Consider the following 165022-nt stretch of genomic DNA (forward strand, 5'->3'; position numbering starts at 1 on the left):
AAACACCATTGCATGGTCTATGTGGTGTCCAGTTCACCCAGCGACCTGGATGACACCGAACTACCACGGCTCACATCAGATTTCCTCTTACGCCGGAGCGCAGGGGGCGAAATCCTCATCTTCGCGGATCTTACTGTACCCCTCGAATGGGTATAAACCCATCGAAGCGTTTCAGACCCAGCGAAACCGGGCCGAGTTGAACGGCCCGAGTTCGCGGATGCGTTCTTCGCATTAGTCACGATGCCCGGGTTGTATTTAACCCCGTCGAACCATCGACGCTACGTCATGCGGTTTCATGGCGAGGATATGTGAACACACTCACAGCTACGGACGCAGATCAGCTCGAAAATTGTGGATAGCTACCGAGGCTACTCGTCGTCGATGTACTCGATGCCCTGCTTCGAGACGTTCGCCTTGGTGATGTCGTCGAGATCGTTGAGCCAGAAGTCGTCTTCGGCGTCATCGACTTCGGGAGCGCTATCTTTCCACGCCCACCCCTCGTACTCGTGGACTTTCTTCGTCCCTTTCTCTCGGAGCCGGAGCGTGATCCGCTCCGCCTCCGCTTCCGAGGGTGCCGGCTCAAGCGTCCGGGCCGCCTTGAGCGCGGCCTGTCGAGGCATGTTGCCGGAGAACTCACTCGGTTCCGATCCGTCTTCCTCTCGAAGGGCGAAATTTCGCTTACCGTCTTCACGTACCATGGTTTAGTACTCCATGCGAAATCAACACACAGTCTGTAATAAATATATCGGGGAAATGAAAGCTGTTCAGCAAAAGCTTTATATATTAACTCGGCTCGTGCTTGCGTTTTGCGCTACCAATCGACCGAGCTCGATCTGTCACAGCGGTTGGTGGGTGTCGAAACGGATGGGTAGTGGAAGGTCCTCGGCGGCGTGTCGCCGTCCCGCGAAGGGCGGGTCGACGACGCAAGAGGCTGGATTGGTAAACAACACTTATGTGTCTGCTATGGCGAAATGCGACCAGTACAACCGCGATGGTCCGTAAAAAGAAGCTCAGCCCAAGTGGCGCCAAGGACGATGACGGGGAGTACCACAACGTCCACGTGAACCTCCACGAAGACGAACTCGCCGTCGCCGGCATGGAGATCGGCGACGAGGTGTTCGTCCGGGTCCGCGACGGGAAAATAATCATCCAGAAGGCAGACTCCGACCCCGAACAGCTCGAACACGACTTCTGACGGCCTCCGCTGCTGAATGATACCGTTCTGTCAGAGTTTCCATCTACGGGAGACGTTTTCTCTGTCCGGGAGATATACCGCTTCGCGAGTACGTGAGACGGGCGAGCGTATGTGACACGGGTGAGCGTATCTGTGTGCGTGCGCATCCGCGCGAGCCCGGACACTGGCGCCCGCCGCCCGTGTAGCGGGGCATCAGCGCGAGCGCGGCGACAGGTGTCGGCGGATTCATTGGCATTCGCGACGAGGTCGAACCAAATGGGCGTCTACGATCTGTTGAAGCCAGCAGTGTTCGGGCTTCCGCCGGAAACCGCACACGGCATCACCCATCGGCTACTACGCGCGACGCAGGGGACCCCGGTGATGGATCGCGTTCGCGGTCGCTACACGGTCGCCGACGATCGACTGGCCGTCGATGCGTTCGGTAACGCGTTTCCGAACCCCGTCGGAGTCGCTGCAGGGTTCGACAAGAACGCGGAGATCCCGCGCGCACTCACAGCGCTCGGCTTCGGGCACGTCGAGGTGGGCGGAGTCACGGCGGAGAAGCAACCCGGAAACCCTCGACCGCGACTGTTCCGCCTCCGTGAAGACGAAGCACTCATCAACCGGATGGGGTTCAACAACGAGGGCGCGGACATCGTCGGCGAGCGCCTCGACCGTGAGCCGCTGCCGGACGTTCCCGTCGGTATCAATATCGGGAAGTCGAAGTCGACACCGCTCGCGGAAGCGCCAGACGACTACCTGTACACCTACGAACGAGTCGCGGACGCGGGCGATTACTTCGTCGTCAACGTCTCCAGTCCGAACACACCCGGGCTCCGCGAGCTCCAGGACCGCGAAGCGTTAGAGGAGATACTCGGCGCGCTCGCGGACGCGGGCGCGGACCCGCTGTTGGTGAAGCTCTCTCCCGACCTCCCGAAGCCGGCGGTGGAGGACGCACTCGGCGTCGTCGACGACCTCGACCTCGACGGCGTCATCGCGACGAACACCACGACATCGCGCCCGAGGTCGCTTCGGAGTCCCCAGCAGGCGGAGCGAGGCGGACTCTCGGGGAAGCCGATCGAAGACATGGCCACCGGTCGGGTTCGGTTCGTCGCCGAACGGACCGATGTCCCGGTGATCGGAGTCGGTGGCGTCTCGGACGCCGCAGGCGCGTACCAGAAGATACGAGCGGGCGCCTCGCTCGTCCAGCTATACACCGGACTCGTGTACGAGGGGCCGACGATCGCCCACGACATCAACGAGGGCCTCCTCAGCCTGCTCGACCGAGACGGCTTCGACTCGATCGGTGAGGCCGTCGGCGCCGATCTGTGATCAACTGAGACGAGAGACGAGAGAGGGGGTTCGAGACGCGAGACGCGGGACGCGGGACGCGGGACGTAAACCGCCGCCTACGCCTCGTTACGGACGATAACGACGACGTCGTCGGCCTCCAGTAGCTCGCCGTCGCCCTGATACTGCCGCTCCGCTTCGATCGAGAACTCGTCATCGACGAGGGTGACGTTCGCAACGCGGAGCTCGTCGCCGTCGATCTCGTACTCGTCCCGGGCAAGCGCGGCCTCGATCTCACCGACTTGGTCTCCGTACTTCGGCCCGACGGTGGCGTAATCGAGGTCTATCCCGGTGATCACGGTCTCGACCGGCGCGTCGCTGTCGGCGTGAACCGTGAGGTCCCCGACGTGCATCACGCCGGTGATGTCGTCTTCGAAGCCCCGGACGTCCGCGTACACTTCGACCGCGTCGAGTTCGGCGTTTAGCGGGAGCTGGTTGCGACTCTTATACTGTCGAAGGACGCCGACCACGGCCGTGGCGGCCGCACCCGCGTCGTGATCCGCGTCGAGCCCGAGCGGCTCGGGCCAATCGGCGAGGTGGACGGAGTCGCTGGCGTCTCCCGTCGGCCCCCCCTCGTCCTCGATCGGAGCGCTGCCAGCGTCGAGCGCGTCGGCGTACATGTCGTGCCACAGCTCTTCGGTGACGTGCGAGAGCAGCGGAGCGAACAGCTTCAGGAAGCGGCGGTGGACCGTCCGGAGCGTGTACGCTGCGGCGTCGTCGTCGCGCTGTTTCACGATTTCGAGGTAGTCGTCACAGAACGTGTTCCAGAAGAAGCTCCGGAGCCCGTCGCGGGCTTTCGAGAACTCGCGTTCCTCGAACTGCGTCGTGAGGCGCTCGATCTCGCGGTCGAGTTCGGCCAACAACCACCGGTCGAGCTCGCGGAGGTCCTCGTCGTCAGGGGGCTCCGGGAACGGCTCGGGCGCGAGCGACTCGACGAGCTTGGAGGCGTTCCACAGCTTTCGGATCAGTTTCTCGCCCGCGCGCAGGTCCTTCTCTTTGAAGGGGAAGTCGTCGCCGACCGCGGTGCCAGCGGCCCAGTACCGCGTGGCGTCGACCGGGAACTCCTCGAGCACCACCTCTGGTTCGACGACGTTGCCGACCGACTTGGACATCTTCTCGCGGTTCTCGTCGAGGACGTGCCCGTTGATCATCGTCTCGTGGAACGGGACCTCGCCGGTGTGCTCGTAGCACTTGACGAGCGTGTGGAACAGCCAGAAGCTGATGATGTCGTGGCCCTGCGGGCGGAGGTCGAACCGGTACAGCTCCGGGCGCTCCATGGTGAACTCCTCGGCCTCCTCGTCCCAGTCCCAGCCGGCGTTGATGAGCGGGGTCAGACTGGAGGTGGCCCAGGTGTCGAGGACGTCGTCTTCGGGTTCGAACTCGTCGTGGCCGCACGTCGGGCAGGCGTCGACCGGCGGATCGTCGGAGAGCGGATCCACGGGGAGATCGGCTTTGTCGGCGACGATGACCTCGCCGCAGTCCTCGCAGTACCAGACGGGGAACGGGATCCCCGAGGAGCGCTGTCGAGAGATGAGCCAGTCCCACTGGAGGCCCTCGACCCAGTGTTCGTACCGGGTGAACATCTTCTCGGGGGACCACGTCATCTCGCGACCGATGTCGAGGTACTCGTCCGTCTTATCGAGCATCTCGACGTACCACTGTTTGGTGACGAGGAACTCGACGCTCGTCCCGCAGCGCTCGTGGACGTTGACGGTGTGGGAGATTGCGCGGCGGTCGAGGAGCGCGCCGGAGTCGTCGAGGTCCTCGACGATGGCCTCCCCGGCCTCTGAGGAGTGCATGCCCTCGTACGACTCGGCGAGGTCGGTCATGTGGCCGGACTCGTCGATGGCGACGCGGAGGTCGAGGTCGTGGACCTGGTACCACTCGATGTCGTTCTGGTCGCCGAACGTACAGCACATCACGATCCCGGAGCCCGTCTCCATGTCGACGCGCTCGTCCGCGATGATCGGGACCTCGTGGCCGAACAGCGGGACCTCGGCGGACTCGCCGACGAGATACTGGTTCTCCTCGTCGTCGGGATGGACGAACACGGCGACGCAGGCCGGGAGCAGCTCCGGGCGCGTCGTCGAGATGACGAACTCGTCGTCTGCGACGGCTTCGCCGTCTTCTCGGGGCGCCTTCGACGCCCCGCCGTCGACGACGTCGAAGGCGATGTCGTGGAAGTGGCTGTCCTGCTCGTCGTCCTCGGTCTCGACCTGCGAGATGGCGGTCTCGCACTCGGGACACCAGATTGCGGGAGCCTTCTCGCGGTACTCGCGGCCCTGGTCGTACAGATCGACGAACGAGAGCTGAGAGATCCGCTGGACGCGGGGCTCGATGGTCTGGTATGTGTGGTCCCAGTCGACCGAGACGCCGAGCGATTGGACGTTCTCGGTGAACTGCGCTTCGTACTCGGCACAGACCTCGCGGCACTTCTTCTGGAACTCGCGGCGCTCGAAGTCCTGATGGCGGATGTCGAGTTCGTCTTCGGTCAGCCGCTCGGAGGCGATGCCGTTGTCGTCGTAGCCGAACGGGAAGAACGTGGTTCCGCCGTGCATACGCTCGAAGCGGGCGACGAAGTCCTGCAGGGTGAACCCGTACAGGTGGCCCATGTGGAGGCTCCCGGATACGGTCGGCGGCGGAGTATCGATGGAGAACGCGGTGTTCGGATCGACCGGGTCGTCGGGATACGCGTACGTCTCCTCGTCGACCCATCGCCGCTGCCAACGGGGCTCGGCGGTGTCAGGGTCGTACTCACCACTGGGCATTTCACGCTCACGTTCCGCCGGTTCCCCCTTAACGGCCTCGGTTGTGCGGAGCTTCCGGGATCGAACCGCGGTCGCGACGGCCGGCGAAAGCGACGCGTTCAGCCATCTCCGTCCGTCGAGCTCACGTACACCCCGTCGTCACCGTCGCTTATACCACGTCGTCGAGGTCGTGTTCGGCGGCCATGCGCGAGGCCTCCGTCGCGAACCGGTCGATCTCCTCCGTCGGGCTTTCACCGAGCGCGTCCTCGTCGACGTCGCGACCGGCCGTAATCCCGTCGCCCGTGACGAGTCGCTGTTCGGCCAGCTCCTTCGTGTGCATTCGTTCGCCGTCTTCCGTGGCGTACGTGAGCCGAACGAGCCCCTTCGAGTCGAACTCTCGATCGACGAGCCAGACTGTGGTCATGGGCGGAGATTCGACCCTGAAACGCTTAAAAAGGACGGTCGTCGTCGTCGTCACCGCTTTGTACCGGGTCGCCGAAGCGGAGGCATGCGAGTGAAATTCGACCGCGACACCTGCATCGGGATGTACCAGTGCGTCGCCGAGTGGGACGGGTTCGAGAAGGATATGAACGACGGCAAAGCCGACCTCGTGAACGGCGAGGAGGAGTCAGCGGACGTGTTCGTGGTCGAGGTTCCCGAGGGAGAAGAGCTAGACGCGAAGTTCGCGGCCCGAGTCTGCCCGGTCGACGCCATCGAGGTGTACGAGGACGGCGAACAGGTGGTGTGAGCGCCGAAAACAAGAGCGGATCAGTGATCCCGCTCGTCCCAGTCGCACGCGGTCAGTTCGTCGGCCGACAGCGGTCGACGGTGACTCGTCTCGTACGCGTCGATCGCGTCTTGGAGCCACGCGGGACGCCACCAGCTCGGCTCCGGGTCCGAGATGGACGTGACGTACCGCGTACCGAGGAAGAAACCGAGCGCGAAGACGTGGCCAGCGAAGTACACCATGAACAGGCCGACCCACGGTTCCAAGATCATCGGTCCGCCTCCTCGCTGTCGGCAGACGCGGCGGGCGTCTCACCGCTGTCGAGGGGCGCGGCAGTCCCGTTTACCGTATCGTCAGCTTCGTCTGCCGTATCGCCACCCTCGTCTGCCGTCTCCTCAGCCTCGTACAGCGCCGCGGCCGGGTCCCGCGATGTCGGTCGCCCGACGACGCGGTTGAACGCGTCGACCGGCTCCTGTGCCCAGTTCGGTCGATCGGGGTTTCTGACAATGCCGCTCAGTTCCGCAACGTGTCGAGCGCCGACGTAAAATCCGGTTCCACCGATGACACAGAGGAGGAGGAACGCCCCGCCGATTGAGAGATACGTTAGCATGATTGACCCCGTTAGCGATCGGTACGGCACGGGGGGTATATAAGATTCACCCGGGTATCAAATCGAGTGAAGGTAGCGCGACCCTCGTCTACAGCCGATCCGCGATGTCCTCAGCGAAGTACGTGATGATCAGGTCCGCGCCTGCGCGCTTGAGCGACAGCAGCGACTCGTAGGCAGTCGCCTCCAGGTCGAGCCACTCCTTCTCGGCGGCCGCGTGCAACATCGCGTACTCGCCCGAGACGTTGTACGCGGCGATCGGGTGGTCGAACTCGGTACGGAGGTCGGCGATGACGTCGAGGTACGGGAGTCCGGGCTTGACCATCAGCACGTCCGCGCCCTCCTGGGCGTCCATTCGCGCCTCACGGAGGGCTTCCCGGCGGTTCGCGGGGTCCATCTGGTAGTGCCGGCGGTCGCCGAACGCGGGCGCGCCGTCGGCCGCGTCGCGGAACGGGCCGTAGAAGGCGGACTCGTACTTCGCGGCGTAGCTCATCAGCGCCACCGATTCGTGGCCCGCGTCGTCGAGCGCCTCGCGGATAGCGCGGACCTGTCCGTCCGTCATCGCAGAGGGGGCCACCATGTCCGCGCCCGCGTCCGCCTGCGAGACGGCGATATCGGCCAGTAGCTCCAACGTCTCGTCGTTTTTGACCGTAAGCGTCGGGTCCGTCTCGGCTCGCTCTTCGACGATCCCGCAGTGGCCGTGCGAGGTGTACTCACAGAGACAGACGTCGCCGATCACGTAGGCGTCGGTGTCGGCCGCGATCGCTCGGATCGCACGCTGGACGACACCGTCCTTCGCGTACGCGCGGGTGCCCTCGGGGTCTTTCGACTCGGGGATACCGAAGAGAATGACCCCTTCGACGCCCGTCTCGCGGATCTCCTCGACTCGCTCGACGGCCTGATCGACGGGGACGCGCTCGTGGCCGGGCATCGTCTCGATCGGCACGCGCTCGTCGGTCGTGGCGTCGACGAAGACCGGCGCTACGAGGTCAGACGCCGACACGTCGGTCTCGCTGACGAGCGGACGGACGCCGTCGGTGCGGAGTCGACGGGGCCGATGGGTCGGGTGCATACGACCAGTTGGCTCCGGGGCGTCTTTTATGATTCGTCACCGGCGTCGCTTCGCGGGAGACGGCCGAACGGGCTACAGAGAAGGACTACTCCGACGATTCGATGTCGATCCGGTCGCGAAGCGAGGCGAGCTCGTCGGATTCCGCGAGCTCCTCGACGCGTCGTTTAAAATGCGTTTCACAGAGGCCGACGACCACGCCGCTCTGCTCGGCCTCGTACGTGGCCTCCCGCGCGCAGTAATGACACCGCATAGTAGCCACTCTATCGGCGCCGGGCTTAACCTTGTTCGTCGATCGAGAAGGTTCACGGTCGACCGGAGCCGACCGGTCTCACGTCCGGATGGCCACCAATCACGCGGTGTCGGCCGGGGCCGGAAGTCGCTCTCGAACCGGGGCAAACGCTTCCGCGGTCAGCCCCGCCTCGCCGAGGTCGCGTCCGTGTGCGTCCGATCCGCCGGTACGGAGGAGGTCCGCGTCGGTAGCGAGGGTCTCAACGCGCGCGTCGTCGACCCGACGACCGTAGGGGTAGAACCGTTCGATCGCGTCCAGTTCACGGGCGACGTCGAGCGCGGCGTCGACGTTCTCGTAGCGGAACGGATGTGCGAGTCCGACGATCGCGCAGGCCTCCCGAAGCAGTTCGGCGCCGCGCTCCAGCCCGGTCACCTCGCGGGCGACGTAACAGGGCCCGTCGTCGCCGATTAGCTCCTCGAACGCGTCCGCGTAGTCGTACGGCGCCGACGAGTCGTCGATCGCACGGGCGATGTGCGGCCGACCGAGCCCCGGCCGAGGGTCGACGCCGAGGTCGACTCCCAACCGGTCCTCGACGCGGTCGAGAATCGCCGCGCCGCGTCGCTCGCGGTCCGTCTGAAGCCGGTCGATCTCCGCGTCGAGGCCGTCGGTTCGTTCGACGGCGTAACCGAGCAAGTCGAGGCGCTCGAAACCGGCGTCGACCCGCAGCTCGATCCCCCGAACGATCCGGATTCCGTCCCGAACGACGACCGGAGCCGAAAGGCCCGGGTGGATCCGGTCGTGATCGGTGACCGCGACCCAGTCGAGGTCGGCGCGGTGGGCGGCCGCGGGGACCTCCGCGAGGGTCATCGTTCCGTCAGAGGCAGTCGTGTGCGCGTGGAGGTCTGCGACGAGTCGATCCGTGGCCATGCGCGTCGTTCGACGACCGCGCACTAAGCGGCGGCGGTCAAGGGCGTTCGACGGGGATGAGCGTTCGACGGGCGTGAGCGTTCGACGAAGATATCGATCGCCGGTCAGACAGAGTGCGTGTGAACGAGAGTCATATAAGGGAGTACAAGGAGTACATCTCGACTAAGGTTGTGCATGGAAAATCATTAAGAACCATGAGCCGCTCGCTGTAGATGATGCGCTTGAACGGCGTCGACGACCGACTCGAACGGCACCAATATCCGACGACCTCGGAAGAACTGATCGCGGCCCACGGAAACGCGACCGTAGAGCTCGCCGACGGCTCCGAGCGTCTCGGAGACGTGCTGGAGCGATTCGGTGAGCAGACGTTCGACGACCCGGAAGCCGTGTTTACCACGCTCCGGGCCGGCGTCTGCCACCGCGGGATCGGTCGGCGATTCTACTCGGACCGCGACCCGACGACCGGCGCCGAGGACGGTCCAGCTCCGGTCTCGTTCTGACCGGCGGGTCGCCGAAGCGGATACAGCTGGCTCGTTTTTTCGACCTGCCACCAGTGAGAGCGGCTCCGCTCGTCGTTCATTCTGTCCGAAATCAGGCAGAGCCGGAGTCGATCCTACGAGACCCAGTCGATCGCCCGTGACAAGTCGAGCGGTACGGCCCCTTTCCGGTAGCCCTCGATGTGTCCATTCGGGCGCGCGCGGAGGACGACGGCGGGTTTGTGTCGAACCCCGGGAGCGGCGTCACACACCGCGGCCCAGTCCGTCGCGGGGAACGAACTGCAGTCGACGAACAGGGTGACGCCGCCGCCGTGCGCTTCCAACTGGCCGCTCGTCTTCGTCTCCGCCGTGTCGCGGACTGCGGCAACGGGGTCGCTCGCGGAGCGACCGGAGACCGGTTGCGGACGGGTCACTTCCACGAGCCACGCCTCGCCGGTGTCCGGGTCGCTGGCGCGGTAATCGAGCGAGTGGCCTGTCGTCACCTCGATTTCCGGGACCACCTCGTAGCCCGCATTTGTGAGGATCCGGGCCGCGGTGAACTCCGCGATCGTCGCGCTCATGCGCACCAGGTCCATCGACGCCGACGTGCCGAGCTTCCCCGCCATCGTCTCGCGGTAGTCGTCGAGCGTTCCCGGACGGAGCGTCTCCTCGACGAACCCGGCTCCCTCCTCTCGAGTCGCGTCGGGGAACCCCGCGGCGTGATCGCGGAAGAACGTCCGGGTCGTCTCCGCGCCGTCCTTCGAGCAGAACACGGGAAGGAAGAACCACGAGACGTGCGGAAACGCCGCGAGCCACGGCTCGTCGTCGTGGAGTCCGGCGAGCAGCTCGCGCTGAACCCACCGGGAAAGCGGATACGCCACCTCGTCGAACCCGTACTTGTCCGTCCGCCAGAGCGCGCTCGGCGTCTCCGTGTTACCGATCCAGTACCCCGCCGGCCCGTCACCGGTGCCCGAAGGCGGGTCGGGATCGTCGTCGATCCAACAGAACAGCGCGAACGAGCCGTCGTCCATATCGAACCGGCGAGCTTCGAAGCCGGGGGGCGCGCTAAACCACGGGTCGCCGGCGGTCGCTCCGAGATTCTCGTCGAGCGGTCGTTCGAGCTGTGAACGAACACGGTCGGCGCTCCAGCGACCGGGTGCTCGTCTGAATCGGAGCGGTTGTGCCACGGCGTTGCTATCACTCCCCGAGTCTAAGTGGTTCCGGTGGCTGGACGTCCAAACCGATATTTTGTTTCAGCCAGAGTATATTTCACCGACACATATATTATGGATAGTTTCTAAGTGAGTACGTACCATGTCAATGGGTGCCTATGACGAAGCTGAACACGAGCGTCGTGAGAAAAAGAACAGCGAAGTCGACGCCGACTTCGACGCCGTGAGACCGGAGTATTCCGGCTCGCTCACGTACGACTCCGGCGACTCCGCGGAGGCACTCCTCGACAAGTTCCAAGAGCTACAGGGCGAGTGACGCCGGTTCGAACGACGCGTTTCTACTGATTGCTGAGTTCGCCATGGCCGAGCCGCAACTCAAGAGAGCAGAATCGCCGCCGTACAGACGATCGCGACGGCGAGAACGTGACCGACCACGGCCCCGAGGAGAACGGGTTCTTCGAGAAGGAAGGGAACGAGGGCGAGCTGCAGCACTGAGAAACCGATATTCTCCGCGTCCAGCCGCCTGACTTGTGACGCCTCCGCCGGAGAGAGGTCGACGTTCACCGCGCGCCAGAGGGCGACGACGGCGCTCCACCACGACGTGCCGATCCGGTAGGTGAGATCCCAGAGGATCAGCAGGGTGAGATAGACGACTGGAAGCGGAGGGTTCGACCCGAACAGCCGGTCGAGAAGCGTTCCGTCCCACGCGATCAGGTAGGTCAGTAAGGCGATAAAGGCGAGCACGCCCAACACGATCTCGATGCTCGACCCGAACAGGAGCCGCTTGTGCTCGGGCGGCGTCGAGAGGCGACGGTTCCCGGCGCCGAGACGGTGCATCTCCACGCTGCCGACCGCGGCCACGACGACGGCGACCGTCCCGGCGATCACGGCGTTCCAGAGTCCGTAGTACCACCCCAAAATCAGTACACCTGCTTGGAACAGGGCGAACTGCAACGCGACCGCGAGCGTTCGAGAGATCCCGAGGCCGGGAATCCCGCCGACGAGGCTCTCGTACACCCACGTCTCGCCGTAGTTACGACTCACGATCGCGGCCCCTCGGTCCGGTCGGCTGCGGGATCGGACCGATCCGATTGGGCCGTAGAGCCTGAGCGATCCGGCTCGTCTATCGCCCGCGCGACCGCCACCTCGAACGGCGTTTGGTCGATCGGCACGAACTCACGTATTCGGTCGTCTTCGACGATGACGGTGTTCCGGAGTCCCTCGACCAGCGATCGAGCGAGATAGGGGTTCACGTCGGTGACGAGTCGGAGCCACTTCGCGGACAGCTCAGGGCTCAACACCGGCACTCGAATGATCCACAGCCCGTGCCCGAGTTGACGACGGGTTTGGCGGAGGATCTCGGCGTACGTCAACACCTCCGGCCCGCCGATCTCGAAGGTTTCCCCCGCAGTCTCCGGGATATCGAGGACCCCTGCGAGGTACGCGACGACGTCGTCGACCGCGATCGGCTGGCAGAGCGTGTCGACCCACTTCGGCGTCGTCATCACCGGAAGTCGACTCGCGAGGCCGTAGACGACCTCGAAACTCGCGCTTCCCGCGCCGATGATGATCGCGGCTCGAAGCGTCGTGAGCGTCGGATCGCCGTCGCCGAGGATCCGTTCGACCTCGCGACGAGACCGGAGGTGTTCGGAGAGGTTCTCGCGGTCCTCGCCGAGACCGCCGAGGTAGATCACGCGGTCAACGCCGGCGGTGGACGCCGCGTCGGTGAAGTTCTGGGCACAGTTCCGGTCGCGTTCCTCATATCCCGGTCCCCCGTCCATCGAGTGAACGAGGTAGTAGGCGGCGTCGACGGTGTCTCCGTCGATTTCGAACGCCGGTGGAAGCGTGTCTGGCTCTAACAAGTCTCCTTCGACCACACGGACGCCGTCGGGCGCGTCGTAGCCGCCCGCGTCGCGGACGAGTGCGACCACCTCGTGGCCGCGGTCGAGCAGCGCCGGAACGAGCCGTCCCCCGACGAATCCGGTGGCACCGGTGACGAGCACGCGCATATCAATTACTGGAGCGGCGAGCGTATAAGCCCCTGCCACCGCAGACCAGTGTCTTTCGACGTCGCACCAAGCGGATCGCTCGCCGCGACCGATCGTTAAAAGATGGTCCGGCCGCGTGGTTGCGCCATGCACGCTGGGGAGTTCGAATCGGTTCATGGCGTTGAAGACCTGTACGTCCACGACACCGGGATGTTCGACACCGACGAGTACGGGGCCGTGTACGTGTATGACACCGATCGACCGATCGTGATCGATACTGGTACGGGTGCGAACCGAGACGCCCTGTTCGAGACGCTTGACGAGATCGGTATCGGTCGGGAGGAGTTGGCGTGGATACTCCCGACCCACGCCCACCTCGATCACGCGGGAGGAACCGGATATCTCGCCGAACGGTACCCGAACGCGGCCGTCCGTGTTCCCGAGCAAGGCGTCAGACACCTCGTCGATCCCGGAGCGCTCGTCGCCGGAACCAAGTCCGCGGTCGAAGAGCAGTGGGAGTACTACGCCGAGCCGAAACCGGTTCCCGAAGACCGAATCGAGGGACTCGCCGAAGGAGACCGCATCGATCTGGGCGACAGAGAGCTGATCGTCCACGAGGCGCCCGGACACGCGCCGCACCATGCGATCTACCACGAGCCCGATGCCGGTGTCGTGTTCACCGCGGACGCGGCCGGGATCTACATTCCCGAAGTCGACACCGTCGAACCGACGACGCCGCCGCCGCAGTTCGATCTCGAACAGTGTCTCGACGACATCCGACAGATCGAGGATCTCGACCCGAACGTCCTCTGTTTCGGACACTTCGGGCCGCGGCGATACGAGCCCGAAATCGCCGGCGAGGCGAAGCGGGGGTACGTCGAGTGGGTCGAGGCGATCCGGCAGAAGCGCGCCGAGTTGAACGATGACGACGCGGTCGTCGAACACTTCGAGAAGGCGAGTCGGGACATCGACTACTGGAATTCCGAGCGCGCGCGCGCGAACACGAGCCTCAACGTGCGCGGCGTACTGGCGTATCTCGATTGGATCGGCGGCGAGGAGTGAAATCGAGACGGTCAGATCGCCGCTGGGACGAATCGAGAGCTGAGGTCGTCGAAAGGAACGCCCTAAACCCCGCCGGGCGTAGAGTCTAGCAACATGGGCATTTTCGATACGATCCGCGCCGTGCTCGGGACGAGCGCCGAGACGGACGCGACCCGCGACGCCGACCCCGAGGACCTCTTCGGGATGTCGACCGCGTACATGACGATGGAGGCGGAGCTCGGATACGACAACTGCGGAGAGGCCGCGCTCTGTTTCTCCGGCGTCGACAGCACGCAGTTCGACGAGGCGGTCGAGACCGTCGAAGCGATCCTCGAGGCGGGCGAAGTCGACACCGGAACCGGGTTTCACCGCCACGAGGACGCTCACGGCTATCAGTGGTTCGTACTCGAAGACGACGACCCCGAAGACCTCGTGACGAGTATCCACTTCGCCGCCGACCAGTTCATCGAGGAGGGGTTCGGGTCGCGGCTGCTCGCCGCCGTCTTCGGCTTCGAAGGGTCCGACGGCGACGCCTACTGGATCTACTCGTTCCGCCGCGGGGCGTACTACCCGTTCGCACCGAAGGGGACGAGCGACCGGAATCAGCGGGTCGAGTTCAAACTCCAGTCGGTGCTCGACGGGGAACTCGGTATCGAGGACGACGAGTCCTACTGGTACCCGCTGTGGCCGGACACGCCCGGAGACCACCCGTGGGAGTGAGTCGATGAGTCAGAGCGAGCACGGAAGCGAGCCGATGGGTCAGAGCGACACAATCGAAACGGAGGGGCAGATCGGTGAACACGCCGGGCGTGAGGCTCCAAAGAAACGGATCCTCCGGGCCGTCGCCGCACAGGCAGCGGTCCTCAGCGCGGCGGTCCACTTCTTGTGGGCGTGGCCGCGGCTAGGCGAGAGCGGTGACCCGCGTCCCTACGTGTTCGTTTTAGGCGGTTCGTTCGCCGTCGCCGTCGCCGTCGCGACGTTGCGGGCGGGCGAGTACCGTCGATTGTACGCGCTCGGTGCCGGAACGCTTCTCGCGTTTCTCGTCGGATACGCCGGGTGGTACGGAGGTGACGTTACCGCGATGTTCACGGCGGACCCGCTGGCGATCGTCGCTAAGGTCGCAGAAGCCGTCGGTATCGTCGCGTTCCTCGCGTTATACCGGCTCGCGCCACCCACCAGCATTGCCCTCGAACGGCGGCGGGGAGGGCGGGACCCGGAGGCGACAGACGCGGGGGCGACAGACGCGGAGGCGACAGACGCTGGGATGGCAGCCACTGAGGGTGACGGAGGCCCCAATCGTGACTGACGAACCGTACCTAACGGTCGAATCGATCGCGACGGCGACGTTTACCGTACAGGGGTCGGAGTTCCTCGGTCACGTCGCGCCGGTGGATACCGTCGACGAGGCCGAGGCGTTCATCCACCGGATCGAGAGCGACTACGATGACGCGACGCACAACGTACCGGCGTATCGGGTCCCTGCCGGCGAGGCCTCCGAACGGACGCCCGGCGGTGACGTGATGCTCAGGGAGTACTCCTCCGATGACGGCGAACCGACCGGCTCCGCCGGAAAACCGGCGTTGAACGTCCTCCAGCAGCGCGAGATCCGGAACGTCGTCGCCGTGGTGACGCGCTACTACGGCGGGACGAACCTCGGCGTCGGAGGACTCGCACGCGCCTATTCGCGGGCGGTGAAAGACGGGATCGATGAAGCAGGCCTCGTCGAGGAACGACCGCACCGCCGACTGGACGTGGAGACCAGCTACGACGATTCGGGGACGGTGCGCGGCGTGATCGAATCGTCAGGTGTCGAGTTCGACGCGGAGTACGAGGAGCGCGTGCGGTTCGAGCTTCGCGTTCCGGTGGCGGAGGTCGAAGCCCTCGTCGAACGGCTCAACAGCGCGACGAGCGGGCGGGTCGATATCGACTGACACGCAGGAGACGGAGGAGATGTCGGCCGAATCGGTAAATGGCGAACAGGCGACGCGGTCGAAAGCGTCAGGCTACCACGAGAGTCAGAATCCGTGGCTCGGCGTCGAAACGGTGGTCCGCGGCGGTGCGTCGCGCTCCCGCCGAGTACGCCGCGGGCGAGGTTCAGGTCACGTGGAGTGTGGCCGCGGTATTTGACTTAAACTATCGCCGCAACGGTGAGAAATCAGAGATCACGCGAACTTCCGGACGGTCATATCGAGCGTGTCGAGGTCGAGGATAGGGGCGTAACCGGAATCGGGATCGATGTTGACGGACTTCTGGAAGTCGGTCTGCGCCTGCCAACAGCCGGAGTTGACCGCGAGGACGTTGTGGTACTTCCCCCAACCGAGCTTGTGGACGTGGCCGGTGTGGAACACGTCGGGGACGTTCTCGATGACGAGGTAGTCGCGTTCCTCGGGCGCGACCCGAGTGTGACCCCCGAACTGGGGAGCGACGTGCCGCTTTTTGAGGAGCTGGTACATCGCTTTGTGCGGTTCGTCGTAGCTCGCTTTCTCCTCGGGGAGCTCCGCGATCACCTCGTCGAGGGAAACGCCGTGGTACATCAGGACATCGACGCCTTCGACGGAAACCGTCGCCGGGTTCGACACGATCCGCGCGTCGTGGACGTCCATGATTGAGCGGAGCTCGTCGTTGAATCCCGGCTGTGGCTCCGCGAGCCGAACCGCGTCGTGATTCCCGGGGATCATGACGATCTCGGTGTCAGCGGGCACCTCCTTCAGGTGTTCCGAAAACGCCTCGTACTGGTCGTAGATATCGACGATCTCCAGCTCTTCGTCCTGATTTGGATAGACGCCGACGCCCTCGACCATATCGCCGGCGAGCAGGACGTATTCCACCGGGTCCGCTTCCGGCGTGTGCAGCCAGTCTGTGAAACGGCTCCACGCGTCGGCCATGAACTCGTCGCTGCCGACGTGGATATCGGAGATGAGCGCGGCCTGGACGTGACGGTCCGCGCCGCCCGTTCGATGGGTTCGAGGGATGTCGGGGAAGTGTAGCGAGTCGGCGAAGAGGATCCCCGAGTCGTCGGCGAGCGTCCCCTCGACCGCGACGCATTCGTCCATGAGGATCTCGTCGACGACGTCAGCGAGCCCCTTGTCCTTCATAATCAGCGCGGGGAAGGTCCCGGTGGTGTCCTCGAGTTCCACGAGCCAATGGCCGGATTTGGTGGATCGAACGTCGTTGACGAGGCCGATCATCGCGGCCTCGCTTCCGCCGGGCATGTTCGCAATCGCCTCTGCAGGACGGTGATTCACCCGACCGCGGAGCAGTTTGGAGAGCCGTTCGTATCGATCACGGAACGTGCGGACGAAGTCCCGATATTCGCCGGTTCCCGTACTCCGACCGGTCATGTCATTGCCGATCTCTAGCTGACGGCGGTCGAAATCGTGGGGACGAGCGGATTCGGTCTGAGAGGCGAGAGTTTGATCGGAGTCCGGGGTCTGATCGGAGTCCGGGGTCTGATCGGAGTCCGAGGTCTGATCGGAGCCTGGAGTTCGATCTGGTGTCTCGGATTCGACGGTCTCACCGGTTCGAGCGACCGCTCCTGCTTCGGACCCCTTCGTTTCAACTGGAGATCGCTCCGCAGAGGCACCTCCACGGTCCGATCCCGCTGCTGATTCGAGAGACTCTCGAACGTGGTTCGCGGTGATACGGAGGGCATTGTCGGGAGCATCGCCGACGACCGAGTCGAGAGCCGCATCGGGGTCGGACGCACCCGCTAACAGCGTGACGGCTTCGCGTTCCGCGTTGTATCCCCGACGAGCCAATTCCTTGACGATTCGGGCGTTCGACTCCAGCGGCACGACAGTTGAAACGGGAGTACGGCTCAAAACGATTCCGGAGCACCCCGAATCCCGGTAGTGATATCACGAAGCGGCCAGACCCGGAAGCTTATAGCGAAAACCCGCCAATCCGATGGTAATGGACGAAGGGGATCGGTCGGAAACCGGGGGCGAACCTGGTGACCGGATAGATCCGGACACCGAAGAGACCAGCGGCCGTGAGGATGCGAGCGATCAGAATCCCGACGCCGAACCGGACCGAATTTCCAGTGTTGAGGCTGCAGAGCAGAACGCCGACTCCCCGTCTACGAATCGGACCGCCGACCCGCAGTCGACCGACCGAGACGCCGACCCGCAGTCGACCGACCGAGGCTCGGGCTCGGCACCGACCGCTTCCGGTGGAGCTGAGGCCTCCGACGAAGCGAACGAAGCCGAGGAACGGGACACCCGCACAGAGACGCACGCTGCGAGCGGTCCGGACGATTCAAACTCCAGAATCCGCGAGACGGGAGTTGAGGGAAAGGGTGGGATTCGCACGACCCGTGAGAGTTACCCTCCGGAAACCCGACGCACCGACGACCGCGAGAGTTTGCGCCACCGCTTCCGTCACGACAACGAGGGCGCACTGATGTGGATTCGGGAGATGCTGTCGAGCGTCGCCATCGTGCTTGTGTTGGGACTCCTTTTATTCGCCCTCAGCGGCGTGTGGCCGCCGATGGTCGCAGTGGAGTCCCCGAGTATGGAACCCAATATGAACACCGGCGATCTCGTGTTTGTGACGGATCCGGGGCGGTTCGCGCCCGACGCGGCTAGCAATGATATCGGAGTGGTGACCTACGAGGAGGGCGTGGCAGCTGACTACCGGACCTTCGGGTCGTACGGGTCGGTCGTGATCTTCCAACCACCCGATCGGATCGCGTCGCCGATCATTCACCGAGCGATGTTTCACGTGGAGGAGGGCGAAAACTGGTACGAACGAGCCGATAGCCGATACCATAGCGCCGACAACTGCGGTGAGCTCCAGCACTGCCCCGCTCCGCACGGCGGCTTCATTACGCTCGGAGACAACAACGGGAGGTACGATCAGGCGAGCGGGCTCGCCGAACCGGTTCGATCGGAGTGGGTGACCGGCGTGGCGCGAGTTCGTGTTCCGTATCTCGGCTACGTCAGACTGATTGCGACCGGCCAAGCGGAACCGGGTGATGTGTTCGCGATGACCGGTGGATTTCGGGTCGATAACACCGCTGATAAGGGCCTAGTTTCGGGTGGAACAAACGGCTACGAGACGGTTCAAACAGCCGGATAGTCGACGGCTACGACGGGTGCGGAGCGTGGATCAGTTATCGAATCGAGCCTGCACGAACGGCTGTGCGTTCTCGATATCGCCGAGCCGTGAGTCCGAGAGCAGGACCGCCTCCGTCTCTTCGACGGGGACTGAGAGACCCATTTCCTTCGTGCGACCGTAGCGACCCTTTGAGACGACGACAGCGTTGACGATCCCGAGCATGTCGAGCTCGCTGATGAGGTCGGTGACCCGACGCTGTGTGAGCACGTCGGCGTCTATCTCCTCGCACAGTCGCTTGTAGATGTTGAACACTTCACCGGTATTGATGTTGTGGACTCCATTCTTTTCGAGCAGTATTACGGCAAATAGAACGATTTTGCTCTGCGTCGGGAGGGTCCGAACCACTTCGACGACGCGGTCGAGTTCGATCTTGTCCTGTGCCTGCCTGACGTGTTTCTCGGCGACGATTTCGGCTTGAGATCGTTCCGCGAGCTCACCGGCGGTCCGAAGCAGATCGAGCGCCCGGCGGGCATCGCCGTGCTCCTGTGCGGCGAACGCGGCACAGAGTGGGATCACGTCGTCGGTGAGTGCGTCTTGTTTGAACGCGATGTCGGCGCGGTGTTGGAGGATGTCCCGGAGTTGGTTCGCGTCGTACGGGGGAAAGACGATTTCCTCCTCGCCGAGGCTGGACTTGACCCGGGGATCGAGGAAGTCGGTGAACTTCAGGTCGTTCGAGATTCCCATGATCGAGATCCGGGATTTTCCCAGCTCGGAGTTCATTCGCGAGAGGTTGTAGAGCGTGTCGTCACCGCTTTTTTCGACGAGTTTGTCGATCTCGTCGAGCATGATCACGACCACGCGCTCGTGATAGTCAACCGCCTCGAAGAACGTCGAGTAGACGCGATCGGTCGGCCACCCTGTCATGGGGACCTCGACCATCTCCTCGGCGTCGGTTTCGAGGTCGCCGATTCGCTTGTCGAGGTCGTCGAGCGTCGCGAACTCCGTATCGGTGAGGGCGGTCGGATCGTCGGTGGCCGCCGTCCGAAGCTCGCGATAGTGCTCGAGTCGGTCGGCAATAACGCGCTGGTTCTTCTCGATGAACGTATTAGCGAGCTGCGCGAGGACGCGGTACTGCGTGTCGGTCACTTCGCAGTTAATGTACTCGACCTCACACGGAACATCGTATTTTTGTGACGTCGATTCGAGCTCCTGGGAGACGAACTTCGCCGACGCGGTCTTTCCGGTTCCCGTCTTCCCGTAGATTAAAATGTTTGAGGGGGTTTCTCCACGCAGCGCGGAGACAAGAATCGTGGCCATCCGGTTGATCTGGTCGTTCCGATGCGGGAGTTCGTGAGGGGTGTAGGACGGACGGAGAACCTCTTTGTTTTCGAATATCGGTTCTCCTGAGAGGAGGTCGTCGAACAGTCCTTGGTTGTCACCGTCGTCGTCAAGGACGACGCCGTCGAAGTCAACATCGGGGGATGAGCGGTCTCTCCCGCCGTTTTCGCCGACATCGATGTCTGTGGAAACGTCGTTCGTCGAAACGCTTCGACCGGGAGTATTCGGAGTGGGAGATTCAGTGGAGTCGGGAGGAGAGGCCGTTGAGTCGGATTCGGGAGTCGACAGGTGCGAAACGGCGGAGTCGTCGGAACGCGAAGAGTTTTCGGAGTCGGTGTCGACGTCTTGGTTGCCGTCAGGATCAGAACTCGATCGATCGTCGACTACCTCACTCTCGGACTGATCGCCGGCTGCCTCGCTGTCGTCTTCCGATTCGTCGGCCTGTGATGTCTTATCTCCTTCGTCCATGTGAACCCCTCTGTTTCAGGTGGAAGTCGGCGAGGTGGAAACGACGTGTGTCGTATTTCGGGCTGAGACCCCGATATTCGACACGTATCTCAGTCGAATACGTCCAGTTGATGCAGTCGAAACAGATGAAGAGGTGGTACTAAAGTTTTGCTCTCTCACTCTGTCGACTCGAAGCCTGTCCGTCTTGGGCGTGATACACCGACGATCGCAGATTGTCGATTCGATCGACATATCTCGACGACGGATCCGGACAACGACAACAGCGGGATGGCGTCGTTGGTATCTGCAATCGGTATCTGTAACCGGTAGCTGTAACCGGTATCTCCTCTCGAGAGTGGATGTGTTAAGTGCCAGTATCAATCAGCACTGACCGCGCTCGAGTCGAATCGTCGTTCGACAGCGTCTCACACTTACTTGAACAGTGGCGTCGATGTGTATTTGAGCCGTTTGTGTTCCAACCCCCCCACCCCTTTGTTTCGGGTGGAACGTGTTGACGGTGGGGAGGGGGGTGAGCAGGGAATTATTATAAACCGGTGGTTTTATATCTAATAGATATAAACAGTACCCTCGACAATCCACACCAATTATATTTGTTTAGATCTAAGTTATTTTATTTTGTTTTAGGTCCGTAATATATATGCGGCACTATCTTCTCCGCTCTTCCCCCTCTACCAGACGCGTGTTCCACCCGAAACAAAGGGGTGGGGGGAGATGAGACAAAGGGGCGGGAGAAGGGACAAAGGGGTGGGAGAATGTGAGAGAGGGAGAAAGTGACTCGACACAAGTTGTACGGACCGGGTTGCACGAAACCGGCTGCACCAGCGTGTAATTCGATGACATGGCACCTCATTTCAGACGATAGAAACAAACCTCGGTATCCGACGTATCGATACGTCACGGCCGGAATATCATTGGATCAGGTGTGTCTGACGCAGTTCTTAAGTGAGAGGGGATTGGACTCTACCATAATTCCCCGAATGCACGCTGGATGACGCGGTATCGGGTGTTAGCACACCTCAGGTAATCATTCAGCAGAGGGCGTTTGGGAGAGAACACAGAATTGGAGGTTAGGATGGGACTGCTCACGAATCTCAAAGATAGCATATCACGGGTCACAGACGGTCTGTTCGCGGCCGACGAACCCAAACGAATCGGGATCTACGGACCGCCGAACGCCGGTAAGACGACCCTCGCGAATCGGATCGCACGCGACTGGACGGGTGACGCCGTCGGGCCGGAGAGCCACATTCCACACGAAACCCGACGCGCCCGTCGGAAAGAGAATGTGGAAATCGAACGCAACGGGCGGACGGTCACGATAGACATCGTCGACACACCGGGCGTGACCACCAAGGTCGACTACAAGGAGTTTCTCGACCACGACATGAATAAAGACGACGCGGTCCGACGCTCCCGCGAAGCCACCGAGGGCGTCGCGGAAGCGATGCACTGGCTCCGCGAAGACGTCGACGGCGTCATTTACGTCCTCGACTCCACGACCGATCCGTTCACCCAAGTGAACACGATGCTCATCGGTATCATCGAATCACAGGATCTCCCGGCTCTCATCCTCGCGAACAAGACCGACCTCCCCGGATCGGACGTCCAGCAGATCGCGAACGCGTTCCCGCAACACGAGACGATCCCGCTGTCGGCACTCGAAGGCGAGAACATGGACGAAGTGTACACCAAAATCGCGGAGTACTTCGGCTGATGCCTGGCTCCACCCCAAACGTCGATGGCGGCACGCCTCCCGGAGAGGGCTCGCCTTCCGGTGAGGACGGCTCGGACGACGGCGTCCGTATCGACATGATCAGTGGTGCACGCATGGAAGGGCTCACGGGAATGGAGAAGATCCGGCTCATTCTCGATGGCGTCCGCGACGGCAACATCGTCATTCTCGAAGAGGGGCTTTCCCCCGACGAGGAGTCGAAACTGATCGAAGTGACGATGACCGAGATCAGTCCGGACGACTTCACCGGTATCGAGATCGAGACGTACCCCAAAGCCGAAACCGGTGATCAGAGCTTCCTCGACAAGCTGATGGGTCGAAAGTCCGCACAGAAGCTCACCGTCATCGGTCCGGCGAACCGAATCGAGACACTACACAAAGACGAGAACCTAATCAGCACGCTCGTCTCCCGCAAATAGATGCCGCACCAGTGCACCTCTTGTGGGCGGACGTTCCCCGACGGATCGAAGGAGATGCTCTCCGGCTGCCCGGACTGTGGCGGAAACAAGTTCCAGTTCCAGCCGAAGGGATCGCAGACCGAAGTCGACCCCACTTCTCCTACTGACGACAAAGCGGCGCCGTCCGAAACTGTCGACTCGACAGCGTCCGAAACGGTCGACTCGACAGCGTCCGAAACGGTCGACTCGACGGGGTCTGAGACCGAAACAGCTGACTCGCCGCCGCCGGAATCCGAAGCGCAGACGCCATCTGAGCAACCGACCGAAACGCCGACGCCCCCGGAAGACTCGACAGCCGACCATCGGTCCGATTCGTCCGCAAAGACATCGGCGCAGTCACCACCGTCCGACGGCTCGGAACAGGTTGACGATCGCGCTGCAGAGGACACCGCGCAAGCAAGCGCTCGGTCAGATATCGTTTCACCCGACGAACTGAACCGGGCCAGCCAGGATATCGACTCCACAGCGGCAGACGATTCGTCGGACTCAGAAACTCAATCGGGTCCACGCCCCGATATCGGCCAACTCCGTGACGAGCTCAACGAGCAGTTCGAAAGCATTCGTATCGTGAGTCCCGGGACGTACGAGCTCAACCTGATGGAGTTGTACGATCGTCAGGAGTACATCATTTCCCTACAGGAAGACGGACGGTACGTTATCGAGATGCCGGACGCGTGGGGCGTGTCAGACGAATAATTTCAGACCCGCTTTTGCTATCTCTTCTGAATAACGGTCTGTACTTGAACAGAACCGATGTACCGATCAGATGATCGGTCTCGATCGCCTACTTCTACTTTCACCGACCGAACCGGTCGCATTGGCGACCATTGTCGAAGAAGACACAGTTATGCGGCTTCCTCCGCTACGGGTGCGCATGTCTATCGATCGTGCGTCCAGCGTGGGGCCCCATCCGGTCTTCTCCCGCATACAACAGATGATGCGGCCGCGATTGCAACCGACGGGATTGACCGGAAATCGGACGGAGCAGACCGATAACGGGGTAGTCGTATGCGCGTAGTCGCCAAGTTCGGCGGTACGAGCCTCGGCAGCGGCGAGCGCATCGAACGAGCGGCCGACTCCGTTGCGAGCGCCGTCGAATCGGGCCACGAAATAGCCGTCGTCGCGAGTGCGATGGGCTCGACGACCGACGATCTCCTCGACGACATCACGTTCGAGACGGACGACGCCGACCGAGCGGAGATCGTCTCCATGGGCGAACGGACGAGCGTGCGGATGCTGAAAGCCGCGCTCTCCGTCCGCGGTATCGACGCGCTCTTCCTCGAACCCGGTCACCCCGACTGGCCCGTTATCACCAACGAACTCGGCGAAGTCGACGTCGAGGAGACGAAAAAGCGCGCACACGCACTCGCCGAGCGTCTCGACGGCGTCGTGCCGATTCTTACCGGATTCCTCGCGGAAGATCACGACGGCAACGTCACCACGCTCGGTCGCGGCGGCTCCGACACGACCGCCGTCATGCTCGGCAATTACATGGACGCCGACGAAGTCGTTATCGTCACCGATGTGGAGGGCGTTATGACCGGTGACCCGCGTGTCGTCGAGGGGGCCCGCAACGTCGGTCAGATCACCGTCGACGAGCTTCGGAACCTCTCGTTCCGTGGCGCCGAAGTCGTTGCGCCGTCCGCGCTTTCGTACAAGGACGGCGACCTCGACGTTCGCGTTGTCCACTACCAGCACGGCGACCTCCTCAGAGGCGGGACCCGAATCGAGGGCGAGTTCGAGAGCCTGATCGACATGCGTGAGGAGCCGCTCGCCTGTCTCACAATCGCGGGTCGCGCTATCAGGAATCGCTCCGGAATCCTGTCGGAGCTCGCGAACGCCCTTCGTGAGGAGAATATCAACATCGACGCGGTGGCCTCCGGAATGGACTCGGTCACGTTCTACGTCGATGTCGACGTCGCTGAGACCGCCGAAGCGCTCCTCCACGAGGCGGTCGTCGCTGACGAGGCCCTCTCGTCGGTGACCGTTGCGGACCCGATCGCCGTGATTCGAGTGACCGGTGGTGAACTTCCCAACCAGTCCGGGGTCATGCACGACATCATCGCTCCGCTCGCGGACGCCGGAATCAACATCATCGATCTCATCACGAGTGCGACATCCGTCGCCGTCTTTGTCGATTGGGACGATAAGGAGGCTGCACTCGAAATCGTTCAAGCCGGCTTCGACTGACTTCTCAATTCTGCGACGGACCGGGTACCATTCGGGGGTTGCCCGCGCTGAAAGTGCGTACGTCTCAAGAGCGAGTGCTCCGCAAGAGCAGGTGTTCCTCAAGAGCAGGTGTTCCTCAAGAGCAGGTGTTCCTCAAGAGCAGGTGTTCCTCAAGAGCGGACGCGTCCTGAATTCGTTTCGTACGTAGTCGCGTATCCTCGTCGGCTACGACTCGTCCTCGTCACTCTCCTCCGGTTCAACCTGGTATCGGGTGGTCGCGCGCCCGTCGAACCGCGGTCCCGAGCCAGTTCGCTCGAATCCGATGGCCTCGATCAACTCACCCGTCCGCTCATCGTTTGGCACGACAACCTCGACGCTCATTCCCTCTCTGTTCGCAAAACGGCGAGGCTCTTCGAATAACCGACGAATCACTGACTCGTCGCCGTTGAAGTCTGTCACGTGGACGGTCTCTCCGTGCACGTCGAACGCGACGAACCCCGCTACAGTCGAACGATCGTCACTGTCACCTTCGGTATCGTCGGGTCCTTCCGACACCGCGACCCGGACCGACCGCTCATGGATCATGTCGAGTACGGCCGCACGCGGGCGATCGACCGCCCCGGCCAGCGTCTCGGCGTCTGATTCGAGTGCGTCACGAATCCGCATACCATCGATTTCCTACCTGTCGGTATAAAATCGCCGACGCGGGCCAACTGTATCGGCGGGGACTAGATGGTTTTAAACGACGGGCGGACGCAAGGTCGCGTATGAGCAAACCCACCAAGATCGTTCTCGGAACGATCAGCGTATCGGCCGTCCTCTCGGTTCTCATCATCCTCTCGTACGTCTTCGGGTGATACTCTCGCCTCAGCGCGTCTTCGGGTGATACTCTCGCCTCAGCGCGTCTTCGGGTGATACTCTCGCCTCAGCGCGGGGAGGATGTCAACACCCGCGTCGTTTCCGGTCGAATAGCTCTCAAGCGAGGTCTTGACCTCTTTCACACCTCGACGGCGACGTTGCCCTCGTCGTCGAGCTCGATGACTCCTTCGAACAGCTCTCGGAAGCGATCGAGCGTCGCGACCTCGTGTACCTCCTCGGAGAGGTGAAAGATACCGACGGCGTCGTGTTCGTCGAGCAGTCGGAGGATGTCGGCTGCGGCGTCGTACACGGCGTCGTCGTCGGCGTAGTACGCCATCTCTGTCAACGAATCGACGGACACTCGGCGTTTCCCCTCGTGTTCGGTCAGGAACCGCTCGACGCGATCGACGACCCCGTCGAGGTCGTCGGGCGCGGAGACGTAGTACACGTCGTCGGTCGACCGTCGCGAGTAGCCTCGCTCGACCGAGAGCGTGTCGAGAATCGTCGCCTTCGTCTCGTCGACGTCGTAGTACTCCAACTTCTGTTCGACCTCGCGGGCGGTCGTACGAGTGGAGACGACGAGGAACGCGTCGGTGTCCGTCTTCAGAAAGTCCGTGTCGATCCGGTCCGTCTCGCCGATGCTCGGATGAATGAGAAGCAGTCCGGTCCCGCCGGAAATCGTTTCGGGTCCGTTCTCGATGGCGAGCGCATAGTCCATAAACGTGGAAATCGCCGGACCGACTTAACGATGCGGGCCGTCGGTATCGGGTCGGAGTCTGTCGGAATCGGTGCGGAAGCAGAGACTCGGCATCGACACGGGAACAGCGACCGTCGAAATCGCTCTCACTCTCGGCGCGCACCCGGGCAGTTTTTTCAATCTCGCCCACGTCGATTCGATAGATGCCCGCTCACGACTCGGCCCGGGACGTGTACCGTCAAGCGCTCCCGGTGATACTCGTCAGTCTGATCGCCGGGCTGTTCGCGGGTACCGTCCTCGGGTCGGAGACGATGCGCGAGGGTATCTCCGACGTCCCGGGGCTCCTCTTGTTGCTCCCGGCGTTCCTCGCCACCCGCGGCGGCGTCTACGGCTCGCTCGGTGCTCGACTGTCGACTGGCCTCCACCAGGGGCTGATCGAGCCACAGTTCCAACTGGACCGCCGCCTTACGAATGCGATCGTCGCCTCGTTCATCAACGGGATGACCGTCTCCGTGTTCATCGCGGTGATCACCTACCTCTGGCTGCGGCTGTTCGGCGGCGCGGGTAACCTCCTCGAACTGGTCGGAATCATGATGATCGCCGGATTCCTCTCCGCGGTTCTCATGATCACCGTACTCATCTCGGTCATCTTCGTCGGGTATCGACGCGGACTCGACCCGGACAACGTGATCGGTCCGGTCGTGACGACGCTGGGGGACGTGTTCGGAATCTTATTCCTGCTCGTCGGAGTGTACGTCGTGGGGACCGTACTGTGAGCGACTCGGAGAGGACGGGCGCGACTGACGCTAACTCGGCGATCGCAGACGAGTGGTCGATCCGCCGGATCGTCCGCACGATGGTGCCGCTGTTGGCGGCGCTGTCGGTGCTCCAACTCGTCTCGGGGTCGGTACTCGAAACCTACGAGGAGATCCTCGTCCAGAATCCGGCGCTGCTCGTGTTGGTCCCGGTCCAGATCGGCACGGCCGGTAACCTCGCGTCGATCACCTGCTCCCGGCTCACGACCCAGCTCCACCTCGGTACCTACGAACTGAGTCTCACGAACCCCGACCTCCGAGCGAACACCGTCGCCGTGTTCGCGCTCGCTGGAACCGTTTTCGGAGCGGTGGGAATCGCGGCGTGGGGGATCGGCGTCGCCCTCGGCGGGACGCTCGGACTGGGCCGCGTTCTCCTCGTCTCGCTCGTCTCCGGAATGCTCCTCGCCGTGCTCGTCGTCGTGACGAGCGTCGCCGCGGTGGAGGGGTCGTACCGGGTCGGCGTCAACCCCGACGACGCCACGATCCCGATCGTCACCAACGTCTGCGACATCGCCGGCGTACTAATTCTCTTCGCGGTCGTGTCGGTCGTCGTCTGAGCGGGACGGCGGTTTCCGCTCCCGCTTTGCGCCCTCAAAAGACGCTGTCCGCAGTCGCCGCGCCGACGACGCTGAACACCGCGCCGACCGAGACGGCTTTGAACGTCGTCGCCCACAGTTCGATCCCGGATATCCCTTCTTCGACGAGGAACGTGTCCGGCGCGTCGAACAGCACGGCGAGCACGAACACGGAACCGAACGCGACGGTCAACAGCGAGAGAAACCGGATCGGGATCCCGATAACGCTGCGCTCGCTCTTCGGGTCCCGATCGGTGTCGGCCCGATACAGCGCCGCGTAGCCGATCATCGCGACCACGCCGGCGGTCAGCGCGGCTTGGATCCAGTTCATCCCTGCGGCGAGCACCCACACTTCCTCCGTGACGACGAACGGCCCCGCGAGCAGGAACCCACCGACAGCCTGCTGTGCGGAGTCGGCGACGCGGAACCGCGGCCGGCGCAGTCCCTTCGGCTTCTTCATACCCGGTGCAGTCGCGGCCCCGGTATAATCTCCTCGGCTTCGCGTTGGCTCGACGCTCGGTCCAGCGTCGATTCGGGGCTCGGGTCGACGCTGACTCTCTCTGCCTCACCCAGCCATCCAGTCGACCGTCTCCGAACGGACTTTCACCCGCCCCCGCGTCTCCGCGGGTATGAGCGTTCGCGAGGAGTTCGACCAGTGGGCGACGTCGGGTAAGGACCGCGGCATGGAGGACCGTCACTGGCACACCGCCAAACACGTCCTCGCGCGTATGCCCGTCGAGGAAGGCGACGCCGTCCTCGATCTGGGGACCGGCTCCGGCTACGCCCTCCGCGCGCTCCGCGAGCGCGGGATCGGCTCCGGGTACGGGCTCGACGGTGCGCCCGAGATGACGCGCAACGCCCGGAGCTACACCGACGACGACGCGGTCGGATTTCTCGTCGGTGACTTCGACGCGCTCCCGTTCGCCGACGACTCGCTGGACCACGTCTTCTCGATGGAGGCGTTCTACTACGCCGCCGACCCGCACAACACGCTCCGAGAGATCCGGCGGGTGCTGAAGCCGGGCGGCACGTTCTACTGCGCGGTGAACTACTACGACGAGAACGAGGCGAGCCACGCGTGGCAAGACAACATCTCGGTGGAGATGACGCTCTGGTCTCGCGAGGAGTACCGCGAGGCGTTCCGCGACGCGGGACTGTACGTCGCCGAGCAGGACAACATACCGGACCGCGAGATCGAGATTCCGCCCGAGTCCGCGTTCCCGACCGACGACTGGGAGTCCCGCGAGGCGATGGTCGACCGCTACCGCACGTGGGGGACGCTGTTGACGGTCGGCGTCGCGCCTTGATGTGTGGATTTGTTTATAAGTAGGTGCTGGCGCGGTGAACTCTTCTACATTTTCAGCCGCCCGGTTATGTACGATTACTGAGAGGCCAACGGCGAACACCTCCAACGCCCCAGCCGCGAGGACGGCGCACGCTCGCTGTCGTTCGAAAATCGGAGATTTTCGTGATGTCGTCAGAACGCACTGCGTTCTGACTGCTAGCCAGAAATCGATGATTTCTGGCGATGACGAAAGAGCTCCGCTCTTTCGAACCGCGCTCCTCGTCACTCGCTGCGCTCGTTCCTGTGGTGCTTACGTCGCCTGCGCCGCCCTCACGACTGCCTCTTTGAGTCCCACCCACACCGCACAGCAACCGCGCCTCACACCTCCCCAACCTCGTCGGTCGTCCTTCGCGTTGCTCCGACCGACCGACTCCCTCGCGCGGCGCTGTTCGCGGCCTAGCGGCCGCTCACAGGCGCGCGCCACCGCACGTTCTATTTCTATTTATAAACTATCGCCGCCAGCAGCAGGCGCGTTCCCTACCTGCAACGCCCGTTTTGACCGAACCGACCCGTTCCGACGATTTAAACCGGAACGGGCACCAACCACGGGTAATGCAACCGAGTTCGCTCCGCGGACTCCCCGCGGGCGTCGGCGAGGCGCTCGAAGCGGAGGGCGTCGCCGAGCTGTACCCGCCCCAACAGGCCGCCGTCGAGGCCGGAGTCGTCGACGGCGAGAGCCTCGTCGCCGCGGTCCCCACTGCGTCCGGGAAGACGCTCATCGCCGAGCTCGCCATGCTCTCGTCGATCGAGCGCGGCGGGAAGGCCCTCTACATCGTCCCCCTGCGCGCGCTCGCGAGCGAGAAGAAGACCGAGTTCGAACGCTGGGAGGACCACGGGATCACCGTCGGCGTCTCCACCGGCAACTACGATTCGGACGGCGAGTGGCTGGCGACCCGCGACGTCATCGTCGCCACCTCGGAGAAGGTCGACTCGCTGATCCGCAACGGCGCGCCGTGGATCGACGATCTCACCTGCGTCGTGAGCGACGAGGTCCACCTCGTCGACGACGCCAACCGCGGCCCGACGCTCGAAGTCACGCTCGCGAAGCTCCGGAAGGTGAACCCCGGGCTCCAGACCGTCGCGCTCTCCGCGACCGTCGGTAACGCCGACGTCATCGCCGAGTGGCTCGACGCCGAATTGGTCGAGTCCGACTGGCGCCCGATCGATCTCCGCATCGGCGTCCACTTCGGCAACGCCATCGACTTCGACGACGGGAGCAAACGCGAGGTCACCGTCGACCGCGGCGAGGACCAGACCGCCCGTCTCGTCGCCGACGCGCTCGACACCGAGGAGGACGGACAGGGCGGCTCTTCGCTCGTCTTCGTCAACTCCCGACGAAACGCCGAGTCGTCGGCCCGCAAGCTCACCGATGTCACCGCATCTCGGCTCACTGACGCCGAGCGCGACGACCTCCGCGAGCTCGCCGAGGAGATCCGCGGCGTCTCCGACACCGACACCTCCGAGGACCTCGCTGACGCGGTCGAGCAGGGGTCGGCGTTCCACCACGCCGGCCTCGCGAGCGAGCACCGATCGCTCGTCGAGGACGCCTTTCGCGATCGTCTCATCAAGTGCATCTCCGCGACTCCCACGCTCGCCGCCGGCGTCAACACCCCGGCACGCCGGGTGATCGTCCGCGACTGGCGTCGCTACGACGGGGATTTCGGCGGTATGAAGCCGCTCGACGTCCTCGAAATCCACCAGATGTGCGGACGCGCCGGACGCCCCGGTCTGGACCCGTACGGCGAGGCGGTGTTGCTCGCGAACAACGCGGACGCCAAAGACGAACTGTTCGAGCGGTACGTCTGGGCCGACCCCGAGCCGGTCCGGTCGAAGCTCGCCGCCGAGCCCGCGCTGCGGACGCACGTGCTCGCCACCGTCGCCTCCGGCTTCGCGTCCACGCGCGACGGGCTGCTCTCGTTTTTGGATAACACCCTCTACGCGACCCAGACCGACGACGAGGGACGGCTCGCCGCGGTCACAGACACCGTACTCGACTACCTCGCCGTCAACGACTTCGTCGACCGCGAGCGCGACGGCGGAACGGAGAGTCTCACGGCGACCGGGATCGGACACACCGTCTCCCGGCTCTATCTCGACCCGATGAGCGCGGCCGAGATGATCGACGGGCTCCGCTCGGTCGCGAGCGAAGGCCCGCACGGCGCCGACACCCCGACCGCGTCCGACGATACCGGCGAGTTCGTCATGACGGGAGACGACGACGGCGACGAACCCGGATTCGGGACGTACACGAGGGCTGCGGCCGACGCCGAGGAACGCGATCCGAAAGAGTCGGGAGCCCCAAGGGACCCAGGAGATGCCCCAGACGACTCGTCCCCCACGGTCACTTCGCTCGGCCTCTATCACCTCGTCAGCCGCACCCCCGACATGTATGAGTTGTACCTGAAATCAGGGGACCGCGAAACGTACACCGAGCTCTGCTACGAGCGCGAAGGCGAGTTCCTCGGAGCCGTTCCCTCCGAGTACGAGGACGTCCGCTTCGAAGACTGGCTCGCCTCGCTGAAGACCGCTCGTCTGCTCGAAGACTGGGCGAACGAGGTCGACGAGGACCGGATCACCGAGCGCTACGGGGTGGGCCCCGGCGACATCCGCGGCAAGGTCGATACCGCAGAGTGGCTGCTCCGCGCGGCGGAGACGCTCGCGCGCGACGTCGAGGGCGTCGACGGCGACACCGTCGTCGCGGTCCGCGAGGCCCGAAAGCGGATCGAGTACGGGGTCCGCGAGGAGCTGCTCGACTTGGCCGGCGTCCGCAACGTCGGACGGAAACGCGCTCGCCGCCTGTACGAGGCCGGCGTCGAGACCAGAGCCGACCTCCGGGAGGCCGACAAGGCGGTCGTCCTCGGTGCGCTGCGTGGCCGCGAACGAACCGCGGAGCGCATCCTCGAACACGCCGGTCGCGAAGACCCGTCGATGGAACACGTCCGCCCGGATCGGTCCGCCTCCGCGGCGGCGACCGCCGGCTCTACGAGCGACGACGACGGCGAGGGGCAGGCGAGCCTGGGTGATTTCCGATGAGCGAGTCCGGTCTCGACGGCGACGCCGCCGACGGCCCCAACGGCGAGCGCACTCCCCCCGAGCCGCTGACGCCGCCGCTCCGACTCGTCCGCGGTACCGCCGCGATCGACGATCTCGACGAGTTCCTCGCCGGAATGGACGCGGTCGCCGCCGAGACGGGCGCCGTCGTGCAAGCGTTCGACGCCGAACTCGTCGTCTCAGAGACGCACCTCCGTGAGGCGACACGGCTCGCCGCCCGCGCGATCGCTCGGGGCGAAGCCGTCGCCCGTGACCCGGGCGTCGAGATACTGCTGTACGCGGCCGGACGCCGCCAGATCGACCGCGCCCTCGCCCTCGGAGTTTCGGAGGGCGAGCAGGAGACCGTCGTCCTCGTCGCCGACTTCGGCGGCGTCCCGGGCGCGGAGCGCTCCGCCGCCGAACTCAACGCGGCGGCCGACGCGGTCGCCGAACTGCTCGATTCCGTGGACGCTCCTCACGTTACCGCCTACGATTCCGAGCGCGTGCGTGAGTTCTACGGTATCACCGACCGCGAGCTCGCCGCCACGGCTGGCGACGTCACGGACATCGTCCGTGAGCGCGTCGCACTGCTCGATGTGGAAAAGTAGCACGCACTCGTTTCGGGCCGTATTCGTGTGTAGTGTCTACCCCGTTTCTTCGACTGGAAAACGCGGTACGCAACGGCGAAATCGTTCCAGTCGAAACGAAGAAATCTCGACTAGACGCGCGGGAAACCCCGAGGGATCTCGGACGGGGTTCGCGGAGAGCAAATCCGCCAAGCGGACCGAGCGGCGAGAATAGTCCATCCTGGATTCGAACCAGGGTCGAAGCCCCCAGAAGGCTTCAGGATTGGCCACTACCCCAATGGACTGTGCGCATAGCCCGATAACCAGTGCGTGTTTGTAAGCGTTGCGCGTCGGGCGCTCTCTGACACTAGTTGACACCGTGTCGTCGACCGCTGCTCCCGCGCCGAAGTCGATCGATGAACGTGCGTATATCGACGCGCTTTAGCCAGCAGAATACCCACAAAGCTGTATGTACCTCGGACGATTCGTCGTCGTCGCTCCCGGCATCGGCGCGTACCGCGTCTCCTCTCGATCGTTCCCGAACCGTCGAGTCGTTGACCGCGACGGAATGCTCACCGTCGGCCCGACGCCGGACGCGCCCGAGACGGACAATCCCTACGTCTCGTACAACTGTGCCCGTGCAGTCACGACCCCGACGGGCGAGTCGCTCGCGGTCGTGGGGAACGGCTCGCACGTCGACCCGATAGCCGAGAAGCTCGAAATGGGGTACCCCGCCCGCGACGCGCTGGCGACCTCCCTGCTCGCGCTCGACTTCGAGAAAGACGACTACGACACGCCGCGAATCGCTGGCGTCGTCGGTGCCGACACCGCGACGATCGGCACGGTCCGCCGGGACGCGCTGCTCGTTGAGGCGGTCGACGAGCCGACGATCGTCGCCACGTACGAGACGGACAGCCCCGAGCCGTACGACTTCGCCGCGGCCGAGTCCGACTCGTGGGATCCCGCCTCGGCGGCGACCGAACTCCTCGCCGCAGACTTCGAACACCCCGTCTGTGCCGCGGGCGCGACCGTCGACGCCGACGGCGTTGCGCTCGCCTTCGACAACGGCTCGGTATAGGTCCGCCAACAACTCGACGGAGGCCCCGCCTTTCCGCCTCGCGACGCTTTTCCGCTCGCGACGCTTTTCCGCGTCCCGACGGCTTTTCACGTCCGCGGTCGACCTCTTCGCATGGAGCGCGTCACCGCGGCCGATTATCACGATATCGCGAAACCCGCCGATCCGCGGGTGTCTCCCGACGGAGACCGAGTCGCCTTCCTCCGGCGACAGTCGAACGGCAACGACGAGTATGAGTCGACGGTGTACCTCGTCGACGTCGACGGCGGCGACCCCGGGCGGCTCACGCTCAGTGAGGGCTCGGACGCCGAGCCGCGCTGGAGCCCCTCCGGCGATCGGATCGCCTTCACATCGACACGCGGGGCCGACGACGACCGTCAACAGCTGTGGGTGCTCCCGCTCGGCGGCGGTGAGGCCAGACGACTCACCGACGTCGTCGGCGGCGTGTCCGAGATCGCGTGGTCACCCGACGGCGACCGAATCGCCTTCGTCCAGTCGGCGACTGCCGAGGACCGCGAGAGCGACCGCGACCGCTCTGTTCCCGAGGAGTACGAACCCGAGGAACATCCAGACCCCCGCGTGATCGACCGTACCGTCTACCGGTCCGGACAGGAGTACTTCGACGGCCGGCGTTCGGGCGTGTACGTCGTCGACGCCGACGCGGAAGTCGACGGAGTCACCGCGGCTGATCCGGCCGAGGGGGTCACTCGAGTTACCGACCGCGAGGCGGACTTCGGGAGCCCCGAGTGGGGCGACGGCGACACCCTCTACTTCACCGAGCAGGTCGGCGACGACCCGGACGACTCGGTCGAGATCGCGATTCACGCCCACGATCTCGCGGCGGACGACACCGAGCGCGTCCACACGACGACGGGCTGGGGGGCCTCACTCGCGGCGACGGCCGACGGCCGGATCGCGTTCACGCACGCCGAGCCGGAACAGGTGTCGATGCAGCCGACGGACCTCCGGGTCGTCGACGGCGAGACCGGGACGGTCACCGACCTCACGGGCGACCTCGACCGCGGCCTCGGCCACGAGGCGGCGCCGCAGTGGGGGCCGGACGACGAGACGCTCTACTTCGCCACGCCCGACGAGGGAAAGACGGCGCTCTGGCACGTTCCGAGCGACGGCACCGAGGGGCCGGAGCGACTCGTCCGTCCGGGTACCGTTTCCGGTGCGACGGTCGGCGGCGACGACGGTGCGGGACCCGACGCGGTGACCGTCGCGTTCGCGGCTAGCGAGTGGGACCACCCGGGCGACGTGTTCACCTACGACGCGTGGAGCGGAGAGCGGACTCGCCTGACCGAACTGAACGCCGACTACCTCGCCGCCCGTGAGATCGGCGAACCCGAGGAGATTCGGTTCGAATCCGCCGGTACGGAGATACAAGGGTGGGTGTTGACGCCGCCGGGATTCGACGCTGAGAGCGAATACCCGCTCGCGGTGGAGATCCACGGCGGCCCCCACGCCATGTGGTCGACCTCGGGAACGATGTGGCACGAGTTCCAGACGCTCGCGGCCCGCGGCTACGTCGTCTTCTGGTCGAACCCGCGCGGGTCGACCGGGTACGGCGAGGCGTTCATGCAGGCGATCGAGCGCGACTGGGGCGCGGTCACTCTCGACGACGTGATGGCCGGAGTCGAGCGCGTCGCCGACCGCGAGTATGTCGACGCGTCGAACGCCTTCGTCACCGGGGGCTCCTTCGGCGGGTTCATGGCCGCGTGGACTGTCGGACAGACCGACTTCTTCCGCGCGGCCGTCGCCCAGCGCGGCGTGTACGACCTCACGGGCTTTTACGGCTCGACCGACGGGGCGTACAAGCTCGTCGAAGGCGACTTCGATACGGTTCCCTCTGCGGATCCGGCGTGGCTGTTCGAGCAGTCGCCGACCGGCCACGCCGATGCGGTCGAAACCCCGACGCTCCTCATCCACTCGGAAGACGACACCCGGACGCCGATCTGCACGGCTGAGCTGTACCATCGGATCCTCCGCAAGAACGGTGTCGACACGCGGTTCGTCCGGTACCCGCGCGAGGGGCACGAGCTGTCTCGCTCGGGCGAACCCGCGCATATCGTCGACCGAATCGAGCGGATCGTCCGCTGGTTCGACGGCTACTCCGACCACCATGATGTCCCGCGGGCGCTGGATCGGCCGGAGGACGACGGGCTAACTGCTGCCGCGAACGACTCGGACGCGGACGACTCGGACGCGGAAAACGAGAACGAGGCGTAGTCCCTCGGGCCGTCTCTCAGGCGTCTGTATCTGGGTCGAACTCGTCGATCGCGACGTGTACGCTTTCGACCCACCTATCGAGCGCGTCGTGGAGCCGTTCTTTCGCCTCGGGAACGGAAATCGCCGTGTACTGGTAGACGTATCCGCCCGAGTCGAGGAGGCGCCGCTGGCGTTCGACGAGTCCTTTCTCTCGTAGCGTCGAGAGTGAGCGGTTCACGTTCGATCGGTCCCGATCGAGGGTCTCCGCGAGCTCGGCGACGGTGCTCCCCGGGTGATCGAGAAGCGTCATGTACGTTCGGCTCTCGTGGTCTTGGACGCCGAACACACAGGAGAGAACGTGTTCGAACGACGGGGACGCGTCGCCGACGAGGTCCTCGATCTGGGGATCGCTCATGGCCGTCGTTTGACGCGGTTCGGGTTAAACGTCGTTATCGACTGCCCGACTATCCCGGACCCACAAACCATCCCGCGTCGTCGTCGACTCAATCGTCTGCTGCGTCGGGGCCACCGGCGGCATACCCCATCCGATCCAGACAGCCGCGCATCTCGGTCTCCTCGGTGTGGCGGTGGAGGTTCGTCGGTGTGTCACAGTGGTACGTCTCGCCGTCGTACCGGAGTACGACCTCGTGTTTGCCACCGGCGACCTCAACGGTAACGAGAATTCGTCGCCCCTCGTTGAGCGCGTCGATAATCTCGTCCGCCGCCAGCTCGCCGGCCTCGATCCGAAGCACGTCGCTCATGGGTGTCGTTCGTGATATTGGAATTAAATCCGTTCGGTGTCGTTCGCCGGTGTCGCTCGCGCGTGATCTTCGGCCCCGGACGGAGATCGCCGCCAGTCAGGTCATCGTCGAGTCGGGACCGCCCTCCTGCTCCGGCGGCTCGACGCCCTCGGCGGCGGCGACGTCGTCCGTCCGCTTCTCCGTCTCGACGTGCCAGCGGTCGATCTCCGACTCGTACTCCGCGAGGACGTCGCCGACCTCGTCTTTCAGCTCGTCGTCGTTGATGTTCACTTCGAAAACGAACGTCTCGCCGTTCTCGCCGCGGCCGACCTCCTGGACGTTGGCACTGACGAGTTCGTTGTCGAAGTAGTACGGCGCGACCTGCGTCATCACCTTTCGGTACACCGTGTCTTCGACCTTTCTGAGAGCCTTTCTGCTCGCCGAATCGGCCGCGCGCGCCACGTGACTGATCGACTCGCCCCAGCTCTCCATCGCGCTCTCCGTGTCGTTCTCTTCGACCTTCTCGTACGATTCCGTGAGTTTCTCTCCGGCGGTCTGGAGGTCGTCACCGGCCGTCTTTCCGGCGCGTTCGCCTTCGCCTTCGCTGACGGAGGCCTGTTCGGCGGTCTTTTCCGAGACGTCCTCGTCGATTCGTTCGTGGGACTTGGGTCGCCAGTCGTCGAAATCGTGGTACGCGTCGCCGTCGACGCCCGTCTCACGGAGCGCCAACGCGATGCGCTCGCCGTGTTCGACGATATCTCCCCAGTCTCCGCGCACCTTGAACCCGGAGATGCTCTCTTCCATCGCTTGGCATCGCTACGGTGCGAACAGGGATAAGTCTCTCCGAACTGACGTAACTTGTTACCGTTTGACGGCCACGGATGCCCTCGTCACTTCCCGTACGCGAGTCGTCGTCCGAGCGCGTCGATTCGGTCTTTGAGGTCGCTGAGATACCCCGCCGGTGACACTCGGCGAATCGACGACTCGTCGACCTCGATCCGCTCGCCGCCGAAGGGGTCGCGTTTGGCGCGCTCTTCCGGGTCTTGGTCCCCTCTCACCGCTCCAACCACGGTCGACATCGAGCACCGTCCGCACGCCTCCGTTCGGATCTCTTCATCAGTCATGCGTCTCTCTACCGTACGAACGCCTTCCACGGTGTTAAAACCCGGTATTGTCCCCGTATTCGGTCGATCTCTGCGCTCTCTCGATGAACTCGGCTTGCTCCCCCACCGACGCCACCGCCCCGACGACCTTTTTACCCGGTCTATGGAATGGCTTCACATGGGATACCGCGTCGTCGACACCGACTCGGTCGAGCCAGCGGCGGATCGACCCTGTGAGTGCCGAAAACTGTCCGATCCCGGCGGGCTCGATGCCGTCGCGATCAACCGGTTTCGAGCGGAGCCCGGCGAACGGCTCCCGCTCACGTATCACTACCACGAGACGCAACAGGAGGCGTTCTACGTGCTCTCCGGAACGCTCTCGGTCGAAACTCCGGAACGGACCTACGATGTCTCCGAAGACGACCTGTTCGTCGTCGACCCCGAGAGCCCGCAGCGCGCGTACAACTCGGCCGACGCCGACGAACCGGTGACGGTGCTCGCCGTCGGCGCACCGCCGGCCGCCGACGACGCGGTCGCGTACGATCCTAACGATGAGTGAGCCAGCGAACGCGGAGGGAGGTGGAACCGATGACGGCCGCTCGGAGGGGGACCGCGACGACCGTGACGACCCCGAAGTACTGCCGGCGGAGATCCGCGAGAACGTCCCCGACTACGACGACGAGTACCTCGACCGCGTCTCGGACCGGCTCATGTACAGCTACGACTTGGACCGCGATGTCGTCGTCGACGGCGAGCGGTTCGAACTGTACGCGGAGATGCGGATGCGAAGCCAGAAGCAGTTCCTCCACCCCGCACTGAGCTACGCCGACCACGACATGATGGAGTATCTCTTCGCGCGGCGGGTGTCGACCCCGACCGTCGGTGAGTTGGAACGGCTCGTCGAGTTCGCGCACGGCGTCGCCGACGAGCGCGTCGACGGCGACGAACAGCACTTCGGCACCGACGTCACCGTCGTGCTCGTCGCCGATCGACTCTCCGACGACGTCGTCGATTTCGTCGACGGATTCCGCGACCGAACCCTCCTCAAATTCGGCTACTACGGGCACTACGAGGTGAACCTCGTCGTCGTCGCCCCGGAACAAAAGCGGCTCGTCGCCAGCGAGGCGGCGGACGTCGCCGGTGCGTTTCGACTCTGGGAGCGCATCGAGAAGCCGGACGAGGGGTTCTTCTCGCGGTTCGCGAAGCGGTTCTGGCGGTAGGATCGCGGTCGCTCACGGGTTTTACGAAGGGGGAAAGCGGGAAAGAGCCGAACGGGGAGCCGGGGCGTCTCAGTCGTCGCTCGGTTCGGCCGCCGGGGCGCTGTCGCCCCCACGAACCGACCTGAGGTTGCCGATACCGATCTTCACCAGCGACAACGCCAACGTGATCAAGACGAGCGCCAGGATCATCTGTGCGGCCGAGGACAGCTGTGCCCCCAGGCCGACTGCACCGCCTTGGATCAGATTGACGTAGAGGTTCTCGTAGAGCGCGAGCCACGTGAGCCCGAATATGGTGATGGTCACCATCACCACCATCGGGACGCCCGTGGAGATGAGCTGCTTGGACTCGTCCCAGTTGGCGAGCCAGACCGTTCCGGTAAGCAGTGCGAGTGCCGCGAGCAGCTGATTCGCACCGCCGAACAGTCCCCAGAGCGTCGCCCATTCACCCGAGACGACGAGCACGTAGGCGATACCGATCTGCGCGAGCGGGTTCGTGTACCGCCCGCGGGCGATCGAGCCGAGGTCGCCGGAGAGTCCAGAGACGGTCATCCCGTCGTCCATACCGACGATCTCTTCCATCATGTACCGCCCCAGACGCACCGCGGTGTCGGTCGAGGTGAGCAGGAAGCTCACCAGGACGAGCGCCATGAAGACGGCCCCGATAGCCTCGGGAATCCCCAGGCTGGTGAGGATGATACCCCCACCGGCCGCGAAGTTCGGCAGCGCACCGCCGATGCCGCCACCGGCCTCGACGACGGTCGCACCGAGTCCGGCGACCGCAAGCGTCGACAGCGCGAGCGCGGCGAGCAGTCCCTCGCCGAGCATCCCGCCGTAGCCGATCAGGCGGGCGTCGCTCTCCTTGTTCAGCTGCTTCGACGTCGTCCCCGAGGAGACGAGCGAGTGGAATCCGCTGATCGTCCCGCAGGCGATGGTGACGAAAAGCAGCGGGAACAACGGCCAGAGTCCGGCCGCTTCGAGCCCCCAGAAGCCCTGGAACGCCCCGAGCGAGGAGTCGATGACGAGCGGCTGGCTGGACGTCGCGAAGATCGTTCCGACGATGATCGCGAGAATACCGCCCCCTACACCGGTGTACAACAGGAACGACGAGAGGTAGTCACGGGGTTGGAGCAACACCCACACCGGGAGCGCGCTCGCGACGGCTCCGTACACCATGATAAGCGGCACCCACGCCATGACGTTGGGTGCGAGTGCGCCGGGGACCCACTCGCCGGCGCCGAGTCCGAGCGTCTCTGCGAGGACGAACGTCCCCGCGGGGTAATCGCCCGGGAACAGCGCGAACGGGTACTGGATCCCGACCCAGACGCCGGCGAACACGCCGGCGACGAAGAGCACGGTCCCCGGAATGAATGGGCCGTTGAGCTGGTAGAGGTACACGCCGAAGGCGAGCGCTAACAGGATATAGACGAAGCTCGCCGTCGTTACCTGCGGATACGCGTTGAACACGATCCCGACGACCAGCGCGAACACCGCCACGACGAGGATGATCGTGAGGAACGCGAACCACAGCAGCAGGTTCTTCCCCCGCTCGCCGACGTACTGGCCGACGATGTAGCCGATCGACCGACCCTCGTGGCGAATCGAACTCGACAGCGAAATGAAGTCGTGGACCGCCCCCATCAGCGGGTTGCCGATAGCGACCCACAGCAGCGCCGGAACCCAGCCCCAGATGGCTCCCGCGGTGATCGGGCCGACGATCGGCGCGCCGCCCGCGATACTTGAAAAGTGATGCCCCAGTAGCACCGGCTTCTTCGCCGGTACGTACTCCTGTCCGTCTTCGTACTTGTGTGCCGGCGTCTCCCGCTCGTCGTCGAGTTCGACGAATCGCGAGAGATACCGCGAATACCCCATGTATCCGACGGTAAACGTGCCGAGCACGGCAACTACGATCCAAATTACGCTTGTCATAGATTGACTGCCTCGTGGTATCGATTCACTATTTCATACTTAAGTATTGTCTTCAATCGTGATGTTTCGGTCACATCATGTCGCCTGAACGCGGTTTCATCCCGCGGATCGCGGTTTATTTCCTAACTAACAATATAAAATCCGCGAGTGGGGTTGCCGTTGTCATTCGCACGCGCTCACGCTCGGCGGTCGATGCGGATCCCTATCGGTCGGCGCGCACCGTCTCGTCCCCACCGATATCCGGCCCTCCGTCGGCGCCTGTCTCCACGTCGAGCTCGGCGGCCACGTCCGACAGCACGTCGCCCCGGACCTCCGTCGTTCGCGACTCGATCTCGGCGACCAGCGGCGGCGTGAACTCCTCGCGGACCTGTTCGATTCGATCCCGCTCGGTCGCGACTTTTTCGCGGAGATACCGCGCGCCTCGTCCGTTTTCGTCGTCGTCGGGCGACGGCGTGAGCTTGTTCGCGACGAGCCCCCGCACGCGGAGGTCGCGCTCGGTGAACCCCTCGATCGCGCGCCCGGTCTCGTTGACCGATAGCTGATCGGGGTTCAAGACGAGGAAGAAGGCCGCGTCGTTGCGCATGGCGTCGCCGGCGAACTCGAAGAACTCCTTGCGGCGCTGTAACCGTTCCAAAACGGGGTCGCCGTCCATCAGCCGTCGCGGCTCCATGTTTCCGATCGCGGCCTTTTCGAACAGGTCGATCGATTGGCGACGCTTGTACAGCAGTCGGTCGATCCAGTCGCCGAGGAACTCCGGGAGTCCAAGGAGCCGCAGCGTGGAACCGGTCGGTGCGGTGTCGAAGACGACTCTGTCGTACGACTCGCTCTCGTTGCGCATCACGCCGACGAAGGCGTCGAACAGCGCCGCCTCGTACGCGCCCGGCGTCCCGTGTGACATCTCCAGCTGACGGTTGATCTCGGAGACCATCGCGGCCGACACCTGCTCGGAGAGCCCCTCTCGGATCTCCTGGAGGTGCCGCTGCATCTCGTCGTCCGGGTCGATCTCCATCGCGTCGAGCCCGTCGACGCCGTCGACGGACTCGGGCTCGTCGCCGAACTGCTGGTCGAACACGTCCGACACCGAGTGGGCGGGATCCGTCGAGACGACGAGGGTCCGCACCCCCGCGTTCGCACATCGATACGCGTACGCACAGGAGACGGTGGTCTTGCCCACGCCGCCTTTGCCGCCGAAGAAGACGAACGGCTCCATCAGAAGTGGTACTGCTGTCCCTTTCGTTCGATCAGGCTCTCTCGGTCCCACAGCCGCCGCTCCCACGCCTCGAACTCGTCTTCGAGGTACGGGAGCAGCTCGGCGGTGTAGTACGACACCGGCGAGGGGATCCCGAAGGCGTCCGGGAAACACGCGAGCATGAACTCGTCTTCGGTGTCCTCCGCCTCCTTCTCGATCTTCTCGTAGGCCGGATGCGTTATCATGCCGTGGTACAGCCCGCGGAGCCACTCGTCGAGAACCTCCCGAAAGGCGGCGATTCGGTCAGCGACTGTCATTATCCGTCATGATCACCGGGGCGCGGTAAAAGCTGTCGCGGCTGGACGCGGCAACTGCTGTCGCGGCTGGAGATGTCACGAACTGTCGTGACGCGGTCGCGAGAAATCCGCCGGAGGATCGGTTACGTCTCCGTTTACGCCGAGTTGCCGTCGGCGGTGAGTTCGCCCTGAGTTTCGGTCGATTCCTCTCCGTCCGCGAGCTCCGGCTGTTCGGTCTCGCCGGGGCTCGGCGTGTGTGCGTCTTGGCCGAGCGCCAACCAGACGAGGTACAGCATCGCGACGATCATGAGGAACGTCACCAGGGTACCGATGATCCCCACGATGGACACGTACTCAATCATGTTCCGCGGTCCGCGGCCCCGGCCTATCAACGTATCGGCTCGCGACGCTCGAACCGCGATAATCGCGCGGCGAATTTGCCCTCGGAACCACGCGTCGAACGCGTTCGTCGAACTGTGGCTGACTCCTCACTCCGTGAATTGCCGGGGAGTTCAAGGGCTCTGGCCATAGACCGACTCCCATGGACGATCGGATCCCGGTAACCGTGCTCTCGGGGAGCCTCGGAGCGGGAAAGACGACGCTGTTGAACCACCTCCTCACGAACGCCGGCGACCGCGATATCGCGGTGCTCGTCAACGACATGGGAGACGTGAACGTCGACGCCGAGCTGATCGCCGAGGAGTCAGAAGTCGATATTGAGGGGGTCACGGAGCTGTCGAACGGCTGTATCTGCTGTGAACTGCAGGACGACCTCGAAACCGCGGTGGTCCGGCTCGCCAACGAGCGCTCGTTCGACGCCCTGATAGTCGAGTCGTCCGGGATCTCCGAGCCCGCGCCGGTCGCCCGATTATTTACTACGGAGTCGCGCGCGGCCGCCCGCTACCGGGTCGACGCGCTGGTAACCGTGGTCGACACGCGCCAGTTCCTCGATTCGTTCGCTGGCTCCGAGACCCCCGAGCGACGAGTTAGCGAAGGTGACGCGGTCGACGGCGACGACGAAACCCGCCCGCTCTCAGACCTCCTCGTCGAACAGATCGAGGTGTCAAACGTGGTTGTGTGTAACAAAGCCGACCTCTGTACCGACGACGAGATCGACGAGGCGGTCGATCTCGTGGGCGCGCTTCAGCCCGATGCGGAGGCGATCGTCACCGAGTTCGCCGCGGTGGACCCCGAGCGACTCCTCGATGTCGGTCTGTTCGACGAGCACGAGGTCGGGGCCCTCCCGGGGTGGAAGCGCGCGCTCGCGGACGCTGCGGAAGATCACGGACACGAGGTGGGTGACCACGACAGTCACGAAGCAGACGGCCGCGCCCACGATCACCGCGAAAACGACGGCGGGCACGCCCACCGCCACCCGGACGAGGTGTACGGCGTCACCTCGTTCACCTATCGCCGTCGGCGACCGTTCCATCCCGATCGGCTCGCCGCGATCCTCCGCGACCTCCCGCCGTCGGTCGTCCGCTCGAAGGGGACTCTCTGGGTCGCCGGTACCGACCAACGCCAGCAGGTCGGGCAGGCGGGTCTCTCGGTCCGCGTGGGAGCGCTCGGCCCGTGGATCGCGAGCCTGCCGGCGGTCGAACGCGATATGCTCCGGTCGAACCGTCCGAACCTCGACTGGGACGACGAGCGAGGGGACCGCCTCACGGAGTTCGTCGTCATCGGTACGGAGATGGACGAGGCCGCGCTCGTCGGCCGACTCGACGACGCGCTCGTCACCGACGAAGAGTGGGGCGCGCTCCGCGAACGCGGTGACGAACTCCCGGGCGAGACGACTGGAGGCGAGTTCCCCTTCCCGACCGAGCAGGGCGAAGAGATCGCACTCCGCGAACCCTGAGTCGCCGAGTGTCGTCGAGTCGCCGAGTGTCGTCGAGTCGCCGAGTGTCGTCGAGTCGCCGAGTGTCGTCGAGTCGCCGAGTGTCGTCGAGATACCGACGCTGCCGCTCAACAGGCACACCCCGTGCCGCTGGCGCGCTCGAACCGCATCCGCCCGTCGCAGTCCGGACATCTCGGCGTCCCCTTGTTATCGCGCGGGAGCCCCTTCTCGTCGACGTCGACGTCGCGGACTCGAACTCCGCAGTCGTCACACCAGTACGACCCCTCGGAGCCGTCGTCCCCGGCGGTCCCCGGCGCTCGCTCGGTTGACGACTCCAGGAAACCGGTTACCGTGTCGAAGATTCCCATGACGTCGTTTTAGCGTGGTGTATGGTATACTCGATCAGTGGTGTGCGATTCACACGCACAGACGCGAGCACTCGGATCACAGCAGCGGCACCGTGAGCCCGACGAGGGCGACCCCGATCCCGAGCGCGGCGTAGAGCAGCCGTTCGAATCGCGGTCCGGGCGGGAGCGGACCGGCGTCGAGCGGCGGCGCAGACCGGACGAACTGCGCGTACGCGACGGCGACGAGCCCACAGAACGCCACCGCTGACAGCGCCAGCGACGTCGACAACGCGAGCCCGTACGAGAGACCGTATATCGGCCCAAACGACATAGTGAGCATGAACGCGAGCCCGACGCTGACGAGGAACGGAACCGGATCGATCCGGTTACCGTGTCGATTGTGAACGCGCAACTCGAACGCCATGCCCATTCTACGCTCCGCACGGACAAGAGCTAAGTGGGGGTCACTATCATTCGGCGTATGAGCGAAGAGCCGAAGGGGATCCGAGACGGGGTCGAGGAGTCGAAGGGGGACCCACGGCTGCTGCTGATACTGAACGCGATCCTCTCGGTGTGGTTCGCGTGGACCGCGATGTGGGGGCTCGACCTCCTCGATATCGCCGTGCTCACGACGACGAACGTCGTCACGCTCGCGCTGATCATCTTCGCGTTGACGTACGTCGCCGTGTTGCGGTAGCGACGTCTGTTGCCGTGTCGCGGTGAGCGAGAGGCGGGGGCTTGACCGAGCGCGTCGCGACCGACCGCGACTACCGCCGTTTGGCACCCTTTAAGCCGAACGCGGCCGCGTTTCCGATAATGACGATCGAAGACCGCGACGACGCGTACCTCATCACCCACGCGCTGGCGAAAGACACGCTTTCGCGGCTCCGCGACGTCGAGACCGAGCAGGTCGCGTTCCGCAAGGGCCTCGTGAAGCTCGGGCGGATCTGCGGCTACGAGATCATCGACGGCGCGATGGAGACGGAGTACGTCCCCGTCCAGACACCGCTACAGGAGACGACCGGTGAGCGCGTCAAAGGGCTCGACGACGTGGTCATCATCAACGTGCTCCGGGCCGCGACCCCGTTCGTCGAGGGCCTCCTGAAAGCGTTCCCGCGCGCGAAACAGGGCGTCATCTCCGCCGGACGCGACGAGGAGGCCGGGATGAACGACGACGGCGAGTTCCCGATCACCATCGACTACGTCAAGCTGCCCGAGATCGGCCCCGACGACACGGTGATCGTCGCGGATCCGATGTTAGCGACCGGCTCGACGATGTGCGCCGTCCTCGATCACATCCTCGCGGAGGCCGAGGACTTCGAGGACCTGTTCGTGCTCTCGGCGGTCTCCGCGCCCGACGGGCTCGTCCGCGTGAGCGACGCGGTGCCGGAGGCGGACCTGCTGACGGTCGCTATCGACGACCGCCTCGACGACGACGGATTCATCCTCCCCGGACTGGGCGACGCCGGCGATCGAGCGTTCCGCACGGTCTGACCGCGATTCCGACACTGCGGCCATCGCTCACTTTCGACTTGGTCGCCGACGTACCCCGCTCGACCGCGTCGACGTACTTTTAAGAACTACCCCCGCGACCGATCCGTATGAGCGACGCGCCGACGAACGACCCCTGCGACAGCTGCGGCGAGCCGACGACGGACGCGCTCTCGCGGACGGTCAGACTGAGCGTCGACCGGGCGAACATCGACACCCAACGGCTCTGTCCCGACTGCTTTGCCGACTGGATCCGGCGGTATCAGGACCGGCTGGGGTCGGGTCCCGACGACAGCAACGGGAGCTCCGAGATCATCGTCGACTGAGCGGCGGGAGGCTCGACCCTTTTAACCCTCTATGGCAACGTCCGTCCCGACCGCCCGTCTTAAGCCGCGCCGGGACGGACGGAAGCGTAATGGATTTCGCCATCGACGCCCCGGCGCCGTCGGCGCCCGACTGCGCCGCCGACGGCACGTGGCTCGCCTGCATCGAGTGCGACGAGACGTTCGCCCCGTTCGAGGACGTTCGGTACACCTGCGACGAGTGCGACGGTCTCCTCGAAGTCCGCTACGACGACCCGCCGACGTTCGACGAGTTCGGCGCGGGCGCCCCCTCCGAGGGTCCCGACCGCGGCGTCTGGCGGTACCGCGAGGCGCTCCCGTTCGACCTCGGCGTGACGCTCCCCGAGGGCGACACCCCGCTTCACCGCGTCCCCCGGATCGAGGAGGCTGTCGGCGTCGACACGCTCCGGATCAAACACGAGGGGATGAACCCGACCGGCTCGTTCAAGGACCGCGGGATGACCGTCGGCGTCCGCGTCGCCAAGGAGCTCGGCGTCGGCGCGCTCGCGTGCGCCTCCACGGGGAACACGAGCGCCGCGCTCGCGGCCTACGGCGGCCGCGGCGGCATGCAGACGCTCGTCCTCCTGCCGCAGGGAAAAGTCGCGGCGGGGAAGGTCGCGCAGGCGAGCCTCCACGGGGCCCGCATCCTCGAAGTCGACGGCAACTTCGACGCCTGTCTCGACATCGTCCAGGAGCTGGCGGCCCGCGGCGAGGCGTACCTCCTCAACTCGCTGAACCCGTTCCGCCTGGAGGGGCAGAAGACGATCGGCTTCGAGATATTGGAGGAGTTTCACGCCGACTACGGAACCTTCCCGGACCGGATCGTCCTCCCCGTCGGCAACGCGGGCAACACCTCGGCACTGTATAAAGGATTCCGCGAGCTGGTCCAGTCGGGGGCGCTCGAAATCGACGAGGTGCCGAAGCTCACCGGCGTGCAGGCCGACGGCGCCGCCCCGATGGTCGAGGCGATCGAGGAGGGGAACGACGAGATCCGCCGCTGGGAGGAGGTCGAGACGCGCGCGACCGCGATCCGCATCGGCAACCCGGTCAACGCGCCGAAGGCGATCCCGGGCATCCGAAACACCGGCGGTACCGCGGTCGCCGTGAGCGACGACGAGATCACCGCCGCGCAGCGTCACCTCGCCAGCGAGGGCGTCGGCGTCGAGCCCGCGTCCGCCGCGAGTCTCGCCGGTCTGAAGAAGCTCCGGAGGCAGGGGGTCGTCGGCGACGACGAGCGCGTGGTCTGTCTGACGACCGGGCACCTCCTCAAGGACCCCGAGGCCGCCTACGAGGCCGGTGGCGACCCCGAACCCGTCCCGAACGACGTGGGTGCGGTGCTCGACCACCTGCACGGATAAGTGGGGTGAACTCTGTCACTCCCAGTTGTACAGCGCGTCTTGGAACACCTCCTCGACGTCTTCTTTCGTCACCGGTCGCGGGTTACATCGAAGCAGCCGCTGCTGGCTCTCCACGGTGCGCTCGGCGAGTTCTTCGGTGTCATCGACGGTGATCCCGGCCAACTCGTTGAGTCCGCTCGGGAGCACGTTGAGGTCGCGCTGGAGGCGGACGAACTCTTCGCGGGCCTCGTCGGCCGCGTCTCGCGTACTCATTCCGCTGGTGTCTGCGCCGAGCATCTCGGCGACCGTGGCGAATCGCGGCGGGTCGCTGGCGACGTTGTAGCCGAGCGTGCTCGCGGGCGTCAGGGCGGCGATGGTCTCCCCGTGGTAGGTGTGGTAGTTGTTGCCGACGGGGTACGCCATCGCGTGTGCGAGGCTCGCACCGGCGGTGAGTCCGGCGATCGCCCCGAACAACGCGCCCTTCAACATCGCGCCGCGCGCCTCGATGTCGTCGCCGTTGTTGACGACGCGGCGCACGTTCGACGAGAGGAGGTCGATCGCCTTCTCGCTGAACATCTCCGTGAACCCGGTGCGCCCGGCGTACACCGGACGATCGGCGGGGTCTTCGGGCCGGAGCAGGTCGTCGTACCGGTGCGTGGTGTACCCCTCGATCGCGTGTCCGAGCGCGTCCATCGCGGTTTTGGCCGTGAGATCCGGCGGGAGCGTCGTGGTGAGCGTCGGATCGAGCACGGCGGCGTCCGCCCGGACGTGCGTGCTGGAGATTCCCTCTTTGATCTCCTTGTCGGGCACCGAGAGGATCGCCACGGGCGATATCTCTGACCCCGTCCCCGCCGTCGTCGGGAGCAGAACGAGCGGCGCTCCCGACTCGGTGAGTTTCTCGCCCGCGCCGGTCGGCGCCGCCACGTAGTCGAGCACCTCGCCGCCGTTGGCGACGATCGCTCGCGTCGCCTTCGCGGTGTCCATGGAACTCCCGCCGCCGAGTCCGAGATAGAAGTCGTATCCGTCCTCGCCCATCTCCTCGCGGACGAAGTCGATACACTCCTCGACGGCGCCGATGCTGGGCTCGCGCTCGACGCCGTCGAACACGTCGACGTCGAACCCGTCTGCCGTCAGTTCGTCGGCGACGCGATCGACGTGACCGAGAGAGACGAGGTCCTCGTCCGTCACTATCAGTCCGCGGCCGTCGCCGGTGAGACCGAGCTGCCCGAGCTGGTAGCCGAGCTCGTCGGCGGCATCCGCTCCGACTCGGATCGCCGGCATCCGGACCTCCCAGACCGTTTCGGGCGACAGCTGGTGCGGGTCGGCGGAGACGGAGCGCTCGTAGCTCACAGCCCCCACCCCGGCTGGATCGACGCGAACTGCTCGGGATCGTGTCCGAACACGACTTCGGCGTCGTGGCGTCGCTCCAACTCGCGGATCCGATTCATGCTCTCGGCCCACTCCGTCTTCCCCCACACGAGGGGGCCGCCGAGCGGAACGTCGTTCTCGTAGTTCTCGTCCATATACACCTGATCGCCGGTGAACACGACGGTTCCGTCCGAATCGAGGTGTATCACGGAGCCGGTGAGCCCCGGCGTGTGGCCGGGGAACCGAACGAACTCCAGGTCGGTGAAGTGCTCCTCGCGGTCCCGGTGGAGCACCTGCCAATTAAGATCGTGGTCGAAGTCGTCGAGGACGTACGCGGCGCTCCCCTCGTCGGTCTTCGCGCTGTAGTACGCGAACTTCAGCTCCTCCTCGTGGACGTACACCGGGGTGTCGGTGCCCGCGAAGAACTCCAGACCGCCGGCGTGATCGAGGTGGAGGTGACTCTGGAACACCGCGTCGATGTCGTCGATATCATATCCCGCGTCTTCGAGGTCGTCGTCGAGTCGGTGCTCGCTCGCGTCGTGCGGATAGAACGCCTGGGTGAGACCCTCGGGCCAGTGGCCGTCGGCCGCGTCGTGATGTGAACCGGTGTCCCAGAGGACCGTTCCCTCCGGGTGATCGATGACGAGGTTCCACACCGGAATTTCGCCGTACTCGGTGTCGGGGTTCGGCTCGTCGTGGCTCCCGATGGTGTTCGCCTCCATCATATAGTTCATATCGCAGTACAGCCCTCCGCGGTCGATGACGTGGACTTCGGCGTCTACCATTACGTTGGATAATCATCATAATCCGTGATAAACGTACCTCCCGCGACACGGACACGTCTCTGTTGCTTCGTTGCGAAATCGACGCGGCACGGCTTGAAACGGCCGTAGACGGCGAAAAAACTGCGGTAGATCCGCTTCCGTGACGATCTATTCCGCCGGCCGCTCCTCCGCCTCGTCCAGCGTGATCTCGGTGACCTCCACGATCCGGTCGTCGGCCAGCAGCGCTTCGATGGCCTCGTCCGGCACGTCCTGGTCGAGGTTGTAGACGGTGAGCGCCTCCCCGCCTTGCGTCTCGCGGGCGTTGTACATCCCGGCGATGTTCACGTCGTAGTCGCCGAGGACGGTGCCGATGAGCCCGATGACGCCCGGCTCGTCGGTGTTGCGCGCGACCAGCATGTGCCCGTACGGGACCGCGTCCACGCGGAACCCGTCGATCCGGACAATTCGCGGGTCCTCGCCCGCGAACAGCGTTCCCTCGACCGCGATCGAGTCCTCGCCGTTGTGCACGGTGACGCGAACGATGCTCTGGAAGTCGTCGGTCTGTCGGGTCTTCGACTCCGTCACCTCGATGCCGCGCTCCTCGGCGAGCCGCGGCGCGTTCACGGCGTTCACCTGCCACTCCAGCGGCTCGAACACGCCCTTCAGCGCCGACGCCGTCACGAGTTCGACGTCCTCGGCGGCGATGTCGCCCTCGTAGGCCGCCTCGACGCTCGTGATGCGGCCGTCGAGCAGCTGTGCGGCGACCTTCCCGGCGGTCTCCGCGACGGCGATGTACGGCTTGATCCGCGGGAACGCCGTCTCGTCGACCGAGGGCGCGTTGAGCGCGGTGAGCACGGGCTCGTCGTTGAACGCCGCGATCACCGCTTCGGCGGTGTCGACGGCGACGTTCTCCTGTGCGGCCTCCGTCGACGCGCCGAGGTGTGGCGTCACGACGATGTCTTCGACGTCGAGCAGCGGCGAGTCCTGCGAGAGCGGCTCCTCGGCGAAGGAGTCGAGCGCGGCACCCGCGAGGATGCCGTCGTCGACCGCCTCGGCGAGCGCGTCCTCGTCGACGATGCCGCCGCGGGCGCAGTTGATCAGGTAGCCGCCCTCCAACTGGGCCAGTTCGTCCTCGCCGATCATGCCTTCCGTCTCGGGCAGGAGCGGAGTGTGGACCGTCGCGAAGTCGCCGCGAGCGAGCGCCTCGGGGAGGTCCTCCACGAGCTCGGCGCCGAGCCGATCCGCGCGCTCCTCGGAGATGTACGGGTCGTAGACGACGAGATCCATCCCGAGCGAGTCGAGTCGCTTCGCGACTTCCTGGCCGACGCGGCCGAGCCCGATGATGGTGAGCGTCTTGTTGTTCACCTCGGTGCCGAGGAACTCGCCTTTCGCCCACTCGCCGCCGACGAGGCGGCCGTGCGCCTGCGGGATCGAGCGCGCGACGGCGAACGTCATCGCGACCGTGTGCTCGGCGGCCGCGCGGACGTTCCCCTCGGGCGCGTTGGCGACGATGACGCCGTGGTCGGTGGCGGCCTCGAGGTCGATGTTGTCGACGCCGATACCGGCGCGTCCGACGATAACCAGATCGGAGGCGGCCTCGAAGACGGCCTCGTTCACGTCGGTTCCCGACCGGACGATGAGCGCGTTGACGTCGCTGACGGCGTCCAGCAGCGCGTCGCCGTCGACGTCGTAGTCCGTTTCGACCTCGTAGCCGGCGTCTCGGAGTCGGTCCAACCCCGCCTCTGCGATGGGGTCGGTCACGAGTACCTTCATGGACGGATCCACCGGCGGCGCGAGGTTAACCCTTTCCTCATCGCGCCGTTTTGCCGCCCCGATCGATCCGCTATCGTGGATATCGAACCCCTTTGTTTCCGGTGGAAAATGGTCGTTCGTGTGTATCCGGATCGCGGCGGTGCACGCGCCGGTCGCGACGATTCCCCGCGCTCGCCGACCGCTCGGCGGTACTGCCTTTTATACGGCCACGTATGACGGCGTATGGACCTCACGATCGCCTTCGTCGGCGTCGCCGCCATCGTCGTACTGACGGGGATCAGCGCCTTCTTTTCCAGCTCCGAGCTCGCCGTCTTCTCGGTCGCGAGCCACCGGGTCGACTCGCTCGTCGCCGCGGACGTCCCCGGTGCGAGAGCGCTCGCGGCGCTCCGCGAGGACTCACACCGGTTTCTCGTCACCGCTCTGGTGAGCAACAACGTCGCCAACATCGCCGCCGCCTCGGTCGCGACCGCGGTGTTCGTTCGATTCGGCTACTCGGCGGGCGGGGCGGCGACGGGGTCGACGCTCGTCACCTCGCTTTTCGTCATCGTCTTCGGCGAGATCGCGCCGAAGTCGTACGCGGTTGCCAACGCCGAGAAGCACGCGTTGCGGGTCTCGCGCCCGGTCGTCGCGATTCAGCGGATCGTCCGTCCCGTCTTGTACGTGTTCGAGGCGCTCTCCGGCGTCGTCAACCGGTTCACCGGTGGCGAGTCCGACATCGAGTCGTACCTCACCCGCGAGGAGATCGAGACGCTCGTGCTCTCCGGGGAGGCCGCGGGCGCGCTCGACCCCGACGAGGGGGCGATGATCCGCGGCGTCCTCGACCTGGAGTCGACGCGGGTGTCCGCGGTGATGGTCCCCCGCACCGAACTGATCGCGCTGCCCGACACGGCCGGGATCGACGACGTGCTCTCGACCGCCGCGCGCGAGGGCGTCACCCGGATGCCGATATACGGCGAGAACCGCGACGACGTGGTCGGGACCGTCGACGTCCGCGACGCGCTTCGAGCCGCCGAGCGCGGCGATCCCCTGGCGAGCGCGCTCCGCGACCCGACGTTCGTCCCCGAGACGGGGTCGGTCGACGAGCTGTTCGCGGAGATGCGGTCGAGCGGGCTCCGGATGGCTATCGTCGTCGACGAGTTCGGTGCGGTCGTCGGTATCGTCACGCTCGAAGACCTGATCGAGGAGGTCGTCGGCGAGCTGGTGGGCCGCTTCGAGACCGACCACGTCGACGTGGTCGACGCCGACACCGCTATCGTCCGCGGGTGGACCGCCGTCGCGCACCTCAACGAGGCACTCGGACTGGCGCTGCCGACCGGCGGCGGCGTCGATACCGTTGCGGGGCTGATTACCCAACGGATCGGCCACATTCCGTCTGAGGGCGACGCGATCGTCGTCGGCGACGTGACCCTCACGGTCACTGGCGCGACGCCGACGCGGATCACTCGCGTTCGCGTCGAGCATCCGGGTGCGGACTCGCTCGCCACGGAGGACGGCGATGACGGCGACGCGGTCGCGGCGTGACCGGTGACGCCGCTGCGGGGTAATCGGCGACCCCGCAGCCGCCGAAACGCGACGCCCCCTCAACAGAGCCCGAACGTCGCGACCGTCTCGTACACCGGCCCCTCGCTCGTCGGCGTCGACGACAGCAGGCGGATCTCGTCGACCTCGAACTCGCCGATTTCGGGACCCCGCTCGCGGACGACCTCCTGTACAAGTCCCTTCCCCCGCGCGTCGCTCATCCGGGCGAGCGTCACGTGCGGAGTGAACGCGCGGTCTTCGGGGTCAACGCCGAGTGCGGTCGTCTCCGCTTCGAGCGCCTCGTGGAGCGCTGTCAGCTCCGCACTCCCGTCCTCGACGCCCGCCCACACGACCGAGACGTAGTCGAGGCTCGGGAAGACGCCGAAGCCGCGGACGGCACACGCGAACGGGTCGACGTCGGCGGTCTCGACCGCGCGGTCGCCGGCCGCGACCACGTCGTCGAGGGTCGGGCTGTCGCTCTCGTCGTCGCCGTCGTCGCCGTCGTTGTCGCCCTCGTCGATCTCGCCGAGAAATTTCAGCGTCACGTGCGTCCGTTCGGGGTCCACCAACCGCAGTCCGTCGGCCCCGTCGAACGCGGCCTGTGCCTCCGCGACTCCCGCCGTGAGGCCGTCCGGGAGGTCGACAGCGAAAAACGCGCGCATTATCGAGTACGGATCGATCGCGTTCGCTTATAAATCGTTGATGACATGCGGAACGGGTTCGAAAGAGCGGCCGTTCGCTTATAAATAGCAAACAGCAGATCGACGGTGAACGCCTCCAAAGCCCCAGCCGCGACGACTCGAAGCGCTCGCTTGCCGCCAGCGCTACCCGCCGGCGACGCCACCGCATTGTTCGTTTATACGTGGTCGCCACCGACTCCCTTGTTCTTTATAATCGCTCCCGCAGCGTCGTCGCGGTCGCCTCGCCGACCCCGTCGACGTCGGTGAGGTCGTCGACCGAGGCCGCTCGGACGCTCTCGACGGAGCCGAACCGACGAAGCAGTCGGCGGCGCGTCTGGGGACCGATGCCGGGAACGTCGTCGAGGACCGTCTTCACCTCGTCGCGGACGGTCTGGTGGTAGGAGACGGCGAAGCGGTGGGACTCGTCGCGCACTCGCTGGAGCAGGTGGAGCTCCGGCGCGTCGTCGGGCCACCGCTGTGCGCCCGTCGGCGTCACCACCAGCTCCTCGGCCTTCGCGAGCGCGACGACGGGGACGTCCCACCCGGTCTCCGCGAGCGCGTCGCGGGCGGCTCCGAGCTGTCCCTCGCCCCCGTCGATCAGCAGGAGGTCCGGGTCGGAGCGGTCGTCCCGGCCCTCGACCGCGCGCTCGGCGCGCCACCGGACCAGCTCGCGCATGTTCGCGTAGTCGTCGTTGCGGTCGGTGAGCTTCTTTCGCCGGTAGTCGGCGGTCTCCGCGCTGCCGTCCACGAAGCAGACGTCGGAGCCGACGACGGCGGTCCCCTGCGCGTGGCTCACGTCGAACCCCTCGATCCGCGCCGGGCGATCGATCGCGAGCCGTTCGCCGAGCGCACCGACGGGGTCGTCGCGGCCGTCGCGCTTTCTGGCGTTTTTGAGGGCGAGCTCGACCAGCCTCGACTCGCGACCCGCGCCCGGTACCCGGACTGCGACGCCTTCCGCCTCCAGCCACTCGATCACGTCCGGATCGCTGGGCCGCTCCGCGAGCAGCACCGCGTCTGGGAACTCACGCTCGGCGTAGTACTGGGTGAGGAACGCCGAGAGGACGGCGGCGGGGGTGTTGGTCTCGGAGTCGGCGGACCCGGTCCCGTCGCTCCTGCCGTCGCCCCCGCCTTCCCCGTCCCACACGGCCGCCGCGTCCAGCCGGTGCCGACTCCGATCGACGAGCTGGCCGCGCTCGCTGTGGAGCCGGGCCACTCGCGCCTCGTCGCCCTCGACGGCGGCCGCGAGCACGTCGACGGTCCGGTCGTCGCCCCGGTCGCTCACCGCGTCGCCGCCCTCGCCGTGGAACGCCTCGACCGCCTCCAGCCTGTCCCGCAGGTTCGCGGCGCGCTCGAACTCCGCGCTCTCGGCCGCGGCTTCCATCCGCCGACGCAGGGGGTCGGCGAGGACGCCCGTCTCGCCCTCGAAGAACCGCCGTGCCGCCGCCACGTCCTCGCCGTAGCTCTCGGCGTCGATCTCGCCGGTACACGGCGCCGAGCAGATCCCCATCTCGTAGTCGAGACAGGGGCGCTCGCGGTTCGCGTACTTGTGGTCCGAACACCCGCGGAGTCCGTACTCGTCGCGGATCGCCTTTATGACCGTCTCCACGCGTCCCTTGTTCGTGAACGGGCCGTAGGCGACCGCGCCCTCCTCCGGGTCGCGCGTCACCTCGATCCGCGGAACCGGGTGATCCGTGAACGCGACCAGCGGATACGACTTGTCGTCTTTCAGCCGGACGTTGTACCGCGGCTGGAGCCGCTTGATGAGGTTCGCCTCCAAGAGGAGCGCCTGCGTCTCCGTGTCCGTCACCGCGAACTCGATCCGGTCGGCCCGCCCGACCATGTCGCGGATCCGCCCGGACCGCGGGTCGGCGTACGATCTGACGCGATCCCGGATATCGACCGCCTTGCCGACGTACAGCGTCGTCTCGCCGGCACGGAACTGGTAGACGCCGGGCTCGCTCGGGAGCGCTCCGGCCCGCTCGCGCACGGCGTCGGCCTCCATTGGAACGTGGTAGCCGCCGAACGCGTTTGAACGCTACGGGCGCGGATCGCCCGGTTCTCGCCTCGTTTCTATGGCACCGCCGATTATCAATGGTGATTCTTAGGCGGGACGGTTTATCTAGGTGGTTCGGCGACGGTCACGTAGATATGCGGGGACTTCGAGAGACGCTTCGTCGCGCGCTCGGACGGGGAGAGAACTCCCGATCGGTTCCGGACGGCGGCGTCGTCGTCGAGGGTTCGGACGAACGGGGAAGCGTGAACGCCGGCGGCGGCATCGACGCGATCGACGACGAGACGCACACCGTCTCCGGGGCGTCGGGTACCGACCGTGCCGAGACGCTCGCGAGAGCCGGCTTCCAACAGGTGTTCGACGCGACGGGCGTCCCGATGTTCATTCTCGATTCACGGGGAAACGTCGCCGAATGGAACGGGTCGATCGTCTCGCTCACGGGAACCGAACGCGAGGACGCGATCGGCCACGGCCACGTCTCGGAGCTGTTTTACCCGGACGGCCGCCGGGCGGACACGCTCGCCGACAAGGTGCTCGACGCGCCGGACGCCGCAGACGAGGTGTACGGCGTCGAACGCTGCGCCTCGGCGCGGAACCGCTACCGCGACACCAGCACGATGGTCGACCACCACGGCGACGAGAAACACATCGAGTTCACGGCGGCGCCGCTGTACGACGGCGACGAACTCGTCGGCGTCACCGAGACCGTTATCGACCGGACGGAGAACGTGAGCCAGCGGGACGCGACGAAGCGGTTGATCGCGGAGATCCGCGAGACCGCCGAGGAGATCGGCGGTGGAAACCTCGACGCCCGCGCCGTCCGCCACGAGGAGTGTGAGATCCTCGACGAAGAGCTGCTGGCGGTCGTCGACGTCGTCAATCGGATGGCCGAGAACCTGGAGGACCTCTCCGAGAGCGTCTACCGGCAGGCCCGGGAGATCGACGGCACCGTCGAGGAGGCGAGCGACGCCGCCGGGGACATCGCCGAGAACGTCGAGGAGCAGAACGAGCTGTTAGAAGAGAGCGTCTCTGAGATGCAGTCATTTTCCGCGGGGATGGAAGAGGTCGCCGCGACGGCCGATCAGGTCGACTCCGCCGCCGTCGCCGCCAGCGAAGCAGCGGACGAGGGCCTCGACGCCAGCGAGGACGCCCGCGAGGCGACCGAGGACGTCGTCGATATCGGCGACGAGCTGGTCGAGAGCGTCGGTGCCCTCTCCGAGCGAATGGACGACATCGAGGAGGTGATCGAGGTCATCTCCGACGTCGCCGACCAGACTAACCTGCTCGCGTTGAACGCTAACATCGAGGCCGCGCGCGCCGGTGAGGGCGGCGACGGCTTCGCGGTCGTCGCCGAGGAGGTGAAGAAGCTCGCCGACGAGACCCGCGGCTACACCGAGGAGATCACGGAGAGCCTGGCCGAACTGCAGGCGCAGTCGGACGAGACGTCGACGGCGGTCGAGCGCTCGCACGCGCGTATCGACGACGCGGGCGCGGAGATCGAGACCGTGCTCGACTCGCTCGACGAGATCGCCAACGCGGTCGACGAGGCGGCCGCGGGCGTCGCCGAGGTCGCTCGGACGACCGACGACCAGGCCGCGACCGTCGAGGAGCTCACCGCGTCGCTGGAGGCGGTCCGCGAGCGCTCCGATCGGACTCGGGAGGCGACCGATCGCATCGTGCGTGCGACCGAGGACCAGGAGGCTGCGGTCGACGAGCTGATCGCCCGCGTCGAGCGGCTCGACGCGAGTCAGTAGCGGGGCGGGACGCTCGGGCCATTGGTCGGGCGGATACCCCGCCGCCGAACGTTTAACCCCGCCGAGCCCCTGTTTCTCGTATGTCCGCTACGCCGCCCGGACCAATCGGCGATCCCCTCTTCGGCAACGGTCGACAGTACGCCGCCGACCCGTTCTCGTTCATGCGCGCCTGCGCCGACAGCTACGGTGACGTCGTTCGTTTCGACCTCGGCCCTCGCGAGACGTACATGCTCACGAACCCGACCGATATCGAGCGCGTCCTCGTCTCCGAGGCCGAGCGCTACCGCAAGCCGCAGTTCGGCGACGACGCGATGAACACCCTCCTCGGCGAGGGGCTCCTCCTGAGCGAGGGCGAGACGTGGCAGCGTCAACGCAAGCTGGCGAACCCCTCCTTCCACAACCGGCGGATCGGCGCGCTCGCTGGCCCGATGGTCGATCACACCCGGTCGCAGCTCGCCGACTGGGCGGACGGCGAGGTCGTCGACATTCAGCTGGAGGTCGCGCGGCTCACCGTCAAGATCATCGTCTCCGCGATGCTCGGCGCCGACATCACCGACGAGGAGGTCAAGACGGTTCAGGAGAACTTGGAGCCGCTCGGCGCGCGATTCGAGCCCGACCCGCGGCGCTTCCTGATTCCGAACTGGGTGCCGACCCGCGAGAACCGCGAGTTCGCCGCCGCCGTCGACACCCTCGAATCCGTGATCGACGGCATCGTCGAGCGCCGCACGGGCACCGAGCGCGACCCCGCGGTCGACCCGGCCGGACCCGACGGCACCGCGGTCCGTGGCCCGCCGGGCGATCCAGAGGGCGACGTGCCGATGGACCTGCTCTCGGTCCTCCTCCGCGCCCGCGACCGCGGCGAGCAGACCGACGCAAACCTCCGCGACGAGCTCGTCACGATGCTGCTCGCCGGGCACGACACGACGGCGCTCGCGCTCACGTACACCTTCTACCTGCTCTCGAACCACCCCGAGGCTCGGGCGCGGGTCGAGCGCGAGGCCGAGGCGGCGACCGGTGGTGGTCGCACAGCGGACGACGCGACCGCCGCCGGGACCCCGACCGCGGCCGACGTCCGCGAGATGACGTACACGGAGCGCGTCCTCAACGAATCGATGCGGCTCTATCCGCCCGTGTACACCCTCTTCCGCGAGCCGAAACTCGACGTGAAACTAGGGGGGTATCGGATCCCCGAAGGGGCGGCGCTGATGTGTCCGCAGTGGGTCGTTCACCGGTCGCCGCGGTGGTACGACGACCCCGATACGTTCGACCCGGGTCGGTGGACGCCGGAGCGCCGGAGCCGACGCCCGCGGTTCTCGTACTTCCCGTTCGGGGGCGGTCCGCGCCACTGCATCGGCAAGTCGTTCTCGCTGCTGGAGGCGAAACTCATCCTCGCCGAGGTCTGCTCGCGGTACGAGCTCGAGTACGAAGGGCCCGAGCTCTCGCTGCGCGGTTCGCTGACGATGCATCCCGACCACCCGGTGCCGATGCGGATCCGCGAGCGCTGATCGGCTCTCGATCAGCGAGAGCCGTCTTCCTCCCGGACGACGACCGGTTCCTCATAAGTCGATCGTCGCGGCAACCTCGCGAAATTCGGGGTCGTACGCGTCCAGCGCGTGGACACGCCATCGAATCGGATCGAACTCGGCGGCGACGAGATCGGCCACGACGCCCGGCTCGGGGTTGCCGCCGCGCGCCAGCGTGACGTGTGGGATGAACCGATCTCCCTCGATCCCCTCGATTGCGCCGTAGGCGGCACAGAGCCGACGGTGCAGCCGAACGAGTCCGTCGCTCTCGACGGCGAGATACACCACCGGGCGCGAGCCGGACGCCGGCGCGTCGAAGACGTCGATCCCGGTCACCGCGACGTCGAACGGATCGATACCGGCGAGCAGCGGGCGAAGGTCGTCGCGCAGCGCCGCGAGCGCGTCGGGCTTCGGGAGGCCCGCTCGATCGACACCCGTGACGCGGTCGGGGACGTCCTCGACCCCGAACCGCTTGCAGACGAGCGTGTGTCTCCGTCGCACGCGATCGAAACCCGAGAGTTTCGGGTGGAGATCGGTCGCGAGACGACGAACGGACGGCGGCAACGGGACGTTGAGGCTAAACATGAATTGGGGCTCGTCTGGCCGTCGTCTCTCGATTCCGTCTCGCATCGGAGAGGGGACATGCACCGGGTGTCTGTCGGGGGATGTGCACATGTGTCATGTACTTGCTGTACCGATCTCCACACGAAGCGCCGCGTTCAATCGATAGATCGGCCGCACTCGCGCTCCCGCTCGCGGCGGTGCCGCGTTCCATGTCCGTTTACCGCGGTCGGCGGGTATAAACCTCGTCGCCGAGGGCGCTCTCGAGGCGCTGCTTTCTCTCTCCCCGCTTCCGCACGCCTGCTCGACGCCGCCTCCGCTCTCGATCTCGTTGCGCGATCACGCGATTAAAAGCCCTCCCGTAACGAACGGGGCGTATGAGCCTCATCGCGTTCGACTTCGACGGCACGCTGTCCGACTCCGAGATGACGGTCCTCCTCGCCGAGCGGGCGGGCGTCGCCGACGAGGTGGCACGGATTACGGAGCGGGCGATGAACGACGAGCTCAGCTACGCCGAGAGCCTCTACCAGCGCGCGGAGCTGCTCGGCGGGCTCGACGAGGACGCGGTCGCCGCGGCGTTCGAGGAGGTGACCCTCCGGCCGGGCGCCGGGGAGCTGATCGAGCGGCTGCAGGCCGAGGGCCACCACGTCGCCGTGCTCACCGGCGGCTTCGACCGCGGCGTCGCCCGCGCCCTGGAGAAAGAGGGTGTTGCGGCCGACACGATCGTCGCCAACCGCCTGCCGATGGTCGGCGGCGCGCTCACCGGCGAGGCGGAGGGACCGCTCATCGAGGGAACGAAAGACGACGCGCTGGCGGAGCTCGCGGCCGATCTGAGCGTTCCGATGGAGTCGACGGTCGCGATCGGAGACGGGGCCAACGACCTGCCGATGCTGGAGGTCGCCGGACTCGCGATCGGGTTCGTCCCGAAAGATGCGGTCCGCCCCGTCTGTGACGCCGTCGTCGCCTCGATGTTCCGGCTCGGGAAGGTGCTTGAGAGCCACGGCGTTCTGTCCCCCGCGGAGTGAGTCCACGGTCAGGTGAACGGGGACAGAGTCGGGTTGTTCTCGGCGCGCGAACCCTCGCCGTTCACACTGTTTGGACCAACCCTTAATCAGTCGCGGAGCGAATTTCGTTCCATGAACGGCGTTGTCGGGGTGGATCGATGCTCCCCACGCTGACGTACCTGCAGTTCCATCTCGTCTTCAGCGTCCCGCTTCTGGCGGCGCTGTGGTACCTCGCCCCTCGGTACGACGCGCTCCGCCAGCGGCGCGCGGCGGCCGGGATCGCGATCCTCGTCGCTATCGCGTACGCGTACACGACGCCGTGGATCAGCTATATGATCCGCAGCGGCGCGTGGTGGTACGCGGACGGCGCCGTGCTCGTCCGAGCGCTGTCGATCCCGCTTGGAGAGTACCTCTACTTCGCGATCCAGACGCTGATCGTCGCGTTCACGCTCCACCTGATCGGATTCGACCCGACGTTCCGCGACGGCGACTTCGACTACGCACCCCGGATCGCGGGCGTCGCCGTGGGGTTCGCGATGGTTCCGCTCGGGCTCTGGCTCGTCCTACGCGACCCCTCGTTCCTCTATCTCGGCGGCCTCCTCGCGTGGGTCGGTCCCGTCTTGGCGCTCCAGTGGAGCGTCGGCGGCGGGTACCTCGTCCGGACGCCGCGCGTGTGGATCCCCGCGACGCTCCTTCCCGCGGCCTACTTCTGGATCGTCGACCGGATCGCCATCGAGATGGGGACGTGGGTCATCTCGGCGGAGCACACCACGGGGGTCGCTCTCCTCGGGCTCCCGATCGAGGAGATGCTCTTCTTCGCGGCGGCCGGGCTGATGACGATAAACGGGCTCGTGCTGTTCGAGTGGGTGCTCGACTGGAACGACCGGCGGGCCGCCGCCGACTCGCCGACCAACTCGCCCGTCGACCCGCTCGTCGACTCGCCCGCCGACGCTCTCGACCCAGACGGAGGCGACGACGGGAGGGCGACGTCCGGCACAGAACCCCGACCGGAGCCCGACCCCGACACCGTCGATGACTGAGCTCTCGACCCGCACCGGAGAACGGGACGGGACGACGGGTGGCATCGAGGGGCGATCCGGCGTCGACCACGCGGCCCGGGGCCGATCCAACGTCGACCGCTGGTTCGCGTACTACCCCGCGCTCGCGCTCGCCGCGCTGCTCCCCGTCGGCGCCGTGACCCCGCTATTTCCGGTCGAACTCGGCGTCGCGACGTTCGCGCTCGGCACGCTCGTCGTCGGGATGGCACACGGTGCGGTCGACCATCTGGTCCCGCTCCGGGCCGCGACCGACGTGTCGCTCCGCCGGTCGATCGCCGTCGTCTCCGTCGTCTACGCGGTCCTCGGCGGGGCCGTCGTCGCCGCGTTCTTCCTCTCGCCGGTCGCCGCGTTCGTCGGGTTCATCGCGCTCACGTGGCTCCACTGGGGGCAGGGCGACGTCGCCGCGCTCGTCGTCGCCGGCGTCGAACACCTCCCCACGGCCGCGGAGCGCTGGCTGAGCCTCCTCGTCCGCGGCGGGCTCCCGATGGGCGTGCCGCTCCTCTCGCATCCGGGCGAGTACCGGCTCGTGGCCGAGTGGATGGTCGGCCTCTTCGTCGCCGACGCGAGTGCGGCGGCGGCCGCCGTCGACCCCGTGTTCACATCGGGCGCGCGGCTCGCGGTCGGCGGCGTCATGGTCGCCGCGACGCTCTCGTCGGTCGGCGTCGGCTCCCTCCGCGTTCGTGGGGGAGCCTCGCGACGCGGGTGGTTCCGCGACGTCGGCGAGGTCGGCGTGCTCTGGGCGTGGTTCCTGCTCGCGGCGCCCGTGTTCGCGATCGGCGTGTACTTCGCGCTCTGGCACGCGCTGCGGCACGTCGGTCGGCTCGTCCTCGTCGACCGCCGCGCCGCCGACGCGGTCGGTACCGGCGACGTGCGGGGCGCGCTCCGGCGGTTCGCCCGCGACGCGGCCCCACTCACGCTCGGCGGGTTCCTCGTCGTCGCCCTCGTCGCGCTCGCGGTCCCGTCCGGGATCGCCGCGCCCGGGGACCTGCTCGCCGTGTCGCTCGTCGCCATCGCCGCGATGACGCTCCCGCACGTCGTCGTCGTCGCGTGGCTCGACCGGCAACAGGGGGTGTGGCGGCCGTGACCCACGACCGGATCCACGCTCGCGAACCGTCTCACCACGTCGACCGTTGGACGGTCGGCGTCATCGAGTCGATAGCGGAGCGAGACGGTCACTGCGTCGTGACGGTTCGATCCGAGGCGGGACCGGAGGATTCCGCTGGCTCACCCGATCCGGTCGAACTCGTCGTCACGCTCGCGGTTCGCGACCTGTTCCTGCGTCGACTGCCGATCGCCGACGGGGAGTCGCCCGTCGGCGAGCGCGTCTGGTACCGGAAACACGGCGGATAGATCGGCTTCTGGACCGCTCCTGCGGCGGCCGTTTCGTCCCTCGGCCGACTTCGCCCACCGCTTGCTCTCACCGCCTACTCCCACCCCGGCGTCCCCGGTGCGCCCGCGTCGTCCTCCAGTTCGCGGACCGTCTGCTCGACGGTCTCGCGGGCGCCGTCGACCGCTTCGCCGTCGCCGCCGGCGCGCTCGGTCCACGCCCGGATCGCCCGTCCGGCCCACGAGTCCGCGTCGCGGGCGCTCGTCCGGGCCTCGGCCATGCGCTCGCGGGTCACGGCCAACGACCCCGGTCGGGAGCCGACGGCCGCGCCGGCGAATCGAGCGCGGTCGTCCGCGGACGCCTCGCCGTCCTGAATCCGCCGGATCACCCCGCTCAACTCGTCTGGCTCGGGGTACGCGAAGACGGTCGCGCCGAGCGCCTGCGGGCCGAAGGAGAACGGCGGGAGGCCCTCGGGCGGGTCGTCGTCGAGGAGGCGGTCGCCGCCCCCGGCCGCCTCGACGCGGTCGCACTCAGTCTCGGCGTCGAGCGCGAGGTTGTGACCGGGGTACGTCGCGCAGGTTCGCGGGTAGCGCTCCCCCTCGTGGATCCGGCACTGGAGCGTCGTGGGGTCGAGGAAGACGCAGCTGTCCAGCCACCGCGGCTCGTCGGTCCCGATCGGCGCGACGGGCTTCGGCGGCTTCCGAAGTCCGACGACGAAGACGGGGCGGTCGTCGACCGCGGCGAGGTCGACCCCGTCGATGTCGACGGCGTCGTCGCGCTCGGCGGGTTCGAACAGCCGCGGCGTGACGACGTCGCCGAGCCCGTCGTCGACGAAGCGAGCGACCTCGTCACGGGTGAGCGGAACGAGGTCGTACCGGTCGTCGAGCGGCGGCCGCGATCCGGTGCGGTCTGAACCGGCCGCCTCGGGCGCGAGCGGCCGCCAGTCGACACAGCAGCCGGCACAGCCCTCGCAGTCGAGTTTCATCTGTCCGTGGTAACAAACGGCACGCGTACCTAAAAGGGGTCGGCGGGAATTTCGCGGAGAACTGACGACCCTCATAGTTCGCCCTTCGTGCTCGGCGTGTCGCTGCGGCGCTCGTCGAGTCGGGTCGCGTCGTCGAGGGCGCGCGCCAGCGCCTTGAAGAGGGCCTCGACCTCGTGGTGAGCGTTATCGCCGCGGACGACCTCGGCGTGGAGCGTGAGCCCGGCGTTCTGCGCGAGCGACATCGCGAAGTGATCGGCCATGACGCTCGTGAACTCCCCGATCTGGTCCTGTGAGAACGCGCCCGAGAACTCGTAGTAGGGGCGGCCCGCCACGTCGACCACGACGCTCGCGACCGCCTCGTCGAGCGGGACGCGCCGGTCGGCGTACCGTCGAATGCCCCGCTTGTCGCCGAGCGCCTCGTCGAACGCCTCGCCGAGACAGATCGCCACGTCCTCGACGGTGTGGTGGTCGTCGATCTCCAGGTCGCCGTCGCACTGCACCGTCAGATCGAATAGGCCGTGTTTGGCGAACGCTTCGAGCATGTGGTCGTAAAACCCGATTCCGGTGTCGACTTCGCTGTCGCCGTCGCCGTCGATCGCGAGAGTGAGGTTTATGGTCGTCTCCGCGGTCTCGCGGGAGACGGCCGCGGTCCGGTCGGTCATACCCGCACTCTCACAGCCGACCCGTAAGTGGGTTGCGGGGCGGGTCGGGTGGCGGAACAACCAGACGACGATCGCCGAAGCAAGCCGGAGGGGCGCCGAAGAAATCGGATGACTACTAGCGGACCACCACGCCCACGTTCACGCATTTCGAACGACGAGCACCGGGTGTGTGGAGTCAGTAATAACCTGATCTGTCACGTCACCGAGCAGCCGTTCGCGGAGCGACGGTTCGGTCTCGCCCACCACGATGAGGTCCATCTCACTCGCCGCGTCCACGATGGCCGTTCCTGGGGAACCGGAGCGATCCTGTCGCCACTCGATCCGACTCCTCTCGATCCCGTCGTCCGCCAGCCGATCGGCGGCACCGCGGAGCAGGAACTCGCCGGAGGACTCCTCCTCGTCAGAGTCCGCGACGTTGAAAAGGGTCACCGATGCGTCGCTCTCCGCGAGGAGAGGGCCGATGAACGCAACGATTCGTTCGAGGTTCGCATCACCCTTCAGCGGGACGAGTATGCGGTCCAGTTGGTCGCCGATCGCGCCGCCGGTGAGCACGGCGTCGCAGTCCGTCTCCTCGGCCACGCGGTCGATCGTCGCCTGTCGGTCCCGCGTGAACACGACGATCGGCTCGGCCTCGCCGCCGCGGACCGCGAACCGTCCCGCGATCTCCTCGACGGTCGCCGCCGCCGTCTCCCCGTACTCGTCTTGGAACTGCTCCGGGGAAGCCTGGTCCGGGACGGGGTAGTACCCCACTACCACGACGCGATGCGGGCTGAGGAGTTCGATGAGCGCGTTCGACGGCTCCGTCGGCTCGGCGGCGTTCACCGGTACGAGCACGGTCGGTTCGTTGAGGGTGTCGCTCATTGGTGATCGTTCCCTATAGCTTGGATGGCCTGCGGTATCAACGTCCCGCTCCCTCCGGGCCGTCGCCGTCTTCTATCGCGCTGCCGTCTTCCACCGTGTTGTTCGCCTCCGCTGGGCCATTGAGTACCATCTCGACCTCGTCCGCACTCCGTCGTCCCTGAAGCGCCGCGAGCGCGCTGTCGTCGGTCGTTCGGGACCGCGCGTACGCGAAGTACCACCCGACGCTGAGGACGACGAACGCGAATCCGAGCGCGATCTCGATCGGGTCCATGAAGTAGATCAGCCCGAACGACGAGAGCGCACCGAAGATCGGCACCCACGGGTACAGCGGCACCCGATACGGCGGGTCGTACACGACCGCGTCCGTCTCCCGGAAAACGATCAGGGCGATGTTCACCAGTCCGTACACCACGAGGTGGAGAACGCTCGCCGCCTTCGCCAGTACCGCCACGTCGCCGATCAGCACGAACAACAGGATTAACCCGCCCGTGAGCAGGATCGCCTTGTACGGCGTGTTGAACCGGTCGTGTATCTCGTTGAGCTTCGGCGAGAAGATCCGATCGCGCCCCATCGCGTAGTTGATCCGCGAGGCGGCGAGGATCGAGGCGTTCGCGGAGGAGGCCGTCGCCAACAACCCGGCGAGGGTGAGTAATCCGACGCCGACGGCGGCGACGCCGAAGAACTCCCCGAACAGGATTCCGGCGACGTCCGCGACTGCGGTCTCCGACTCCGCGATGTCGCCGCGGTCGACCACACCGAGGACGATCACCATAATCACCGCGTACATCACAGTCACGAGCAGGACGCTCCCGATGAGTGCGCGCGGGAGGTTTCGGCTCGGCTCCTTGATCTCCCCGGCGATCGTCGTTATCTTCACAAATCCGAGGTACGAGACGAATACGAGCGCGGTCCCCGGAAGAATCGCGCCCGTTCCTTCGGGCGTGAACGGGGTGAGCGTCGAGAGGTCGGCCGCGACGGCGCCGAGCAGCGCGAACACGGCGAGGATTCCGAGCAGGCCGAACACGATGAGGTTCTGGAGGTTCCCCGTCTCCTCGGTCGAGACGTAGTTGACGGCGATGAATAACACCCCCCCGATCAACCCGCCGATCTGCGCGAACTCCAGCGTCAGCGGGCCGAGCGCGAGCGACGGTGGCGTGACGATCGCCTCCAGCAGCAGCCCGAGGTAGCTTCCGAAACCGATGACGTAAAAAGCGGAGGCGAACGCGAGCCCGAGCCAGTTGCCGAACCCGGCGATGGAGCCGAACAACGGACCCAATCCCTCGTTGATGAAGTGATAGCTCCCACCGGCTCGCGGCATCGCGGTCGCCAACTCCGACGCCGATAGCGCGGTCAACAACGCGATCCCGCCGCCGATGACAAACGAGAGTGCGATGGCTGGCCCGGCGACCCCGGCGGCTGGCCCCGGCAACACGAAGATCCCCGCGCCGATCATCGTTCCGACGCCGATCATCAGCGCTTCGGTGAACCCGAGGGTCCGCTCGAGTTGGGTCTCGGACTCGATGTCAGCGGGCATTACCGACCCTTTCGGCCGCATCGGTAAATCGGTGGCGCGGAACCGGGTCCGTCATCGATCCCTGAACAGCTCCGGCCGGGTCCGCGGACCCGCCCCGTTCGCGACGCCGTTCCAGCGGCGATTCGCCTTCGCTCGTCGGGTCGCAGCGAGGGCACCGAGCGCACCGAGACCGAGGAGCGCTCCGAGGGTACCGGCCGCGCCCAGCCAGCCGAACGCCGTCGCGATCAGGAAGCCGCCGAAGACGATCGCGGAGGTGACCGCCGCGGCGACGAGCGCTCCGACGCTCACGTGGACCGCGAACGCCCCGAGCAGGACCGCGTACACCGCCGCCCGCCCGGCGAGCCGTCCAGCACCGACCGCGACACCGGTGATCCGGCCCGAAACGGCCTCGGCAGATCCGTTTCCGCTCCCACTTATCCCCCTCTCGTCGTCGTCCGCGCTATCGAGCACCGGCTCCGGCGTCTCGTCGCCGAGATCGACCGGGAACCGCTCGCCGACGAGCATGTCCAGCCCGCCGGGTCCGTAGCCGACCGACTCGACGAACCGAACGACGGGGGCGGACTCGCCCCACGTCTGCGGCAACCGAAAGGCGAGGACGTGCCGCTCGCCGGTCGTGAGCACCTCGATCGGGACGCGGAGGTCGTCTCCCTCGGCGTACGGCTCGGCGACTACCTCGGCGGTCGCGCGTCCCCGCTCGTCGGTGTACTCCCGCGCGCGGACGAGTCGCTCCGTCGCGCGCTCGTCGGTCACCGACCGGACACCCCTCGCGGGCGACGACAGTCGTCTTGAATCGGGATCCACATGATACGGTAACTATACGCATAACACGTCGGCAGGACTGTTAAAGATCACTCCGAGACCAACGCGCTGCGGCCCCCGACCGGTCCGCCGCCGCTCAGGCCTCGTCGGCCGCCGCCTGCGCCTCCCGTAGCGTGAACCGGCCCTCGTAGAGGGCGGTGCCGACGACGACCGCGCCCGCGCCCGCCTCCTTCAGCGCGACGACGTCCTCGACGCTCGCGACCCCGCCGGAGGCGATCACCGGGATCTCGACTGCCTCGACCACGCTCGTGACGGCCTCGCGGTCGATCCCTTCCAGCTGCCCCTCGACGTCGACGTTCGTGAACAAGATCGCGCCGGCGCCCAGTTCCTCGTACCGGGCCGCCGCCTCGGCCGGGTCGAGGCCGGTCCCCTCGGTCCAGCCGCTCACGACGACCTCGCCGTCCTTCGCGTCGAGGCTGACGACGACGCTCCCGGGATGCGTCTCGTCGATCTCGCCGACGATCTCCGGCGTCTCGACCGCGGCGGTACCGAGGATCACGCGGTCGAGTCCCAGACCGAGGAGCTCTCGAGCGCCCTCCGCGGACCGGATCCCGCCGCCGAGCTGGAGCCCGACCTCGTCGGGGACGTGCTCGACGACCGCCTCGATCGCCGCCGCGTTGACGCGCTCGCCCTCGAACGCGCCGTCGAGGTCGACGAGGTGGAGCGTGGACGCGCCCGCCTCGATCCAGCGCTCCGCGGCGTCGACGGGGTCGCCGTAGCGCTTACCCGTGCCGCGCTCGCCGCCGACCAACTGGACGACCTCGCCGTCCTGAACGTCGACCGCCGGGATCACCTCGAATTCCGGGGAGTGACTCATACGGGGTCGAAGACGCGGCCGCTGATTAAACGAGTCGGTTCGCTGGCTTCGACCGTGGACGGCGTTTGCCCGTGAATCGCTCCGTCCTAGACGTTCACTCCACCGATACGATGAGCGCCGAGATCTCCTCGTCGAACGCGTCTGGGTCGGTCGCGAGCGCCTCTGCCGTCTCCTCGTCGGCGATCTCATCGAGCACTTCCTCACCGTCGAGGAGGTCCGGGACCGCGTCGTCGATGACTTCAGTTAACGGCTCCGTCGGGAAGGCGCCGCCGGCGACGAGCACGTCCGTGCCGTCGTGCCAGACGGCGATTCTCGCTCGGATCTCCACGGGCTCGCTCACGTCGGCGGTCGAGCCGTCCGGGAGCGGCACGTCGCCGTCGAGCGCGAACTCGCCCGCGAGCTCCCACGCCGTCGCCGTGTGTCCGCCCGTCACGGTCGTGATCCCCTCGTCGACCACGGTGACGTTCTCGATGCCGCCCTCGCGGAGCTGCGCGCGGAACGCGTCGAGCGCCGCGGTCTCGACCTCTCCCATCAGTCGGTCGCGGCCGACCCCGGCCGGGAGACTATCGATCGCTGGCCGGAGGTCGATCCGGGTCGCGAAGAAGACGACGGGCGAACCGTCCGCGTCGAACGTCTCCGCGAGCGCCTCGGCGACGTCGACGTACTCGTACAGCCGCGTGGACTCGAGCGCGCTGACCGTCACCGGGCCGTAGGACTCCTCGAAGACGGTCCCCGTCGACTCGTCGACGAGTCGCCAGCCGTCGTCGATCCGATCGCTCGTCACCGTCGGCGCCGGGACCGCCCCGTCGCGGGTTCCCAGACAGCCTGCGAGCCCGGCCGCGGCGACGGCCGTGCCGCCCGCAAGCAGTCGGCGGCGAGTGACCGTCGGCTCGTTCTCCGCGGCGTCTCCCGTCGGCACATTGTCCATGGGAGCGGGTGGTCACGCCACGGTAAATCGATGTCGCCGTGGCTATCGCCGGTGAGAACCGCCGATTGTGGCGGCCTCGGCGGTCCCGGGCGTCTGACGGCCCCGGCGGTCCCGGGCGTCTGACGGCCTCGGCGGTCTCGAGGGGCTCGGCGGCCCCGGCAGTCCGACGACGCCCCGACCGATCCCGCCGCCGACACGGATCGCTTATGTAATCACCCGGTGTAACAACCCAGTAATGACCGACGACGAGACGGCGCTTGACCGGCAGCACTCCGACGAATCATCCGTGCGAGAGGCTCGACGGCCGTTCTCTTCGCGACACACGCGGCGGCGGTTCCTCGCGGCGGGCGGTGCGGCGGGCGTCGTCGCGCTCGCCGGTTGCAGCGCGGAGCAGACCGGTGGTGGCGACGACGACGACAACGGTAGCACCGGGGACGACGACGCCGCGGGGGACGATACGGCCGACGACGGCGACTCCGAAGACGACGAGACGGAGACGCCCACGCTGACCGTCGCCACCTACGACGCGTTCATCGACGCCCCGTCGGTGAGCCCGGGCGAGTGGCTCAAAGAGGAGTTCGAGTCGCGGTTCGACGCGGAGCTGGAGTGGGCGACACCGGACAACGAGGTCAACCACTACATCGAGCGCGCGCGGTCGGGGGCCGACGTCGACGCCGACGTCTACGTCGGATTCACCACGGAGGACCTGGTGCGGATCGACGACGAACTCGACGACGGGCTGTTCGCGGAGGCGGGCGACATCGACGGGCTCGACGCCGTCCGCGAGGGGCTCCTGTTCGATCCGTTCGACCGCGCCGTCCCGTACGACACGGGGTACGTCAGCCTCGTGTACGACGGGACGGCGACGGAGGCGCCGGAGACGTTCGAGGGGCTGCTCGATCCCGACCACGCGGGCGCGCTCATCGCGCAGAACCCCGGGGCGTCCGCGACCGGCCGCGCGTTCCTGTTGCACACCGTCAACCGGTTCGGCGACGGCCCGGAGGGCGAGGTGGACGGTGAGGACGGCGACGCCGACTACGACTACCTCGACTACTGGGCGGAGCTCCAGGACAACGACGTGCGGGTGTTGGGCTCGTGGAGCGACGCGTACACCGCGTGGTCGAACGGCGAAGCGCCGATGGTCGTCTCCTACTCCACCGACCAGGTGTTCGCGGCCGCCGACGGGGCGAACCTCGACGAACACCAGATCCGTTTCCTGAACGATCAGGCGTACGCGACGCCGGAGGGCATGGCCGCGTTCATCGGCGCCGACCACCCGGAACTCGCTCGGGAGTTCATGTCGTTCATGCTCGAACCCGAGGTGCAAGGGGAGATCGCCGAGCGAAACGTCGCGTTCCCCGCGACGGACACCGCACAGCTCCCGGACGACTACGCGGAGCTCGCACAGGAGCCGGCCGACCCGGTCACGTTCACGTACGAGGAGCTGCAAGGGTCGGTCGATGGGTGGATCTCCGACTGGGAACGCCAGTTCGCCGGGAACTGAGGTCGGATCGTGAGCGACGGTCGTCGCGGCCGAAGCGCCGGGAGTCGCTCCTCCGGGGGCCGATCCCTCTCCGATCGCTTCGAAGCCCGGCTGCTGACGCTGCTCGCGGTCGCGACGAGCGCCGCGCTCGTCCTCGCCTTTTATTATCCGGTCGCCACCGTCCTCGTCGAGGCGATCCGCGTCGACGGCGTCGTCACGCTCGGCGTGTTCGCGGAGATCCTGCGCGATCCCTTCTACTTCGGCGAGCCCGCGCGGCTGCTCACGGGGGACTCCCCGGCCGCGGTCGCTCGCGACCTCATCTCGCCGGATCGTCGCCTCGGGATCGTCGGCTTCACCGCGTATCAGGCGGCGCTGTCGACGATCGCGAGCGTCGCGCTCGGGCTCCCGGCCGCGTACCTGCTCGCGCGCTTCGACTTTTTCGGCCGGCGGACGCTGCGGTCGCTGACGATCGTCCCGTTCGTGCTCCCGTCGATCATGGTCGCGGTCGGCTTCGTCGCCACGTTCGGGCGCAACGGGACGCTCAACGCGGTCCTCGGCGCGCTCGGGCTCCCACCGGTCGAGCTGCTGTTCACCCTCGAAGCGATCGTGATCGCCCACGCCTTTTATAACGCGCCGCTGGTCGCCCGGGTGACGACCGCGGCGTGGGAATCGGTCGACGCGCGGGCGGTCGAGACGGCGCGGAGCCTCGGTGCCGGGCCGATACGGGCCTTTTACGACGTGGTCGCGCCGCAGCTGTACCCGGCGGTGCTGACGGGTGCGGCGCTCACGTTCGTGTTCACCTTCGGGACCTTTCCCATCGTGTTAGCGCTGGGCGGATTCCAGCTCGCGACGGTCGAGGTGTTCATCTACCGGCTCGTCCGCGACCTGAGCTACGCGGAGGCGGCCGCGCTGGCGATAATCGAGCTCGTCATCTCGCTCGGCGTCCTCCTCGCGTACCTCCGCTACGAGGCGCGACACACGGTCCGGTCGCGAGGGGCGCGGCCGCTCCCCCGGAAGTCGCTGCTGCCGTCGGCCCCGACGGTTCGCGAGTGGCTGCCGCGTGTCGGGCTCGCCGCCTACGCCGTCGTCGCCGGGCTGATCTTCCTCGCGCCCATCGCGTCGATGATCCTCGCGAGCGTGACGGGCGGAGACGGCGGGCTCACGCTTGAGCACTACCGGTTCCTCCTCGACCGCCAGCGGACAGGGGCGGCGTTTCAGGTGCGGCCGTGGCCCGCGATCCGAAACTCCTTGATCTTCGCGACGGCCGCGACGCTCGTCGCGCTCCCGATGGGGGTCGTCGTCGCGGTGTTGACGACGCGGCGGTACCGCGGGCGGAAGCTGGTCGACGCGGCCGCGATGGCCCCGCTCGCGGTGTCGGGCATCATCGTCGGGCTCGGCCTCCTCCGCGGGCTCGTCTTCGGCTTCGATGTCGCGGGCTGGCGGATCACGGTCGCCGGGTCGGTTGCCGTCGTCGTCGCGCACGCGGTCGCGGGCTACCCGTTCGTCGTGCGAACCGTGGCGCCCGGGCTGGAGGGACTCGACCGCTCGCTGATCGAGTCGGCGCGGGCGCTCGGCGCGTCGCGGGCGCGGGTGATCCGGGACGTGGAGCTCCCGCTGGTCTGGCCGGCGGTCGTCGCTGGCGCTGCGTTCGCGTTCGCCATCTCGATCGGCGAGTTCACGGCGACGGTGGTGCTCGCGACGGGCGCGGACGCGTACACGATGCCGGTCGCCATCGAACGATTCATCGGGCGGCGGCTCGGACCGGCGACCGCAATGGGCGTCGTCTTACTCGTCGTCACCGGGCTCAGCTTCGTCGTCATCGAGCGGCTCGGAGGTGAGCACCGTGGGCTCTGAGCCGACCGAACGCGGTGCGTCAGGCGACAGTCCTCCCGCCGTCGAACTCGACGGCGTGACGAAGCGGTACGCCGAGACGGCCGCCGTCGACGACGTGAGCCTACAGGTTCGCGAGGGGGAGTTCTTCACGCTTGTCGGGCCCTCTGGCTGCGGGAAGACGACGACGCTCCGGCTGATCGCGGGGTTCGAGGAGCCGACCGCGGGGACGGTGCGGTTCTTCGGCGAGTCGGTCGCGGGCGTCCCTCCGGAGGACCGGGACGTGGGCGTCGTCTTCCAGAACTACGCGCTGTTCCCGCACATGAGCGTCGGCGAGAACGTCGCGTACGGGCTCAACTTCGCGGACCCGCCCGAGGGAATGAGCCGCGAGGCGCGCATCGCGGAGCTGTTGGACCTCGTGGACCTGCCCGACGCGGCCGACCGCGAGCCCGACAGCCTGTCGGGGGGCCAACAACAGCGGGTCGCGATGGCGCGGGCGCTCGCGCCCGGTCCCGATCTGCTCCTCTTGGACGAGCCGATGAGCGCGCTCGACGCGCAACTTCGCGAGCGCCTCCGGGTACAGGTGCGGCGCATCCAGTCCGAACTGGGAATCACGACCGTCTACGTGACCCACGATCAGGAGGAGGCGCTGGCGATCTCCGACCGGGTCGCCGTGATGCGCGACGGGGCCCCCGAGCAGATCGCCTCGCCGCAGGCGGTGTACCGCGAGCCCACGAGTCGGTTCGTCGCCGAGTTCGTCGGCGACAACAACGTCTTCGCGGGGCGGGTCACGGGGATCGAAGAGTGGGACACGGCCGCCAACGGCGACCGGATCGCCGCCGTCGATATCGGCGGCGAGACGCTCCGCGTCGCGGTCGACGAGGGGACCGACGCGACTCCCGGCGACCGACTCACGTTCTGCGTGCGCCCCGAATATCTCCGGATCGACGGCGGCGAGAGCCGAGTTCGGGCGACCGTCGCGAGCGCGGAGTTCCTCGGGGAGACGACCCGGATCACGCTCGACTGGGGGGGACGCGACCTGCTCGTCAGGGCGCGCGACCCGCTTTCCGGGGAGGTCCTCGTCGGGTTCGACCCCGCGGACGCTCACGTGATCGGTGTGGATAAGGCGTGACCGGACCGGTTCACCCCGTCCGCCAGTGTTTGTGTACTTCAGCGACGACCAGTACTGTCGGAGCGATCAGGAGTATCCGAACCCACGTTTCCGCGGCGATCGGTTCGACTCCGAGCAGCAGTTGCGTCGGGCCAGCGTGGATCGCGATCAGATGAACTATCAGAGCCGTGATGGTTCCACCGAGGAGGAGAGGGTTCGAGAACGGGCTCTTCTCAAGCACAGAGCGGGTCTCCGACCGACACGTGCCGAGAAACAGCGCCATCGAAACGACCATCGTCGTGAGAGCGGCCGTTTGGGCGTATGCGAGCGTTGCCACATTCGTGAACTCGTACCAGAAGACGGCGAGTGCGAGGACCGCGAGCCACACGCCGACAACAACGGTTCGCTCAACAAGGTGGCGCGAGAGCAACCCTGCGTCAGGTCGGTAGGGTGGTCGTTCGAACTGCTCTTTCTCACCGGGTTCGAACCCCAAGGCGACGTCTTGGATGCCGTTATTGACGACGTTCAACCACAGCGCCTGGGCAGGTAAGAGGAGAAGCGGAAAAAGCCCCGTCTCATCTCGCGGAAGCACGCCGGCGACGGCGAGGAAGAACGCGACGAGGATCGCCAAGACGAGCGCGACGCCGGTTGTGAGGAGGAACATCGTCGCCTTGCGGATGTTCGAGAAGACGGTGCGTCCCTCTTCGACCGCCGCGTAAATTGTGGCGAAGTTGTCGTCAGTGAGAACCATCTCGCTCGCTTCCTTCGCGACATCCGTTCCGGTGATCCCCATCGCCGCACCGATGTGAGCCGCTTTCAACGCCGGCGCGTCGTTCACCCCGTCTCCGGTGACTGCCACGACTTCGCCGTCGGCCTGTAGCAGCGTGACGATCCGGTGTTTTTGCGTCGGGCTAATGCGGGCGAAGACGGCGGTGTTCCTGAGGCGTTCAGTCAGTTCTTCGTCGGAGAGTCCGGTCACGTCCTCGCCCGTGAGCACCCTGTCGGAGTCGATTCCGACCTGTTCCGAGATGGCTTTCGCCGTTACCGCGTGGTCACCGGTAACCATCTTAACGTCTATTCCAGCGCGGTAGCACGCGTCTATCGCCTCCGGCACGCCCGAGCGCGGGGGGTCGATCATGCCCGCGAATCCGAGGAACGTCAACCCGTCTGGATCCTCGGTGTCCGTGAGATCGCAATCGCTCCGGGCCATCCCGATGACGCGGAGCCCGTCGCCGGCGAGTTCGTCGGCTCTCGTGAGCAGTTCCTCGGCGTCGAGTGATCTCCGGCCGGTCGCAGTCAACACCGCGTCACACATCTCGACGACGCGCTCGGGAGCCCCTTTGACGTAGGTGACGGGGCTATCGTCGATCAGATGTGCCGACGCCGTATAGCGGCGATCAGATTCGAACGGCAGATGACCGATCTGCGGATAGGTACGGGTCAGTTCGCGCCGATCGAGACCCGCTTTTCTGGAAGCGACGAGTAACGCCGTTTCCGTGGGATCTCCGACTGCTTTGAGTGACCCACCGTCCGTTTCGTCGAGCGATGCCTCGTTCGCCATCGTCGCGGCGAGCAGCGTCGCGTGTAACGGGGTCTCTTCTCCGATCGAAAGCGCTTCTCCGCTCTGACGAAACTCGCCTCCGTCCAGGGTCCCGGTGTCTGTCACGTCGACGAAGCCGTCGGCGGTCCACAGCCGCTGGACGGTCATGCGATTCTCGGTAATGGTGCCGGTCTTGTCCGAGACGATGACGCTACAGGAACCGAGCGTTTCGACGGCGGGCAGTCGCCGGATGATGGCGTTTCGTCCGGCCATCCGGCGAACGCTGACGGCGAGTGCGACCGTCATAACCACCGGCAACCCTTCGGGAATCGCGGAGACCGCCGTCGCGACCGCGAGCAAGAAGACATCCGCGAGCGGAATCGCCTGCCAGACCCCGATCGCGACGAGGCCGACAGCAATCGCGAGGACGGCGACGCTGATGACGTTACCGAACCGGTGCATTCGTGTCTGGAGCGGCGTCTCCACGCGTTCCGTCTCTCTGACCTGCCCAGCGATCGTTCCGATCTGGCTCTCCTCGCCGGTCGCAACCACGACACCGACACCACGTCCCGACGCGACCGAGGTTCCCATATAGGCCATGTTCCGTCGATCAGCGACCGTGTGTTCCGGTTCGACGGGGTCCGTCGACCGAGAGACGGGAACGGACTCTCCGGTCAGAATCGCCGTGTCGAGTTGTAACTCGGTCGTCCTCAGTAACCGGAGGTCTGCCGGGACGATGTCACCGGACTCCAGCAGAACGATATCGCCCGGAACCAGGTCCGTACTGTCTACCTCGGACAGGTCCCCGTCCCTGCGGACTCGTGCCTTCGGCGTGACCAGTGACGCCAGTGCCGCCATCGCGTTTTCCGCCCGGTATTCCTGTACGAATCCGATGACCGCGTTGATGACGAGAACGAGTGCGATGACGATTGCATCGGCGTAATGCTCGATGGCGATCGTGATCCCGAAGGCAACGAGCAGGACGTAGATGAGCGGACTGGTGAACTGGTGGAGGAAGATCCGCATCGGACTACTGACGTCGCCTTCCCCGATGGTGTTCGGTCCGTATCGATCGAGACGACGCGTGGCTTCGTCGCTGCTCAGCCCGGTCTGACTCGACGCTACTTCGTCGAGCGTCTCGTCCACGGTGGCCGCGTGCCACGTCGTCTCATCCATTCCAGTCTCTCAGTCGAAAGGGATCGTCAAAATTCTGTGGTCGAGTGACTCTCAGTGATCGTCAGCAGTAGGCGACGAGCCCTTCGCCCCGTACGAGCGTTTTCGAGGTTTCGACGCGTCTTCAACTCCGACGACTACCAGCACGTCATCGGCGTAGTCGGGTACAACCATGTCGTGCGCGCTCCATCCCGACACCCATTACCGCTCGGAGTCGCTTGAACAGGTATGGCCTCGGAGTCGTGTGACGTCTGCGAGCGGTCCGTCAGGATCGCCGGCGGGATCGGCGACCTGTGGAACTTCGCGTTCGAGTCGACGCAGGGGATGACCTTGGAGCTGACCGACGGCTCCGAGTTCTTCCTCTGTTTCGACTGCATGGAGAACCTCCCCGACGACACCGAGCCGACGGAACAGGACGTGCGCGACCTCCGCGAGCGGACCGACCCCGTCGAAGGCGGCCGCGACCATTTCTGGCACTGGAACTGAGACGCGTTAGAGTGGTGCGTTTTTGCAGTCACTCGCTTATAAGTACCTGATGACGGGTCGAGGGCGAACCACTCCAAAGCCCCAGTCGCGACGACTCGCGCGGCTCGCTGTCGTTCGAGACGCCAAAGGCGTCTCGTGATGTTGGCAGAACGCAGAGCGTTCTGACTGCTAGCCAGAAACCTCCGATTTCTGGCGATGACGAGAGAGCAGAGCTCTCTCGAACCACGGTCCTCAGTCACTCGTTCCCTGCGGTCCTTGCTTCGCCGTGCTTCGTCCCTCCGGGAGACTCGTCTCCCGTGCCCACCCACCACGCCGCTTTTTGGCCCTATCATAACGACCATACCCGTTCGCCTCCCAGTGCGATCCAACAGGTGGATCCCGTGACGGAACAACGCGAATACCGAGACGACTACGACGACAAGACGCTGTACATCCCCGGCCCGACGGAGGTCCGCGAGGACGTGATCGAGGCGATGACGGAGTCGCCGTTCGGACACCGGATGGACCGGATGACCGACTTATATACGACCATCGTCGAGGACACGAAGGAGTTCCTCGGCACCGACAACGACGTGGTCATCCTCACGGCCTCCGGCACGGAGTTCTGGGAGGCGTCGACGCTGAACCTCGTCGACGAGGACATCCTCGTCCCGACCTGCGGGAGCTTCAGCGAGCGCCACGCCAACGTCGCCGAGCGCCTCGGCAAGAACGTCGATCGGCTGGAGTACGAGTGGGGCGACGCCGTCAAGCCCGAGGACGTCCGCGACGCGCTCGAATCCAGCGACAAAGACTACGACGTGGTCGCGACCGTGATGAACGAGAGCTCGACCGGCGTCCGCAACCCCATCGAGGAGATCGGCGACGTGGTCGCGGAGTACCCGGACACCTACTTCGTCGTCGACGCCGTCTCCTCGCTCGGCGGCGACTACGTCGACATCGACGAACACGACATCGACGTCATCTTCGCGTCGACCCAGAAGGCGTTCGCGATGCCGCCGGGACTCGCGGTCTGCGTCGTCAGCCAGGACGCGTACGACCGCGAGGTCGAGAAGGGAACCTCCTCGTGGTACGGCGGCTTCCGTCGCTGTATCGACTACTACGACCGGAAGGGCCAGACTCACTCGACGCCCGCGATCCCGATCATGTTAGCGTACCGCAAGCAGATGAAGCGCATGCTGGACGAGGGTCACGCGGCCCGCGACGAGCGCCACCGCGAGATGATGGAGTACGTCCACGACTGGGCCGACGAGCACTTCGCGATGTTCCCCGAGGAGGGGTACGAGTCGCAGACGGTCGCCTGCATCGAGAACACGCAGGGGATCGACGTCGCCGCAACTATCGATCAGGTGAGCGAGGAGTACGACATGGCCTTCTCGAACGGCTACGGCTCGCAGCTCGGCGAGAAAACCTTCCGGATCGGCCACATGGGCGAACACACCGTCGAGAGCATCGAAGCATTGACCGACGCGATCGAAGACGTCGCGGACTTATAAACGGGCGATCGCGACATCGCTTCGGCACAACGCTCTTTATCGGTCCCTCGGTGCACGGGCGTATGGACCCCGACGCCCTCCGCGAGGCCCTCAAACGCTGGACCGACAACGAGGTGATCGACGAGTCGGCGGCCGACCGGATCCGGCAGTTCGAATCGATTGAAGCGGCGAACGGCGGTGATGTGTCCACCACCGACGCGTCCATCACCGACACCTCCACCACTACCGACGCGTCCACCACAGATTCGTCGACCGTCAGCGGAATCCTCGGCGACCGCCGACTCATCGTCGCCCTCGCGCTGATGGGCGGCGTGCTCGTCGCGATCGGGACCACGGCGTTTCTCCTCGAACGCTGGGACTCGATTCCGCGTGCGATTCGCGCCGTGGCCGTGCTTGCGGTTCCCGTCGCGGCCGCGCTCGCCGGGAATCGGCTGCGAGCGGCGTCGCCCCTGACCGGCCACGGACTGTGGCTGCTCGCGGCGCTTTTCACCGGCGTCACCGCGTTCCAACTCGCCGAACTCGCCGGTGTCGACGTCGATACACTTGAACCGTGGCTCCTGCTCGCGTGGACAGCAGTCGTGCTCGCGATTGCAGTCGGACTCGACTCGCGGCCGATCACGGCGGTCGCTGGCGTGCTCGGTGCCGCGACGCTCGTCAGCGGCGTGACCGGCAATCCGTTCCTCCTCGTCGGGTTTTACGGAGGGGTCCTCTACGCCGCCGGGCTGTTCGCGGCATCGGCCGGCGCGACGGGTGACGGTCACCCCGAGCCCGGAGCACCGTTCGGCGGAACCCTCCGCTGGGTCGGCGGGACGCTTGCGGCCGCGGTCGTCGCCGGGATCGGTGTCGCCGGCGATCCGCCGCCGATCACCGACGACCCCGGTACGGTCGCCGTCGCGGTCGTGGCGCTCGCCGCCGCTAGCGCCGCCGTTGTCCGGACGCGTATCTCCGGACGAACACTATCCTCGGCCTTCCCGGCGGTTGTCGCACCACTCGCGCTCGGAGTCGCGTGGGCGTTCGGTGCCCTCGCTGGACTCGGTCAGCTCGGGATCGCGGTCGTCGGTCTCGGATGTCTACTCGCTCTTCTCGTCGCGCTCGTGGCCGCGGCGGTCGGGCTGCGGGAGCCCGCGCTCGTCAACGTCGCGACGCTCGGCTTCCTCTTCGGCGTCGTCGCGATCCTCGTCGGGCCTCTCACAGACGCTATCTCGGGATCGCTGGCGCTCGTCGTGGCTGGACTCGCGCTGCTCGCCGCGGGTCTCGGCGCGGAACGCGGTCGACGCCGGCTGCTCTCGCGGATCGAGTGAACTATCTCCCATCTTGAACACACACGGCTATTCACGGCCCATTTCATCGGCGCGTTCGTTCTCAGCCGTCGTAGACGAACGTCGCGAAGTCGTTGTGCTGTCCGTCCGTCCCGAGGACGATCAGACTGTCTCCGGCCGCGAACGTGAACGCGTCGCCGACCGTCGAGTGAACTGTATCATCTCGCTCGACCGCGAGCAGCGTCACTCCGTACTCCTCAGTGAACGAGACCGTCCTCCGTTCGACACCGTCGAGCGGCGACCCCGAATCGACCGTGTACCAGTCGACGTACCTGCCCGACGACGATTCTTGGCCGAACTTCGTCGCGATCGGTTGATAGTACGCACCGACGAGAAAGAGCCCGAGTGTCCGCGCCTGCGTGTCGGAGAGCCTGAAAATCCGTTCGAACTCGTCCGATTCCTCGCTGTCGCGATAGTATATATCGCGTCGACCGTTCGTGTGTAACAGTGCCATCACCGTCTGGTGGTCGTCGACGTCGATCTCGTACCGCATCCCGACACCGGGGATGTCCCGTTCCCGAACTTCGAGTGGCATGCCCTCCACTGTTTTGGATACGATTTAACTATTTTGCCGAGTTGGGACTCGAAATGCCCGTTTCGTGACCGTACAGCACCTAACGCGTGCTCGCTCGCTCTTTTACGAGGTCGATCCGATACCGTCGGCCCCCCGACTGCGTCTCCTCGACGGCGACGACGACGAACGACGCCGCGCCGACGTCGATCATGTCGCCCGGCGAGAGCGGCCCATCGTCACCGGACTCCCCACGTCGTCGGCGGTTCTCCCGCGCCCGACGGTCGGTGTCGCCGACGACCTCGGGACCGACGCTGATCGTCCCGCGTTCGGCCGCGATCGCACGGCTCCAGAACGCGTCCGAGGGCGGCCGCGGCCCCACGCGCTCGACCAACTCGGCTCTCGTCAGTCGCTTCATACCCTCACGCTTACAGCCAGAGTAGTTGGGCGTGCCGGGTCTCGTCGAACTCCAACACGGTCTCCTCGTCGACGAGCCCGGCCTCGACGGCGACGCCGACGGCCTCGGTGCCGACGATGTTGGCGACCTGCGCGCGGTGCAGCCCGGCGATGACATCCTCTGGGCTCGCCTCGACGGCCTCCTCGCCGCCGTAAAACTCCTCGCTGACGGTGATCCGCACCTGCCCGTTGTCGTACGTCTCGCCGAGGCAGTCGGCGTCGCAGACGGAGACGAGCAGACCCTCGGGCGTCTCGCGCTCGCGGAGCAGCATCTAAAACCCCTCGGGGCCCTCGCCTTGGAGCTCGCGCTCCGGTTCGGACGCGGGGGCCTCGCGGCCGCCCGCTCCCGGTCGTCCGCCGCCGCCGCCCTGCGGTCCGCGGCCTCGCCGCCCGCCGTTCTGCCCCGTCCCGCCTTGGCCCATCCCGCCCTGTCCGGTCTGCTCGTCGACCATCTGCCCCTCCGCCTCGCGCCGGATCTCGTCGGCGCGGTCGGCGACTTCCTCGGCCTGTTCGTGCTCGCCCGCCTCTTCGAGCGCCCGGGCCTTCTCTTCGAGGACGCCCGCGCTCCGGTAGCCGAGGCGGATCGCGTTGTCGAAGCAGGTCACGGCGTCCTCGGCGAGTCCTCGCTCGACGAGGAGGAACCCGCGGTTGTACCACGCTTCGGCGAAGCGCGGGTCGATCTCGACGGCGCGCTCGGCGTGTTCGAGCGCCTGTTCGGTCTGGCCGAACTCCCAGAGCGCGTACGCGAGGTTGGTCTCGGCGGTCGCGGCGTGCTCGGAGTCGCCGTCGATCCGCAGCGCCTCCTCGTACGCGCCGATCGCCTGGTCGAACTCCTCTAACTCCGCGTGGGCCGCTCCCTTGTTCACCCACGCTTCCTGTGCCTCCAGCGAGTCCTCCTCGGCGAACTGGGCGGCGCGCTCGAACGTCTCCGTCGCCTCCTCGAAGCGGTTGATCCCCATGTACGAGAGCCCCACGTCGATGAGACGCTCCACGTCGATGGCGTCGCTCTCGACGTTGCGCTTGTCGAGGATATCGGTGAGAACCCGGGAATCGACGGGGTCGACCGTGTTCGGGTCGGCGTCGATCTCCTCGGGGTCGAGGGTGAACTCCTCGTAGCTGGCGTCGACGCCCTGCCCGGCGGAGAACTCGTGGCGGTCGTCGTCGCGTTTCTCAGTCATATACCGTGTTTTGACGGTCACGACGCGTAAGGGTTGCGTCAGCGATCGGAGGGGACGCGACGATCGCCTCGTATTGTCAGGCGATCATCTCGTATTGTCAGGCGATCATCTCGTATTGTCAGGCGATCTTCTCGTATTGTCAGGCGATCTTCTCGTACTGCTCGGAGAGCTTCTCGGCGGCCTCGTCGAGCAGATCCGACTCGTACTCGTCAAGTTCCCACTCGACGACCTCCTCGACGCCGTTCGAGCCGAGCTTCGCGGGGACGCCGAAGGCGGTGTCGTCGTAGCCGTACTCACCGTCGAGTACGACGGAACAGGGGAGCACCTCGCCGGTGTCGTTCAGGACGGCTTCGACCGTGTGCGCGACGCCGGTGGCGGGACCCCACTGCGTGGCGCCCTTCCGGCTGATCACGTCCATCGCCGACTCCTGGAGGTCCGCGAGGATCTCCTCGCGCTCCTCGTCGTCGAACGTCGGGTCGCGGCCGTCAACGCGCACCTTCGAGAAGGCGGGCGCCTGCGCGTCGCCGTGCTCGCCGAGGATCGTCGCCTCGACGTTCTTCACGGGCGCGTCGAAGCGCTGGGAGAGGACGTAGCGGAAGCGCGCGGAGTCGAGCCGCCCGCCGAAGCCGATCACCTTGTGGCGGTCGCGGTCGCCCGCCTCGTACAGGTGACGGTTGAGGAGGTCGACCGGGTTCGAGGTGGTGACGGTGACGAAGTCGTCGTTGTGCTCGGCCAGCGACGAGCCGATGTCCTCCATGATCGGCGCGTTGTCGCCCGCCAGATCGATCCGGGTCTGCCCCTCCTGTCGCGGAATTCCCGCCGTGATGACGACGACGTCCGAACCCGCGGTGTCCGCGTACTCGCCCTGTCGGACGGTCGTGTTCGAGTCGTAGGCGACGCCGTGGTTCGTGTCGGCGGCCTGCCCGATCGTCGTCTCGCGCTGGTCCGGAATGTCGACGAAGACGAGCTCGTCGACCACGTCGCGCAACGCGAGGTTGTAGCCCGCCGCGGCTCCGACGGTCCCCGCCGCACCGATGACACTGACTTTTGTCATACGATCTAGATCCGCGACCGGACGGCGAGTAAACGTTTCGGAACCCCACAAACGTATATAAACGATCCGGCGTGTCGCGTCGCATCGCGAAAACCATAACTCCACTCACGACGCAGGTGCGTCCAGTGCCGACGTTCCGCTACCCGTGCCCCGGCTGTCGGACGACCAACAGCCTGCACGACGCCGACTGCGAGTTCGAGGGCGTGAGCTGGCCGGCCATCGAGAAGGCGTACACCGACCTACTGACGGTCCTCACCGCCGAGCGCGACGGTATGGCCGAGTCAACGCTCCGCGAGGCGGTCCACGGCGAGTGGAGCGGGCTTCACAAGGCCGCGCTGGGAGCGCTCGAACGCGAGCAGCGCGTTGTCGAGGACGGGGACCGACTCCGACTGCTCACCGCCGCGGAGTTCAAAGAGCTCGTCTCGGAGCCGACTCGCGACCCGATGCGGACCGTTTACGAGCACGGCTCCGTCCCCGGCTGTCACGACAACGCCGTCTTCGCGATGATCGCGTGGTACGAGATGGTCGGGCTCTCGTGGCCCGAAACCCGTGAGAACGTGATCGAGTGGCTCCGCGAGTCGGGCGCGTGGGACCGCGGCGGCTTCGAGGAGTCCTCGCCCGCGGAGCTCGTCGACTCGAAACGCCACGTGTACGACGAGGGGTACGGCTGGAAAGAGAAGGGACAGTCAGCGAAACGCGTCATCGAACGCCATCGGTGAACGCGGCACCGAACGCCATCGGCGAACGTCGCGTGCGCAGGCGGCGTCGCCCGATATTTAAGCCCGCTCGCGCCGTCTCTCCGCCGTGACACACCCGGAAGCGGGCGCGGCGTCCGTCGACGACGGGCTGCCCCTCGTCGCTGGCGAGGGCCCTCCGAGTGAGGGTGACGAGCCGTCTCCCGCTGTCGCCAACCCTCGCCGCGCGCTCGCCGTCGTGATCGGCGTCGTGTTCATCGATCTCGTCGGCTTCGGGATCGTGATCCCGATCCTGCCCTTTTACGTCCGCTCGTTCGGCGTCAGCGACGCCTTTATCGGGCTGCTTGCGGCGTCCTACTCGCTCGCGCAGTTCCTCGCCGCTCCGACGCTCGGCCGGCTCTCGGACCGGATCGGTCGCCGCCCCGTCCTGCTCGCGTCGCTCGCGGCCGCCGGCGTCGCGTGGGTCGCGTTCGGCTACGCCGGCGAGTCGGGGGCGCGCTTCGGGACGACCGCGGCCCTCGTGACGCTGTTCGCGTCGCGGACGTTCGCGGGAGCCATGGGCGGAAACATCGCGGCCGCACAGGCGTACGTCGCCGACATCACCCCGCGCGATCGACGAGCGGGCGCGCTCGGACTCGTCGGTGCCGCGTTCGCGCTCGGGTTCGTCTTCGGTCCCGCGATCGGCGGGCTTCTCGCCGCCGACCCGGTCGTCGCTCGCGCCGACGCGCTCTTCCCGGCGTTCGTCCCCGCCACCCCGTACTCGTTGCCGAGCTTCGCCGCCGCAGGGATGAGCTTCCTCGCCGTCGCCGTCGGATTCGTTTACTTGGAGGAACCCAACCGGACGCGCCCCGTCGCGGACGCCACCACGGACACCCCGGACGGCGCCGCGGACGCCATCACGGACACCCCGGCCGCCGCCGCGGCCTCGCCGATCCCACCGCGCACGACCCTCGTCGGGCAGTTCCGCGAGGCCCTCTCCTCGGCCGCGCTCCGGCCGCTCACGGTCGCGTACTTCGTCGTCGCCGTCGCGTTCGCCGGGGTGCAGGTGATGTTCATCCCGTACGTCGCGGACGCCTTCGGGTACGACGCGACCGCGGCCGCGCTGCTCTTAACGTACGTCGGCGTCCTCGGCGCGATCAACCAGGGCGTGCTCGTCGGGCGGCTCTCGCGGGTGGTCCCCTCGCGAACCCTCGTCGCCGGCGGTGCCGTGGTCCTCGCCGGCGCGCTCGTCGCGATCCCCGCCACGGGCGTCGTCGACCGCGTCGCCGGGGACGTCGCCGTCGGCGGTCCAGCGTGGTTCACACTCCCGCTGGTCGCGCTGCTCGTCGCCCTCGCTGCGCTCTCGCTGGGGAACGCCCTCGTGAACGTCTCGCTGGCGACGCTCGTCTCGGCGTCCGCGACCGACGCCGAACAGGGCTCGGCCTTCGGCGTCACGCAGGGCGCGTCGAGCCTCGGCCGGACCGTCGGGCCACCGCTGATGGCGGTGTTGTACACGGTTGCGGTCGCCGCCCCGTTCCTCCTCGGCGCACTGTTGCTCGTGCCCGTCGCAATCGCGTTCGCGCGCCGGAACGATCGGACCGCGTGACGCCCGGGAACCGCGAGCCCCGACCGGGTGGTCGCGACAGGTTTACGCCGCGCGTCTCCGTCGTCCCTCCCACATGGTCCTCGACGCCGTTCCCGCGTGGCCCGCGGTCGGCTCCCTCGCCGGCGGGGCGGGCGCGCTCGGGCTCGCGTGGGCGATCCGCGAACACCGCGGACGGCCCGGCGTCGACTGGTTTTTCGGCGTCTTCGCCGCGCAGGCCGTCTGGTGTCTCTCCTACGGGACCGGGCTTCTCGTCACCGACCCGACGGTCCGCGCCGCACTAGAGGCAGCGACGTGGCTGGGGATCGTCTGGACGGGAATCGCCTTCCTCGGCTTCGCGCTGGAGTACACCGGCCGCGGCGACGTGGTCCGGAGCCGTCTGTTCGCGGTGGTCGTCGGATTCGGCCTCCTCTCGACGCTCGTCCTCGCGACGAACTCGCTCCACGGCGCGGTCTGGACCGAGTTCCGGCTTGACCCCGTGTTCGGCGTCACGACCGTCTCGTACGCGTTCGGCCCGTGGGCGTACCTCGTCGTCGCCGTGGAGACGGTGCTCGTCGCGAGCGCGGTGTTCCTCTTGGTCGACACGCTGCTCAGCTACGGGCCGCTGTACCGACGCGAGAGCGCTGCGGTCGCCCTGAGCTCGCTGCCGCCGGGGTTCGCGCTCGTCGCGTGGACGCTCGAAATCGGTCCGGTCCCGCAGCTCCAGCTCGCGCCGCTCATGTTCGTCCCGCACGTCCTGCTCGACGCGTACGCCTTCAACCGCGCGGAGATGTTCGATCGGTATCCGACGACCAGCCGCGCCGCCGAGCGCACCGCGATCGACGACCTCGCCGACCCCATCGTCGCGCTCGCGCTCGACCGCCGTGTCGTTCGGCTCAATCCCGCCGCCGAATCGCTGTTAGGCGTCGACGCCGAAACCGCGAGAGACCGCCCGCTCGACGCGTTCGTGACCGTTCCCGGCCTCGACGATGACGCACCTGATACCGCCGAATCGGACGGGGGCAAGCGCCGCGGCGACGGGGGGGACCGTCACGGCAACGGGAGGGACCGCCACGGCGACGGGGCCCGCGAGACGATCGCGGTCGGCGACGGCGCCGCTCGCCGCACGTACGCGGTGTCGACCTCGCCGCTGACCGACCCGAACGGCACGCACGTCGGCGACACCGTCGTCTTCTCCGACGTCACCGAGCGAGAGCGCCGTCGCCAGCAGCTGGAGGTGCTCAACCGCATCCTGCGGCACAACCTCCGGAACGACGCGGGGGTCGTCCACGGCTACGGCGAGCTGCTCGTCGAGCGGCTCGACGACCCCGAACTAGTGCAGATGGCCGACGCGATCGAGCGCCGGGCGGGCGCGTTGGCCGCGCTCGGCGAGAAGGCCGGAACCGTCGAACGACTGGTCGGTGACGCCGAGCCGAGCGCGGTCGCGGTCGACGACCTCGTCACGTCGGTCGTCGCCGACGCTCGGGGGCGTGAGCCCGATGCAGTCGTCGAACTGGCGATCGAGGGCGACAGGGTCGGCGACAACGACGGAGACGTTTCCGACGACGGTGGCGACGCCCGGTGGACGACCCGACTCCGGAGCGACGCCCTCCGGGCCGTCGTCGAGAACACCGTCGAGAACGCCCTCGATCACCACGACGGCGAGGGCACCGAGCGCGGGAACGGCGGCTCGTGGGTGCGGGTGTCTCTCGCCCGATCAGACGGCGGAGACGGGGAACCCGACGGCGACGGCGAAACCGCCCGCTTCGTCCTCACCGTCGCCGACGACGGACCGGGGATCCCCGACCACGAGACCGATGCCGTCGAGTCAGGCAGAGAGACGGCGCTCGAACACGGCTCCGGGCTCGGGCTGTGGGTCGTCGCGTGGGGCGCGGACGCGATCGGTGCCGAGATCGAGTACACCGAGCGCGAGCCGCGCGGGACGACGGTGACGGTGTCGGTTCCGCTCGCCGAGGAGCGGTAGTCGTTACGGTCGATCGAATGCGTTTGAAAACAGCGGTAACACGGAGTGTTCGGCCGTTTCAGTCGCTCTGAATGCGGGGTGCTAGCATGAACGTAACCTGTCCGAGCCCTTCAGCGAACCCGTAGTGGAGTTTGACGGGGAACTCCTCGCCGAGCTCGATCGTGACCTCGGCGTCGGAGGCGATCGCCTTGTTCATGTCCTTGAGGTAGTCGAGGCTGAACAGCGAGTCGGCCGGGCCGGCGGTGAGCGCGATGAGGTCCTCGCGGGTCAGTTTGAGGTCGACGTCGTCGGTGTCGCCCTCGGCCTCGATATAAAAGGCCTCGTCGGCCTCGTCAACGCGAAGTCGGATGTGGTCGGAGACCATGTCGGCGGCCTTGATCCCGCGGTCGATCTGGGCGCCCTCGACGACGATCTCGGCGGCGAGATCGAGGTCCGGGATGTCCGGCTCCTGTCGGATCGAGTCCGGGTCGATGAGCGCGAGGGTGTACGAGAGGCCGTCGATCTCGATGTGGAGCTTGCGGGTCTCCTCGTCGAGTTCGAGGTGGATCAGGTCGCCGGAGTTCGCCATCCCGGCGATGTCCTCGAGGCGGGCGAGGTTGACGCCGATGACGCCGCCATCGGCCTCGTACGACTCGAACGCCGCAGCTTCGAGGGTGAGATCGACCATGCCGACGTTGGCGGGGTCGACGGCGCGGATCGAGAGCTCCTCCTCGTTCAGGCGGATCTTACACTCGTCGACCAGCACGCTCACCGAATCGAGCGCGTCCTGAAACGTCGACGCGCCCACGATGGCCTTGAACATATACGTTCGGCTACGGCGGTATCACCTAAAAAGCCACCCAATCGGCTCGCAGGGAAACGCTCAAAACGACCGGATCAGACGGGCGATTACGGTCGCGAGCGTCACCACGGCTCGCCACAGTCGGAGCCGTTCGAGCCGGTACGCGAGGGGCTCGTGGTCGGGGTCGTCGTCAAGGTCGTCGTCGAGGTCGTCATCGAGGCCGTCGTCGATGCTGTCTTCCGGCGGTGGGTCGTCGTCGTGCGACCGCGGTCGATCGACGAGGTCGACCTCGTCGACACCCTCGGCATCGGTATCCTCGACGTCGCCACCCCCGGTATCGATACCGTCGGCTCTCGCGGCGCATGGATCGTCGGTCATGGGTGAGATACGGCCGGCTGACGGGCCGCATACGACGATACGAGGTTAATTAATAAGTATCTGAGCCGAATGCAAGGTGGAACTGAAAGTCGTGGTCAGATCAGCGGCTCGACGATCTCGCGCCCCTCGGCGAGTAAGTCGGTGACGGCCTCGTCGCTGTCGGCCTCGGCGTACACGCGGAGCATCGGCTCGGTTCCGGAGGGCCGGACGAGGAGCCACGAGCCGTTCTCCAAGAGGAGCTTGAACCCGTCGAGGGTGACGACCTTGGCGACCGCGTGGCCGTTCACTGATTCGGGGATATGATCCTCCAGTTCGGCGAGCACGCCCGCCTTCCGGTTGTCGGGGCAGTCGAGAGACACCTTCCCCGCCGCGATGTGGCCGTGCTCGTCGAGCAGGCGGTCAACGCGGTCGTCGAACGGCTCCGCGGCGTGCGTGCCCGCGGCGAGCAGCGCCATCAACACGCCGTCCTTCTCCCGGACGTGGCCGCGGAGGGTGAACCCGCCCGACTCCTCGCCGCCGAACAGGGCGTCGTGTTCGCCCATCGCTTCCGCGACCCACTTGAATCCGACCGGCGTCTCGTACACCTCCTGGCCGTGCGCCTCCGCGATGCGGTCCACGAGGAACGTGGTCGAGACGGTGCGGACGGCCGGTCCGGCGTCCGATTCGAGCAGCCGGTCGTAGCAGGCGGCGTAAAACAGGTTGGCGTCGAGCACGCCGCGCTCGGGCGTGACGACCGCGATCCGGTCCGCGTCGCCGTCGTTCGCGACGCCCAGGTCCACGTCGCTGTCGGGGTCGGTGACGACGGTTGCCAGCTCGCCGAGGTGCTCCGCGCTCGGCTCGGGAGACTCGCCGCCGAAGGTCACGTCGCGGTCGCAGCGCAGCCGTCGGACCTCCGCGCCGGCGGACTCGAGGAGCGCGTCGGTGACGCCGCGGCCGCTGCCGTGCATCGCGTCGTACGCGACGGTGAGTCCGTCGAGGTCAGCGCCCACGAGGTCGCGTGCGGCCTCGGCGTGTGCGGCGACGAGATCGACCCGCGAAATATCGCCGCGTTCGGCCTCCGGGAGCAGGTCGGGCTCCGCGAGCCGCTCGACGATGTCCTCCGTCACGCCCGGGAGGGCGGGGGCGCCGTCGCTCGGGATGAACTTCACGCCGTTGTACTCCGGCGGGTTGTGCGAGGCGGTGACCATGCAGGCCCCGGCGAGCCCGCGGTCGACGATCGCGTAGGCGATCACCGGCGTGGGGGCGTCGCGCTCGGGAAGCACCACGTCGAAGCCGTTGCCCGCGAGCACCTCGGCGAGGCTCTCGGCGAACCCCTCGCTCGTTTCGCGGGCGTCGTAGCCGACCGCGACCGGCTCGTCGTGACCCGCCGCCGCGAGGTGGTCGGCGACCGCCTGCCCGACGATCCGGACGCGGTCGTCGGTGAAGGTATCGAGCGTCGCTCGCCAGCCGTCGGTTCCGAATGAGATCTGGTCCATGTCCCCACCCTCAACAGCCGAGATAATAAGGCCCGGTGTCGCTTACGAACCTTGCGTAGCGCGGTGGGCGGACGAGTCACCGAGCCGCGGCGGAACGCAAAGCGGCGGACGAACCACCGACAGACGCGCCGAATCGACACGTCGCGCTTTTGCACTCGGCCCGCGAAGCGATTCTATGACCCGAATCGTCGCGATATCCGGCAGCCGCCGGGACGGGAGCACGACGCGCGCCGCGCTTCGCGTCGCGCTCGACGCCGCGGTCGACGCCGGCGCCGACACGGACCTGATCGACCTGGGCGCGGTCGATCTCCCGCTGTATCACCCGAACGAGGACGTACAGGGCGACAGCGAAGGGTTGACACGACAGGTTCGCGAGGCGGACGGCGTCCTCGCCGGCACGCCGGTGTACCGCGGCTCCTACTCGTCGACGTTCAAGAACTTCCACGACTTCTGCGGCTCCGAGGAGTACGCAAACACCGCCGTCGGCCTGCTCGCGACCGCCGGCGGTGGCTCGTACGGTGGAACCCTCGAACACCTCCGGTCGACGTTCCGGAACGTCCACGCGTGGACCGTTCCGCACGAGGTCGGCATTCGCGGAGCCTCTTCCGCCATCGACGACGAGGGGCGTTTCCGCGACGACGACCTGCGAGAACGGACGGAGCGACTCGGACGGATCGTGGTCGAGCACGCGGAGCGACTCCGAGACTGAGAGGGCCTGAATCGGACGCTAGCGCCGTCGCTCAGGCGTGCGCCAGCTTGACGAACTCCTTCGCGGCCGTTCGCGTTCCCTTCGCGATGACGATGTCGCCGCCGCGGAGTTCGGTGTCGGCGTCGGCGACGAGCAGCCAGCCCTCTCCCGGTCTGCGGATCGCGATCACCGACATCGTCGCGTCGGCGTCCGGGAGCCCCCCCCTGACTGCGGTGCCGGCGAGCGCGCTCCCCGGCGCGACCTCGATGCGTGAGATGATCTCGTCGCTCTCCTGGACGGCGAGGCGAACGACGGGGTGAACGTCGATGTTACGCCGGACGCCCTCGCTGATGTCGAGCGCGGCGTCGCTGATCGCTTCGGTGCTGGTGCCGAGGTGGATCAGCCCGCGGAGGGCGACGGGGTCCTCCGCGTCGGCGGCCGCCTGCAGTACCCACGCCTCGAACCGAGACTGGAGTCCGTCGACCTCGACTTCGAGGTTCGAGACCTCCTCGGCGATCTCCGCGTCGTCGAACAGGACGCTGCTGTACGCCAGGTCGACGGCCAGCTCGGAGAGATTCTTCATGTGAACGATCGTGTCGACCGCTCGTTCGAGGTCGGCGATGGAGTCGGACTCGTCCACTGTCGGCTCGTACGCGTCGCCGGTCAGCGTCTCGTACACGTCGCCGACCGCGGAGTCCGGACCGCGGAGCAGCGCCACGTCGCCCGCGTGAATAGCCGTCTTCGGCCCGGGGTTGAGCAGCCAGTCGTCGCCGCGCCGCAGCGCGATCACGCGGACGCCGGTCTCGGACTCCAAGTCGATCTCTTTGAGGGTGCGGTCGGCATACGGGGACGATTCGGCGGCGACGCCTCGGAGGAGCGTCTCGACCGCCTCGGGGAGCGCCGCGCGCATGGCGTCCGGGAGACCGATCTCCTCTAACACGATCTTCGCGATGTCGCCGGCGGCGTCGCTGATCTGGTCGGTCGCCGAGACGATGTTCAACACGGGCGCCAGCTGTTCGGCGTCGGAGGGGTTCCGCGCGGACATGAGGAGGCTCATGTTCGCGCGCATCTCGAGGTAGTCCATCCGCCGCTCCAGCCGGAGTACCTCCATCGCCAGCTCCTCGTTACGATGTAACACGGCGGAGTACGAGAGGTCGATCAGCAGCTCGGCGGTGTCTTTCATCTCGACTAGTACGTCTTTGACGCTGACAGGCTCGTACTCGATCGGCGCCGCCGATGCCTCGCCCTCCGGGAAGTCCATGCCAGAACGGTCTCGCGGCGAGCACTAAAGCGTTCGCCGACGGCCCGGATCGGGGGAAGTTCACCGCCGATCGGTGTCGCAGTTCACCGCCGATCGGTGTCGCAGTTCACAGCCGATCGGTGTCGCCCTCGACGTAGGCGAGCGCCCGCGCCGCGAGCGTCGGTACCTGCGTCTCCATCTTCGGATAGAGCGCGTCGTCGCTGTCGTCGTTCAGGTGCCGTGCGAGGAACATCTCGCCGAGTGCGGCCATCTTGTAGGCGGCGAGCGCCCGGTAGAAGCGCTCGCCGGTGAACTCCCGTCCAGTCGAGGATTCGTAGCGCGCGACGAGTTCGTCGCGGGTGGGATAGCCGTCCCGCGCGGTGAACGTCGACATCAGCTCCGGCATCGCCGGGTCCGGATCGCCCTCGTCGTACCAGAACAGCAGCAGCCAGCCGAGGTCGGCGAGCGGATCGCCGAGCGTCGACAGCTCCCAGTCGAAGACGGCGACGACCTCCGGCGGGGTCCCGGGACCGTACATCACGTTGTCGAGCTTGAAGTCGCCGTGCACGAGCGTCTCGGAGTGGCTCTCGGGGACGTTGTCGGCGAGCCACTCGCCGACGGCGACGAGTTCGGGAACCTCCCGCACGGTCTCGGTCGTCTCGAACGCCCAGTCGAGCTGGGCGGTCCAGCGGTCGACCTGCCGGGCCGTGTACCCCGCTGGCCGACCGAACTCGCCGAGTCCGATCGACTCGTAGTCCACCGCGTGGATCGCCGCCAGCGTGTCGACGAGTTCGGCGCCGACCCGCTCGCGGGCGACCGGATCGGCGAACCGCTCCGGCTCCTCGTCTCGAAGCACGTCGCCCGCGGTCCGCTCCATGAGGTAGAAGTCGCTGCCGATGACGTCGTGGTCGTCGCAGGCGCGGAGGGTTCGCGGAACGGGGACGTCGGTATCGCCGAGTGCGTCGACGACGCGGTACTCTCGCAACACGTCGTGGGCGGTGTCGGCCGTCTCGCCGGGAGGCGGCCGCCGGATCACCAGTTCGCGATCGCCCCACGTCACGAACAGGGTCTCGTTGGAGTGACCCGCCGCGTGTCGCTCGACGCTGAACGAGTCGACCGGCCCGAGCTCCGCCGTCAGATACGACCCGAGCGCGTCGTCGTCGACCAATCGGTCGAGGTAGTCGGTGTCGCTCACGCTCGATCCGCCCCCTGCCGATGAGCGGTCGAACGAATTCCACCGCCATCGGCGTATTCGACTAACATTGTAAATTTTCTCTCGTTGGATAGGGGGTTATTTTCGGACGTAATAGCCTTTTGGGGGATGTTACCCGGAACCACTATTTACATTGCTAAGGAATAGGTTGCTATGGAGTACGACGACATCGGGCGCGGACCGGAGATCGCGGAAGCGGTGCGGGAGTTCGTCGACGAGACGGTGCTCCCGATCGAGCGCGAGTGGCTGGGGCGCGGGCCGATCCCCGACGCGGAGATCGAGGCGCTGCGGGACGCCGCACGGGATCGCGGGATCTACGCGCCGCAGGTCGCCGATGAGTACGGCGGCCTCGGCTTGGGCTTCCGCGAGATGCTACCGGTGTTCGAGGAGGCGGGCCGGAGCCTGCTCGGCCCGCTCGCGCTGCGGTGTGCGGCCCCCGACGAGGGCAACATGCACACCCTCGAGATCGCCGCGACGGACGCACAGAAGGAGCGCTGGCTCCGCCCGCTGGCGACCGGCGAGATCGACTCCGGGTTCGCGATGACGGAGCCCATACAAGGCGGCGGCTCCGATCCCAAAATGCTCGCGACGACCGCCGAGAAGGAAGACGGCGAGTGGGTCATCAACGGCCACAAGTGGTGGACGACCGGGGGCGTCGAGGCCGACCTCCTCCTCGTCTTCGCCCGTACCGACCAAGAGGCGCACCCGTACGCGGGCTGTTCCGTGATCCTCGTGCCCGCCGACGCCGAGGGCGTCGAGGTCGTCCGGAACATCCCGCACCTCGGCGAGGGGCTCGTCGGAACGACGCACGCCGAGATCCGGTTCGACGACGTGCGCGTCCCGACAGCGAACACGCTCGGCGAGGAGAACGAGGGGTTCACGCTCGTGCAGCAGCGGCTCGGTCCGGCCCGGCTCACGCACTGCATGCGGTACGCCGGGATGGCCGACCGCGCGCTCGACATCGCGACCGCGTACCTCTCGGAGCGCGAGGGGTTCGGTGAGCCGCTCTCGGAGAAACAGGGGCCGCGGTTCCGGATCGCCGACCGCCGGACCGAGCTCCACGCCGCCCGCACGATGGTCCGGCACGCCGCCGGGCGGATCGCGGACGGCCACGAGGCCCGAATCGGGGTCGCGATGGCGAAGACGTTCGCGGCGAACGTCGTCCAGGAGGCGATCGACGACGCGCTCCAGTTCTGCGGCGGCAACGGGATCGCCTACGACCTCCCGATCGCGCGGTTCCACGAGAACGTCAGGCAGTTCCGGCTCGTCGACGGCGCGGACGAGGTCCACCGACGGTCGATCGCCCGTGACGCGTTCGAGGACCCACCGACCGAGGAGCTGGAGGCGATTACGCGGTTCGGCGAGTTCGACTAAGTTGGCGTCAGCGGCGCGGCTCACTCGTCGTCGCCGTCCTCCTGAAACACCTCGAACAGCTCCGGATCGGTGCCGAACTTGAGCACGTTCGTCACGACGGAGTTGCGGAGGTTACTGACGAGCTCGCCGTACTCCTTGTAGAACTCGTGGATCCATTTCGACTCCTGTTCGCGGTCCTTGAACATCATGATGGTCTTCCACTGGTAGTCGCCGTCCGAGAGGAAGTACATGAACGTGTGACGGCTCGATCGGATGTGTTCGAGCGCGTCGCGCCAGTGCTCGTCGAACCCCTGCGGGTTGAATTGGAACTCGAACAGCGAGAAGAAGAGGTACTCCTCGTTGGGCACGAGCGCCTCGCGAAACACGCCGTCCTCGCGCATCCGTCGGATCGACTCGTTGACCGTAACGTGAGAGACGTCGATACCGTGTTCCTCCTCGAGGAGGTCACGGAGCCCACGGGAAGTGAGCTGCGGGTCGCGCGCGAGCTCTTGGAGGATGAGGGTGTCGCGCTCGGAGAGGTTCCAGTCGGGGATAGCCTGTTTCTCGGGCATTTCTCGGTGTAGGTGGACGCGACACGGTAATCAGTATTGGGGACGGTAACGACCGATCCCAACCCGCCGCCCTTTTGACCGGCTCCCGCCTACGACGCGACGATGAACGAACCGGGTGACGACGACCGTGTCCGCTAATCGGAAGGGCGACCGCCGCGAGCGCGAGCTCGTCAACGCACTGGACGAGGCGGGGTTCGCCGTGATGCGCGCACCGGCCAGCGGCGCCGCGACGGAGCGCGAGCTTCCCGACGTGCTCGCGGGGGACGGAGACACGTTCTACGCGATCGAGGCGAAATCGAGCGCGGGCAACCCGATCTACCTCACCGGCGAGGAGGTCGAAGCGCTGCTCTTCTTCGCTCGAAACTTCGGCGCGAAGGCCCGGATCGCGGTCCGGTTCGACCGCGAGGACTGGTACTTCTTCCACCCCGGCGACCTGTACACGACGGACGCCGGGTCGTATCGGGTCAAAAAGGAGACCGCGCTCGCCGACGGGACCGACTTCCCGGAGTTCGTCGGCGAGACGGAGAAGGTGACGCTCGACGAGGTCGGCGTCGACCTCGACGAGGAGCGCCGGGAGATCCTCGAAGCGGTTCGAGACGGCTACATGCCGGTCGACGACGCCCTCGACGTGTTGTGAGCCCGCTTCGAACGTCCCCACCGTCGCCGCCGTCGACGTCGCCGTTTCCTCTCCGTCGTCCGACCCGCTCCCTTATCAGGCGTCGCGCCGAATGCGAACACGAATGAGCGAGGAGTTCGTCCTGCTCGAACCCGACGAGCAGCCCGGCGACGAGTGGGAACAACTGGACGTCTCCGACACGGAGGCCGACCGGATCGCCCGCCGGCAGGACCGGGAGTTCTCCGAGTTCCGCAAGCGGATCAAAGACACCGAGCAGTTCAAACTCCAGGAGTCGGTGTTCGACGACGCGACGCTCGCCGCGATCTACAAGCTCGTCCAAGACGGCTACATCGACGCCTTCGGCGGCCCCGTCTCGACCGGAAAGGAGGCGAGCGTCTTCGAGGCGCTCGGCGGGCAGGCGGGCGAGCGACCGGAGCCCGGATCGGCGGCCGCTGGCGGCGGTCCCGAGGGCGTCCATCCGGAGCGCGAGGTCGCCGTGAAAGTGTACCGGATCAACTCCTCGAACTTCCGGCAGATGCGCGATTACCTGGAGGGCGACCCCCGGTTCGAGGGGATCGCGAGCGACAAGAAGGCGGTCGTCCTCGCGTGGACCCGCAAGGAGTTCGCGAATCTCAAGCGCGCCCGAAAGGCGGGCGTGCGCGTTCCGGAACCGATCGCCGTGCAGCGGAACGTCCTCGTGATGGAGCTGGTCGGCCACGCCGACGACCGCGCGCGGCGGCTGAACGAGGTCGACGTCGAGAACCCCGAGACCGCCTACGAGGTCGTCCGCGAGTACATGCGCCGCCTCTTCAGCGCGGGGCTGATCCACGGCGACCTCTCGGAGTACAACATGATCATCCACGAGGGCGAGCTGGTGATCATCGATCTGGGACAGGCGGTGACGGTTCATCACCCGAACGCCGGCGAGTTCCTCGACCGCGACTGCGAGAACGTGGCGACGTTTTTCACCCGGGAGGGGATCGACGTCGACCCCGACGACCTCCGCGCGTACGTGACGGAGCCGGAGTCGGACGGGGAGGCAGAATCAGACGGGGAGTCGAAGTCGGACGGAGAGTAACTCGCAGGACGTTCTGATCGAAACCGCCCCGAGAGCGTCGAAACACCCCGTCACACGCCCGCATTCCCCGAGCCACCGGAACACGTTTAAAAGGCTTGGCCGGGTACTTTGCCGTATGCAACACGTGACGGTTCCGCAGGACCGTATCGGCGTCGTCATCGGCGCCGGCGGCGAGACGATGCGGGAGATCGAAGAGCGGGCGAACGTGCGGCTCGACATCGACTCGGAGTCGGGCAGCGTCGCTATCGAGGAGCGCGACGACCCGGTCGCCGCGATGGTGGCGCCGGACGTGATCAAGGCGATCGGTCGGGGGTTCAAACCGGAGACGGCGCTGTCGATCCTCGACCACGACCTCCGGACGTTCGACCTGATCGATCTGTCCGAGCACACGCGTAACGACAACGACCTCCAGCGCAAGAAGGGGCGGATCATCGGCGAGAACGGACGAACGCGAGAGCTGATCGAGGAGCTATCGGGCGCGAGCGTCGTCGTCTACGGGTCGACGGTCGGGGCGGTCGGTCAGCCCGAAGAGATCGAGGTCGTCCGGCGGGCGGTCGGCATGCTGCTGGACGGCGCCCCGCACGGCGCGGTGTACTCGTACTTGGAGCGGATGTCGAACGAGCTCGACGACGACGTGAGCTTCAACGCGCCGCAATGAGCGAGCGGATTTCTCGATGCCCGCGTCGGCCTCGTCGTCGTTGTTCGTTTATAACAGACTGCTTCTAGCGATACGATAAATCCCTCCAAAGCCCCGACCTCGCGGCTCGCGCTTGTCAGCGCTCGCCGCGTCCCTCGCACCGTCGTCGCCGGCGCTACGCGTCGGCTGCCAGAGGGACCTTCGATCCCTCGCTGGTCGCGGCCCTTCGGGCCGCTCACCGGGACGCGCCGACTGCGGGTTCATTTATCACCGATTCACGTCCCAACACTCGATCTGGAGTTCTATATAAAGGGGCATGTGAACGTGCCTCACACCGACCGATACGCCCCCACCGTGTTGCGTTTTCGCACGACCTGAACAAAAGGTTTATATAGAATCACAATCAATCAATGGCTGTAATGTCACAGCGCCAGCGGATGGGCAATCAGCCCATGATCGTACTTTCCGAGGAGTCGCAGCGTACATCCGGAAAGGACGCTCAGAACATGAATATCACGGCCGGCAAGGCGGTCGCGGAGTCCGTCCGCACCACGCTCGGCCCGAAAGGGATGGACAAGATGCTCGTCGACTCCGGCGGGTCGGTCGTCGTCACGAACGACGGCGTCACCATCCTCAAGGAGATGGACATCGACCACCCGGCGGCCAACATGATCGTCGAGGTCTCCGAGACCCAAGAGGAGGAAGTCGGTGACGGCACCACCTCTGCGGTCGTCGTCGCCGGGGAACTCCTCGATCAGGCCGAGGAACTCCTCGACCAGGACATCCACGCGACCACGCTCGCGCAGGGATACCGTCAGGCCGCCGAGAAGGCCAAGGAAATCCTCGAAGAGCAGGCCATCGAGGTCTCCGAGGACGACCGCGACACTCTCGTCCAGATCGCCGCCACGGCGATGACGGGCAAGGGCGCCGAGAACGCGAAGGACCTCCTCGCCGAGCTCGTCGTCGACGCTGTCATCGCAGTCAAAGACGAGGAAGGCATCGACACGGAGAACGTCTCCGTCGAGAAGGTCGTCGGCAGCTCCATCGACAAGTCCGAGCTCGTCGAGGGCGTCATCGTCGACAAAGAGCGCGTCGACGAGAACATGCCCTACGCCGTTGAGGACGCCAACGTCGCGCTGTTCGACGGCGCCATCGAAGTGAAGGAGACGGAGATCGACGCGGAAGTCAACGTCACCGACCCCGACCAGCTCCAGCAGTTCCTCGACCAGGAAGAGGAGCAGCTCCGCGAGATGGTCGACCACCTCGTCGACATCGACGCCGACGTCGTCTTCGTCGGCGACGGCATCGACGACATGGCTCAGCACTACCTCGCGCAGGAGGGCATCCTCGCGGTCCGCCGCGCGAAGTCCGGCGACCTCAAACGCCTCGCCCGCGCGACCGGCGGCCGCGTCGTCTCCAACCTCGAAGACATCGAGTCGGACGACCTCGGCTTCGCCGGCTCCGTCGCCCAGAAGGACATCGGCGGCGACGAGCGCATCTTCGTCGAGGACGTCGAGGAGGCCAAGTCCGTCACGCTCATCATCCGCGGCGGCACCGAGCACGTCGTCGACGAGGTCGAGCGCGCCATCGAGGACTCGCTCGGCGTCGTCCGCACCACGCTGCTCGACGGGCAGGTCCTGCCCGGCGGCGGCGCCCCCGAGGCCGAGCTCGCGCTGCAGCTCCGCGACTTCGCCGACTCCGTCGGCGGCCGCGAGCAGCTCGCCGTCGAGGCGTTCGCCGACGCGCTGGAAGTCATCCCGCGCACGCTCGCCGAGAACGCGGGTCTCGACCCCATCGACTCGCTGGTCGACCTCCGCTCCCGTCACGACGGCGGCGAGTTCGGTGCCGGTCTCGACGCCTACACGGGCGACGTGATCGACATGGAGGCCGAGGGCGTCGTGGAGCCGCTCCGCGTCAAGACCCAGGCCATCGAGTCCGCGACCGAGGCGGCCGTCATGATCCTCCGCATCGACGACGTCATCGCGGCCGGTGACCTCAAGGGCGGCGGCTCCGACGACGGCGGCGACGAGGGCGGCCCCGGCGGCGCACCCGGCGGTATGGGCGGCATGGGCGGTATGGGCGGCATGGGCGGTGCGATGTAAGCGACGATCGGACACACTTACATCCACCCCGACTGCAGCCGTTCCGCGAACCGACCCGTCGACTGACCGTCGCGCGCCCCTTCGGGCCTCGACGACACGCGATTTTCATCGCCGACTGCCACGATAATCGATCACGTAGCCGGCGGCTCGTCGCATTCTATTTTAGTTTCCATACCAACATGACGATAACACCGGTGTAACCACCAGACACGGGTGTTCGCGAGCGATTAAGTGGCTCCTCGGCGTTCAATACAACGACGAAACGGCTCGTGGCGCGTTCCGGTGAACCGCTCACCAAGCGATGCGCTGCGGGCCAGCTTCAAACTCACTTCACTATGCCACAGCAGAAAGCAGACTACGCAGACGACGCCGAGATCGACGACGCGCTCGACCAGATGCCCGACGACGAGACCGTCGAGAAGGCGGTCGAGAATCTCGAAGCGAACGGGTTCGACGTGGTAGTCGTCGACGACGCCGCGGCGGCGCTGGAGGCGGTCGAGACACAGATCCCTGCGGGCGCGTCCGTGATGAACGGACACTCGACGACGCTCGAAGAGATCGGCTTCGACGACCACCTCAGCGAGGGCGACCACGAGTGGGAGAGCCTCCCCGATCAGATCTGGAGCATCGACGACGACGCGGAGCGACAGACCGCACGTCGGGCGTCGCAGACGGCCGACTACTTCCTCGGCGGAATCAACGCGATCGCGACGACCGGAGAGCTCGTCGCCGCCGACCTCTCGGGCAGCCGGATCGGGGCGTACCCGTTCGCCGCCGGCAACGTCGTTATCGTCAGCGGCGTGAACAAGATCGTTCCGACGCTCTCTGACGCACTCGATCGTCTCGAATCCGTCGCGTACCCGCTGGAAAACGAACGCGCACAGGAGGCGTACGGCGTCGAGTCGGCGATCGCCAAGCAGCTCATCTACCGACAGGAGACCGAAGAAGGCCGGACGACGGTCGTGCTGGTTCGCGAGCAGCTCGGGTACTGAGACGACGGTTCGGTTTTATTTTACCGGTGCTCGGCGGTTCGCTGCACGGGCAAGGGGATCCACGCGAGCGTAGGTCGGGCGAACGAGCGTCAGCCGCACCTAGAGGCTGCGACGGGTTCGAACCCTCCCTCAGCACAGCACCGCCGCTCGCGATAGTGCTCGCGGCGGTACAGCGGGCCGGGAGGGATTCGAACCCCCGACCGTCCGGTTAAAAGCCGGACGCTCTCCCTAACTGAGCTACCGGCCCAGGCGAGTCACGGTAGGGGTAGACCACTGATAAACGGTTCGAAACCCCCTTACGACGCCCCCGCCGCCCGTACTCCCCCCCGACCCGAAACGGTTTCCGCCCACCCGCCGTCGCCGTGACCATGGACTTCGACATGCGCGCGTTCGCGGCCGACCTCTGCGCGGTCCCCTCCACCGCCGGCGAGGAGGCCGCCGCGGCCGACCTCGTCGAGGAACGACTCGCGGCCCTCGGCTTCGAGACCGTCTCGTGGGACGCCGACGCCGACCTCCTCGCGGACCACCCGTCTTTTCCGGACGACCTCGACGCGACCGACGTGGCCGGCCGCCGGAGCGTCGCGGGCGTCCTCCGCCTCGGCGACGCCGCCGCTCGCGACCCCACCGACGAGACCGGTTCGGACGACGTCCCGACGGTCGTGTTGAACGGGCACATCGACGTCGTGCCGGCCGAACCGGCCGAGTGGTCGAGCGATCCGTTCGAGCCGCTGTGGCAGACCGACGGGGCGGACCTCGCGACGGACGCGGACGCCGAAACCCTCACCGCCCGCGGCGCGGCGGACATGAAATCCGGGCTGGCGGCGTGCGTCGGCGCGGCGCTCGATGTACGCGACCGCACCGAACGCGGCGACCTCGCGTTCCCCGACGGCCTCCGTATCGTCGTCGAGGCAGTCGCCGGCGAGGAGGACGGCGGCTACGGCGCGGCGACCGCGGCGCTCGCGAACCCGTATCCCTTCGAGCGCGACGCGGCCGTCGTCGCGGAGCCGACCGATCTCCGCCCCGTCGTCGCCTGCGAGGGATCCCTGATGGCGCGACTGGAACTCACCGGTCGGAGCGCACACGCCGCGACGCGCTGGCGGGGAGAAGACGTCCTCCCGCGGTTCGAGGCGATCCGCGAGGCGTTCACCGACTTAGAGACGGAGCGCGGCGAGCACGTGACACATCCGTTGTACACCGAGTTTCCCGTCCCGTGGCCGGTCGTCTGTGGTCGGGTCGAGGCGGGATCGTGGGCGTCAACGGTCCCGGCGACGCTTACCGCGGAGTTCCGAATCGGCGTCGCGCCGGGCGAGACGGTCGACGAGGTGGAGGCGGCGTTCCGCGCGCGGCTGGATGCGGTCGTTGCCGACGACGCGTGGCTCCGCGAGCAGCCACCGACGTTCGAGCGGTTCTCGGTGCAGTTCGAGCCAGCCGAAATCGCCGTCGACGAGCCCGTCGTCGAGGCGGCTCGCACGGGGCTCGCCGACGCTGGCGTCCGGGCCGCCGCACCGACTGGCGCCACCTACGGCGCGGACTCTCGGCATTACGTCGCGGCGGGGATCCCGACGGTGCTGCTCGGTCCCGGTAACATCACGGAGGCGCACTACCCGGACGAGACGATCGCATGGGCGGAGGTGGAGCGGGCCCGCGAGGCGCTCGCGGCGACGGTGAGTCGGTTCGCAGCGAGCTACTCCGGGTCCGACGCGGCGAAGTAGTCGTCGAGCGCCTCGGCGACGAGCGTCCCGGGGTCGACGTTCTGGTTCGACGCGCGTCGTCTGAGCTCCACGTAGGTGTCAGTCGGTAGTCGCAGCCCGACGTGACCGAGTTCGACGCCGGCCTCGCGGACCGCGCTTTCGACGTCGCTGCCGTCGTTGACCGCAGAGGCGATCGCCCGGATCTCGCGAACCGTGAGGTCGCCGTCGATGGTCGCCCAGGCGAGGAGGTAGCGGTCGGTGCCGCCGAGCCGCGCGATGTGCTTCGCGGCGCTCGGCGCTATCTGTCCGCTCGCGACCTGTCGGCGAATCGCCTGCGGGAGATCGTGGACGCGGGCCCACTTGCGGATGAACGCCACCGAGACGTCGTCTCCGGCGCGCGCGGCCGCCTCTTTGTACGAGCCGACGCCGCGGACGAGCGCCGCGCAGGCGGCTGCTCCGCGGAGCATCAACACGTGGTCGTCGTCGCCGACGTCGCCGGCGGCGAAGCGGGCGACGGTCTCCGCGGCCTCGGCGACGCTCTCGGGGTCGTTCGGGTCGAACCCGACCGCCTCGGCGGCCCGATCGCCAGTTACTGCGGGGTCGGACCGGACGACGGGCTCGCCGACGGGGGAGCGTCGGTCCGCGCGTGAATCCTCGTTCATACCACCTTGTTCGGGTGCGTACACATAAGCGACGGGCACCGGGGCAGGATTCGCTCACGACCGCGACGCGGTCGGGAGGCTCACTCGCCGTCGGCGTTCGCAAAGAACTCGACATCACCGGCGATCACGGCACTCGCGATGACGAGCGCACCGACGATCACCGCGACGACGAGCGTCGTCAGCGTCACCGCGAGCGCGTCGCCGCCGACGCTCACCCCGACGAACGCGCCGACCGCGCCGCCGACGCCGCCGGCGATGACCGCGAGCGTCTTGGCCTCGCTCATAGCTGTCGATTTCACAACAGACTACATAAGCGTTCGCGCCGGGTTCTCTCGGGTGATAACGGCCGCTCGGGCCGTCGTAGTGGGACGCTCCGGCTACCGCGGGTACTGCCGTCCCAGATCGACCGTCGGTTCGTCGGGGTCGCTCTCGTCCGCCCCGCCCTCGTTTTCGCTGTCGACGTCGTCCGGCTCAGCGCTTCCGTCCGGCTCAGCGCCGCCCTCCGTCGCCTCTCCGGCCGGGCTCACGCTCCCGGTTCGATAGCCGGCCATGTCGAGGGTGACGTACTCGAAGCCGAGGTCGGTGAGATGTTCGTGGACGGCGTCGGCGAACGCCGGATCGAGCGCGCGCTCCAGTTCGTCCGGGGCGATCTCGACGCGCGCGAGCCCGTCGTGGTCGCGGACGCGGAACCCCTCGAACCCCCACTTGCGGAGCAGTCGTTCGGCCTTCTCCACGCGAGTCAGCCGCGCTTCGGTGACCTCCAGGCCGGTCGGAATCCGCGAGGAGAGACACGCCATCGACGGCTTGTCGGCCACGGAGAGGCCGTACGCCTCGGCGATGGCCCGCACCTCGCGCTTCGTGATCCCGGCGTCGAGAAGCGGTGAGAACACGTCGAGCTCCTCGACCGCACGGAGCCCGGGACGGTGTCCTTCGCCGGGGTCGTCCGCGTTCGTCCCGTCGCAGACGGTACCGATCCCCAGCTCCGTCGCCGTCTCGTACATCCGACCGAGTCGCATCGTCCGACAGTGGTAACAGCGGTCGCCGTCGTTGGCGACGAAGTTCGGGTCGTCGAGCTCGGAGAACGTGACCGTCTCGTGGCGGATGCCGATCTCCCCCGCGACGCGCTCCGCGTCGTCGAGCTCCGCGGCCGGGAGCGTCTCGCTCCGCGCGGTACACGCCACCGCGTCGTCGCCGAGGGCGTCCGCGGCGAGCGCCGCGACCACCGACGAGTCGACGCCGCCGGAAAAGGCGACGAGGACCGCGTCGCACTCGCCGAGCGCGTCGCGGGCGGTCCGCGCCTTCGCCGCCGTCTCCGGAGCGAGCTCTCCGTCCTCGTTCCCGTCGACGGCGAGCGAGTCTCGTGTCATGACCTCGGGTTCGCGGTCGGCGGGAAAAAGCACGTCGGCCGAGACCACCGCTCGACCCCCTACCCTTTTGCGCGTTGCCGCGATACCCGCGAGTAGATGGAGTTGGAGGCGATCCCCGGCGTCGGCGCGAAGACCGCCGACGCGCTGCGCGAGCTCGACGACCCGATCGGCACGGTAGAGTCCGGTGACGTCGCCGCGATCGCTCGCGCACCGGGCGTCAACGAGGCCCGCGCGGCCCGGATCGCTCGCGGCGCGATCCGCCGCCGTCACGGGGACGACGGGCGCGTGCTCGCGACCGATCGCGCCCGCGAGGTGTACCGCTCGGCGATCGAGTTGCTGCGCGAGCGAACCGTCACCGACTACGCCGCGAAGCGGCTGGAGACGTTCTACCCCAGCGCCGCCGCCTCGCGGATCGATGAGGCCCAGTCGTTCGTCGCGGGGGCAATGAAACGGACGCCTGACCCGGCCGTCCGCGACGCACTCGCCAGCGTGGAGCCGCTCACCGACCCTCCGACGGTCCGCGTGCGTGACCGTTGTCTCGCCAGCGCGGACGCCGAAACCCTCGCCCGCGCGGAGGCCGCCGTCCCCGAGCTTTCGGTCGAAACCGTCGAGAACACCCGCGATATCGACGAGCTCGCGAGGTCCTACGCGACCGTGATCGTCTTAGACGAGGAGTTCGCCGGGCTCGACGTCGAGGGCGACATTCACGTTCGACCGGACGCCCTCGACGCGCCCGCGGAGACGGTCCCCGAGCGCCTGCTCGCCTTCTTCGCCGCGAACCGCGAGCGGCTGGAGGCGGCCGCAACGGTTCACGAGGCCGCTGCGGCCGCGGGTACGCCGGTCACGTCCGACGGTCCGGCCGCGGACCTCGACGCGCTCCGTGACGCCCTCTCGCGGCTCGACGAGGACGGGACGATCGTCGGCGACGACGAGTTGGCGCGGCTCACCGCCGCCGTCGACGACCTCGACGCCGCGGTGTCGACCGCCGAGTCCGTCGCCGACGACCGCCTCCGGGAGGCGATCCGCGAACGCGACGTGACGATCGAGGGGACCGACTTCCTCTCGCTCGTCGAGCAGGGGGCGCGCGTCGACTCGCTTCTGGACCGCGAGCTGGCCGACGAGTACGACGACGCGATGGCGCGCGCCCGCGAGCACCTCGCCGACGCGCTCCGGCTGAAGCCGGAGGAGGCAGAGCTGTCCGACCGGATCTTCGGCGACGACCCGTCGTTTCCGGTCGACCACGACGAGACCGCCGTCTCTCGGCTTCAAACCGAGCTTTCGGCCGCGCGCGACAGGCGGGCAACCCGACTGAAGTCGGAGCTCGCCGCCGATCTCGGCGAGCTTCGCGAGCCCGTCGAAGCGCTCGTCGGCGACGCGCTCGAACTCGACGTGGAACTGTCGATCGCGCGGTTCGCCCGCGACTTCGACTGCGTCATGCCCGAGGTGGTCGGGCCGAGTGAAGGCGGTGAGCCGGCTGCCGCGGACGGCGAGGAGATGGGCTTCCGCATCGAAGGCGGACGCTCGCCCCTCCTCGACGTCGAGTTCGCCGAGGTCGAGCCGATCGACTACGCCGTCTCGGGGGCGACGCTTCTCTCCGGCGTCAACTCCGGCGGAAAGACCTCCACGCTCGATCTGGTCGCCTTGGTCGTCGTCCTCGCGCAGATGGGACTGCCCGTTCCCGCGGCGTCTGCCAGCGTCGAGCGCTTCGAGGAGATTCACTACTACGCCAAATCGCAGGGAACCCTCGACGCCGGCGCGTTCGAGGCGACCCTCCGGGACTTCGGCGACCTCGTCGAGGGCGCGGACGGTCGGCTCGTCTTGGTCGACGAGCTGGAGTCGATCACGGAGCCCGGTGCGTCCGCGAAGATCATCGCCGGCATTCTGGAGGCGCTCGACGGGCAGAACGCGACCGCGGTGTTCGTCTCGCACCTCGCCCGCGAGATCTGCGACGCGGCCGACTTCGACGTCGCCGTCGACGGGATCGAGGCCGAGGGACTCGTCGAGGGCGAACTCCGGGTGAACCGCTCGCCGCGGAAGGGGCACCTCGCGCGGTCGACGCCGGAACTCATCGTCGAGAAACTCGCAGCGGACCGCGACACCGACTTCTACGGGGAGCTGCTGGAGAAGTTCTGAGCGGGGTCGTCCCGGGCTCGGCTGGTCGTTCGGGCTCAGTCGTCGCCGAGTTCCGCCGTGACCGTGATCTCGACGTCGAGCGGCGCGGGGAGCCGGGACACCTCGACGCAGGTTCTCGCCGGATACGGCTCCGAGAGGAACGACCGGTACGCCTCGTTCACCGCGTCGTAGTCGTCCATGTCGGTGAGGTATACCGTCGCGGTGACGATCGAATCGGTCGACGTACCGGCCGCCTCCAGTATCGCGGCGACGTTCGCGAGGGTCTGTGTCGTCTGTTCGGCCACCGACTCTGGCGCCTCGCCCGTGTCGGGATTCACGCCCGTCTTCCCCGAAACGTGGACCGTGTCACCGGAGACGATCCCCTGCGAGTACGGGCCGAGCGCCTCCGGCACGTCGTCTGTCGTGATCTCTCGCATCGCTCGGACTGACGACGCGTCCGCACATCAAGATGCGGGTCGCAGAGGGAGATTCGAGCGGAACTCCGTTCTTGTCACGGGGATCGCTCGGGATTCCCCCGGAAGTGTGTCGGCCGCACTCCGGAACATTCGGTCTTCGCCTATAGCAACGGCAACAGGACCGCCCGCGCCAGCCCGAGGAAGACGAAGAAGCCCAGCACGTCAGTCGCCGTGGTGATGAAGATCGTCGCGGAGGTCGCGGGGTCGTACCCGAGTCGGTCGAGTACCAGCGGCGTGAGCGCGCCGAAGAACCCGGCGATGACGAGGTTCGCGACCATCGAGATCCCGATAACTGCGCCGAGGAAGAACGCGAACTCGCCGTACGAGAACGCGGTTGCGATGGCCGCCACGAGCGCTCCGGTGATGACCCCGTTCGCCGCCCCGGCGATGACCTCGTTCGCGATGACGCGCTTGCCGGTCGAAAGCGACACCTGCCCGAGCGAGATACCGCGGACGGTGACCGCCATCGACTGTGTCCCCGCGTTCCCTCCCATTCCGGCGACGACGGGCATGTACGCGGCGAGGATCGCGATCTGGGTGATCGTCGCCTCGAAGAGCCCGACGACTGCGGCGGCCATGAACGCGGTCCCGAGGTTGAGAATGAGCCACTTATACCGTCGCTGGACTTTCACCAGGGGACCGTCGAGGACGCTTTCCTCTTCGGCGACGCCCGTGAACTCGTACAGCGTCTCCCCGGCGGCCTCGCCGATCAGTCGGAGGAGGTCGCTCGCGTAAATCACGCCGAGAATGTCATCCTCCTCGTCGAGCACCGCGACAGTTCGCTCGCTGTTCTCCCGGAACACCGCCAGCACGTCCTCGTCTTCGCTGTCGTACCGAACGGACGGCGTCTCCTGTACGTAGTCGGTGACCGCGTCCGTCTTCGGATCGGCAGTCGAGAGCGCCGCCCCGGGGAGCTCTCCGAGGAGTCTGTCGTCCTCGGTGACGAAGATCGTCGGTATCCGGTCGGTCCGCTCCCTGAAGCGCCGGACGCGTTCCGTCACCGCCTCGAACGATCGGTCGGCGTCGACGGTGACGTAATCGAGGTTCATCACACCGGCCGCGCTCTCGGGATCGAACGACAGGAGGAAGTCGACCTTCTCGCGTCGAGCGGCATCGAGCGTCGCGAGCAGCGTCTCGCGGGTCTCCTCGTCGACGTATCCGAGCACATCTGTGATCTCGTCGGGGTCGAGCCGGTCGAGGAACGCCTCCAGTTCCGTGCGACTCATGTCGCTCGCGACAGCGGCTCTCACGTCGGGCGTGAGCGCGAAGAAGGTATCACGCCACTCCCGCTCCGGGAGCGACGTGAACACGTCTCCCGGCCGCTCCGACATGGCGATCGCCTCCCGTGTCGATTCCGTCTGCTGCTCCATACACGGAGGGTGTAGGGCGACCACTAAACAACAGCGACATCGGAACCGTTCTGTGAACCGCTTTCGACCGGCGTCGTCTCAGTCGTCACCGGCCGCCTTCGCCGGCTTTCGCCGGTCGTCGCGCGGCCCCTCCAACTCGACTCCGGGAAGCAGGTCTCGGAGATACCGCCCCGTGTGCGAGTCGTCGTTTCGAGCGATCTCCTCCGGGGTCCCGCTCGCGACGAGCTCGCCGCCGCCCTCGCCGCCCTCCGGCCCGAGGTCGATGACGTGGTCGGCGTTTTTCACCAGATCCAGCTCGTGCTCGATGACGACGACCGCGTTCCCCCCGTCGACGAGCCGGTGGAGCACGTCGATCAGCTTGCGCTCGTCCTCCTTGTGAAGCCCCGTCGTCGGCTCGTCCAGCAGGTAGAGCGTGTCGCCGGTCGCCTTCTTTCCGAGCTCCTCGGCGAGCTTCACGCGCTGGGCCTCACCTCCCGAAAGGGTGGTGGAGGGCTGGCCGAGCTCCATGTAGCCGAGCCCGACGTCTTTCAAGAGCTTCAGCCGACGCTGGAGTCCCTGATGACTCTTGAAGAAGTCGTACGCCTCGTCGACGCTCATGTCGAGCACGTCGGCGATGGTCGCGCCCTTGTACTCCACGTCGAGCGTCTCGTCGTTGTAGCGCGCGCCGCCGCACTGCTCGCAGGGTACGTACACGTCCGAGAGGAAGTTCATCTCGATTTTGACGGTGCCCTGCCCCCCGCACTCCTCACAGCGACCCCCTTTCACGTTAAAAGAGAAGCGGCCCTTCTCGTAGCCCCGCCGCTTCGAGAGCTTGGTCTCGGCGAACAGCTCGCGGACGTAATCGAACACGTCCGTGTACGTCGCGGGGTTCGAGCGGGGCGTCCGCCCGATCGGCGACTGGTCGATGAGCCGCACCGTTTCTATCTCCGACATCCCGTCGATCGCGTCGTGCTCTCCGGGGTCGACGGAGGTGTTGTCGTTCATCTCGCGCACGAGTCCTTTATAAAGAATGTCGTGGATCAGCGTCGACTTCCCGGAGCCGGAGACGCCGGTGACGGCCGTGAGCGTGCCGAGCGGAACCGGCACGTCGAGGTCTTTGAGGTTGTGCTGGCGAGCGCCCCGCACCGCGAGTTCGCCGTCGGGCTCACGGCGCTCCTCGGGCACCGGGATCTCCTTGCGCCCCGAGAGGTAGTCGGCCGTGATCGAGTCGTCCGCGGCGACGATGTCGTCGAACTCGCCCTCCGCGACGACCTCGCCGCCGCGCTTGCCGGGGCCGGGGCCCATGTCGATCACGTGGTCGGCGCGCCGCATCGTCTCCTCGTCGTGCTCGACGACGACGAGCGTGTTGCCCAGGTCGCGGAGCCCGGTGAGCGTGTCGAGCAGGCGGTCGTTGTCGCGCTGGTGCAGTCCGATGGACGGCTCGTCGAGGACGTAGAGGACGCCGACGAGCCCCGAGCCGACCTGCGTCGCGAGCCGAATCCGCTGGCTCTCGCCGCCGGAGAGCGTCGAGGCCTCCCGGTCGAGCGTGATGTAGTCCAAGCCGACCTCCTCCATGAAGCCGAGTCGGGCGCGGATCTCTTTTAAAATCTCCTCGGCGATCTTCGTGTCGCGCTCGCCGAGCCGTTCCTCCATCCCCTCGAAGTGACGCCGCGCGTCGCTGATCGACAGCCGGTTCACTTCGGTGATCGGGGTGTCGTCGACCAGCACGTGCCGGGACTGCTCCTTGAGACGAGTTCCCTCGCACTCGGGACACGTCGTCACGGCCATGTACTCCTCGATGTGTTCGCGGGTCGACTGCGAGTCGGTCTCGACGTGGCGGCGTTCGAGGTTGGGGATGACGCCCTCGAAGCGCTTCTCTTTGCGGCGGGTGCCGTTCTTCGTCTGTCGCGTGAACACGACCTGTCGGTCGGTGCCGTAGAGGAACTGCCGCTGGACGTCCGTCTCGAGCTCGTTCCACGGCGTGTCGACCGAGACGCCGAAGTGTTCGGCGACGTTGTCGATCCGCGTCCGGTAGTACGAGCGGTTGTACGACCACGCCTCGAAGACGTGTTTCAGCGGCTTCGTCGGGTCCTCGATCACGAGGTCCTCGTCGACCTCCTTCGTCGAGCCGATCCCCTCACACTCCGGGCAGGCCCCGTACGGGCTGTTAAAGGAGAACGACCGGGTTTCGATGGCGGAAAAGTGGAAGTCGGAGTTGGGGTTGCCGAGCTCCTCGGAGAACTCGACGACGAGCCGGTCATCGGCCTCGGCGTCCGCCGCCAGCGATCCCGTCGAGCGGGTGTTCGAGGCGAACGGCACGTCGGTCGGCGGATCCGGGACGATCAGCTTGAGGGCGCCGCCGGCCTCCTCCAGTGCGGTCTCGACGGAGTCCGTGATCCGCGAGCGGGCGTCGGGCGACACCTGCACGCGGTCGACGATCACGTCGATCGTGTGGTCGTAGTTCTGGTCGAGGTCGGGGTCGTCCAAGGTCAGGTCCGTCGGCTCGCCGTCGACCTCGACGCGGGCGTACCCGTCGGCGACGAGCTCCTCGAAGAGATCTTCGAACGCACCTTTCTGGTCGCGGACGACCGGCGCGGCGATCTTCGCGCGGGTCCCCTCCGGGAGTTCGAGGATCTGGGCCACCATGTCCTGTGCGGACTGCTCGCCGACCTCTTCGCCGGTGATCGGATCGTACTGGGTGCCGATCCGGGCGTATAGCAGCCGGAGGTAGTCGTGCAGTTCGGTGACGGTCCCCACAGTTGAGCGGGGGTTGTTCGCGGCGTTCTTCTGGTCGATGGAGATGGCGGGCGAGAGCCCCTCGACGGCCTCGACCTGCGGCTTGTCCATCTGCCCGAGGAAGTTGCGGGCGTACGCCGACAGCGACTCGATGTACCGGCGCTGTCCCTCGGCGTAGACGGTGTCGAACGCGAGCGACGACTTCCCCGACCCGGAGAGCCCGGTCACGACGGTGAACTCCTCGCGCGGGATCCGGACGTCGAGGTCCTTGAGGTTGTGCTCCTCGGCGCCGCGGACCTCGATGTAGTCCTTACTCATTTCATCTATATACTGCGCCCGCGCGCGGGAATACCCGTCGGTCTCGGCCGCCTCTTTTCAGTGGTTGCGGGCCTCATAAGGGGTCTATCGACGAGATGCGAGGAGCGCGGTGCCGCTCAGCGCCCGACGAACTCCGCCGGCGGCGAAAGGTTCCGCCGCCCGCCGAAGGTGACGAGGAAGAGCACGCCGATGCCGACGCCGTACGCCGCCATCAGCGGAAGCGTCGCGAGGAACATCGTGATCACGTCCGCGGGGGTGAACACCGCCGCGAACAGCATGATTCCGACGGTGACCTCGCGCCAGCGACCGCGGAAGGCGTCGTACGGGACGCCCGCTTTGTTCAGCAGGACCATCGCCACCGGGATATCGGCGAGGAAGCCGATCCCGATCGTGGTGTAGATGACGAGCCAGAAGAAGTCGCTCACCTGGTAGGTGATGATCATGTTCGCCAGCTCGGCGTCGGTGACGAGCCAGCCGATGATCCCCGGTGCGATGTACGCGTATCCCAGTGCGAAGCCGCCGAGCAGGCCGGCAAGCAGCGCGCCAGCCCAGAGGTACACCTGATAGATCCGGCCCGCGACGAAGCCGCGCTCGCGGAGCGCCGGCCACGCGTAGTACAGCAGGAACGGGAACACCGCGATGATGCCGAGCAACACCGAGAACTTCACCATGAAGATCAGCGCCTCGACCGGGTGGAGCGTGATGATGTTGATCCCGCCGCCGACCGCCTCGGGGACGCGCCGTTCGAGGTCGTTCCGGACCGTCGCGAGCCCGCCGAGGTACAGCCACGTGAACGCGAGCGCCATCACGCCGCCGAAGACGGCGACGAGTCGGAACGAGCGCGACCGCAGCGAGTCGAAGATGAACTTGAGATCCTTGTAGTAGCCGCCGATGTCGTCTTCGGCGTCCTCGCCCTCGCCGTCGGTGAGCTCGGAGAGGAACGTCGAGCTCGCCCGCGAGCTGCGGTCCTGCATCGCTCCCATAAGGCCGCCTTGCCCGCCGGTGTCCCCCCCGCTCGTGGCGTTGCCTCCCTCGCCGTCCCCCGCGTCTGCCTCCTCGCCCTCGCCGCCTCCGTCTTCGCCATCGACTCCGTCGTTCACGGCGTCGAACCGGTCGAGGATCGCCTGTGCCTTCTCAGGATCGTCGTCGTCGATCGCGGCCTGCGCGAGCGCGAGCGACTCCGGTTCCTCCATCTCCGCGAAGGCGGCGTCGGGGGCGGCGCGGACTCCCGCTGCATCGAGTTCGCCAACGTCGATGGCGGCCGGATCGCCGTACTGGTACCCCGCGCTTGTCGTGTCGAGGTCGGTGTAAACGGCCCACAGCACGGCGACGAGCGTGAACGCGAGACCCCACGCGACGGCGTAGATCGCGGCGGCCGTGAGCGGGTCGACGCCGAGCCCCGCGCCCGGTTCGAGGAACCGCCAGTCGCTTCCGACCCACCGAAGCAGGTCGTTGACGCCGGTTCGACCGCCGTACTCGTAGAAGGCGTACACGAGGCCGGCACCGAGCACGGCGGCCCCGCCGACGACGTTCCAGTGATTCAGCGCGGCGGCAGGGACGTCGATGCGGTCGGAGCTGCGTTGGGCCGTCACGACGAGCTTCGCGAGGTAGAGACTGAACCCGTACAGCGCGATGAGCGGGAACGCCCACATCAGCTGCGTGAACGGGTCCGGCGGCGAGAACAGCGCGCCGAAGACGAAGATCGCGACGACCGCGTAGCGCCACTTGTCGCGGAACGTCTCGTACTGGACGATCCCGGAGTACGAGAGACCGGTGACCAGAAGCGGCATCTGCCCGGCCAGTCCGAAGGACAGCGAGAGGAAGACGATGAACTCCGTCCACATCACGATCCCGTAGGTGGGCTGGATGCCGGCCTCGAGGCCGAATCCGGCCAGGAAGGAGAACATGATCGGGAAGAAAGCGAAGACGCCGTAGGCGACGCCGACCGTGAAGAGCACGGCTCCGAGGAGGAATATCGCGGCGAGCTTCCAGCGCGGGACGGGCGACTGCGGCCACGCGCCGCGGGCGCGGAGCTCGTCGCGGGCGACGTAGATGAACGGCGGGATCGCGACTATCGCGCCGATTATCAGTCCGATCTTCGCTTGGAGCAGGATCACCTCGAACGGCGTCGTCGCGATGACGTCGGCTTCTGCGGCCACCGCGGGGCTCATGTTCGCCTCGGTGACTCTTCTGAGAGCGTCCCAGACGTACACGCGAAGCGCCCAGAACGTCGCGAGAAAGCCCAGCAGGAAGACGATAAACACCTTCTGGAGGTCCTTCTGGACCGACCGAAGGAACGCCTTCGCCGACTCACGTCCCTCTGCGAGGGACTCCTGGGTATCCTCGTCGAGGGCACTCGCCATACGGAGTCCGAAGTCCGTCGTTGTTATCAACCTTTTCGGATGACGATGGGCACGCCTCGGGTGTGACGGGAGCGGTGGGGGTAGCTGTTGACAGGTCATTGACACTTGACGACGTGTCGGCGGCGGAACCGTGACTGTCAGTAGAACCGCGGCTGTCGGCGGGCTATCGGGGATATCCGGGGTATCGGCGGGCCGCCGGTCGGCAGTCGCGCTCGCGTCTATCCGAAAAGGCCTATAATCTCCCGGTTGCGTAGTTGACCTGAATGGACGACTCGGACCGGTCGCGTGACGAGCCCTCGGACCCGGCCGACGATCCGGTCGACGAGGTCGACAGCGACGGTGCCGACTCCGCTGACGCTGACTCCGTCGATACCGAATCTGTCGAGAGCGAGGTGACTTCGGAGGTAACACCTGAGGTTACCACCGGAACCACCGCTAACGACGGTGAGGTTCCTGATCCGAGCGACGCAGCTGCTGAAGGAACGGACGATGCGGACGCAGACAGGGAGAACAGCGAGGGAGACGATGACGGCTCGACGGAGGGGGATGACGGCTCGACGGAGGGGGACGATGACGCCGACGACGTCGAGAGCCTCGGCGACGGGGGGGCCCCCGCAACAGTCGACGACGCCTCCGCGACGGTCGACGATGACGAGTCGTTCGCGGGCATAGAGGGTCCGGAGACGGACGAGGAGATGCCGCTGGCGGCGCACATCGAGGAGATGATGCGTCGACTCGCCGTCGTCTTCCTCCTCGGCGGCCTCGCGACGCTCGTCGTCGTGACGGAGTCGACGGCGCTCATCAACTACTTCTGGGACTACCACATCCCCGCGCCGACCGAGAACCGCCCGCGGCTGTACGGTCCCCTCGAACTCCCGCTCACGCGGCTGAAGGTCGCTGGCATTGCAGGCGTCATCGTCGGTCTTCCGGCGTTCGTCTACCAGACCTATCGGTTCATGAAGCCCGGACTGTACGACCACGAGCGTCGCTACTACCTCGCGGCGGTGCCGACGAGCCTCGTGTTGGGTACGATCGGGGCCGCGTTCGCGCACTTCCTCGTGTTGCCCGCGATCTTCTCGTATTTCACCACGTACACCGCCGACGCCGCGACGATCGCCTTCGGACTCGCGGAGACGTTCAACCTGATCGTCATCATGCTCGCGTTCATGGCGATCGTCTTCCAGATCCCGCTTTTCATCATGCTCGCGATCATGATGAACCTCGTTACCCGCCGGTGGCTGGAAGACAAGCGGCTGATCTTCTGGGGTGCGTTCCTCGGAATCGCCTTCCTCTTCAGTCCGGACCCGACCGGGATGGCTCCGATCATCGTGACGCTCACGATGATCGTCCTCTTCGAGGGGACGCTCGCGATCCTGCGCTGGACCGGGAACTAGATCGCGGCTCTGGTTTTTATTATCAGATTATGGCCTCAGTGACGGCCTCCAAGTCTCCGGCTGCTCGTTTATAAACCATCGATAGCGGACCGACGGTGAACACTTCCAAAGCCCCAGTCGCTCGCTTATAAGCGGTCTCCGACAGAGCGACGATGAACATTTCCAAAGCCCCAGCCGCGACGACTCGCGTGACTCGCTGCGGTCCTCAGTCGTTCGCTCCGCTCACTCGCTGCGGTGCTTGCTACGCCGAGCTTCGTCCTCGCGGTTGCCCCTTTGAGTCCCACCCGCACCGCAACCGCACCCCTCACCTCCCCAGCCTCGCGGCTCCCTCCGGTCGCCGCGTCCCTCGTGCGGGCTGCTCGCGCCCGCGGGGCGCTCGCAGGCGCACGCCACCGCATATCTTCTTATAAACAAGTCGCGGTCCAACCGGTTCCCGTTCCCCTCTCACTCCCCGCCGAGCAGCTCGACGAGCAGCGCGTTCTGCGCGTGCATCCGGTTTTCGGCTTGGTCCCAGACGAGGGAACGATCGGATTCGAGCACGTCGTCCGTGACCTCCTCGCCGCGGTGTGCGGGCAGGCAGTGCATCACCTTCGCGTCGGTCCCCGCCAGCAGGTCGGCGTTCAGCTGGAAGCCGTCGAAGGCGGCGAGCTTCTCGTGGCGCTCGTCCTCCTGTCCCATCGAGATCCACACGTCGGTGTACACGACGTCGGCCCCGTCGATCGCGGCCTCGGGGTCCGTCGTCGGCTCGACGTCCGCGCCGAACGCGGCGGCCCGCTCGAACACGTCCGCGTCCATCCCGTACTCGGCGGGGGTGGCGACCGACACGTCGATCCCGGCCATCGCCGCGCCGACGACGAACGACTGCCCGACGTTGTTGCCGTCGCCGACCCAGGCGACCGTGGCGTCCTCGCCGACCGTCTCCCGGATGGTCAGGAGGTCGGCGAGCGTCTGACAGGGGTGCGCCTCGTCGGTGAGCCCGTTGATCACGGGGCAGTCGGCGTACTCGGCGAGCACCTCGACGTCCTCGTGGTCGAACAGTCGCGCCATCACCCCGTCGACGTACCGTCCGAGCACGCGAGCGGTGTCGCGAAGCGGCTCGCCGTGCCCGAGTTGGATGTCGTCCGGGCCGAGGAACATCGCGTGGCCGCCGAGCCGGGTCATGCCCGTCTCGAAGGAGACGCGGGTTCGCGTCGAGGGCTTCTCGAAGATCATCCCGAGCGTCGCGTCCGCGAGGCGGGGATCGGTCTCCCCGGCCTTCATCGCGGCGGCGCGATTGAGCAGGGCGTCCAGTTCGGCGGGCGTCACGTCGTCGATGTCGAGGAAGTCGTCGGTAGCGAGTGGCATTGGGTTGGTGTGGCGAGAGTGCTGCGTGACAGCGGTACGGTCAGTCGTCGGTGGCGAGACGCGTTCGTTCAAAAGGAAGCGGCGCCGCGGCGGGAGCCGCGACGCCTAGGGTCGGTCCCGGCAGACGTCGCTCAACACCGCCGTCGCGCGGTCGAGGTCCGACAGCGGAAGCCGCTCGTCGGGCGCGTGGTCCAGGTCCGAGTTACCGGGGCCGTAGGTGACCATCGGACAGTCCCACGCGGCCGCGAAGAGGTTCATGTCGCTGGTCCCCGTCTTGCGGATAAGCCGCACGTCGCCGCCGGCGTTCCGGATCGCGACGCGAAACGCCCGCGCCAGGTCGGTCCGGGGGCTCTCCATCACCGGCGGGATCGGCTCTTTCCAGTGGACCGAGCCGGTCGTCATCTGCGCCTCGGCGAGTTCGTGGATCTCGTCGACGGTGCGGTTCGGCGGGACGCGCAGCTGCACGTCCATCGTCGCCTCGACGGCCAACCCGTCCTCGGTGAGCCCGCCGTTAACGGAGACGGGCTTCGTCGTCACCTGCTCGAACACCGGCGTGTCCGGGTCGGCGGGGTCGAACGTCTCCTCCACGTCGTGCCACCAGTTGATCGCGTGCTGGATGGCGTTCGGCTCGGGTCGCGACGTGTGCCCGGACTCGCTGGTGTTCACGTACGTCCCGGCGAGGAACCCGCGGTAGCCGAGCGTGATCCCGTCCCAGCCGGAGGGCTCGCCGTTCACGACCGCGCCGGGCGCGTCGCGGTCCTCGACGAGGAAGCGCGCGCCCCGCGAGTTCGTCTCCTCGCCGGCGACGCCGACGAACGAGACGCCGGTCGTCACCGCCGCGACCGCCATGGCGACGAGGGGGCCGGTGGCGTCCACCGAGCCGCGCCCCCAGAGCACGGGTTCGCCGGGCTCGCCGACCTCGTCGTCCTCGGCCGCCGGCTTGACCTCCACCGGGATGTCGCCCGGCACCGTGTCGACGTGCGAGGTGAGGAGGACGGCGTCGTTCGCGGGGGCGCGAACGTTGCCGACCTCGTCGATCCACGCCTCGCGGCCGTTGGCCTCGAAGAAGTCGACGAGGCGCTTCGCGGCCTGCTCCTCCTCGCCCGACGGGGAGGGGATGGACACCATGTCGTACAGCAGCTTCCGGGCCGGGGTGTCGCAGGCCTCGGGGTAGCCGCCGCCGGCGACGACGTCGGTGCCGGTCGCGGACGAATCGCCGACCGCGGATTCGTCCGCCTCGCGCTCCTTCCCGGTCGACATCATCCCATCACCTCTTCGATGGCGTCGACGACCGCGTCCGCGTGCTCGCGCTCGATCGTCAGCGGCGGCAGCAGGCGCAACACGGTCCGACCCGCGGGCAGCGCGAGGATCTGATGGTTGATCGCCAGATCGCGCAGCAGGCGGTTCGAGCCGCGCTTCACCTCGATGCCGATCATCAGCCCGTCGCCGCGAACGTCGCGGATATCGTCGCCGAGGCGTTCCTCTATCTGTTCGCGGAGGTACGCGCCGACCTCGGCCGCGTGCTCGGAGAGCCCCTCGCGTTCGATGACGTCGAGGGTCGCTCCGGCGGCCGCGGAGACGACGGGGCCGCCCGAGAACGTCGAGCCGTGGTTCCCGCAGTCCTCGGCGATCCAGTCGCGACACAGCGTCGCGCCGATCGGGAGCCCGCTACCGAGCCCCTTCGCGGTCGTCAGGACGTCCGGAACGACGCCGTGCTTCTCGGCCGCCCACAGCGATCCGGTGCGGCCGAGGCCGGTCTGGATCTCGTCCAAGACCATCGCGGCCCCGGACTCCGCCGTCGCCTCGCGGACCGCCTGCAGGTACTCGGTGGAGGCGGGGTTGATCCCGCCCTCGCCCTGCAGCGGCTCGAGGATTACGGCGGCCGTGTCCTCGTCTACCGCCTCGCGCATGGCCTCGACGTCGCCGTACTCGACGAACTCGACGCCGCCGGCGAGCGGCTCGAACCCCTGCTTGTACTGCTGTTTCCAGGTGGTCGCGAGCGCGCCCATCGTCCGGCCGTGGAACCCCTGTGTCGTCGCGACTATCTTCTCGCGTCCCGTCGCGTGGCGAGCGAACTTCAGGGCGGCCTCGTTGGCCTCGGTCCCGGAGTTACAGAGCCAGACGTTGTCGATATCGCTCGGCCCGGCCTCGGCCAACTGCTCGTACAGCGCCGTCCGCGCCGCGTGCGGGTACGACGCCTGCACGTACATGAGCTCCTCCAGCTGGCTCGTCGCGGCGTCGACGACTTCGGGGTGGCAGTGACCCACCGGGGTGCACGCGTAGCTCGCGCCGAAGTCGAGGTACTCGGTCCCGTTCGCGTCGGTGACGTGGACGCCGTCGCCCGAGGCGATCTCGATCGGCTTCTCCGAGAAGACGAAACCGCTCACGCGAGATCACCTTCATTTTCGACCCGTTCTGCGACCGCGGAGCGCTCGATCGTCGTCCCCGCGCCGCCGAGCGCGGCGATAATGGGGTCGTTGACGTTTGCGTCCGCGACGACGACCCGCCCGGAGCCGCCCGAGAGCGCCTCCGTCGCGGCCATCACCTTCTTGCCCATGAACCCCTCGGCGGCGGCTTCGACCGCCGCGAGTTCCTCGGGCGTCGCCGCCGACTCGATCAGCGTGTCGGGGTCCTCGGGGTCCGCGTACACGCCGGCCACGTCCGTCAACAGGACGAGGTCGGCGTCCAGCGCGCCCGCGACCGCGGCGGCCGCCCGGTCCGCGTCGGTGTTGACGGGCGTGACGCCGCCGTCGCTCTCTTTCCCCTCCATCGGGGGCGAGACGACGGGGGTGTATCCGTCCGCGAGCAGCCCGGCCAGCAGGTCGGCGTTCACCGACTCGATCCGACCGGAGTGCTCGCCGCGCCTGATCTTCTTCTTGCCGTCCTCGACCACGCGGACCGCCGACTTGCGCGGGCCCGAGAGGAGCCCGCCGTCGACGCCGGAGAGGCCGACCGCGTCGACGCCCGCCTCGCGGAACAGCGCCGTCAGCTCGGTGTTGAGCTTCCCGGCCATCGCCATCGTGAACGCCTCCATCGTCTCCGCGTCGGTGAACCGACCGGTGACGCCGGAGGCGGACTCGACGTACTCGGGCTCCATCCCGAGTCGCTCGATGACCTCGTCGACGACCGTGGAGCCGCCGTGGACGACGACGACCTCGCGACCGTTCGCGGCGAGGTGGGCGACGTCGCCGACCGCGCCGGCCGGGTCGACCGCCTTCGCGCCGCCGATCTTGACGACGACGGGCGGCTCGTCGGCGTCGCCTCCGCCGGTGCCGGACCGCTCTCCCGTCATGGCGATCCCACGGGATGGAGTCCCTGAAATTCGAGGCCCGCCGTCTCGGGCAGCCCGAGGGCGACGTTCGTCGCGTGGACGGCCTGTCCGGCGGAGCCTTTCATCATGTTGTCTATCGCGGAGAAGACGACGACCCGCCGGTTTCCGGGATCGAGCTCGAAGCCGACCTCGCCGTAGTTCGTCCCGGCGACCGCCTTCGGCTCGGGGTAGCGGTAGACGCCGCCCCCGCCGGAGACGATCCGCATGAACGGCTCGTCGGCGTACGCGCCGCGGTACGCCTTCCACAGGTCCGCCTTCGAGACGGGCTCGTCGGGGAAGACGTGACAGGTCGCGCTCGCGCCGCGGACCATCTCGACCGCGTGGACCGTGAAGGAGACGTCGAGCCCGAGGTACGCCTCGATCTCCGCCTCGTGGCGGTGACCGGTGGGCGCGTACGGGCGCACGACGCCGGAGCGTTCCGGGTGCGAGGAGGCCGCGCCGCCGCCGGCGCCGCCCTCCGAGGAGCCGACCTTCACGTCGACGACGACTTCGCCGGTGTCGGGGCCGAGCGCGCCCGCGTCGACGAGGGGTTTGAGTCCCAGCATCGTCGCGGTCGCGTTACAGCCGCCGCCGGCGATCAGGTCGGCGCCGGGAAGGTTCTCGCGGTTGATCTCGGGGAGCGCGTACTCCGCGCGCTCCAGGTACTCGGGCGACGTGTGGCCGTCGTACCACTCGTCGTACAGCTCGGCCTCCGGAAGCCGGAAGTCGGCCGAGAGGTCGACGACCGTGTCGGCCGCCTCGAAGTACTCGTCGACCTGCCCCATCGAGACGCCGTGCGGCGTCGCCGAGAAGAGCACGTCGACGGATTCCAACTCGTCTGGGTCCGAGAAGCGCAGGTCGAGCCCGCGCAGGTTCGGGTGCGAGCGACCGACGGTCATGTTGTCGGCCGATCGCGACGTGGCCTGCACGACCTCGAAGTCGGGATGACCGGCGAGGATCCGCAACAGCTCGCCGCCGGTGAACCCGGTGCCGCCGACGACGCTGGCGGTGTAGGTCTCGTCAGTCGCCGTGTCGGCCGCGTCGTCGTCCGTCATACGTGCGCCTCCGTGATGTCGTCGTCCGCGGCGTTACCGACGCGCTCGGCTTTCGCCTCCAGCCAGTCGACGACTTTCGCGGGGACGTCGACGTCGCTCGCGGCGTCGAGCGCCTTGAACTCGACCGTGTGGTTCACCTCGTGGACGGTGTACTCGCCCGAGCCCTCGCCGCCGACCTCCATCAGGTCGACGCCGAGGAGCCCGCCACCGACCGCGTCGCTCGCGCGTTCGACCAGTTCGAGCGCGCGGTCGTCGAGGTCGAACGACTTCGTCTCGCCGCCCTTCGCGGCGTTGGTGAGCCAGTGGTCGGACGACCGGGTCATCGCGGCGATCGGCTCGCCGTCGACTGCCAGCGCGCGGATGTCGCGACCGGGCTTGTCGACGAACTCCTGAATGTAGAACACCTTGTGCTCGTAGTGGCCGAGCGTCTCCTTGTGCTCTAAGATCGCCTCGGCGGCGTTCCGCGAGTCGATCTTCGCCATCAGGCGGCCCCAGGACCCGACGACGGGCTTGAGCACGCAGGGGTAGCCGAACGATTCGATCGACTCCATCGCGGCCTCCTTCGTGAACGTCACCTCCGTCGCCGGGGTCGGCACGTCAGCCCGCGCGAGCGCGAGCGAGTTCTTCGCTTTGTCGGCGCAGATATCGCCCGTCTCCGGGGAGTTCACGACGGGGACGCCGTAGCTGCCGAGGAACTGCGTCGCGTACAGCGACCGGCTCGTCGACAGACAGCGATCGACGACGATATCGAGGTCGGCGACGTTCGCCGTCGTCGATTCGAGCCCGAACCGCTCCTTGCGGACGTCGATCTTCTCGACCTCGTGGCCGCGTTCGCGCAGCTCGCCGAGCAGCAGCTTCTCGTCTTTCCGGATCCGCGAGTAGAGGATCCCTATTCGCATGTCGACCACTCGCGTGTCGCGGCCGTGGCGGTTGTCGCCATCTACTCGCCCCAGTCCTCCTCGAGTTCGGGGGCCTCCTCTAACACGACGGGGTCAAGCGAGATGACCTCCAGCTCGGTCCCGGTGACCGGGCTGTCGATGATCTCGCCGACTTCGACGTCGGCCGGAAGCTCGATCTCTTCGCCCGTGATCGGATCCTCTGCCAGCACCGGGTCGGTGTCACTCGTCATCGTGATCGATACTCCACGGTGAATGGGTATAAAGCCTTCGAACTTGTAATATAGTTTACAATACATAAACCGGTCGCTAACGGAACTGAATCGCCCTCGAAACGGCCGTGTGAAATCCGATATCAGATTTCAGTAGTAAGTTTGTCCCCTCGCAGGGACGGCGGCTCGGTCGGCGGTCGTGGACCGGCCGACCACGTCGTCGGTCGTCGGGCGCGCGGGGCAGGCGCTCCCGCCGTCGGTCGTCGGGTAGGGGGGACCCCCGCCGCTGCGACGTCACACATACGAGGCCACCTCCGCGTCGAGCCGTTCGGCCGCCGCGGCGAGCGACTCGCGACGCGCGGCGAGCGTTTCGGCGTCGGCCTCGATGTCCGCCTCGGCGGTCGCGAGTTCGTCGGCGACCGCCTCGGGAGCGGGCCCCCCGGCGGAGTCGCGGCTCGCGACGCTCGCTGCGGGGTCGAGCGCGGCCTCCACGTCCTCGCGGCTCACGTGTGTCGACAGGGGCTCGTCGGTCACCTTTCGAGTGGCCTCGTCAACTTTTGCGGCCGCCGCGGCGGGCGTGTCGTCGTCGGAAACGGTCTCCGCGGCCGCCGCGACGATCTCGTGGGCGGTCCGGAACGGGAGCCCGCCCATCGCGAGCAGGTCGGCGACTCCCGTCGCGGTCGAGAAGCCGTCGCCCGCGGCGTCCGCGAGCGTCGCCCCGTTCCACTCGGCGGTCGCGACCGCGCCGGCGGCGATCTCGGTCGCTTCCCGCACGTCGTCCGCGATCTCGAACACGCCCGCGTGGGCGCGCTGGAGGTCGCGGTTGTACGCGCGGGGGAGCCCTTTGAGGAGGCTCAGCGTCCCCGTGGCTTCACCGATCGCGTCACCGGCGACGCCGCGAGTCAGCTCCAGCGTGTCCGGGTTCTTCTTCTGGGGCATGATCGAGGAGGTCGACGAGTACGCGTCGGACAGCTCGATGAATCCCTTGTTCGAGAAGACGATACAGTCCTCGGCGAGCCCGGACAGCGCCGTCGCGAGCGTCGCGCACGCGGTCGACCCCTCCGCGAGGAAGTCGCGCGCGGACGAGGCGTCCATCGAGTTGCGGACGGTCCCGTCGAAGCCGAGCAGCTCGGCGGTGCGGTCGCGGTCGATATCGAACGGCGTCCCCGCGAACGCGGCCGCGCCGAGCGGCGACCGGTTGACACGCTCGTACGCGTCGAGCAGTCGGGCGGTGTCGCGCGCGATTCCGCCCTCGTACGACAGCAGGTAGTGCGCGACCGTCGTCGGCTGCGCCGGCTGCAGGTGGGTGTACCCGGGCATCACCGCCTCCGTGTGCTCGCTCGCGACCTCGACGAGCGCCTCGCGGAGCGTAAGCGTGGCCTCGGCCACCGCGAGCAGGTCCTCCCGCAGGCGGTAGCGGATACAGGTCGCCACCTCGTCGTTGCGCGAGCGGGCGGTGTGCATCCGACCGCCGTCCGGCCCGATCCGGTCGATGACGGCCGTCTCGATCGCCTCGTGGACGTCCTCGCCCGCCGTCAGCTCGTCGTGACCCGCCGACTCCACGTCGTCGAGCGCGACGAGGATCTCGCCCGCGACCGCGTCGTCGACGATCCCCTGCTCGGCGAGCATCACCGTGTGGGCGCGGTCGACCGCGAGGTCGGCCGCGAAGATGGCCTCGTCGGCCGCGAGACTCGACAGGAACTCGCGGGCGGGGCCGCCGCTGAAGCGGTCGCGCCGGACCGCAGTGTCGGGGTCGCCGGTCGCGTCGGCGTCTCTCACCGTGCCGGGGTCGTCGTCAGTCATTTAGTTGTCGTCGGTGTCTTCGGTACCGTCGTCGGTGTCGTCGTCAGATGCGGCACCGCCGTCCGTCGCCAGCTCGGGCTTCGAGACCGCCTTCTTCACGTCGTTGGCGAGGCGTTCCTGCAGCCCGTGGTACTTCGCGACGCCCGTGGCGTCCTCCTGCGCGATGCCGGCGACGTCCTCGGTGTTGAACGAGGCCATCTCCTCGGAGTACACCGCGTACTCGGAGTCGCGGGCGACGACGCGGCAGTTGCCGCCGGAGACCTTCACCGTCGCGGTGCCGGTCACCACGTCCTGCGTCTCGTCGACGAAGGCGTCCAGCGCGTCGACGACGGGCGCGAACACGAGCCCCTGATACGCCTTCTCGGACCACTCCTGCTCGATCCCCTTCTTGAAAGAGCGCTCGTTCTTGGTGAGGACGAGGTCTTCGAGCGCCTGGTGAGCCGTGAGCAGCACGGTCGCGGCCGGGTGCTCGTAGTTCTCGCGCACCTTCAGCCCGAGCATGCGGTCCTCCATCACGTCGGTGCGGCCGATGCCGTAGCCGCCGGCGTACTCGTTGAGGTACTGGATGAGCGGCACGGGGTCCATCGCCTCGCCGTCGACGGCGACCGGGACGCCCTCTTCGAACTCGACTTCGATCGTGGTCTCGCCTTCCGGCTCGGCGGTCCACTCGTAGATGTCCTCCGGCGGCTCGTAGTTCGGGTCCTCCAGCTTGCCGCCCTCGACCGCGCGCGACCAGATGTTCTCGTCGATGGACCAGACGCCCCCGTCACCGGCCTCGACGGGCAGGTCCTTCTCGGCCGCGTACTCGATCTCCCACTCGCGGGTGAGTCCGAGTTCGCGGACCGGGGCGATCACTTCGAGATCGGAGCCGCGCCAGACGGCCTCGAACCGGAGCTGATCGTTCCCCTTCCCCGTACAGCCGTGCGCGATGGCGTCACAGCCCTGCTCCTCGGCGACTCCGAGGATGGCCTCGGCGATAACGGGACGCGCGAGGGCGGTTCCGAGCGGGTAGCCCTGGTACGTCGCGTTCGTCTTCACCGCGTCGAAACACAGGTCAGCGAACTCTTCTTTCGCGTCGACGACGTGGAGGTCGAGTCCCAGCGCGTCGGCGGTCTCTTCGGCCTCGTCGAACTCCTCGGTCGGCTGCCCGACGTCGACGTTGACGCCGATAACCTCGTCGTAGCCGTACTCCTCTTTCAGTAGTGGTACACAGACCGTGGTGTCGAGTCCCCCGCTGAACGCGAGTGCAACGCTTGCCATTACTGAAGTACACTGGACTCACACCCTTAAATTCACCGCTTTAGATATTGTAAGAAAAATACAGCGGCGACGCTACGGAAAGACGGAGCTACGGCTCTCGGAAACGAACTGGCGCGAACGCGACGAGGGGAATGAAATTACTGGCCTCGGGAGGCCGGTCGTCGCGCCGCGCCGGAAACCGGTCGCGGTCGGACGCCTCGTCGCGGTCGCGGGGCTCGTCGGCCTCGGAAGAGCGTGGCCGCCGGACGAGCCACCGCGGTCATTGCGTGTACCTAATTGATCACCCGTATAAAAATATTCCGCACTTCGCTCCGAGTCGTTCCCTCACCTCGAACCGTCCTCGTTCGGGGCCGATCAGAGCGCTTCCCGATACGCTTCGAGCGTCTTCTCGACGTCCGCCTCCGTGTGCGCGTACGAGGTGAACTGGCACTCGAACTGGTTGGCCGTGAGGAACACGCCTCGATCTTTCATCTCCTGCCAGAACACGCGCTCCCAGCGGTCCGTCGCCGCGTCGGCGACGTCGGCTCCCGTCTTCGGACAGGTGTCGTACCGGGCGCAGTCGGGGTTCTGTCGACAGCCGCCCGCACAGCAGGCGTCGACGTCGTCCGGCGCGTCGCGCGTGAAGACCGTTTTGAACATCGAGTCGGTTCCGACGACCGTGTACTCGGGGGCACGCTCCGCGCAGATCTCGGCGATCCCCTCGCGGAGCTGTCGACCGAGTCGGTTGACGTGCTCGTATACGCCGTTTTCGGCCGCGTACTCCAGTCCGGCTTTCCCCGCGGCCATCGTCACGGGATGGCCGGAGAACGTGCCGGACTGGAACACGTCGCCCGCGGGCGTGAACTCCTCGACGATATCCGAGCGCCCCCCGATCGCCCCGACCGGGAAGCCGCCGCCGATGATCTTGCCGAACGTGGTAACGTCGGGCGTGACGCCGAACTTCGACTGCGCGCAGCCGAGCCCGCCGACGCGGAATCCCGTGATCACCTCGTCGAAGACCAAGAGCGCGCCGTGGTCGTCACACAGGTCCCGGAGCGTCTCGTGGTAGCCGTCGACGGGAGCGACGATTCCCGTGTTCGCCAGGATCGGTTCGACGAGTACCGCCGCGATGTCGTCGCCGTGCTCCGCGAACACCTCTTTGGCCGCGCCGGGGTCGTTGAACGGGATCGGGAGGGTGTGCTCGGCGAACGACTCGGGGATCCCCTTCGTCGAGGGGTGCGCGTTCCCCGGTGAGCCCTCGACGAGCGTCGACTCCTGTGCCCCGTGGTAGCCGCCCTGCATCACGACGACCTTGTCGCGGCCGGTGTGTCCGCGAGCGAGCCGAACCGCCGACACCGTCGCCTCGGTCCCCGAGTTGACGAACCGGATCGACTCGACGCTCGGGACGTGCCGCGCCACGAACTCGGCGTGCTCGACCTCGATTTCGGTGGGTGCGCCGTACATCGGCCCGGCGGCCGCGTGCGACTGGATCGCCGACTCGACCGGGTCCGGGAGGTCGTGGCCGTACAGCAGCGGGCCGTACCCCATCACCCAGTCGACGTACCGGTTGCCGTCGGCGTCGATGACGTGGCCGCCGTCCCCGCGCTCGATGAAGAACGGGTGCGGCATCGTCGCGCGGACCGAGGAGTTGACCCCGCCCGGCATGACCGACAGCGCGCGGTCGTACAGCCCGCGAGAGCGCTCGTGATTCATACGAGACGCTTGGGTCGGAGGGGTGAAAGTAGTTGCCGACCCGGATTCCACGTCGGCTTCCCGGCGAGGTCACACGTCGGCTTCCCGGCGAGGTCACACGTCGGCTTCCCGGCGAGGTCGCACGTCGACTTCCCGGCGAGGTCGCACGTCGACTTCCCGGCGAGGTCGCACGTCGGCTTCCCGGTATCAAAAAACCGTCTGCACTTCACCGCGACTCGTTCGTCAGTTCGATGCCTCGGCGCCGCCGAACCGCATGCAGCCCGACCTTACACCGCCTCCGGGCCCGTCGTTCCGGTGCGGACCTGTAGCGCGTCCTCGACCGGCAGGATGAACACCTTGCCGTCGCCGGGCTCGCCGGTCTTGGCGGCCCCGCTGATCGCCTCGGCCACCTCGTCGGCCGGGATGTCGGCGACTACGACCTCGACTTTCACCTTCTGGTGGAGGTCGACCGTGAACTCCTCGCCGCGCCACTGGCCCTTCTTGGCGGGCTGGCTGCCGCGACCGGAGACGTTCGTCACGGTGAGCGACGGCGCGTTGATCTCCGCGAGCGCTTGCTTGATATCGCCGAGCTTGTCGGGGCGAACGACCGCGGTGACCATCTTGATATCGGTACCGGCCTCCTCGCCGCCGTCGGCGCGCGGGGAGCCCTCGGTCGCGTCGACGACGGCGGAACCGCCGTCGGTCGCGACGTTCGCGCGACCGAACTCGGGGTACGTCTCGACGCCGTGTTCGCTGACGTCGAGGCCGTCGCGCTCGTGTTCGGGCGTGACGCGGGCCTGACCGACGGCCTTGAACGCCCCGAACACCGCACCCGTCGCGAGCACCGTCCACGCGGTGATGACGGCGACGCCGATGACCTGCGAGACGAGGACGTCGACCGAGAACCCGTTGACGCTCACGAACGGGAGCGCCAAGACGCCGATGACGCCCGCGGAGCCGTGAACGGGGAACACCGCACAGACGTCGTCGATCTTCATCTTGTCGGAGACGAACTCGAAGACGAGCGGGAGCTGAAGGCCGCAGACGAGCGCGACCAGGATAGCGCCCCACCACGTGACGAGGTCGGCGATGCCGGTGACCGCGACGAGGCCCGCGAGGAGCCCGTTCGCGACGTACAGCGTGTCGACCTTCTTCGTGAGGTACAGCGACCCGATCGCGGCGCCGATCGCCCCGGCGGCCATGCCGATCGTCGTCGCCATCGCGACGCGACCGACCACTGCGAAACCGTCGAGCGTGAGCGCGCCGTCCTCGACCGCGAACACGGTCGCGGTCGTCCCGACGTTGAACCCGTACCAGCCGAAGGCCAACACGAGCGTTCCGAGCACCGCGAACGTCATCGAGTGACCGGGGATGACGTTCGTGGAGCCGTCTTCCGCGTAGCGGTCCATGCGCGGCCCGAGCATGTACGCCGCCGTCAGACCGGCGATACCGCCGACGCCGTGGACGATCATCCCGCCCGCGAAGTCGGTGAATCCGAGTCCGGCGAGGAACCCGCCGCCCCAGGTGATCCCCGCGACCACCGGGTAGATGACGGCCGATATCGCGACGACGTACGCGACGTACGCACGGAGTTTCGCGCGGCCCGCGACCGCGCCGGAGACGATGGTCGCCGCCGTCATCGCGAAGACGGCACCGAACAGCCAGTCGATCCATCCGGCGTCGGACGCCGTCAGCGCGGACGTGAGCGCGTCGACGGAGACGCCGCCGCCGCCGACGATCCCCTCGATACCGAAGCCGACCAGGAAGTAGACGATGATCCCGACGCCCCACGTCAGCAGGTTCTTGGTGAGCTGGTTCGCGACGTTCTTCGCACGCACCTGTCCCGCTTCGAGCATCGCGAACCCGGCGTGCATGAAGAAGATGAGGAAACAGACCACGGCGACCCACATCAGGTTGACCCCCTCCGCGAGGACGCTCGGATCCACGGTCGCGAGTACACCGGTCGTCACGCCGATACCACCTCAACTGAACGTACGTCTTTCGTACCGCGCATTTCGTTCGTGTTCATGTGCTGAATCACGTATTGACTGCGGGGAACAGGAATATATAAACGTTCGAGTTGAGTTTCACAACAAATCCTCTTAATAATACTCTCGATGTTCAATATAAGGACGGATTGATGGTATATAAGGGGATTCACTCGACGATTATCCGGTAACTATTGCGACGAAACTGACCGAACGTGTCGTTGGCTTTCCGTCAATTCCTGCCAGATCGCTCGCCGCCGCCCCGCTCGGCGCCGGGCGCACCGGCTGCTGGCGATTTTTGCCATCGTGACGATCCGCTGATACTCGACCGACGCCTCGAACCCGTTGATTTCGAGCGCTTCAGGCGATAGCGGTAGAAGTTGACGTTCGTACACCTGTTCCCCGCAGCGACGCCGAAGCCCGATCCGACGGGGGATCCGCCGCTCTCGTCGCTCGGCGCGCGCGACCGGTAACGACGGATGCCACCGAGATCAGACCGATAGACGTCGCCGTCGGCGGTGAACGATGTCGGTGTCGGCGGTCCGGGCCAGCGATAGGCGGCGGTGCCGGTTACTCGGGTTTGAGGCCCGCTCCCTCGACGCGCATCACGGCTTCACCGTCGGCGAGGTTCGGCGCGTCGACGAGCCGGACGATCCGCTTGTTACCCTTCGACTTTCGGAGGTACATCCGGAACGTGGAGGCGTGGCCGAGGATGTTGCCGCCGATCGCCTGCGTCGGGTCGCCGAAGTACGAGTCGGGGTTGGACGCGACCTGGTTCGTGACGAGGATGGCGGTGTTGAACAGGTCACCGAGCCGCATCAGGTCGTGGAGGTGTTTGTTGAGCTTCTGCTGACGGTCGGCGAGCTCCCCGCGGCCGACGTACTCCGCGCGGAAGTGGGCGGTGAGCGAGTCCACGCAGACGATCCGGATTGGCCACTCGGTCTCCTCGTGTTCGCCGGCGAGTTCCTTGGCCTTCTCGGCCAGCAGAATCTGGTGGTTGGAGTTGAACGCCTTCGCGACGTGGATCTGGTCGAGGAAGGCCGCGACGAGCTCCTCCATCGCGTCCTCGTCGCTCGGGGTCCCCTCTATCTCGCGTCGCTCCATCTCGTCGGCGAGGATCTCGTCGTCGAGTCCGCGGACCATGTCGTCGATCCGCTCCGGCCGGAACGTGTCCTCGGAGTCGACGAAGATACAGCCGCCTTCGAGGCCGCCGTTCTCCTTCGAGAGCTGGACGTTGACGGCCATCTGGTGAGTCACCTGCGACTTACCAGACCCGAACTCACCGTACACCTCCGTGATCGATTGCGTCTCGATACCGCCGCCGAGCAGATCGTCGACCTCGTCGATCTGCCACGAGAGCTTCCCGATCTCCTGACGGCGTTCGAGTACAGTCGCGCCCGTCTCGAAGCCGCCCACGTCCGCGGCGTCGCGCGCGGCGTTGATAATGTCGGCTGCCGACGACTCGCCGATGTCGGCCGTGTTCGACATCTCACCGGGGCTCGCGACGGCGATCGACTGATAGCTTTCGAATCCGTTCTCGACGAGTTTGTCTGCGGTGGCGGGGCCGACTCCGGGGAGGTTTTCGAGTTCGTCTTCAGGCATGTACCCGACTCTTGTTCGGCATCGGGTATAAAGGCTGGTTTACACCTGAGTGAAAGTGAAAAACCGGGCCGATCTCGTCTCGGAATGGCTCGGCTTAATATATAAGCGTCCGGCGGAGTCCCCGCATCGGTTGTGCGGTGAAACTGGTCGTACTCCGTCCGTCTCAGCCCCGTCGAGGAGTCAGAATCCGACGCGTCGGACGTATTCAAGCCCGCGGATCTCGACGAGCAGATCCCCGGAGATATCGGCGTCCGTGATCACGTACAGCTTCGGGTCGTCGGTGAACTCCGGATCCTCGCTCAACACTTGGCGGATCGAAACACCGTGGTCAGCCAATATCCCGGTCACTTCGGCGACGATTCCGGCCTCGTCGGCGGCCGCGACCTCGATCGTGAGCACCGTGAGATCGAGCACGGGTGCCAGATCCATCAGACTCGGTACCGACGAGATGTTGGTGAATATGCGTTTCAGATCTGGATCCGCTAAGATCGCGTCCGTCGTGGAGTCGACGACGCGCCGATCGACGTCGAGTTCGCGCGCGATGCCAGTGTAGGGGATCTCGATCCCGCCGGAGACGACGCGGCCCTCTTCGTTGACGGAGAAGCCCCGCTCTAGGAAGAGCCTGATCACGGCCTGCTGGCTGGGGGACCCCTCGAACTTTTCGAGGATCTCGTCGAACATTCGTTAGTACGAGTGGTCGTCACCGAGGGCTTAAAAAGCGGGGGTACTGCGGGACCTCAGTTCGCGACCGCCGAGTAGACACCGCCGAGGACCGTCCCGTAGACGACGTGGCCGACGAGGCTCTCGACGCCGATATTCGGCAGCGGCGGCGCGCCGGGGAACCCGACGGCGCCCAGCCAGATCGGCATCACGATCACCGCGAGCGCGACCCAGACGAGGAGGCCGTAGCCCGCACCGACGCCGAGGCTCGTTCCGATCGAGTTCCCGACGTTCGGCTTCAGGCTCGCGATCGCGGCGAACCCGAGCCCGATGACCGCGCCGTGGGACATGTGGATGGCCCAGCCGACCGCACCGGCAGGCCCCTCGATGCCGTACATCGCCGGGATCGCCATCTCCAGTACGCCGGGGGTCATCATCGACATCATCGCGCCGAAGACGAGACCTCCGGCCAATCCACCGGCCACGCCAGCTTTCCAGTTCCCGGTCTCTGTGTATACGTCAGTCGCCGTCGCGGTCTCAGTTGCCATAGCAGTCGTAAATCGCTAAAGAACCGGTAATAGTCGCCGGTACTGTGTGTGTACTGTGCACAGCCCCCAAACGGTTATACTCGCAGAACCGACGATACCGAGGAGGAGTCCCATCGCTCGACCACTTCCGCCGCGCCACCCGACCCCTTTTAGCCGATGCCGCCGAACCGTGTCCCGTGTCAGAGTCGCCGCACCTGCGGTTCTTCCCGTACGAGGAGCCGTACCCGAACCAGCGCGAGGCGATGGACAGGATCGCCAACGCGCTGGACCGGGGACAAGACGTGCTGTTCGAGGGCGCGCCCGGGACGGGCAAGACGCTCTCCGCGCTCGTGCCGGCCTTAGAGCACGCCCGCGAACACGACCGCACGGTCGTCATCACGACCAACGTCCACCAGCAGATGCGCCAGTTCGTCGAGGACGCCCGCGCGATCACCCGCGAAGAGCCCATCCGCGCGGTCGTGTTCAAAGGCAAATCGTCGATGTGCCACATCGACGTCGATTACCAGGAGTGCCAGACCCTTCGCGACACCACCCGCGAGATGGTGGAAACGGAGGGTGAGGTCCGCGAACTGGAAGCGCGCCAGCGCGAACTGCTCGCCGAGAGCCGCGAGGGCGACGCGGGCGCCGCCGAGGCCCGGGAGGCCATCATGGACGAGCTCGACGAGCTGGAGGGAGACATCGACGAGTACGAGGCGACGAACGTCTGTGCGCACTACCGGAACAACCTCGTCGAGGACACGGAGGAGTTCTTCGGGTGGCTCTTCGAGGACGTCCGCACGCCCGAGGACGTGTACGCGTACGCGGACGAGCGAGAGCTGTGCGGCTACGAGCTGCTCAAGGAGGGAATGGAAGGGGTGGACCTCGTCGTCTGTAACTACCACCACCTCCTCGACCCGAACATCCGCGAGCAGTTCTTCCGGTGGATCGACCGCGACCCCTCCGAGATACTCACCGTCTTCGACGAGGCGCACAACGTCGAGGACGCGGCTCGCGACCACGCCACCCGCACGCTCACGGAGAACACCCTCGACGCCGCGATAGCGGAGCTCACGGAGAGCGACGACTCCCGCGCCGAGGCGGCCGAGAACGTCGTCCGCGCGTTCCGCGACGCGCTCGTCGAGACGTACGACGACGGGCTCGGGTTCGGCGCTCGCGAGGGCGTCGGCGAGAACTGGGAGGATATCGCTATCGCCAACGACGACCGCCGCGACGACCTCACGCTCGCGTTCCTCCGACAGTACGAGGGAAACGGCATCGACACCGAGACCGAGCTCGCGATTCAGCTCGGCACAGCGCTCGACGAGGAGTACGAGCGCCGGTATCGAGACGGCGAGACCACCACGCGTACGGAGTGTCAAACGCTGCAGGTCGCGCGGTTCGTCTCGACGTGGATGGACGAGGGGACGGAGCTCGGACAGTACCCGGTCGTCTCCGTGCGCCGCGACGGGAGCACCGAGGAGGTGTACGGCCGCGCGGAGCTGTACACCTGTATCCCGCGTCGGGTCACCGAGGAGCTGTTCGACGAGGTGGCCGCGAGCGTGCTGATGAGCGCGACGCTTCGCCCGTTCGACGTCACCAAGGACGTGCTCGGACTGGAAGACGTCGCCTCGCTCGCGTACGGAATGGCGTATCCGGAGGCGAACCGCCGGACGTTCGCGGTGGACACCCCCCCGCTTTTCGCCTCGGAGCGAAACGATCCGGCGACCCAAGAGACGGTGTCGTCGCTGCTGCGCGACGCGATCCGTTTCACTCCGGGGAACACGCTGGCTTTCTTCCCCTCCTACGCCGAGGCCGAGCGCTACTACGAGCGGCTCGGCGGAGCGGCAGGGGGCGGCGCTGGCGGGAGCGCGACCGCGGGTGCGGTCGGCGAGGACGGTGCGAGCGGCGCGAGCGGCGGCCTCGCGGGTGCGGGCCTCGGTTCCCTCTACCTCGACGGCCCCGGGCAGGACGAAGAGGAGTTGCGTCGGCGGTTCGTCGAGAGCGACGACGCCACGCTGTTCACCTCGCTGTGGGGGACGCTCGGCGAGGGCGTGAGCTTCGACGGCGACGACGCCCGGACGGTCGTCGTCGTCGGCGTCCCCTACCCGCACCTCTCGGACCGGATGGAGGCCGTTCAGGAGGCGTACAACCGGACGTTCGCCGACCGCGACCGGGCCCGAGACCCCGGGTGGGCGTACGCCGTCGAGATCCCGACGATCCGGAAGACGCGGCAGGCGCTCGGGCGGGTCGTTCGCGGTCCCGAGGACTTCGGCGTCCGTATCCTCGCTGACCGTCGGTACACGACCGCGGACATGGGGAAGTACTCGGTCCGAAGCGCGTTCCCGCCCGAGGAGCGCGACGAACTGATCGACATCGACCCGAAGAAACTGAAGTTCGCGATGCTGAACTTCTACGGCGACCACGGCGCGTACGACGGGAGGCCGCCGGAGCCGTGAACGGTCCTGTCGTGCGGCCTCGGCCGCGCCGCGGCTCGATCTACCCCGGCCGCGGCTCGATCTACCCCGGCCGCGCCGCCAGCAACACGGCGATCCCGAGCAGTACGATCCCGAGCAGCGTCGTGATAACCGCGTGGATGAGCGTCATCCCGACCACGACGCGGCGGGGCTGGTCGTAGCTCCACGCGAACATGATCCCGTCGACCACGAGCGCGAGGGGGACGAGCAGCGCCTCGGGGACCGAGAACGCGCCGCCGACTACGCCGATCACCGCCGGAAGGGGACCGACGTAGAGCGCCCGTCGCGGGTCGACGTCGCCGAGGACGTTCCGCGCCGCGAGGTGCGCAGTTACGGAGAGGAACAGCGCGAACGCGACGGTCGTCCCGAGGACTGTGACCGGCGTCACCGTCTGTGCGAGCATGGTCACGATACGGGGTGGCGGGTAAAAGTGGTCGTGGAATCGCGTCGGCGCGTGTTGGACCGCGGAGCGGTCAGCCCAACAGTCCGAGGCCGTTCAGCTCCTCGACGATCACGTCGACGGCGGCGGCCGCGTCGTCGGGCGTGGTGCCGCCGGTGACCACGAGCTTCCCGCTCCCGAACAGCAGCGCCACCACGTCCGGCTCGTCGAGCCGATAGACGAGCCCGGGGAACTGCTCCGGCTCGTACTCGATGTGTTCGAGGCCGAGCCCGATCGCTATCGCGTTGAGGTTGAGGCTCTCACCGAGGTCCGCAGACGTGACGATGTTCTGGACCGTGATCTCCGGGTCCTCGATCGGAATCCGCAGCGCGCGGAGTTCGTCGAACACGATCGCGAGGCTCTCGTGGACGGCGTCGATAGAGTTCGCGCCGGTACAGACGATCTTTCCCGACCGGAAGATCAGTGCGGCCGACTTCGGGTCCGTGGTGCGGTACACGAGCCCGGGGAACTGCTCGGGGTCGTAGTCGGCACCTTCGAGATCCATCGCGACGCTCTGGAGATCGAGCTCCTGTCCGATCCCCGTGGACGCGACGACGTTCTCTATCGTGATCGTCTCCTTCGGATCGGCCATCTCTACCACATGATCACTTGAAGAAGGTAATAAAGTGGTTGGTCGGAACCGCTATCCTCTTGCGACCGGCGGCCCGACCCCGGTGCGTGTACTGGCTCGAACTCGCCGGCGAGGAAGACGCGTTCGCCGCCTACGAGGCGTCGACGGCGGCGGCCGGCGTGGAGCTACTCGCGCCGGGCATCGCGAGCGCCGGGAGCCTCGGTGGTGGCGTCGGCGACCGGGAGAGCCCGCTCCGCCGACTCGCGTACACCCACGCCGCCCACGAGGCGATCGCCCGGACCGACGCCGAGGTGTCGGCGGCGGCGGCCGCCCTCGACGCCGCGTCGCTCGATCGGGACGGCACCGTCGCGGTCCGGGCCCGCAACGTCCGGAACACGACCGACGTCTCGACCGCGGCCGCGGAACGCGAGCTGGGCGGCGTCCTCGTCGACCGCGGGTTCGACGTCGACCTCGACGACCCCGACCACGTGCTTCGGGCGCTGTTCGCGGCCGGAGACCGCGCGGTCCACGACGCGGTTCCCGGTGCGGACGGCGACGCGGCGTCGGTGTGTGCGCTCGGATGGGTCGCCGCGGAGGCCGCCCGCGACTTCGCGCCGAAGCCCACCGACCGCCCGTTCTTTCAGCCCGGGAGTATGGCTCCCGCCGACGCCCGTGCGTACGCCAACCTCGCCGGCGCGTCGCCGGGGCGGGCCCTCCTCGACCCCATGTGCGGTACCGGCGGGCTACCCATAGAGGCGGCCCTCGTCGGCGCCGACACGCTCGCCTGCGACGCGCAGGCGAAGATGGTCCGCGGGACCCGCGAAAACCTCAGAGCGTACGCGAGCGAGAAGCCTGGCGGACCCGAGTGGCACGTCGCCCGCGGCGACGCGACCGCGCTTCCCCTCCCGGACGACGCGGTCGACGGCGTCGCGTTCGACGCTCCGTACGGCCGCCAGTCGAAGATCGCCCGCCACGAGCTCGCCGATCTCGTCTCCGGCGCGCTCGCGGAGGCGGCGCGGGTCGCACCCCGCGCGGCCGTCGTCGCCGACCGGGACTGGCGCGGCGAGGCGCGCGCGGCCGGCTGGACGGTCGACGCCGTCTTCGAGCGTCGCGTCCACCGGTCGTTGACCCGCCACGTGCTCGTTCTCGACCGACGCTGACGCCGGTCCGTCACAGTGACGCGCTCGGCCCGTCGCCCCGTCACGTCCGCCTCGTGACGCCAACTCACAGCCGCCTGAGAGTGGACAACTGGTCGCCGAAACACCCGCCAAACGGGCGTCATCCGACAAGTTTCAGTTTCACCGCACCTGCGGGCAACGGTTAAGTGGACGGCCTGTCGTGATGTGCACATGACTGGGGACGCCGGCGGCGACATGCTCTCGTGGGACGAGTCGGTGTTCCGCGACGAGTCGGTGTTCGAAATCGATCACGTCCCCGAGACGTTTCGCCACCGCGAGAGCCAGCTGGAGAGTCTGAAGTACGCGCTCCGTCCCGCCGTCCGCGGCTCGCGTCCGCTCAACACGATGGTGCGCGGGCCGCCGGGAACCGGGAAGACCACCGCGGTCCAGAAGCTGTTCGGCGAGCTGGGCGCTCGGACCGACGTCCGAACGGTCCGGGTCAACTGCCAGGTCGACTCGACCCGGTACGCCGTCTTCTCGCGGCTCTTCGAGGGGATATTCGAGTACGAGCCCCCCTCTTCGGGGATCTCCTTCAAGAAGCTGTTCGGCCAGATCACCGACCGGCTCGTCGAGGAGGACGACGTGCTCGTCGTCGCCCTCGACGACGTGAACTACCTCTTTTACGAGAACGAGGCCTCCGATACCCTCTACTCGCTGTTGCGCGCTCACGAGGCGCATTCGGGCGCGAAGATCGGCGTCATCGTCGTCTCCTCGGATCTCGGCCTCGACGTGATCGACGACCTCGACACGCGAGTCCAGTCCGTCTTCCGCCCCGAGGAGGTGTATTTCCCCGTCTACGACGTGACCGAGATCTACGATATCCTCTATGAACGCGCCAAGCGGGGGTTCCACGACGGCGCTATCGGCGACGCGGTGTTGGAACGCGTCGCCGAGCTCACCGCCGACAGCGGCGATCTCCGCGTCGGCATCGACCTGCTTCGGCGAGCCGGGCTGAACGCGGAGATGCGCGCCTCGAAGACGATCGCCGAGGAGGACGTGGAGTCGGCCTACGACAAGTCCAAACACGTTCACCTCTCGCGGTCGCTGCGAGGGCTCTCGGAGTCCGAACGCGACCTCGTTCGCGTTTTGGCGGAGTACGACGGCGAGCGCGCCGGAACGGTGTACGAGGCGTTCCACGACGAGACCGGTCTCGGCTACACCCGCTACTCGGAGATCATCAACAAGCTCGATCAGCTCGGCGTCATCGACGCGGAGTACGCCGACGTCGAGGGGCGCGGTCGCTCTCGCGAGCTCTCGCTGGCGTACGACGCCGAGGCCGTACTCGACCGACTGGAGTGAGCGAAGTCGAGACACCGGCTGTCGTGTCCGCTCGCGCTCGACGCCGACCCGATCGCCGCTCTCCCGACGCCGACGCCTTTTCAACCCGCCCCGTCGAGTCGAGGGTATGAAGACGAGCGGCGGGAGCGACGCGGCGAAGCGACGCGCCGGGGAATCGGCGGCCGCGGCGGTCGACGACGGCGACGTCGTCGGCCTCGGGACGGGCTCGACGGCGGCCCACGCGATCCGGCGACTCGGCGAGCGAGTCGATGCCGGTCTCGACATCCGCGGGGTGGCGACCTCGTTCGCGAGCCGCGAGCTCGCGCTCGAATCCGGGATTCCGCTCCTCGACCTCGACGAGGCAGTCGGCCCCGGCGCGCCCGGAATCGACCTCGCGATCGACGGTGCAGATCAGGTCGCGCTCGGCGGTGACTCCTCCTCACCGTCCCTTATCAAAGGCGGCGGCGCGGCTCACGCCCGCGAAAAACTGGTCGACGCGGCGGCCGAGCGATTCCTCGTCGTCGCCGATCCCTCGAAGGAGACCGCGGTCCTCGACCGCTCGGTTCCGGTCGAGGTCCTCCCTGCCGGACAATCGGTCGTCGCCGAGGCGGTGCGGGCGGCGGGCGGGGAGCCGACGCTCCGACGAGCGGAACGCAAGGACGGTCCCGTGGTCACCGACAACGGAAACCTCGTGCTCGACTGCGCGTTCGGCGAGATCGCGGAACCGGCGGCGCTCGCGGCCACCCTCGCGGGGACGCCCGGAGTGGTGGAGCACGGCCTCTTCGTCGACATGGCCGACGAGGTCCGCGTGGGGACCGACTCCGACGTGCGGATCGTCAGGCGGTGAGGCGCCTTGTTGCGCCGAACGACGTAACGCGAGCTCTCGTCGTCACGGGTGGCTCGATTCGACGACGGGGCCGGACGCGTCGCTCGGCGGTCAGCACTCGGCCAAAAAATCGGAACGGAGGTTGCGTCCGTCTTAGAGGTCGCGAGGCTGGACCGTCTTCCGGTCGTTGGCCTCGGCGCGGCGCGCAGCGTCTTCAAGCAGCTCGTCCACTTCGTCGTCCAGCGCGTCGTAGAAGTCCGAAGCGACGTTCTTGTCGTCCAGGGCTTCCTTGACGGCCGCTTTGACAATAAGGTCTGCCATGCGATCGGGAATATCCATCGACAGTTAATAAGAGTTCCTGAATTCGACCGCGAGGGGCGTCGTGCGTGCCGTTCGCGCGGGGGTGCCGAAACGCTACCTTATAAACTTTGTGAGACAATCGGCCGTTTCGGGCGGAATTCGATCCGGATCGACAGGTACGACTCCGTTCGTCCCCCATCACCGGCCATGCGCGACACGCTCGAGGCGCTCGCGGACGGCGAAATCGGCGTCGCCGAGGCGGAGTCACGACTCGCGGGCTACGCGACGACGACCGTCGGTCGGTTCGACGCCGCGCGCGAACACCGTCGCGGAATTCCCGAGGCGATCCTCGCGGAGGGAAAGACGCCCGCGGAGGTCGCCGCGCTGACGACGACCGCAGTCGAGACGACCGGCAGAGCGCTCGTGACCCGAGCGGACGCCGAGGACACGGCCGCGATTCGAACGGCGCTCGGCGACGAGGACTCACCCGACGTCGCGATCGACGCGACGATCGAGCGTAACGACCGGGCGGGAACCGTCGTCGTCCACGCCCCGTCGTTCGAGCCGCCGGATCTCGACGCGACCGTCGCGGTCGTCGCCGCCGGTACCGCGGACGCGGCGGTCGCCGGTGAGGCGGCGGTCGTCGCCCGCGAAATCGGGGCGACGGTCGACCGAATCGACGACGTCGGCGTCGCGAATCTCGATCGAATCCTCGACCAGCGCGACCGGATCCGCGAGGCGGACGCCGTCGTCGTCGCGGCGGGCCGCGAAGGGGCGCTCCCGACGGTCGTCGCCGGACTCGTCGCCGCTCCCGTGATCGCACTCCCGGTCTCGACGGGATACGGCGTCGGCGGCGAGGGCGTCGCGGCCCTGCAGGGGGCGCTCCAGTCCTGTTCGGTGCTCACGACGGTGAACGTCGACGCCGGGTTCGTCGCCGGCGCGCAGGCCGGGTTGATCGCGCGCGCGGTCGACGCGGCACAAGACGACTGAGGGCGACTATCCACCCGTCGAATGACGGGACTTTATAAGCCGTTTTCCGGAACCTAGAGGGGGTGAGAAAGGGTATTTGTTCGTCGAGGCCCTACCGATATTCGCCGGTGAATACCGGTACCAAATGCCACAATGTGACCACTGCGGGTCGCACGTCTCGGACCGCTTCGCGCGCGTCTTCGCGAACGAGCACGGCGACCTGAACGCCTGTCCCGACTGTTCCGCGAACGCCGGGATCGCCGAGGTCTCTCGAGAGCGTGCCCGCACCGGAGACTGACCGCGATTCTCGGCGCTGACCGCCAGCTATTCGTCGCCCCCGAGCGGAGCCGATATCGTGTCCGACACGTCTCCCGATCCCGACGCGGCTCACTACGTGTACGTCCTCGAGTGCGCCGACGGGACGCTCTACACCGGGTACACCACCGATGTCGAGCGGCGCGTCGCGGAGCACGACGCCGGTGAGGGAGCGAAGTACACGCGCGGCCGGACGCCGGTGACGCTCTGTCACGCCGAGGCGTTCGACTCGAGGTCGGCCGCGATGTCCCGTGAGTACGCGGTCAAGTCGCTCTCGCGGGCGGAAAAGGAGGCGCTCATCGAGTTCGAAAGCGAGTGAGCCGCGGATCTCATGCGGCCCCCTCGCTACTCTACCAGCCGCTGTTCCGCCAGGCTACTCTACCAGCCGCTACTCTACCAGCCGCTACTCTACCAGCCGCTCGATCTCGGTGACGAGGATGCCGCTCGCGCCCACGCCTTTCAGCTCCGAGATCGTCGCGAACACGTCGCGCTCCTCGACGACGGCGTGAACCGCCACCATACCGTTCCCGTTCTCGTCGGCTTCGACGTCCATCACCGTCGGGCCGCCGAGCCCGGGGATCACGTCTTTCACCGCGTCGAGTCGGTCTTTCGGGGCGTTCATCATCAGGTAGCGCCGCCCGTCGGCAGCGAGCACGGACTCGAAGGCGGTCCGCACCTGCTCGACCTTCGGGTCGTCGACTACGTCCGGGCGAGCGAACAGCCGGACCGAGGAGTCGAGCACGTCGTCGATCACGGCGAGGCGGTTCACCTTCAGGGTCGTCCCCGTCGAGGTGATATCGACGATGGCGTCGGCCATGTCGACGTGGGGGGTGAGTTCGGTCGCGCCCGTCACGGTGACCACGTCGGCGTCGACGCCCACGCGATCGAGGTAGTCGCGGGTGACGTTCGGGAACTCGGTGGCGATAGTCCCGTCCACGAGGTCGTCGACGGCCGAGATATCGCCGTCCTCCGGCGCGGCGAGGACGAGCTTACAGGAGCCGTACCCCAGATCGAGCAGGTCGACGAGATCGTCGTCGCCCGCGGCCGCAGCGGAGTCGGCGACGCCGCCGGACTCCGCGGCCTGATCGAGGCCCGTAATGCCGAGATCGGCCGCGCCGTCACGGACGTATTCGGGGATATCGGCCGCCCGCGCGAAGAGGATCGAGACGTCGGGGTCGACGGTGTCGGCGTACAGCTGGCGGTCGGCGGTCTCTTCGATGTGCAGACCGGCGCGCTCGAGGAGCGAGAGCGTCGGATCGTGTAGGCGGCCCTTGTTGGGGACGGCGATGCGCATACGTTGAGCGTCGCGGGGCGACGGGGAAACGTTTTCGTCCGCCAGCTCGGTCGCCGCGAATCCGGTACGGGGAGCGGATTTCGAACGCCGACAGAACTGTATGCGAATCCGACGTCAGACATACGCTAGTTTATATACTTATAAAACATTATGAATGTCGCATGAGTACGAAACCCACCGACACGAGCAGCCGGGCCGGAGGCAGCACCGACGAGTTCGGCCCGACGAGGCGGGCGGTTCTCGCCGCCGGTGGGGCGGTCGCACTCGGCGGGCTCGCGGGGTGTTCCGGCCTCGACGGGCTGGTGGACCGCGCCGGCGAGCAGGTGCTCGGGACGACGGCCTCCGCGCCGGCGGCGTTCTACGCCGGACGGACGTCGCCGGTCGTATCGACCAGCAGCGCCAGCGACCGCGCCGGACGCGACGAGCCGCGCGTCTTCCGCACCGGCCCGACAGCGGTCCGACACGTTCCGGCGACGATCCGGGCCGAATCCCGAGAGATCGAACTCGAAGGCTGGTCGATCAGCGGGGTCACGAAGGCGCAAGACTACAACTCCTCGCGCTCGAACAAACCGAGCACCGAGTGGTGGGTCGGTCCCGACGACGACGCCGACGATGACGCCGATGATGACGACGACGGAGACACTCTCGCGGCGATTCACGAGATCGAACTGGCGTTGCTGAGTCGCGTTACGACCGCACGGGAGGCCGTGGAGCGACGCGAGACAGCGGACGCTACACGCGCGCTCGACGGATTCGTCACCCTCACTACGAGGGCACTCAGACCGGAACTCGACAAGTGCGGAACCGGCGTCTGTGAGACGGTTCGGGAGCACTCGGACGGTCGAGTTGCGGGCGTTCGAGCCGCACGCGACGCCGTAGACGAAGCGAACTGGGACGAGGCGGCGGCGGAGCTCGCGGGCGTCGAGGAGGTCGTCCTCGGTGACGTCGAGCGCCTCGACGACGAGCTCGTCGAGCGCCGCCCCGGGCGACCGCGGTTTATCGATATCATTCGATATCTCCGAGGCGAGCCGACCGTCGGCGAGCGATTCACGGTCTGCCTGCCCGACGCCGGTCTGCCGGGCGATCTCGGCTCGCTGGCCGAGGAGCTCACGCCGAGTCGAGTGCTCGCGTACTTCGCCGCCTCACACGAGCCGGACGGCAAACGGGCACCGTTTCACGACCGGTACGGCAGCAACGGGATCTCGTACGACGACGAGGGCTGTATCCGTCTCGACGGCCCCGCGTCGCTCCACCGCGACATCTCCTGCGGGACGCTCCTCTCGGCGGAACTCGATACGTACCGCACGGTAAACCGAGGTATCGTCGGCTACAGCACCGACGGGGGTGCGGTCGTCAGCGGAGCGTCGTCGGCGTCGGCCGACACCGACGGGAAATGCGTCTTCGTCGCGGCCGACGGCACGCTCCGCGAGGCGGCGAGCCTGAACGACGGCGACGTGTACTGTTGGGGGCAGCGGCGCGCCGCCGCCGACGGTGAGGGTACGCTCTACTGTTGGGGCCAGCGGCGCGCCGCTGATACCGTCTCGGTAAGTCCGACCCTGGTCTGTCCCGTGGCCGTGACGCCGGCGGACTGTCCGTGTCCGTTGCCCGGGCTGTTCTACGTCCGCCGGATACTCCACGACGACCAGGTCGTCTTCGCCGGCGGGTGGACGCTCGACGAGGGCGCACTCTACGAGGATTCGGCGACGCTCCTGTTCGACGAGGGCCCGACCGAGGTCGCGAGCGTGACTCCCGACGACGTCGAGAGCGACGAGTACGACGACCGCGTCGTCGAGCAGTTCTCGCGCGACCGGAGCCGGCACGGGTCGGCGGTCGTCAGCGCTCGGGTACAGGGCACCGACATGAACAAAGCGGAACTGATCGAGGCGATGGCATCACGGGCGTTCCAGACCGACGAGGGACGGAACGGGCTCAACGCCGTGAACGTCAAGGTCATCGGCGAACGAGGAGACGGCTTCCACGACCCCGACGACGACGGCGACGGGGTGCCGGTCAACGCGAGCGTGACGGCGCTGGACGCCCCGCTCGTTCACCTCGCTGACGCCTCGGGAACGGGCAACGACGTGAAGTTCAAGGCGGGAGCGGAGCTGTCGAAAGCAGTCAACTAACGACTCCGGTAGCGCAAAAATCAGTGGAGTTCTCGGGTCGTGGGCTCACTTGTTCTCGGGAGTCGCGAACCCGACGCCACCGGCGAGGATCGCGGTTCCGGCGAGGACCGTCGCGCCGAGGACGACGAACCCGTCATCCGGATTCAACCCGGCGATCGAGGCCGCGACGTCCACGACGAACACCGTGACGAACAGGCTCAAGATCGCGAAGGCGAGCATGACGAACCCGGCGAGCAGCGCACTGGCCAGTGAACCGAACGCGTCGAGTATTCCCATCACGAGTCCGATCCGACCACCTCGGTAAATAAGTGGCTGTCTCGGCCGATCGCGTCGACTGGCTCGTTCCTCAGCCGTGGTGGAATGTCGATTAGGCGCGCCGCTCAAGTGTCTCGCCGCCCAACGACGCGTATCGTGAGCGACGCCGACTCCCCCCTCTCCGAGGACCGCCCGACCGTCGACCGACCGCTCCGCGTCGACGCCCCGTTCGAGCCCGCGGGCGACCAGCCGGAGGCGATCGAGGGGCTGGTCGAGGGTTTCGAGTCGGGCGCGAAAAAGCAGACGCTGCTCGGCGTGACGGGCTCCGGGAAGACGAACACCGTCTCCTGGGTCGCCGAGGAACTGAACCGGCCGATGCTCGTTCTCGCCCACAACAAGACGCTCGCGGCCCAACTGTACGAGGAGTTCCGCGACCTGTTTCCGGACAACGCGGTCGAGTACTTCGTCTCCTACTACGACTACTACCAACCGGAGGCGTACGTCGAGCAGACGGACACGTTCATCGACAAGGAGATGTCGATAAACGAGGAGATCGACCGCCTGCGCCACTCCGCGACGCGCTCGCTGCTGACGCGTGACGACGTGATCGTGGTCGCCTCCGTCTCCGCGATCTACGGGCTCGGCGACCCGCAGAACTACCGCGACATGGCGCTCCGCTTGGAGGTCGGCGAGGCGGTCGGCCGCGAGGAACTGCTCTCCCGGCTCGTCGACCTGAACTACGAGCGCAACGACGTGGACTTCACGCAGGGCACCTTCCGCGTTCGAGGTGACACCGTGGAGATCTACCCGATGTACGGGCGGTACGCGGTCCGCGTGGAGCTGTGGGGCGACGAGATCGACCGGATGATCAAGGTCGACCCGATGAAAGGCGAGGCCGTGAGCGACGAGCCCGCCGTCATGCTCCACCCCGCGGAGCACTACTCGATCCCCGACGACAAACTGGAGCAGGCGATCGCGGAGATAGAGGACCTGATGGAACAGCGGGTGAGCTACTTCGAGCGGCAGGGCGACCTCGTGGCGGCTCAGCGCATCGAGGAACGGACCACCTTCGACGTCGAGATGCTCCGGGAGGCGGGCTACTGCTCGGGGATCGAGAACTACTCCGTCCACATGGACGACCGCGAGTCGGGCGACGCGCCGTACACCCTGATGGATTACTTCCCCGACGACTTCCTCACGGTGATCGACGAGTCCCACCAGACGATCCCGCAGATCAAAGGCCAGTACGCGGGCGACAAATCGCGGAAGGACTCGCTCGTCGGGAACGGGTTCCGGCTCCCCACGGCGTACGACAACCGGCCGCTCACCTTCGAGGAGTTCGAGGAGAAGACGGACCGCACCCTCTACGTCTCCGCGACGCCGGGCGACTACGAGCGCGAGACCTCCGATCGGATCGTCGAACAGATCGTTCGCCCGACGCACCTCGTCGACCCGAAGGTGGAGGTGACGGAGGCCACGGGGCAAGTCGAGGACCTCCTCGAACGGGTCGACGAGCGGATCGAGCGCGACGAGCGCGTCCTCGTCACCACGCTCACCAAGCGGATGGCGGAGGACCTCACGGAGTACTTCGAGGAGGCCGGGATCGACGTGGCGTACATGCACGACGAGACGGACACCCTGGAGCGACACGAGATCATCCGCGACCTCCGGCTGGGAAACATCGACGTGCTCGTCGGCATCAACCTGCTGCGCGAGGGGCTCGACATCCCGGAGGTGAGCCTCGTCGCCATCCTCGACGCCGACCAGGAGGGATTCTTACGCTCCACGACGACGCTCGTGCAGACGATGGGCCGGGCCGCCCGCAACGTCAACGGGGAGGTCGTGCTCTACGCCGACCGAACCACCGACTCGATGGAGGCCGCGATCGGGGAGACCCAGCGCCGCCGCGAGATCCAACTGGAGTACAACGCCGAGCACGGCTACGAGGCGACCACCATCGACAAGCCGGTCAGCGAAACGAACCTTCCCGGGTCGAAGACGGACACCTCGTCGGTCAGCGTCGGCGACGTCGAGAGCGAAGAGGAGGCGGAAGCGCAGATCGAGGCGCTCGAAGACCGGATGAACGAGGCCGCGAGCAACCTCGAGTTCGAGCTGGCGGCGGACATCCGCGACCGGATCGCCGAGCTCCGCCGCGCCTTCGAACTCGCCGCCGACGACGAGGGCGTTCCCGCCCCGATCGTCGACGAGTGACCTGCGCTCGCGCTCGCGGTGCCTCCCTCGCCGCCCTCATCGACCTTGCAACCTCGCCGCCCTCATCGACCTTGCAACCTCGCCGCCCTCATCGACCTTACCGCCCAATTCTCAGTTCGCGCGACCGCGACGGCGAGGTTTTTACCCGCGAACGGCCCACCCCGTCACATGCGCCGCCGCGCGGTCGTCGTCGGAGCGCTTACGCTCTCCAGCGCGGGCTGCGTCGACCGCCTCCACGACGTGGCCGCGTCGACGCCGCGGGACCTCCGGGTGCGGAGCCGGTACGTCGACGGTAACCCCCTCGCCGAGGGCCAGAGCATCCACTCTCGGCCCGAGGAGCTGCCGACTCACGCCGTCTCGTTCCGCTCGCCCACCGGTGCGCGTCGCGCGATCCGTCCGGATGCCGAGTCGGCGATGGCGTTCGTCGCGGAGACGTCGTTCGTCGACGACGGCGGCGCGTCGGTGCTCGTCGTCGCCCAGCGACTCGCCGCGCCCGCGGTCGAACTCCGGCTCGGATCGGTCAGCCGGACCGGCGGTCGATCCCTCCGGATCGCCGTCGACGAGGCGGGCCCGCGCGGCGAGCCGAACGACGACGAACTGGTCGTGAAGACGCTCTTGGTCCGGCTGACCGACGACCGTGGGCCGCCCGCTCGCGTGGTCGTCTCGATCGACGGCGAGCGCGCCGGCGTGACGATCTGAGGCAGCCTCTCGACTCCAAGCTACGGCGACGACCGCGCTTCCGTCCCGCGATCGTTTTGTGTCACGGCGCGCTTGGTCTCGGTATGAGTCTCTCTCGCCGTACACTCGGTGTCGCCCTCCTCGTCGCCGCAGTGGTCACGCTCGCCCTCGCGGCCCGCCTCGCACCCGCGGTCGCTCCGGCGACCGGTCCCGGAGCTATCACGCAGCTAGCGCCCTCGCCGTTCTCGAACGTCGCCACTCCGGCGCTTCTCGCCGCCGGATCGGTCCTGTTGGTCACCGGGATCGCCGCGCTCACGGGGTCCGCAGTCTCCGCACGCGGCGCGCTCGTCGCTCCCGCTGTCGGAGCTGCCGGCGCGATCGCCTTCGGCGTGGGTCTCACGGACCCGACGGTGTTGCTCTCCGCGAACATCGGTGTTGACGCGATCGAAACGGCGATCGGTGGCCCGCCCGGCGCGGTCGCGGCGGGAGCCGCCGTCGGCGGTGCCGTCGCGCCCGTGGTCCGCGCGTCGATCACCGGCGACACCGTCGCGCTGCTCGTCGGTGCCGGATTGCTGCTCGCCGTGATCGCGGCGTCGGCGCACGCGGCGCTGACGCTCTTCGCGGGTGGCGTCGGCGGTGCGGTCGCGGTTGCGGCGCTCTTCGCGGTCGACGGTACGTGGCGGCCGTAGGTCGTCTTTCTGGTCCGAAAAACGGCAGTCGGGACTGGACTCTGGAGGCTGAGGCAGTTGCTGTCGACGCGTCTCAGGTCCCCGGCTTCTCGCTCTCGGCCTCCAGCTCGATGTCCCGGTCCGCCTCGCGAGTCTTCTCCTCCTGACGGGCGAGGTCGACGTCGCGGGCCGTGTCGGCGTCGCGGGTCTCGTCGGTCCGCAGGTCGCTGTCGGCCACCGTGTCGAGCTGCTCGAGAGCGCTCTCGATGTCCTCCAGTCCGAGCAGCTTCTCGGTCTCCTCGTCGAATTCCTTCCCCTCTAGTCCCTCCATCTGCTGGACGTCGGAGCCGGAGAGGGCCTTGCCGTAGCGGCCGACGAGGCTGGTGAGTTCCTGCGGGAGGACGAACGTCGTCGACTCGCCCTTGCCGATCTCCTCTAAGGTCTCCATGCCGCGCTCGATGATGGCGCGCTCGCCCATCGATTCGGCGGACCGCGCGCGCAACACGGTCGAGATCGCGTCCCCCTGCGCTTCGAGGATCTGGCTCTGCTTTTCACCCTGCGCGCGGATGATGTTCGACTGCTTGTCACCCTCCGCCTGCTCGATCGCGGAGCGTCGCTCTCCCTGCGCTTCGAGGATCATCGCCCGGCGGCGACGCTCCGCGCCGGTCTGCTGCTCCATCGCGCGCTGGACCTCCTGTGAGGGGCTCACCTCGCGGACCTCGACGGCCTCGACGCGGATCCCCCACTCGTCGGTCGGCTCGTCCAGCTCCTCGTTGATCCGGTTGTTGATCAGCTCGCGTCGCGAGAGCGTGTCGTCGAGCTCCATGTCGCCGAGGACGGCCCGGAGCGTCGTCTGTGCGAGGTTCGAAACGGCGTTCTTGTAGTCGTCGACCTCCAAGAAGGCCTTCTTCGCGTCCATCACCTTGATGTAGACGACGGCGTCGGCGGTCACGGGCGAGTTGTCGCGCGTGATCGCCGATTGGCGGGGCACGTCGAGGGTCTGGGTCCGCATGTCGAACGGATACGTGCGGGAGACGAACGGCGGAATGACGTGGACGCCGGGCTGGAGCAGCTTTCGGTACTCGCCGAACACCGTGAGCGCTTTTTTATCGTAGGCGTCGACGATCTCGACCGCGCTGACGATCGTGACCACGGCGAGCAGCAGTGCGAGCGTCGCGACGCCGAAGACCAGACTCTGGCTGAGGAGGGCGAATCCGACGAGGAGGGCGGCACCGAGCGCCGTGTACTGCCAGACCGAATCGGGTATCGACCCGACGGCGTCGGACAGTTCGGGGGAGTCGCCGCGCGGACCTTGAGTTCCCATACCCGATCTTACGTCCCGATGCTGTTAACGGTTGTCACGAGTACAGCTCGAATTCCCTCGCCGACACCACGACGCGTCCGAGGAAGCGGAAACGCCCGCGAAGGTCGGGCGATTTTAAGCGTTCGGCGCACCCACGAGCAGGTATGCCATCCGACGAGGACGACGCACACGAGTTCCGAACCAGAAGCGTTCACGCAGGCTCGACGCCGGACCCGGCGACCGGTGCCCGCGCGACCCCGATCTATCAGACGACCTCCTACGAGTTCGAGGACGCCGAACACGCCGCTCGGCTGTTCGCATTGGAGGAGGCGGGTAACGTCTACTCGCGGATCATGAACCCGACGAACGCCGCCCTCGAGGAGCGTATCGCCTCGCTCGAAAACGGGGTCGGCGCGGTGGCCACCTCTTCGGGCATGGCGTCGCTCGACCTCGCGACGTTCATGCTCGCGAGCGCGGGCGACAACATCGTCTCGTCGTCCGCGCTGTACGGCGGGACCTACACGTATCTCACCCACTCCGTCGAGCGCCGCGGGGTCACGACGCGGTTCGTCGATCCCCTCGACTACGAGGGATACGCCGACGCCATCGACGAGGACACCGCCTACGTCCACCTCGAGACCATCGGGAACCCCGCCCTCGTCACTCCCGACATCCAGCGAATCGCCGACATCGCCCACGACCACGGCGTCCCGCTGTTCGTCGACAACACGTTCGCGACGCCGTACCTCTGCCGCCCCCTCGACCACGGCGCGGACCTCGTCTGGGAGTCGACGACGAAGTGGCTCACCGGCAACGGCACGACCGTCGGCGGCGTCCTCGTCGACGGCGGCTCCTTCCCCTGGGGCGAGTACCCCGAGAAGTACCCCGAAATCGCCCAAGACAACCCCGCGTACCACGGGATCAACTACGTCGAGGCGTTCGGTGACGCGGCGTTCACGTTCGCGGCGGTCACCCGCGGGCTGCGCGACCTGGGCGATCAGCAGTCGCCGTTCGACGCGTGGAACACGCTCCAGCAGACGGAGTCGCTCCCGCTCCGGATGGAGCGCCACTGCGAGAACGCCGGCATCGTCGCGGAGTACCTCGACGAACACGACGACGTCGCGTGGGTGAACTACCCCGGACTGGAGAGTCACGAGACCCACGAAGAAGCGAGCGAGTACCTGGAAGGCGGCTACGGCGGCATGATCACCTTCGGGCTCGAAGGCGGCTTCGAGGCCGCGAAGGCGACCGTCGAGAACGCCGATCTGGCCTCCCTGCTCGCGAACGTCGGCGACGCGAAGACGCTCGTCATCCACCCCGCCTCGACGACCCACCAGCAGCTCACCGAGGAGGAACAGGAGGCCGCCGGGGTCACCGGCGACATGGTCCGGCTCTCCGTCGGCATCGAGGACCCGGCTGACATCGTCGCCGACCTCGAAGCCGCGATCGAGACGGCGAGCGCGTAGCTCGGCTGCCGGCCGTCTGAGTCCGTCGCACTTTTTTTTAATAAGCGATCCCGAGGCCGCCGCGTCCGCTTATAAATCGTCGCCGTCGAACTTCCAGAGACCGACCAACGGCGGGGCGATCGTCCAGAACACGAGCATCGACACCGCCGAAATCTGCTGGTTCACGGTCTCGCCGCTGAACAGCTGTTCGCCGAGGAACGCGTTGGAAAGCAACTCGACGCCCGTTATCGGGTTCGCGACCTGGAGGAACACGCTGACCTGCTGTTGTGACGCCGGTAGGCGATCGACCACCCCGCTCGCGGCGTCGAGGAATTGCCCGGTGATCGCGCCCCACAGCATCACGAACAGGACGTAGATCGCGACCCCGCCGATGAGCGCCCGCCGCTGTGTCGTCGCTGCGGCCGAGCAGCCGACCGCGATGGCGACGAAGACGATCCCGAGGACCGCGGCGAAGACCGTGTATCCGAGGTACGAACCGGCGTTGAACGTTTGGATGTAGCCGAACTGAGAGAGCGCGAGCAACACGATCGCCGGGAGGAGAAAGCCGGCGAACACCGCGAGTGACAGCGCGGCGCCGCGCCCGGCCACCTTTCCGAACACCACGTCTGCACGGGAGTGCGGGAGAGAGAGCAGCAGCTTCAACGAGCCGGACTCACGCTCGCCGCTGACGGCGTTGTATCCGACGACGACGGCCACGAGCGGGACGAGCGTCGTCACGAGGAACGGGCCGACGGCGACGCTCAACAGGAACTCCGTCCCGAACTGCTCTCCCGGCGGCGTGAAGACGTACGCGAACACGGAGACGAGCAGCGAGAACAGCGCCACGAGGATCAACATCCCGCGCGAGCGCACCGTGTCCTGGAAGTCCTTCTCCGCGATGGCGGGGAGGCTCACGCGTCCACCTCCTCGTCTGCGGCCTTTGCGGTATCCGCGCCGTCCGCGGCGGCTCTGTCAGCGTCCGCGCCGTCAGATTCTGCCACGTCGCCCTCGGTGTACGCCAAGAAGAGGTCCTCCAGCGACGCCTCCCGGGTGTGGAAGTCGTTCACGGCGACGCCGGCGTCTTCCAGCGCGCCGATGACGCGGGTCTTCGCGTCGTCGGCACAGCTCACCACGAGGGTGTCGCCGTCGCGGTCGACGCGGCTGACGCCGTCGAGGCCACGGACCGCCTCGATGGCCGCGTCGCTCGTGCCCTCCGCGTCGCCGCCGCCGATCGAGATCTCCAGCGTCTCCTCGCCGCCCACGGCCTCGCGGAGGCCCTCGACGGAGTCCTCGGCGACGAGCTCGCCGTCTCGGAGGATCCCGACGCGGTCGCAGACGGCGTCGACCTGTTCGAGGATGTGGGAGGAGAAGAAGACGGTCGCGCCGCGGTCGGCCTCGCGCTGAACGATCTCGCGCATCTCCTTCGCGCCCGCGGGGTCCAGTCCGGAGGAGGGCTCGTCGAGGATGAGGAGGTCGGGCTCCCCGACCAGCGCCATCGCGAGCACGAGCCGCTGGCGCATCCCCTTCGAGTAGCCGCCGGCCTTCCGGTCGGCGTCTTCGAGGATTCCGACCCGATCGAGGAGGGCGTCGGGGTCGTCGTCGGCCTCCTTCGATTTGACGGCGAACTCGACGTGTTGTCGCCCGGAGAGCCGGTCGTACACCGAAAATCCGTCGGGGAGGACGCCGGTCCGCTCGCGGATCGCCACGCCGTCGGCCGTGGCGTCCTGTCCGAGCACGCGCACCGTCCCCTCGGTCGGCCGGACGAGGTCGAGCACCATGTCGATGGTCGTCGACTTGCCGGCGCCGTTCGGACCGAGGAAGCCGTACACCTCTCCCTCTTCGACGGTGAGATCGAGGCCGCGAACGGCCGTGACGTCGGCGAACTCCTTCGTCACGCCCCGCAGTTCGATGGCGGTCATACCCCTCGTTCCCGCGTCTCAGGATAAAGGGTTGCGGGTCGACGCGCGGGACGTCCGGGGCCCTCCCCTCTCCTCGGCGACCGCGTCGCTGAACCAAGTTTACAAATATCTGACATGTATCTTTGGAATCAATAAAGAAATATTTCTATTTTACTGTCTATTTTATGTTCGAGGAAATTAATTGATAAGATAATCAAAAGGCACTATTTCAAGACAAAAATCCAGAAAGTATGTTTGTGTCGGAACAAAGTTTTAAATATTAATGTTTAACACATTCATTGGAATGGCTCCGGTACCACTTCAATCAGCTGTCGAATTTACGCATAGTCCACTATTAACTTTCATAATTGGCCTGATAATTGTGGTCGCCCTGCTGGTGTGGTTGGATCTCCCGGCGTTCATTGGGCTGATCATCTCGGCGTTCCTGATCGGCGTGGTGAACACAATCTTCGTTGCGGACTTCACCGCCGCCGACGCCGGCAGTCAGGTCGCGACGGCGTTCGGTAACGGAATGGCGGGGATCGGGATACCGATCCTCATGGCTGCGGTCATCGGGAAGGGAATGCTGGAGAGCGGCGCCGCCCAACGGGTCGTTCGCGGATTCCAGAACGTGCTCGGCGAGGACAACTCCGACGTGGCGCTCTTGGGAAGCAGTTCGGTGCTCGCGGTTCCGGTGTTCTTCGACAGCGTATTCTACCTAATGGCGCCGCTCGCGCGCTCGATGCGGGCGCGTGTCGGCCGTGACTACACGTTGTTCATCGTCGTCGTCGGGGCGGGAGCCGCGACGACGCACGTGTTCGTTCCGCCGACGCCCGGCCCGCTCGCGGTCGCAGACCAGGTCGGGAGCAACCTCGGAACGACGATCCTCGTCGGACTGGCGGTAGCTATCCCGGCGGCGATCGTCTCCGGCCTCGTTTACGGTCGCTGGATCAACAACCGGCTCGACATCCCGCTGCGAGACACGATGGCGACCTCGACCGAGGAACTGCAGGAGGTCGCCGACCGGTCGACCAGCGAGCTCCCGGGGATGATCGAGTCGCTGGCGCCGATCCTGCTGGCCGTCCTGCTGATCGGGTCCTCGACGTTCGTTAACACGTTCCAGGAGGTCGTTCCGGCCCTGGCCTCGCTGCAGCCGATCACCGACTTCCTCGGGAACAAGAACGTCGCACTGACCATCGCCGCGCTCGCGGCCGCGTACACGTTCTACCGCTTCGAGAACCTGACTCAGAGCGAGTGGAGTGACGAACTCACCGAGGCCCTGAAAAGCGGCGGGAACATCGCCGCGATCACGGCGGCCGGCGGGGCGTTCGGCGCGCTGCTCGCCGCCTCCGGAATCGGTGACTACCTGGCCAACGCGCTTCAGGAAGTGGGGATCGGCCTGCTCGTCACGGCGTGGCTCATCGCCGCGATCGTCCGCATCGCGCAGGGGTCCGCCACGGCCGCGATGCTGACCGCCGCGGGGATCATGGCCCCGCTCACCGGGCAGCTGACCGTCCACCCGGCCTACCTCGTGATGGTCATCGGCGCGGGCGGGAACATCTTCTCGTGGTTCAACGACTCCGGCTTCTGGCTCGTCAGCGAGATCGGGGGGCTCACCAAGACGGAGACGCTGAAGACGTGGACCGCTCTCACGACGATCATCTCCGTGACGGGGCTCATCACCGTGCTAATCCTGTCGACGGTCCTCCCGCTCGCCTGAGGCGAGCGGTCTCTTTGTAATCGAGCGAGCGACATCCCCCTCGTTCGGTCTTGAGAACCGACGCGAGGGCCGCGGCGCTACTCCTCGTCCGCCGGCGGCCACGCGACCCCGCGCTCGGCGAGGAGGGCAGCGAACTCCTCCTCGTCGACGACCGGCACGCCCTCCGCGTCGGCGTCGTCGCGCTTCGACCGTCCCGGATCCTCGCCCGCGACGAGGTAGTCCGTGTTGCCCGAGACGCTCGACGTGGCGTCGGCGCCGTGCGCCTCCACGTGCGACTGCGCCTCGCTCCGCGTCGTCGACAGCGACCCGGTGAACACGAAGGTGAGCCCGTCGAGCGCGTCGCCGGTCTCGGCGTCTACCGGCTCGGGGTCGACCCCCCGCTCGCGAAGTCCCGCGATCGCGGCCCGGTTCTCCTCGGTGTCGAGGAACCGACGGATCGATTCGGCCACCTCGGGCCCCACGTCGTCGACCTCGCGGAGGTCGCTCTCGTCGGCGTCGAGCAGAGAGTCGAGGTCGCCGAAGTGCGCCGCCAGCGCCCGCGCTGTCGTCGCCCCCACGTCCGGGATCCCGAGCCCCGCGAGGAACGCGTCGAGCGGCGGGTCGCGGGTCGCCTCCAGCTCGCTGACCAGGTTCGCGGCGCTCGTCTCGGCCCACCCGTCTAGCTCGGCCACCTCCTCCGCAGTCAGGTCGTACAGGTCCGGCAGCGACTCGACGAGCCCGGCCTCTCGGAGCTGCTCGACCCGTTCGGGGCCGAGGCCTTCGACGTCGAGCGCGTCGCGGCGCGCCCAGTGTTCGATCGCCCGGTCAAGCTGCGCGGGACAGCCGAGCCCGCCGGTGCAGAACGCGAGCGGGCCGTCGCGTTCGACGGGCGCGTCACAGATCGGGCAGGTCTCGGGGAACGCGTACGTCCCCTCGGAGCGTTTCTCGATCACCTCGGGCACGTACGGGATCACGTCGCCGGCGCGGTAGATCCGCACGCGATCACCGACGTTCACGCCGAGCGCCTCGATCTCGGCGGGGTTGTGGAGCGTCGCCCGCGAGACGGTGACCCCGCCGACGTCGACCGGATCGAGCTCGGCGACCGGCGTGAGCCGCCCCGTTCGACCGACCTGCACGGTGATCCCCTCGACCGTCGTCGTCGCGGTGCGGGGCGGGAACTTGTAGGCGAACGCCCAGCGCGGCGCGCGCGCCGTCGACCCGAGCGCCTCGCAGGCCTCGCGGTCGTCGACCTTGATCACGACGCCGTCGATCTCGTAGTTCAGGTCGTCGCGATCGCTCGCGAGCCGGTCGCGGTACTCGATCGCCCCTTCGATGTCGTCGACGCGGTCGACTCGGTCCGTCCGGCGGAGCCCGAACGCGTCGAACGCGTCGAGCTCGGCCCAGTGGGTGTCCGGGCGTGCGGGAGATTCGGCGTCGGCTTCCCGCTCGTCTCGTCCCGCCTCCTCACCAGCGGTCACCCACTCCAACACGTCGAAAAAGAACACGTCGAGCGGGCGCTCCGCGACGACCGCGGGATCGAGCTGTCGGAGGGTGCCGGCCGCGGCGTTGCGGGGGTTCGCGAACGGCTCCTCGCCGCGCTCGATCAGCGCCTCGTTGTACGCCGCGAAGGCGTCACGCGGCATGTACACCTCGCCGCGGACCGCCAGCGTGGCTGGGGGATCGCCGCGGAGCCGGTCGGGAACCGATCGGATCGTCCGGACCTGTTCCGTCACGTCGTCGCCCTCGACCCCGTCGCCGCGGGTCGCCGCCCGAACGTACTCGCCGTCCTCGTAGACGACTTCGACGGAGAGGCCGTCGAACTTCGGCTCGCAGACGTACGCGGCGTCGTCGGAGTCGAACCCCTCCGTTTCGAGTCCGCTGCGGACTCGCCGGTCGAACTCCCGGACCGCATCTGCCTCCACCGCGCTGTCGATGGAGCGCATCGGCGCGACGTGCTCGATCGTCTCCAACTCGTCGAGCGGCTCGCCGCCGACTCGACGGGTGGGCGATCCCTCGGTCGGAAGGTCGAACGCCGCCTCCAGCCGCTGGAGCCGCGTGAACAGCCGGTCGTACGTCTCGTCGGCGATCAGCGGATCGGCCGCGACGTAGTACCGGTGATCGTGCTCGCGGATCGCCGCCCGGAGGAGCGACGCCTGCTCCGCCGCTTCCTCGGCCGACAGCGACTCGGCCGGCTCGAACTCTGTCGGCGGCGACTCGACGTAGGGGTTCTCGTCCGGATCCGCGTACCGGGTTGGAGAGCCGGTGGGGGACGGGCTCGTCATTGGCCGATCCTTGCGGCGGCTCGGGGTAAAAACGTGCGTTCGACGCCCGTGTTCAGGCCACTCGCTCGCCGCCTGCGAACACCGTTTCCGGCTCCTGCCACGCCGTCACGTCGTCGGTCGGGTCCGCGTCGAGGACGACGAGGTCCGCGCGGTACCCCGACGCGACGCGCCCCACGTCGTCGAGCCCGAGGAGGTCGGCGGCGTTGACCGTGGCCGCCTCCAGCGCGCCCTCGGGCGAGAGACCGTAGTCGACCATGTACTCGAGCTCGTTCGGGATGTCCGCGAAGAAGTTGAACGGCGTGCCCGCGTCGGTCCCCATCGCGATCGACACGCCCGCGTCGAGCGCGTGGTCCCAGGCGTCGTCGAAGTGCGCTGCGGCGTCCTCGGCCTTCGCGACGGCCTCCTCGGGGATCCCGGCGTCGGTCCCGTGATCGACGATGCCGCGGAGCGCGCTCGCCGTCGGCACCCAGTAGGTCCCACGGTCGGCCATCATCTCGGCGGCCTCGCGGTCCATGAACGTCCCGTGCTCGACGCTCGTGATCCCCGCCTCGACCGCGTTCTTGATCCCGACCGCACCGTGCGCGTGGGCCGCGGTTGGTGTGTTCGCCGGCGCGGCGGCGTCGGTGAACGCCGACAGCTCGTCCGGCGTGAGCTCCGGCGCGCCGGTGACCGCGCCCTCGGTGAGGACGCCACCGGTCGCCATGCACTTGAGCACGTCAGCGCCGTCCTTGAGCTGCTCGCGAGCCGCTTTTCGGACCTCGGCCGGGCCGTCGGCCTCGCGTCCGAACCAGTTGCCGTGACCGCCGGTCATGATCACGTTACGGCCGCACGCGCGGACTCGCGGGCCGACGAGCGTTCCCTCGGCGACCGCCTCTCCCGCGTCGAGCGCGAGCCTCCCGCGCGCTCCGAGGTCTCGGACCGTCGTCACGCCGGTCTCGACGGCGTCTCTGAGGTTTCTCGCCGTGCGGTAGCTCGCGGTGTAGTCGCTCTCGCCGACCGCGGTGGCGACGTCGGGTCGCCCGTCCATCATCGCGTGGACGTGCGCGTCGATCAGCCCCGGTGCGACGACCGTCCCTGACACGTCGACCTCGGTCGGCTCGGCGTCTCCGTCGAACTCGGTCTCGACGTCCTCTCCGACCGCGACGATCTCGCCGTCCGTAACCGCGACGTCAGCCATTCGTGTCCCGTCGGCGTCCACAACACGCCCGCCTCGCAGTAGGTACATGCTCCGCAGTGGGCGCTTCGACGGGTAAACGCTCGGGTCGCGGTAGTCCTATCGCATCACGCAATCTGAATGTCACTCACCCACACATATATGAGTCAGGGTGTCGATTTCGCCTCCATGGCAACAGACGATCAATCCAGGTCAGGCGGCGGATTGTACGAGCGGCGCATCGGCACTCCGACGACCGACGACGAAGTGAACGGGTACTGGTTGTTTGCGTTCGGGGTGCTCGTCGGAATTCTCGGCATTCTCGCGTTCCTGTTCACGGAGCCGGCGACGACCGCTCGAGGGATCGCGTACGCGCTCGCGGCGCTGGCGCCGCCGTTCCTCATGCTCGGAGCGGTGATACGGTTCCCGCTCCGTCGAACGGGGACGTATCTCGGCTATTCGGGGGCGATTCTCAGCTTCGCCGCGGTCGTCTGGTTCGTGAACATCTTCCCGGGCGGCTGGCTCACGGCCTCCGGCGACTTCGCGGTGATCTCGCTGTACGGGATCGGGCTCCTTCTTATCGGGCTCGCCGGCTCGGTGGTCCCGCTGCTGTCGGACCCCGTCTACGAGGACTACGAGCGGATACAGGCCGAGACGGCCGCGACGGCGGCGGAGCACGACGCGACGAGCACCGAACTCGAATCGACTCGCGAGGAGCTGCAGGCGGTGCGGAACGAACTCGCTGCCGCCGAGGAGCGCGTCGAGGAAACCGAAGCGGCCGCCGAGGCCGCCCGAGCCGAGGCGGCGGCGCTTCACGAGAGCAAGGCGCGGTTCGAGACGTTCGAGGACGCGGGCGGTAAGGCGCGCTGGCGGCTCCGACACCGCAACGGAAACGTCATCGCGACCGCCGGACAGGGGTACAGCAGCCGCGGGAAGGCACAGCAGGGGCTCCACAGCGTGCGGCGGAACGCGCTCGGAGCCGGGCTGCTCCGGATCGAGACGTCGATCGCCGAGGCCGACTCGGTCGCGGCGGACGACGGGCCGGAACCGGACGACGCCGAGGAGCCCGACGTGGCGATCCCGATCGACGACGAGGATATCGCGAGCGACGCGACGTTCGAGCTGTTCGAGGACGCGGGCGGCGAGTGGCGCTGGCGGCTCCGCCACGACAACGGGAACATCATCGGCGACTCCGGCGAGGGATACGCCTCCAAATCCAACGCGAAGCGCGCGCTCTCGCGGGTCCGAGACCACGTCGCGGCCGCGGATTACCTCCGGGTCGATCCCGCCGCGTTCGAAGTGTACCGAGACAAGGGCGGGCAGTGGCGCTGGCGGCTCATCCACGAGAACGGGAACGTACTCGCCGACTCCGGCGAGGGGTACTCCTCGCGGTCGAAAGCCCGCCAGGGGCTCGACAGCGTGCGGTCGAACGTCACCGACGCGGCCGTCGATGACCTCGACGCCGACACCGAGACGACCGGAGCCGACGCCGACTCATCCAACGCGGGCGCCACGTTCGAGCTGTACGAGGACAAGGCCGCGGAGTACCGCTGGCGGCTCCGACACCGCAACGGCAACGTCATCGCCGACTCCGGCGAGGGGTACGCCTCCAAGTCCGGCGCGAAGGACGCGATCGAACGCGTTCGCAAGCACGCCGCCGCCGCCGACGTGCTGGAAGTCGGCAACGCGGCCTTCGAAATCTACGAGGACGCGGGCGGTGAGTGGCGCTGGCGGCTCCGCCACCGCAACGGGAACATCCTCGGCGACTCCGGCGAAGGCTACGCGTCGCGGTCGAGCGCGGTCGAGGCCGTCACGAACGTGAAAAGCGACGCACCCGGCGCCGGCGAAGAGACGGTCGAGTAGGACCGGCGACGAGGTCATCGGTCAGGACCGGTCGCGTCGACGGACGCTTTTACGTGGCAATCACGACGCCGCCAACAGCTTCAGCCGCAGCTGCCGCTCGTCGACCTCATATTTAAAGGACGGATGGCCGTCGATGAGGACGTAGGGGACGCGCTCACCGTACTCCGCGGCGGTCTCGGGGTCCTCGTCGACGTCGACCATGTCGAGATCGATCGCCACGCCGAGGTCGGCGGCGGTCTCCTCGATCGTCTCGCGAGCGGCGACACAGAGCGAACAGTCCTCGCGCGTGTACACGGTGATCGGGACCGGCGGCGCGTCGGCGGACTCCTTGTGCGTGCCGTCGTCCGCGTCCGCGGCTGCGCTGTCCGTATCCGTGGTTGCGCCGTCGACCTCGCCCGCGGTCGTGCCGTCCGCTCCGTCCGTCTCGCTCATACTCCGACTTGCGCCGACGGCGACGAATCGCTTTCGGTCACGATCGGAACGGGTCCGCTGCCGCGGACGAGCAGAGACATAACGGCGTTCGCGACCCGTCGGCCCGCAACGACTCAGAACACGCCGCGGTCGCCGTCGAGCTGTTGGCGACCGCTGATAATGCTCGGGGTGCCTCCCGTCTGGATGATGTTGAACGCGGTCATCAGGTCCGAGCGGGAGATGATCCCGACGAGTTCGTCGCGTTCGTTGACGACCGGCAGCCGACCGACGCCGTTCTCCTGCATCGTCTGGAGCGCGGTCATCGCGTCGACGTGCGGCCCGATCCCCACGACGTTCTTCGCCATTACCTCTCCGACGGTGTACGCGTCTCGCTCGACTTCACGCACGGATCGAGCGTCCTCCAGCGTCACCATCCCGACGAGGTCGCCGCGGCTGACCACGGGATACCCCGTGTGGCGCTCCTCGAACATCCGACCCATCAGCTCGGCGACGGAGGTGTCCTCGGTAACGGTGTGAAGGTCCTCGCGCCGAGTCATCACGTCGTCGACAGTGACGCCCTGGAACGCGGCCTTCAGCGTCGTCTGCTGGGCCTCGCCGGAGGCGGCCATGTAGATGAAGAAGGCGAGCACGATAAGCAGCAGCTGAAACGTGAACAGGCCGACGAGTCCCATCACGAACGCGAATCCCTTCCCGATCGAGGCGGCCTGCTGCGTCGCCTGCGCGTGCGGCTGGCTCCGCGCCAAGAGCGCGCGCAGCACCCGGCCGCCGTCCATCGGGAACGCGGGGAGCATGTTGAACACGGCGAGCACGACGTTGAGGAGTGCGAGGTAGCCGAAGACGAAGAGTACGGCGTCTGCGCCGACCGGCGCGAAAGCGAAGACGACGTAACAGACGACGCCGACCGCGACGCTGACCACCGGCCCGGCGATCGCGATCCAGAACTCGTGTTTCCAGTCCTCGGGGAACTCTTTGAAGCTGGCCAGTCCGCCGAGCAGCCACAGGGTGATCGAGTCGATCTCGTAGCCGTACCGCATGGCGACGAGCGAGTGGCCGAACTCGTGGAGCAGCACGCCCCCGAACAGCCCGAGCGCGGCCGTCAGTCCGAGCACCCACGGCGTGAGTCCCGCGTTGATCGCGGCCGGATCGATGCCTGCGTTGAACGTCGCGTTCATCACTTCGGCTATCGCCCCGACCTGCGCGCCGATGAGGTAGGCGAACAGCGGCAACACGATGAGAAACGTCCAGTTCAGTCGGATCGGGATCCCGACGACGGTCCCGATCTTGAGTCCACGCATACCCTCGCGTTAGTGTGGTGCCGATTTAAACGTCCGGGGCGCGGCTTGGGTCGCCCGTCCGATGAACTGACCCGGAGCACTCACCCGTCCCGCCCTGCGACCCTTTATATTGAAACGCGGGCAACGCCTCTCCATGACCAACGCGACGGACGATGACGCCGACCCCGGCCGCGCGCCCTCGACCCCGACCGATCCGGTCGTAACACGCGGCGACGAGATCGAGTACGAACCGATTGCCGCCGCCGAAGGACTCCGCAAGGGTGTTCTCCTCGACGAGTCGGACGGCGCACCGCACTTCGCGATGCGCCGATTCGAACTCGACGCGGGGGCGTCGGTCCCCCGACACACGAACGCGGTCGAACACGAGCAGTACGTGCTCTCCGGCGAGTACGTCGTCGGGATAGGCGACGAGGAGCACCGGGTCCGGACGGGTGACGCGCTGCTCATTCCGGCGGGCACCGAACACTGGTACCGGAACGACGGCGACGAGGACGGCGCGTTCATCTGTGCGGTCCCGAACGGCGACGACGAGATCCGACTCGTGGAGTGACGGTAGCGGTCGGCTGATGGTGCCCTACTCGATCGTTCCGACACGCTCGGCGACGTAGCCGAACTGGTCGCGGTAGCCGTACGGCGACAGTAACACGGGATAAAACGGCTCGTCGGCGCGGATCGGGTCGCCGTCGGCGGCCGCGAACCGGTCGCCCGCCTCGACGCGCTCGAAGTTACGCGCGAACACCTCGTACTCCTCGGCCTCCGGCTTCGGGATCCGGTCGCGGAGCCGGAACACCGCGACATCGTCGCGCCCGCCGGCGTCGACCACGCCGTCCGCGCCGGGCGCCGGCAACACGCCGGTCGCGGTGAGAAACGCCCGAGTCAGCCAGTAGGCGTTGTCTGCGGCCCCGTCAGAGCCCTGGAGGCCAGCCTCCACTTCGAGGGTGTGGGGATGCTCGATCAGTCTGCCTTCGGTGAAGGCGTCCGTCTGGATCACGACCTCTACCGGGAGGTGCGGCGCGACCGCGCGGGCGACCTCGTCCATCGAGTCGATCACGGCGAACGGCTCGGCGTACGACTGCGTCGAGTGGATCGCGAGAGTGGTACACCCCGCGACTTCGTCGAGCAGGCGGGCGGCCATCCGCTCCTCGCGTGCGTCCGAGTCGGGGTCTCCGGGGAACGCGCGGTTGAGATCGGTGTCGAGGTACCGCACGCCGGCGTCGAGCGCCGGCTCGTTGGCGATGATCAGTCGGACCGACCGCTCCACATCGGGGTCCGTATCGAGGAGCCGGCGGACCGCACGGGCGCCGCAGGGCTCGTCGCCGTGGATCCCGGCGACGACCGCGACCTCGGGCTCGCCCGCGCCGAGTTCGTACACGTCCATACCACCGACAGGCGACCGGTCGATAAGTGGCGTTCGGATCGGTCGCGCCCCGCGGACGTGGGGTTAGTGTGACTCATCGATCCGCTCGGCGTACTCGTAGTCGGCCGGATACGCCTCGGGGCGGGCGTCGTCGATCGCGATCCGCCAACCGTCGACCGCGGACGGGTCGTCGAGCGCGGCCCGAAGCGTCTCCCGCACGTCGTCGACGTCGACCCCGTAGAAGTCGCTCGGCACGCCGTGGAGGTACTGTAACGCGGTCTCGAACAGCGACCGCATCCCGGCGTCGTTCTCGAAGTCGACGCGCTTGTACGCCCCAGCCGCGACCTGAACCATCCCGTGAAGGAAGGCGCTCTCGGTGGTCCCGCTCCCGTAGTTGTACCACTCGTCCTCGAAGCAGTCGTGCGACTCGTGGTACGCGCCCGCGTTGAACAGGCGAACGCCGTGCTCCGTCGCCCGGCGGAGCGTGGCGTGCTCCCAGTACCCGCCCGCGAGCCGGACCTCGTGGCCTTCCCCGTCGCGACCCTTCTCGTCGGGGTCTGCGGCCTCCGACTCCGCATCGGTGGCGTCCGGCTCCGCGTCTGCGGCGTGCCACCCCGTCGGGTTCCCGAGCGGCGGGGCGACGCCCGGATCCCGGGTGTGATCGTCCATGTGAACGGTTCCCGCGTGCAGCGACCTAACGGTTTCGCGCTCGGACGCCGCCGGACCGAACGGTTCTTTCCCCGGCCGGGCGTCGAGTCGGTCGATGGATCTGGGACTCCCCTTCGCGATCGGGGCCGCGGTCGTCTGGGGCGTCTACATCTTCGTGCTCAAGCGCTCCTTCTCGGGATATTCGCCCGCCGGACTCACGGTGCTCATCAACGCGGCGGCGATCGCGTGGTTCCTCCCGGTGACCGTCGCGACCACCGACCTCGGGGAACTCGGTCTCGGGGGATCTGACCCCGCCGCCGACCCCGCCGGGACGCTCGTCGCTCTCGCTAGGTCGATCGCGGCCGTCGACCCAGCGATCGTCGCCGTCGTCGCCGGTACCTCGGCGGCGACCGCCGCCGCGTTCGTGCTCTTTCTCCGCGCGATCGCCGAAGGCGACGTCTCGTACGTGACGCCGATCAACAAGGTCGTCCCGATGTTCGTGCTCCCGCTCGAAGTCCTCCTGCTCGGGCAGGTGTTGACGCCGGTGCAGGTCGCCGGCGTCGTCGTCGCCACGGCGGCCGTGTACGTCGCGAACTACGAGCCCGGGAGCCTGCTCGCGCCGATCGTCAGCGCCGTCCGCTCCCGACCGGCGCAACTCGCGCTCCTGAGCGCGGCGTGTTACGCCCTCAGCGACCTCGGGAAGCGGGTCGCGCTGCAGGAGCTCGCGATCCCCGGCACGCTGTGGGTCCCGCTGCTGCTCGGCGGCGTCGCGCTCGTGCTTCTCCCCGCGGCGATCCGAAATCCGCCTGCCGTGACCCGCCGCGATGCGCCGAAATTCGTCGCCGCGGGTGCGCTCGTCGCGCTCGGCGAGCACCTGACGACCGTCGCGTTCGCGGCGTTGCCCGCGAGCATCGCCTCGCCGGTGATCAACACGCAGGCGATCGTCGCGGTCGTCCTCGGCGGGGTCATCCTCGGGGAGCGGTACTTCCGTATTCGGCTCGTGGCGGCCCTCCTCGCCGTCATTGGCGTGACGATGATCGCGTTGTAGCTCGGTTGAAGCGGACGATTCTTGCTGTTGAAGCTGTCACCTCCGCCACAAGCGTCGATCGTGCCCGTACCGACTGTCGCGCCCGCCACGTTCGCCGACCCCAACACACCTTACCGTGGAGCCCGGAGGAAGGGACATGCAGCGGCACGGAGACCGAGATCCGGGGTACGCCGAGTCGATCGTCGACGCGCTCGGCGACGGCGCGTACGTCCTCGACGCGGACCGGAACCGCGTGTTCGTCAACGAGCGGCTCCGCGAGGTGACGGACTTCGGCGACTCGGTGCTCCACGGGAAACACCCGGAGCGAGTCGTCGCCGAGGGGTACTGGAGCGAAGAGATGGGCGACCGCTACCGCGCGGCCGCCGAGCGCGTGCTCGCGGGCGAGTCCGCGGACGAACGCGCCGAGCTGACGACGACGCTCGGCGACGGATCGACGGTGACGACGGAGACGCGGCTCACGCCCCTGATCGAGGACGGGAGCGGGTCGAGCGACGGCGAGGTGATCGGCGTGATCGGCGTGATCCGCGACGTCACCGAACGCGTCGATCGCGAGCGCGAACTGGAGCGGCTCAACGAGCGACTCGAACGGCTCGCCGGGTTCCTCTCGCACGACCTCCGGAATCCGCTTTCGGTGGCTAAGGGGTATCTCGATCTGGCCCGCGAAACGGGCGACGTCGACCGAATCGATCCGGCGGACGACGCGCTCGACAGGATCGAAGTGCTGATCGACGACGCGCTGGTCATGGCGCGGGATCCCGACGCGATCGAGATCGACGGCGAAGCGATCGACCTCCGCGAACTCGCGACCGACTGCTGGGACTCCGGTGACTTCGGTGATCCGCCGGCTGACGCCGCCCTCGTCGTCGAGGACCCCGGCCCGGTCTGGGGAGATCGAGACCTCCTGCGGCGGGCCGTCGGGAACCTGATCGGGAACGCACTCGATCACGCTTGCGAGGCGCCGAGGGTTCGGGTCGGCGTCGACGCCGACGGGATCTACGTCGCCGACGACGGCACGGGGCTCTCGGGTGACGAGCGCGAGGCGGTGACGGGATTCGGCGTCTCGAACGGGGGCGGCACCGGGATCGGGCTCGCTATCGTTGAGCGCGTCGCGGCCGCTCACGGGTGGACGCTCGAACTCGGCGAGTCGCCGTCGGGCGGCTTCGAGGCCCGACTGGTCGGCGCGGAACCGACGGGATAAAGGGGTGGCCCGCCGAACCACCGTCCGCGTGCGAGGGTAGCCAAGCCCGGAAACGGCGGCGGACTCAAGATCCGCTCCTGTAGAGGTCCGTGGGTTCAAATCCCTCCCCTCGCATCGCCGGGGTCCACGCCCCGTGATGCGGAAGACGCTCTCGGAGCGCTCTTCCCTCGCAAAACTTCTCGAACTCGGCGAGCGGCGGCTATTTATATCTCTGATCGGGAACCCACGCCGTCTATATCGACCGGTGAGCCACACCTACACGACGCGGTGGCGCACGCCGTGAGCGGGCCTTCGGCCCGCGAACGACCGTGCGAGGGAGTCGCGGGGGGGGGGGGGGGGGGGGGGGGG

General features: G+C 67.1%; 158 protein-coding genes and 3 tRNA genes. 73 read left to right on the top strand and 88 right to left on the bottom strand.

What is annotated here, in order from left to right; all coding sequences use genetic code 11:
* Positions 1-368: 368 nt before the first annotated feature.
* Positions 369-698: a non-histone chromosomal MC1 family protein gene (locus tag ACNSN4_RS08550; RefSeq protein ID WP_418285399.1), complete on the bottom strand. Its 330-nt coding sequence runs from the start codon at positions 696-698 to the stop codon at positions 369-371.
* 293 nt (positions 699-991) lie between these two features.
* Here ACNSN4_RS08550 and ACNSN4_RS08555 point away from each other — a divergent pair, with 293 nt between their 5' ends.
* On the top strand, positions 992-1195 hold the full coding sequence (locus ACNSN4_RS08555) for an AbrB/MazE/SpoVT family DNA-binding domain-containing protein (RefSeq protein WP_008001971.1): 204 nt from the start codon (positions 992-994) through the stop codon (positions 1193-1195).
* Positions 1196-1450: 255 nt separating this feature from the next.
* A complete protein-coding gene (locus tag ACNSN4_RS08560) occupies positions 1451-2506 on the top strand; it encodes a quinone-dependent dihydroorotate dehydrogenase (RefSeq protein ID WP_418285400.1) in 1056 nt (351 codons plus the stop codon).
* A gap of 77 nt (positions 2507-2583) precedes the next feature.
* Here ACNSN4_RS08560 and ACNSN4_RS08565 read toward each other — a convergent pair whose 3' ends face one another.
* Entirely contained in the window at positions 2584-5292 is a 2709-nt protein-coding gene (locus ACNSN4_RS08565; RefSeq protein WP_418285401.1) for a valine--tRNA ligase, read from the bottom strand.
* 148 nt (positions 5293-5440) lie between these two features.
* Complete coding sequence (locus ACNSN4_RS08570; RefSeq protein WP_418285402.1) at positions 5441-5695, bottom strand: DUF7967 family protein; 255 nt, start codon at positions 5693-5695, stop codon at positions 5441-5443.
* Between the two features lie 84 nt (positions 5696-5779).
* Between ACNSN4_RS08570 and ACNSN4_RS08575 the strand changes: the two genes are divergently transcribed.
* On the top strand, positions 5780-6019 hold the full coding sequence (locus ACNSN4_RS08575; RefSeq protein WP_418285403.1) for a ferredoxin: 240 nt from the start codon (positions 5780-5782) through the stop codon (positions 6017-6019).
* 20 nt (positions 6020-6039) lie between these two features.
* Here ACNSN4_RS08575 and ACNSN4_RS08580 read toward each other — a convergent pair whose 3' ends face one another.
* The 5 genes from ACNSN4_RS08580 to ACNSN4_RS08600 all read right to left on the bottom strand — a co-directional run bounded on the left by ACNSN4_RS08580 (position 6040) and on the right by ACNSN4_RS08600 (position 8833).
* A complete protein-coding gene (locus tag ACNSN4_RS08580; protein WP_418285404.1) occupies positions 6040-6270 on the bottom strand; it encodes a hypothetical protein in 231 nt (76 codons plus the stop codon).
* Positions 6267-6608, bottom strand: a complete 342-nt coding sequence (locus ACNSN4_RS08585) for a hypothetical protein (protein ID WP_418285405.1) — start codon at positions 6606-6608, stop codon at positions 6267-6269. Before ACNSN4_RS08585 ends, ACNSN4_RS08580 begins: the two co-directional genes overlap by 4 nt.
* An 88-nt stretch (positions 6609-6696) precedes the next feature.
* Positions 6697-7677 carry a porphobilinogen synthase gene (hemB, locus tag ACNSN4_RS08590; protein WP_418285406.1) on the bottom strand — a complete coding sequence of 327 codons (981 nt, stop codon included), beginning with the start codon at positions 7675-7677 and terminating at the stop codon, positions 6697-6699.
* Positions 7678-7762: 85 nt separating this feature from the next.
* Complete coding sequence (locus tag ACNSN4_RS08595; protein ID WP_418285407.1) at positions 7763-7927, bottom strand: DUF6757 family protein; 165 nt, start codon at positions 7925-7927, stop codon at positions 7763-7765.
* Positions 7928-8026: 99 nt separating this feature from the next.
* Complete coding sequence (locus tag ACNSN4_RS08600; RefSeq protein ID WP_418285408.1) at positions 8027-8833, bottom strand: PHP domain-containing protein; 807 nt, start codon at positions 8831-8833, stop codon at positions 8027-8029.
* Positions 8834-9048: 215 nt separating this feature from the next.
* Between ACNSN4_RS08600 and ACNSN4_RS08605 the strand changes: the two genes are divergently transcribed.
* Entirely contained in the window at positions 9049-9333 is a 285-nt protein-coding gene (locus tag ACNSN4_RS08605) for a DUF5789 family protein (protein WP_418285550.1), read from the top strand.
* A gap of 113 nt (positions 9334-9446) precedes the next feature.
* Here the strand turns inward: ACNSN4_RS08605 and ACNSN4_RS08610 are convergent, their stop codons facing one another.
* Complete coding sequence (locus ACNSN4_RS08610) at positions 9447-10496, bottom strand: DUF5784 family protein (RefSeq protein ID WP_418285409.1); 1050 nt, start codon at positions 10494-10496, stop codon at positions 9447-9449.
* A 133-nt stretch (positions 10497-10629) separates the two neighbouring features.
* Between ACNSN4_RS08610 and ACNSN4_RS08615 the strand changes: the two genes are divergently transcribed.
* Positions 10630-10797 (top strand): DUF5786 family protein, encoded by a 168-nt coding sequence (locus ACNSN4_RS08615; protein ID WP_418285551.1) that lies wholly within the window; start codon positions 10630-10632, stop codon positions 10795-10797.
* Positions 10798-10856: 59 nt separating this feature from the next.
* Here the strand turns inward: ACNSN4_RS08615 and ACNSN4_RS08620 are convergent, their stop codons facing one another.
* Both ACNSN4_RS08620 and ACNSN4_RS08625 read right to left on the bottom strand, forming a co-directional pair.
* Positions 10857-11525, bottom strand: coding sequence for a DUF7530 family protein (locus ACNSN4_RS08620; protein WP_418285410.1), 669 nt, complete (start codon positions 11523-11525; stop codon positions 10857-10859).
* Positions 11522-12490, bottom strand: a complete 969-nt coding sequence (locus tag ACNSN4_RS08625; protein WP_418285411.1) for an NAD(P)H-binding protein — start codon at positions 12488-12490, stop codon at positions 11522-11524. Before ACNSN4_RS08625 ends, ACNSN4_RS08620 begins: the two co-directional genes overlap by 4 nt.
* Before the next feature lie 126 nt (positions 12491-12616).
* Between ACNSN4_RS08625 and ACNSN4_RS08630 the strand changes: the two genes are divergently transcribed.
* The 4 genes from ACNSN4_RS08630 to ACNSN4_RS08645 all read left to right on the top strand — a co-directional run bounded on the left by ACNSN4_RS08630 (position 12617) and on the right by ACNSN4_RS08645 (position 15441).
* Positions 12617-13531, top strand: a complete 915-nt coding sequence (locus ACNSN4_RS08630) for an MBL fold metallo-hydrolase (protein ID WP_418285412.1) — start codon at positions 12617-12619, stop codon at positions 13529-13531.
* Positions 13532-13624: 93 nt separating this feature from the next.
* Complete coding sequence (gene pspAB / locus ACNSN4_RS08635) at positions 13625-14230, top strand: PspA-associated protein PspAB (protein WP_418285413.1); 606 nt, start codon at positions 13625-13627, stop codon at positions 14228-14230.
* 4 nt (positions 14231-14234) lie between these two features.
* Positions 14235-14816 carry a hypothetical protein gene (locus ACNSN4_RS08640; RefSeq protein WP_418285414.1) on the top strand — a complete coding sequence of 194 codons (582 nt, stop codon included), beginning with the start codon at positions 14235-14237 and terminating at the stop codon, positions 14814-14816.
* Positions 14809-15441: an IMPACT family protein gene (locus ACNSN4_RS08645; protein ID WP_418285415.1), complete on the top strand. Its 633-nt coding sequence runs from the start codon at positions 14809-14811 to the stop codon at positions 15439-15441. Before ACNSN4_RS08640 ends, ACNSN4_RS08645 begins: the two co-directional genes overlap by 8 nt.
* Before the next feature lie 231 nt (positions 15442-15672).
* Here ACNSN4_RS08645 and ACNSN4_RS08650 read toward each other — a convergent pair whose 3' ends face one another.
* Positions 15673-17304, bottom strand: coding sequence for a DNA-directed DNA polymerase II small subunit (locus tag ACNSN4_RS08650; RefSeq protein WP_418285416.1), 1632 nt, complete (start codon positions 17302-17304; stop codon positions 15673-15675).
* A gap of 118 nt (positions 17305-17422) precedes the next feature.
* Between ACNSN4_RS08650 and ACNSN4_RS08655 the strand changes: the two genes are divergently transcribed.
* Positions 17423-18589 carry a S26 family signal peptidase gene (locus ACNSN4_RS08655; protein WP_418285417.1) on the top strand — a complete coding sequence of 389 codons (1167 nt, stop codon included), beginning with the start codon at positions 17423-17425 and terminating at the stop codon, positions 18587-18589.
* Positions 18590-18619: 30 nt separating this feature from the next.
* Here the strand turns inward: ACNSN4_RS08655 and ACNSN4_RS08660 are convergent, their stop codons facing one another.
* Complete coding sequence (locus tag ACNSN4_RS08660; protein ID WP_418285418.1) at positions 18620-20374, bottom strand: Cdc6/Cdc18 family protein; 1755 nt, start codon at positions 20372-20374, stop codon at positions 18620-18622.
* Between the two features lie 1072 nt (positions 20375-21446).
* On the opposite strand from ACNSN4_RS08660, the gene ACNSN4_RS08665 reads away from it, so the two are divergent.
* The 4 genes from ACNSN4_RS08665 to ACNSN4_RS08680 all read left to right on the top strand — a co-directional run bounded on the left by ACNSN4_RS08665 (position 21447) and on the right by ACNSN4_RS08680 (position 24754).
* The gene (locus ACNSN4_RS08665; protein ID WP_418285419.1) at positions 21447-22088 is read left to right on the top strand and encodes an Era-like GTP-binding protein; all 642 of its coding nucleotides are present in this window, start codon (positions 21447-21449) and stop codon (positions 22086-22088) included.
* Positions 22088-22525, top strand: a complete 438-nt coding sequence (locus tag ACNSN4_RS08670; protein WP_418285420.1) for a DUF2073 domain-containing protein — start codon at positions 22088-22090, stop codon at positions 22523-22525. The genes ACNSN4_RS08665 and ACNSN4_RS08670 overlap by 1 nt, the downstream gene beginning before the upstream one ends.
* Positions 22526-23260: an OapC/ArvC family zinc-ribbon domain-containing protein gene (locus tag ACNSN4_RS08675; protein WP_418285421.1), complete on the top strand. Its 735-nt coding sequence runs from the start codon at positions 22526-22528 to the stop codon at positions 23258-23260.
* Between the two features lie 312 nt (positions 23261-23572).
* A complete protein-coding gene (locus ACNSN4_RS08680; RefSeq protein WP_418285422.1) occupies positions 23573-24754 on the top strand; it encodes an aspartate kinase in 1182 nt (393 codons plus the stop codon).
* 204 nt (positions 24755-24958) lie between these two features.
* Here the strand turns inward: ACNSN4_RS08680 and ACNSN4_RS08685 are convergent, their stop codons facing one another.
* A complete protein-coding gene (locus tag ACNSN4_RS08685) occupies positions 24959-25399 on the bottom strand; it encodes a hypothetical protein (RefSeq protein ID WP_418285423.1) in 441 nt (146 codons plus the stop codon).
* Positions 25400-25500: 101 nt separating this feature from the next.
* On the opposite strand from ACNSN4_RS08685, the gene ACNSN4_RS08690 reads away from it, so the two are divergent.
* Positions 25501-25590: a hypothetical protein gene (locus ACNSN4_RS08690; protein WP_418285424.1), complete on the top strand. Its 90-nt coding sequence runs from the start codon at positions 25501-25503 to the stop codon at positions 25588-25590.
* A gap of 140 nt (positions 25591-25730) precedes the next feature.
* On the opposite strand, the gene ACNSN4_RS08695 is transcribed toward ACNSN4_RS08690, so the two are convergent.
* Positions 25731-26309: a DUF7090 family protein gene (locus tag ACNSN4_RS08695; RefSeq protein WP_418285425.1), complete on the bottom strand. Its 579-nt coding sequence runs from the start codon at positions 26307-26309 to the stop codon at positions 25731-25733.
* 182 nt (positions 26310-26491) lie between these two features.
* Here ACNSN4_RS08695 and ACNSN4_RS08700 point away from each other — a divergent pair, with 182 nt between their 5' ends.
* Both ACNSN4_RS08700 and ACNSN4_RS08705 read left to right on the top strand, forming a co-directional pair.
* Complete coding sequence (locus ACNSN4_RS08700) at positions 26492-27064, top strand: magnesium transporter (RefSeq protein ID WP_418285426.1); 573 nt, start codon at positions 26492-26494, stop codon at positions 27062-27064.
* Between the two features lie 80 nt (positions 27065-27144).
* Positions 27145-27660: a magnesium transporter gene (locus tag ACNSN4_RS08705; protein ID WP_418285552.1), complete on the top strand. Its 516-nt coding sequence runs from the start codon at positions 27145-27147 to the stop codon at positions 27658-27660.
* A 34-nt stretch (positions 27661-27694) separates the two neighbouring features.
* Here ACNSN4_RS08705 and ACNSN4_RS08710 read toward each other — a convergent pair whose 3' ends face one another.
* Positions 27695-28138: a DUF2391 domain-containing protein gene (locus ACNSN4_RS08710; protein WP_418285427.1), complete on the bottom strand. Its 444-nt coding sequence runs from the start codon at positions 28136-28138 to the stop codon at positions 27695-27697.
* 169 nt (positions 28139-28307) lie between these two features.
* On the opposite strand from ACNSN4_RS08710, the gene ACNSN4_RS08715 reads away from it, so the two are divergent.
* The 3 genes from ACNSN4_RS08715 to cgi121 all read left to right on the top strand — a co-directional run bounded on the left by ACNSN4_RS08715 (position 28308) and on the right by cgi121 (position 32661).
* Complete coding sequence (locus ACNSN4_RS08715; RefSeq protein ID WP_418285428.1) at positions 28308-28985, top strand: class I SAM-dependent methyltransferase; 678 nt, start codon at positions 28308-28310, stop codon at positions 28983-28985.
* A gap of 590 nt (positions 28986-29575) precedes the next feature.
* Positions 29576-32056, top strand: coding sequence for an ATP-dependent DNA helicase (locus tag ACNSN4_RS08720; RefSeq protein ID WP_418285429.1), 2481 nt, complete (start codon positions 29576-29578; stop codon positions 32054-32056).
* Positions 32053-32661 (top strand): KEOPS complex subunit Cgi121, encoded by a 609-nt coding sequence (gene cgi121, locus ACNSN4_RS08725; protein ID WP_418285430.1) that lies wholly within the window; start codon positions 32053-32055, stop codon positions 32659-32661. Before ACNSN4_RS08720 ends, cgi121 begins: the two co-directional genes overlap by 4 nt.
* A gap of 190 nt (positions 32662-32851) precedes the next feature.
* On the opposite strand, the gene ACNSN4_RS08730 is transcribed toward cgi121, so the two are convergent.
* Positions 32852-32924, bottom strand: a tRNA-Gln gene (locus ACNSN4_RS08730).
* Between the two features lie 164 nt (positions 32925-33088).
* Here ACNSN4_RS08730 and ACNSN4_RS08735 point away from each other — a divergent pair.
* Complete coding sequence (locus tag ACNSN4_RS08735) at positions 33089-33697, top strand: IMP cyclohydrolase (protein WP_418285431.1); 609 nt, start codon at positions 33089-33091, stop codon at positions 33695-33697.
* 111 nt (positions 33698-33808) lie between these two features.
* Positions 33809-35926 (top strand): S9 family peptidase, encoded by a 2118-nt coding sequence (locus tag ACNSN4_RS08740; RefSeq protein WP_418285432.1) that lies wholly within the window; start codon positions 33809-33811, stop codon positions 35924-35926.
* A 16-nt stretch (positions 35927-35942) separates the two neighbouring features.
* Here ACNSN4_RS08740 and ACNSN4_RS08745 read toward each other — a convergent pair whose 3' ends face one another.
* From ACNSN4_RS08745 to ACNSN4_RS08760, 4 genes are all read right to left on the bottom strand, one after another.
* Complete coding sequence (locus tag ACNSN4_RS08745) at positions 35943-36320, bottom strand: helix-turn-helix domain-containing protein (RefSeq protein ID WP_418285433.1); 378 nt, start codon at positions 36318-36320, stop codon at positions 35943-35945.
* A gap of 88 nt (positions 36321-36408) precedes the next feature.
* Positions 36409-36666 (bottom strand): DUF8001 family protein, encoded by a 258-nt coding sequence (locus ACNSN4_RS08750; RefSeq protein WP_418285434.1) that lies wholly within the window; start codon positions 36664-36666, stop codon positions 36409-36411.
* Between the two features lie 96 nt (positions 36667-36762).
* Positions 36763-37449 carry a DUF5828 family protein gene (locus tag ACNSN4_RS08755; protein ID WP_418285435.1) on the bottom strand — a complete coding sequence of 229 codons (687 nt, stop codon included), beginning with the start codon at positions 37447-37449 and terminating at the stop codon, positions 36763-36765.
* An 86-nt stretch (positions 37450-37535) separates the two neighbouring features.
* Positions 37536-37769 (bottom strand): DUF8007 family protein, encoded by a 234-nt coding sequence (locus ACNSN4_RS08760; RefSeq protein ID WP_418285436.1) that lies wholly within the window; start codon positions 37767-37769, stop codon positions 37536-37538.
* 157 nt (positions 37770-37926) lie between these two features.
* Here ACNSN4_RS08760 and ACNSN4_RS08765 point away from each other — a divergent pair, with 157 nt between their 5' ends.
* Complete coding sequence (locus tag ACNSN4_RS08765) at positions 37927-38307, top strand: cupin domain-containing protein (RefSeq protein ID WP_418285437.1); 381 nt, start codon at positions 37927-37929, stop codon at positions 38305-38307.
* Positions 38300-38968, top strand: coding sequence for a DUF8052 family protein (locus tag ACNSN4_RS08770; protein WP_418285438.1), 669 nt, complete (start codon positions 38300-38302; stop codon positions 38966-38968). The genes ACNSN4_RS08765 and ACNSN4_RS08770 overlap by 8 nt, the downstream gene beginning before the upstream one ends.
* A gap of 69 nt (positions 38969-39037) precedes the next feature.
* Here the strand turns inward: ACNSN4_RS08770 and ACNSN4_RS08775 are convergent, their stop codons facing one another.
* The 4 genes from ACNSN4_RS08775 to ACNSN4_RS08790 all read right to left on the bottom strand — a co-directional run bounded on the left by ACNSN4_RS08775 (position 39038) and on the right by ACNSN4_RS08790 (position 42741).
* Positions 39038-40894 (bottom strand): carbon starvation CstA family protein, encoded by a 1857-nt coding sequence (locus ACNSN4_RS08775; RefSeq protein ID WP_418285439.1) that lies wholly within the window; start codon positions 40892-40894, stop codon positions 39038-39040.
* 202 nt (positions 40895-41096) lie between these two features.
* Positions 41097-42104: an ArsA family ATPase gene (locus tag ACNSN4_RS08780; RefSeq protein WP_418285440.1), complete on the bottom strand. Its 1008-nt coding sequence runs from the start codon at positions 42102-42104 to the stop codon at positions 41097-41099.
* Entirely contained in the window at positions 42104-42400 is a 297-nt protein-coding gene (locus ACNSN4_RS08785) for a DUF7990 family protein (RefSeq protein WP_418285441.1), read from the bottom strand. Before ACNSN4_RS08785 ends, ACNSN4_RS08780 begins: the two co-directional genes overlap by 1 nt.
* 134 nt (positions 42401-42534) lie before the next feature.
* Positions 42535-42741, bottom strand: a complete 207-nt coding sequence (locus ACNSN4_RS08790; protein WP_418285442.1) for a hypothetical protein — start codon at positions 42739-42741, stop codon at positions 42535-42537.
* A 179-nt stretch (positions 42742-42920) separates the two neighbouring features.
* Between ACNSN4_RS08790 and ACNSN4_RS08795 the strand changes: the two genes are divergently transcribed.
* Positions 42921-44234 carry a CobW family GTP-binding protein gene (locus ACNSN4_RS08795; protein WP_418285443.1) on the top strand — a complete coding sequence of 438 codons (1314 nt, stop codon included), beginning with the start codon at positions 42921-42923 and terminating at the stop codon, positions 44232-44234.
* A gap of 107 nt (positions 44235-44341) precedes the next feature.
* Here ACNSN4_RS08795 and ACNSN4_RS08800 read toward each other — a convergent pair whose 3' ends face one another.
* Entirely contained in the window at positions 44342-44581 is a 240-nt protein-coding gene (locus ACNSN4_RS08800) for a hypothetical protein (protein ID WP_418285444.1), read from the bottom strand.
* Positions 44582-44657: 76 nt separating this feature from the next.
* Entirely contained in the window at positions 44658-44984 is a 327-nt protein-coding gene (locus ACNSN4_RS08805; protein WP_418285445.1) for a hypothetical protein, read from the bottom strand.
* Positions 44985-45041: 57 nt separating this feature from the next.
* On the opposite strand from ACNSN4_RS08805, the gene ACNSN4_RS08810 reads away from it, so the two are divergent.
* The 4 genes from ACNSN4_RS08810 to thrC all read left to right on the top strand — a co-directional run bounded on the left by ACNSN4_RS08810 (position 45042) and on the right by thrC (position 47750).
* On the top strand, positions 45042-45257 hold the full coding sequence (locus tag ACNSN4_RS08810; RefSeq protein ID WP_418285446.1) for a DUF8107 family protein: 216 nt from the start codon (positions 45042-45044) through the stop codon (positions 45255-45257).
* Between the two features lie 119 nt (positions 45258-45376).
* Entirely contained in the window at positions 45377-46054 is a 678-nt protein-coding gene (gene upp / locus ACNSN4_RS08815; protein WP_418285447.1) for a uracil phosphoribosyltransferase, read from the top strand.
* A 107-nt stretch (positions 46055-46161) separates the two neighbouring features.
* Entirely contained in the window at positions 46162-46377 is a 216-nt protein-coding gene (locus ACNSN4_RS08820) for a DUF7569 family protein (RefSeq protein ID WP_418285448.1), read from the top strand.
* Between the two features lie 89 nt (positions 46378-46466).
* Positions 46467-47750 (top strand): threonine synthase, encoded by a 1284-nt coding sequence (thrC, locus tag ACNSN4_RS08825; RefSeq protein WP_418285449.1) that lies wholly within the window; start codon positions 46467-46469, stop codon positions 47748-47750.
* A gap of 15 nt (positions 47751-47765) precedes the next feature.
* Here the strand turns inward: thrC and ACNSN4_RS08830 are convergent, their stop codons facing one another.
* The 3 genes from ACNSN4_RS08830 to serA all read right to left on the bottom strand — a co-directional run bounded on the left by ACNSN4_RS08830 (position 47766) and on the right by serA (position 51634).
* Positions 47766-49079 (bottom strand): hydroxyacid-oxoacid transhydrogenase, encoded by a 1314-nt coding sequence (locus ACNSN4_RS08830; protein WP_418285450.1) that lies wholly within the window; start codon positions 49077-49079, stop codon positions 47766-47768.
* Positions 49076-49882 (bottom strand): N-acyl homoserine lactonase family protein, encoded by an 807-nt coding sequence (locus ACNSN4_RS08835; protein WP_418285451.1) that lies wholly within the window; start codon positions 49880-49882, stop codon positions 49076-49078. Before ACNSN4_RS08835 ends, ACNSN4_RS08830 begins: the two co-directional genes overlap by 4 nt.
* Positions 49883-50029: 147 nt before the next feature.
* Positions 50030-51634 (bottom strand): phosphoglycerate dehydrogenase, encoded by a 1605-nt coding sequence (gene serA / locus ACNSN4_RS08840; RefSeq protein WP_418285452.1) that lies wholly within the window; start codon positions 51632-51634, stop codon positions 50030-50032.
* Positions 51635-51856: 222 nt separating this feature from the next.
* Between serA and ACNSN4_RS08845 the strand changes: the two genes are divergently transcribed.
* Positions 51857-53155: a hemolysin family protein gene (locus ACNSN4_RS08845; RefSeq protein ID WP_418285453.1), complete on the top strand. Its 1299-nt coding sequence runs from the start codon at positions 51857-51859 to the stop codon at positions 53153-53155.
* A 59-nt stretch (positions 53156-53214) separates the two neighbouring features.
* Here the strand turns inward: ACNSN4_RS08845 and thpR are convergent, their stop codons facing one another.
* Together thpR and ACNSN4_RS08855 are read right to left on the bottom strand one after the other, a co-directional pair.
* Positions 53215-53814, bottom strand: coding sequence for an RNA 2',3'-cyclic phosphodiesterase (thpR, locus tag ACNSN4_RS08850; protein WP_418285454.1), 600 nt, complete (start codon positions 53812-53814; stop codon positions 53215-53217).
* A 226-nt stretch (positions 53815-54040) separates the two neighbouring features.
* Positions 54041-55834, bottom strand: a complete 1794-nt coding sequence (locus ACNSN4_RS08855) for an excinuclease ABC subunit C (RefSeq protein WP_418285455.1) — start codon at positions 55832-55834, stop codon at positions 54041-54043.
* 146 nt (positions 55835-55980) lie between these two features.
* On the opposite strand from ACNSN4_RS08855, the gene ACNSN4_RS08860 reads away from it, so the two are divergent.
* A complete protein-coding gene (locus ACNSN4_RS08860; protein WP_418285456.1) occupies positions 55981-57597 on the top strand; it encodes a methyl-accepting chemotaxis protein in 1617 nt (538 codons plus the stop codon).
* An 80-nt stretch (positions 57598-57677) separates the two neighbouring features.
* Positions 57678-59102 (top strand): cytochrome P450, encoded by a 1425-nt coding sequence (locus tag ACNSN4_RS08865; protein WP_418285457.1) that lies wholly within the window; start codon positions 57678-57680, stop codon positions 59100-59102.
* 51 nt (positions 59103-59153) lie between these two features.
* On the opposite strand, the gene ACNSN4_RS08870 is transcribed toward ACNSN4_RS08865, so the two are convergent.
* A complete protein-coding gene (locus ACNSN4_RS08870; protein WP_418285458.1) occupies positions 59154-59705 on the bottom strand; it encodes a 2'-5' RNA ligase family protein in 552 nt (183 codons plus the stop codon).
* A gap of 353 nt (positions 59706-60058) precedes the next feature.
* Here ACNSN4_RS08870 and serB point away from each other — a divergent pair, with 353 nt between their 5' ends.
* The 4 genes from serB to ACNSN4_RS08890 all read left to right on the top strand — a co-directional run bounded on the left by serB (position 60059) and on the right by ACNSN4_RS08890 (position 63093).
* Positions 60059-60706 carry a phosphoserine phosphatase SerB gene (gene serB / locus ACNSN4_RS08875; RefSeq protein ID WP_418285459.1) on the top strand — a complete coding sequence of 216 codons (648 nt, stop codon included), beginning with the start codon at positions 60059-60061 and terminating at the stop codon, positions 60704-60706.
* A 137-nt stretch (positions 60707-60843) separates the two neighbouring features.
* A complete protein-coding gene (locus ACNSN4_RS08880; protein WP_418285460.1) occupies positions 60844-61725 on the top strand; it encodes a lycopene cyclase domain-containing protein in 882 nt (293 codons plus the stop codon).
* Positions 61718-62827 carry a Brp/Blh family beta-carotene 15,15'-dioxygenase gene (locus tag ACNSN4_RS08885; protein ID WP_418285461.1) on the top strand — a complete coding sequence of 370 codons (1110 nt, stop codon included), beginning with the start codon at positions 61718-61720 and terminating at the stop codon, positions 62825-62827. Before ACNSN4_RS08880 ends, ACNSN4_RS08885 begins: the two co-directional genes overlap by 8 nt.
* The gene (locus ACNSN4_RS08890) at positions 62824-63093 is read left to right on the top strand and encodes a DUF7861 family protein (protein WP_418285462.1); all 270 of its coding nucleotides are present in this window, start codon (positions 62824-62826) and stop codon (positions 63091-63093) included. The genes ACNSN4_RS08885 and ACNSN4_RS08890 overlap by 4 nt, the downstream gene beginning before the upstream one ends.
* 74 nt (positions 63094-63167) lie before the next feature.
* Here the strand turns inward: ACNSN4_RS08890 and ACNSN4_RS08895 are convergent, their stop codons facing one another.
* The 7 genes from ACNSN4_RS08895 to ACNSN4_RS08925 all read right to left on the bottom strand — a co-directional run bounded on the left by ACNSN4_RS08895 (position 63168) and on the right by ACNSN4_RS08925 (position 69676).
* On the bottom strand, positions 63168-64055 hold the full coding sequence (locus tag ACNSN4_RS08895) for a YkgJ family cysteine cluster protein (RefSeq protein WP_418285463.1): 888 nt from the start codon (positions 64053-64055) through the stop codon (positions 63168-63170).
* Between the two features lie 71 nt (positions 64056-64126).
* A complete protein-coding gene (gene hisB, locus ACNSN4_RS08900; RefSeq protein WP_418285464.1) occupies positions 64127-64717 on the bottom strand; it encodes an imidazoleglycerol-phosphate dehydratase HisB in 591 nt (196 codons plus the stop codon).
* 138 nt (positions 64718-64855) lie between these two features.
* A complete protein-coding gene (locus tag ACNSN4_RS08905; protein ID WP_418285465.1) occupies positions 64856-65578 on the bottom strand; it encodes a universal stress protein in 723 nt (240 codons plus the stop codon).
* A gap of 37 nt (positions 65579-65615) precedes the next feature.
* Positions 65616-67112: an APC family permease gene (locus ACNSN4_RS08910; RefSeq protein ID WP_418285466.1), complete on the bottom strand. Its 1497-nt coding sequence runs from the start codon at positions 67110-67112 to the stop codon at positions 65616-65618.
* A 51-nt stretch (positions 67113-67163) separates the two neighbouring features.
* Positions 67164-67862, bottom strand: coding sequence for a hypothetical protein (locus ACNSN4_RS08915; RefSeq protein WP_418285467.1), 699 nt, complete (start codon positions 67860-67862; stop codon positions 67164-67166).
* A 145-nt stretch (positions 67863-68007) separates the two neighbouring features.
* Entirely contained in the window at positions 68008-68748 is a 741-nt protein-coding gene (hisA, locus tag ACNSN4_RS08920; RefSeq protein WP_418285468.1) for a 1-(5-phosphoribosyl)-5-[(5-phosphoribosylamino)methylideneamino]imidazole-4-carboxamide isomerase, read from the bottom strand.
* Positions 68749-68842: 94 nt separating this feature from the next.
* Positions 68843-69676 (bottom strand): DUF6517 family protein, encoded by an 834-nt coding sequence (locus ACNSN4_RS08925; protein ID WP_418285469.1) that lies wholly within the window; start codon positions 69674-69676, stop codon positions 68843-68845.
* 235 nt (positions 69677-69911) lie between these two features.
* Between ACNSN4_RS08925 and ACNSN4_RS08930 the strand changes: the two genes are divergently transcribed.
* Genes ACNSN4_RS08930 through ACNSN4_RS08940 form a run of 3 tightly spaced genes read left to right on the top strand, consistent with a single transcriptional unit; the run spans position 69912 to position 74121 of the window.
* The gene (locus ACNSN4_RS08930) at positions 69912-71180 is read left to right on the top strand and encodes a thiamine ABC transporter substrate-binding protein (RefSeq protein WP_418285470.1); all 1269 of its coding nucleotides are present in this window, start codon (positions 69912-69914) and stop codon (positions 71178-71180) included.
* A 9-nt stretch (positions 71181-71189) separates the two neighbouring features.
* Positions 71190-73013 (top strand): ABC transporter permease, encoded by a 1824-nt coding sequence (locus ACNSN4_RS08935; RefSeq protein WP_418285471.1) that lies wholly within the window; start codon positions 71190-71192, stop codon positions 73011-73013.
* Complete coding sequence (locus tag ACNSN4_RS08940; RefSeq protein WP_418285472.1) at positions 73003-74121, top strand: ABC transporter ATP-binding protein; 1119 nt, start codon at positions 73003-73005, stop codon at positions 74119-74121. Before ACNSN4_RS08935 ends, ACNSN4_RS08940 begins: the two co-directional genes overlap by 11 nt.
* Positions 74122-74131: 10 nt before the next feature.
* On the opposite strand, the gene ACNSN4_RS08945 is transcribed toward ACNSN4_RS08940, so the two are convergent.
* Complete coding sequence (locus tag ACNSN4_RS08945) at positions 74132-76816, bottom strand: cation-translocating P-type ATPase (protein ID WP_418285473.1); 2685 nt, start codon at positions 76814-76816, stop codon at positions 74132-74134.
* A 225-nt stretch (positions 76817-77041) separates the two neighbouring features.
* On the opposite strand from ACNSN4_RS08945, the gene ACNSN4_RS08950 reads away from it, so the two are divergent.
* The 3 genes from ACNSN4_RS08950 (at position 77042) to ACNSN4_RS08960 (ending at position 80093) form a co-directional block, all read left to right on the top strand.
* Positions 77042-77299, top strand: a complete 258-nt coding sequence (locus tag ACNSN4_RS08950; RefSeq protein ID WP_418285474.1) for a DUF7561 family protein — start codon at positions 77042-77044, stop codon at positions 77297-77299.
* Positions 77300-77679: 380 nt separating this feature from the next.
* A complete protein-coding gene (locus tag ACNSN4_RS08955; RefSeq protein WP_418285475.1) occupies positions 77680-78792 on the top strand; it encodes a pyridoxal-phosphate-dependent aminotransferase family protein in 1113 nt (370 codons plus the stop codon).
* Positions 78793-78854: 62 nt separating this feature from the next.
* Positions 78855-80093: a DUF2157 domain-containing protein gene (locus tag ACNSN4_RS08960; protein ID WP_418285476.1), complete on the top strand. Its 1239-nt coding sequence runs from the start codon at positions 78855-78857 to the stop codon at positions 80091-80093.
* Between the two features lie 61 nt (positions 80094-80154).
* On the opposite strand, the gene ACNSN4_RS08965 is transcribed toward ACNSN4_RS08960, so the two are convergent.
* The 5 genes from ACNSN4_RS08965 to mdh all read right to left on the bottom strand — a co-directional run bounded on the left by ACNSN4_RS08965 (position 80155) and on the right by mdh (position 83310).
* Positions 80155-80646, bottom strand: coding sequence for a cation:proton antiporter regulatory subunit (locus tag ACNSN4_RS08965; RefSeq protein ID WP_418285477.1), 492 nt, complete (start codon positions 80644-80646; stop codon positions 80155-80157).
* 79 nt (positions 80647-80725) lie between these two features.
* Positions 80726-81040, bottom strand: a complete 315-nt coding sequence (locus ACNSN4_RS08970; RefSeq protein ID WP_418285478.1) for a hypothetical protein — start codon at positions 81038-81040, stop codon at positions 80726-80728.
* A gap of 10 nt (positions 81041-81050) precedes the next feature.
* The gene (locus ACNSN4_RS08975) at positions 81051-81350 is read right to left on the bottom strand and encodes a DUF424 domain-containing protein (RefSeq protein ID WP_418285479.1); all 300 of its coding nucleotides are present in this window, start codon (positions 81348-81350) and stop codon (positions 81051-81053) included.
* Positions 81351-82256, bottom strand: a complete 906-nt coding sequence (locus ACNSN4_RS08980) for a tetratricopeptide repeat protein (protein ID WP_418285480.1) — start codon at positions 82254-82256, stop codon at positions 81351-81353.
* Positions 82257-82395: 139 nt separating this feature from the next.
* Positions 82396-83310 carry a malate dehydrogenase gene (gene mdh, locus ACNSN4_RS08985; RefSeq protein WP_418285481.1) on the bottom strand — a complete coding sequence of 305 codons (915 nt, stop codon included), beginning with the start codon at positions 83308-83310 and terminating at the stop codon, positions 82396-82398.
* 125 nt (positions 83311-83435) lie between these two features.
* Between mdh and ACNSN4_RS08990 the strand changes: the two genes are divergently transcribed.
* From ACNSN4_RS08990 to ACNSN4_RS09000, 3 genes are all read left to right on the top strand, one after another.
* Positions 83436-84029: a DUF7474 family protein gene (locus ACNSN4_RS08990; RefSeq protein ID WP_418285482.1), complete on the top strand. Its 594-nt coding sequence runs from the start codon at positions 83436-83438 to the stop codon at positions 84027-84029.
* A gap of 85 nt (positions 84030-84114) precedes the next feature.
* On the top strand, positions 84115-85590 hold the full coding sequence (locus ACNSN4_RS08995) for an MFS transporter (protein WP_418285483.1): 1476 nt from the start codon (positions 84115-84117) through the stop codon (positions 85588-85590).
* Positions 85591-85663: 73 nt separating this feature from the next.
* A complete protein-coding gene (locus tag ACNSN4_RS09000; protein WP_418285484.1) occupies positions 85664-87550 on the top strand; it encodes a sensor histidine kinase in 1887 nt (628 codons plus the stop codon).
* Positions 87551-87608: 58 nt separating this feature from the next.
* Here the strand turns inward: ACNSN4_RS09000 and ACNSN4_RS09005 are convergent, their stop codons facing one another.
* The 3 genes from ACNSN4_RS09005 to ACNSN4_RS09015 all read right to left on the bottom strand — a co-directional run bounded on the left by ACNSN4_RS09005 (position 87609) and on the right by ACNSN4_RS09015 (position 90184).
* Complete coding sequence (locus ACNSN4_RS09005; RefSeq protein WP_418285485.1) at positions 87609-88352, bottom strand: DNA polymerase sliding clamp; 744 nt, start codon at positions 88350-88352, stop codon at positions 87609-87611.
* A gap of 60 nt (positions 88353-88412) precedes the next feature.
* Positions 88413-88709, bottom strand: a complete 297-nt coding sequence (locus ACNSN4_RS09010) for a hypothetical protein (RefSeq protein ID WP_418285486.1) — start codon at positions 88707-88709, stop codon at positions 88413-88415.
* A 95-nt stretch (positions 88710-88804) separates the two neighbouring features.
* Positions 88805-90184 carry a phosphoglucomutase/phosphomannomutase family protein gene (locus ACNSN4_RS09015; protein ID WP_418285487.1) on the bottom strand — a complete coding sequence of 460 codons (1380 nt, stop codon included), beginning with the start codon at positions 90182-90184 and terminating at the stop codon, positions 88805-88807.
* 175 nt (positions 90185-90359) lie between these two features.
* Here ACNSN4_RS09015 and ACNSN4_RS09020 point away from each other — a divergent pair, with 175 nt between their 5' ends.
* The gene (locus ACNSN4_RS09020) at positions 90360-90893 is read left to right on the top strand and encodes an NADPH-dependent FMN reductase (protein WP_418285488.1); all 534 of its coding nucleotides are present in this window, start codon (positions 90360-90362) and stop codon (positions 90891-90893) included.
* A gap of 31 nt (positions 90894-90924) precedes the next feature.
* On the opposite strand, the gene ACNSN4_RS09025 is transcribed toward ACNSN4_RS09020, so the two are convergent.
* Together ACNSN4_RS09025 and ACNSN4_RS09030 are read right to left on the bottom strand one after the other, a co-directional pair.
* The gene (locus ACNSN4_RS09025) at positions 90925-92133 is read right to left on the bottom strand and encodes a potassium channel family protein (protein ID WP_418285489.1); all 1209 of its coding nucleotides are present in this window, start codon (positions 92131-92133) and stop codon (positions 90925-90927) included.
* 106 nt (positions 92134-92239) lie between these two features.
* Positions 92240-93307, bottom strand: coding sequence for a phosphotransferase family protein (locus ACNSN4_RS09030; protein ID WP_418285490.1), 1068 nt, complete (start codon positions 93305-93307; stop codon positions 92240-92242).
* Between the two features lie 171 nt (positions 93308-93478).
* Here ACNSN4_RS09030 and ACNSN4_RS09035 point away from each other — a divergent pair, with 171 nt between their 5' ends.
* Positions 93479-94699, top strand: coding sequence for an acyl-CoA dehydrogenase family protein (locus ACNSN4_RS09035; RefSeq protein ID WP_418285491.1), 1221 nt, complete (start codon positions 93479-93481; stop codon positions 94697-94699).
* Between the two features lie 20 nt (positions 94700-94719).
* On the opposite strand, the gene ACNSN4_RS09040 is transcribed toward ACNSN4_RS09035, so the two are convergent.
* Entirely contained in the window at positions 94720-95250 is a 531-nt protein-coding gene (locus ACNSN4_RS09040; RefSeq protein ID WP_418285492.1) for a winged helix-turn-helix domain-containing protein, read from the bottom strand.
* 115 nt (positions 95251-95365) lie between these two features.
* Here ACNSN4_RS09040 and hjc point away from each other — a divergent pair, with 115 nt between their 5' ends.
* The 5 genes from hjc to ACNSN4_RS09065 all read left to right on the top strand — a co-directional run bounded on the left by hjc (position 95366) and on the right by ACNSN4_RS09065 (position 100675).
* Positions 95366-95887, top strand: a complete 522-nt coding sequence (gene hjc / locus ACNSN4_RS09045; protein ID WP_418285493.1) for a Holliday junction resolvase Hjc — start codon at positions 95366-95368, stop codon at positions 95885-95887.
* Positions 95888-95990: 103 nt separating this feature from the next.
* Positions 95991-96944, top strand: a complete 954-nt coding sequence (rio1, locus tag ACNSN4_RS09050; protein WP_418285494.1) for a serine/threonine-protein kinase Rio1 — start codon at positions 95991-95993, stop codon at positions 96942-96944.
* A gap of 115 nt (positions 96945-97059) precedes the next feature.
* Positions 97060-97602 carry a KH domain-containing protein gene (locus ACNSN4_RS09055; protein ID WP_418285495.1) on the top strand — a complete coding sequence of 181 codons (543 nt, stop codon included), beginning with the start codon at positions 97060-97062 and terminating at the stop codon, positions 97600-97602.
* A gap of 431 nt (positions 97603-98033) precedes the next feature.
* Positions 98034-99683 (top strand): thermosome subunit alpha, encoded by a 1650-nt coding sequence (thsA, locus tag ACNSN4_RS09060; protein WP_418285553.1) that lies wholly within the window; start codon positions 98034-98036, stop codon positions 99681-99683.
* Positions 99684-100018: 335 nt separating this feature from the next.
* A complete protein-coding gene (locus tag ACNSN4_RS09065; RefSeq protein WP_418285496.1) occupies positions 100019-100675 on the top strand; it encodes a lactate utilization protein in 657 nt (218 codons plus the stop codon).
* A 173-nt stretch (positions 100676-100848) separates the two neighbouring features.
* Here ACNSN4_RS09065 and ACNSN4_RS09070 read toward each other — a convergent pair.
* A tRNA-Lys gene (locus ACNSN4_RS09070) sits at positions 100849-100922 on the bottom strand.
* 121 nt (positions 100923-101043) lie between these two features.
* On the opposite strand from ACNSN4_RS09070, the gene ACNSN4_RS09075 reads away from it, so the two are divergent.
* Complete coding sequence (locus ACNSN4_RS09075; RefSeq protein ID WP_418285497.1) at positions 101044-102387, top strand: M20 family metallopeptidase; 1344 nt, start codon at positions 101044-101046, stop codon at positions 102385-102387.
* Here the strand turns inward: ACNSN4_RS09075 and ACNSN4_RS09080 are convergent.
* The 3 genes from ACNSN4_RS09080 to larE form a co-directional block, all read right to left on the bottom strand.
* Entirely contained in the window at positions 102360-103028 is a 669-nt protein-coding gene (locus ACNSN4_RS09080) for a DUF7119 family protein (RefSeq protein WP_418285498.1), read from the bottom strand. The genes ACNSN4_RS09075 and ACNSN4_RS09080 overlap by 28 nt on opposite strands.
* An 80-nt stretch (positions 103029-103108) precedes the next feature.
* On the bottom strand, positions 103109-103312 hold the full coding sequence (locus ACNSN4_RS09085; RefSeq protein WP_418285499.1) for a hypothetical protein: 204 nt from the start codon (positions 103310-103312) through the stop codon (positions 103109-103111).
* Positions 103313-103405: 93 nt separating this feature from the next.
* Positions 103406-104395, bottom strand: coding sequence for an ATP-dependent sacrificial sulfur transferase LarE (larE, locus tag ACNSN4_RS09090; RefSeq protein ID WP_418285500.1), 990 nt, complete (start codon positions 104393-104395; stop codon positions 103406-103408).
* A 96-nt stretch (positions 104396-104491) separates the two neighbouring features.
* On the opposite strand from larE, the gene ACNSN4_RS09095 reads away from it, so the two are divergent.
* The gene (locus ACNSN4_RS09095; protein ID WP_418285501.1) at positions 104492-106528 is read left to right on the top strand and encodes a MutS-related protein; all 2037 of its coding nucleotides are present in this window, start codon (positions 104492-104494) and stop codon (positions 106526-106528) included.
* 35 nt (positions 106529-106563) lie between these two features.
* Here the strand turns inward: ACNSN4_RS09095 and ACNSN4_RS09100 are convergent, their stop codons facing one another.
* The 4 genes from ACNSN4_RS09100 to tatC (ACNSN4_RS09115) form a co-directional block, all read right to left on the bottom strand.
* Positions 106564-106944, bottom strand: coding sequence for a RidA family protein (locus ACNSN4_RS09100; protein ID WP_418285502.1), 381 nt, complete (start codon positions 106942-106944; stop codon positions 106564-106566).
* Between the two features lie 140 nt (positions 106945-107084).
* Positions 107085-108353: a magnesium transporter gene (locus tag ACNSN4_RS09105; RefSeq protein WP_418285503.1), complete on the bottom strand. Its 1269-nt coding sequence runs from the start codon at positions 108351-108353 to the stop codon at positions 107085-107087.
* Positions 108354-108431: 78 nt separating this feature from the next.
* Positions 108432-111386: an excinuclease ABC subunit UvrA gene (gene uvrA, locus ACNSN4_RS09110; protein WP_418285504.1), complete on the bottom strand. Its 2955-nt coding sequence runs from the start codon at positions 111384-111386 to the stop codon at positions 108432-108434.
* Positions 111387-111502: 116 nt separating this feature from the next.
* Positions 111503-113749, bottom strand: a complete 2247-nt coding sequence (gene tatC / locus ACNSN4_RS09115; RefSeq protein ID WP_418285505.1) for a twin-arginine translocase subunit TatC — start codon at positions 113747-113749, stop codon at positions 111503-111505.
* Between the two features lie 263 nt (positions 113750-114012).
* Between tatC (ACNSN4_RS09115) and tatC (ACNSN4_RS09120) the strand changes: the two genes are divergently transcribed.
* Complete coding sequence (tatC, locus tag ACNSN4_RS09120) at positions 114013-115143, top strand: twin-arginine translocase subunit TatC (RefSeq protein WP_418285506.1); 1131 nt, start codon at positions 114013-114015, stop codon at positions 115141-115143.
* A gap of 444 nt (positions 115144-115587) precedes the next feature.
* Here tatC (ACNSN4_RS09120) and argF read toward each other — a convergent pair whose 3' ends face one another.
* The 14 genes from argF to ACNSN4_RS09190 form a co-directional block, all read right to left on the bottom strand.
* Positions 115588-116487, bottom strand: a complete 900-nt coding sequence (gene argF / locus ACNSN4_RS09125) for an ornithine carbamoyltransferase (protein WP_418285507.1) — start codon at positions 116485-116487, stop codon at positions 115588-115590.
* Positions 116488-116592: 105 nt separating this feature from the next.
* Positions 116593-117747 (bottom strand): [LysW]-lysine hydrolase, encoded by a 1155-nt coding sequence (locus ACNSN4_RS09130; protein ID WP_418285508.1) that lies wholly within the window; start codon positions 117745-117747, stop codon positions 116593-116595.
* The gene (locus ACNSN4_RS09135) at positions 117747-118874 is read right to left on the bottom strand and encodes an aspartate aminotransferase family protein (protein WP_418285509.1); all 1128 of its coding nucleotides are present in this window, start codon (positions 118872-118874) and stop codon (positions 117747-117749) included. The genes ACNSN4_RS09130 and ACNSN4_RS09135 overlap by 1 nt, the downstream gene beginning before the upstream one ends.
* Positions 118871-119779, bottom strand: coding sequence for an acetylglutamate/acetylaminoadipate kinase (locus ACNSN4_RS09140; protein ID WP_418285510.1), 909 nt, complete (start codon positions 119777-119779; stop codon positions 118871-118873). Before ACNSN4_RS09140 ends, ACNSN4_RS09135 begins: the two co-directional genes overlap by 4 nt.
* Positions 119776-120852: an N-acetyl-gamma-glutamyl-phosphate reductase gene (argC, locus tag ACNSN4_RS09145; protein ID WP_418285511.1), complete on the bottom strand. Its 1077-nt coding sequence runs from the start codon at positions 120850-120852 to the stop codon at positions 119776-119778. Before argC ends, ACNSN4_RS09140 begins: the two co-directional genes overlap by 4 nt.
* Positions 120849-121751, bottom strand: a complete 903-nt coding sequence (gene lysX, locus ACNSN4_RS09150; RefSeq protein WP_418285512.1) for a lysine biosynthesis protein LysX — start codon at positions 121749-121751, stop codon at positions 120849-120851. The genes argC and lysX overlap by 4 nt, the downstream gene beginning before the upstream one ends.
* Positions 121752-121792: 41 nt before the next feature.
* On the bottom strand, positions 121793-121981 hold the full coding sequence (gene lysW / locus ACNSN4_RS09155; protein ID WP_008001778.1) for a lysine biosynthesis protein LysW: 189 nt from the start codon (positions 121979-121981) through the stop codon (positions 121793-121795).
* A gap of 273 nt (positions 121982-122254) precedes the next feature.
* On the bottom strand, positions 122255-123763 hold the full coding sequence (gene argH, locus ACNSN4_RS09160; protein WP_418285513.1) for an argininosuccinate lyase: 1509 nt from the start codon (positions 123761-123763) through the stop codon (positions 122255-122257).
* Positions 123764-125023: an argininosuccinate synthase gene (locus tag ACNSN4_RS09165; RefSeq protein ID WP_418285514.1), complete on the bottom strand. Its 1260-nt coding sequence runs from the start codon at positions 125021-125023 to the stop codon at positions 123764-123766.
* A gap of 354 nt (positions 125024-125377) precedes the next feature.
* The gene (gene hemL / locus ACNSN4_RS09170; RefSeq protein WP_418285515.1) at positions 125378-126715 is read right to left on the bottom strand and encodes a glutamate-1-semialdehyde 2,1-aminomutase; all 1338 of its coding nucleotides are present in this window, start codon (positions 126713-126715) and stop codon (positions 125378-125380) included.
* A gap of 266 nt (positions 126716-126981) precedes the next feature.
* The gene (locus tag ACNSN4_RS09175) at positions 126982-128664 is read right to left on the bottom strand and encodes an ammonium transporter (protein ID WP_418285516.1); all 1683 of its coding nucleotides are present in this window, start codon (positions 128662-128664) and stop codon (positions 126982-126984) included.
* A gap of 588 nt (positions 128665-129252) precedes the next feature.
* Positions 129253-130284 carry a DNA repair and recombination protein RadA gene (radA, locus tag ACNSN4_RS09180; protein WP_418285517.1) on the bottom strand — a complete coding sequence of 344 codons (1032 nt, stop codon included), beginning with the start codon at positions 130282-130284 and terminating at the stop codon, positions 129253-129255.
* 180 nt (positions 130285-130464) lie between these two features.
* Complete coding sequence (trpY, locus tag ACNSN4_RS09185) at positions 130465-130965, bottom strand: TrpY family transcription regulator (protein ID WP_418285518.1); 501 nt, start codon at positions 130963-130965, stop codon at positions 130465-130467.
* Between the two features lie 56 nt (positions 130966-131021).
* Positions 131022-131492, bottom strand: a complete 471-nt coding sequence (locus ACNSN4_RS09190; protein ID WP_418285519.1) for a DUF6789 family protein — start codon at positions 131490-131492, stop codon at positions 131022-131024.
* Between the two features lie 176 nt (positions 131493-131668).
* Here ACNSN4_RS09190 and ACNSN4_RS09195 point away from each other — a divergent pair, with 176 nt between their 5' ends.
* The gene (locus tag ACNSN4_RS09195) at positions 131669-133927 is read left to right on the top strand and encodes an ATP-dependent DNA helicase (protein WP_418285520.1); all 2259 of its coding nucleotides are present in this window, start codon (positions 131669-131671) and stop codon (positions 133925-133927) included.
* Positions 133928-133988: 61 nt separating this feature from the next.
* Here the strand turns inward: ACNSN4_RS09195 and ACNSN4_RS09200 are convergent, their stop codons facing one another.
* Positions 133989-134348 (bottom strand): DUF7473 family protein, encoded by a 360-nt coding sequence (locus ACNSN4_RS09200; protein ID WP_418285521.1) that lies wholly within the window; start codon positions 134346-134348, stop codon positions 133989-133991.
* Between the two features lie 70 nt (positions 134349-134418).
* Entirely contained in the window at positions 134419-134976 is a 558-nt protein-coding gene (locus ACNSN4_RS09205) for a TATA-box-binding protein (protein WP_418285522.1), read from the bottom strand.
* A gap of 86 nt (positions 134977-135062) precedes the next feature.
* Between ACNSN4_RS09205 and ACNSN4_RS09210 the strand changes: the two genes are divergently transcribed.
* The 3 genes from ACNSN4_RS09210 (at position 135063) to rpiA (ending at position 138258) form a co-directional block, all read left to right on the top strand.
* The gene (locus ACNSN4_RS09210) at positions 135063-136115 is read left to right on the top strand and encodes a methyltransferase domain-containing protein (RefSeq protein ID WP_418285523.1); all 1053 of its coding nucleotides are present in this window, start codon (positions 135063-135065) and stop codon (positions 136113-136115) included.
* A gap of 189 nt (positions 136116-136304) precedes the next feature.
* Entirely contained in the window at positions 136305-137432 is a 1128-nt protein-coding gene (locus ACNSN4_RS09215; protein WP_418285524.1) for an ORC1-type DNA replication protein, read from the top strand.
* Between the two features lie 106 nt (positions 137433-137538).
* Complete coding sequence (rpiA, locus tag ACNSN4_RS09220) at positions 137539-138258, top strand: ribose-5-phosphate isomerase RpiA (RefSeq protein ID WP_418285525.1); 720 nt, start codon at positions 137539-137541, stop codon at positions 138256-138258.
* A gap of 132 nt (positions 138259-138390) precedes the next feature.
* Here rpiA and ACNSN4_RS09225 read toward each other — a convergent pair whose 3' ends face one another.
* Positions 138391-138558: a DUF1931 family protein gene (locus tag ACNSN4_RS09225; protein ID WP_004047560.1), complete on the bottom strand. Its 168-nt coding sequence runs from the start codon at positions 138556-138558 to the stop codon at positions 138391-138393.
* A gap of 186 nt (positions 138559-138744) precedes the next feature.
* Between ACNSN4_RS09225 and larB the strand changes: the two genes are divergently transcribed.
* From larB to ACNSN4_RS09240, 3 genes are all read left to right on the top strand, one after another.
* Positions 138745-139527 carry a nickel pincer cofactor biosynthesis protein LarB gene (gene larB / locus ACNSN4_RS09230; protein WP_418285526.1) on the top strand — a complete coding sequence of 261 codons (783 nt, stop codon included), beginning with the start codon at positions 138745-138747 and terminating at the stop codon, positions 139525-139527.
* A gap of 124 nt (positions 139528-139651) precedes the next feature.
* Entirely contained in the window at positions 139652-139804 is a 153-nt protein-coding gene (locus ACNSN4_RS09235; RefSeq protein ID WP_418285527.1) for a DUF7563 family protein, read from the top strand.
* Between the two features lie 57 nt (positions 139805-139861).
* Positions 139862-140140, top strand: coding sequence for a GIY-YIG nuclease family protein (locus ACNSN4_RS09240; RefSeq protein ID WP_418285528.1), 279 nt, complete (start codon positions 139862-139864; stop codon positions 140138-140140).
* A gap of 84 nt (positions 140141-140224) precedes the next feature.
* Here the strand turns inward: ACNSN4_RS09240 and hisG are convergent, their stop codons facing one another.
* Complete coding sequence (hisG, locus tag ACNSN4_RS09245; protein ID WP_418285529.1) at positions 140225-141115, bottom strand: ATP phosphoribosyltransferase; 891 nt, start codon at positions 141113-141115, stop codon at positions 140225-140227.
* 161 nt (positions 141116-141276) lie between these two features.
* On the opposite strand from hisG, the gene ACNSN4_RS09250 reads away from it, so the two are divergent.
* Positions 141277-143241: a hypothetical protein gene (locus tag ACNSN4_RS09250; protein ID WP_418285530.1), complete on the top strand. Its 1965-nt coding sequence runs from the start codon at positions 141277-141279 to the stop codon at positions 143239-143241.
* 45 nt (positions 143242-143286) lie between these two features.
* On the opposite strand, the gene ACNSN4_RS09255 is transcribed toward ACNSN4_RS09250, so the two are convergent.
* Positions 143287-143517 carry a hypothetical protein gene (locus ACNSN4_RS09255; RefSeq protein ID WP_418285531.1) on the bottom strand — a complete coding sequence of 77 codons (231 nt, stop codon included), beginning with the start codon at positions 143515-143517 and terminating at the stop codon, positions 143287-143289.
* Positions 143518-143652: 135 nt separating this feature from the next.
* On the opposite strand from ACNSN4_RS09255, the gene uvrB reads away from it, so the two are divergent.
* The 3 genes from uvrB to ACNSN4_RS09270 all read left to right on the top strand — a co-directional run bounded on the left by uvrB (position 143653) and on the right by ACNSN4_RS09270 (position 147074).
* The gene (gene uvrB, locus ACNSN4_RS09260) at positions 143653-145707 is read left to right on the top strand and encodes an excinuclease ABC subunit UvrB (protein ID WP_418285532.1); all 2055 of its coding nucleotides are present in this window, start codon (positions 143653-143655) and stop codon (positions 145705-145707) included.
* A gap of 168 nt (positions 145708-145875) precedes the next feature.
* Positions 145876-146406 (top strand): hypothetical protein, encoded by a 531-nt coding sequence (locus ACNSN4_RS09265; RefSeq protein ID WP_418285533.1) that lies wholly within the window; start codon positions 145876-145878, stop codon positions 146404-146406.
* A gap of 83 nt (positions 146407-146489) precedes the next feature.
* Positions 146490-147074, top strand: a complete 585-nt coding sequence (locus tag ACNSN4_RS09270; protein WP_418285534.1) for a hypothetical protein — start codon at positions 146490-146492, stop codon at positions 147072-147074.
* A gap of 73 nt (positions 147075-147147) precedes the next feature.
* Here the strand turns inward: ACNSN4_RS09270 and ACNSN4_RS09275 are convergent, their stop codons facing one another.
* Positions 147148-148377 (bottom strand): SPFH domain-containing protein, encoded by a 1230-nt coding sequence (locus tag ACNSN4_RS09275; RefSeq protein ID WP_418285535.1) that lies wholly within the window; start codon positions 148375-148377, stop codon positions 147148-147150.
* A 143-nt stretch (positions 148378-148520) separates the two neighbouring features.
* Here ACNSN4_RS09275 and ACNSN4_RS09280 point away from each other — a divergent pair, with 143 nt between their 5' ends.
* Positions 148521-149822, top strand: a complete 1302-nt coding sequence (locus ACNSN4_RS09280; RefSeq protein ID WP_418285536.1) for an O-acetylhomoserine aminocarboxypropyltransferase/cysteine synthase family protein — start codon at positions 148521-148523, stop codon at positions 149820-149822.
* Between the two features lie 69 nt (positions 149823-149891).
* Here the strand turns inward: ACNSN4_RS09280 and ACNSN4_RS09285 are convergent, their stop codons facing one another.
* Positions 149892-150716, bottom strand: a complete 825-nt coding sequence (locus ACNSN4_RS09285) for an ABC transporter permease (RefSeq protein WP_418285537.1) — start codon at positions 150714-150716, stop codon at positions 149892-149894.
* Positions 150713-151720 carry an ABC transporter ATP-binding protein gene (locus ACNSN4_RS09290; protein WP_418285538.1) on the bottom strand — a complete coding sequence of 336 codons (1008 nt, stop codon included), beginning with the start codon at positions 151718-151720 and terminating at the stop codon, positions 150713-150715. The genes ACNSN4_RS09285 and ACNSN4_RS09290 overlap by 4 nt, the downstream gene beginning before the upstream one ends.
* Before the next feature lie 283 nt (positions 151721-152003).
* On the opposite strand from ACNSN4_RS09290, the gene ACNSN4_RS09295 reads away from it, so the two are divergent.
* Positions 152004-153419 (top strand): GntP family permease, encoded by a 1416-nt coding sequence (locus tag ACNSN4_RS09295; RefSeq protein ID WP_418285539.1) that lies wholly within the window; start codon positions 152004-152006, stop codon positions 153417-153419.
* Between the two features lie 77 nt (positions 153420-153496).
* Here the strand turns inward: ACNSN4_RS09295 and ligA are convergent, their stop codons facing one another.
* Together ligA and ACNSN4_RS09305 are read right to left on the bottom strand one after the other, a co-directional pair.
* Positions 153497-155680, bottom strand: coding sequence for an NAD-dependent DNA ligase LigA (gene ligA / locus ACNSN4_RS09300; protein WP_418285540.1), 2184 nt, complete (start codon positions 155678-155680; stop codon positions 153497-153499).
* A 52-nt stretch (positions 155681-155732) separates the two neighbouring features.
* A complete protein-coding gene (locus ACNSN4_RS09305) occupies positions 155733-156905 on the bottom strand; it encodes a metal-dependent hydrolase family protein (protein ID WP_418285541.1) in 1173 nt (390 codons plus the stop codon).
* A gap of 117 nt (positions 156906-157022) precedes the next feature.
* On the opposite strand from ACNSN4_RS09305, the gene ACNSN4_RS09310 reads away from it, so the two are divergent.
* Entirely contained in the window at positions 157023-158696 is a 1674-nt protein-coding gene (locus ACNSN4_RS09310; protein ID WP_418285542.1) for an HVO_2922 family protein, read from the top strand.
* A 60-nt stretch (positions 158697-158756) separates the two neighbouring features.
* On the opposite strand, the gene ACNSN4_RS09315 is transcribed toward ACNSN4_RS09310, so the two are convergent.
* Positions 158757-159128 (bottom strand): glutaredoxin family protein, encoded by a 372-nt coding sequence (locus tag ACNSN4_RS09315; protein ID WP_418285543.1) that lies wholly within the window; start codon positions 159126-159128, stop codon positions 158757-158759.
* A gap of 113 nt (positions 159129-159241) precedes the next feature.
* On the bottom strand, positions 159242-160423 hold the full coding sequence (locus ACNSN4_RS09320; RefSeq protein ID WP_418285544.1) for a M50 family metallopeptidase: 1182 nt from the start codon (positions 160421-160423) through the stop codon (positions 159242-159244).
* Positions 160424-160556: 133 nt separating this feature from the next.
* On the opposite strand from ACNSN4_RS09320, the gene ACNSN4_RS09325 reads away from it, so the two are divergent.
* Complete coding sequence (locus tag ACNSN4_RS09325) at positions 160557-160973, top strand: cupin domain-containing protein (protein ID WP_418285545.1); 417 nt, start codon at positions 160557-160559, stop codon at positions 160971-160973.
* Positions 160974-160997: 24 nt separating this feature from the next.
* On the opposite strand, the gene ACNSN4_RS09330 is transcribed toward ACNSN4_RS09325, so the two are convergent.
* Together ACNSN4_RS09330 and ACNSN4_RS09335 are read right to left on the bottom strand one after the other, a co-directional pair.
* Positions 160998-161801: a M14 family metallopeptidase gene (locus ACNSN4_RS09330; RefSeq protein ID WP_418285546.1), complete on the bottom strand. Its 804-nt coding sequence runs from the start codon at positions 161799-161801 to the stop codon at positions 160998-161000.
* A 63-nt stretch (positions 161802-161864) separates the two neighbouring features.
* The gene (locus ACNSN4_RS09335; RefSeq protein WP_418285547.1) at positions 161865-162449 is read right to left on the bottom strand and encodes a DUF309 domain-containing protein; all 585 of its coding nucleotides are present in this window, start codon (positions 162447-162449) and stop codon (positions 161865-161867) included.
* Between the two features lie 94 nt (positions 162450-162543).
* On the opposite strand from ACNSN4_RS09335, the gene ACNSN4_RS09340 reads away from it, so the two are divergent.
* From ACNSN4_RS09340 to ACNSN4_RS09350, 3 genes are all read left to right on the top strand, one after another.
* Complete coding sequence (locus tag ACNSN4_RS09340; RefSeq protein ID WP_418285548.1) at positions 162544-163476, top strand: EamA family transporter; 933 nt, start codon at positions 162544-162546, stop codon at positions 163474-163476.
* Between the two features lie 136 nt (positions 163477-163612).
* Positions 163613-164674, top strand: a complete 1062-nt coding sequence (locus ACNSN4_RS09345; protein WP_418285549.1) for a sensor histidine kinase — start codon at positions 163613-163615, stop codon at positions 164672-164674.
* A gap of 30 nt (positions 164675-164704) precedes the next feature.
* Positions 164705-164788, top strand: a tRNA-Leu gene (locus ACNSN4_RS09350).
* Positions 164789-165022: the final 234 nt, after the last annotated feature.

Origin of the sequence: Halorubrum marinum (assembly GCF_048381195.1) — an archaeon.
Classification (GTDB): Archaea; Halobacteriota; Halobacteria; order Halobacteriales; family Haloferacaceae; genus Halorubrum.

Coding starts and splice junctions, on each gene's coding strand:
- ligA (WP_418285540.1), bottom strand. CDS start 155,680: ATGACGAGCCCGTCCCCCACCGGCTCTCCAACCCGGTACGCGGATCCG.
- hemB (WP_418285406.1), bottom strand. CDS start 7,677: ATGCACCCGACCCATCGGCCCCGTCGACTCCGCACCGACGGCGTCCGT.
- ACNSN4_RS08800 (WP_418285444.1), bottom strand. CDS start 44,581: ATGGGAATCTTCGACACGGTAACCGGTTTCCTGGAGTCGTCAACCGAG.
- ACNSN4_RS09270 (WP_418285534.1), top strand. CDS start 146,490: ATGAGTCTCTCTCGCCGTACACTCGGTGTCGCCCTCCTCGTCGCCGCA.
- ACNSN4_RS09345 (WP_418285549.1), top strand. CDS start 163,613: ATGCAGCGGCACGGAGACCGAGATCCGGGGTACGCCGAGTCGATCGTC.
- ACNSN4_RS08580 (WP_418285404.1), bottom strand. CDS start 6,270: ATGATCTTGGAACCGTGGGTCGGCCTGTTCATGGTGTACTTCGCTGGC.
- ACNSN4_RS08945 (WP_418285473.1), bottom strand. CDS start 76,816: ATGGATGAGACGACGTGGCACGCGGCCACCGTGGACGAGACGCTCGAC.
- ACNSN4_RS09330 (WP_418285546.1), bottom strand. CDS start 161,801: ATGGACGTGTACGAACTCGGCGCGGGCGAGCCCGAGGTCGCGGTCGTC.
- ACNSN4_RS09200 (WP_418285521.1), bottom strand. CDS start 134,348: ATGCTCGCACAGACGGTGACGCCGGTCACAGTCCTCGGGACGACCGTC.
- thpR (WP_418285454.1), bottom strand. CDS start 53,814: ATGCGCGCGTTTTTCGCTGTCGACCTCCCGGACGGCCTCACGGCGGGA.
- ACNSN4_RS09305 (WP_418285541.1), bottom strand. CDS start 156,905: ATGTACCTACTGCGAGGCGGGCGTGTTGTGGACGCCGACGGGACACGA.
- ACNSN4_RS08615 (WP_418285551.1), top strand. CDS start 10,630: ATGGGTGCCTATGACGAAGCTGAACACGAGCGTCGTGAGAAAAAGAAC.
- larB (WP_418285526.1), top strand. CDS start 138,745: ATGCGCGACACGCTCGAGGCGCTCGCGGACGGCGAAATCGGCGTCGCC.
- ACNSN4_RS08745 (WP_418285433.1), bottom strand. CDS start 36,320: ATGAGCGATCCCCAGATCGAGGACCTCGTCGGCGACGCGTCCCCGTCG.
- ACNSN4_RS08795 (WP_418285443.1), top strand. CDS start 42,921: ATGGACGATCGGATCCCGGTAACCGTGCTCTCGGGGAGCCTCGGAGCG.
- ACNSN4_RS09290 (WP_418285538.1), bottom strand. CDS start 151,720: ATGACCGCCATCGAACTGCGGGGCGTGACGAAGGAGTTCGCCGACGTC.
- ACNSN4_RS08855 (WP_418285455.1), bottom strand. CDS start 55,834: ATGGAGGCCGACGCCGTGCGCGAGCGGGCCGGAGCGCTCCCGAGCGAG.
- tatC (WP_418285506.1), top strand. CDS start 114,013: ATGGACGACTCGGACCGGTCGCGTGACGAGCCCTCGGACCCGGCCGAC.
- ACNSN4_RS09315 (WP_418285543.1), bottom strand. CDS start 159,128: ATGAGCGAGACGGACGGAGCGGACGGCACGACCGCGGGCGAGGTCGAC.
- hisB (WP_418285464.1), bottom strand. CDS start 64,717: ATGACCGACCGGACCGCGGCCGTCTCCCGCGAGACCGCGGAGACGACC.
- lysX (WP_418285512.1), bottom strand. CDS start 121,751: ATGCGAATAGGGATCCTCTACTCGCGGATCCGGAAAGACGAGAAGCTG.
- ACNSN4_RS09085 (WP_418285499.1), bottom strand. CDS start 103,312: ATGAGCGAGGCCAAGACGCTCGCGGTCATCGCCGGCGGCGTCGGCGGC.
- ACNSN4_RS09130 (WP_418285508.1), bottom strand. CDS start 117,747: ATGTCGACCGGGAAGGAGCGCGAGGCGGACGAATCCGCGGTCGGCGAT.
- ACNSN4_RS09340 (WP_418285548.1), top strand. CDS start 162,544: ATGGATCTGGGACTCCCCTTCGCGATCGGGGCCGCGGTCGTCTGGGGC.
- ACNSN4_RS09310 (WP_418285542.1), top strand. CDS start 157,023: ATGGCAACAGACGATCAATCCAGGTCAGGCGGCGGATTGTACGAGCGG.
- ACNSN4_RS08670 (WP_418285420.1), top strand. CDS start 22,088: ATGCCTGGCTCCACCCCAAACGTCGATGGCGGCACGCCTCCCGGAGAG.
- ACNSN4_RS08705 (WP_418285552.1), top strand. CDS start 27,145: ATGGTGCCGCTGTTGGCGGCGCTGTCGGTGCTCCAACTCGTCTCGGGG.
- ACNSN4_RS09280 (WP_418285536.1), top strand. CDS start 148,521: ATGCCATCCGACGAGGACGACGCACACGAGTTCCGAACCAGAAGCGTT.
- ACNSN4_RS08765 (WP_418285437.1), top strand. CDS start 37,927: ATGGGATACCGCGTCGTCGACACCGACTCGGTCGAGCCAGCGGCGGAT.
- thsA (WP_418285553.1), top strand. CDS start 98,034: ATGATCGTACTTTCCGAGGAGTCGCAGCGTACATCCGGAAAGGACGCT.
- ACNSN4_RS08865 (WP_418285457.1), top strand. CDS start 57,678: ATGTCCGCTACGCCGCCCGGACCAATCGGCGATCCCCTCTTCGGCAAC.
- argF (WP_418285507.1), bottom strand. CDS start 116,487: ATGCCACTCGCTACCGACGACTTCCTCGACATCGACGACGTGACGCCC.
- ACNSN4_RS08905 (WP_418285465.1), bottom strand. CDS start 65,578: ATGAGCGACACCCTCAACGAACCGACCGTGCTCGTACCGGTGAACGCC.
- hisA (WP_418285468.1), bottom strand. CDS start 68,748: ATGAGTCACTCCCCGGAATTCGAGGTGATCCCGGCGGTCGACGTTCAG.
- serA (WP_418285452.1), bottom strand. CDS start 51,634: ATGAAGGTACTCGTGACCGACCCCATCGCAGAGGCGGGGTTGGACCGA.
- ACNSN4_RS09055 (WP_418285495.1), top strand. CDS start 97,060: ATGCAACACGTGACGGTTCCGCAGGACCGTATCGGCGTCGTCATCGGC.
- ACNSN4_RS08665 (WP_418285419.1), top strand. CDS start 21,447: ATGGGACTGCTCACGAATCTCAAAGATAGCATATCACGGGTCACAGAC.
- ACNSN4_RS09190 (WP_418285519.1), bottom strand. CDS start 131,492: ATGGCAACTGAGACCGCGACGGCGACTGACGTATACACAGAGACCGGG.
- ACNSN4_RS08555 (WP_008001971.1), top strand. CDS start 992: ATGGTCCGTAAAAAGAAGCTCAGCCCAAGTGGCGCCAAGGACGATGAC.
- ACNSN4_RS08675 (WP_418285421.1), top strand. CDS start 22,526: ATGCCGCACCAGTGCACCTCTTGTGGGCGGACGTTCCCCGACGGATCG.
- ACNSN4_RS09335 (WP_418285547.1), bottom strand. CDS start 162,449: ATGGACGATCACACCCGGGATCCGGGCGTCGCCCCGCCGCTCGGGAAC.
- argC (WP_418285511.1), bottom strand. CDS start 120,852: ATGACGGACGACGACGCGGCCGACACGGCGACTGACGAGACCTACACC.
- ACNSN4_RS08690 (WP_418285424.1), top strand. CDS start 25,501: ATGAGCAAACCCACCAAGATCGTTCTCGGAACGATCAGCGTATCGGCC.
- ACNSN4_RS09010 (WP_418285486.1), bottom strand. CDS start 88,709: ATGACCGACGATCCATGCGCCGCGAGAGCCGACGGTATCGATACCGGG.
- ACNSN4_RS08785 (WP_418285441.1), bottom strand. CDS start 42,400: ATGACAGTCGCTGACCGAATCGCCGCCTTTCGGGAGGTTCTCGACGAG.
- ACNSN4_RS08710 (WP_418285427.1), bottom strand. CDS start 28,138: ATGAAGAAGCCGAAGGGACTGCGCCGGCCGCGGTTCCGCGTCGCCGAC.
- ACNSN4_RS08770 (WP_418285438.1), top strand. CDS start 38,300: ATGAGTGAGCCAGCGAACGCGGAGGGAGGTGGAACCGATGACGGCCGC.
- ACNSN4_RS08640 (WP_418285414.1), top strand. CDS start 14,235: ATGAGTCAGAGCGAGCACGGAAGCGAGCCGATGGGTCAGAGCGACACA.
- ACNSN4_RS09080 (WP_418285498.1), bottom strand. CDS start 103,028: ATGAACGAGGATTCACGCGCGGACCGACGCTCCCCCGTCGGCGAGCCC.
- ACNSN4_RS08760 (WP_418285436.1), bottom strand. CDS start 37,769: ATGACTGATGAAGAGATCCGAACGGAGGCGTGCGGACGGTGCTCGATG.
- ACNSN4_RS08720 (WP_418285429.1), top strand. CDS start 29,576: ATGCAACCGAGTTCGCTCCGCGGACTCCCCGCGGGCGTCGGCGAGGCG.
- ACNSN4_RS08780 (WP_418285440.1), bottom strand. CDS start 42,104: ATGGAGCCGTTCGTCTTCTTCGGCGGCAAAGGCGGCGTGGGCAAGACC.
- ACNSN4_RS08960 (WP_418285476.1), top strand. CDS start 78,855: ATGGACCCCGACGCCCTCCGCGAGGCCCTCAAACGCTGGACCGACAAC.
- ACNSN4_RS08925 (WP_418285469.1), bottom strand. CDS start 69,676: ATGGACAATGTGCCGACGGGAGACGCCGCGGAGAACGAGCCGACGGTC.
- ACNSN4_RS08845 (WP_418285453.1), top strand. CDS start 51,857: ATGGACCTCACGATCGCCTTCGTCGGCGTCGCCGCCATCGTCGTACTG.
- ACNSN4_RS09020 (WP_418285488.1), top strand. CDS start 90,360: ATGACCCGAATCGTCGCGATATCCGGCAGCCGCCGGGACGGGAGCACG.
- ACNSN4_RS08715 (WP_418285428.1), top strand. CDS start 28,308: ATGAGCGTTCGCGAGGAGTTCGACCAGTGGGCGACGTCGGGTAAGGAC.
- ACNSN4_RS09000 (WP_418285484.1), top strand. CDS start 85,664: ATGGTCCTCGACGCCGTTCCCGCGTGGCCCGCGGTCGGCTCCCTCGCC.
- cgi121 (WP_418285430.1), top strand. CDS start 32,053: ATGAGCGAGTCCGGTCTCGACGGCGACGCCGCCGACGGCCCCAACGGC.
- ACNSN4_RS08560 (WP_418285400.1), top strand. CDS start 1,451: ATGGGCGTCTACGATCTGTTGAAGCCAGCAGTGTTCGGGCTTCCGCCG.
- ACNSN4_RS08885 (WP_418285461.1), top strand. CDS start 61,718: ATGACTGAGCTCTCGACCCGCACCGGAGAACGGGACGGGACGACGGGT.
- ACNSN4_RS08950 (WP_418285474.1), top strand. CDS start 77,042: ATGGCCTCGGAGTCGTGTGACGTCTGCGAGCGGTCCGTCAGGATCGCC.
- larE (WP_418285500.1), bottom strand. CDS start 104,395: ATGACACGAGACTCGCTCGCCGTCGACGGGAACGAGGACGGAGAGCTC.
- ACNSN4_RS08750 (WP_418285434.1), bottom strand. CDS start 36,666: ATGAGCGACGTGCTTCGGATCGAGGCCGGCGAGCTGGCGGCGGACGAG.
- ACNSN4_RS08820 (WP_418285448.1), top strand. CDS start 46,162: ATGAGCGACGCGCCGACGAACGACCCCTGCGACAGCTGCGGCGAGCCG.
- ACNSN4_RS09255 (WP_418285531.1), bottom strand. CDS start 143,517: ATGGGAATACTCGACGCGTTCGGTTCACTGGCCAGTGCGCTGCTCGCC.
- ACNSN4_RS08860 (WP_418285456.1), top strand. CDS start 55,981: ATGCGGGGACTTCGAGAGACGCTTCGTCGCGCGCTCGGACGGGGAGAG.
- ACNSN4_RS08575 (WP_418285403.1), top strand. CDS start 5,780: ATGCGAGTGAAATTCGACCGCGACACCTGCATCGGGATGTACCAGTGC.
- ACNSN4_RS09265 (WP_418285533.1), top strand. CDS start 145,876: ATGCGCCGCCGCGCGGTCGTCGTCGGAGCGCTTACGCTCTCCAGCGCG.
- ACNSN4_RS08630 (WP_418285412.1), top strand. CDS start 12,617: ATGCACGCTGGGGAGTTCGAATCGGTTCATGGCGTTGAAGACCTGTAC.
- ACNSN4_RS09015 (WP_418285487.1), bottom strand. CDS start 90,184: ATGGACCAGATCTCATTCGGAACCGACGGCTGGCGAGCGACGCTCGAT.
- ACNSN4_RS08680 (WP_418285422.1), top strand. CDS start 23,573: ATGCGCGTAGTCGCCAAGTTCGGCGGTACGAGCCTCGGCAGCGGCGAG.
- uvrA (WP_418285504.1), bottom strand. CDS start 111,386: ATGAGTAAGGACTACATCGAGGTCCGCGGCGCCGAGGAGCACAACCTC.
- ACNSN4_RS08695 (WP_418285425.1), bottom strand. CDS start 26,309: ATGGACTATGCGCTCGCCATCGAGAACGGACCCGAAACGATTTCCGGC.
- trpY (WP_418285518.1), bottom strand. CDS start 130,965: ATGTTCGACGAGATCCTCGAAAAGTTCGAGGGGTCCCCCAGCCAGCAG.
- ACNSN4_RS08570 (WP_418285402.1), bottom strand. CDS start 5,695: ATGACCACAGTCTGGCTCGTCGATCGAGAGTTCGACTCGAAGGGGCTC.
- ACNSN4_RS09225 (WP_004047560.1), bottom strand. CDS start 138,558: ATGGCAGACCTTATTGTCAAAGCGGCCGTCAAGGAAGCCCTGGACGAC.
- rio1 (WP_418285494.1), top strand. CDS start 95,991: ATGAGCGAGGAGTTCGTCCTGCTCGAACCCGACGAGCAGCCCGGCGAC.
- ACNSN4_RS09320 (WP_418285544.1), bottom strand. CDS start 160,423: ATGCGTGGACTCAAGATCGGGACCGTCGTCGGGATCCCGATCCGACTG.
- ACNSN4_RS08600 (WP_418285408.1), bottom strand. CDS start 8,833: ATGGCCACGGATCGACTCGTCGCAGACCTCCACGCGCACACGACTGCC.
- ACNSN4_RS09040 (WP_418285492.1), bottom strand. CDS start 95,250: ATGCCCGAGAAACAGGCTATCCCCGACTGGAACCTCTCCGAGCGCGAC.
- ACNSN4_RS09035 (WP_418285491.1), top strand. CDS start 93,479: ATGGAGTACGACGACATCGGGCGCGGACCGGAGATCGCGGAAGCGGTG.
- hisG (WP_418285529.1), bottom strand. CDS start 141,115: ATGCGCATCGCCGTCCCCAACAAGGGCCGCCTACACGATCCGACGCTC.
- ACNSN4_RS08965 (WP_418285477.1), bottom strand. CDS start 80,646: ATGCCACTCGAAGTTCGGGAACGGGACATCCCCGGTGTCGGGATGCGG.
- ACNSN4_RS08775 (WP_418285439.1), bottom strand. CDS start 40,894: ATGACAAGCGTAATTTGGATCGTAGTTGCCGTGCTCGGCACGTTTACC.
- ACNSN4_RS09105 (WP_418285503.1), bottom strand. CDS start 108,353: ATGGAGCAGCAGACGGAATCGACACGGGAGGCGATCGCCATGTCGGAG.
- ACNSN4_RS08700 (WP_418285426.1), top strand. CDS start 26,492: ATGCCCGCTCACGACTCGGCCCGGGACGTGTACCGTCAAGCGCTCCCG.
- ACNSN4_RS08565 (WP_418285401.1), bottom strand. CDS start 5,292: ATGCCCAGTGGTGAGTACGACCCTGACACCGCCGAGCCCCGTTGGCAG.
- thrC (WP_418285449.1), top strand. CDS start 46,467: ATGGATTTCGCCATCGACGCCCCGGCGCCGTCGGCGCCCGACTGCGCC.
- ACNSN4_RS09005 (WP_418285485.1), bottom strand. CDS start 88,352: ATGTTCAAGGCCATCGTGGGCGCGTCGACGTTTCAGGACGCGCTCGAT.
- hemL (WP_418285515.1), bottom strand. CDS start 126,715: ATGAATCACGAGCGCTCTCGCGGGCTGTACGACCGCGCGCTGTCGGTC.
- ACNSN4_RS09100 (WP_418285502.1), bottom strand. CDS start 106,944: ATGCGAGAGATCACGACAGACGACGTGCCGGAGGCGCTCGGCCCGTAC.
- ACNSN4_RS09325 (WP_418285545.1), top strand. CDS start 160,557: ATGACCAACGCGACGGACGATGACGCCGACCCCGGCCGCGCGCCCTCG.
- argH (WP_418285513.1), bottom strand. CDS start 123,763: ATGACTGACGACGACCCCGGCACGGTGAGAGACGCCGACGCGACCGGC.
- rpiA (WP_418285525.1), top strand. CDS start 137,539: ATGAAGACGAGCGGCGGGAGCGACGCGGCGAAGCGACGCGCCGGGGAA.
- ACNSN4_RS08595 (WP_418285407.1), bottom strand. CDS start 7,927: ATGCGGTGTCATTACTGCGCGCGGGAGGCCACGTACGAGGCCGAGCAG.
- ACNSN4_RS08980 (WP_418285480.1), bottom strand. CDS start 82,256: ATGACTGAGAAACGCGACGACGACCGCCACGAGTTCTCCGCCGGGCAG.
- ACNSN4_RS08870 (WP_418285458.1), bottom strand. CDS start 59,705: ATGTTTAGCCTCAACGTCCCGTTGCCGCCGTCCGTTCGTCGTCTCGCG.
- ACNSN4_RS09250 (WP_418285530.1), top strand. CDS start 141,277: ATGAGTACGAAACCCACCGACACGAGCAGCCGGGCCGGAGGCAGCACC.
- ACNSN4_RS09295 (WP_418285539.1), top strand. CDS start 152,004: ATGGCTCCGGTACCACTTCAATCAGCTGTCGAATTTACGCATAGTCCA.
- ACNSN4_RS08740 (WP_418285432.1), top strand. CDS start 33,809: ATGGAGCGCGTCACCGCGGCCGATTATCACGATATCGCGAAACCCGCC.
- ACNSN4_RS09165 (WP_418285514.1), bottom strand. CDS start 125,023: ATGGCAAGCGTTGCACTCGCGTTCAGCGGGGGACTCGACACCACGGTC.
- ACNSN4_RS08835 (WP_418285451.1), bottom strand. CDS start 49,882: ATGGTAGACGCCGAAGTCCACGTCATCGACCGCGGAGGGCTGTACTGC.
- ACNSN4_RS09075 (WP_418285497.1), top strand. CDS start 101,044: ATGGACTTCGACATGCGCGCGTTCGCGGCCGACCTCTGCGCGGTCCCC.
- ACNSN4_RS08880 (WP_418285460.1), top strand. CDS start 60,844: ATGCTCCCCACGCTGACGTACCTGCAGTTCCATCTCGTCTTCAGCGTC.
- ACNSN4_RS09215 (WP_418285524.1), top strand. CDS start 136,305: ATGACTGGGGACGCCGGCGGCGACATGCTCTCGTGGGACGAGTCGGTG.
- ACNSN4_RS09205 (WP_418285522.1), bottom strand. CDS start 134,976: ATGGCCGATCCGAAGGAGACGATCACGATAGAGAACGTCGTCGCGTCC.
- serB (WP_418285459.1), top strand. CDS start 60,059: ATGAGCCTCATCGCGTTCGACTTCGACGGCACGCTGTCCGACTCCGAG.
- upp (WP_418285447.1), top strand. CDS start 45,377: ATGACGATCGAAGACCGCGACGACGCGTACCTCATCACCCACGCGCTG.
- ACNSN4_RS08655 (WP_418285417.1), top strand. CDS start 17,423: ATGGACGAAGGGGATCGGTCGGAAACCGGGGGCGAACCTGGTGACCGG.
- radA (WP_418285517.1), bottom strand. CDS start 130,284: ATGCCTGAAGACGAACTCGAAAACCTCCCCGGAGTCGGCCCCGCCACC.
- ACNSN4_RS09140 (WP_418285510.1), bottom strand. CDS start 119,779: ATGACGGGAGAGCGGTCCGGCACCGGCGGAGGCGACGCCGACGAGCCG.
- ACNSN4_RS08810 (WP_418285446.1), top strand. CDS start 45,042: ATGAGCGAAGAGCCGAAGGGGATCCGAGACGGGGTCGAGGAGTCGAAG.
- ACNSN4_RS09025 (WP_418285489.1), bottom strand. CDS start 92,133: ATGGACTTCCCGGAGGGCGAGGCATCGGCGGCGCCGATCGAGTACGAG.
- ACNSN4_RS08975 (WP_418285479.1), bottom strand. CDS start 81,350: ATGCTGCTCCGCGAGCGCGAGACGCCCGAGGGTCTGCTCGTCTCCGTC.
- ACNSN4_RS08970 (WP_418285478.1), bottom strand. CDS start 81,040: ATGAAGCGACTGACGAGAGCCGAGTTGGTCGAGCGCGTGGGGCCGCGG.
- pspAB (WP_418285413.1), top strand. CDS start 13,625: ATGGGCATTTTCGATACGATCCGCGCCGTGCTCGGGACGAGCGCCGAG.
- ACNSN4_RS08625 (WP_418285411.1), bottom strand. CDS start 12,490: ATGCGCGTGCTCGTCACCGGTGCCACCGGATTCGTCGGGGGACGGCTC.
- ACNSN4_RS08895 (WP_418285463.1), bottom strand. CDS start 64,055: ATGAAACTCGACTGCGAGGGCTGTGCCGGCTGCTGTGTCGACTGGCGG.
- mdh (WP_418285481.1), bottom strand. CDS start 83,310: ATGACAAAAGTCAGTGTCATCGGTGCGGCGGGGACCGTCGGAGCCGCG.
- ACNSN4_RS08910 (WP_418285466.1), bottom strand. CDS start 67,112: ATGCCCGCTGACATCGAGTCCGAGACCCAACTCGAGCGGACCCTCGGG.
- ACNSN4_RS08930 (WP_418285470.1), top strand. CDS start 69,912: ATGACCGACGACGAGACGGCGCTTGACCGGCAGCACTCCGACGAATCA.
- ACNSN4_RS08805 (WP_418285445.1), bottom strand. CDS start 44,984: ATGGCGTTCGAGTTGCGCGTTCACAATCGACACGGTAACCGGATCGAT.
- ACNSN4_RS09235 (WP_418285527.1), top strand. CDS start 139,652: ATGCCACAATGTGACCACTGCGGGTCGCACGTCTCGGACCGCTTCGCG.
- tatC (WP_418285505.1), bottom strand. CDS start 113,749: ATGGCGAGTGCCCTCGACGAGGATACCCAGGAGTCCCTCGCAGAGGGA.
- ACNSN4_RS09095 (WP_418285501.1), top strand. CDS start 104,492: ATGGAGTTGGAGGCGATCCCCGGCGTCGGCGCGAAGACCGCCGACGCG.
- ACNSN4_RS08660 (WP_418285418.1), bottom strand. CDS start 20,374: ATGGACGAAGGAGATAAGACATCACAGGCCGACGAATCGGAAGACGAC.
- ACNSN4_RS08735 (WP_418285431.1), top strand. CDS start 33,089: ATGTACCTCGGACGATTCGTCGTCGTCGCTCCCGGCATCGGCGCGTAC.
- ACNSN4_RS08685 (WP_418285423.1), bottom strand. CDS start 25,399: ATGCGGATTCGTGACGCACTCGAATCAGACGCCGAGACGCTGGCCGGG.
- lysW (WP_008001778.1), bottom strand. CDS start 121,981: ATGACGAGTGACACCGACCCGGTGCTGGCAGAGGATCCGATCACGGGC.
- ACNSN4_RS08550 (WP_418285399.1), bottom strand. CDS start 698: ATGGTACGTGAAGACGGTAAGCGAAATTTCGCCCTTCGAGAGGAAGAC.
- ACNSN4_RS08790 (WP_418285442.1), bottom strand. CDS start 42,741: ATGATTGAGTACGTGTCCATCGTGGGGATCATCGGTACCCTGGTGACG.
- ACNSN4_RS08605 (WP_418285550.1), top strand. CDS start 9,049: ATGCGCTTGAACGGCGTCGACGACCGACTCGAACGGCACCAATATCCG.
- ACNSN4_RS08585 (WP_418285405.1), bottom strand. CDS start 6,608: ATGCTAACGTATCTCTCAATCGGCGGGGCGTTCCTCCTCCTCTGTGTC.
- ACNSN4_RS08755 (WP_418285435.1), bottom strand. CDS start 37,449: ATGGAAGAGAGCATCTCCGGGTTCAAGGTGCGCGGAGACTGGGGAGAT.
- ACNSN4_RS09065 (WP_418285496.1), top strand. CDS start 100,019: ATGCCACAGCAGAAAGCAGACTACGCAGACGACGCCGAGATCGACGAC.
- ACNSN4_RS09275 (WP_418285535.1), bottom strand. CDS start 148,377: ATGGGAACTCAAGGTCCGCGCGGCGACTCCCCCGAACTGTCCGACGCC.